Below are 230686 nucleotides of genomic sequence, written 5' to 3'. Positions count from 1 at the left end.
TCCGCTATGAACCCGGCCCTGCTCCGCATGCGGCCACCCTTCGTTCGCCCCCCGGCATGTAATACGCGAACGGGACCGGTCACAAACGGATGTGGGCCCGCGCGGGCCCTCACCTGGTCAGGGACGCGCTCGGTGCCGCCAGGTCGAACCAGACCGCCTTGCCGTCGGGGTGGACGAGGTTGCCGCCGTCCGGGAGGCCGGCGGCGGTGCCCCAGTGTCCTTCGGTGAGGGCGTCCACGAGGTAGAGCCCGCGTCCGCCCTCCTCCCAGCGGCCCGGCGTCAACTCCCGCATGACCGGCGGACTCTCGTCCCCGTCGAAGACGATCACGCGCACGCGACAGGTCTCCACCGACAGCCAGAGAACCGATCCTCCGCCCTTGGCGTGCACACAGGCGTTCGTGACCAGCTCGGACGTGCACAGGGCGGCCGCGTCGACGAGGGTGTCGAGGCCGAGGGCGCGCAGGACGGTGGCGACGAAGTCGCGGGCGATGAGCGGGGAGGTGTCGAGGGACGGACAGAACAGGGTGTACGTCGTCGCCGCGGGCGAGAGCCAGGGGGTGGCACTGGGGAACGGGGCGCGGAGACTACGGGCGGTTTCGGTCACGGGTGATCAACTCCATTGCGACGAGAAGGAACTGCTCGCCTCCCTACCGCGTCTGTGGATCCTCCTCGGGTGTCGACGGCCCGGGGTGCGCTGACGACTGGCGGCACAGTAAGTAGCCATGCGGGACAGATGAGTAATCTTTCGAGCACTCTCCGTGAGCGCAGGAATGACCGTAGTCGGCCCGTTCACACCGCCGCAATGGGGTCGGTGGAAGTACTACGAAAGCGCGTCACCCTGGGCCATGGAACCCCGGCCCGACCCTCACCCTGAGTGGTTCGCGAGCCGGTCGGAGGGTCGTGTGATGATGGCGGGAGGGTGCCCGCAGGGGGTGGGCGGCGCTCCGCCGGGAGCGCGGACACAACGGGTACGGGGACGGAACTGTCATGACCAGTCGGTTGCTCATGTCGTACAACGCCCAGGTCAAACGGGCCGCGGTGACGGTGCGGGAGCCCACGGGCGTGCTCGGCTCCACCCGGGCCACGCAGATCCTGGACCATGACGACCCGCTGGTCGGGGCGGTCGCGCGCCGGGTGCTGAACGAGGCCACACCGCGTGACGCGCTGCGGACCGCGCACCGGATCATCGCCCGGGACGTACGGCCCGTGTACTCGGTGGAGGACCGCCGGCGGGTGTCGCGGACGCTGCGGCTGCGGCGCGGCTCGTGCAGTCAGCGGATGGCGGCGCTGGAGGCGGTCGCGCGGGCGGTCCGGGTGCGGACGCGGGTGCGCGGGCTGCTGGTGGACGGGGCTTTCTGGTATCCGCGGTTCCCTCGGCTGAAGCCGTTCGTGCCGGAGCAGGTCCTGCTGGCCTGGCCGGAGTTCAGGATCAGCGGCGCCTGGGTCCCCATCGGCGAACTCTTCGACTCCCCCGCCCCCGGCGGCGACGGCGAGGGCTTCGCCAACGAGGGCGGCGAGACCCTCTTCGACGCGGTGGCCCGTACGGGGGTCCGCTGGGACGCCTGCGGCACCGAGGCAGGCACCGGATCCGGCCCCGCCTGCGATCTCTCCGCCCGGGTCGTCGCCGACCTCGGCCACTTCGACGACCGCGACGAACTCTTCGCCCGCCACGGCCAGACCCTGTGCTGGACGGCCCGCACCCTGAGCGAACCGGTCCTCGGCCGCTGGAGCGCGGGAGCGACCCGCCCGACTCCCTGAACCACCCACTCCACCCCGGCCCGGTCCGCCCTCGCCCCGCCCACCTCGTCGCCCCTCGCACCCTGGCACGTACCGTCACCCGGCGCCGCCGACGCTCCCTCCGCCGTCGGCGACCCGTACCGTGAAGCCGGTCACCAGGCCCCCGCCCTCGCGGCGGAAGGCGAACGGGGCGCCCTCGTGGGCGGAGGAGACCGCTCGGACGATCGAGAGGCCGAGGCCCGAACCGGGCAGGCTGCGGGCGTCGGGGGCCCGATAGAAGCGGTCGAAGATGCGTTCGAGGTCGCAGTCGGGGACGCCGGGGCCCCGGTCGAGGACCTCGACGCGGACCACGTCCGAGTCGTGGCCGGGCCCACCCGGACCGGCGAGCCCGCCCAGGTCGCCGCGGTCCCCAGCTCACCCCGTCCGCCCAGCTCACCCAGTCCGCCCAGCTCACCGAGGGCCCCGCAGACCCCCGGGCGACCACGACCTCGATCGCCCCCGAGCCTCCGCGGTCGAACTTGGCCGCGTTCTCCACCAGGTTGGAGATGGCCCGCTGCAGCGCCCCGGCCCTCCCCTCGACGGTCGTGTCCCCGGCCACCCGGACGACGATCTCGCGCCCGGTGCGCCGCCGCGCGGTCCCGGCGACCTCCTCCGCGAGGTCGGCCAACTGCACCCGCTGCACCGGCTCGGTGCTCGACTGCCCGGCCGCGAGGTCGACCAACTCGTTGACCAGGTCCGTCAGTTCCAGGGCCTCCTGGGAGAGGTCGTCGACGAGTTCCTCCCGTACCCGCGGCGGCAGCTCGTCGATGCGCCGGAGCAGGGAGATGTTGGTACGCAGGGACGTGAGGGGCGTGCGCAGTTCGTGTCCCGCGTCCTGGACCAGGCGCCGCTGGTCCTCCTCCGACTGCGCGAGCCGAACCAGCATGCGGTCGAAGGAGCGGCCCAGCCGCCCCACCTCGTCCCGGCCCGCGACCGGCACCTGGATGCCGAGGTGCCCGGTCCGGGCCACGTCCTCCGCCGCCCCCGCCAGCTGCACCAGCCGCCGGGTCTGCCGCCGCGCCAGCCACCACCCGAACAACCCGGCCGAGATGACGACACCGGAGACGAACAACAGGGTCCGCTGCTGCAGCTCCCGCAGCAGGTCCTCCGTGTCGCTGAACTCCTGCGCGACCTGCACCGCGCCCCGGCCGCCGCCGAGCGCGACGGTCACCACCCGGTAGCGGTCGTTGCCGACCTCGACCTCGCCGTGCTCGACCGTCACCCCCGCCAGGACCGCGTCGGCCGTACGACGGTCGGCGTCACGGACGGGCAGGCCGGGGGCGCCCTTGTCGAGGATCTCCCCGTGCGGGCCGAGCACCTGGACGTCCGTACGGCCGGAGCGGATCAGGTCGTCGCGCGGACCGCCGGTGTCGCCCGACGCGAAGTCCTCCGGCGTCAGCGGGTCCTGCTCCACCAACTCCCGCAGATCACGCACGACCTCGGCGAACACGGTCTGCTCGTCGACCCGCACCAGCCGCGCCGCCGCGCTGTAGCTGAGGATCCCGACGAGGACGGTGACGACACACGCCACCGCCACGAACGACACGGTGAACGTGGCCCGCAGCGAGGGGACCGGACGCAGCCGGGAGAGCAGCCGGGACACCCGGACGCCACGGAGCGGCGGCATCGCGCGCCGCCCTCAGTCTTCCCGCAGCGCGTACCCCACACCGCGCACGGTGTGGATCAGCGCCGGTGCCCCGGGCTCGTCGAGCTTGCGGCGCAGATAACCGACGTAGACGGCGAGGTTCTTTGAGCCGGGACCGAAGTCGTAGCCCCAGATCCGGTCGTAGATGGTCGCGTGGTCGAGGACGATGCCGGCGTTGCGGACCAGCAGTTCGAGCAGGTCGAACTCGGTCCGGGTCAGCTCCAGTTCCCGCGCCCCGCGCCACGCCCGCCGCGCCTGCACGTCCATGCGCAGCCCGGCGGCCGTGAGGAGCCCGCCGGAGTCCGGGGCCGCAGCATGGGTCTGGGCTGCGGCCGCCGACGACGGGGCCGGAGCCGCGAACCCGTCCGAACCGCCCGTCCGCCGCAGCAGCGCCCGCAACCGCGCGAACACCTCTTCGACGTCGAACGGTTTGACGACGTAGTCGTCCGCTCCTGCGTCGAGGCCGGCGATCCGGTCGGCGGTCTCCACGAGCGCGGTGAGCATCAGGATCGGCGTCCTGTCACCCTCCGCGCGCAGCACCCGGCAGACCTGGAGGCCGTCTATGCCGGGCATCATCACATCGAGCACGAGCACGTCGGGCCGGTTGCGGTGCGCCTGGGCGAGCGCCTCGACGCCGTCGGCGACCGCCGTGACCTCGTACCCCTCCAGGGTCAGCGCGCGTTCCAGGGCATGGCGGATGGCGCGGTCGTCCTCGGCGAGCAGCACGTTCTGGGGCACCCCACCAGTCTGCCAAGGTCACGGGCGCCCACCACCTCGTCCAGAGCACCGGACCGCCCTTCTTACCGGCCTCTCACCCCGACCGCGCGTCCGCCTTACTCCTCAGGCGCAGCGTGTCCGTGTGACACCCCGCCGCACGGGAACCCGGGCAGAGCGAGCAGATGGAGTACAAAGAGTCCGAACCAACCAAACCATCACCACCAACCACAACATCGGACAACGACACCACATCCGCACAACTGCATCACCGCACCGCTCACGCCGTCGGGAAGGTAGGGCCTTGAGCCGCCGCATGAAGATCGTGTTCCTGCTGCACAACGCGTACGCCATCGGCGGCACCGTCCGTACGACGCTGAACCTGGCGTCGGCGCTCGCGGACCACCACGACGTGGAGATCGCCTCGATGGCCCGCCACCTGGAGGAGCCCCGCTTCGAGGTCGATCCGCGGGTCACGCTCGTCCCCCTGGTGGACATCCGCCCCTACAGCCCCGACCTGCGCGATCCGGCCCAGGCGCAGCCCGCGACGGACTTCCCGGCCGAGGACAAGCGGCACCGCCAGTACAGCCGCCTCACCGACCTCCGGGTCCGCGCGTACCTGGCCCGCTGCGACGCGGACGTCGTCATCGGCACCCGTCCCGGCATCAACGTCTACGTCTCCCGCTTCGCGCGCCGCCGCGCCCTGCGCATCGCCCAGGAACACCTGCGCCACGACGCCCACTCCAAGCAGCTCCGCAAGGTCCTCGCCCGCCACTACCGCACCCTGGACGCGGTCGTCACGACCACGCGGGCGGACGCGGCGGTGTACCGCGCCCGGATGAAACTGCCCGGCGTACGGGTGATGTCGGTGCCCAACATCGTCCCGGAGGCCCAGGTCGCCCCGTCGGACGTCACGGCCCCCGTCATCGCGGCCGCCGGCCGCCTCGCCCGCGGCAAACGCTTCGACCTGCTGCTGGAGGCGTTCGCGAGGGTCGCCGCGAAGGAACCGGACTGGCAGCTGCGCATCTACGGCGGCGGCAAGCAGCAGGAGCGGCTGGAGACCCTCGTCCAGGAGCTCCGTCTCACCGACCGGGCCCATCTGATGGGCCCGCACACCCCCATCGAGGAGGAGTTCGCGCGGGCCTCCATCGTGGTCAGCGCCTCCGACGCGGAGTCCTTCGGCATGACCCTCGTCGAGGCGATGCGCTGCGGGGTCCCGGTCGTCAGCACCGACTGCCCGCTGGGCCCCGCCGAGATCATCACCGACGGCGTCGACGGCCGCCTCGTCCCGGTCGACGACCCGCACGCCCTGGCCGAAGCCATCCTCGACCTCACCGCGGACCCGTCCCTCCGCCGCGCCATGGGCCGAGCGGCCCTGGCGAGCGCCCACCGCTACGACCCGGCCCCGATCGTCACCAAGTACGAGTACCTGTTCGCAGAACTGCGCGAAACGAGGCCCCAGCGCACCTGGAAACGGGGCTCGACGAGGGCCAAGAGCTGGCTGCGGCAGAGGGTGCGCTCGTGGAAGAGGGCCACACCCGCGCCCCTCAGGGGCGCGGGGAACTGCGCGACCAACCACAAACAGCGCGCGGCCTGACTCCGACCGCACCCCAACGGCGCATCTCAGCCCCGAAGCGCCGCCAACTGCTCCTCAAAGGGAACAACAACGAACCCCTCGGTCTCGGCGGGGCCGGTCCCGCGCCCGACCGGCGGAGCCCCCCGCCGGGACAGCCCGGCCATCAACCCGGCCAACTCGGACGCCGCCCGCTCGATCCGCCCGGCCAACCCCTCCGCACCCCAGTCCTCGGACGCGGCGTACACCCCCGTGGGCACCACGACGGCCCGCAGGTACGCGAACAGCGGCCGCAACGCGTGCTCCAGCACCAGCGAATGCCGGGCCGACCCTCCGGTCGCGGCGATCAGCACCGGCTTCCCGGCCAACGCGTCCCGGTCCAGCACGTCGAAGAAGGACTTGAACAGCCCGCTGTAGGAGGCGGAGAACACCGGCGTGACGACCACGAGCCCGTCGGCCCCCGCCGCCGCGTCCGACGCGGCGGCGAGCTTCCGGCCGGGGAACCCGTTGGTGAAGTTGTGGGCGATCTCGACCGCGAGATCCCGCAGTTCGACGACCTGGACCTCGACGGACGCGTCCTGCCCGACCACGGCGGCGGCGAGCCGGTCGCCCAACAGCCGCGTGGACGAGGGCACACTCAGCCCCGCCGAGACGACGACGAGCTTCACGACACACTCTCCTTCTTCTCCGCGTCCTTGTTCTCCGCGTCCCGCTGGTCGGCGTCCCGCTTCCCCGCCGCGGCCAGCAACGACCCGTGGGTCGGCGCGTCCGGCACGTCCGCCGGCCGCCCCTTCGCGAACTCCTCCCGCAGCACCGGCACGACCTCCTCGCCGAGCATGTCGAGCTGCTCCAGGACGGTCTTCAGGGGCAGCCCCGCGTGGTCGATCAGGAACAGCTGCCGCTGGTAGTCACCGGCGTACTCGCGGAACGCCAGCGTCTTCTCGATCACCTGCTGCGGCGAGCCGACGGTGAGCGGCGTCTGGTCGGCGAAGTCCTCCAGGGAGGGCCCGTTGCCGTAGACCGGCGCGACGTCGAAGTACGGCCGGAACTCCCGTACCGCGTCCTGCGAGTTCTTCCGCATGAAGATGTGCCCGCCGAGACCGACGATCGCCTGCTCGGGCGTGCCGTGCCCGTAGTGGGCGTACCGCTGCCGGTACAGCTCGACCATCCGCTTGGTGTGGTCGGCCGGCCAGAAGATGTTGTTGTGGAAGAAGCCGTCGCCGTAGTACGCGGCCTGCTCGGCGATCTCGGGCGAGCGGATGGAGCCGTGCCAGACGAACGGCGGTACGTCATCCAGCGGGCGGGGCGTGGAGGTGAAGCCCTGCAGCGGCGTGCGGAACTTGCCCTCCCAGGTGACGACGTCCTCGCGCCACAGCCGGCGCAGCAGCGCGTAGTTCTCGACGGCGAGGTTGATGCCCTGCCGGATGTCCTGCCCGAACCACGGGTAGACCGGGCCGGTGTTGCCGCGCCCCATCATCAGGTCCACGCGCCCGTCGGCCAGGTGCTGGAGCATCGCGAAGTCCTCGGCGATCTTCACCGGGTCGTTGGTGGTGATGAGGGTGGTGGAGGTGGAGAGGATCAGCTTCTCGGTGCGCGCGGCGACATAGCCGAGCATCGTGGTCGGCGAGGACGGCACGAACGGCGGGTTGTGGTGCTCACCGGTGGCGAAGACGTCGAGGCCGACCTCCTCCGCCTTCAGCGCGATCTCGACCATCGCCTTGATGCGCTCGCGCTCGGTCGGCGTCCGGCCCGTGGTGGGGTCCGGCGTCACATCACCGACGCTGAAGATCCCGAACTGCATCATGGCTGCCACCCTCCAGGTTGTTTACGATTCAACTATACCTGTGAACGTGGGCCCGCTCTCCTCTATTCCTGCGCTGTCGGCGGCGGTCCTGTCGCTACTTCGCGTGCAGGACCGCGTAGATCATCACGAAGGCGACGATGTGGATGCCGAAGAGGAAGTACCCGAGGTACCACCACACGTACCGCTCGTTCTTCTTCTCCTCTGCGAGCCGGCGCTTCTCGGGCGTCAGGTCGCCGTCGGGAGTCGGGGCACCCTCGATCGTCATCACAGCTCCCGGTGGACCTTGGTGTTGGAGGCCTGCGCGCGCGGGCGCAGGACGAGCAGGTCGACGTTGACATGGCTGGGCCGGGTGACCGCCCAGGTGATCGTGTCGGCGACGTCGTCGGCGGTCAGGGGCTCGGCGACGCCCTCGTAGACGCGCGCCGCCTTCGCCTCGTCGCCGCCGAAGCGGGTCAGCGCGAACTCGTCCGTCTTGACCATTCCGGGCGCGACCTCGATCACCCGCACCGGAGTCCCCACGATCTCCAGCCGCAGCGTCTCCGCGAGGACGTGCGCGCCGTGCTTGGCGGCGACATAGCCCGCGCCGCCCTCGTACGTCCCGTGCCCGGCCGTCGACGACACCACGACCACCGTGCCGTCACCGCTCGCGGTGAGCGCGGGCAGCAGGGCCTGGGTGACATGGAGCGTGCCGATGACGTTCGTCTCGTACATCGTGCGCCAGTCGGCCGGATCGCCGGTGGCCACCGGGTCGGCGCCGAGCGCGCCACCCGCGTTGTTGACCAGCACGCCGATCGTCCTGAACGCGGTCGCGAACTCGTCCACCGCCGCGCGGTCGGTGACGTCCAGGGCGTACGCGGTGGCCTGCCCGCCGCCCTGGTTGATCTCCTCGGCCAGCGCCTCGATGCGGTCCTTGCGCCGCGCGGTGAGCACGACCCGGTAGCCGGCCGCCGCGAGCTGCCGGGCCGTGGCGGCGCCGATCCCGCTGCTCGCCCCGGTGACGACGGCGATGCGGGAGGCGGCGGACGGTACGGCGGTGGCCATGAGCTGCTCCTGGGGCGGTACGAATCGAACGTCGGTCTCTGCCCGGCCAGGATAGGCAGGTGGTGCGACAATGAGAGAGGTGATCCCCGGTACAGGAGGTGGATCATGGGACAGGCGCGCGAGCTGATGGACCAGCTCACCGAGGCGCTCACCACACACCAGGACCCCAAGACCATCGGGAACCTCTTCGCGGAGGACGCGGTCGCCCACACGCCCGACGGTGGAGAACTTCACGGCCGGGACGCCATCGCCGAGTACTGGCGGCAGATGACCGACGCCGTGCCCGAGGCGAGGTTCGAGTCGCTCTCCTCCTTCGAGGTCGGCGACACCGCCATCGACGAGGGCATCTACAGCGGCACCAACACCGGCCCGCTGGCGTTCCCCGACGGTACGTCCATCCCCGCCACCCACAGGAACATCAGGATCCGCGGCGTGGACTTCGCCACCGTCCGGGACGGCCGGATCACCAGCTACCGGCTCTACTTCGACCAGCTGGAATTCATGAACCAACTCGGCCTGCTACCGGAGGAATTGGCACAGCCGTCGTAGGCGACAGCCGTCCTGAGCGACAGCCGCCGTCACCCCCCGCGCGGCGCGTACATGATCACGGCCATGCCCGCGAGGCAGATCAGCGCGCCCGTCACGTCCCAGCGGTCGGGCCGGTAGCCGTCCGCGACCATCCCCCAGGCGATCGACCCGGCGACGAAGATCCCCCCGTACGCGGCGAGGATCCGCCCGAAGTGCGCGTCCGGCTGGAACGTCGCCACGAACCCGTACGCCCCCAGCGCCACGACCCCGGCCCCGACCCACACCCACCCCGGTGCTCCCGCACCCCTTGCCACACCAGCCAGGCCCCACCGATCTCGAACAACGCGGCAAGCACGAACAGCACGACAGACCGAACAATGCCCATGCGGCCAGCGTCGCACGGCGCGTGCGCCACCCCGCGCGACAAAGGCGCTCAGCGGATCCGGACCACCGCCGCGCCCCCGCCCCCGCGCTCCTCCGACGCGCTCCGGGTCAGCGTCAGCCCTTCACGCAGACGACCTGCTTCAGCTTCGCCACCACCCGCACCAGATCCCGCTGCTGGTCGATGACCTGCTCGATCGGCTTGTAGGCGCCCGGGATCTCGTCGACGACACCGGAGTCCTTGCGGCACTCCACGCCCCGCGTCTGCTCCTCCAGGTCCTTCGTCGAGAAGCGCCGCTTCGCCGCCATCCGGCTCATCCGCCGACCGGCGCCGTGCGAGGCAGAGTTGAACGCCTTCTCGTTGCCGAGGCCCTTCACGATGTACGAACCGGTGCCCATCGAGCCCGGGATGATCCCGTACTCGCCGGAGCCCGCGCGGATCGCGCCCTTACGGGTCACCAGGAGGTCCATGCCGTCATAGCGCTCCTCGGCCACGTAGTTGTGGTGGGCGCTGATCTCGGGCTCGAAGGTCGGCCTCGCCTTCTTGAACTCCTTGCGGACGACGTCCTTGAGGAGCGCCATCATGATGGAGCGGTTGTATTTCGCGTACTCCTGCGCCCAGAACAGGTCGTTGCGGTACGCCGCCATCTGCGGGGTGTCGGCGACGAAGACGGCGAGGTCGCGGTCGACCAGGCCCTGGTTGTGCGGAAGCTTCTGGGCGATGCCGATGTGATGCTCCGCCAGCTCCTTGCCGATGTTCCGGGAGCCGGAGTGCAGCATCAGCCAGACAAAACCAGTCGAATCCGTGCAAACTTCGACAAAGTGGTTGCCCCCGCCCAACGTTCCCATCTGCTTTTCCGCACGGTCATGACGGAACTTGACCGCTTCCGCCACCCCGTCGAACCGCCCCCAGAACCCGTCCCACCCGCCGGCGGCGAAGCCGTGCAGGGTGGCCGGATCGACGGGGTCGTCGTGCATCCCCCGACCCACCGGGATCGCCTGCTCGATCCTGGAGCGCAGGCGGGACAGGTCACCGGGAAGGTCGTTCGCCGTCAGCGACGTCTTCACCGCCGACATCCCGCAGCCGATGTCGACCCCCACCGCCGCCGGACACACGGCCCCCCGCATGGCGATGACGGACCCGACCGTCGCGCCCTTGCCGTAGTGCACGTCCGGCATGACGGCGAGGCCCTTGATCCAGGGGAGCGTGGCGACGTTCCGCAGCTGCTGGAGCGCCCCCTCCTCCACCGACGCGGGGTCGGTCCACATACGGATGGACACCTTCGCACCCGGTATCTCGACATGCGACATTTCGTCCTCATTCCCCCGGAAAACCATTCAAGTTCACAGAACGCAAAACCGTCGCCAAGGTCTACGAAAGGGATGCCGGACCGGCGTTCACAGCAGTGCGTGCGATACACATGGTGCCCGGGGGTCACCCCCGGGCGGCAAGTGAATAACCACAGGCAGAACAGCGCAGGCGTCCCGAGGGACCCCGTCGAGAGGAGCCCCACCGTGCAGCGGAAGGCGTACGTACCCGGCGTCGCCGTGCTCCTCGCGGCAGTGCTGGCCGCGTGCACGGGATCGAGCGACGACGCCTCCCCCGACGATCCCCGCCCGGGCGAGGCCACCACCTCGGCCACCGTGGCCCAGCCCGGCCGTTACGACACGCTCCCGGAACCCTGCGGCTCGGTCGGCCAGGACACCCTCGACACCCTCCTGCCCGGCATCGGGCAACTCCCCGGCGCCGCCCAGCGCGAGCAGGCGTACGAGGGCGAGGCGACCCAGACGTACGACACGGGCCGCAAGGCCGGCTGCCGCTGGAAGGTGGAGTCAGCGGGCGCCACCCACTATCTCTTCGTCGACTTCGAGCGGATCGGGTCGTACCAGAACGCGGTCAGCGACGACAGCAAGGCGCAGGAGGTGTACGGCGGGAAGGTCGAGGCCGCCGACCTGCCGGAGCCGACCCCCACCGTCTCGGCCGGGGACGACGACGGGAACGACGAAGAGACGGACGAGCCGGCGGGGACGTCGGGGACGGAGACGACGGGGGGCGGCACCGAGGACGCGTCGGCGAACCCCTCGGCCTCCGCATCCCGCTCGGCGTCCCCTTCCCCCGACTCCTCGAACACATCGAACACTGCCGGTTCATCCGGTTCGTCGGGTTCATCCGGAACCACCGGATCCACCATCCCTCCGCCTCCGGGACCCCCGCCTCCCTCCAGCCGCGCACACTGGACGGTCTCGGCGACGAGGCCTTCCTCGACGACACGCTCGGCACGAGTGGACAGCGCACGGTGACTGTGGTGTTCCGCACGTCGAACGTGATCGTGACGGTGGAGTACGAGGAGCAGCCTGCGACCACGACGGCGGTGCCGGACAGCGAGGAAATGCAGGACAGGGCCCGGAATCTGGCGGAACGGCTGGCGGAGGCGTTCGACGACTGAGCGGCGTTCGGGGGTGGTTCGGGCCCACACGTGAACCACCCGAACCAGAACCGCACTTCTTCTTCACCGCGTACGGTGGCCTCTCGGAGAACCAATCCGAAGGTGTCCGAATGTGTCCGAATGTGAAGGAACCATGCAACGAGCCGCAGAGTCAGATCAGCATCAGTCGCCGCGCGTCGCGCCTTCGGTGCGGGTGACGCGAGTCGGACGGCGTGGGCGTCCGGGCCGGGCCCGGATCCTCGCGGGCGCGGCGGTCGTGCCGGTGATGCTGCTGGCGGTCGGCTGCTCGTCGGACTCCGGCTCCGACGGCGCCTCCGGTGACGAGACGCCGGCGGGCGCGAAGCAGTCGGTGGAGGAGAGCGCCACACCGGAGGTCGTCGCGGCGAAGTACGCGACACTGCCGGACGCGTGCGAGGTGTTCCCCGCCAAGACGCTGAAGTCGCTGGTGCCGCAGGGCGTGAAGTCCGGCAAGGCGATCAACAAGGCCGAGGCGAACGTGAGCGGCGACTGCCGCTGGACCAGCCTCGACAACAACGGCGTGGACGGCTCCCAGTACCGCTGGCTGAGCGTCTCCCTGCACCTGCTGGCCTCGGACGCGGCGAACGGTCCGGGCGAGGACCGCGCGGCCAAGGCGATGGAGTCGAAGGTGGCCGCGGCGAAGGCCGTGGACGGGGCGAAGAACGTCAAGACGGAGCCGGCGACGGGCCTGGGCGACCAGGCGACGGTGGTCAAGTACGACCTGAAGAAGGACGGCGACACCTTCAAGCAGCAGACGGTCGTGGTGCGCACGGAGAACGTGGTCATCACGCTCGACTACAACGGCGCCGGTCTGGCCGGCGAGAAGACACCGGACGCGGCCGCGCTGCTGAAGTCCGCGAAGTCCGCCGTCGAGGACGTCGTGGAGGCGGTCGAGGACGCGAACGACGGTTCGGACGCCTCGTCGTCGCCGTCGCCGTCGCCGTCGCCGTCGAAGAGTGCTTCCAAGGCACCGTCGGGCGAGGCGACGAAGGCATCGTCGTCGGGCGGTTCCGGAGCGGACATCAGTTCGGACGCGGACGGTGGCTCGGATTCCGATTCGGACTCGGGTTCGTCCACCTCCGGCAGCCGGAAGAGCACGTCGTAGCCGCCGTTCACCTGGTGGTTCGTCGGAGCCCGGTCCCCTCGGGGGCCGGGCTCGTTGCCATCCGGCAACCCGTTTGCCGTACACATGTGCCACTCTGTTGCGCGCAACAACACGCAAGGGGAGGGGAGTACGGGTGGCCGCGCCAATGCAGCTGACTCGAATGCACCGCGTTCTCATCGGCGTGGTCGTGTTCGGCGCCGTCATCATCGCCGGGATCGGCTTCGCGGGTTCGTACGCGGCGGTCCGGGAACTGGCGGTCCAGAAGGGCTTCGGGAACTTCTCCTACGTCTTCCCGATCGGTATCGACGCGGGCATCTGTGTCCTGCTCGCCCTGGACCTCCTGCTGACCTGGATCCGCATCCCCTTCCCGCTGCTGCGCCAGACGGCGTGGCTGCTGACGGCGGCGACGATCGCGTTCAACGGGGCGGCGGCCTGGCCGGACCCGTTGGGCGTCGGTATGCACTCGGTGATCCCGATCCTGTTCGTCGTCGCGGTCGAGGCGGCCCGGCACGCGGTCGGCCGGATCGCCGACATCACCGCCGACAAGCACATGGAGGGCGTCCGCCTCACCCGCTGGCTGCTCTCCCCGGGCCCCACCTTCCTGCTCTGGCGCCGCATGAAGCTGTGGGAGCTCCGCTCCTACGACCAGGTCATCAAGCTGGAGCAGGAACGTCTCGTCTACCAGGCCCGCCTGCGCTCCCGCTACGGCCGCGCCTGGCGCCGCAAGGCCCCGGTCGAATCCCTGATGCCACTGCGCCTGGCCCGCTACGGCGTCCCCCTGGCGGAAACGGCCCCGGCGGGCCTGGCCGCGGCAGGCATAGAACCAGCGGTCCTGCCGCCGGCGGAGCAGGTCGAGGTCGACCTAGCTGCGGGCAATCGTGCCGCTGGGGCGGCACGGGTGGGCGCAGTGGCACCTCCCAGCGAGCAGCGCCCCCAGCTGGAGAGCACCCCCACCCAGCGTCGGCCGGAAAAAACCGGACAGCAGGAGCAGGGCTACGCCGAGCAGCCCCCGGTCGACGAAAGCCCCTGGCTCCACGCCCGCCACCCCATGGAGGTCCCGTACCAGGGCGGCTACGACCCGTCGTACGAGCCGGAGGAACAGTACGGGGAGTGGTACGAGGAGCAGGAGCAGGACCCGCAGCAGTACGAGCAGTACGCGCAGGACGAGCAGTACCGCCGCTTCCAGCCGGACCCCCGGGACCCCCGCTTCCAGCAGCAGCAGTTCGAGGCACCGGAACTCCAGGGACCCGACATCCCGTCCCCCGGCCCCTCTCCGGAGGAGACCGGCAGCTTCCCCGTCCCGTCCGGCCCGAACCGCACCCGCGAACTGGGCGAGGGCGGCGGCGCCCCGGAGCCGACGGAGGAGGACTACTACCAGGTCTTCCGCGAGAACACCAAGGGCGGCAACGGCGCCCCCACCCCGCGCGCCCTCATGTCCGACATCGAGGCGACGTACGGCGTCACGCTCGAAGAGGCCGAGGCCAAGCGCATGGTGAACCGCTTCTCCAACCGCCTCAACGCGGAACTGACCGACGAGCACATCGCATGACCGGCGCACGCTGACGCGCACACACGAGGGAGGGGCGCCCGGTGATGATCACCGGGCGCCCCTCCCTCGTGTGTGCGCGACGCGGCCTTACCCCCCGAGCAGGGCCCGCACCCGCTCCTGCCCCACCGCCATCAGCAGCGTGGGCAGTCGCGGCCCCGTGTCCCGCCCGACGAGCAGGTGGTACAGCAGGGCGAAGAACGACCGCTGGGCGGTCTTGATCTCCGGCGGCAGCTCCTTGGGCGTGGCGTCCGCCGAGAACCCGGCCTGCACCTTCGGCACGCCGTAGACGAGGTGCGTCAGACCGTCCAGCGACCAGTGCTCGGCGAGTCCGTCGAGCAGCAGCCGCAGCGACTGCTGAGACGCCTCGTCGAGCGACTTCAGCAGCTCGGCGTCGGCCTCCTCGCGCACGATGGTCCGCTGGTCGGCGGGCACCTGGGTGTTGATCCATGCCTCGGCCTTGTCGAGCCGCGGCCGCACCTCGTCGAGGCCGGTGAGCGGGTCGGTGGGGTCGAGTTCGCTGAGGATGCGCAGGGTCTGGTCCTCGGCGCCCGCGGTGATGTCGGCGACGGACGCGAGGGTCCGGTACGGCATCGGGCGGGGCGTGCGGGGCAGCTCACCGGCGGCCGTGCGCACCGCGCGGGAGTGCGCGGCGACATCGGCCGGCAGGGCGGACCCGTCCGCGACCTTGGCGTCGAGCTTGTCCCACTCGTCGTAGAGCCGCTGGATCTCCTGGTCGAAGGCGATCTTGAAGGACTGGTTGGGCCGACGACGGGCGTAGAGCCAGCGCAGCAGCTGCGGCTCCATGATCTTCAGCGCGTCGGCGGGCGTGGGCACGCCGCCCTTGGACGACGACATCTTGGCCATGCCGCTGATGCCGACGAAGGCGTACATCGGCCCGATGGGCTGCTCGCCGCCGAAGATCCCGACGATCTGCCCGCCGACCTGGAAGCTGGACCCGGGCGAGGAGTGGTCGACGCCGCTCGGCTCGAAGACGACGCCCTCGTACGCCCACCGCATCGGCCAGTCGACCTTCCAGACGAGCTTGCCGCGGTTGAACTCGTTCAGCGCGACGGTCTCGGAGAAGCCGCAGGCGGTGCAGGTGTAGGTCAGCTCGGTGGTGTCGTCGTCGTAGGCGGTGACGGTGGTGAGGTCCTTGCCGCACTCGCCGCAGTAGGGCTTGTACGGGAAGTATCCGGCGGTGCCGGAGCTGCCGTCGTCCTCACCGGCGGCGCCGGAACCCTCCGCGGCCTCCAGCTCGGCCTCGTCGACCGGCTTCTGCGACTGCTTCTTCGCCGAGCCCGCCGGGGCCTTCTTGGTGCGGTACTGGTCGAGGATCGCGTCGATGTCGCCGCGGTGCTTCATGGCGTGCAGGATCTGCTCGCGGTAGACCCCGGAGGTGTACTGCGCGGTCTGGCTGATCCCGTCGAACTCGACGCCCATCTCGGCGAGCGCGTCGACCATCGCCGCCTTGAAGTGCTCGGCCCAGTTGGGGTGGGCGGAGCCCTGGGGGGCGGGCACGGAGGTGAGCGGCTTGCCGATGTGCTCGGCCCAGGATGCGTCGACGCCGTCGACGCCGTTCGGGACCTTGCGGTAGCGGTCGTAGTCGTCCCAGGAGATGAGGTGCCGGACCTGGTGGCCGCGACGGCGGATCTCGTCGGCGACCAGGTGCGGGGTCATGACCTCGCGGAGGTTGCCGAGGTGGATCGGGCCGGACGGCGACAGCCCGGACGCGACGACGACGGGTTTGCCCGGGGCCCGACGCTCCGACTCCTCGATGACCTCATCCGCGAAACGGGAGACCCAGTCGGTGGTCTCGGTGCTCTGAGCCACGATCGGCACGTCCTCTTTTTCCTGGAGTTTCCATGGCCGCCGGTTACGGTCCCGGGCGACCGCGTCATTCTCCCAGCCTTTCACTCCGTGGGTCGAACCGGGCGCCCAATAACGCGGGGGTACGGGTACGTGGGCGGGTGCGGCTCCGGTGGGGGCTGATCGCGCAGTTCCCCGCGCTCCTGAAAAGCCCGGGCTGCGCCCCGCGCTTTTCAACCCGCGGCCCCGCAGCCTTTCAGGCCCGCAAGGCCGTGGTCTTTCCGGCCCGCAGGGCCTGATCTTTCAGGGGCGGGGAACTGCGCGAACGCACCCGCACCCGCCGACGAGACCCGCACCCTCCCCGAGGCACCGCAGAAAAACCCTTTACCCCGTGGGATACTGAACGACATCCACCCGTACCCCGAGGAGAACGGCTCCCCCTGATGGCTTCGGTCACGTCCCTCACCGCCTCCGTCCACCAGCGCCTCGCGACCGCCCTCTCGGCCACCCTGCCGACCGCGGACGCGGACCCGCTGCTGCGACGCAGCGACCGGGCGGACTACCAGGCGAACGGGATCCTCGCGCTGGCCAAGAAGGCCAAGGCCAACCCCAGGGAACTGGCGACCCAGGTCGTCGCCCGGGTGGAGTCCGGCGAGCTGATCCGGGAGATCGAGGTCTCCGGCCCCGGCTTCCTCAACATCACCCTCACCGACGGCGCGATCACCGAGAACCTCGCCGCGCGGTACGCGGACGACACCGGCCGGCTCGGCGTCCCCACGGCGGAGCGCCCCGGCACCACGGTCATCGACTACGCCCAGCCGAACGTGGCGAAGGAGATGCACGTCGGTCACCTCCGGTCCGCCGTGATCGGTGACGCGGTCGTGCAGATCCTGGAGTTCACCGGCGAGAACGTGGTCCGCAGGCACCACATCGGCGACTGGGGCACCCAGTTCGGCATGCTCATCCAGTATCTGGACGAGCACCCGCACGAGCTGGACCACAAGGAGTCCGACGGCGACCTCCAGGCGTCCGGCGAGGCCGCGATGTCCAACCTGGACCGGCTGTACAAGACGGCCAGGAAGCTCTTCGACTCCGACGAGGAGTTCAAGACGCGGGCCCGCCGCAGGGTGGTCGATCTCCAGGCGGGCGACCCGCACACCCTCGCCACGTGGCAGAAGTTCGTGGACGAGTCGAAGATCTACTTCTTCTCCGTCTTCGAGAAGCTCGACATGGACATCCGGGACGCCGACATCGTCGGCGAATCGGGCTACAACGACATGCTCGCGGAGACCTGCCGCCTCCTGGAGGAGCAGGGCGTGGCCGTCCGCTCGGAGGGCGCGCTGTGCGTCTTCTTCGACGACATCAAGGGCCCGGACGGCAACCCGGTCCCGCTGATCGTGCAGAAGTCCGACGGCGGCTACGGCTACGCGGCCACCGACCTGTCCGCCATCAGGGACCGCGTCTTCAGCCTGAAGGCGAACTCCCTGCTGTACGTCGTCGACGCCCGCCAGTCCCTGCACTTCAAGATGGTCTTCGAGACCGCCCGCAGGGCGGGCTGGCTCAACGACGAGGACGTCAAGGCGTTCCAGCTCGCCTTCGGCACGGTTCTCGGCAAGGACGGCAAGCCGTTCAAGACCCGTGAGGGCGAGACGGTCCGTCTGGTCGACCTGCTCGACGAGGCGATCGACCGTGCCACGACCGTCGTCCGGGAGAAGGCCGAGAAGGTGGGCCTGACCGAGCAGGAGATCGTCGAGAACGGCCGTTACGTCGGCATCGGCGCCGTCAAGTACGCGGACCTCTCCACCTCCGCCGTCCGGGACTACAAGTTCGACCTGGACCAGATGGTCTCGCTGAACGGCGACACGTCCGTCTACCTGCAGTACGCGTACGCCCGGATCCAGTCGATCCTCCGCAAGGCGGGCGAGGCCCGCCCGGCCGCCCACCCGGAGCTCGAACTGGCCCCGGCCGAGCGCGCGCTGGGCCTGCACCTGGACCAGTTCGGCGAGACCGTGGCCGAGGTCGCGGAGTCGTACGAGCCGCACAAGCTGGCCGCGTACCTCTTCAAGCTGGCGACCCTGCTGACCGCGTTCTACGACCAGTGCCCGGTCCTGAAGGCCGACACCCCGGCGCAGATGGAGAACCGTCTGTTCCTGGTCGACCTGACGGCCCGCACCCTGCACCGGGGCATGGCCCTGCTGGGCATCAGGACACCCGACAAGCTCTGACCTCGACCGGCAGGAGCGCGAGAACGGAACAGAGAGCGGGCCGCCGTGCACGGCGGCCCGCTCTCTGTTCCGTTCGTGGTACCGCTCAGCCGTCCGGGAGGCGGCAGTGCCCATCGGGTCACCACCGGTCGGGCCGCTGTCAGTGGTGGCCCCTACAGTCACCCCCATGGCGACACTTCCCAACCCGCTGCCCCAGCTGGCGGCCGACCCGAGCGGGCGTGTGCTCGGGCTTGAGATCCCGCTCCCGCAGGGGAGGTTGATCGACACGACGGACGACGGCCCGTGGCACGAGCCGCTGCTGTGGTGCGCGGACGAGACGGCGGCACCGGGCACCTGGGCGGCCGTCCAGCCCGCCCGCCGCACGGTGGGCCTCCTCCCGGTGCTGCTGGACGTCGGCGACCGCCAGGGCGGTCCGCGGGACTGGGAGTTGCTGCCCGGCGAGATGTCCTACCCCGGCGACCACGACGCCGACGAGGTCCTGGCCGATTTCTGGGACGCGTACGCCACCGTCGAGGACCCCGAGTGGCCGGGCCTCGCCGCACCCCGGCCTCCGCCCCGGACACGGCGCCCGACCCCGACCCCGACGCCCTCGCCGTCGAGACGGCCGACGCCCTCGTCAAGGACCCCTCCCGGCTGAAGGACCCGCGCCTCGCCCTCGTCTTCGCCCGCCGCAGCGCCGACATCCCGGCGGCCATCGGCTGGACCGGCCCGACGAACCACGAGAACGACGTGGCGAGGCTCTGCGCGGTCCTGCGCTCCTGGGAGGACCGCTTCGGCATACGCGTGGTCGCCCTCGCCTACGACCACCTCGTCCTCTCCGTGGCCACCCCGCCCACCACCGAGGCCGAGGCCGAAGCCGTGGCCGCCGAACACTTCGCCTTCTGCCCCGACAACATCTGGCAGGGCACACCCGACGGCACCCGCGCCTCCTACGCCCGCACCCTCCTCGGCGAGCCCGTCTGGTCCTTCTGGTGGGACTGAGGCCGTACGGACACGCCGCCACGCAAGGGCCGCACAAGGCACAGTGGCCCCATGGTGAGCATGGATGAGCGAGGGCTGGACCGCGACGGAACGATCGCACGCGAAGGCGCGCCGGCCCGAGTGCAGGCACCATTCGTCCCCGTACTGGAGCGCGCGCCCCGCGGACTCGGCGAGCACATCGCGGTAGGCGGCCGCTATCCCCTCCGTGTCGAACAGCTCGGGCGCGGGCAACCCACCCGCGAAGTTGACGACTTCGGGACGCGAGGTGACGGCGAGGATGTCCCGAACGGGGGAACCCCCGACGGCCGCGACCCGCCGGGCGAAGCCGGGCACGGCCGCCCGGCGCCCGCCCGCTCGCGTCCCCGAACCGCCCCCGGCCCCCGTCTTCGCGACAAACCCCATGTCATACGCGGCACGCTCGGCATCCACGGCACCCATCCCACGGCTCCTTCGCCACTGCGGGACGGCACGGTCCCGCCCCTGGCCGCACCCTAGCCAGGTAGATGCCCCCTACATCCACCAGTTTCGCGATGCGGACGGCCCCGCCACCCCCTAGGCTGCGCGCATGCTGCCCAGCGTGGACACGAACGACGAGTTGCAAGAAGTCGTCGGTGACGAGGCGCTGCTGCGTCCGGCTGCCCAGGATCTCTGCGGCTCGCTCGGTCTCGCAGGCGCGCGGATCGTACGTTTTCCCGAGGGCTCGCTGCCGGTGTACGCCGTCGGCGACTCCCTCGTCCTCAAGCTGTATCCGGGTTTCGAGGCCGCGCAAGCGATCCGCGAGGCCCGCCTGTTGTCGATCCTGTGGGGCAAACTCCCCATCCCCACACCGAGGTTGCACTCGGCGGACCAGTACAAGAACGGCTGGCGCTATGTGCTGATGTCCCGGCTGCCCGGCGAGGACCTCAACGAGGTCTGGCCCCGGATCCCCCAGCCGGACCAGGAACGTATCGTCGCCGAGGCCGCCGAGGGACTGGCCGCCCTGCACGCCCTGGACGCCTCGCCGGTCGTCCCGCTCACCGGCCCGCCGGACTGGGGCCGGTTCATCGCCGCCCAGCGCGCGGAGGTGGTCGAGCAGCAGCGGAGCGGCGGCCTCACGGAGCCGTGGCTCGAACAGATCCCGGACTTCCTGCGCTCGGTGCCCCTGACCGCCGCGCGCCGCCCGGTGCTGCTGCACACGGAGTTCATGCGTGAGCACCTCACCGTCGACCCCCACGACGGCTGGCGCCTGACGGGCCTCTTCGACTTCGAGCCGGCCATGGTCGGCGACCCCGCCTACGACTTCGTCAGCGTCGGCCTCTACCTCACCCGGGCCGACCCCGCCCTCCTGAAACTCTTCTACGAGGCCTACGGCCACCCCCCGTTCGACCCGCGCGAACTGATGGCCTACACCCTCCTGCACGTCTACAGCGACCTGAACTGGTACCTGCGCATGCTGCCGGCCCCACCCAGCAAGACGCTGGACTCGCTGGCGGAGACGTGGTTCGGAACGGGGGGATGAAGGACAGGGGGCACAGCCCCCGTCCTTCAGGGGCGCGGGAACTGCGCGAGAAGACCCACCCACCCGCACCCGGCAACGAACCCCCTACCCCTGACCCCCTACCTCTTACGCCCCACCGCCGCATACACATTGATGTCCGCGTCGGTCACATCGTTGATGTCCCGGTACCGCACCCGCTCGATGTCGTCCATCCCGGCCAGCACATGCGGCTCCACCGCCGGAGGCACCGGCGCACCGTCGGAGAATCGCCAATGGTGCGCCGGCACCACCCCGGGCTCGTCCACCACGAGCCCGCTCTCCTCGAAGAACCGTGCCACCTCGTCCCTGGAACGCAGCACGAAGGTGAACCCGCGCTTGGTGTAGGTCTCCTGGACCGCGCGGATCTTCGCGGGGTTGAGGTCCTCGGTCAGATGGCTGAGCACCAGTCGGCTCCCGGCGGGCAGCGCCTCCACCAGCTCCCGCACCACCGGGTAGGCCTCGTCGTCCTCCACGAAGTGCAGGATCGCCACCAGGCACAGCGCGACCGGCTGGTCGAAGTCGAGCGTCTTCGCGGCCTCTTCGAGGATGCTCGCCGGCGACTTGAGGTCGGCGTCGATGTAGTCCGTGGCCCCCTCGGGCCCGCTCGTGAGCAACGCGCGCGCGTGGGCGAGCACCACCGGGTCGTTGTCGACGTACACGACCCGTGAGTCGGGGACGATCGCCTGGGCGATCTGGTGGACGTTCTCGGCGGTCGGCAGCCCGGTGCCGATGTCGAGGAACTGCCGGATGCCCTCGTCCCGGACGAGCGTGGTCACCGCGCGGCGCATGAAGTCACGGTTGTGCCGGACGTCCAGATAGCCGCGCGGATTGGCGGCCAGCGCGGCGCCGGCCGCCTCCCGGTCCACGGGGTAGTTGTCCTTGCCGCCGAGGATGACGTCGTAGACCCGCGCCGGGTGCGCCTTGGTGGTGTCGATCCTCTTCCGCAACTCGGCGGGGTCCTGGCTGAGTGCGTCGCCGGCCATCGGGCTCTCCCTGGGGGGGTCGGGTCATTGAACGACCAACAACCTAGCGCCCCAGGGGAGTTGCCGCGTCAGGCTTGCGCCGGACAGGCCTTCGGGTCGGGGCCGTACTGGTTGTCGCCCCGCTGGCCCTCGGTGGCCATGAAGACGATCATGAAGATGAATCCGACACAGGGAACGAGCCCTATGAGGACCCACCAGCCGCTCTTGCCGGTGTCGTGCAGCCGCCGGACGCTGACCGCCAGGGACGGCAGAAAAAGAGCGACGCTGAGGAGGATCTGAGGCGCCTGCGAGTCCAGGAGGAGACCGAGGACGTACAGCGCGGCATAGATGAGCGTGCTGATCAGCGTGAACATCCAGTACTCCTGGCGACGCGCCCGCCCGCTGAAGACCGCGTACTTCTTGAGCACCTCGACGAACCAGTTCATGGCTTCCCCCCGAAAATCGGCACAGGTCCCCCGGAATCGGGGGCAGGCGCAGAACCTATGCCGATTGTCGAGAACTCGTCAATCAGTTACCGCCCTCGTCCCCACTCACCCACCGCTCTCGTCCTCGCTCTCCCCCAGCGTCGTCCCCTCCGGGACCCACTTGGGGCCGCCGAGCGGATACTCGTACGCCGGGCGCCCGTTGTTGCCGCTCGTACGGAACGGCCGGCCGTCGTCGTTCAGGGTCAGGATGCCGCTGCGGGATCCGGCGGTCCACTCCAGCTCCAGGTACCAGCTGACGTAGTACGCGGAGGCGTCGGCGGTGATGTAGTACACCTCCGGGTCGGACTGACTGACCGAGTAGGGGAAGTTCTTGCTGCCGGCCTTGGGCTGCACGTCGGGACGCGCGGCGTCGAGGGCGATCGTGAAGGAGCGGGTCGGGACACCGGCCCCGCAGCCGACACCCGGGTAGCCCATGGCGTAGTCGTTCCAGGCGAGGGGCGACCGCTTGTCGGTCATCCGGACCTTGAGACTCCGTACGACGACGGTCTCCTCGCCGGTGCCCTGCACGGTCAGCGTCAGGAACTGCTGCCCCGAGGCCACGGCACCCTCCGCGGACACCCAGGCCGGCGCGTCCTGCTCCAGCGGCGGCGGCCCCACCTCCGTCGGCTCACGGTCGGCCAGATACCGCTGCGAGCAGGGATCCTCCCAGGTGTACGGCTCCACCTTCACGTTCAGCGGCGCCGGGAGGGACGCGTCCGCCCCGCCCGCGCCCGTACCGCCGGTCGGAGTCTCGGTGGCCGTGGCCCCCGCCCCCTTGCCGGCGTCCTTGCCCTTCTTGCCACCCGACTCGCTCGCGGACCCGGAGGGCGAGGCACCGCTCGGCGAGGCGGAGCCGCCGTCTGCCTCCTTCTCACCGCCGCTGCCGACGGACGCGGCCCCAGCCGTACGCCCGGCCCCGTCCTCCTTCCCCTCGGAGGGCAGACTCAGGGCGAGCGTCACCGCCCCGAGCACGGCGGCCACGGCCACCCCGGCGACCAGAGCGACCTGCGTACGCCGGTGGGCCGGCCCTCGTTCGCGGGGCTCACCGGAAACGACACCGCCGATCACGGTCTCCGTCTCCTCGGTCTTGTTGGACTCCTCGGTCTCGTCGGACTCCTCGACCACCGGGGCTTGTTCCGCCGCCGTCCCGACGGAGTCACCCCCTTTGCGCCGGCGCATCGCGTCCGCGAGCACCCACCTCCGGTGGAGCTCGACCAACTCCTCCGGGGACGCCTTGCAGAGGCGGGCCAGCCGCTCGACGGGGGCGTAGTCCGTGGGTACGGCGTCCCCGTTGCAGTACCGGTGCAGCGTCGACGTACTCATGTGGAGCCGCTTGGCGAGCACCCCGTAACTCAGCCCGGAGCGCTCCTTCAACTCCCGCAGCAGCTCGGCGAAACCGGCCCCCAGGCCACCCGCGGTACCGCTCCCCGACACGTCTTCCTCCGTCCCCTCATGTCCCGCGCGTCCCGTTCCGCGTTCCAGGGAAGAGGAGTTCTCGCAGGTCAAAGCCCTCGTGAGCGTTCCAGCGTCCCTGATCGTCCGTCGGCTGTGGCGGCCGGGACGGATCACCCCACAAGCTTGGGTCATCCAAGCACGCCGCTCCCGGCACACCGGTCGAGCGGCACGGCTTCGAGCACTTGTTCTCAGCCTTCTCCACTCGCTTTGTCCGAAAGGGACCTCTCATGCGCACGCTTCACACCGCTCGCTCCGCCCGTACCGCCCGCCCCGCCCGGCTGCTCGCCGTGACGGGAGCGGCACTCGCCGCCCTCGCCCTCACCGCGTGCGACAGCGGCACGGGCACGAGGGACGAGGGTGCGGCGGGCGGTTCCACGTCAGCCCAGAGCACGGGCGGCACCGGCACGAGCGGCGGCTCCAGCACGACCGGCGGCTCGACCACCGGGGGCTCCACGAGCACGAGCGGCGGCGGATCGGCGGCCACCGGCGGCACCACGGCCGACAAGGCCTCCTCCAAGGGCGGGACCTCGGACCCCTCCGACCCCGAGAACCGCGTCACCTGCAACGGCTCCAACACCACCGTCACCGCGCAGCCGGTGTCACGCCCGCTCAACCACATGCTGATCACCGTCAAGAACACCGGTTCGAAGTACTGCGACCTCTACTTCAACCCGACGGTCCGGTTCGGCGAGGCCCAGTCGGCGCCGCGCGTGATCGAGGAGTCGCAGCCGCAGGCCGTGGTGACCCTGGCCCCCGGCGAGTCCGGCTACGCCGGCGTCCTCCTCTCCGCCGCCGACGGCAGCGGCGGCGGCAAGGGCACGACGGAGAAGAAGGTCGTCATCCACTTCCAGGGCGCCGAGGTCGGCAGCGACGCCGGCTCCCCCGCGTCCCCCGCGCTCCCGGCCAAGGGCGTCTACGTCGACAACTCCGTGGCCGTCACCTACTGGCAGTCGACCATGGAGGACGCCCTGCAGTACTGAGCCGAGCGCCACCGGGGCCAGGGCCCCACAGGTGTCAGCGCAGCATGCGAGCGGCCTCGACGGCCCAGTACGTCAGGATGTTCTGCGCACCGGCCCGCTTGATCCCGGTCAGCGTCTCCAGGATGGCCCGGTCCCGGTCGATCCAGCCCTTCTCGGCGGCGGCCTCGACCATCGAGTACTCCCCGGAGATCTGGTAGGCGACGACCGGCACGTCGACGGTGTCCGCGACCCGGGCGAGGATGTCGAGGTAGGGCCCGGCCGGCTTGACCATCACCAGGTCGGCGCCCTCCTCCAGATCGAGGGCGAGCTCGCGCAGCGACTCGCGGGCGTTGGCGGGGTCCTGCTGGTAGGTCTTCCGGTCCCCCCGCAGCGAGGAGCCGACGGCCTCCCGGAAGGGGCCGTAGAAGGCGGACGCGTACTTGGCGGTGTAGGCGAGGATCGCGACGTCCTCACGCCCGATCTGGTCGAGGGCGTCCCTGACCACCCCGATCTGGCCGTCCATCATCCCGCTGGGTCCGACCACATGAGCGCCGGCGTCGGCCTGTACCTGGGCCATCTCGGCATACCGCTCCAGGGTCGCGTCGTTGTCGACGCGGCCCTGGTCGTCGAGGACCCCGCAGTGCCCGTGGTCGGTGGTCTCGTCGAGACACAGATCGGACATGACGAGCAGCTCGTCCCCGACCTCGGCCCGCACATCCCGCAGCGCGACCTGCAGAATCCCGTCGGGATCGGTCCCGGGGGTCCCGAGCGCGTCCTTCTTCCCGTCCTCCGGCACACCGAAGAGCATGATCCCGGAGACCCCGGCCTCCACGGCCTCCACGGCGGCCTTCTTCAGACTGTCCCGCGTGTGCTGCACGACCCCCGGCATCGCCGCGATCGGCACCGGCTCACCGACCCCCTCCCGCACGAACGCGGGCAGGATGAAGTCGGCCGGGTGCAGCCGGGTCTCCGCGACCATCCGTCGCATCACAGGCGTCGTACGAAGCCGGCGGGGCCGCGTACCGGGAAACGATCCGTACTTCGACATACACCTACGCTACGCCTGGCCCGACAGTCCCTTTGCCGACGATCCGTCGGCGCGGACCGCACTGCCGAAAAGGGCCGCAGGCCCCTTTTCAGGGGCGGGGGAACTGCGCGAGAAGCCCATCGGCCCCGCACCCGCCCACGACAGAACCCCCCGAGCGCAAAGGCACTCAGGGGGGCAAGGGGCACAGCCCCTTACGTCGGCCCACCGCTCACGTCGTCGTCCGCCGCCGCCGCGCCCCCGGCCGCCGCTCGCTCGGTCGAGTCACGGGATCCCCCGCCTCGACCGCGGCAGCCCGCCGCCGCATCCCGAAGTCCGCCAGCGCCTCGGCCAGCTTGTGCACGGACGGCTCCGGGGCCATCACGTCCACCCGCAGCCCGTGCTCCTCGGCGGTCTTGGCCGTGGCCGGACCGATACAGGCGATCACCGTGACGTTGTGCGGCTTCCCGGCGATGCCCACCAGGTTCCGCACGGTGGAGGACGAGGTGAACAGAACGGCGTCGAAACCGCCGCCCTTGATGGCCTCACGGGTCTCCGCCGGCGGCGGCGACGCGCGCACGGTCCGGTACGCCGTGACGTCGTCGACCTCCCACCCGAGCTCGATCAGCCCGGCGACCAGTGTCTCCGTGGCGATGTCGGCCCGGGGCAGGAACACCCGGTCGATCGGGTCGAAGACCGGGTCGTACGGCGGCCAGTCCTCCAGCAGCCCGGCGGCGCTCTGCTCACCGCTCGGCACCAGGTCCGGCTTCACCCCGAACGCGATGAGCGCCTTGGCGGTCTGCTCGCCGACCGCCGCGACCTTGATCCCGGCGAAGGCACGGGCGTCGAGCCCGTACTCCTCGAACTTCTCCCGCACCGCCTTGACGGCGTTGACCGAGGTGAACGCGATCCACTCGTAGCGGCCGGTGACCAGGCCCTTCACAGCCCGTTCCATCTGCTGCGGCGTACGCGGGGGTTCGACCGCGATCGTCGGCACCTCGTGCGGTACGGCCCCGTACGAGCGCAGTTGGTCGGAGAGCGAGGCGGCCTGCTCCTTCGTACGCGGCACGAGGACCCGCCACCCGAAGAGCGGCTTGCTCTCGAACCACGACAGCTGGTCGCGCTGGGCCGCGGCGGAACGCTCACCGACCACGGCTATCACCGGCCGCCCGCCCTCCGGCGAGGGCAGCACCTTGGCCTGCTTCAGCGTCTGCGCGATTCCGCCGAGCGTCGCGGTCCAGGTCCGCTGCCGCGTCGTCGTACCCGCGACGGTCACGGTCATGGGCGTGTCCGGCTTCCGGCCGGCCGCGACCAGTTCACCCGCCGCCGCGGCCACGGTCTCCAGCGTCGCCGAGACCACGACCGTCCCGTCGGACGCCCCGACCTCCGCCCAACAGCGGTCGGACGCCGTGCGCGCGTCGACGAACCGGACGTCCGCGCCCTGCGCGTCACGCAGCGGCACACCGGCGTACGCGGGCACGCCCACGGCCGCCGCCACGCCCGGGACCACCTCGAACGGCACGCCCGCGGCGGCGCACGCCAGCATCTCCTCGGTGGCGTACGTGTCGAGCCCGGGGTCCCCGGACACCGCACGCACGACCCGCTTGCCGCCCCGCGCGGCCTCCATGACAAGATGTGCCGCATCCCGCACAGCGGGTGCACCAACGGTTGTTGACGCGCCGTCAACAACCGTCAGCTGAGGCGTGCCTGTGCCCGAAAACGTATCCGCTGAAGTAGCCGCGGAAGAGGCAGAGGACGCCGCAGCCAGGGCCGACGGCGGGCTCGAGTCGGTGTCCAGTAGGGCGACGCCGGCGCGGGCATGCGTACGCACCACGTCGAGCACATCGTGCTCGGCGATGAGAACGTCCGCGTTCGCCAGCGCTTCGACGGCGCGCAGTGTCAGCAGTCCCGGATCCCCGGGTCCGGCACCGAGGAAGGTGACGTGACCGTGGTCCGGACCGGCGGGAAGGGTGGTGGGGCTCAATGTGCTCGCTCCCCCATCAGACCGGCCGCGCCCTTAGCGAGCATCTCGGCGGCGAGTTCACGGCCGAGCGCCATTGCTTGGTCGTACGTCTCGGGCACGGGACCGGTGGTGGACAGCTGCACCAGCGTCGAGCCGTCGGTCGTGCCGACGACGCCGCGCAGGCGCATCTCCTTGACAATCTGCCCGTCGGCCAGAAGGTCGGCGAACGCACCCACAGGTGCGCTGCAACCGGCCTCCAGGGCGGCGAGCAGGGACCGCTCAGCGGTCACGGCGGCCCGGGTGTGCGGGTCGTCGAGCCCATTGAGCGCGGTGATCAGCTCCGCATTCTCCGCGGTGCATTCGATCGCCAGTGCCCCCTGGCCGGGGGCGGGCAAAACAGTGTCGACCGAGAGGAAGTCGGTCACTTCGTCGCTCCGTCCGATCCGGTTCAGTCCGGCGGCGGCCAGGACCACTGCGTCCAGCTCGCCCTTCCGTACGTATCCGATCCGCGTGTCGACGTTCCCGCGGATCGGCACCGTCTCGATCGTGAGCCCGTGGCTGCGCGCGTACGCGTTCAGCTGGGACATGCGCCGGGGCGAACCGGTGCCGACGCGGGCGCCCTCGGGCAGCTGCTCGAAGGTGAGCCCGTCCCGGGCGACCAGGACGTCACGGGCGTCCTCGCGCACCGGCACTGCGGCCAGCGCCAGGTCGTCCGGGTGCGTGGTCGGCAGGTCCTTCAGGGAGTGCACGGCGAAGTCGACCTCACCGCGCAGCAGCGCCTCGCGCAGCGCGGTGACGAACACGCCCGTGCCGCCGATCTGCGCCAGCTGCTCCCGGGAGACATCGCCGTACGTCGTGATCTCCACGAGTTCGACGGGCCGCCCGGTCAGCCGGCGGACCTTCTCCGCCACCTGCCCGGACTGGGCCATGGCGAGTCTGCTCCGCCTGGTCCCCAGCCTCAGTGCCTGGTCACTCATGATCGCCCTCGGTTCTCGGCGTCGTTCTTGGAACTGCTGCTGTCCTCGGCCCGGGACACGGCCGCGACCGTCTCCTGGTCCAGGTCGAACAGGGTGCGCAGCGCGTCCGCGTACCCGGCGCCGCCCGGCTCGGCCGCGAGCTGCTTGACCCGTACGGTCGGGGCGTGCAGCAGCTTGTCGACGACGCGCCGCACGGTCTGGGTGATCTCGCCGCGGTGCTTGTCGTCGAGGCCGGGCAGCCGGCCCTCCAGGCGGGCGATCTCACCGGCGACGACATCGGCGGCCATGGCGCGCAGCGCGACGACGGTGGGTGTGATGTGCGCGGCACGCTGAGCGGCGCCGAAGGCGGCCACCTCGTCCGAAACGATCCTCCGCACCATGTCGACGTCGGAGGCCATCGGCGCGTCGGCGGAGACCTCGGCGAGCGACTCGATGTCGACCAGCCGTACGCCGGCCAGCCGGTGCGCGGCGGCGTCGATGTCCCGGGGCATCGCCAGGTCCAGCAGCGCGAGCACGGGCGCGGGCCGGGGCACGTCGACGACGGGCTCGGGCCGGCGCAGTTCGGTGATCCGCCCGGTGACGGCGACCGTCGCGACGAGCGCGGCGATCAGCTCGGCCTCGGCGTCGAGCGTGCGCGCGGTCTCACGCTCCGGCGTGCGACGGCTCGCGCGTCGGTCCACGGTGGCGTTGTCGACCCAGGCCGCGTGCTGTTCCAGGGTGGCCGCGTCCATGCCGGCCACCGCGGCCTCCCCGAGCACGGAGAAGCCGCCGCCTTGCACGGCGGGCAGGTCGAGGGGGCAGTCGTCGTCGCTGCCGACGGAGGTCGGCGGCAGCACCGGCCGTACGTCATCGGTGCGCGGCTCGGCCTCCGCGGGGAGCGTGCCCTCGGGCACCCGGCCCTCGACGGCAGCGGCGACCATCTCGGCGGTCAGGACCAGGCCCGTGGCGCCCGTACAGGAGATGGCGACGTCCGCACGTGTCAGCTCGTCCGGCACCGATTCCATCGGGACCGCGCGGGCCAGCACATCCGTCGCGCCCTGCTCCGCCAGGCGTTGTCCGTACTGCTCTTCGAGCAGGTGCGCGAGGCGTTCGGCCCGGTCGTACGTCCGGTTGGCGATCACGATCTCGCCGACGCCGGCCCGTGCGAGGGTCGCGGCGGCCAGCGAGGACATCGACCCGGCGCCGATCACGACGGCCCGCTTGCCCCGGGCCCAGCTCGCCACGTCCGTACCGGCGGTGAACTGCTCCAGGCCGAAGGTCACCAGCGACTGTCCGGCCCGGTCGATCCCGGTCTCGGAGTGGGCCCGCTTGCCGACCCGCAGGCTCTGCTGGAACAGGTCGTTGAGCAGCCGCCCGGCGGTGTGCAGCTCCTGGGCGCGGGCCAGCGAGTCCTTGATCTGCCCGAGGATCTGCCCCTCGCCGACGACCATGGAGTCGAGTCCGCAGGCCACGGAGAACAGGTGGTGGACGGCCCGGTCCTCGTAGTGCACGTACAGATAGGGAGTGATCTCGTCGAGACCCACCCCGCTGTGCTGGGCGAGCAGCGTGGACAGCTCGGCGACGCCCGCGTGGAACTTGTCCACGTCGGCGTACAGCTCGATGCGGTTGCAGGTGGCGAGGACGGCGGCCTCTGTCGCAGGCTCGGCGGCGACCGTGTCCTGAAGCAACTTGATCTGCGCGTCCAGGGACAGCGCGGCCCGCTCCAGCACGCTCACCGGAGCGCTGCGGTGACTCAGCCCGACGACCAGAAGACTCATGCCGGCATCACGGCGGGGACATCCCCGTCGGGCCCTTTCCCGGACTCCTTGGGAGCCATCGGTACGGCACCGGCCTCGGCGGCGGCCTCCTCGCCGGCCTTGCGCTGCTCGTGGAACGCGAGGATCTGCAGTTCGATCGAGAGGTCCACCTTGCGCACGTCGACACCGTCCGGCACGGACAGGACGGTGGGCGCGAAGTTCAGGATGGAGGTGACCCCGGCGGCGACCAGCCGGTCGCACACCTGCTGGGCGGCACCGGCGGGGGTGGCGATCACCCCGATGGAGACGCCGTTGTCGTCGATGATCTTTTCCAGCTCGTCCGTGTGCTGGACCGGGATCCCCGCGACGGGCTTGCCCGCCATCGCCGGATCGGCGTCTATCAACGCCGCCACCCGGAACCCGCGCGAGGCGAACCCGCCGTAATTGGCGAGCGCGGCGCCGAGGTTACCGATACCGACGATCACGACCGGCCAGTCCTGGGTCAGCCCCAGCTCACGCGAGATCTGGTAGACGAGGTACTCGACGTCGTAGCCCACGCCCCGCGTCCCGTACGAGCCCAGGTACGAGAAGTCCTTGCGCAGCTTGGCGGAGTTGACCCCCGCCGCGGCCGCCAGTTCCTCGGATGAAACGGTGGGTACCGAGCGCTCCGACAGCGCGGTCAGGGCACGGAGGTACAGCGGAAGCCTGGCGACGGTGGCCTCGGGAATCCCTCGGCTACGGGTCGCCGGTCGGTGAGTTCGGCCAGTTGCCACGGTGCTCCTGCGGGTAGAGCGGGGCTGCGGGCGGTCATGCGTCCCCAGACCGCCCCGTCGACAGCAGGCTATGTCTTTGTGAACGCGTGCACAAAGATGGTGTCCGATTTGCCCGGCCAACGTGACCGGGGTCACGCACACTCGACGCACGCGTATGGAACCGGCACACGTGTACCTTCGCTCCTCGGCTGACGCCTTGCACGACGGGGGCAAAACCGCACACTCTCCTCACGAATCCCGCCCCCGAGACCAACCAGCCCATCGATCCTAAGCGACTTTTGGGACCACTTGGACTGGTCGGTCAGGTCACATCTCGGCCACCTCTACGAGAGGGCTTTGCGAAGGCGCTCCTCGTTCACACGCCAGAAGGTGTGCTGCGCGCCGTCCACGAGCACCACGGGGATCTGCTCCCAGTACTGCCGGTGCAGCTCCTCGTCCTCGGTGATGTCCTTCTTCTCCCAGGGAACGCCCAGCTCACCGCAGACCTTCCCGATCACCGCCTCCGCGTCGTCGCACAGATGGCACCCCGGCTTGCCGATCAGTGTGACGAGTCGCTCACCGGGATTCTTCGGCGTCCGCCGGAACAAGGCACTCATGCCGGCCATTGTCGCTCCGCACGGGATGTCCACACCCCCTCCTCACCACCAGGCACACGACCTGCCTATTTCCTCACCGGTTCCGCCGCTTTCCGCACGCGGACACACCGCCGGGACCCCTTCTTTAACGACACGGCCGCGGAGAGTTCACAGCCCGCAAACCTGTCGACTCCGGAAGTACCGACCAGACTGGCTATGCTCACGACATGGCCGCTCTCGGATGGCTCACTCCCCGTAGGCGCTCCGCCACGGCGCGGAGCGTTTTGGCAGGCGAGGCCTCTGCGGAGGCAGCGCGCAAGTCCTCCCAGGAGTTGGAGGACATCTCCCCCGCGCCCGACGCCGTCCAGGAACCGGTGTTCCCGGTTCTCGGTGACGACAAGGCCGCCGCGTTCTTCGACCTCGACAACACCGTCATGCAGGGCGCCTCGCTCTTCCACTTCGGCCGGGGCCTGTACAAACGGAAGTTCTTCGAGACCCGCGACCTCGCCCGATTCGCCTGGCAGCAGGCGTGGTTCAGGCTGGCGGGCTCCGAGGACCCCGAGCACATGCAGGACGCCCAGAACTCCGCGCTCTCCATCGTCCAGGGCCACCGCGTCGCCGAACTGACGATCATCGGCGAGGAGATCTACGACGAGTACATGGCCGAGCGCATCTGGCCCGGCACCCGCGCCCTGGCCCAGGCCCACCTCGACGCCGGCCAGAAGGTCTGGCTCGTCACGGCCGCGCCCGTCGAGATCGCCCAGGTCATCGCCCGTCGACTGGGCCTGACCGGCGCGTTGGGCACGGTCGCCGAGTCCGTCGACGGCGTCTACACCGGCAAGCTGGTCGGCGAGCCGCTGCACGGCCCGGCCAAGGCCGAGGCCGTCCGCGCCCTGGCCGCCGCCGAGGGGCTGGACCTCTCGCGCTGCGCCGCGTACAGCGACTCCCACAACGACATCCCGATGCTGTCGCTCGTGGGTCACCCGTACGCCATCAACCCCGACAGCAAACTCCGCAAGCACGCCCGCGACATGGACTGGCGGCTGCGCGACTACCGCACCGCCCGCAAGGCCGCCAAGGTCGGCCTCCCCGCGGCGGCGGGCGTCGGCGCGGTGGCCGGCGGCACGGCGGCCGCGATCGCGCTGCACCGCCGCCGCCGCTGAACGGCTGATCGTTCCTCGAACGCCGGAGGGGCTGGGTCTCCCAGCCCCTCCGGCGTTCGCGCGTCCGGACGCGTCCGCCCCCGTCACCGCGGCATTCGGGCCGTCATACCCCCACCGCGCCCTCAGTCACACCGTCCGCACCCGACCACAACACGCCCCGCACCCAGACGGAACACGAACCCAATCGATCAACAACCGATCACACGGCGGCACTTGAGCAGCCGTCAATCAGTAACAGAAGCGACGTAATCGATGATTTGAGCAACTGGGTGTAGCAGTGCCTGCACGAAGCGTTATTCTCCTCAAACGCAAACCGGTACCCCTCCGTCGCTACGACGGGTGAAAGGTTCCGCACTGCACGTGATGGAAGCTCTGCCTCTGGGAGTCCCGTGTACCCACACGTCGGGGTTGACGCCTCGGGCCTGGCTACGCTGCGCGCGACGGTCAACCAACTGTTGCGCGGCTTCGTCCCCACCGCGTACGCCGTCCCCGCCCTCGCCACCTCCGCCGCGCCCGTCGGCCCGTGCTACGCACTGGCCGACGGCGTCGAGCAGGGGCCGGCGCGAAGCGCTGTCGTCGAGGGGCGGCGGTCGGGTGACGGGCGGGCCGGCAGACGAGGCCGTTCGGGATCCACCGCCACGACCACCCGCCGTCCCGCCGCGGACAGCGACAGCGCCCGCATGATGGACCTCGTCGAACGCGCCCAGTCCGGCGAGGCCGACGCCTTCGGCCGTCTGTACGACCAGTACAGCGACACGGTCTACCGCTACATCTACTACCGCGTCGGCGGCAAGGCGACCGCCGAGGACCTCACCAGCGAGACGTTCCTGCGCGCCCTGCGCCGCATCGGCACGTTCACCTGGCAGGGCCGCGACTTCGGCGCCTGGCTGGTCACCATCGCCCGCAACCTGGTGGCCGACCACTTCAAGTCCAGCCGCTTCCGGCTGGAGGTCACCACCGGCGAGATGCTCGACGCCAACGAGGTCGAGCGCTCCCCCGAGGACTCCGTCCTGGAGTCCCTCTCCAACGCCGCCCTGCTGGAAGCCGTACGCCGGCTCAACCCGCAGCAGCAGGAGTGCGTCACCCTCCGCTTCCTCCAGGGCCTCTCCGTCGCCGAGACCGCCCGGGTCATGGGCAAGAACGAGGGCGCGATCAAGACCCTCCAGTACCGCGCGGTCCGCACCCTCGCCCGCCTCCTCCCGGACGACGCCCGCTGAGGCCCGCCCACCGGGACCACCGCAGCTGAGCCGCCGGCTCGCCGAGCGCATCGATCACATACGCTCCGCCACGCCCAACTCACCCTGCGTCGAAGTCTGTTGACTTCCACGTCCGATCATCCGCCGTCCGTAACCCAAGTGCCGCGCCGCTCGTTGTGCGGGATACAGGCTCCCTGTGGTCGCGCCTGGCCGACACCGATCACTCGATCGTGTAACGGTCGGGGACGTGCAACCCTCAGGACCCCCTGGGGAGTCGACCGTCATGACGAGAGGAGGTGCCGCCAGTGATCGCGAACGTATCGGCGCACCGGCGGGCGAACGCCTTCGCCCAGGCCCTGGAGGAGCTGTCCGACCGGGGCACGGCGGCCGAGCAGCCCGAGGGATCGGCACCAGCCCCGGCAGCGGAACAGACCGAGCGGGGCCGCATGTTGGCCCTCACCACCGGTCTGGACGAGCTGCCCAAGCCAGTGCTCGACCCCGAGGTCAAGGTCGTCCATCGCGCCCAGTTGGTGGCCGCGATGGAGGCCATGCTGCGGGACGGCACACTGCCGGGGCGCGAGGCGTCGGACCCTTCGGTGCCCGAGCAGCGATCGGGCCGGGCGCGAGGCGCTCACCGGGCGAGCCCGCTGGGCAAGTTGCGACCACGGTCCCGCCTGACGAAGGGGCTCGCCGCCGGCGGGCTCAGCGTCGGTGTGGCCGCGAGCGCCTTCGGCGGTGTGGCCGCCGCCAGCTCGGACGCCCTACCCGGTGACTCGCTCTACGGCCTCAAACGCGGCATCGAGGACGTGAAACTGACCCTGACCGACGACAACGACGACCGGGGCCGGCTCTATCTGGACCAGGCGTCCACCCGGCTCAGCGAGGCCCGCCGCCTCATGGAGCGCGACCGGAGCGGACACCTCGACCACGAGTCGCTCGGCGAGATCCGCCGCGCGCTCACCGGGATGCGGCACGACGCCGCCGAGGGCCACCGACTGCTCCACGAGGCATTCGAGCGAGATCCGGACTCCCTGGGCCCGATCCAGGCCCTGTCGGCCTTCTCCCGGTCCCACCGCGAGGCCTGGGGCGCGCTCCGCGACCGGCTGCCCGTGCAGCTCGGGGACGTGAGTCAGCAGGTCTCGTCGGTCTTCGACGCCATAGACGACGAGGTCGCCCCGCACTCGTCGCTCCTGCCGCAGCCCTCGGCCCCCGGCGGCGACGGCAGGCAGCGGTCCACGGGCTCCGGTTCCCCCGGCACCACCGACCCGGGCGGCCGCCCGGCCCCGAGCGCCACCGGCGGCTCCGTCGGCGGCGACCAGGACACCGGCGGCAAGCCCAAACCATCCACGTCGAACTCGGACAGCGGCGGCGAAGGTCTCGTCGGCGGCACCACCGGCGGCCTGCTGGACCCGCCCCAGGACGACACCACCAGCACCTCCCCGTCCACCGGCAAGTCCACCCCGCCCGAAGACTCCGACGTCACCCTCCCGCCCCTCCTGCCGGGCCTCCTGCCCGGCCTGGGCATCGACGGCGAGAACGGCGGATAGAACCGCCCCGTACGACGGTGGGGCGCCCCTCTTCGAGAGGGGCGCCCCACCGTCGTACGCGCTCGCTCCTCAGCCCCGCGGGGCCTCAGAAGAACACCGACCGCCGCTGCACCAGCAACTTGTACAGCGTGTGCTGGATCTGCTCCCGCACCTGATCGGTCAGGTTGAACATCAGCATCGGGTCCTCGGCGGCCTCCGGCGGATAGCCGTCCGTCGGAATCGGCTCACCGAACTGGATGGTCCACTTCGTCGGCAGCGGTACGGCACCCAGCGGTCCGAGCCACGGGAAGGTCGGGGTGATCGGGAAGTACGGGAAACCGAGCAGCCGCGCGAGCGTCTTCGAGTTCCCGATCATCGGGTAGATCTCCTCCGCGCCCACGATCGAGCACGGAATGATCGGAGTACCGGCGCGCAGGGCCGTGGAGACGAAGCCGCCCCGGCCGAACCGCTGCAGCTTGTAGCGGTCCCCGAAGGGCTTGCCGAGCCCCTTGAAACCCTCCGGCATGACCCCGACCAGCTCACCCTGCTGCAGCAGCCGGGAGGCGTCCTCCGCGCACGCGAGGGTGTGCCCGAGCTTGCGGGCCAGTTCGTTGACCACCGGCAGCATGAAGACCAGGTCCGCCGCGAGCAGCCGTAGATGCCGGCCCGTGGGGTGGTTGTCGTGCACGGCGACCTGCATCATCAGGCCGTCCATCGGCAGCGTCCCCGAGTGGTTGGCGACGATCAGGGCACCGCCGTCCGTCGGGATGTTCTCGATGCCCTTCACCTCGACCCGGAAGTACTTCTCGTACACCGGCCGCAGCAACGACATCAGCACCTGGTCGGTGAGCTCGGCGTCGTAGCCGAAGTCGTCGACCTCGTAGTCGCCCGTGAGGCGCTTGCGCAGGAACGCGAGTCCCCCGGCGATCCGTCGCTCCAGCCCGCCCGCGTCGTGTGCCTCGGCGGCCTCCTGGGGCGGCTCCGGCTTCTCCCGTGTCACAGGTACATCATCCGTGCCGGTCGGCCGCGCGGGGAGGGCCTGGACCTCGCCGGATTCACGGACGTCCCGGACGACCGCGCTCTCACCCTTGCGCCGGCTCCCCGTGGTCCGGCGGCGCGGCGGGCGCTGCACGGCACCCCCGCGCGTCCGGTCGTCGTCGAACGGAATGACCTTGGCATCCGCCATCGTTGATGCGCTCCTCAGTTGGCGCTCTGCGTCGGGGGTTGACCTCCGCCCACGGTGGGCACCGGCAGGGCGGCGATCCGGTCGATGGCCCCAGCGAGGGCCTCGGGGGGCAGGAGGCCGGGCCCCCTGCTCCGCGCGAAGTCGGCGAACGTCTCCGCGGTGGTATACCTGGCCCGGTAGCCGAGCGTCTCGCGCATCTGGTTGGTCGACACGACCCGCCCGTGCGTCAGCAGCCGCAGCTGCTCCGGCGAGAAGTCGGTGACGCCCAGCGTCCGGACCATCGAGCCGACCCAGCTGACCGCCGGCATCAGCAGCGGCACCGTCGGCCGGCCGAGCCGCCGCGCGCACTGCGAGAGCAGCAGCACACCGTCGCCCGCGATGTTGAACGTCCCGCTGTTGAGCGTGCCCCGCGCCGGTTCGTGCGAGGCGATCCGCAGCACCTCGATCACGTCGTCCTCGTGCACGAACTGCAGCCGGGGGTCGTACCCCAGCACGGTCGGCAGCACCGGCATCGAGAAGTACGAGGCGAGCGGCGAATCGGCGCTCGGCCCGAGGATGTTCGCGAACCGCAGCACGCACACGGCCACGTCGGGCCGCCGCCGGGCGAATCCGCGGACGTACCCCTCGACCTCGACGGTGTCCTTGGCGAAGCCACCGCTGGGCAGCGACTTGGGCGGGGTGGTCTCGGTGAACACGGCCGGATCGCGGGGCGCGGAACCGTACACGTTCGTGCTGGACTTCACGACCAGCCGCTTGATCAACGGGGACTTCTGACAGGCACCGAGCAACTGCATGGTGCCGATGACGTTGGTCTCCTTGAGCGTGGCGCGGCCGCCGCTGCCCAGAGGGGTGCCCGTGACGTCCATGTGCACCACGGTGTCCACGTTGTGCTCGGCCAGCAGACGGGCTATGGCGGGCTGCCGGATGTCGGCCTGGACGAAGTCCGCGCCGCCAAGATGGTGTCCCGGCGGCACCGCGTCCACCGCGATGACCCGGTCCACCTGCGGGTCGCGCTGGATCCGCCGGACGAACCGGCCTCCCAGCTGACGGGCCACACCGGTGACGAGCACGACCTTCCCCAAGATCAGCGCCTTCCTTCCAGCCGTCGCCTCACACAGGCGTAACTCTGCTCGTACTCTGCCGCGTTCCCCGTACTCTCCGCGTTCCCCGTGTGCGGCCACGTTAGCGGGTCGATGTTGCCCTGTGGTGACCGCGACCCCGTCAATGACCGGCAAAAACAATGACCGGTGAAACACCGCGACCCCCCACCGGTTCCGGTGGGGGGTCGCGGCAACGCGTTCTTCAACAGCGCTCGCGCAAGAAAGCAAGGCGTACGGCCCCCTTACGCGAGGGGGACCGGCCAGGACCCCGATCGCGGGGCCGGACCGCCTTACTTCTTGTTGCGACGCTGAACGCGGGTGCGCTTGAGCAGCTTGCGGTGCTTCTTCTTAGCCATCCGCTTGCGCCGCTTCTTGATAACAGAGCCCACGACTACCCTCGCTCACTTCTCATCACTCGGTGTTTGGGCGCCATGGGCCCATACGACCTACGAGGGGCCAGCCTACCCGTCCGAGCGCTGAGGTCGTAATCGAGGGGGAACCGGGGGTATCCCGGAGGTCCCGCAGGGCCTCCGGGAGCCCCTCGGCCCCGATGGCCGTCAGGCCGTCTCCACCCCCACATAGCTCTCGCGGAGGTATTCGTGCACCGCTTGCTCCGGCACCCGGAAGGACCTGCCCACCCGGATCGCCGGCAGATGACCGCTGTGCACCAAGCGGTACACGGTCATCTTCGACACGCGCATCACCGCGGCGACTTCCGCCACGGTCAGGAACTGAACCTCGTTCAGAGGCCTCTCGCCAGCTGCAGCCATGACACACCTGAACCTTCCGCACTCGACGGCCACCGGCTTCCCCTTCCGGTGACTCTTCGTCGTTGCGTGCTCACTCCCCAATGTAGGGGCGGGTGATGCGAGTGGGGAAGAGGGGATGCCATCGGCGGCCTACTGTGACAGACACGCCCGATTGAGTACGTAGCGGGTCAGCGGTCGGTAGTAATCAGACCGCACACCGTCATCAAGTGGAACGGCGACGGACACCCGCCCCTCCGCCTCCCCCACGAAGAGCGCCGGATCGTCCGTATCGGCGAGCCCGATCGCCTCGAACCCCAGCTGACCTGCCCCGCAGACCCAACCGTGGTCTCCCACCACGAGTTCCGGGAGCGGCCCGCCGGCCTCCGCGGCGGCCGCCAGAACCGTCCGAACCGGCAGCGGTGAATGCGTGTGCACGCCGGTCGCACAACCGGAGCGCAGAGCAGGCGCCTCACGGACGAGAGCGACGCCCCGAACGTAGTCGAGGTTGTACGTGCGTAGACCGAACCGGGTCGTTATGTCGACACGTCTACCCGTCGCAGGGGTGAGGACCTCACATCCCGCCGCCGACAAAGCGTCCGCCAACGCGCCGTAGAAACCGAGCAGCCGATGCGGGTGCCCGGTCCCGAGGAGCACCAGCCCACCACTGCGAGCGACCGCCCCGACCCGTTCCGCGAACCGGTCCAGCGCCCCGACCGTCAACTCCGGGTCGATCACATCCTGCCCGGATGTGCACCCAGGATCGGCCGAAACCCCGCACCTCTCCGCCATCAAAGCGAGCACATCCCGCTGTCGCCAGGTCATCTCCGGATCGATCCCGATCAGAAACCGAGGATCACGAGCCGCGAACAACCGATAACTCCGCAGACTCGCCTCCCGAGCGGTGGCCACCCTCCCCGCCAACCCGGACCGCACCAGGTGCTCCCGCAACGCCCCACCGCCGACCACCCTCAGATGCTGACGCACGGCCCGCCCCACGACCCCGAAAACCACAGCCTCACCACACAGTTGGCCTAACTCCCTTTGCGGGGCGCGGGGAACTGCGCGAACGGGGTCCGGGCGGAGCCCCGAATCAGACGGGGCTGAAGGGGCACGCAGCCCCTTCAGGATGGGACGGGTAGGGGCGGCGGGGGCGAGAAAACCCCTACGCCAACAACCCCGCAACGGAAACACAGCCTTCCGCGCGGCAAGCACCGCCTGATCCAACCGATCCGCGGGGTCGTACCCCGCATCCCACCCCGCCCACGCCACAGGCCACCGCCCATCAGTCATCCGCGCCGGCGCCAACTGCCGCGTACGAGCGAACACCTGCTGCCGCCACTCCTCGGGAATCACGGTCTCCGGCGCGATCTCCCGCCCCGCCGCGATCGCCACCAGATGCGTCCACGACCGCGGCACCACGTCCACCACCGCGTACCCGCCCCCGCCGAGCGCGACCCACCGCCCGTCGGCGTACTCGTGCGCCAGCTCGTGCAACGCGACCTGGACGGCCCGCTGCGCGTCCAGCGACACCGCCAGATGCGCCAAGGGATCCTCGAAGTGCGTATCGGCCCCGTGCTGGGTCACCAGCACCTGCGGCCGGAAGTCGGCGATCAGCTCGGGCACCACCGCGTGGAACGCCCGCACCCACCCCGCGTCCCCGGTCCCCGCCAGCGCCACGTTCACGGCCGACCCCTCCGCACTCGACGGGGCCCCCGTCTCCTCGGGCCACCCGGTCTGCGGGAACAGGGTCCGGGGATGCTCGTGCAGCGAGATCGTCAGGACCCTCGGGTCCTCCCAGAACGCCGTCTGCACCCCGTCCCCGTGATGCACGTCGACGTCCACATAGGCGACCCGCTCGGCCCCCAGCTCCAGCAGCCGGGCGATGGCGATCGACGCGTCGTTGTAGATACAGAACCCCGAGGCGCCCCCGGGCATCGCATGGTGCAGCCCGCCCGCGAAGTTCACGGCGTGCAGCGCGTCCCCGCGCCACACGGCCTCCGCCGCCCCCACCGACTGCCCCGCGATGAGCGCGGACACCTCGTGCATCCCGGCGAAGGCCGGATCGTCGACGGTCCCCAGTCCGTACGACCCGTCCGCGCCCCCGGGATCGGCGGACGCGGCCCGAACCGCCGCCACGTAGTCCTCGCGGTGTACGAGTCGCAGTGTCGACTCCCCGGCCAGCTTCGCCGAGACGACATCCATCTCCCGGTCGAGCCCGAAGGCAGTCACCAGGCTCCGGGTCAACGCCAGCCGGACCGGATCCATCGGATGGTCCGGACCGAAGTCATAGCCCGTTACTGCCTCGTCCCACATCAGCTGTGCGCGGCCGCTCATGCCCGCCACCGTATCGGTCCGGTTCAGTTTCGAACGACCGGGCGTACACCAGGGTCACCAGCACCAACGTCATGGGGATGAGCATCGCCCCGCGATAGCTCCAGAGGTCTCCCACGGCCCCCACCAACGGAGAACCGATCAAGAACCCGACATAGTTGAAGATGTTCAGTCGCGCGACGGCCGCGTCCGAAGCTCCGGGGAACAGCCGCCCCGCCGCCGCGAAGGTCTGCGGCACCAGCACACACAGCCCGAGCCCCAGCAGCGTGAACCCGAGCATGCCCACCCAGGCCCCCGGCGCACCCGCCACCACGGCGAACCCGACCGCCGCCACCAGCGCCCCGGCCCGCACGACGGCCGCGGCCCCGAACCGCCGCACCCCGAAGTCCCCGATGGACCGCCCGAGCAGCGTGGTGACCATGTAGACGTTGTACGGCACCGTCGCGAGCTGCTCGCTGCTTCCCAGCACGTCCTGCAGATACTTGGCGCTCCAGTTGGAGACGGTCGAGTCGCCGATGTACGCGAAGCACATCACCAGACAGAGCGGCAGCAGCATCTTGAACGCGACGGACCCGCCCGCGCCGCTCGCCCCGCCCGCCTCGGCCCGTGCGGCGTCCTCCTTGGCCGCCTCCGGCCCGGCGTCGACGTACCACCGGCTCCCGATCAGCGCCGCCGGCAACAGCGCGGCCACCACGGGCAGATACGACACCAGCAGCGGCAGATCCCAGTGTGCCCCGACCCACGCCAGCGAGGCCCCTGCTATACCGCCCAGGCTGTACACCGCGTGGAAGCCGAGCATGATGCTCCGCCCGTACGACCGCTGCAGGCTCACCCCGAGCATGTTCATCGACGCGTCGAGCGCTCCGACGGCCAGCCCGAAGGCCGCCATGGCCGCGCCGAGCACGACCATCTGCTCGCCGGCCGCCACCCCTAGCAGGGCCAGGAGCACGACGGGCTGGGACCACCGGAGCACCAGGCTCGGCGGCACCTTCTTCACGAGGTGCTCGGTGCAGACGCTGCCGACGCCGGCGAGGATCGGCACGGCGGCGAGGAAGGCGGGCAACAGCGCGTCGGAGACCCCGTACCGGTCCTGGATGGCCGGAATCCGCGTCACGAGCAGCGCGAAGGCGACACCCTGAGCGAAGAAGCTGAACGCCAACGCGGCCCTACCGCGCCGCAGCACATCTGTCATGGCGGCACAGTAGGGGCCAGGTCCTACCCGTGGGTAGAGGAAGTTGAATACTGCTCAACTAAGCGTGCGGAGCGGCTTCAGACGAGCAGGTCCAGCAGCTGCCCCATGTCCGAGAAGTGCCCCTTGACTCCAACGAGCTTGTCGACGGGCGTCATCCCCGTGAACCCGTACACATCCATCCCTGCCGCCACACCGGCCTGCACTCCGGCAGGACTGTCCTCGACCACCACACACCTCTCCGGAGCCACCCCCATCCGCGCGGCCGCGTGCAGGAACAGATCGGGCTCCGGTTTCCCCCGCCCCACGTCCTGAGCGCTGAAGACGAGCCCGGCTCCGAACCACCGGTCCAGCCCGGTCGTCCGATGCCCCACCCTGATCCGCTCATGGCTCCCGGACGAGGCCACGCAGTACGGCACGTCGTCCGCGACGAGCTTCTCCAGCACTTCGACGACACCCGGAACAGGCTTCAGCACCCGCTCGAACGCGTCGAAGACCCGGCTGTGGAAGACATCGTCGAAGTCCTCCGGCAACGGCCGACCCGTCCGCTCCAGCACGAGCTCGTGCACCCGGTGCATCGCCGACCCCATGTAGTCCCGAACGGAGTCCTCGTACGAGGTCGGGTACCCCAACTCGGTCAGGAAGGCCGCCAGCAGCCGATTGGAGATCGACTCACTGTCGACGAGAACACCGTCATTGTCGAAGATCACGAGGTCGTAGCGCATGGCTCGACCCTAAGCGACCCCAAACCAGCCGTAAATGCAGAAAGCCCCCGCCGGTAACCCGGCAGGGGCTTTCTCAAAAATTGTTCGGCGGCGTCCTACTCTCCCACAGGGTCCCCCCTGCAGTACCATCGGCGCTGTAAGGCTTAGCTTCCGGGTTCGGAATGTAACCGGGCGTTTCCCTCACGCTATGACCACCGAAACACTATGAAACTATGAATACCGCACCATCCCTCGTGACCATGAGAAATGGGGTTGTTCGTGGTTTCAGAACCAACACAGTGGACGCGAGCAACTGAGGACAAGCCCTCGGCCTATTAGTACCAGTCAACTCCACCCGTTACCAGGCTTCCATATCTGGCCTATCAACCCAGTCGTCTACTGGGAGCCTTAACCCCTCATGGGGGTGGGAGTCCTCATCTCGAAGCAGGCTTCCCGCTTAGATGCTTTCAGCGGTTATCCCTCCCGAACGTAGCCAACCAGCCATGCCCTTGGCAGAACAACTGGCACACCAGAGGTTCGTCCGTCCCGGTCCTCTCGTACTAGGGACAGCCCTTCTCAAGACTCCTACGCGCACAGCGGATAGGGACCGAACTGTCTCACGACGTTCTAAACCCAGCTCGCGTACCGCTTTAATGGGCGAACAGCCCAACCCTTGGGACCGACTCCAGCCCCAGGATGCGACGAGCCGACATCGAGGTGCCAAACCATCCCGTCGATATGGACTCTTGGGGAAGATCAGCCTGTTATCCCCGGGGTACCTTTTATCCGTTGAGCGACGGCGCTTCCACAAGCCACCGCCGGATCACTAGTCCCGACTTTCGTCCCTGCTCGACCCGTCGGTCTCACAGTCAAGCTCCCTTGTGCACTTACACTCACCACCTGATTGCCAACCAGGCTGAGGGAACCTTTGGGCGCCTCCGTTACCCTTTGGGAGGCAACCGCCCCAGTTAAACTACCCATCAGACACTGTCCCCGATCCGGATCACGGACCCGGGTTAGACATCCAGCACGACCAGACTGGTATTTCAACGACGACTCCACCCGAACTGGCGTCCGAGCTTCACAGTCTCCCAGCTATCCTACACAAGCCGAACCGAACACCAATATCAAACTGTAGTAAAGGTCCCCGGGGTCTTTCCGTCCTGCTGCGCGAAACGAGCATCTTTACTCGTAGTGCAATTTCACCGGGCCTATGGTTGAGACAGTCGAGAAGTCGTTACGCCATTCGTGCAGGTCGGAACTTACCCGACAAGGAATTTCGCTACCTTAGGATGGTTATAGTTACCACCGCCGTTTACTGGCGCTTAAGTTCTCAGCTTCGCCACCCCGAAGAATGACTAACCGGTCCCCTTAACGTTCCAGCACCGGGCAGGCGTCAGTCCGTATACATCGCCTTACGGCTTCGCACGGACCTGTGTTTTTAGTAAACAGTCGCTTCTCGCTGGTCTCTGCGGCCACCCCCAGCTCACCGAGTAAATCGGATCACCAGGCGTGGCCCCCCTTCTCCCGAAGTTACGGGGGCATTTTGCCGAGTTCCTTAACCATAGTTCACCCGAACGCCTCGGTATTCTCTACCAGACCACCTGAGTCGGTTTAGGGTACGGGCCGCCATGAAACTCGCTAGAGGCTTTTCTCGACAGCATAGGATCATCCACTTCACCACAATCGGCTCGGCATCAGGTCTCAGACTTAATGATGTGCGGATTTACCTGCACACCGTCCTACACCCTTACCCCGGGACAACCACCGCCCGGGATGGACTACCTTCCTGCGTCACCCCATCACTCACCTACTGCAAGTCTGGTTCGTCGGCTCCACCACTCCCCTTCACCCGAAGGATCCGGGACGGCTTCACGGACTTAGCATCGCCTGGTTCAATGTTTGACGCTTCACAGCGGGTACCGGAATATCAACCGGTTATCCATCGACTACGCCTGTCGGCCTCGCCTTAGGTCCCGACTTACCCTGGGCAGATCAGCTTGACCCAGGAACCCTTGGTCAATCGGCGCAAACGTTTCTCACGTTTGTATCGCTACTCATGCCTGCATTCTCACTCGTGAACCGTCCACAACTCGCTTCCGCGGCTGCTTCACCCGGCACACGACGCTCCCCTACCCATCCCAGCGGGCGTTGGCCCTCATGCTGGAATGACACGACTTCGGCGGTACGCTTGAGCCCCGCTACATTGTCGGCGCGGAATCACTAGACCAGTGAGCTATTACGCACTCTTTCAAGGGTGGCTGCTTCTAAGCCAACCTCCTGGTTGTCTCTGCGACTCCACATCCTTTCCCACTTAGCGTACGCTTAGGGGCCTTAGTCGATGCTCTGGGCTGTTTCCCTCTCGACCATGGAGCTTATCCCCCACAGTCTCACTGCCGCGCTCTCACTTACCGGCATTCGGAGTTTGGCTAAGGTCAGTAACCCGGTAGGGCCCATCGCCTATCCAGTGCTCTACCTCCGGCAAGAAACACACGACGCTGCACCTAAATGCATTTCGGGGAGAACCAGCTATCACGGAGTTTGATTGGCCTTTCACCCCTAACCACAGGTCATCCCCCAGGTTTTCAACCCTGGTGGGTTCGGTCCTCCACGAAGTCTTACCTCCGCTTCAACCTGCCCATGGCTAGATCACTCCGCTTCGGGTCTTGAGCGTGCTACTGAATCGCCCTGTTCGGACTCGCTTTCGCTACGGCTACCCCACCCGGGTTAACCTCGCAACACACCGCAAACTCGCAGGCTCATTCTTCAAAAGGCACGCAGTCACGAGAACAAGGCAAACCTCGTTCCGACGCTCCCACGGCTTGTAGGCACACGGTTTCAGGTACTATTTCACTCCGCTCCCGCGGTACTTTTCACCATTCCCTCACGGTACTATCCGCTATCGGTCACCAGGGAATATTTAGGCTTAGCGGGTGGTCCCGCCAGATTCACACGGGATTTCTCGGGCCCCGTGCTACTTGGGTGTCTCTCAAACGAGCCGTACAGATTTCAGCTACGGGGGTCTTACCCTCTACGCCGGACCTTTCGCATGTCCTTCGCCTATCCATACGGTTTCTGACTCGTCCTGTTGCCGGCAGACAACAGAAGAGAGATCCCACAACCCCGTATACGCAACCCCTGCCGGGTCTCACACGCATACGGTTTGGCCTCATCCAGTTTCGCTCGCCACTACTCCCGGAATCACGGTTGTTTTCTCTTCCTGCGGGTACTGAGATGTTTCACTTCCCCGCGTTCCCTCCACACTGCCTATGTGTTCAGCAGCGGGTGACAGCCCATGACGACTGCCGGGTTTCCCCATTCGGAAACCCCCGGATCAAAGCCTGGTTGACGACTCCCCGGGGACTATCGTGGCCTCCCACGTCCTTCATCGGTTCCTGGTGCCAAGGCATCCACCGTGCGCCCTTAAAAACTTGGCCACAGATGCTCGCGTCCACTGTGCAGTTCTCAAACAACGACCAACCACCCATCACCCCGAACCAGTAGATTCGAGTGCACTGGGGCCGGCACTGAAGGCAGCCATACGGCCGTGCCCTCAGACACCCAACAGCGTGCCCGACCAGATTCCGTCCGGAGATCATGTTTTCCACGCTCTTGCGAGCAGTACTAACAGCCTCCGGCCCGTGAAACCGGCCGAATAATCAACGTTCCACCCATGAGCAACCACCGTCGGACGTTCGCCGACGTTGTGGCCCTGGCTGCCTTGCGGCAGCTAGATGCTCCTTAGAAAGGAGGTGATCCAGCCGCACCTTCCGGTACGGCTACCTTGTTACGACTTCGTCCCAATCGCCAGTCCCACCTTCGACAGCTCCCTCCCTTACGGGTTGGGCCACCGGCTTCGGGTGTTACCGACTTTCGTGACGTGACGGGCGGTGTGTACAAGGCCCGGGAACGTATTCACCGCAGCACTGCTGATCTGCGATTACTAGCAACTCCGACTTCATGGGGTCGAGTTGCAGACCCCAATCCGAACTGAGACAGGCTTTTTGAGATTCGCTCCGCCTCACGGCTTCGCAGCTCATTGTACCTGCCATTGTAGCACGTGTGCAGCCCAAGACATAAGGGGCATGATGACTTGACGTCGTCCCCACCTTCCTCCGAGTTGACCCCGGCAGTCTCCTGTGAGTCCCCATCACCCCGAAGGGCATGCTGGCAACACAGAACAAGGGTTGCGCTCGTTGCGGGACTTAACCCAACATCTCACGACACGAGCTGACGACAGCCATGCACCACCTGTACACCGACCACAAGGGGGGCCGTATCTCTACGGCTTTCCGGTGTATGTCAAGCCTTGGTAAGGTTCTTCGCGTTGCGTCGAATTAAGCCACATGCTCCGCTGCTTGTGCGGGCCCCCGTCAATTCCTTTGAGTTTTAGCCTTGCGGCCGTACTCCCCAGGCGGGGAACTTAATGCGTTAGCTGCGGCACCGACGACGTGGAATGTCGCCAACACCTAGTTCCCACCGTTTACGGCGTGGACTACCAGGGTATCTAATCCTGTTCGCTCCCCACGCTTTCGCTCCTCAGCGTCAGTAATGGCCCAGAGATCCGCCTTCGCCACCGGTGTTCCTCCTGATATCTGCGCATTTCACCGCTACACCAGGAATTCCGATCTCCCCTACCACACTCTAGTCTGCCCGTATCGAATGCAGACCCGGGGTTAAGCCCCGGGCTTTCACATCCGACGCGACAGACCGCCTACGAGCTCTTTACGCCCAATAATTCCGGACAACGCTCGCGCCCTACGTATTACCGCGGCTGCTGGCACGTAGTTAGCCGGCGCTTCTTCTGCAGGTACCGTCACTTTCGCTTCTTCCCTGCTGAAAGAGGTTTACAACCCGAAGGCCGTCATCCCTCACGCGGCGTCGCTGCATCAGGCTTTCGCCCATTGTGCAATATTCCCCACTGCTGCCTCCCGTAGGAGTCTGGGCCGTGTCTCAGTCCCAGTGTGGCCGGTCGCCCTCTCAGGCCTGGCTACCCGTCGTCGCCTTGGTGAGCCGTTACCTCACCAACAAGCTGATAGGCCGCGGGCTCATCCTTCACCGCCGGAGCTTTCCACCACCAAGAGATGCCCCTAGTGGTTGTATCCGGTATTAGACCCCGTTTCCAGGGCTTGTCCCAGAGTGAAGGGCAGATTGCCCACGTGTTACTCACCCGTTCGCCACTAATCCCCACCGAAGTGGTTCATCGTTCGACTTGCATGTGTTAAGCACGCCGCCAGCGTTCGTCCTGAGCCAGGATCAAACTCTCCGTGAATGTTTACCGGTAATCCGGTGCACACACACGAGAGCGGAACCACCGGAGGAATAGTCCGATGGTTCACAGCATCCTCGCTGTGTTTGTTTCAAAGGAACCTCGCCCCAACCGGAATCGGCTAGGAACGGGGTATCAACATATCTGGCGTTGATTTTTGGCACGCTGTTGAGTTCTCAAGGAACGGACGCTTCCTTTGTACTCACCCAAGTAATTTCCTGGGCTTTCCTCCGGGCGCTTCCCTTCGGTATTCCAAACTCTATCAGTGTTTTTCCGGCCCCCTGACCACCATCCTGCAGACATGCAGAAAATGATCCCGGGATAGGATCTGAACTATCTGATCGAGTTCGATGCTGCCGAGGTCGGACACAAAGCGCCGCTCGCCCCGAGGCAGGTCTACGACTCTACAACGGGCCGCGGAGCCCGTGCAAATCGCTTCGAGGGCTGGTCTAGACCTCTCATGCGAAGCTATCGTGCGGAACGGGTACTTCAACTGACTACCCTGCTGCTCAGTGCACTGTCCCGGGACAAGCGGGGACGGTGTCCTCATAGATCTCCACCTGGGAGGCTTCCCATGACCACCGTGACGTCCCCTCTCGCAGGACGCGCCATCGGACTGGCCGCCGTACCGGATCCCGTGTTCTCGGGGGCGATGGTCGGCCCCGGCACGGCGATCGACCCCGAGCGTGAGGCAGGAGAGGCCGTCGCTCCCGTCGACGGGGTCATCGTCTCCCTGCACCCGCACGCGTTCGTCGTGGTGGACGGCGAGGGGCACGGCGTGCTGACGCATCTCGGGATCGACACCGTGCAGCTCAACGGTGAAGGGTTCGAGCTGCTCGTGAACAAGGGCGACACCGTACGGCAGGGTCAGGCCGTGGTGCGCTGGAACCCCGCCGCCGTGGAGGCCGCGGGCAAGTCGCCGGTCTGCCCCGTGGTAGCTCTGGAGGCCACGGCCGACTCCCTCACCGAGCTCCGCGAGGACGGCGAGGTGAAGGCCGGCGACACGCTCTTCGGCTGGCGGTGATGCCGGAGGCCGTACCGGACCCCGAGTTCCACAACCACCGCGGCGGCGGGAACCGTCGCACTAACGGAGACAGGTGAGATGGAGACAACGCTGCGAGGCGTCGGTGTGAGCCACGGTGTGGCGATCGGCGAGGTTCGGCACATGGGAACGGCGGTGCTGGAGCCGCCCGCCAAGCAGATTCCGGCGGAGGACGCGGAGCGCGAGCAGGGTCGAGCCCGTAAGGCCGTGGACGCCGTGGCCGCCGATCTGATCGCGCGCGGCAATCTGGCCGGTGGCGAGGCCCAGGCCGTCCTGGAGGCCCAGGCGCTGATGGCCCAGGACCCGGAGCTGATGGCAGATGTGGAGCGACGTATCGCCGTGGGGAGCACGGCGGAGCGTGGTGTCTACGACGCCTTCGCCGCGTACCGGGCGCTGCTGGCCGCGGCCGGCGAGTACCTCGCGGGTCGCGTGGCGGACCTCGACGATGTGCGGAATCGTATCGTCGCCCGGCTCCTCGGGGTTCCGATGCCAGGGGTACCGGACAGCGACGAGCCGTACGTCCTCATCGCCCGTGACCTCGCGCCCGCGGACACGGCGCTGCTCGACCCGACGCTCGTCCTCGGTTTCGTCACCGAGGAGGGCGGGCCGACCAGTCACAGTGCGATCCTGGCGCGGGCGCTCGGGGTGCCGGCCGTGGTGGCGCTGCCGGGGGCCGGGGAGCTCGCCGAGGGCACAATGATCGCCGTGGACGGCAGTACCGGTGAGATCTTCGTGAACCCGAGTGCGGAGAAGAAGGCCGAGCTGGAGGCCGCCGCGGCGGCGCGGAAGGCCGCGCTGGCCGCGTCGAGCGGGCCCGGCGCGACCTCCGACGGCCATCGGGTTCCGTTGCTGGCCAACGTGGGCGGCCCCGCTGATGTGCCGGCGGCTGTGGAGGCCGGGGCCGAGGGGGTCGGGCTGTTCCGGACCGAGTTCCTCTTCCTGGACGACAGCAAGGCGGCGCCGTCCGAGGAGAAGCAGGTCGAGGCATATCGCAAGGTGCTGGAGGCCTTCCCCGAGGGGCGTGTGGTCGTGCGGGTGCTGGACGCCGGCGCCGACAAGCCGCTGGAGTTCCTCACCCCGGCCGACGAGCCGAACCCGGCGCTCGGTGTGCGTGGTCTTCGGACGCTCCTCGATCATCCCGAGGTGTTGCGGACGCAGTTGACGGCGCTCGCGAAGGCCGCCGAGGGGCTGCCGGTCCATCTCGAGGTCATGGCGCCGATGGTCGCGGACCGCACGGACGCCAAGGCGTTCGCCGACGCGTGTCGCGAGGCGGGGCTGCGGGCCAAGTTCGGTGCCATGGTGGAGATTCCGTCGGCGGCGCTGCGGGCACGGTCGATCCTGCGGGAGGTGGAGTTCCTCTCGCTGGGGACGAACGACCTCGCGCAGTACACGTTCGCGGCCGACCGGCAGGTGGGGGCGGTGTCCCGGCTCCAGGACCCGTGGCAGCCGGCGCTGCTCGACCTCGTCGCGCTGTCCGCCGAGGCGGCGAAGGCCGAGGGCAAGAGCTGTGGCGTCTGCGGCGAGGCGGCGTCGGATCCGCTGCTCGCGTGTGTGCTGACCGGTCTGGGTGTCACCTCCCTGTCCATGGGTGCGGCGTCGATTCCGTATGTGCGGGCGACCTTGGCGAAGTACACGCTGGCGCAGTGCGAACGGGCGGCTGCCGCCGCGCGGGCGGCGGACACGGCCGAGGAGGCGCGTGGCGCCGCGCAGGCGGTGCTGTCGGGCGAGTAGCCCGGGAGGGTCCGGCCGGCGTCGAGGGGCGCTCCACCTTGGGTGGGGCGCCCCTCGACCGTTCAGTGGGCGTGGCCGTGCGAGGTCGGGCCTCCCCCACCGAGGTCGTCGCCGAGCTCGGGTGGGGTGCAGTAGTCGACGCCGGACTCCGGGGAGACGAGGTCTCCGGATTCCATGTCGGTGCAGTAGGCGTCGAAGACCTCTCCCGCGGTGAGTGGTGCGAGGTCGTCGCCGCGCAGGCGCCAGCCGTAGACGCGGTCGGTCCGGTCCGGGGCGGTGGTGCGCATGACGAGTCCGCCGGGGCTCCGGGTGGCGAGGCCGAGGGCGAGGACGGTGGCGAACTCCAGGACTTCGGCCTCGTCGAGCCGGGTGGCTCCTTCGGTGCTCTGGTCGACGTGGAGGACGGCGGCCAGTGCCTGGGGTTCGGCCGAGACGCTGCAGACCAGGTGGCGTTCGCCCGGGCCCGCGGTGTCGAGGATGCGCTTGAGCAGGTGCATGGCGCGGGAGAAGGCCGCGCGTCCGATGTCCTCGCCGCAGGAGGCGCAGTCGCCGATCTGGGCGAGGCGAGTGGTGGCGTACTCCCAGGTGGCGAGACGGACGGCTTCGTCGATGAGGTCGGGGACGAGCTCGGCGAGGGGCTGTCCTTCGTACGGGACGGCGGCGCCCGTCGCGGCCAGCTCCGCGGTGAAGCGGGTGCGGCTGGAGGGGGTGTCGGGTTCGAGGCCGGTGTCGGCGCAGAACTCGGCGTACTCCTCGGGGTCGAAGAGGGCGACCGTGGTGTGGTTGCCCTGCGCGGAGAGGGTCCGGAGCAGGGCTTCCACCTGTCGGAGGTAGGTCGTGTGATCGTCGAAGGCGAAGCTGCGGTAGCGGCGCATCGCGGTGAAGTCGTGTTCGTCGGCCAGCAGGCCGATGGTGCCCGCGATCTCGCGGCGCAGGACGCGGCGCATGCTCTGGTGGCTGGTGTGTGCCATGTCTTCCCCCTGTGCGAACGGTCGATCAATGCTCACTCACAGTAATCGAGGGCACTGACAACGCGGTCGCGGGTGGGGTCAGGGGCGTCGGCGGGCCAGGTCCTCGTAGAAGTGCAGGAGGTCGAGGTTGTCGATGGAGCCGGGGTTGACCGCCTTTTCCAGTGGGGTGCCCTGGAGGAGACGTTTGACGGGGACCTCGATGCGTTTGCCGGTGAGGGTGTGCGGGACGCCGGGGACTTCGATGACCTCGTCGGGAACGTGGCGGGGTGAGAGCTGTTCGCGGATGGTGCGTTTGATGCGGGTGAGGAGGGCCTCGTCGAGGGTTGCCCCCGGGGCGAGTTGGACGAAGAGGGGCATCCAGTAGCCGCCGTCGGGCTGTTCGATGCCGACGACGAGGGACTCCTTGATCTCGGGGAGGCGTTCGACGGCCTCGTAGATGTCGGCCGACCCCATGCGGACGCCCTGGCGGTTGAGGGTGGAGTCGGAGCGGCCGTGGATCACGACGGAGCCCCGGGAGGTGAGGGTGATCCAGTCGCCGTGGCGCCAGACGCCGGGGTAGGTGTCGAAGTAGCTGTCGTGGTAGCGGGTGCCGTCGGGGTCGTTCCAGAAGTGGATCGGCATGGACGGCATGGGGTTGGTGACGACGAGTTCGCCGACCTCGTCGACGAGGGGTTTGCCGCTGGGGTCCCAGGACTGCAGGTCGGTGCCGAGGCAGGGGGCCTGGAGTTCGCCGATGTGGACGGGGAGGGTGGGGACGGCCCCCGCGAAGCAGGAACACACGTCGGTGCCGCCGCTGACGGAGGCGATCCAGAGATCCTCGCGGACCTCGTCGTGGAGCCAGCGGAAGCCGTCGGGCGGGAGCGGGGAGCCGGTGGTGCCGACGCACTGGACGCGGGAGAGGTCGTAGTCGCGGCCGGGGTGGACGCCGGCCTTGGCGCAGGCCATCACGTAGGCGGCGGAGGTGCCGAAGAGGGTGGCGCCGGTGCGTTCGGCGACGCTCCACTGGGCGCCTGTGTCGGGGTACCCGGGGCTGCCGTCGTACAGGACGACGGTGGTACCGGTGAGGAGGCCTGAGACGAGGAAGTTCCACATCATCCAGCCGGTGGAGGTGTACCAGAAGAAGCGGTCCTCGGGGCCGAGGTCGCAGTGCAGGCCGAGTTGTTTGAGGTGTTCGACGAGGATGCCGCCCTGGGACTGGACGAGGGCTTTGGGCAGGCCGGTGGTGCCGGAGGAGTAGAGCACCCACAAGGGGTGGTCGAACGGGACCTGTTCGAAGGTGGGTGCCACGTCCGCGGAGGTCAGGGCGGACCATTCCAGAGCGCCCTCGGGGGCGTCGGTGCCGAGGACGGGGATGTGGACCACAGCGCGCAGGGTGGGCAGTTCGCGGCGGAGTTCGGCGACGATGTCGCGGCGGTCGTGTTCCTTGCCGCCGTAGCGGTAGCCGTCGACGGTGAACAGGACGACGGGCTCGACCTGCTGGAAGCGGTCGAGGACGCTGCGGGCGCCGAAGTCCGGTGCGCAGGAGGTCCAGACGCCGCCCACGGCGGCCGTGGCGAGGAGGGCGACGACGGCCTGCGGGATGTTCGGGAGGTAGCCGCTGACGCGGTCACCCGGGCGTACGCCGAGGGCGCGCAGTTCGGCGGCGAGGGAGCCGACCTGACGGCGCAGCTCCGCCCAGCTCACGGGGCGCGGTTCGTGGGTCTCGTCGACGTGGAGCAGGGCCGGTTCGTCGGCGCGGGCGTCGGCCGCGCGGAGTGCGTGTTCGGCGTAGTTGAGGGTGGCTCCGGGGAACCATGGGGCGCCGGGCATGGTGCGGTCGCCGAGCACGCGCGTGTAGGGGGTGGAGAACCGTACGTCGAACCATTCGGTGACGGCTGTCCAGAAAGTTTCGAGTTCGTCGACGGACCAGCGGTGCAGGGCCGGGTATCCGCCTTCGGCGGGGGCTCCGTGGTGTTCGGCCGCCCAGGGCTGGAATGCGGTGATCCGGGCCCGGGCGATGCGGTCCGCGTCGGGTTGCCAGAGCGGCGAGGGGTTCGCTGAGGTCATGGGGTGGCTCCCGGGGCTGTGCGCGTGGTGTGCGTCGGGCGCGCACGGGCAGGGGTGTGCGCGTGACGCGGCTGACACGGACGATGCCATGTGATCGACTTCCGCACCAGGGTGAGCCGCTGCCGGACGGCTACGTGAACATGTGGCGGCACGGTGGGTGAACGGCAGTTGAACGGTTCACACGAATCGTCCGGTGGATGGCATGGTGAGCGTCATGAACGGTCGTGACCTGGTGCGTTCGGTGAAAACGATCGGTTCGGCGGGGGTGGCGCAAGGGCTGCGCACCGTGCGGGCCGCATGGCGCAGGAGGCGTGCCGACGCGGCCGCTCTGCCGGCGCGGGGTGCCGAGCGTGCCAGGGTGCCGGGGCCGGTGGTGGGTGTGGAGCCGGGGCCCGGCGGCGGGGTCGTACGGTTCAGCAGGTCCGAGCTGCGGGTCACCGTCGATGTGCACGGCGCGGTCTTCTGGGGCTGGGACGGGGCCGGTCCCGAGCCGTCGTACGCGCTGGCGGGCCGGTGCCCGGAGCCGGATCCGCGGGCCGTGCTGGAGCCGGACAAGGACGGCGCCTGGCGGGTCGTGGCCGAGCGCGTCACGGTCGTGGTGTCGCGGCTGGGCGCCGTGGAGGTGCGTACGCCCGGTGGAGTGGTCCTGCGGCGTGATCTGCCGCCCCGGTGGTGGGAGCCGGTGGGTGGAGCTGAGGCGCGGTGGGTGCAGCGGTCGGAGGTGGCGGCCGACGCGCGGTTCTTCGGGCTGGGCGGACGGGCGTCGGGTCCCCGGCTGCGGGGCGGAACGTATCGGCTGTGGAACACGGACCCCGGTCGTCCGTTCGCTCCGGGCGACGACCCGCTGTACATCACGATGCCGGTGCAGATGGTGGTGGCGGACGCGGCCACGCATCTGGTGTTCCACGACACCACCTGGGACGGCACGGTGACGCTGCGGGAGGGCGAGGAGGGCGCCGGGTCCGGGCACGACCGGGCTGGGACGTCCGAGCTGCGGATGGACGGCGGGCCCCTGCGCTGCTGGGTCATAGTCGGTACGCCCGCGCGCGTGCTGCACGCCTGGGCCGCGCTGACCGGGGCTCCGGCGCTGCCGCCGGCGTGGGCGTTGGGCCATCATCACGCGCGGTGGGGCTTCGGGAGCGAGCAGGAGGTGCGGCGGATCGTCGCGGGCTACCAGGAGCACGGGCTGCCGCTCGACGCGGTCCATCTGGACATCGACCACTTCGACGCCCACCAGGCCTTCACGGTCGACGCGGAGAACTTCCCGAAACTGCCGGTGCTCGCCGAGGAGTTGCGGCGGGAGGGGATCCGGTTGGTGTCGATCGTGGACGCGGCGGTCGGTGCGCGGCCGGGCGATGCGGTGTACGACAGCGGGACGGCCGAGGACGCCTTCGTGCGCGACGCCACCGGGAAGGTCGCGGAGGGGCTCGTGTGGCCCGGGGATTCGGTCTTCCCGGACTTCACGCGCGCGCGTACGCGCGCGTGGTGGGGTGGTCTCTACGGAGAGCGGCTGGCGCAGGGCTTCGCGGGGTTCTGGCACGACATGAACGAGCCGACGTCGTTCACGGCGTTCGGGGAGAACACGCTGCCCCGGTCGGCCCGGCACGATCTGGAGGGCCGGGGCGGTGATCATCGCGAGGCGCACAACGTGTACGCGCTCTGCATGGCCCGCGCGGGGTACGAGGGACTGCGTGAGCTGGTGCCCGAGGAGCGGCCGTTCGTCTTCTCGCGTTCCGGGTGGGCCGGGATGCAGCGTTACGGCGGGACGTGGTCGGGGACGTGGCGACGGGCTGGCCGGGGCTGCGGGCGTCGCTCGCGCTGGTGCTGGGGCTGGGGCTGTGCGGGGTGCCGTACTCGGGGCCGGACGTGGGCGGGTTCGACGGGAGTCCCTCGCCGGAGCTGTATCTGCGGTGGTTCCAGCTGGGCGCGTATCTGCCGCTGTTCCGCACGCACGCGAGTCTGCGGGCGGGGCGGCGCGAGCCGTGGGAGTTCGGGGACGAGATCGTCGAGCACGCGCGCGTGGCGCTCGTCGAGCGGCGGCGGCTGTCGCCCTACTTCATGACGCTGGCCCATCTGGCGCGTCGTACGGGGGCACCGTATGTGCGTCCGTTGTGGTGGGGCGCGCCGGAGGACCGGGCGCTGCGCGACTGTGAGGACGCCTTTCTCCTGGGGGACGCTCTGCTGGTGGCGCCGGTGCTGGAGCCGGATGTGGAGCGGCGTGCGGTGCGGCTGCCGCGGGGCCGTTGGTACGACACGGCGACGGGGCGGGCGTACCAGGGCCGGGGCAGGTGCTGCTGGACGCGCCGCTGTCGCGTGTCCCGGTACTCGCGCGCGGGTGCCGTGGTTCCGGTCCGGGCGCCGACGGCGGCCTGGAGCTGGAGGTGTGGGCACCCGTGCGCGGGCGGACGGGGCGGGCTCGTGGTGCCGGACGCGGGGACGGCTGGGACGAGCCGGAGGTCGAGCGGTACACGGCGCGTTGGGAGGGGCCGCGGCTGGTCGTGGAGCGGGAGGGGGACGAGGGTCCGGTCGAGCCCGCGTATCCCGTGAAGGTGCGCGGGCTCGACCATGGGTGAGCCCGGTGGTGGCTCAGGCGTGGTTTCGGCTCAGATGTAGCGGCCGTCGAAGAACGCCTGGACGGCCAGGGTGTGCAGGGGGAAGGCGAGTTCGGTGGGTCTGCGCAGCAGGTGCCAGCCCTCCGTCTCGTCGGTGGCGACGGACGCCGGGAGGCCGGCCGCCGGGCGCTCCGGGAGGAGCCCGAAGAGCAGGAGATGACCGGCGGGCGAGCTCATGGCGTCGGCGAGGCGTACGTCGCGGTCGGCCACGCAGATGCCCGTCTCCTCCTTGAGTTCGCGGGCGACGGCGTGGCGCCAGTCCTCTCGGTGGTCGATGAAGCCGCCGGGCAGGGCGGTGCCCCCGCGCGCGGGGGCGATGGTCCGTGTGATCACCACGAGGGCGGTGCCCTGGGTGTCGTACACGGGCTGGAGGGCCACCGCGACGGGGAGCGGATTGCGGTAGGCCACTGAGTGGCAGGCCTCGCAGGTGCGGGGCCAGCCGGAAACGCCCTCTCCGTAGGGCGCTCCGCAGCTCGAACAGTGCGAGTCCGGCGCGGAGTTGGCGGGTGGGTGTTGATTAGCGGACACGCGGCGGACTGTATCCGATCATCTGCTCGTCGTCTCTTCGGGGCGGCTCGACGCGCCACGCCGTCGGGCCCGCCCGCACGGGTGAGGGCCGGCCGGAACCACCCCCGTGGGCCCCGGCCGGCCCTCCCGATACAGCGACGCCGGGCGGGGCTCGTTGGTTCTCCGGAGGGCCTGCCCAATTCCGGATGCCCGTGCCAGACTTTCTGACGATTCATCAGATTCGTATGCCGGGAGGGGCTTTGTCGCGGAGTCGCACACCTGTGGTCGCGGGCTGGTTCACCGGGGAGGGCGAGGGGTTCCGGCTGCTCGGCACGCGCTGTTCGGCGTGCGCCTCGGTGTTCTTCCCCCGTGAGGACGTCTTCTGTCGCAATCCGGGCTGTCCGGGAGGTGAGCTGCGCGAGGTCCCGCTGTCGCGCCGGGGGCGGGTGTGGTCGTACACGGACGGCCGGTACCGACCTCCGTCACCCTACGTGTCCGATCCGGAACTTCCGTGGGAGCCGTACGCGTTGGTCGCTGTGGAACTGGCCGAAGAACGTCTCGTGGTGCTGGGACAGGCGGTTGCCGGGGTCACCGTCGCCGATCTGGCGGTGGGCATGGAGGTGGAGCTCGTCCCCGGGGTCCTGAACGAGGACGCGGAGACGGTCTGGACGACCTGGCAGTGGCGGCCGACGGGGGTGACGGCATGACGGGCGAGGTGGCGGTGCTCGGCGCGGGCATGCACCCGTGGGGCAAGTGGGGCAGGAGTTTCGTCGAGTACGGGACGGTGGCCGCGCGCGCGGCGCTGACCGACGCGGGCCTCGACTGGCGGGACGTGGGCTCGATCGTCGGCGCGGACACGGTGCGGGGCGGTTATCCGGGCTATGTGGCGGGGGCGACCTTCGCGAAGGCGCTGGGCTGGCAGGGGGCCCGGGTCGCGAGCGTGTACGCGGCCTGCGCGTCCGGGGCGCAGGCGGTCGGCACCGCGCGGGCCCAGATCCTCGCGGGTCTCGCGGACGTGGTGCTGGTGGTGGGCGCGGACTCGGCTCCGAAGGGGTTCTTCCGGCCGGCGGGCGGGGACCGGGCGGACGATCCGGACTGGTTGCGGTTCCGGGTCCTCGGTGCCACCAATCCGACGTACTTCGCGCTGTACGCGCGGCGGCGGATGGCGGTGCACGGGGACACGACGGAGGACTTCGCGCGGGTCAAGGTGAAGAACTCGGCGGCGGGGGCGCTCAATCCGTACGCGCGCTATCGCAAGCTGGTCACCGCGGAGGAGGTCGCGGCCTCGGCCGTAGTCGCCGACCCGCTGCGGCTGCTGGACATCTGCGCGACCTCGGACGGAGGTGCGGCGCTGGTGCTGTCCAGTATGGAGTTCGCGCGGCGGCACGGGGTGGCCGAGCCGGTGCGGATACGGGCGGTGTCCACGGTGACGCCCCGCTACCCCAACACGGTGCTGGACCTGCCGGACATCGCCACGGACTCGGCGGTCGCGGTGGCGCCGCCGGACGAGACGTTCCGGGCGTCGATCGCGCGGGCGGCGTACGAGGAGGCGGGGATCGGGCCCGGGGATCTCTCGTTCGCCGAGGTCTACGACCTGTCCACCGCACTGGAGTTGCAGTGGTACGAGGATCTGGGGCTGTGCGGTGAGGGCGAGGCCGCGAAGCTGCTGCGGGACGGCGCAACGGCGCTGGGCGGACGTGTACCGGTGAACTGCAGCGGAGGGCTGGCATCTTTCGGGGAGGCCGTCCCGGCGCAGGCGATCGCCCAGGTGTGCGAGCTGGTCCGGCAGTTGCGCGGCGCGGCGACGGATCGGCAGGTCGAGGGAGCGCGGGTGGGGCTCAGCGCCAACCAGGGCCTGTTCGGGCACGGGTCGGCGGTGATCGCGGTTCGGTGAGTGCGGGTCGGTGATCGCGGCCTGGTGAGGGCGGGTCGGTGAGGGCGGTCGGTCCGTGATCGTGGGCGCGTGATCCTCTGCGGCGCTGTGAGCGGTCGCCGGTCGGTACGTGCCGTGCGCGCCGACGGGTGCGCCCCGCAAGCGCCTTCAACCGTTGTTGTGCGTGTTCTTGACGCCCCCTGGGTGCCGGTGAACACTTCCGGGTGTCGGTCGGCATCGCCGGATTCGGGCGTCTTTGCGCACCGCGCCGCTCTGGCTCCCCGCCTGCAACGGACCATCCCCCACGGGCGATGCGGCCGCGACGGCACGCTCGTCACGGAGGTCCGGGGCCGATCGCTCCGGGCCTGGGCCAAGGAGCCGCCATGAGCAATGGAGACATATTCGTCGGTGAGGTCATCGGTACGGCGATCCTGATTCTCTTCGGCGCCGGTGTGTGCGCCGCCGTCACTCTCAGGTTCTCGAAGGCGAGGGCGTCGGGCTGGATCGTCATCGCGTTCGGCTGGGGCTTCGCCGTGCTGGCTGGCGCCTACACCGCCGCTCCCCTCTCGGGCGGGCACCTCAACCCGGCGGTGACCCTAGGGATCGCGGTCGACACGGGGACCTGGGACAAGGTGTGGGTGTATCTGCTCGGCCAGATGGTCGGCGCGATGATCGGCGCCCTGCTCGCCTACCTCGTCTATCTCGCGCAGTTCCAGGCGAACGTCCGCAAGGAGGGCACCACGGAGGGCACGGCGGACGAACCGACGCCGACCCTCGGGATCTTCTCGACCATCCCGGAGATCCGGAGTCCGGTCGCCAACCTGATCACCGAGATCATCGCGACGATCGCCCTGGTGCTGCCGATCCTCGCGTTCGGCCGGAACACGGGCATCGGCATCGGCCAGATCCCCGGCGAGGAGGCCGGGATCTACGGCTCCGGGATCTCGGTCCTGCTGGTGGCGTTCCTGGTGGTCGGCATCGGCCTCTCGCTGGGCGGTCCGACCGGCTACGCCATCAACCCGGCCCGTGACCTCGGCCCGCGTATCGTGCACACCTTCCTGCCGATCCCCAACAAGGGCACTTCGGACTGGGGTTACGCCTGGATCCCGGTGGTCGGCCCCCTGGTCGGCGGGGTCCTCGCGGGCCTCGTCCACAACGCAGCCTTCTGACGCACCGCCGTAAGACGTGAATCGACGCAAGACGTGAGGGGATGTCATGCCGGACAACGCCCAGAAGTACGTCGCCGCCATCGATCAGGGCACCACTTCGAGCCGTTGCATCATCTTCGACCAGGGCGGTGCCATCGTCGCCGTCGACCAGCGCGAGCACCGTCAGATCTTCCCCAAGCCGGGGTGGGTGGAGCACGACGCCACGGAGATCTGGTCGAAGGTGCAGGCGGTCGTCGCCGGGGCCATCGCGAAGGCGGGCCTGCGGGCGGAGCAGATCAGCGCGCTCGGCATCACCAACCAGCGGGAGACGACGGTCCTGTGGGACCGGGCGACGGGCAAGCCCGTGCACAACGCGATCGTCTGGCAGGACACCCGCACGTCGGCGCTGTGCAACGAACTCGGCGGCACGGACGGGCAGGACCGTTTCCGTGAGCAGACCGGGCTGCCCCTGGCCAGCTACTTCTCCGGTCCGAAGGCCGCCTGGCTGCTCGACAACGTGCCCGGTCTGCGCGCGCGTGCCGAGCACGGCGAGATCGCGTTCGGCACGATCGACTCCTGGCTGATCTGGAACCTGACCGGTGGTACGGACGGCGGCCGGCACGTCACCGATGTCACCAACGCCGGACGCACCATGCTGATGAACCTGGAGACCCTCCAGTGGGACGCCTCGATCCTCTCCGCGATGAACGTTCCGGAGGCGGTGCTGCCGGAGATCAGGTCCTCCGCCGAGGTGTACGGCACCGCGGTCGGCCCCCTCGCCGGCGTGCCCGTCGCCTCGGCACTCGGCGACCAGCAGGCGGCGGTGTTCGGCCAGGCCTGCTACGACGTGGGCACGGCGAAGAACACCTACGGCACCGGAAGCTTCCTGCTGCTCAACACCGGGAACCGGCCCGTGCCCTCGAAGAGCGGGCTGCTCACCACCATGGGGTACAAGATCGGCTCGGAGGCGCCGGTGTACTGCCTGGAGGGGTCGATCGCGATCACGGGGGCCCTGGTCCAGTGGTTCCGGGACCAGCTCGGCATCATCCGCAGCGCCGACGAGATCGAGTCCCTCGCGGCGAGCGTCGACGACAACGGCGGGGCGTACATCGTGCCCGCGTTCTCGGGTCTGTTCGCCCCCTACTGGCGCTCGGACGCGCGGGGCGTCGTGACCGGGCTGACGCGTTACGTCACGAAGGCGCACCTCGCTCGGGCTGTGCTGGAGGCGACGAGCTGGCAGACGCGGGAGGTGGTGGACGCCATGTTCCAGGACTCCGGGGTCCCCATCACGACGCTCAAGGTCGACGGCGGCATGACCAAGAACAACCTGCTGATGCAGCACCAGGCGGACGTCCTGGGCGTACCGGTGATCCGGCCCAGGGTCTCGGAGACGACCTGTCTGGGGGCCGCGTACGCCGCCGGTCTCGCGACCGGCGTGTGGAACGACCTGGACGAGCTGAAGTCGCACTGGCAGCGGGACGTCGAGTGGACGCCCGCCATGGAGGCCTCCGTGCGCGACCGTGAGTACCACAACTGGCGCAAGGCGGTGGAGAAGAGCCTCGGCTGGCACGAGGACGACGCGAACTGACGGCGAGACCCACGCGCGCGTACGTCGGCGTCGGCGTCGTACGGGGCTCCCCGCGCGCGTGCCATGAAGCCACGGCCCGTACCCCTGTCGGCGGGGGTACGGGCCGTGCCTCAGGTGGTGACGGTCTCGCGCTGCCCCGAGGCGTGGGCCATCGCATGCCGGACGACGGCGACAAGGATGTCCTTGACCGAGTCCCGCTGGCGGGCGTCGCACAGGACGACCGGTACGTCGGGGTCGAGGTCGAGGGCCTGGCGGACCGTCTCGGCCGGGTAACGCGCGGCGTCGTCGAAGCAGTTGACACCGATCACGAAAGGTATGGAGCGCCGCTCGAAGTAGTCGACGGCGGCGAAGCAGTCCTCCAGGCGGCGGGTGTCGACGAGGACGACGGCCCCGAGGGCGCCGGAGGCGAGTTCGTCCCAGAGGAACCAGAAACGGTCCTGTCCGGGGGTGCCGAAGAGGTACAGGACGAGGTCCTCGCGCAGGGTGATACGGCCGAAGTCCATGGCGACGGTGGTCGTCGTCTTGTTCTCCACACCGCTGGTGTCGTCGACCGGGCGGCCCGCCTCGGTCAGCACCTCCTCGGTGCGCAGTGGCTTGATCTCGCTGACCGCGCCGACGCAGGTCGTCTTGCCCACGCCGAAGCCGCCGGCCACGAGGATCTTGAGCGTGACGGGCTCGACCGGGGGTGTGCCGCGCTCAGAGCGCCCGAGGATCATCGGTCTTTCTCCTGCTGGAAGGGGTGTCTGTCACGTGTTCGCTCCGCCTCCGCGCCGCTCAGAGCGCCCGGAGGCCGTTGATGACGTCGCGCAGGATGCTCTCGTCCACCAGCTCGGCAGGCGGTACGGGGCGGGTCACGTGGACGAGTTCCTCGTCCACGAGATCTCCGACGAGGACGCGGACCACCCCGACGGGGAGGTCGAGGTCGGCGGCCAGTTCGGCCACCGACTGAGGGGTGTCGCGGCAGAGCTCGACGATACGGACGTGCTCAGGGGAGAGGGAGTGGTCCTCCTCCGGGTCGTCGACGTGCGGTTCTGTGACGACCACGGCGATCAGGTCGAGGCGGTGCTGGATCGCGTGATTGGTCCGGCCGCGTGTCATCGCGTACGGACGCACCACTGGTCCGGCCTCGTCGTCGAACCAGTGGCTTCTTCCCTGACCGTCTCCGCTCATGCCATCCCACTACCCGCCCTGGGCCACGTCGGTGCGCGGGGCGGATCCCAGATGGACGCCGACCCGCTTGACGAGGAGGGTCATCTCGTAGGCGACCTGGCCGATGTCGGCGTCGGAGTCGGCGAGGACGGCGAGGCAGCTGCCGTCGCCGGCGGCCGTGACGAAGAGGAAGGCCTCGTCGAGCTCGACGACGGTCTGCCGGACGCTGCCGGCGTCGAAGTGACGGCCGACGCCCTTGGCGAGGCTGTGGAAGCCGGAGGAGACGGCGGCCAGGTGCTCGCTGTCCTCTCTGGTGAGATCTTTGGAGACGCCCGTGGGCAGTCCGTCGCTGGAGAGCACGAGCGCCTTGCGGATGCTGGCGACACGCTCCACCAGGTCGTCCAGGAGCCAGTTCAGCTCCCCGGACGTGCCGGTCGCGGTCCTGTCGGCGTTCGGTGCGGTCATCGACCGTCCCCCTTAGTCGTTCCTCGTGGTGCTGAGACGTCCCGGGCGTCGTCGCCCTCGACGTTCTCCTCGCGGCCACGCTGCCAACCCCGTTGGAGCGAGGCCATACGGCTGCGTACCTCGTCTGCGTCCCGCTCGGCCGGGTCCTGGTGCCGCTCGGGGCGGGACCTCTCGCGTTCGTTACGCCGGTCGGGTCCCTCCTTCAACTGCGGTGCCAGGCTGGCCTGTCGGACACGACGGGGCAGCGGGCTCGGAGCTGATTCTGCCTGGTCGGTCGTCGTGTCCGCGCGCGGGGTGGGCTCGCCCGCGCCGTACGGCGAGGTCGTCGGGGCCGGGCCGCCCGCCGGGGTCGTGCGGCGGCGCTGGGGCAGCGCGGGGCCGTCGTGGCCGCCGGGGGCAGGGCGGTGAGCGGGCGGGTGTCCGCGGTGCCTTCGGGGCCCGCCGGGCGGCCCTGAGCAAGCTCGTCCTCCGGGTGCCTGGTCCTGGCCCCGGTCACCGAACGGCCGTGCGAGCTGACGAGATGGGGGTCCGGCGCTGGGGCAGCGGCACGGGGCCGAGCGTCGGGTCGGGGTCGGTGAAGGGGCCTGCCGCCCTTCACCGTCACGCGCCGGCTGCTGGTCCTCGGTGATCCCGGTGAGGGAACGGCGGGGCCGGAACAGCCCGCCCTGCTCGGGCTCCTCGTCGCCGAGGGGGACCGGGAAGCCGCCCAGGGGCTCCAGGTCGACCGGTGCTTCCAGCTCCACCGGGCCGTCGAGGATGCCCGCGGTGAGCCCGGGGAGCCGGACCGGCACCTGGGAGAGGGCCGCGTTGCGTTCCTCCTCCAGTTCGGCCTCGCGGGTGGGGTGGGCGCGGTCGAGCCGGAAGCCGATGCCGTTGGTGTCGGGGACGTCGTCGGTGAGCAGGGCGTCCGGGATGAACACCACGGCCGTCGTGCCGCCGTACGGGGAGGGCTGCAGGGAGACGCGGACCTTCTGCCGCTGGGCGAGCCGGCTGACCACGAAGAGCCCGAGCCGGTCGGTGTCGGAGAGTTCGAAGTCGGGGGTCTCGGCGAGCTTGAGGTTGGCGTCCAGGAGCGCTTCGGCCGACATGCCGAGGCCTCGGTCGTGGATCTCCAGGGTGAAGCCGTTCGCGACCCGCTCGCCGTGCACCTGGACGGCTGTGTGCGGGGGCGAGAACACCGTGGCGTTCTCCAGGAGTTCGGCCACCAGGTGGGTGAGGTCGGCGACCGCGGGGCCGGTCACGGCGACCCGGGGCAGCCGGCGGACCTCGATCCGCTCGTAGTCCTCGACCTCGGCGACGGCCGCGCGGACGACGTCCATCAGCTGGATCGGCTTGCGCCACTGCCGGGAGGGGGCCGCTCCGGAGAGGATGACCAGGCCCTCGGCGTGGCGGCGCATACGGGTCGTCAGGTGGTCCAGACGGAACAGGTCGGCGAGTTCGTCGGTGTCCTCGGTCCGGCGTTCCATGGTGTCGAGGAGGGTGAGCTGCTTGTGCAGCAGGACCTGGCTGCGGCGGGCGAGGTTGACGAAGACCTCGGAGATCCCGCTGCGGAGTTCGGACTGCTTGACGGCGGCCTCGACGGCCGCCCGCTGCAGGGTGTTGAGGGCCTGGCTGACCTCGCCGATCTCGTTCTTGTCGTACTCGAGGTGCGGCACCTCGGTCTCCACGTCGACCTGTTCGCCCGCGGCGAGCCGGCGCATCACGCTGGGCAGCCGCACGCCGGCGGTCTCGTGGGCCTCCTGGCGGAGCCGGCGCAGGTCGCGGATGAGGACGCGGCCGATGCGGACGGACATGAAGAGCGAGAAGAGCAGGGCGAAGAGGCCGAGGACACCGGCGACGGCGGCCTTCAGGATGACGTTGGTGACCAGCGGGCGGACCCGGTCCTGGTAGCGGTCGCCCGCTTCGATGCTCAGGTCGCGGAGGTCGGCGAGCACGGGCTCGACCGAGGTGTCCCAGCTCTTCGCGGTGAACTTGGTGGGCCTGCCGGGGTCGGAGGCGATGACGGCCTGTTCGACCGAACGCAGGGGCGCGGTGCTGGCGTTCTTCCAGTAGTCGGCGAAACGGTCGCGGTCGGCGGTGGGCAGCTGCGGCAGGCTGATGTCGTACATCAGGGTGCGCTGGGCGACCAGGTCGGAGAAGTCGCGGATCTCCTCCTTGGTGATGCGGTCCGCGACGAGCACCGAGCTGAGCAGGGCGTCCTCGCGGGAGAGGAGTTCGCGGGCGCGGCCGACGTTGACCAGGGCGCGGCCCTGCTTGTCCATCTCCACGCTGTCGAGCGCGGGCAGGTCGGACAGCAGGGTGAAGCAGGGGTCGACCAGTTCGTTGTAGTGGCCGAGGGCCTGGGTGACGGTGACGGTGCCGCTCTCGACGGTCGTCCGCAGGGAGGGCAGGGTGTCGAGGGCGTCCAGGATCGTCGTCAGCCGCAGCGAGGCGGACTCGCCCATCTCGTCCTGCAGGTCGGCGTCAGCGGCGTGCTTGCGGAACTCCCCGACGGCCTTGTCCGTGGCGGCCCGGCTGCGGTCGAGTGCCTCGACCGCCTCGTCGGACCGGGGGTCGGCGAGGTAGACGAGGGTCTGGCGGCGTTCCTGCTGGAGCACACGGATGGTGTCCTCGGTGGGGAAGCCGACTTCCTCGACGATGTCCGCAACCCTGAAGAGATCGCTCGCCTCACGGCCCGTCAGCACCGTGGCGAAGGTCCAGACACCCGTCAGGGCCACCAAGGGCACGAGCAACAGCGCCACGATCTTCCGGCGGATCGATTTCCCGCGAAAGCGCATGGCCTCCCCCAGCTCGACCCCCGCCAGGTCCGGGGGTACACATGTGCGTCAACAAACGGCGTGAGCCTACTACCGACTCACACGTATCTCGAAGAGGCGTCCGGGCGCCTGCGGTACCAGGGGCGAACCGGACAGGGGGAGTTGTCCGTTCATTGGGGGAGATTGCCGCCCGCCGTCCGGCACTTGAACCAATGACATCCCGTCGGGGAAGTCTGCCGGTTGGCCGGATTTTTTCGTTCCGCGGGAATCTTCGGCGGACCTCGATCGTCTTTCTGTACGGGAATCGGAGGCGGAATCGGCCATAGATCCCGCAGGCCGCTCTCAGGCGGCGTAAACCAGAGGAAGTCGGGCACCAGTGGGGGGCCGGGTCCATGGATCCGGATCTGTTGGTCCACCGGCGGTGGGGAGTGACGAGTTGATGGGCACGGCGGAGCGGCGCGCAGCGTCCGGTGACGGAGCAGCGGCACCCGAGGTGGCCGCGCGGAGCGCTCGCACACCGGACCGCGGCCTCCTGACGGGGGTCGGCGTCGCGGTGGAAGAACGGGGGCTCTCCGCGCGTGGCGACGAAGAGCAGGTGTATTACCGGCCGTTGTGGATCGAGGAGCCGGCCCGCAGGCGGCGGCTGCCCGATCCGGTGCGGACGGCGGCGGTGCGCGCGGTCCTCATCATCGCGGTGACACTGCTTCAGGCGATGGTGGCGGTCCTGTGCACCCTCGCGGGTTCCTGGCTGGCGTTCCCCATGGTGCTGAGCAGCGTGGCGAGCACGATCGCGGCCACCTGGGGCGTCCTGGACGTCTGGGTGACCCGCCAGGTGTGGAAGCAGCGCAACGGGGTGGTCTCCGCCCCGAGCAGCACGGCGCGTTCGCTGCGCCGGGAGCGGCGGCGGGCCCGCCGTGAGGCACGGGCGGCCGAGCGTGCGCAGGCGCGAATACGCCGTAGGGGTGGCGCCGGGCAGCTGTCGCACCCGTAGGGCGGCAGGGGCGGGCCTTGCGAGAAGGGCTCGCCCCCTCGGGCGGCGGTTCTGCCGCCCGACCGCCTCCTCCTGTCGTCCCTCGCCGAGGGCGATGCTCCTGACCAGGCGTGTTGACTGTCACATTTGACTCCCTCTTGGGCGTAGAACGCAGTCTTCCGGTTAGGCGCTCAGCCGCGAGGGCGCCTGCCGTACGGCGCTGACCAGGAGGAACGAAAGACATGCCCGAACTTTTCATCGGCGGAGCATGGCGATCCGCGCTCGACGGCCGGACGCGTGAGATCCGCTGCCCCGCCGACGGCAGCCTGGTCGCGGTCGTCGACGAGGCCGGCGCCAAGGACACCGTGGAGGCGATCGCCGCCGCGCGGCGCGCCTTCGACGAGGGCCCGTGGCCCACCACCTCGCCCGCCGACCGCGGTCACCTGCTGCTTCGGGTGGCTGATCTCCTCGTACGCGACAAGGACGCGCTCGCCCGCGCCGAGTCCCTCGACACCGGCAAGCGGCTGGTGGAGAGCGAGTACGACATCGACGACATCGCGAACTGCTTCCGCTACTTCGGGCGTGCGGCCACCGCGGAGACGGGCCGGGTCGTCGACACCGGTCAGCCGGGCGTCGACAGCCAGGTCGTGTACGAGCCGGTGGGGGTGTGCGCGCTGATCACCCCCTGGAACTATCCCCTGCTCCAGACGGCCTGGAAGGTCGCTCCGGCGCTCGCGGCCGGCAACACGTTCGTGCTGAAGCCGAGCGAGCTGACCCCGCACACCGCGATCCATCTGATGCGGTTGCTGGCGGAGGCCGGGGTGCCGGAGGGCGTGGCCAACCTCGTCCTGGGCGCCGGTCCCGAGGCGGGTGCCCCGCTGTCGGAGCACCCCGATGTGGACCTGGTCTCGTTCACCGGTGGCCTCGAGACCGGCCGTCGGCTGATGGCCAACGCCGCCGCGAGCGTGAAGAAGGTCGCCCTGGAGCTCGGCGGCAAGAACCCGAACATCGTCTTCGCGGACGCCGACTTCGACACGGCCGTCGACATGGCGCTGACCGCGGTCTTCCTGCACTCGGGGCAGGTCTGCTCGGCGGGCGCCCGTCTGCTGGTGGAGGACTCGCTGCACGACCGGTTCGTCGACGAGGTCGTCCGCCGGGCGCGGGAGATCCGGTTGGGCGGGCCCTTCGACGAGCGGGCGCAGACCGGCCCGCTGATCTCCGCCGCCCACCGCGCGAAGGTCGAGGAGTACGTCGCCCGGGGTATCGCCGAGGGCGCGGTGCTGCGCTGCGGCGGCGAGCGGCCGAGCGGCGACGCGTACGACGAGGGCTTCTACTACCTGCCGACCGTCCTGGACGAGTGCACGGCCTCGATGTCCGTGGTCCAGGACGAGTCGTTCGGGCCGGTGCTGACGGTGGAACGGTTCAGCAGCGAGGACGAGGCCGTACGGCTGGCCAACGACACCATCTACGGTCTGGCCGGCGCCGTATGGACGACGGACGAGGCCAGGGCCCGACGGACAGCGGCCCGGCTGCGGATCGGCACGGTGTGGATCAACGACTACCACCCCTATGTGCCGCAGGCCGAGTGGGGCGGTTACAAGCAGTCCGGATTCGGCCGTGAGCTCGGGCCGGCGGGACTCGCCGAGTACCGCGAGGCGAAGCACATCTGGCGCAACACGGCCCCGGCACCGCAGGGTTGGTTCGCCTAGTCCGCTGTTCTCGGCACCCGCAGAGCCGCTCCCCCCCTCCCCTTCCCCAGGCCCATCAGGAGTCCGCTCATGACGACCATCGAGCAACCCGCCGGACCGAAGAACTCCTCCGACGACACCGAACTCACCGAGTTCGGCTACAGGCCCGAGCTCAAGCGCACCCTGGGCAACTTCCATACCTTCGCCGCCGGGATCAGCTACATCTCGATCCTGACCGGCACCTTCCAGCTGTTCTACTTCGGCTTCGCCAGTGGCGGCCCGGCCTACTGGTGGTCGTGGCCGATGGTGTTCGTCGGCCAGTTCATGGTCGCGCTGTGTTTCGCCGAGCTGGCGGCCCGTTACCCGGTCGCGGGCTCGGTCTACAACTGGTCGAAGAAGATAGGCAATCCGCACCTGGGCTGGCTCGCGGGCTGGATGATGCTGGCCGCATCCGTCGTGTCGATCGCGGCGGTCGCGCTGGCCTACCAGCTGACGCTGCCGCAGATCTCAGACGTGTTCCAGTTCGTCGGCGACGGCTCCGGCAAGTACGACGTGGCGACCAACGCGGTCGTCCTGGCCGCGGTGCTGATCCTGTTCACCACCCTGGTGAACGCCTTCGGCGTCAAGCTGATGGCACGGATCAACACCGCGGGCGTGTTCATCGAGCTGATCGCCACCGTCGTCCTGATCGTGCTGTTCGCCGTCCACATCACTCGCGGCCCGCAGGTGGTCCTGGAGACCAACGGCACAGGGGACGGCTACGGCAACGGCTACCTGGGCGCGTTCCTCGTGGCGTCGCTGGCGTCGGCGTACGTCATGTACGGCTTCGACACGGCCGCCTCGCTGGGTGAGGAGTCCCTGGACCCGACCCGCAACGCCCCGCGCGCGATCATCCGGGCGATCGTCGCCTCGTTCGTCCTCGGCGGTCTGATCCTGCTGCTGGCGCTGATGAGCGTCTCCAGCCTGAAGGGCGAGCAACTGTCCACGGACGGCCTGCAGTACGTGGTGCTCAACGTGCTCGGCCCGACGGCCGGCAAGGCCATGCTGTGGTGCGTCCTGATCGCGGTCACCGTGTGCGCCCTGGCCGTCCACACCGCGGCCGTCCGGCTGGCGTTCGCGATGGCTCGCGACAACAACCTGCCCGCGTCCTCGAAGCTGGCCAAGTGCCACCCGCGTTTCCAGACGCCGGTCCTGCCGACCGTGATCATCGGCGTGCTGGCGCTGGCGATCCTCGTGGTCAACATCCGTCAGCCGCAGATCTTCACCGTGGTGACCAGCATCGGCATCATCATGATCTACCTGGCCTACCTGGGCGTCACCGTGCCGATGCTGGTGGCGCGGCTGCGCGGCACGTGGCAGCCCGCCGGGGACGGCCGGTTCTCGCTGGGCCGCTGGGGCCTGCCCGTGAACATCCTCGCCGTGCTCTGGGGCGCGGGCATGACCCTCAACCTGATCTGGCCGCGCGCGGAGGTCTACAACGCGGCCGCCCCGTTCCACTGGTACCTGCAGTGGGGCGCGGTCCTCTTCGTCGGGATCATCGCCGGCGGAGGCTTCGCCTACTACTGGTTCGTCCAGCGGCACAAGACCGGCGTACTCGCCGAACACCGCGTGGTCGCCGAGGCCGACACCACGCCGCCCGCCGCCCCTCTCGCCACCCCGGCGGCGGACTGAGCGCCGCCCAGCACAGCACGGCACAGCACAGCACAGCACCTCGACAGCACAGCACCCAGGAGGTCAACTCCCCATGATCGAAGACGAGTTCGACTACGTAGTGGTCGGCGGCGGCACCGCGGGCAACGTGGTGGCGGCCAGACTCTCCGAGGACCCGTCGGTCACGGTGTGCGTCCTGGAGGCGGGCCCCAGTGACGTCGGCGACGACGACGTCCTGAAGCTGGAACGCTGGATGGGCCTGTTGGAGTCCGGCTACGACTGGGACTACCCGGTGGAACCGCAGGACAGCGGCAACAGCTTCATGCGGCACGCGAGGGCGAAGGTCCTCGGCGGCTGCTCGTCCCACAACTCCTGCATCGCCTTCTGGGCACCGGCGGAGGACCTCGACGACTGGGCGGCCGCGGGCTGTACGGGCTGGTCGGCGGCCGATCTTCTCCCGCTCTACCAGCGACTGGAGACCAACGACGCGCCCGGCGACCACCACGGCCGCTCCGGACCGGTGAAGCTGCGCACCATCAAGAGCGAGGACCCGTGCGGCAACGCCCTGCTGGAGGCGTGCGTCCAGGCGGGTATCCCGACGACACCGTTCAACACGGGCACGACGGTGATCCGGGGCGCCAACTGGTTCCAGATCAACTCCGACGAGAACAACATCCGCCAGTCCTCGTCGGTGGCGTATCTGCACCCGGTCATGGGCCGGCGTCCGAACCTGGACGTGCGCACCGGGGTCCGGGCCAAGAAGCTGGTGCTCGACGGGCGGCGCTGCGTCGGCGCCGAGTATCTGGACCCGGACCTGATCCACACCCGGACGGTGCGCGCGCGGCGTGAGGTCATCGTCTCCTGCGGCGCCATCGACACCCCCAAGATCCTGATGCTCTCCGGCATCGGCCCCGCAGATCAGCTGCGCGAGGTGGGTGTCGACGTGGTCGTGGACTCGGCGGGTGTCGGCGAGAACCTCCAGGACCACCCCGAGGGCGTCATCATGTGGGAGGCCGCACAGCCGATGCCCACCACGTCCAACCAGTGGTGGGAGGCGGGCATCTTCTACGACACCGAGCCGGGCCTGGACCGGCCGGACCTGATGTTCCACTACGGGTCCGTGCCGTTCGACATGAACACGGCCCGGCACGGCTACCCCACGTCCGAGAACGCGTTCTGTCTGACGCCGAACGTGACGCGGGCGAAGTCCCGGGGCACCGTGCGGCTGCGCACCCGCGACTACCGGGACAAGCCGAAGGTCGACCCGCGCTACTTCACGCACGAGCACGACGTGCGCGTGATGACGTACGGTCTCCGGCTCGCCCGGCGGATCGCGGCACAGCCGGCGCTGAGCGGGTGGGCCGGGGCCGAGCTGGCGCCCGGACCCGACGTACGGACCGACGAGGAGCTGTTCGACTACATCCGCAAGACCCACAACACCGTCTACCACCCGGCCTGCACGGTGAAGATGGGTGCGGACGACGACGCCTCGGCCCCGCTGGACGCGCGGCTGCGGGTGAAGGGGATCGAGGGGCTGCGGGTGGCGGACGGGTCGGTGATGCCGGATCTGGTGACCGTGAATCCGTGCATCACGACGATGATGATCGGCGAGAAGTGTGCGGATCTCTTGAAGGCCGACGTCTGAGGGGTGGGGTGCCTTGGGGCGTGACCCTGGGGGCGTGGGGAGACTGCGGGTCCGTTGTGGCTGGTCGCGCAGTTCCCCGCGCCCTTTCAGGGGCGGAGCCCCTTCTACGAGGCGCTGGTGGGCGTCGGCCTCTTGTACATCCTCGTCGCCGTGATCTCCGTGTGGGCCGTCTCTCCCGGCTGGGGCTGTGGGGGCAGACCCGGGCGGAGGTGTTCCTCCACGCTGATGTACTTGAGGCCCGCTCGTAGGTCGGCGTCGTTGCGCAGCCGGATGACCAGGGGGAACTCCGCCAGGGCCGTCGTGTCGAAGAGCCCGGTGGTGTAGAGGAGCTGGACGCCGAGGGCGTCCGAGACCGCGCGCTGGAGTTCCAGCAGGTACGTCGCGTTGGCGCGTCCGATGGGGTTGTCCAGGAACAGGGTGCCGGCGTGACGGTGCTTGTCCCGGCCCCGGTCGTTGCTGCGCAGCGCCGCCATCGTGCAGTACAGGGCGATGGCCGCGGTGAGCAGCTGGCCGCCCGAGAAGACGTCGCCCATCTGGCCGACGGGGACGCGCTCGGCCCTCAGCACCGCGTCCGGCTTGAGGATCTCCACGGCGACGCCCCTGGGCTGGAGCGCGGCGCTGACGCCCCGCAGCAGCAGGGACATGCCGTCGCGGCGCATGTCGGAGTTCTTCTTCACGGCCGCGCGGGTCGCCTCGTCGACGACCTCGCCGAGACGTTCGGTGAGGGTGGCCTGGTCGGGCTCCTCGAAGCGGATCCGGAGGAACTCCTGACCGGACCACTCCCCGAGGCCCTCGGGGAGCCGGGAGAGCCGCTGGGCGGAGCGCAGCGTCGCGAGGGCCGACTCCACGAGCCCCCGCAGCCGGTCGACGATGGAGTCCCGGTTGCGCTCCAGCTGGGCCAACTCGTCCGTGAGGACCCGGAGTCGGGGCGCGAACGCGTCGGCCCACTTCTGCGCGTGCTCCGGGAGCGAGGCGGCGGGCAGCTCCCGGATCTGCTGGCGAGCGGGCGTACGGACCTGTTCGTAGCGCGTGGAGTTGGCGTGGCGTACGAGGACGTCGCTCGCCTCGCGCACGGAGCCCTCGGCGGCCGAGAGGTCGGCGGCGCAGCCGCGCAGGGAGCGGCGGGCCTCCGCGGCGGCCCTGCGGGCCTCTTCCAGCCCTCCGGGGTACGGCTCGGGCTCCTCCTGGTCGTCGTCCGCGGAGTGGTCGCGCAGGAGGTCCCGCAGGAGGGCGGCGGTCTCGTCGAAGCCGCCGGCCGCGTCCTCGGCGGCGCGGTGGGACTCCAGCAGCTCGGCGTGGGCCTCCCGGGCCTGGGTCAACGCCTCGGCACGGGCGGCCAGTTCGGCCGTGGCCGTGCGCAGCAGGGCCTGGGCGTGGTCGGCGGCGCGCGGGAGCAGTTCCTCGGGCAGTTCGGTGTGCGCCTCGCCGTCCTGTGGCGCGTGCCGCTCGGCCTCGCCGCGCAACCGGCCGAGCTGCTCGCTCGCGGTGGACATCCGGGTTTCCAGGAGCTGGACGAGTTCCTCGGCACGCGCGGCCGCCGCCTGCCGCGACGGCCCGTCGGAGCCGTCGGGCGACTGGAGCAGTTGCTCGGCGCGGTTGCGGACCTTGTTGGTGAGCCGGTCGAGTTCGGCGATCGCGGCGCTCTCGTCGCTCTCGGCCCGCGCCTGTTCGGCCCGCAGATCGGCATCGACGCCGACCTTCTCGTACACCTGGGACGCGGCGCGGTAGGCCTCGCGGAGGGCCGCGAGGGGCTGCTTGGGCGCGTCGGAGTCCGTCTCCGGTACGTCGTCGGGGGCGCCCGCGATCTCGGCGCGCTCGGCGCGCAGCGCACGCGCCGTGCGGCGGGCGTCGTCCGCGCCGCGCTGGGCGGCACGCCGGTCCTCGTCGGCGGCGCGGGCCCGCTCCAGGCAGGACTGCGCGCGGGCCTCGGACTCGGCGGCCTCGTCGGCGAGTTCACGAAGCTTGACCTGCCAGCCGGCCCGCTCGCGCAGCCGGAAGGCCAGTCCGGCGAGGGCGTCGGCGGCACGGCGGGACTTCTGTGCTGCCTCCTGCCGTTCGTCCCGCACCTGCGCCGCCTCGGCGGCCGCCTCCTCGGCCTCGGCCCGCACGGTCCGCGCCTCGGCGAGCTCCGCCTCGGCCTCCTCGGCGAAGGCACGCGTCTCCCGCGCGGTGTCGGCCAGTTCGGTGAGCCGTCCCGCCGGGCAGCCCGTGCGCCAGGAGGAGAGCCGGGCCGCCAGCTCCCGGTCCTTGCCGAGGCGGGCCGCCAGCTCCCGGATCTCCTCGTCCCGCTCGCCGGCCCGCGCGCGCAGCGCCTGCCGCTCCTCGTCCGCCGCGTGCTCGTCGTGCATGGCCGGATTCGGCGGGACGAGGAAGACGTCGGAAGCGTGCCCGTCGCCCGCGTCCATCGGCGGCGTCGGGGCCAGCAGAGCCGCCGCCGTGCCGACGGCCACGGCGGACCTCGGGAGCAGTGCGGCGTCGCTCAGTGCCTCGCGGGCCCGGGCGTGCGAGTCCGGGTCGGTGATGATCACGCCGTCGACCAGTTCGGGACGGGCGGCGAGGACGCGGGCGTGGTCGGTGGGGTCGACGGCCTGGGCGAGATAGCGCCAGCCGGAGGGCGGGGATACCGTGCTCACCGAGGAACTCGACGGTGGCCAGGACGTCCGGGCCGGGCGGCAGCAGTCCGCCGTCGCCGAGGGCGCCGAGGATGCGGGCGTCGTCGGCCGCGGCGGTCCGCAGCTCGAAGAGGTGGCGCTCGGCGGACGACACGTTCTCGTCGAGCAGTTCGCGCAGTTCGTCGGCGAAGCGGTCCAGCTCCTCGGGGGTGAGGGGGCCGCCCTCGCCGCTCGAGCCACCCGAGCCACCGGGACCGCCCGATCCGCCGTCGACGTCGGCTTCTCCCCTGCGAGGACCCGGCACCGGGCCCGGCACCGCGCCCGACGCCCCGCCCGCTGCCCGGCCCACGGCACCCGGCAGACTCAGCAGCTCCGCCAGCCGCTCCTCCGCCGCGAGGGCCTCCGCCGTGCGTCGCTCCCCGTCGTAGGCGCGCTCGGCGGCGATCGCCGCGTCCGCCGCGCGGGCGGCCGTCAGCTCCGCGCGGGACTCGGCGGCGGCCGCCTCCCGGGCGTGCTCGGAGGCGCGGCGCGAGGCCTCGCGCGCGGTGTCCCAGGCGGCGACGGCCGTCTTCTCGGCGTCGCTGGCGGCGAGCGCGGCCCGAGCCGGGTCGGCGTCGGGCGCGCTGTCGTCCAGCCAGCCCGCGCGGACCGCCTCTGCGGTCTCCTGCTCGACCTCGCTGAGCCGCTGCTTCAGGTGTCCGACCTCGCTGCGGGCGCGCTGCGCCTCGGTGGCGGCGACGGTGGAGTCCCGGTAGGCGGTCTCGCCGACCTCTTGCAGGGCGGCCGACTTCTCCTCGCCCTCGTTCGCGAGCTCCTCGGCGCTCTCAGCGGCGGCGTGCAGGGCGCGTACCAGGTCGACGGCGGCCTTGGCGCGGGCGGCGAGCGCGGGAGCGGCGTCCCGTTCGGCCTCCTGGATGGCGGCTGCCACCCGGGCGACGCGGTCGGCGGCGGCCCGGTGCCTGAGCACCGCCTCGGCGGCCTGCCAGGCGGAGTGCAGGGTGCGCGCGTCGGCCAGCTCCCGCTTCTGCGCCGCGGCCGCCCTCTCGGCGGCGGCGAGCGCCAACGAGGCGTGCCGGTAGGCCAGTTCGGCGGCGATGAGAGCGCTGCGGTCCCGGGCGGCCTCGGAGTGCGTGACCGCGTACGCGGCCGCGGTGACCCGCTGGGCGAGATCGGTGCCCCGCAGTCGCTCCCGGGCGGCACGCGCCGACAGCCGCCGCGCCAGGGTACGGGTGCGGCGCTCGGCGCCCGCGTGGACGTCCCGGGCCCTGGAGCGTCCCTCGGCCGCCTCCACGATCCGGCTCAGCAGATCCACGGACCCGGCCGTGAAGTCCCGTTCGGCGATCAGTTCCGCCCGCCGCCCGAGCTTGTTGCCGAATCCGGAGACAAGGTCGGCCAGTCCGTCCGTGTCCCGGGTGTCGGTCACGGCCCGCAGCAGCAGGTCGGTGAAGTCGGAGTCCTTCTTCACCGCGAAGAGGCCGGCGGCCTCGCCCTCGTCGGCGTTCATCTCGCGCTGGTAGCGGAAGAGTTCGGGGTCGAGACCGAGGTCCGTCAGATGCTCGTTCCAGCGGTCATGGATCTCCTCCCAGTGCACTTCGAGGTGCGGATACGCCTTGCCCGCGTCGGTGAGGGCGTCCCGGAACCCCTTCATGGTCCGCCGTCTCCCCCGCGCGCCGGACGTGCCCTCGGCGGACGGCCGTACGGCGGTGGCCTCGGCGACGGGCAGATTGTCCAGGCTCAGACCCGGGCCGGGCCGGAAGGAGTACCAGGCCTCGGCGAACTTCCGCGGATCGTTGGAGACCTGCCGCCCCCGCCACTCACTCACCTTGCCCACGACCACGCACTCGCCGGTCAGCGTGTGCTGCCACTCCAGGGCGACATGCCCGCAGTCGTCCGCGAGCAGGAACTTCCGCAGCACACCGGAGCTGGCGCCGCCCAGCGTGTTCCGGTGGCCCGGCAGCATCACCGAGAAGATCAGCTTGAGCAGTACGGACTTGCCGCCGCCGTTCTCCAGGAAGAGCACCCCGGCCGGCGCGGGCCTGCGCGGCGGCCCGGTCGGCTCGTCCTCGAAGAACTCCGCCTGCTGCGGCGCGGGGTCGGGCACGTACTCGCCCACACCTCTCAGGTCCAGCACGGTGTCGGCGTAGCGCGCACCGGCCGGCCCGATGGAGTAGAGGCGGACCCGGGACAGCTCGTACATGGCGGCGGACTTTCGCGGTCGTGACGGTGGATCGTGCGGGGAGGAGGGAGGTCGAGGACGGTGGTGGGGACGGTGGTCGGGGTCAGGAGTGGAACGGCAGTCCGGCGTCGGCCACCAGCTCCAGGTCGTCGGTGTCCTCGGCGGGCAGCAGCGTGGCCGAACCGTCGGTGACCGGTACGACGCCCAGTTCCAGCAGTTCCGCCATCGCGGCGCTGCCCGCCATGTCCCGCACCTGGAGCTGATAACGCGCGGTCGTGCGATACGTACCGCCGTTGTCGTCGCCGGTGCGCTGGAGGAAGCCCGAGTCGGTCAGGAAGCCCACCGCCTTGCCGATGATGCCGGTGGTGGACCCGGCGAGCCGGCGGGCGTCCTTGGTGGCCCCGGTGGAGCTGCGTCGCGCCCAGATCCGCCAGGCCGACTCCAGGCCGGGCGCGTCGGTCGCCGGGTCGGTGTTCTCGCCCTGCTCCTCGGCCCGCTCCTCCAGGCGCCGGCAGGCCTGCCGTACGAAGGCGTCGACCCCGTTGACCGAGACCCGCCCGATGTATCCGTCGTCCGCGAGGTCCTCCGGGCGGGGGAACGCCATCGCGGCCACGGCGAGGTGGGCCAGTCCGTGCAGGAAGCGGTCCACCGAGTCCGCCGACGTCCGTCGTGCGTACTCGCCCATCCGCACCGCGAAGACGGAGTCCTCGGCGGCCGTCACCGCCATCCCCGCCCGCGGCGACACCTCCAGGACGACCAGCCCCAGCCCGGTGGCGACGGCGTCGGCGAGCCGGGCGAACGGCGGATCCTCGCGGTACCGGCGCAACAGCTCCCCGTACTCCTGGTCCCGGGCGGGCTGCAGCTTCGGCTGCAGCCCGAAGGAGACGAGCCGAGCGGCGTCGGCGGCGTCGGCGGGAGTGAGGGCGGCAGCCACCGGAGCGGCTGCCGACTCCGGGTCACTCCACTCGACATGCTCACTCACGACAAGAACTCCTCGATCTCATAACCAGGGGGTACGGCAAGCGCCCTCGCAGGGGCGCGGGACGGTGACATGTGCGGCCCGGCCGCGTGAACGCGGTCAGCCACGAACCAGCCGCACACCGACCACGGGCAAAAACCCGACGGCGTCCTCACACCGCCTCCCTGTCCGCCGCCATGCCCGCGGAATCCAGCAGAGCCATGCCCACGATCAGATCGGCCCCACCGAACTCGGGGTCGTCCAGTTCCGTCCCGTCGTCCACGGCGAACAGCAGCCTCTCCTCCCCCTGCCGATAGGCCGTACCGACCGGTGGACTCGCCGCGTGCACAGCCAACAGGGCGACCAGATAAGGCAGTTCGGGGTCCTGGAGCCGTGCCTGTGCCAACAGCCCGGACAGCCGCCGGGGCGCGTCCGCCGGCAGATCCAGCAGCACCTTCGCCGCAGCCAGCTGCTCCTCGCTGAACCGGCTGTCGTCGGGCGTGGCGATCAGATCGGGCTCCGGCATCTCCACCCCGAGGTGCTCCCGCTCGACGGGCGGGGTGAACAGCAGCTCCACGAGGTCCCCGACCCGTACGGATCCGGGTGTGCGCAAACCGGTGCCGCGAGCGAAGAACGCGTCGGTCACCCGCCGCGCCTGCTCCACGGGCAGGGGCAACAGGGGCCCGACGAGATGCCCGTACAGGTCGATCCCGGAGGTCGTCATCGGGGTGGCGAAGGCCTGCCGGTCCTGCTCGGCACGGAAGAGCGGGCCGGCCTCCAACAGGCGGGACTGCAGCTGTGTGTGCCGCCGGATGCAGTCCTTGACGATGTCGACCAGCTCGGCGGCACGTCGCTTCTGCTCGGGATCCTCCGACTCGTCCCGGGCCTTGCGGATGTTCGTGAGGATCGCGTTCTCGTGGCGGTAGCGGTCGGCGACGTGGTCGAGGGCCTCGGCGATCATGTCGGGCACGGTCCGGAGCCAGTCGACCGCGCGGACATTGCGCCGGGTCGCGTCCAGGGCCTTGCGCAGCGTCTCGGAGTACTGCACGGTCCGGTAGCGGGCCTGCTCGGCGGCGAGCTGGGCGTCGGCGAGGCGGCCCCGGCTGATCAGGACCTCCAGCTTGACCTCGGCGGCGATCTGGGCGCTGGTGACGTCCGTGTCGAGGGCGCCCACGAGAACGTTGACGGCCTCGTCGGTCGTGCGGAGGTAGACACCGCCGCCGTAGCCCGGGACCTCCTCGATCAGTTTGAAGTCGTAGTCGCGCCGGACGTAGGTGCCGTCGGGGGTGAAGGTCCCGTACACCGCCCGGAAGCCGCGGTCGACGCTGCCGACGTTGATCAGGTTCTCCAGGACCCAGCGGGCCACCCGCTCGTGCTCCTCCACGGGCCGCCCGGGTGCCTGGGCGGCGATGCGCGGGATGAGGCGGGCGACGATCTGGTCGTGGTCCGCGCCCGTGTCGAAGTCCATGTTCAGGGTGACCAGGTCGATGGCGGCGAGCGCGACCTCGGCCATGCCGTACACCGTGTACTCACCGGCGAGGTTCGCCTTGCGCGCGTCCAGGTCGTGCAGCGGCGCGGTGCAGGCGAGCGCGCGCAGCCGCCGCGCCAGTCCCTCGTCGGCGGCCGGCCCCTGCGCGGGGCGCGGCCCCGCGCTGAGCTGGGGCGGAACACTGTCCGTCGATGCGGGTGAAGTCACGGTGCACAGACTAGGTCCTGGGTCTGACAACGACCCAAACGCGCCGCCGGACGAGCCGCCGAGCCGCCGGACGAGCCACCGAACGAGCCCCGGGCCGCCGGACGAGCCACGGCGCCGCTCACGGGCGGCCGCTCACGGGGCGCTGTCCCGCACCCTCCGCCCATAGACCTCGACCATGCGCCGCAGCGAGTCGTCGAGATACTCGACCAGCATGCGTTCGGCCTCGGCCCGCTCCCCCCGCTGCAGCGTCCGCAGGATGAGCAGGTTGCGCGCCAGGTACGGCTCGTACAGCTCGCGCGGATTGTCCACCACGTGGAACGCGAGCCTGAGTTCGGCGAAGACGCTGCGCATCAGCTCGTCGGTGCGGGCGCTGCCGGCGAGCGCCACCAGCTCGCGGTGGAAGTGGATGTTGGCGGTGGACACGCCTTTCCAGTCACCTTCGCGGGCGTCCCGCTGCCCCTCGGCGACGGCTTCGGCGAGCCCTTCCAAGCGGTACGGCGGATCCCCGAGCCCGCGCACGACGGCGCACTCGACGAGACGGCGGGTGCGGTAGATGTCCGCCACGTCCTCGACGGTCAGCACCCGGACGAAGACGCCCCGGTTGAGCTCGTGGACGAGGAGACGTTCATGGGTGAGCAGGCGGAACGCCTCGCGGAGGGTGTTGCGGGAGACGCCGAGGGCACCACCGATGCTGTCCTCGGAGAGCCGGGTCCCGGGTGGGAAGAAGCCTTCGGCGATGCGGCTGCGGAGGATGTCCGCAACCCGCTCGGCGGTGCTGGTGCGTCCCAGGAGGGCGCGGTCGTCGGCAAGTCCCGTCAGTTCGGCGGCCATGCCGGAATTCAAGCGCAGACACGAGAACGAAACAACAGGGGTATTGAAGGATCGTTCAACAATCCTCTACCTTGCTGGGCAGCGCCCCCTCTCCACGGCTCGGTCCTCACGCACCCTCCCCCCTCACTGCGAGGTGCTCATGAGCACGAACCCTCCCTCCCAGGCCCTGACCTCCACGAGCGAACCCCACCCCGCCGGCCCCGCCGCCGACGACGGTCCCTTCGGCTGGCTGCGGGCCCTCGGTCCGCGCGGCCGCCGCGCCTTCGGCGGCGCGTTCGGCGGCTACGCCCTCGACTCGTACGACTACTTCACGCTGCCGCTGAGCATGGTCGCGCTCACGGCCTACTTCGGCCTGGACAACGGCCAGACCGGGCTGTTCACCACGGTCACCCTGGTCGTCTCCGCCATCGGCGGCGCCGCCGCGGGTGTGCTCGCGGACCGGATAGGCCGGGTGAAGGCGCTGATGATCACCGTGATCACCTACGCCGTGTTCACCGTGGCCTGCGGCTTCGCGCCCAACTACGAGACCCTGCTGGTCTTCCGTGCCCTCCAGGGGCTCGGCTTCGGCGGTGAGTGGGCGGTCGGCGCGATCCTCGTCGCCGAGTACGCGAGCGCCAAGCACCGGGGGCGTACGCTCGGCGCGATCCAGAGCTCCTGGGCGGTGGGCTGGGGTCTGGCCGTGATCGTCTACACGATGGTCTTCTCCTTCCTCGACGACGACCTGGCCTGGCGCGTGATGTTCTGGACCGGCGCGCTGCCCGCGCTGCTGGTGATCTGGGTGCGCCGCTCGGTCGAGGACGCCCCGAAGGCCAGGGCCGCACGCGAGCGGAGCGCCGAGAAGGGCTCGTTCGCCGTGATCTTCCGGCCGGGCACGGCCTCCGCGCCGGGACTGCTGCGCACCACGGTGTTCGCGGTGCTGCTCTCCACCGGCGTCCAGGGCGGCTACTACACCCTGGCGACCTGGGTGCCGACCTATCTGAAGACGGAGCGCGGTCTGTCGGTCGTCGGCACCGGCGGCTACCTCACGTTCCTGATCTCCGGTGCCTTCATCGGCTATCTCACCGGCGGCTATCTCACCGACGTGCTGGGCCGCCGCCGGAACATCTGGCTCTTCGCCGTGCTCTCGGCGCTGTGCATCCTGGCGTACGCGAACATCCCCGACGGCGCCAACACGCTGCTGCTGGTGCTCGGTTTCCCGCTCGGGTTCTGCATGTCGGCCATCTTCAGCGGCTTCGGTTCCTTCCTCAGCGAGTTGTACCCGTCGGCCGTCCGCGGCACGGGCAGGGCTTCACGTACAACACCGGGCGCGCGGTCGGTGCCGTCTTCCCGACCACGGTCGGCTTCCTCGCGGACAGCTGGGGCGTGGGCGGCGCGCTGGTCTTCGGCGCGCTCGGCTACGGCCTGGCGGCGGTGGCCCTGCTCGGCCTCCCGGAGACACGTGGAAGGGAACTCGTGTGAACGACATGACCACGCGGCACACCGGCCCGGCCGCCGCTGCGCACGACCGTCCGGCCGCCCCCGCCACCCCTACGACCGCCCTTCGCCGCCGTCGACCCGCGCGCGCACGCGTGGAGCCCCGAGGAGGCACGCGCCCGGTTCCGTTCGGGCGCCGCGGGCCCCACCGCCGGGGTGGCCGCCGGGCACACCCAGGCGAACCTGATCTCGGTGCCCGCCGACTGGGCCTACGACATGCTGCTGTTCTGCCAGCGCAACCCCAAGCCGTGCCCCGTGCTCGACGTCACGGACGCCGGAGCGTGGACGACCCCGCTGGCCCCGGGCGCGGACCTGCGCACCGATCTGCCGCGCTACCGCGTCTGGGAGCACGGCGAGTTGGTGGCCGAGCCGACGGACGTGGTCGACGTCTGGCGCAAGGACCTGGTGTCGTTCCTGATCGGCTGCAGCTTCACCTTCGAGTCGGCGCTGACCGCCGCGGGCGTGCCGATGCGCCACGTCGAGCAGGGCCGCAACGTCTCGATGTACGTGACCGACCGCAGGTGCCGGCCCGCCGGGCGGCTGCACGGCCCGATGGTGGTGTCGATGCGTCCGGTGCCGCCCGCGCACCTGGCGGCGGCGATCAGGGAGAGCAGTCTGCTGCCGGCCGTGCACGGTGGCCCGGTGCACTGCGGCGAGCCGACGAGCCTCGGCATCGCCGACCTGTCCCGTCCGGACTTCGGCGACCCCGTGGACGCCGAACCGGACGACATCCCGGTGTTCTGGGCCTGCGGGGTGACACCGCAGGCCGCCGTGGCGGCCTCACGCCCGTCGTTCGCGATCACGCACGCGCCGGGCCAGATGTTCCTGACCGACGCCCGCGACGAGCAGTACCGCGTCCTCTGACACACCCGAGCGGGAGAATGGGATCCATGAGCTCCATCGATCTGAACGCCGACCTCGGCGAGGGCTTCGGCCGTTGGACGCTGACCGACGACGAGCGACTGCTCTCCGTCGTCACCAGCGCCAATGTGGCCTGCGGCTTCCATGCGGGGGACGCGGTCACCATGCGGCGGGTCTGCGAGCTGGCGGCCGAGCGCGGGGTCCGGATCGGCGCCCAGGTCTCGTACCGCGACCTGGCGGGCTTCGGGCGGCGCGCGATGGACGTACCGCCCGCCGAACTGGCGGCCGAGGTGGCGTACCAGATCGGTGCCCTGGAGGTCTTCGCACGCGCGGCGGGCACGCGCGTGTCGTACGTGAAGCCGCACGGCGCGCTGTACAACCGCGTCGTGCACGACGAGGAGCAGGCCGCGGCGGTGGTCGAGGGGGTGCTCCTCGCCGACGCCACGCTGCCCGTCCTGGGCCTGCCCGGTTCGCACCTGCTCAAGCTTGCCGAGAGGGTCGGGCTGGCCGCCGTCGCCGAGGCGTTCGCGGACCGCGCGTACACCGACGAGGGGACACTGGTGCTGCGCGACCAGGAGGGTTCCGTGATCACGGACGCCGACGCCGTGGTGGAGCGGTCCGTCGGCCTCGCCTGTTCCGGCACGGTCGTCGCGCACTCGGGTGAACGGATTCTCGTCCGGGCCCGCTCTCTCTGCCTGCACGGTGACACACCGGGCTCGGTGGAGTTGGCCCGGCGGGTGCGGGCCGAGCTGGCGGCGGCGGGGGTGCGGGTGGAGGCGTTCTCATGAGGGCGCTGCCTGTCGGAGCCCGCGCGCTGCTGATCGAGGTGGCCACGGGCGACGAGGCCGAGGCCCTGCACGCCGAACTGCTGCGCCGCCGCGCCACGGGCGAACTGTCGGTGGGCGAGATCGTCCCCGCCGCCCACACGGTGCTCCTGGACGGCCTCGACGACCCGTTCCGCCTCGCCGAACTCCTCGCCACGTGGGACATCCCCCCGGTCCCCACGCGCACGCAGGACGTCGTCGAGATCCCCGTACGGTACGACGGCCCGGACCTGCCGGACGTCGCCGCCCACTGGGGTGTCGACGTCACCGAGGTGGCCCGGATCCACGCCGGCGCCGCATATCGCGTCGCGTTCTGCGGCTTCGCCCCCGGCTTCGGCTACCTCACGGGACTGCCCCGCGAGGTCCCGCGCCGGGCGACCCCGCGCACGTCGGTCCCGGCGGGGTCCGTCGCCCTGGCCGGCCCCTACACCGGCGTGTACCCGCGTGCGTCCCCGGGCGGCTGGCAGCTGATCGGTACGACGGACGCGGTGCTGTGGGACCACCAGCGCGTACCGGCCGCGCTGCTGGCGCCGGGCACCCTGGTCCGCTTCACCCTTCTGGAGACGCCGTGACGGACGATGCCCTCGTGGTGGTCCGTGCGGGTGCCCTGACCACCGTCCAGGACCTGGGCCGCCCCGGCCACGCCCACCTCGGCGTGCCCCGCTCGGGCGCCCTGGACGCACCGGCGGCCGCCCTGGTCAACCGTCTGGTGGGCAACCCCCCGGGCGCGGCGGTGCTGGAGACCACCCTCAACGGCTGCTCCGTGCGGCCCCGCTCGGCGACCGTCGTGGCGGTCGGCGGGGCCCCCTGTGCGGTCACCGTGGACGGCCGCCCGGCCCCGTGGGGCGCACCGGTACGGGTCCCCGGCGGGGCCCTCCTCGACATCGGCCCCGCCCGCTCCGGCGTACGCGGTTATCTGGCCGTCTCCGGCGGGGTGGCCGTCGAACCGGTGCTGGGCAGCCGCTCCACGGACCTGCTGTCCGGCCTCGGCCCGCTCCCGCTGACGGACGGCACCGTGCTCCCGCTCGGCCGCCCGGGCCGCCCGCACGCGCGCGTGGACGTCGTCCCGCACCCGGCGCCGCCCTCGGAGCTGGTGCTGCGCGTCACCCTGGGCCCGCGCGACGACTGGTTCACCGACGCGGCGCTGCGCACCCTCACGCGGCATCCCTATGCCGTGTCGTCCGCGAGCAACCGCATCGGGCTGCGCACGGAGGGGCCCGCCCTGGAGCGCTCCCGGGCGGGTGAACTCCCCAGCGAGGGGATGGTGCTGGGCGCCGTCCAGGTGCCGCCGGACGGCCGCCCGGTCGTCTTCCTCGCCGACCATCCGACCACCGGGGGCTATCCGGTGATCGCGGTCGTCCACCCGGCGGACCTGCCCGGCGCGGCCCAGGCCACGCCGGGCACGCCGGTGCGGTTCGTCGCCGTTCGGCACCGTCGCTGACCGGGGGCGGCGCCCGGCTGCGGTGCGGGCGCCCCGGGCCGCCCTACGCCACCTCCGGCCGTTGCTCGGCGGCGGACAGCGCGGCCAGGGCGGACGCCACCGCGTGGGAGGCGGACAGGTCCAGCCGCGCGCTGGTGCCGCGCGCCCTGTGGTGCACCTCGGCGGCGGCGAGGGCCAGGAGCTGCGGGAGCAGGTCGGTGCAGCGCCGGGCCACCCAGCCCGTCCCCGCGGTGGCCAGCCACCAGAGGCCGGCGCCGCGGGTGGGGCCGGGGAGTCGGGCTCGGCGGAGGGCGCGGGCCCCTGGCTGCTCCCGCCCCGGCGAGCAGGGCGTGGAAACGGAGGGCGAGCTGCCGGTGCCCCCGCTCGCCGGGATGCAGCCGGTCCGCGCTCCACATCGCGCGGTCCGTCAGCCAGGCGCCCTCCGAGGCATGCAGATGGACGGCGCCGTGGCGCTCGGACAGGGCGTGCACGACGGTGTTGACGGCCCGCTGCCGGCGGGCCAGGGGCCGAGCGAGCGCCCCGGGCAGGCCGAGCATCGCCCCGGGATCGGGCAGACAGGCGGTGAGCAGCACGGCTCCGGACGCGCGCAGGGCGCCGTAGACCGTGTCGAGACGGGCGGCGACGGCGTGGATGTCGAAGGTGCACCGCAGGGTGTCGTTGACGCCGATGACGACCGAGGCGACGTCCGGGCGGAGATCGAGCGCGGCAGCCAGCTGCCGGTCCAGGACGTCGCGCGTCTGGGAACCGCTGACGGCCAGGTTGGTGAACTCCACGCCGGGTCCGAGCCCGTCGGCGAGCAGCGCGGCCCAGCCCCGCCGGCCGCCTGCGACGGGGTCGCCCACGCCCTCGGTGAGGGAGTCGCCGAGGGCCACGAACCGCCGGGCTCTCATCCCACTTCCTCCCGCACCGGGCGTCCGACGGTGGCGTCGTGCGCGGCGAGGAAAGCGTCCACCGCCTTCCGCCAGCCGAAGCACTCGGCACGCGCGCGGGCCGCCTCCCTGCGCTCGCCCTCGGACCGGTCCAGCAGCAGTTCGACGGCGTCCGCGAAGGACTCCCCGTTGTCCGCCGCCGTGGCGCCTGCCGGTCCGACGACCTCCGGCAGCGCGGACGAGGAGCTGGCCACCACGGGCGTCCCGCAGGCCATGGCCTCCAGGGCGGCCAGGCCGAACGTCTCGGCGGGGCCGGGGGCCAGTGCCACGTCGGCGGACGCCTGAAGGGCGCCCAGCGTCCCGCGGTCGCCCACGTGGCCCAGAAAGGTCACCGGCAGCCCTCGGGCGCGCTGTTCGAGCCTGCCGCGCAGTGGCCCGTCCCCGGCCACGACCAGCACGGCCCGCCGCCCGCGCCCGAGCAGCGCCTCCAGGGCATCGACGGCCGTGCCGGGCCGCTTCTCCACGGACAGCCGCGAGCACATCACCAGCAGGATCTCGTCCTTGCGCGCGTGCCGCTCCCGCACTCCCCGGTCGCGCAGGGCCGGGTGGCGTCCCACGAGGTCGACACCCAGGGGTGCCCGGACGACGTTCCGCGCGCCGATCCGCACGAACTCCCGTTCGGCGAACTCGGTGGTGCACACCACCCGCGAGTAGGTGTGGGCCGTACGGACGTTGAGGGCGTCCGAGGCCCGGCGGGCCATGCCCTCGGAGAGCCCCCAGGTCCGCAGCACCCCGTCGGCGGTCTCGTGCGAGACCATCACCGCGCGCACCCTGGCCCGTCGGGCCCACTTCCCCGTCCAGCGCAGCGTGGTCCGGTCGGAGACCTCCAGCCGGTCGGGCTCCAGCGATTCCAGGAGTCCGGCCACCCGCCGCCTGTCCATGAGGACGCGGTAGCCGCCGGTGCCCGGCAGCAGCGGCCCGGGCAGGGTGATCATCCGCCCCTGCTCGGTCGCGCGGTCGGTGTACCGCTCTCCGGGCACGACCAGCACGGCCTCGTGCCCGGCCGCCTCGTAGCCGCGGCCCAGTTCCCGCAGCGCGGTCCGCAGTCCGCCGGAGGAGGGCGCGACGAAGTTGGCGAGCCGCACGATCCGCAGCCCCGTCCGGGCACCGTTCCTCGGTGCCCGGACGGCAGCCCCGTTCATGCCGCCACCGCCGTCCGCGCCGTCAGCACGTCGGCGTAGTGCCCGATGAGCTGGTCTCCGACGGCCGCCCAGGTGCGCCCCTCGACCATGGCCCGTCCGGCGGCCCCGTAGGCGGCCCGCAGTCCCGGGTCGGCGGCGAGCGACCACACGGCGTCGCGTACGGCGGCCGCGTCGCGCGGCGGGACCAGGAGACCCGTGCGCCCGTGGGCGACGAGGTCCAGCGGGCCCCCGGCGGCGGGCGCCACCACGGGCACCCCGCTGGCCATGGCCTCCTGCACGGTCTGGCAGAAGGTCTCGAAGGGGCCGGTATGGGCGAAGACGTCGAACGAGGCGAAGATCCGCGCGAGTTCGTCGCCAGTGCGGCGGCCCAGGAAGACGGCTCCCGGCAGCGCTTCACGCAGCCCGGGTTCACTCGGCCCGTCGCCCACGACCACGACCCGCACGCCCTCCAGGCCGCACACCCCGGCGAGCAGTTCGATCTGCTTCTCGGGGGCGAGACGGCCGACGTAGCCGACGATCAGCTCGCCGTTCGGGGCCAGTTCGCGGCGCAGTGCCTCGTCGCGCAGGTCGGGGCGGAACCGGACGGTGTCGACGCCGCGCGGCCACAGGCTGACCCGGGGCACACCGTGTGCCTCCAGGTCGCGCAGGGCCGCGCTGGACGGGGCGAGGGTGCGGTCGGCGGCGCCGTGCACGGAGCGGATGCGCCGCCAGGCCGCCGCCTCACCGGCGTGCACGTAGGTGCGGGCGTAGCCGGCGAGGTCGGTCTGGTAGATGGCGACGGCGGGGACGCCGAGGCGGGCGGCGGCCGCCATGCCGCGCACGCCGAGGACGAAGGGGCTGGCCAGGTGGACGATGTCGGCCCGGTGTTCGACGATCGCCGCAGCGACCCGGCGGCTGGGCAGGGCGACGCGGACCTGCGGGTAGCCCGGGAGTGGGAGGGAGGGGACGCGGACGACCGGGCACGGCGCCTGGAGATCGGCTTCGGCTCCCTGGGCGGTGGCCGGGGCCACGACGAGCGGGGCGTGCCCCCGCGCGACGAGGTGCCGCGCGGTCTGCAGGGCGCAGTGGGCCACGCCGTTCACATCGGGGGGAAAGGACTCGGTCACTATGACGACACGCATACCGGTGTTGTCGTCGTGCCGGACGTGGCCGCGTCAACGTGGATCTTTCCGCGCGGGGAACGTCCCATGAGCGTTGCGCTGCCCACCTGTCCTGGTCGGACCGTGTCCATGCCCGCCTGGTGTCCGGGTCACCCCCTGTTCACATTGCGGGCATGTCAGGACCGATTCGGCTGCGTACGGCCGTCTGGACCTCGGCCTCCTCGGCCGGGTCGGCGGCGAGCCTGCGGAGTTGGTCGACGACGCGCGCGTCTCCCGTCTCGGCGTGCCGGGCGGCGATCTCGCGGGTGGTCTCCTCGCAGTCCCAGAGGCACTCGACGGCGAAGCCGGCGGCGAAGGAGGGGTCGGTGGCGGCGAGCGCGCGGGCGGCGCGGCCGCGCAGGTGGGAGGAGGCGGTCTCACGATAGATGTGACGCAGGACGGGCGCGGCGCAGACGATGCCGAGGCGTCCGGTGCCGTCGACCAGCGTCCACAGGGTCGGCGCGTCCGGTCCCTCGCCGCGTACGGCCTCGCGCAACGCGCCGAGCACCAGGTCCCTGTCCTTGGTCCCGCCGAGACAGGCGAGCACGCGTCCGGCGGCGGCGCCCAGGGGGTCGGGCCGGTGCACCCAGCCGCGTGCCCGGTCGACGGCGGCCATACTGCGCATCCGTTCGAAGGCGTCGACGGCGGCCTGCACGACCATCGTCGTGCCGTCGGTCATGGCGCCCTCGATCAGGTCGAGGGCGTCGGGATCGTTGCCGTCGGCGAGGTAGCGCAAGGCGGTGCAGCGGGCGCCGTCGTCGCCCGACCGGGCGGCGGAGAGGATCTCGGGCCGGTCGTCGGGGCCGGCGACGGCGGTCAGGCACCGCGCCGCGGGCACATGGAGGACCGCTCCGCGTTCGATGCCCTGCTGGGCCCACTCGAACACGGCCTTGACGCTCCACCCGGGCCGGGGCCCGCTGGGTCGCATCTGCCGCTGCCAGCGGTCGAAACAGCCGGTCTCGTGGGCGGCGCGCACGCGGGTGGCGATCGCCTCGCGGGGGTCGTCGGCCCACAGCCGCCAGGGCCGGGGTTCGAAGGCGTCGCGGACGGCGGCGGCCAGCTCGGCCTCCCCCTCCGGATCGGTGGTGAAGCGGGCCAGGACGGGTTCGGCGAGGGAACGCAGCCCTTCGTCGTCGTCCCTGAGGGCCAGCTCGTCCAGGGCCCAGGCCCAGCTGGTGCCCACGGCGGCGTACCTGCGCAACAGTTCGAGCGCGTCCCGCCTGCCGTACGAGGCGAGGTGCCCGAGGACCGCGAGGGCCAGCCCGGTGCGTGACTCGTCGGTGTCGAGCACGTCCTCGGCGTCGAAGAGGTGCCGCTCGATCTCGTCGAGCTCACCGCTCAGGTCGAGGTAGAGACGGGCGTAGTAGAGCGAGCGGTTCTCCACCTGCCAGTCGTGGCGGGGGTCGCTCAGCACACAGTGGTTCAGCGCCGCGAGCGCCTCGGCCCGCGGGGCGGTGAGCGCGTGCAGGGTGCCGTCGCCGCGGCCCCTCTGCAGCAGGCCGAGCAGCGTACCGCTGGGCGCTATGACCGGTTCGAACATGGGAAACAGCCTCACATCAAGCGTCGGCGCAACCGGGAATCCTGCATTACCTGGCCGCGTGACAACACGTCGGAGCGCCCGCCGTCTCTTGCTTGCTGAAGACCATCTTCCTCTGCCTCTCGTCGGTGGCCCATGCGGACCGCATCACGGCCCACGCGGTGCGGCAACACCTGCCCAGCCATCATGTCCGTGAATCACGACGTCATGATGACCCGGCGGTTCTCGCTGCCGCGACCGAAATATCCGGCGGCCCCGTACCGCCTCCCCCGTCTTTCGTGTTTTTCCTGGTCAGAACATGTTGATCAGTGCGCTGCGAACAGTTCGAGCAGATGTGTCCTGCCGAACATCCGGGCGGTGTCGACCGCGTTCGGAGTACCCGCGGCCGGGTCGGCCCCGTCGTCCAGGAGAACCCGGATGACGCTCTCCTCGCCCTTGAAAACCGCCCCGGCGAGGGGCGTCTGGCCGCGGTCGTTGACCCGGTCGGCCTCCCCGCCACGGGCCAGGAGGGCCCGGACGGCGTCGGCGTGACCGTGGTACGCGGCGAGCATCACGAGGGAGTCGCCGCGATCGTTGGTGAGGTCGGCCGGAACACCCGCGTCGACGTACGCCACGAGCACCTCGGTCTCGCCCCTGCGGGCCAGATCGAAGATCTTGGTCGCCAGCTCCACGACCTCGGGGTCGAGGGCTTCGCTCATCGCCGGGACCACCTCTCACAGACACGCCTCAAAGCCGAACGGGTGAATCGCCAGGGTACTGGCTCGACGCACACATCAGCGGACAGAGCCGAGGCAAAGATCACACCGAGCCCCGTCGCGCGCAACAGCCCAGCTCGGACGACCCAATCTCGATTCGGCCATCAGGGCGAATTCCATCAGATTTCACCCATATGCACCTTTTATCGTATGGATACATCCTGTGACCTTGGAAGAACTCATGGTGACTGTCCCCATCAACCAGGAGAGCCCAAATGATCCTGAACATCTCAGGCGTCGTCCTGCTCGGCGTCATCGTCTTCCTGTTCTTCCGCAAGGACGGCCTGAAGGCATCGCACTGCATCGTCGTCACGCTGTTCGGCTTCTACCTCGCCAGCACGGGCATCGCCCCGAGCATCACAGCGGGCGGCGAGAGCCTCGCGAGCCTCCTCGGCGGGATCAAGTTCTGACCCCGCCCCCATCCGCACGCACCCCCAGGAGACTGCCGTGGCCCGGGTCCCCTCCCCGCATTCTGAGCACCGGTGGCGCGCACCTCGCCAGGAGCCGGGAGCTGGCCCGGACGGCGGCGGACGGCGCCACCGACGTCCTCCACCCGTTGATCACGATCACGCGTGGACTGCGCCGGCTGGTCGCCGCCGGGCGCCGCAGATGGGCCGAGACCCCGAAGGACCGTCGTGGGTCACTGCTCTTCCTCGCGGCCTCGATCGTCCTGGTCGTGACCCTGGTGCCGTACGGCCTGCTGCTCGCCGTCATCGCCCTGATGGCGGCGGCAGCCTGGGCGGGCCGCGAGGGCGCCGTCGCCGAGCCCGTCGGCCCGGACGAGTCCCAGACCCAGCGACTGCGCTCCCTCTACGAGGCCCTGGTCCCCTACTTCTCGGCCTCCGAGGACCCCGAGCCGCTCTACGCGCACGGCGGCGCCTGGGACAAGGCCTTCCCCACCTACGCCTTCGACGGCACGGGCCGGATCTGCCACCTGCTGATCCGCTACCCCGCCTACTTCACGGACGGCGAGGCGGAGGCCCGCGCACGCGTCGAGCAGCTGCTGCACACCAAGGCGGGCCGCGGCCGCGAGTACCGCTTCACCTGGGACGAGGAGGGCAACGAACTCACCGTCGCCGTCCTCCCCCCGCTCGCCACCGACATCACCGCCCAGCGCTTCGTGACGGCACCGGGGGAGACGGTCCTCGGTTTCACCGACGAGACCCACGTCCAGCGCACGCTCCCTCTCACCTCCGGCGAGGAGCAGCGGGACGTGCCGCCGGTCGTCTGGCGCACCGGCGTCCGCTCCACCGAGCCTCATCTGCTGGCCGTGGGCGAGCCCGGCAGCGGCACCACGACCCTGCTCCGCTCGATCGCCCTCCAGGCGCTCCAGCACGGCGACGTCGTCATCGTCGAGGGCGGCGGCAGCGGCGAGTACGCGTGCCTGAGCGGGCGCGACGGGGTCCTCGCGGTGGAGAGCGGGATCTCCGGGGCCCTGGCGAGCCTGGAGTGGGCGTCCCAGGAGACGGAGCGCCGGCTGATCGCCACGAACCGTGCCCGGCAGGCGGGCCTACCGGCGCCGGACGACATCCGTCGGCCCCTGTGGCTCCTCCTCGACCGCCCGACCGTGCTCACCCACCTCGCCGCGGCCGAGGGCCGGCCCGACCCGCAGTCCCTCCTGCAGATCCCCCTCAGGCACGGCCGCGCGGTCGACGTCACCGTCGTGATCACCGAACAGTTCGACCACCTGGACGCCCTCACGGAGGTGGTACGCCAGCACACGCGCGCGCGTGTCGTGCTGGGCCCCGCCTCCCCAGGCCAGGTCGAGACGGTTCTGGGCGCCGCACCTCCCACGACGCCCACCCCGGACATGCCCCGGGCCGCGGCTACGCCCGCCTGGGCCCCGCCCCGGCGCTCCGCCTCCAGGTCCCGACCACGCCCGACCCCTACGACGACACCACCCCCGAGCCCCACCGCCAGGCGGTGCTGGACCTGCTCCCGCCCCACACGACCCTGGCGGACGCCCTCACCAAGGCCGCCCCGGCGGAGGGATGAGCGGACGGATCGAGCGGACGGCTGAGCTGAGGGGATGAGCCGCCGCGCACCCACCGACCGAACCCGAGCCCTCACGCCACGAACGTCCGCGGCCCCTCGCTCCCACCGGACGCCCCGTCCCGCACCAACCGCGCAGCCGCCGCCAACCGCACGGCCGCCTCCTCGGCCACCGCTCCCCACGGTGAACGGCAGCCGCACATACCCTCGAACGCCCCGTCCACCCTGAACCGGGGTCCGGAGGGCACCCGGACCCCACCCGCTCCCCACCTCCGCGAGCCGCGACCCCGACAGCCCTCCGGTGCGGACCCACAACGTCAGTCCGCCCCGGGGCTCCGAGAACTCCCAGTCCGGCAGCTCCCGGCGCACCGCGGCCACCAGAGCGTCCCGGTTCTCCCGGGCCTGCTCCCGGCGCACCCCCACGGCCTGCGCCCAACCCCCGGTACTCATCAGCCAGTTCACGGCCAACTGCTCCAACACCGGCGTCCCCAGGTCCGCGTAGGCCCGGGCCGCGACCAGACTCCGGATCACATCCGGTGCCGCCCGCACCCACCCGATCCGCATCCCCGCCCAGAACGCCTTGCTGGCGGACCCGACCGTGATCACCGTGGACCCCGCCGGATCGAAGGCGCACACGGGCCGCGGCATCTCCACGTCGTCGTCGAGCCACAGCTCGCTCATCGTCTCGTCGGCGACCAGCACCGTCCCGGCGCCCCGAGCCGCGTCGACGAGCCCCCGCCGCCGGTCCTCGTCGGCGAGCGCCCCGGTCGGGTTGTGGAAGTCGGCGACGACGTACGCCAGTCGCGGCGCCGCGTCCCGCAGCACCTGCCGCCACCGGTCCATGTCCCACCCGGCGAGCCCGTCCGCCATGGCGACCGGCACCAGCCGCGCCCCCGCCTCCCGCATCAGCTGGAGGATGTTGGCGTACGACGGCGACTCCACCGCGATCCGCTCACCCCGCCCGGCGAAGAGGTGACAGATGGCGTCCATGGCCCCCATGGCGCCGGTGGTGACCATGATCTGCTCGGGCATCGTGGGGATGCCGCGCGCGGTGTACCGGTCGGCGAGCATGGAGCGCAGGGCGGGCAACCCCGCCGGGTAGTCGCCGTGCGTGTGGGCGTAGGGCGGCAGCTCCTCCAACGCGCCCTGCACCGCCCGGGTGAGCCAGGGCTCGGGCGCGGGCAGCGCGGCGCAGCCCAGGTCGATCATCGATCCGAGCGCCTCGGGCGGCAGCGGCTCCAGACCGCGCGCGGGCAACGGGTTCCCCGCCGGCACTGCGGTCCAACTGCCCGCTCCCCGCCGGGACTCCAGGAAGCCCTCCGTGCGCAGCGCCTCATAGGCCGCCGCGACGGTCGTACGGCTCACGGAGAGGGAGAGCGCCAGCTCCCGCTCGGCGGGCAGCCGGGCCGCGACGGGCACACGGCCCTCCAGCACCAGCAGACGGATCCCGTCGGCGAGCGCGCGGTAGGCGGGCGGGCGGCGGGTGCCTGGGCCGGCGGGGCGCTCCTGCTGCGAGGTGAGCAGCCGGGCGAGCTGAGCCGCGCCGACCGCCGAAGTCCACTGCGCCATGTTTCCAGTCCACCTTCCGCAAATTGGCCATGGATGCCATCTCTCTCCAAGCCACAGAGTGTCATGCGTCAGGCCACGGGGACCACCAGGGGGGAACGTCTTGCCCACACAGCACGAGCCACGGCACGAACCGCGGTCCGAAGCACAGCCGGACAGACGGGAACCCGCACGGCCGCATCGGGGGCGCCGGCTGGTCCAGCTCTACACCGGGCTCGCGCTGTACGGCGCCAGCTCCGCGCTCCTCGTACGGGCGGGGCTCGGCCTGGAGCCCTGGAACGTGCTGCACCAGGGCCTGGCGGAGCTGACCGGGCTGACCATCGGGGTGGTGTCGATCGTCGTGGGCGCGGCGGTGCTGCTCCTGTGGATCCCGCTCCGTCAGCGCCCGGGCCTCGGCACGGTCTCCAACGTCTTCGTGGTGGGCATCGCGATGGACGCCACCCTGGCGCTGGTGCCGGAGGCGCACACCATGGCCGTACGGATCCCCCTGCTGGCCGCCGGGATCGTGCTGAACGGCGCGGCGACCGGTCTCTACATCGCTGCCCGCTTCGGCCCGGGCCCGCGCGACGGCCTGATGACGGGGCTGCACCGGCGCACCGGGCGTTCGCTGCGGCTGATGCGGACGGCCGTGGAGGTCTCGGTGCTGGCCACCGGCTTCGCCCTCGGCGGCACGGTCGGGGTGGGCACCCTTCTCTACGCCCTCTGCATAGGGCCCCTGGCCCAGTTCTTCCTGCGCGTGTTCGCCGTGCCCTCGGAAGCCGGCAGCACGGTCGTTGCCACCGGTCCACCGAAGCGGGCGATACTTCCCAGGTGACCGCCCTCATACGCCACCCCTACCTCGACCACCCGGGCCCGATCGCCTTCGCCCACCGGGGCGGGGCGGCCGAGGGCCTGGAGAACACCACGGCCCAGTTCCGGCGGGCGGTGGAGTCGGGCTACCGCTACATCGAGACCGACGTCCACGCCACGCTCGACGGCAAGCTCGTCGCCTTCCACGACTCGACCCTGGACCGGATGACCGACGGGGCGGGCCGGATAGCCGATCTGCCGTGGAGGGAGATCAGCAGCGCGCGTGTGGCGGGCGTCGAGCCGGTCCCCCTCTTCGAGGAGCTGCTCGAAGAGTTCCCCGACGTCCGCTGGAACGTGGACGTCAAGGCGGAGCCCGCGCTGCACCCGCTGCTCAACCTGATCGCCCGCACCGCGTCCTGGGACCGGGTCTGCGTCGGCTCCTTCTCCGAGTCCCGGGTGGCCCGCGCCCAGCGCCTCGCCGGTCCGCGCCTGGCCACCTCGTACGGCACGAGCGGCGTGCTGGGGCTGCGGCTGCGCTCGTGGGGGGTCGCCGCCACGGTGCGCCGCTCGGCGGTCGCCGCGCAGGTGCCCGAATCGCACGCCGGGGTGCCCGTGGTCGACCACCGGTTCGTGCGCGCGGCCCATGCGCGCGGGCTGCAGGTGCACGTCTGGACCGTGAACGAACCGCAACGTATGCACCGACTGCTGGACCTGGGCGTCGATGGCATCATGACCGATCACATCGACACGCTGCGCAAGGTGCTTGAGGACCGGGGGACCTGGGTCTGACGCCCTCGCGCGGCCCGTTCACGGGGAAGCGAGGGGCACGGGTGGGCACCGACACCGTGCGGACGGACGCGGCCGACGAGGCCGCGGGCAGACGGCGCGAACAACGCGGCTGGTACTTCTACGACTGGGCCTGCTCCGTCTACTCGACCAGCGTCCTGACCGTGTTCCTCGGCCCCTATCTGACCGAGGTCGCCAAGTCCGCCGCCGACGCGGACGGCTACGTCCATCCGCTGGGCATACCGGTCCGCGCCGGCTCCTTCTTCGCGTACTCGGTGTCCCTGTCGGTGATCCTCGCCGTGGTGATCATGCCGCTGGTGGGCGCGGCCGCCGACCGTACGGGCCGTAAGAAGCCGCTGCTGGCCGCGACCGCCTACGTCGGCGCCACCGCGACCGCGGGGATGTTCTTCCTGGACGGCGACCGCTATCTGCTCGGCGGTGTCCTGCTGGTCGTGGCGAACGCTGCGCAGTCCGTGGCGATGATGCTCTACAACTCCTACCTGCCACAGATCGCGCCGCCCGAGGAACGCGACGCCGTCTCCTCCCGGGGCTGGGCCTTCGGCTACGCGGCCGGCTCCCTGGTCCTGATCGGGAACCTGATCCTCTTCACCGCCCACGAGGCCTTCGGTATCTCCGAGGGCATGGCCGTCCGCATCTGTCTGGCCTCGGCCGGCCTGTGGTGGGGCGCCTTCACCCTGATCCCGCTGAACCGTCTGCGCGACCGGCGTCGGCCGGCCGGCGAGTCCGCGGGAACGACGGCCCCAGGACTGCGTCAACTGGCGGCGACCGTCCGTGACATGCGGCGCCACCCGCTGACGCTGAGCTTCCTCCTCGCCTACCTCGTCTACAACGACGGCATCCAGACGGTGATCTCCCAGGCCTCGGTGTACGGCTCCGAGGAACTCGACCTGGAGCAGTCCACCCTCATCGTGGCCGTGCTGCTGGTGCAGATCCTGGCGGTGGGGGGCGCCCTCGGCATGGGCCGGCTCGCCCGCCGCTACGGCGCCAAGCGCACGATCCTCGGCTCCCTGGTCGCCTGGACCCTGATCCTCGCCGCCGGCTACTTCCTCCCGGCGAGTGCCCCGCTGTGGTTCTTCGTCCTCGCCTCGGGCATCGGCCTGGTCCTCGGCGGCAGCCAGGCCCTGTCCCGCTCCCTCTTCTCCCATCTCGTCCCGCCGGGCAAGGAGGCCGAGTACTTCGCCGCGTACGAGATGAGCGACCGCGGCATGAGCTGGCTGGGCCCGCTGCTGTTCGGCGTGACCTACCAGCTGACCGGAAGTTATCGGGACGCGATCATCTCGCTGGTGGCCTTCTTCGTCCTGGGCTTCGCCCTGCTCATGAGGGTTCCGGTGCGCCGGGCGATCAGCGACGCGGGTAATCCCGTGCCGGACAGGATTTAGCGCCGGAAGCGAAAGAGCTGTAGTGTACGCGTTTGGCCTGCCTGGCGTACCGTTACTGCGCGTCAAAGATGCCGAAACGCTGGGTGACATCTGCTGCCAGATGTGACAAACCGGGCGCCGGTGGGTACAACAAGGGCGGCTACGACGGCGACGCATGACCCGGAACGGGACACGGAACGGGAATCTTTACCGCCGACCGGACGTTGACCGGATGACGACGACAGCGACACCTGTCCTGTGGGCGACAAGCCCGGGAGGCACGATTCATGAGTGAGCGAGCTCTTCGCGGCACGCGCCTCGTGGTGACCAGCTACGAGACGGACCGCGGCATCGACTTGGCTCCGCGCCAGGCCGTGGAGTACGCATGCGAGAAGGGGCACCGCTTCGAGATGCCCTTCTCGGTCGAGGCGGAGATTCCGCCGGAGTGGGAGTGCAAGGTCTGCGGGGCCCAGGCACTCCTCGTGGACGGCGACGGCCCTGAGGAAAAGAAGGCCAAGCCCGCGCGTACACATTGGGACATGCTGATGGAGCGGCGCACGCGTGAGGAACTCGAAGAGGTCCTCGAAGAGCGCCTGGCGGTTCTCCGCTCCGGCGCGATGAACATCGCGGTGCATCCTCGAGACAGCCGCAAGTCCGCGTAACCCCTCCGGGGGCCGGGCGGACCGACAGCGCAACCGATGACCGCGGGCGCCGTACGAACGTGTACGGCGCCCGCGGTCTTTGACGTGCGTCGTCGGGTGCGGGTGGGTGGGGCTTCTCGCGCAGTTCCTCGCGCCCCTAGAAGCTGCAGGCACCCGCGGCCCAGAAAGCGAAGAGCCGCGGGCCTGAAACGCACGGGGCGCTGCCCCTGCGTTTCCAGGGGCGCGGGGAACTGCGCGACCAGCCCCACCGGACCCGCGGATGGGGGTCATGGGGCGCAGCCCCTGGGGGGCACCTCCCGCTCGAGCGCAGCCGAGAGTGGGGGAGGGACAGGTAGGGGCGGCGGGGGCGAGGAAGCGGCTCAGCGGCTCAGCGGCGGACGGGGCGGCAGGTCTCCAGAACCCCTGAACCCCCGGAGCCCTCGTCGTCCCGGATGACCTCCCCCTGCACGACCTTGCCGTCGGGCCGGTGCATCCGCGCCTGCTGGAACGCATCCCCGAGAGAACCCGAACTCGCCTCACGGATCTTCCGCTCGAAGGTCCGCTCCGTGTAGCGCCCCAACGCCCTCTGCACCGGCGGGATCAACAGCACCAGCCCCACCGCGTCCGAGACCAGCCCGGGCAGCATCAGCAGCAGGCCGCCCAGCATCAGGAAGCCGTTGCCCTCGCTCTTTCCTGAGCCGGGTCCGGATCCGGGTCCCGCTCCAGCTGGGGCCGCCCCACCCTGCTGCTGTTGCAGCGTCTCGGACAGCACCCGGAACGCCCGCCGCCCGGCCCGCTTCACCACGGCCGAGCCGCCGACGAAGCCGGCAACGAGCAGTAGGAAGACCGTGAACCCGCCGGCCGCGCCCGCGACCACCATGAGCAGCCAGATCTCCAGCACCAGCCATGCGGCGACGCCCAGCGGCAGGAACGTGCGCAGCCGGGAACGCCGGGGCCGGGCGGGAGTGGGTCGAGAGACGGAACGCCAGTCGTCATGCTCCCAGTGTGCCTGGACCGGGCTCAGCACGGGATAAGGGGATGATCAGGGCTTTCGGTCGTCCCGCCCCGGCAGCTTCCCGTCCCGCCCCAGCACTTTGCCGACCCGCTCCCCCACCCCACGCCGTGACCCGCCAGAGCGCCTCGACGAGGATGTCCCGGCTCATCTTGGAGTCGCCCAGCTCGCGCTCGACGAAGGTGATGGGCACCTCGACCACGTGGTAGCCCGCCTTGATCGCGCGGCGGGCGAGGTCGACCTGGAAGCAGTACCCCTGCGAGGCGACCTCGTCGAGGCCGAGCCCTTCGAGGGTCTCTCGGCGGAACGCCCGGTAGCCGCCGGTGACGTCACGCACGGGGACGTCGAGCAGCACCCGGGAGTAGAGGCTGCCGCCGCGGGAGATGAACTCGCGGGATCTGGGCCAGTTCACGACGCGCCCGCCCGGCACCCAACGGGAACCGAGGACGAGGTCGGCGCCCTTGAGCGCGGTGAGCAGCCGGGGCAGTTCCTCGGGCTGGTGCGAGCCGTCGGCGTCCATCTCGATGAGGACGCCGTAGCCGTTCTCCATGCCCCAGCGGAAGCCCGCGAGATAGGCCGCGCCGAGCCCCTCCTTGCCCTTGCGGTGCAGCACCTGGACCTGGTCGTCCTCGACGGCCAGTTCGTCGGCGAGCTTGCCGGTGCCGTCGGGGCTGTTGTCGTCGGCCACCAGGACGTGCGCGTCGGGAACGGCCTTGCGCACCCGGCCCACGATCGCCTTGATGTTCTCCGCCTCGTTGTAGGTCGGGATGATCACCAAGGCCGTGCCGAGCGGGCCGAACCGCCTCTCCTGGCCTTGAGCCGCGAGGGTCCCGTCGCCGTCGTTCACTGCTGCCCCTTCAAGTCCTCCGTACGCAGGGGACCACCATAGTGGCCACGGCCTGCGATGGAGCGTCGGCCGGTGTCCAGAGGGGTGTCGATTCAACAGGGGGTGTGCGGGGGCGCGCTCTGCGTAGCCTGTGCGCCGCCAGAGGACCTTGCACGACCTGCGAGGCCGCGGGCGAAGGGGGAACCACCTGCGACGGATGGGGGCCCGACGCCCTTCGGGCCGACCTGGGGCCCGCTGGCTGCGGGTCGACCGAAAGCCGTTGTCTACTGAGCGTCCGGGCCCCACCCGGGTCGCACCTACCCGACCGGGCCGGAACGTTCCCTCGCCGGAGCGCGGACCCTGGGCCTGGCTGCCAGTGAGGGTGCGCCGGTGCGGCACACCGCCCCTGACCCAGCGGCGCTTCGGCGACCGCGCGGAAGTTCCCCGGTCGGACGTCCGGTGGTGGACCCGGCAGAACCTACCCGCCCCCTGCCGCCAACTGTCAACCACCGTTTGACCTGCGGAGATTGCCTCCCATGCCTGGTGGGAGGGGAGGATGCGCAGGTCGCGCGGTGCCTCGGCGGGCCATGATCGGCTCCGCGTCCCCCCGGGAGATCACTCGCCCGGCCGTACGAAAACCGTGCGCCCCGCGACCACGGTCCGCAGACAGACGGGCAGGTCGGAGCCGGGGCTCAGGTCGGGCAGGCCGGGGGTGCCGGAACGAGGGTCGGTGGACCATCGGGCGACACGGTCGTCGGGGGCCTGGACGACGAGGTCGCCGGTGCGCCACACCGCGTAGTCCGCGGGAGCGCCCGGCACGAGGACGCCCGCGTCGTCGCGTCCGATCGCCCGCCAGCCGCCCCGTGTGTGCGCCGTGAACGCGGCACGCACGGAGACCCGGTGCTCCGGCGTGCGGTGGAAGGCCGCCGCCCGGACGGTGCTCCAGGGGTCCAGAGCCGTGACCGGACTGTCGGAACCGAACGCCAGGGGCACCCCGGCCCGCAGCAGCGCCGCGAACGGGTTCAGGGTGCGGGCACGGTCGACGCCCAGCCGCTGGGCGTACATGCCCTCCTCCCCGCCCCACAGCACGTCGAACGCGGGCTGGACGGAAGCGGTGAGGCCGAGTTCGGCGAAGGCGGCGACGGTGTCCGGGGTGAGCATCTCGGCGTGCTCGACCCGGTGCCGGGCAGCCCGCACCCGGGCCAGGCCGACCTTCTCGGCCGCCGCCCGCACACCTTCGACCACCGCGGCCACCGCGGCGTCCCCGATGGCGTGGAAGCCCGCCTGGAGGCCCGCCTCGGTGCAGGCGACCACATGGGCGGCGACGGCGTCGGCGTCCAGGTAGGCCGTGCCGGTGTGGTCGGCGTCGGCGTACGGCTCGTGCAGGCACGCCGTGTGCGAGCCGAGGGCGCCGTCGACGAAGAGGTCGCCGGCGGCGCCGACCGCGCCGAGGGCGCGCGCCTTCTCCACGTCGCGCTCCGCCCAGTAGCCGACGACGCGCGGGCCGGGTTCCTCGGCGGAGAGCCGCAGCAGCCCTGTGAAGTCGTCCTCGGAGGAGATCTCGGGGCCCGCGCACTCGTGCAGCGAGCCGATGCCGAGGGAGGCGGCGTGGGCGAGGGAGGCGCGCTGGGCCTCGATGCGCTGGGCGGGGGTGATGGCGCCGAGGGCGGTGGCGCGTACGGCGTGGTGGGCGTCGCGGGTGAGCGGGCCGTCCTCGAAGGTGTCGGCGCCGGGGACCATGTCCAGCAGGGCGGTGGTGACGACGGCCGAGTGGACGTCGATCCGGCTCAGATAGAGCGGGCGCCCGCCGGTGGCCTCGTCGAGTTCGGCGCGGGTCGGGGGGCGGCCCCCGGGCCAGCGGGCGGCGTCCCAGCCGTGACCGAGGAGGACGCGGTCGCCGGGGCGGGCGGCGGCGAATTCCCGTACGAGAACGAGCGCGGCCTCCAGGGACGGGGCGGCGGTGAGGTCGAGGCCGGTGAGCGCGAGGCCGGTGGCGGTGGTGTGCACATGGGCGTCGGTGAACGCCGGGGTGACCAGGGCCCCTTCGAGATCGACCACCTCGTCGACGCCGGCCGCGAAGGTGTCGGCGGCGCCCTCGGAGCCGACCCAGGCGATCTGGCCGTGCTCCACGACCATCGCGGTGGCGAACGGGTCGGCGGGGCTGTGGACTTCTCCACCGCGGAGCAACACGGTGTTCGACGGGGCGGTGCGATCACTCATGGGGACAGTCTCGCGTGCGGCGGCTGCCGCGACGTACTTGGGCCGGTGTTTCGAGGCACCCGGTGCTGTCGGCTGCGCCCCCCTCCCCACTCTCGACTTCGCTCGAGCGGGAGGTGCCCCCATCGCCCGGAACGACTGCCCACAGCGATGAGCAGTCGGCAGTGAACCGACGAGCGGCAGACCGGCAGACGGCACAGATGCCAGACAGGCGGCAGGCGGCAGGCGGCAGGCGGCAGGCGGCAGGCGGTCGAGGTGAAGTCGGTGGCAGCCGTGCCGCGGCGGTCAGATCCTCGGGGGCCTGGCCTCGTACGGAGTGGACAGCACCACCGTCGTCCGCGTCGAGACGCCGGCGAGCGACCTCAGGCGCGCCAGCAGCTCCTCCAGCTCGTGCGGGGTCGCCACACGGACCTTGAGGATGTAGTTCTCGTCGCCGGCGACGCTGTGGCAGGCCTCGATCTCCGGGACGCCCGCGAGGCGTTCGGCGATGTCGTCGGGGGCGCTGGGATCGAACGGTTTGACCGAGATGAACGCGGTCATCGGCAGCCCGACCGCCTCCGGGTCGACGACCGCGGCATAGCCCCGGATGACGCCACGCTGCTCGAGTCGGCGCACCCGCTGATGCACCGCCGACGTGGACAGGCCCGTGGCCTTGCCCAGGTCGGTGTAGCTCATCCGCCCGTCCGCGACGAGCAGCTGCACGATCTGTCGGTCCAGCTCCTCCATGGCGCAAGAACCTACAGGGCGGTTGATCGCCTCCGATACCTGAGCGGCGCAGGTCATGCCCGGTTCGTGATGTGCCCGAGAGCCGCCTGTGGGCCATACGGGTGACAGCCGGACCATCTGGGGCACCTGCGAGCGGCATGTGACGAAGACCACAGCACCCGAACAGGCTTCGTGATGATCTCGTGATTACCTCCGAGACGGGGCGGGAAGTGCTTGATGTGGTCGAGGCCGCAGTGCCTTCACGGCCCAGCCCGAGGGGGAGAATCCCATGCAGAGTCTTAAGCGCCCTGGTCGTACCGCACCCAAGCGACTCCAGGCGGTCATCGAGCCCGAGCCGGAGGGCGTCGAACCGGACGACGAGTTCGACGCGTACGACTCCTTCGAGATGTACCGGGTGATCTGCCCGGACTGCGCTCAGCCCATCGCCCTGCTGTCCGAGGAGGACAGCCTCCCCGAGCACGCGCGCGTCGTGTCGCCGTGGAACCCCTTCGGGCTCACGGCCTGTGCCGGCACCGGTCGTTCGGCGAGCGAGGCCCGGCCGGCGGGCGAGTCCGTCGAGCCGCAGGAGCAGGACACCGCGCTGCTGTTGACGCTCCCGCAGGGCATCGACTGGCGGACCCAGCCCTTCTCGCACGTCGGCGGCCCGGGCTCGCGCCCGATCCGCGTGCCGGTGATGCGGCGTCAGCAGCCCGAGCAGAGCCGGGCCGATCAGCGCCAGGCCGCCTGATTCAGGGCCCGGTCGGGCCCAACACCTCCGCGCCCGGCGGGCAGGCCCGTCCTGCCCCGTTCGGTCCCGGCGCGAACTCAGACACGATTCCCGGGAACGGTGACCGGCGCGGCCTCGTGCGCGTTGGCCCGGTATGACCCCACCTTTTTCGGTGACCGGGAGTCGGCGTCACATCTTCGTACCGGCTTCGGCAGAATCGCTTCCGCAAGGGTCGGCCCCGCTCCAGGACCCGCCCATCTACCGTGCTCTGCTGCGGACTTGGGCCGACCGGGGCCGCACTCTGCCGGGGCGTCACGATCCGGAGTGGGTGCGACTGGCGACGCCGCCGAGCGGCCTCGACCAGTTCGGCACCCGCGCGGACCCGTTCGGGGCGCCCGGCTTCTTCCGTGGTTCGTTCAGCGTGACTCGGGCCCCGCGAGGTGACGGGCGATGACCATCCGCTGGATCTGATTGGTGCCCTCGACGATCTGGAGCACCTTGGCCTCGCGCATGTACCGCTCGACGGGGAAGTCCGCCGTGTAGCCGTACCCGCCGAGGATCTGGACGGCGTCCGTGGTGACTTTCATCGCGGCGTCGGTGCACAGCAGCTTCGCCATGGCCGCCTGCTTGGAGAACGGCCTGCCCGCGTCGCGCAGTCGCGCCGCCGAGAGGTAGAGCGCGCGGCCCGCCTCCACCTGTGTCGCCATGTCCGCGAGCATGAAGCGCAGCCCCTGGAAGTCGGAGATCGGGCGTCCGAACTGCTGCCGCCCGGTGGCGTAGGCGACCGCTTCGTCCAGTGCCGCCTGGGCCACGCCGATCGCGCAGGCCGCGATGCCGAGCCGTCCGGAGTCGAGCGCGGACAGGGCGATCGCGAAGCCCTGGCCCTCCTCACCGATACGCCTGCTGTCGGCGACGCGCACCCCGTCGAAGTGGAGCTGCGCGGTGGGTGAGCCCTTCATGCCCATCTTCTTCTCCGGTGCCGCGGCGCTCAGCCCCGCGGCGTCCCCCGGCACCAGGAAGGCCGTGATGCCCCGGGAACCGGAGCCCTCGCCGCCCGTTCGGGCCATCACCGTGCAGAAGTCGGCGATGCCGCCGTGGGTGATCCACGCCTTGGTGCCGCTGATCACCCACTCCTCACCGTCCCGTACCGCCTTGGTCCGCAGGGACGCGGCGTCCGAACCGGACGAGGGCTCGGAGAGGCAGTACGCGCCGAGCAGACGGCCGCCCAGCATCGCCGGCAGATGCTCGGCCCGCTGCTCCTTGCTCCCGTAGTCGGCGAGGGCGTGACAGGCCAGGGTGTGGACGCTGACCCCGAGGCCGACCGTGAGACGGGCCATGGCCAGCTCTTCCAGCGCCTGCAGATAGACCTCGTACGGCTGGCCCCCGCCGCCGTGTTCCGCGTCGTACGGCAGGCCGAGCAGTCCCGACTCGGAGAGCAGACCGAAGAGTTCGCGAGGGAACCGGCCGGCGTCCTCCTCCACGGCCGCGTGCGGGGCGATCTCCCGCTGCGCGATCTCACGGACGAGCGAGATCAGATCGCGGGCCTCTTCCGTGGGCAGTTGACGGTCCACCGGCTGCGCGGCGCGCTCGGGCATGGCGACGCTCTCCTCCCTGTAGGGCACGGCGGCGGACACGCACCGGGGATGGGGTGGTGCCGCCGGGTCACACGTGCCACAGCCGATGGTCCTCCTCCGGATCGCGGAAGCCGCTGATCAGCGGCGGTGGCGCTTGGAGTATGCCCGATCCGGAGCAGCGAGTCACCGGTTAACGACCGTTCATCCGGGCACTTTTCGAGCCCGCCACACCCTGGCTCAAATTGGTCCGAACCATTGACCCCAGTGGTCTAGTCCTCTACGTTCTCCCCCAACAACGCGACACCGCGTTCACCCCCCTCGGCACAGCAGGTCCAGGCAGGACCCTCCCCGTCCCGCTCCCTCCCCGGAGTCACGATGCTCAGACCGCACAGCCCCCGCGTCCCCGTCAGGACGCTCGTCGCCGCCACGTGTTGCGCCACTCTCGGCGCAGGACTGCTCGCCGGAGCGGGCACCGCGACCGCCACCCCGGCGAAGGCCGGCTCCCCGCAGCGCACGCCCGGCGCGGCCCCTTCCAAGGTCGTCGGCTACTTCATCGACTGGGGCATCTACGGCCGCAAGTACTACGTCAAGAACATCGAGACCTCAGGCTCGGCGAAGAAGCTCACGCACATCAACTACGCCTTCGGAAACGTCGTCGACGGCAAGTGCGCCCTCGGCGACGCCTGGGCGGACACCGACAAGCCCTTCACCGCCGAGGAGTCCGTGGACGGCGTCGCCGACACCGAGGACCAGCCGCTGAGCGGCAACTTCAACCAGTTGCTCAAGCTGAAGAAGCTGCACCCGAACCTCAAGATCGTGTGGTCGTTCGGCGGCTGGACCTGGTCCGGTGGCTTCGGTGAGGCGGCGAAGGACCCCGAGGCCTTCGCGAACTCCTGCTACGACCTCGTCGAGAACTCCCGCTGGAAGGACGTCTTCGACGGGATCGACATCGACTGGGAGTACCCCAACGCCTGCGGCCTCACCTGCGACACCAGCGGCAGCGAGTCCTTCGAGGAGCTGATGGCCGCACTGCGCAAACGATTCGGCAAGAAGGAGCTCGTCACCGCGGCGATCACGGCCGACGCCAAGCCCGGCGGCAAGATCGACGCGGCGGACTACGCGGGCGCCGCGAAGTACGTCGACTGGTACAACCCGATGACCTACGACTACTTCGGCTCCTGGGACGCGACCACCGCCCCGCACTCGCCGCTGTACCCGTACCCGGGCATCGCCGACAAGCACTTCAACACCGCCGCCACCATCCGGAAGCTGAAGGGCCTCGGCATCCCGTCCTCCAAGCTGCTGCTCGGCATCGGCTTCTACGGCCGCGGCTGGACCGGGGTGACCCAGTCCGCACCCGGCGGCACGGCGACCGGCCCGGCCGCGGGGACGTACGAGGCGGGCTACGAGGACTACAAGGTGCTCAAGAAGACGTGCCCGGCCAACGGGATCGTCGGCGGCACCGCGTACGCCAAGTGCGGTGACGACTGGTGGAGTTACGACACCCCGCGGACCATCAAGGGGAAGATGGCGTACAAGGACGCGCAGGGCCTCGGCGGCACCTTCTTCTGGGAGCTGAGCGGCGACACCGCCGATGGCGAGCTGATCAAGGCGATCAGGTAACCGCCGCGAAGGGGGACTCGGGGTGGGGGTCGGTCACGGACCCCCACCCCGAGTGCGTCGCCGGGTGTCGCCGGCCCGGGGAGCGCTCAGGCGTCCCGGCGGGCGGGCTCCGGCGCGAGATAGGCCGGGGCCAGCTCCTCGATGGCGCGCAGCGAGCCGCCCAGCATCTTGACGAGCAGGTCGCGCATGGTCTCTCGGGGCAGCTCAGGGCGGTCGATCCAGTCCAGCGTGGCGCCCTCGACCGCGCACACCCAGCCGAACAGGCCCATGCGGGCGACCGGTTCGATGTCGGTCCTGCCGTACGCGCCCTCCGCGATGGTGGCGACGATCGCCTCGCGGACGCCGTCCCGGATCGCGTGCACCTGGGTGTCGAAGCCGACACCGCCACTGACGATCGTGCGGTAGGCGGCCTGATTGTCCTCGGCGTACCGCAGATAGCAGTCTATGGTCCGGTGCACCCGTTCCACGGGCGGCAGTTGGAGCCCGCTCGCCGCGAACGTGATCAGATCGGCCACCGAGTCCTCGACGATGGCGAGGTAGTAGCCGCGCTTGGACTTGAAGTAGTAGTAGATCAGTCCCTTGGCCACGTGCGCCTGTCGCGCGATGTCGTCCATGGACAACGTGTCGTACGACGTGTCGGCGAACAACTTGCGCCCGATGGAGATGAGTTCGGCGCGGCGCGCCAGCGAACGGTCGGTGCCGCGAGCCCGCGGCGGTGCGACTCCACGCTGTTGACTGCTATTCAATTTCGGTCCTGGTCTCCAACTGCCAGCGGGACAACCGCAGTATGGTAGACCCTCACCACCAGCTTGTTCGACTCTGATCGACAGAATCGAGCGGCGGATCAGGTCACAGCAGCCCCAGCTGGGCCACCAGCATCGCGACGACCACGACCAGGGTCCAGCCCATCACGTGCTCGACGATCTTCGGGCCGTCGTCCCCGGGCCCGCCCGTGCGGGTCCGGACGCGGGTGGCGGTGGCGGAGGTCACGGTCATGGCAGCTCGCTGGTGTGATCGGTGTGCGATGGGCTCCCCCCACCGCCTCGTCCACCTTGCCACCGCATGGGCGGTTCGCGGCCGAGACCTTGGTCACACGTCGGCGCGGCCCCGGTCGTCCGGGAGCCGCGCCGCACCTGGCCTGCCTCGTCAGAGGATGCCCACCGCCGAGAGCGCCGCGCGCTGGCGGGCCGTGGGCCGCGCCGGGAAATACACGTAACAGACGCCGCCGGTGCCGGAGACGACCTTGCCGGCGGCGTTGTACCGCTTGGTCCGCAGCCAGATGTTCTCCCACTCGCGCCGCCGGTAGACCCGGCGCACCGCCTCGTTGGTCGGCGAGTTCGGGTCGTTGGCGATGACGTCGCCCTCGGCCGTGAAGCCGATCACCGTCATCAGATGCCCGGCCGTGCCGTAGCCCGCTCCCGTCAGCTCCTCCGCGAGGAACGACTGGGAGGTGATCGCCGGGATGCCCGCCCCGATCAGTGTCTCCAGGTCGGTGAGCGAGCCCAGCCGGGTCACCACGCCCTGGAGGTCCTGGTAGGTGGCGGCGTACGCGGCGTTGAAGGGCCAGTTGCCGCAGCCCTCGTACTGGTAGTCGAAGGTGAACCGCGCCGCGTGGCACACCTGCGGGTCCGCGAACGCCGGGTCGACCCAGGCCAGGTCGGCGGCGGTGGGCTTCCTGCCCCAGAACTCTATGACCATCTGCGAGGAGGTGGGGCTGCACCAGGCCTCGCCGCCGTTGTCGTACTCGGGGTACTGGCCCTTGTGGATCTCCTGCGAGTAGCGCGGGACGTCCAGCTCCCGTGCGAGTCCGGGCGTCGAGGCGGGGACGGTGAAGCGGTCGGGGACGTCGGAGCCCATCGCGCCGAGGCGCCAGACCGTGGGGGTCAGCCGGGTACCGGGCGTGCGGTACAGCGTCAGGCGCAGCCGGTAGGAGGCCAGGCGCAGGCCCGTCGCCGGGTCGTCGATCGCGAAGGTGTCCGTCCAGACACTGCTTCTGCCGTCCTTCTGGCCGTCGACGGACGTCCGTCTGATGTCCCGGTCCCCGGCCGCCCACCGGCCGAGCACGTACCAGGGCGTGTCGGTGCCGTCGGAGTACGTGCCCTTGAGCTCGATCCCGATCCAGGTGCCCTCGGGGGTGTGCGCGTTCCAGGACGCGACGGCCTCGGTGGCGGGCACCGTGAGCCGGTGGACCGGCGAGGTCCAGGTCCCGTACTCCCAGGCGGCCGTACGCCCGGTGTGCGGGTCGGTGTAGTCGGTGGTCCCGAGCGGCGTGTCGATCACCAGCCCCGGCCGCGTCCCCGCCTTCGCCAGGGTGCCCCGGGCGCTGCCCGAGCACCAGTCGGCGTACGAGGTCCAGGCACGGAAGTCGGTGAAACGTTCCGGTGCTCGCGTGGGGCGGGCGGGGCCCTCGCCCCGGCCGCTCGTGGTGTCTGCGACCGCCTGACCCGCCGCTCCCGCGGCCGCCGCGGCGGCTGCGGTGGCGACGGCTGCGGTCAGGACGGTCCTGCGGGACGGCTCGGAGAGGCTCGTCATCTGCGGGTGACCCCCAGTGGTCCGGAAGGAACGGTTCAGACGCACGGCTGTTCGCCCACTATGGAACCGGGGAGCGACTTCTGACGCCAGCACCTCGCGCCGCGCCACGCCCGCCAATATTGGTCGACACCAGTGGCGTATCCGCGGCCGCGCGGCACGGTGTTCAATCCACCTATGCACGACTCCTCCGCTTCTGTGGACCTCGCCGTCGACGACCTCGCCGCGCGGCTGCGGCGGCTGCCGCCCTCCTGCGGGCCGGTCCGGCTGGTGGGGGTGGACGGGCACGCCGGTTCGGGGAAGAGCACGTTCGCCGGGCGGCTGGCGGACGCGCTCGGCGGGGCCCCGGTGCTGCACCTCGACGACATCGCGACGCACGAGGAGCTGTTCGCGTGGACGGATCGCCTGCTGGACCAGGTGATCGAGCCGCTGCGTCACGGGCGGAGCGCGCGGTACGCCCCCTACGACTGGCGTGAACGCGGTTTCGGCCCGGCGCGTGTGCTGCCGAGCGCGCCGGTGGTCGTCGTGGAAGGGTGGGTGCGGGCCGACGGGTGTTGCGGCCGTTTCTGGCGTGGCTGGTGTGGATGGAAGTGGCGGAAGGGGAGGCCTGGGCACGGGGCGGGCGCGGGACGGGGCGGAGCAGGACGACTTCTGGGCCGGTTGGGTCCGGGCGGAGCGTCGGCATTTCGCCGAGGATCCTTCTCGGCCGTTCGCCGATCTGCTGATTCGGCCGGGAAAAGCGGGGTACGAGGTGCTCACGGGACCCCCGACGGCTCCTGGATCGGCATCGCATCTCACTCAGGGTGACGAGCCATCCGCAATGTGCTGAACTTGTGAAGAGGGCTGTCCGAGAAGTTGCCCGAGGGCCCCAACTCGGCTTGACCGGGGGGCCGTACTGGTCTTACGTTCTCAATGTGCGGTCATTCGATACCGCCCAGATGCGCGAAGCCCCCGGTTGTTCCCCCGTGATCGGGGGCTTCGTTCTGCCTTCTTCGCGGCTTTCCGGCACCCCGGGGACACCATTCCTTCACCCTCGGTGACCGTCCGCAATGCGCCCCGTCTGCTCCCACCTCGCAGGACGAGGGTTGCGGCGCCCTTCGAAGGGCGCCCGACCCGCAGGTACGATGCCCAAGGTGCGACCTTCGGACGGCTGCAGCAACGCACCGGCGCAACTCCCGTCCGCGGCACAGCGGTTCGACGAAGGCCGCCGACGGGCACCGGCCCGTTCGGTTTCCAGCGGGGGCACGGTTTGTGGGGGACGTGATGGACTTCGGCTCGCGGGGCCCCGAGGCCCCGGCCGACCTCGCCTGGCTGCGAGGCGTGGACGCCTACACCATGGGCGCCTATCCGCAGGCGGAGGAGGAGTTCCGCGCCGCGGTGCGGATGGATCCGGGCATGGCGGACGGCTGGCTCGGGCTGCACGCGCTCCGGGTGGACACGACGACCGCGCTGCTGCGCATGTTCCGGCACCGCGAACGCTTCGGGGAGCAGCGCACCCGGCACCGTCGCACCCTCAACTCCTGGTACTGGCTGGGCTGGTGGGTGCAGCCGGTGCTGGAGAGCCCGCGTGATCTGCTGCTCGCGCACGCCTCGCACTGGCTGGACGGACGTCATGTGCCCGAGCTGGACCGGGCGCTCGCCGGGCTGCCGCCGGTCGACGCGGACCACCAGGTGCGGTTTCTGCACGCCTGCCGCGCCTATCTGGTCAAGGACTGGGAGCAACTGGTCCGGCACACCGATCCGCTGCTCGACGATCCCCTGCTGGGCATCGAGGCCGGCCTGTTCGGCGGGATGGCCAGGGTGCGGCTGGAGACGTACGGGCAGGCAGAGCCGCTGCTCTCCGCGGCGCTGATGCGCTGCCGCAGCGAGCAGCCGCAGCGCAAGGAGCTGCGGTACTGGCTTGCCCGCGCCCACGAGGGCACGGGGCGCAGCGCGGCCGCGCTGCCGCTGTACCGGGCCGTGCACCGGGTCGACCCCGCCTTCATGGACACCTCCGCCCGGCTGGCCGCGATCGCCGAGGGGGACGGGTACGACGACGATGCGAGCGACTTCGCCGCGATCTCGCTCGCCGGGATCGGCCAGGACGTGCTCGACGGCGACGGGCTGGAGCCGTTCTTCGACGCCGAGGGCCGGGATCTGAAGGTGTCCGATCCCGGACCGCCGCCGTCGGGCGGGCTACCGCCCGAGGCCGGCGACACCTTCGTACGGGAGAAGTCCGCCGTGGTGCCGGTGGAGCCGCTGTCCCTGCCGGCGGGGCCGACGGATCCGGAGCTGTTGGAGGAGGCGCTGGCCGAGCTGGAGCGGATGGTCGGGCTGGAGCCGGTGAAGCGGCAGGTCAAGGCGTTGTCCGCGCAGCTCAACATGGCGCGGTTGCGGGCCGGGCAGGGGCTGCCCGTGCAGCCGCCCAAGCGGCATTTCGTCTTCTCCGGGCCCTCGGGCACCGGGAAGACGACCGTGGCGCGAATACTGGGCCGTGTCTTCTACGCGCTCGGGCTGCTCGGCGGCGATCACCTCGTCGAGGCGCAGCGTGCGGATCTGGTGGGCGAGTACCTCGGGCAGACCGCCGTGAAGGCCAACGAGCTGATCGACTCGGCGATCGGCGGGGTGCTGTTCGTGGACGAGGCGTACTCCCTGTCCAACTCCGGGTACGGCAAGGGGGACGCGTACGGGGACGAGGCGCTTCAGGTGCTGCTGAAGCGGGCCGAGGACAACCGGGACCATCTGGTCGTGATCCTGGCCGGCTATCCGGAGGGGATGGACCGGCTGCTGGCGGCGAACCCCGGACTGTCGTCCCGGTTCACGACACGGGTCGACTTTCCCTCGTACCGGCCGTTGGAGCTGACCTCCATCGGGGAGGTGCTCGCGACGGAGAACGGGGACGTGTGGGACGAGGAGGCGCTCGACGAGTTGCGGTCCATCTCCGGGCATGTCGTGGAGCAGGGGTGGATCGACGAGCTCGGGAACGGGCGGTTCTTGCGGACGTTGTACGAGAAGAGCTGTGCGTACCGGGATCTGCGGTTGTCGGGGTATCCGTCGATTCCTACGCGGGATGATCTGTCGACGTTGCGGTTGCCGGATCTGATGCAGGCGTACGGGGAGGTCTTGTCGGGGCGGGGGCCCGGAGAACCTTCGGCGATGTGAGACTTTCTCGCCCTCGCCGCCCCTACCCGTCCCTCCCACCTCGGCTTCGCTCGAGCGGGAGGTGCCCCCACCAGGGGCTGCGCCCCTTCGGCCCCGCTCGCTTGTCGGTCGTCTGCGGGCCGGTGGGGCTTCTCGCGCAGTTCCCCGCGCCCCTTTCAGGGCGCGGGGAACTGCGCGAACGGGGCCCGGGGCGGAGCCCCGAGTCTTTGACGGGGAGCGAAACTCAGCTGGCGAGGGCCTGCTTCGTGGGTTCGCTGAGCCTTGGCTCTGTCACCCGGGTCGGGGGGACCTCCCGGTGGGCCGGGTCCCGGACCTCGCCCACCAGCAGTTCCAGGACGTCCTCCAGCGCCGCCAGACCGAGCACCTTGCCGGAGGCATCCGCCACCTGCGCCAGATGCGTGGCGGCCCGCCGCATGACCGTCAGCGCGTCGTCCAGCGGCAGCTCCGCGCGGAGGGTGGTCATGGGCCGCCAGATCTGCTGGGGTACGGCACGGTCGGAGTCCTCCAGGTCCAGGACGTCCTTGACGTGGAGGTAGCGGCCCATGAAGGCACCGTTCTCCGCGACCACCGGGAAGCGGGAGTAGCCCGTGCGGGCGGTCAGGGCCACGACCTGCGCGGGCGTCACCGAGGGGGCCACCGTCACCAGGGTGTCCCGCTTGAGCAGGACGTCCGTCACCGGGCGGGAGCCCAGCTCCAGCGCGTCCTCCAGGCGCTCCTGCTCCTCGGGGTCGAGCAGCCCGGCCTGCCCGGAGTCCTCGACCAGCCGGCCCAGCTGGACGCTGGTGAAGACGGCCTCGACCTCGTCCTTGGGCTCGACGTGGAAGAGTCTGAGGACCACGCGGGCACAGGCACCGAGACCGGCCGTGACGGGCTTGCACAGCCGCGCGAAGGCCACCAGGGCCGGGCTCAGCCACAGCGCCGTCTTCTCCGGCGCCGCCATCGCCAGGTTCTTCGGCAGCATCTCGCCGATGACGAGGTGGAGGAAGACGACCACCGCCAGCGCGATGACGTAGCCCAGAGGATGGATCATGCCGTGCGGCAGGTGGATCGCCTCGAAGAGCGGCTCCAGCAGCCGGGCCACCGTCGGCTCGGCCACCGCGCCCAGGGTCAGTGAGCAGACGGTGATGCCGAACTGGGCGGCCGCCATCATCTGGGGCAGGTTCTCCAGGCCGTGGAGGACCTGGCGGGACCGGGTGGTCCCGAGGGGTTCGATCTGGCTGCGGCGGACGGAGACCAAGGCGAACTCGGCGCCGACGAAGAAGCCGTTGGCGAGCACGAGGAGCAGGGCGAACAGGAGTTGGAGCATGCTCATCGGGTCGCCTCCACGGCCGAGGCGGCGTCTGTGGCGGGGGTGGGGCCCGTGACGCGGGCCGCTTCCGTGACGGGGATGGTCGCCTTCACGTCGGCCGCCGCCGCGGCGGTGTCCTTGCCGGCGGCTACCGCCTCCCGGCCGGGGACGGTGTCCGTGGCGGGAGTGGTGCGCACGAGCCGGACGCGCTCCGCGCGGTAGTGCCCGACCTGGCGCACCGCCAGCCGCCAGCCGGGCAGCTCGGCGTGGTCGCCGGGGGCAGGGATACGGCCGAGCAGGTCGGCGACCAGGCCGGCGACCGTCTCGTACGGGCCCTCCGGGACATCGAGACCTATGCGCTGGAGCACGTCGACGCGGCAGCTGCCGTCGGCGTCCCAGGCGAGGCGGCCGTCCTCGGGCGGGGCGGCGGCGAGTTCGGGCCGCTCGTGCACGTCGTGCTCGTCGCGCACCTCTCCGACCAGTTCCTCGACGATGTCCTCCAGGGTCACCACCCCGGCCGTCCCGCCGTACTCGTCGACGACGACGGCGATGGGCTGCTCGCTGCGCAGCCGGGCCAGCAGCGGCTGCACGGGCAGCGACTCGGGGACGAGCAGCGGGGTCCTGGCGATCCGGCCGACCGGGGTGTGCAGTCGTTCGTGGGCGGGGATCGCGAGGGCGTCCTTGAGGTGGACCATGCCGACGATCTCGTCGATCCGCTCCCGGTAGACGGGGAAGCGGGAGAGGCCGGTGGCGCGGGTCAGGTTGACCACGTCCTCGGCGGTGGCCGAGGACTGCAGGGCGCTGACCTTGACGCGCGGTGTCATCACGTTCTCCGCGGTCAGGTCGCCCAGGGAGAGGGTACGGACGAAGAGGTCGGCCGTGTCCTGTTCCAGGGCGCCGGCCTGGGCCGAGTGCCGGGCGAGGGAGACCAGTTCGCCGGGGGTGCGGGCGGAGGCCAGCTCGTCGGTGGGCTCGACGCCGAAGGCGCGGACCAGGCGGTTGGCGACCGCGTTGAGAGCGGCGATGACCGGGCGGAAGAGACGGGAGAAGACGTGCTGGGGGCCCGCGACGAAGCGGGCGACCTGCATGGGCTTCGACACCGCCCAGTTCTTGGGGACCAGTTCGCCGATCACCATCTGCACGGCCGAGGCCAGCAGCATGCCGACGACCACGGACACCCCGGACACGGCGCCTTCGGGTATGCCGAGGGCGGTGAAGGGGCCGTGGAGTATCTCCGCGAGAGCCGGTTCGGCGAGCATGCCGACGACCAGGGAGGTGATGGTGATGCCGAGTTGGGTGCCGGAGAGCTGGAAGGACAGCTCCTTGAGCGCGCCCACCACCTTGTGGGCCCGGCGGTCGCCCTCGGCGGCGGCCTTCTCGGCCTCCGGGCGCTCGACCGTGACGAGGCCGAACTCGGCGGCCACGAAGAAGCCGTTGGCGAGGATCAGCAGGAACGCGGCTCCGAGGAGCAGCAGGGGGATGGTCATGCCGCCGCCTCGGTGTGCCGGGAGGGGGCGGCGCAGGTACTACAGGACGATCCGTCCATCGCTGGAGGGAGTCACTCCTCGAATAGCAGGGAGCCCCTGCCTTCCGGGGTGGAACGACAGAGGCGGAGGCGCGACGAAAACGCCTCCGCCAACAGATTAATCAAGACAGGGGCCGGTGCGGCAGGGGCGACGGCCCCGAGTCGGCCCTGATCTTGGTCCGGGTCCCCCCGGACGCGCGTCCGGGTCAGCCCTGACGCTGCTCGGGCTCGGTGACCGACCGGGCCTCGACCAGCGCCCTCAGGGTCCGGGCGTCCTCGATGGCTCGCTGCTTGGCGATGCCCGGCTGGATGCCGAGCGCGGGCATGCTGGTGCCGTCGGTGAGGTCGAGGAAGACCCAGGGGTCGCCGACCCGCAGGTTGACTTGCACGATCTCGGCCCAGCCCAGCTGCCGCCGCGCGGTGATGTTGACGACGGTGACGCCGGCCTCGTCGGCGACGACCTTGGGCCGGGAGAGCATGCACAGCACCCCGGCGAGCATGGCCGCCGTGAAGACGAAGCTGAGCCGCTCCCCCGGGCCGAGCGTGGGCAGCAGCAGCGCGACGACCGTGATGACCACGAAGATCGCCCCGGCGGCGGTCAGCAGTACGGCCCGGGTGCGGCCCGGCCGAAAAGTGACGGGCAGGGCGGGGAGGGGGGACTGGTCCGGCATGGCGTGCGACTCCCTGGCCGTCAGAGGCGGCAGGCGTGGATGGCGGTGGTCAGGATGGCCCGCGCGCCGATGTCGTAGAGGTCGTCCATGATCCGCTGGGCCTCCTTGGCCGGGACCATCGCCCGGACGGCGACCCAGCCCTCGTTGTGCAGCGGCGAGACGGTCGGGGACTCCAGGCCCGGGGTGAGTGCGACGGCCTTCTCCAGCTGCTCGACGCGGCAGTCGTAGTCCATCATCACGTACGTCCGGGCCACGAGGACGCCCTGGAGGCGGCGCAGGAACTGCTGCACCTTGGGCTCGTTCTCCGAGGTCGTGTCGGCGTCGACGCGGCGGATGACAATGGCCTCGGACTTCATGATCGGCTCGCCGAAGACCTCCAGGCCGGCGTTGCGCAGGGAGGTGCCGGTCTCGACGACGTCGGCGATGACCTCGGCGACGCCCAGTTCGATGGCGGTCTCGACGGCTCCGTCGAGGTGGACCACGGAGGCGTCGATGCCGTTGTCCGCGAGGTGGCCCGCGACGATGCCCTCGTAGGAGGTGGCGACCGTCTTGCCCTTGAGGTCCGCCACGCCGTCGGCCGTGCCCGGCTTGGAGGCGAAGCGGAAGGTGGAGCGGGCGAAGCCGAGGGGGAGGATCTCCTCGGCCTTGGCGCCGGAGTCGATGAGCAGGTCCCGGCCGGTGATGCCGATGTCGAGGCGGCCGGAGGAGACGTAGATCGCGATGTCACGGGGGCGGAGGTAGAAGAACTCGACCTCGTTGGCCGGGTCGACGATCCGCAGCTCCTTGGACTCCCGGCGCTGCTGGTAGCCGGCCTCATGCAGCATCTCCCCCGCAGGGCCGGACAGGGAACCCTTGTTGGGGACGGCGATGCGCAGCATGAGGCGAGCTTCCTTCGTTCGTACGTACGAGATCGAATGCGGGGTGCGGCTCAGAGGTGGGCGTACACGTCGTCCAGGGAGATGCCGCGGGCGACCATCATCACCTGGACGTGGTAGAGCAGCTGCGAGATCTCCTCGGCGGCTGCCTCCTTGCCCTCGTACTCGGCGGCCATCCAGACCTCGGCGGCTTCCTCGACGACCTTCTTGCCGATGGCATGGACGCCCTTCTCGACCAGTTCTGCGGTGCGGGAAGTGGCGGGATCGCCCTGGGCGGCCTTGTGCTGGAGCTCGGTGAAGAGCTCCTCGAACGTCTTCTTGGACATGGTGAGGCTCAGCCTACGCGCAACCGGCCGTGCCTCAGCGCCAGGGTTCAGATACTGAGCGGAGGGTCGCGGCGGTCGCCACCGCCGCGGTCACCGCCTCGTGGCCCTTGTCCTCGTTCGAGCCCTCGATACCGGCGCGGTCCAGGGCCTGCTCCTCGGTGTCGCAGGTCAGTACGCCGAAGCCGACGGGGACTCCGGTGTCGACGGAGACCTGGGTGAGGCCCTGGGTGACGCCCTGGCACACGTACTCGAAGTGGGGGGTGCCGCCGCGGATGACGACACCGAGGGCGACGATCGCGTCGTAGCCGCGGCCGGCCAGGACCTTGGCGACGACGGGGAGTTCCCAGCTGCCGGGGACCCGCAGCAGGGTCGGCTCGTCGATGCCCAGGTCGCGCAGGGCGCGCAGGGCGCCTTCGACGAGGCCGTCCATCACCTTCTCGTGCCACTGGGCCGCGATGACCGCGACGCGCAGGTCGCCGCAGTTGCGTACGGACAGTTCGGGTGCGCCCTTGCCGCTCACGTTGCTCCTTGGTTCCTGGATCTCTTGCTCGTTGGTCTTGCCGCTGGTCGTTCGGTGTTACTGGTTGCCGCAGGTGGATGTGGTGGCCGTGTCCAGCCAGGGCAGGTCGTGGCCCATCCGGTCCCGCTTGGTGCGCAGGTAGCGCAGGTTGTGCTCGCCCGCGCGGACGGGCATCGGCTCGCGGTCGGTGACGGCGAGGCCGTGCCGGACGAGGGCGTCGGTCTTCTCGGGGTTGTTCGTCATGAGGCGCAGGCCGCGGACGCCGAGGTCCTGGAGGATCTGGGCACCGGCGCCGTAGTCCCGGGCGTCGGCGGGCAGGCCCAGCTCCAGGTTGGCGTCGAGGGTGTCACGGCCGAGCTCCTGGAGTTCGTACGCGCGCAGCTTGGACAGCAGTCCGATGCCGCGTCCCTCGTGGCCGCGCAGGTAGACGACGACGCCGCGGCCTTCGGTGGCGATGCGCTGGAGCGAGGTCTGCAGCTGGGGGCCGCAGTCGCAGCGCAGCGAGTGGAAGATGTCGCCGGTGAGGCATTCGGAGTGGACCCGGACGAGGACGTCCTCGCCGTCGCCGATCTCGCCGTGGACGAGGGCGACATGCTCGACGCCGTCGACGGTGGAGCGGTAGCCGTAGGCCGTGAAGTCACCGAAGACGGTGGGGAGTTGGGTCTTCGCCTCGCGCCTGACGGTGGGCTCGGAGCTGCGCCGGTAGGCGATGAGGTCCTCGATGGAAATGATCGTCAGGCCGTGCTTGCGGGCGAACGGGATCAGGTCGGGCAGGCGCAGCATGCGGCCGTCCTCGCCGGCGATCTCGACGATCGCGCCGGCCGGGCGCAGACCCGCGAGGCGGGCGAGGTCGACGGCGGCCTCGGTGTGGCCGTCGCGCACGAGCACCCCGCCGGTGCGGGCGCGCAGCGGGAAGATGTGGCCGGGGCGGACGAAGTCGCCGGGCTCGGCGGTGCCGCTCGCCAGGAGTTGCAGGGTGGTGGCGCGGTCGGAGGCGGAGATGCCGGTGGTGACGCCGTGCCGGGGGCCCGCGTCGACGGTGACGGTGAAGGCGGTGCGCATGGACTCGGTGTTCTGCTGCACCATCTGCGGCAGTTCGAGCCGGTCCAGCTCGTCGCCCTCCATGGGGGCGCAGATCATGCCCCGGCACTCGCTCATCATGAAGGCGATGATCTCGGGGGTGGCCTTCTCGGCGGCGATGACGAGGTCGCCCTCGTTCTCGCGGTTCTCGTCGTCGACGACGACGACGGGGCGGCCCGCCGCGATGTCGGCGATGGCCTGCTCGACGGGGTCGAGCCGGAAGTCCTCGATGTCGTCCGTGCTGTAGAGGATCGGCGCCGTGCTCATGCGGGAGCTCCTTCCAGGGCGGGCTTGCGGGAGCGCAGCCACCAGTCGCGCATGCCCCACAGGACGAGCGCGCCGTAGATGATGTAGACGAATCCGGAGAACGCGTATCCGTTGGCGAAGTTGAGAGGGACTCCGACGAGGTCGACGAGCAGCCAGGCGAACCAGAACTCGACCATGCCGCGCGCCTGGGCGTACATGGCGACGATGGTGCCGGTGAAGATGTAGGCGTCCGGCCAGGGGTCCCAGGACAGGGTCGGGAAGGCGGTGAACAGGCCGCCGACTGCGAGGGTGCCGAGCACGGCGCCGGCGATCAGGTAGCCGCGCTCGCGCCAGGTGGCGAAGCGCGGGGTGATGGCGCCGTCCGCCGACCGTCCCTTCGTGCGGTTCCACTGCCACCAGCCGTACGCGGCGACGGCCATGACGATGACCTGCTTGCCGGCGCTGCCGGTGAGGTGGCCGACGAAGGCGCCGAAGAGGACCAGACCGGAGAGGAACTGCACGGGCCAGTTCCACAGGGAGCGGATCGCGCCGAGGGCGAGGGCGATCAGGCCGAGGACGTTGCCGATCATGTCCGACCAGAGGATCTGCTGGCCGAAGGCGGTGAAGGCGACGCTGTTCAGGGAGTTCACCGTCCCGCTCCCGGGGCGCCCGCCGTCCCCTGGTTGCCCAGCAGGCGCTCGACGTACTTGGCGATGACGTCGACCTCAAGGTTCACCGGGTCGCCGGGCTGCTTGCGGCCGAGGGTGGTCAGGTCGAGGGTGGTGGGGATGAGGCTGACGGTGAAGTGGTCGGGGCCGGCGTCGACGACGGTGAGGCTGATGCCGTCGACGGTGATGGAGCCCTTCTCGACGACGTACCGGGTGAGGTCCGCCGGGAGCGAGATCTTGACGATCTCCCAGTTCTCGGACGGCTTGCGCTCGATGACCTGGCCGGTTCCGTCGACGTGGCCCTGCACGATGTGTCCGCCGAGGCGCTCACCGACGGCCATGGGGCGTTCGAGGTTGACCCGGGAGCCGACGGCGAGGGCGCCGAGGCTGGAGCGTTCGAGGGTCTCCGCCATGACGTCGGCGGTGAACCAGTCGTCCTCGTGCTCGACGACCGTGAGACAGACGCCGTTGACGGCGATGGAGTCGCCGTGCTTCGCCCCCTGGGTGACGACGGCGCCGCGCAGACGGAAGCGGGAGGAGTCGCCGAGGTTCTCGACGGCGGTGACCTCACCCAGCTCTTCGACGATTCCGGTGAACACTTCCCGGGTCCTCCTGCCTCGTGGGGCACGGACTCCGGGGCTGTCGAAGACGACAGACAGAGCGGACAGCGGCACCGGGAGCGGACGCCGTGTGTGGGCCCACCCCTGTCGAGGCAGACCGAAAACAGACGGCGGCGCGCACGTATGCCCGCCCGCCGCGCACTGCCTCCCATCCGGACTTTAACCGTCGGTCCAGGAATTTCACCTGGTCAACCGGCCGCTGGAAGCGACCGGGTCGCGGACTATAACCGCCGGTTCGGACTTTCACCGACCCCGGAGTGCGCTGCTTCTGGTACATGGCCAGTGTGCCACGCCCGGTCGCCACCCATGCGGGTGAGGGCTGTGGGCTGGCTCACAGACGACATCACTGGACTTCTCCGGCGAACACCGACGGGTTTCGGCTATCACTGACCAAGGGTCAATTTCCGTCACAGCGGCCCCACTCGAAGGGGCCCCGACCCATTGACCGTCTTGGTCTAGTCCTTTTAAAGTCTGCGGTCGCGGTACCCGCCTCGAACGGCCCGGCGGCGGTGACGACGGCCCTTGCCCCGCCGCCGGGTCCCCCGCGCTGCCGGCCGGGGCCGCGGCCCGCACGCTGGTGTTCTCGGGACGGCCACGCGTCGACGTGAAGGGGACCTACAGCATGACCACGATCCTGGTGACCGGTGGCACCGGCGTTCTCGGCCGCCCTCTCGGCGAGCGGTTGCGCGCGAACGGGCACGAGGTGCGGGTGCTCAGCAGGCACGCGCGGCCGTACGCCGTCGATCTCGTCGCGGGCGGGAGCGGGCTGGACCCGGCCGTGGCCGGGGTGGACACGATCGTGCACTGCGCGACCTCGCCGCGCGGGGGCGACGAGAAGGCGGCGGAGCACCTGATCCAGGCGGCGCGGCGGGCCGGGGTGGGCCATCTGGTCTACATCTCGATCGTCGGTGTGGACCGGGTGCCGCTGGGCTATTACCGGTCCAAGCTGGCCGTCGAGCGCCTGGTCGAGGGGTCCGGGCTGGGCTGGACGATCCTGCGCGCGACCCAGTTCCACGACCTTCTCGTACTGCTCTTCGAGGTTCTCTCCAAGCCGCCGGTCATGATGCTCCCCGCCGGGGTGAGCGACCAGCCCGTCGCCGTCACCGAGGTCGCCGACCGCCTGGCGGAGCTTGCCGGGGGCGCCCCCGCGGGCCGGGTGGACGACCTGGGCGGCCCGGAGATCCTCACCTTCCCCGACCTGGCCCGCGCCTACCTGACGGCCACCGGCCGCCGCCGCCCGCTCCTGAACGTCCCCCTGTTCGGCACGGCCTACCGGGGCTTCCGGGACGGCGGACACCTCGCGCCGGAGCGGGCCGTGGGAATCGGGACGTTCGCGGAGCACCTGGAGCGGCGGTTCGGGACGAGGCCGGGCAAGCGGTGAAGGCCGGGAGTGGGGGCCGGGTGCGAGGGCCACTCCCCTGGACCTGACCTGCTGAACGTCCGGCTGTCGCGCGGGCTGGACGTCGGACCTATCGCGCCGGCGCTCCGAACAGGTCGTCCTGGGCCGCCTCCCGGGCCATGAGCAACGCGCCGCGCAGGACCGCGGTCCCGCCGAGGCCCCCGGCCCGCACCTCCGTCGGCAGCGGCGACATGACCGCCAGCCGCTCCCCCACCCTGACGGCGAGCTCCTCCCCACCGGCCTGCCGACCTCGCCCCCGAGCACCACACACCCGGGGTCGAGCACGGCGACGACCGAGGCCGCGCCGATGGCCACGCGGTCGGAGAGGGCGTCGAGGAAGGCGGCGTGGGGCACGGGCGCCGACGCGGGCGCCGCGTCGTTCGTGGCGAGGGCGGTCACCGCCGACCGCACCAGCGTCGCCGCGTACGGCTCGTGCGGCGCGGCCTCGGCCGTGAGGCCGTGTGCGGCGGCCAGTGCCGTCACCGCCGCCGCGCCGCCGAGGGAGTGGAAGCCGCCCTCGCAGCCGACGGCCGAGGGGACCGTGGCCGTGCCCGGGACCGGGAGGAAGCCGATCTCCCCGGTGCCGCCGGAGGCACCGCGCCGCAGGTGGCCGTCGAGGACCACGGCCGCTCCGGTGCCGAGGCCCAGCCAGAGGAGGACGAAGGTGTCGCGGTCGCGGGCGGCACCGTCGCGCTGTTCGGCGAGCGCGGCGAGGTTGGTCTCGTTCTCGACGAGCACGCGGGCGGGGAGCCGTTCACCGAGGGCGGCGACCAGGCGACGGTGCCATGCGGGCAGGCCGCTGGAGTCACGGAGTTCGCCGGTGGCCGGGTCGATCAGGCCGGGGGCGCCGATCACCACCGTGTGCAGCCGGTCGGCGCCCGCCTCCTTGGCCGCGCGCTCCACCAGGGTGACCGCCTGCTCCACCGCGGGCCCGGTGCCGGTGTCGTCCGCGATCGGGACGGACGCCCGCGTCAGCTCCGTGCCGATCAGGTCGGCCACGACGACCGAGACGCCCTCGGTGCGCACATCGAGGGCGGCGAGGTGCGCGCGGTCGGCGACGATGCCGTGGACGCGGGCGTTGGGCCCGCGCCGCTGCTCCCCGGACTCCCCCACGACCTCGATCAGCCCGGCGGCCGTGAGGCGCTCCACGAGGTCGGCCACGGTGGGCCGGGACAGCCCCGTGAGCTGCTTCAACCGCCCTGCCGTCAGCGGCCCTTCCTGCTGCAGCAGCCGCAGGGCGAGCCGGTCGTTGATGGCTCGGGCGGTGCTGGGTGATGCGGGCATGCCGGGATCCTCCCAGAAAGGCGGCGCTCAGGGGTGGTCGGGCCTGGAGCACCTGCTCCCCTCCCCACCTCCTATCTATCAGGCAGGGTTCCTGATAGTTTACGTCAGCGCCATGGGACCCGGGTGGGCCGAGGGCATCGGGGAACCGGAGAGCCGAGGGCGGTAGGCGGGCAGACAGGCAGGCGGCTGAGGAACGGAGCGCGGGGGCGTGCCCCCGTACAGGCGCATCCGTGGCGCGGGGCACGGGAGACGCCGGGAGCAGCGCCGGCTGGGCCGCCGTCCGTACGACGGCCGAGAGCCGAAGGCCGGCCGGGTGCCCTCGTGGCGAATCCGGAGGCGGGGGCGGCGCCCTCGCGGCGCGACGACAGCCGAGGCGCGGCGCCTCGCGGCATACCGAGGATTCACGGAGGCGGAGAATGAGTGCGGTGATCTACGAGCGGCGCGAGGTGAGGCGGGCACGGTACGCCGTGGCGGCCGTGTTCGCGGTGCACGGCGCCGTCACCGGCTCGTTCGCGACCCGCGTGCCGTGGATCCAGGACCACGCGGGGGTCAGCGCGGGCCAGCTGGGTCTCGCACTCGCCTTTCCCGCGATCGGCGCCTCGCTGGCGATGCCGCTCGCGGGACGCATCAGCCACCGGTTCGGCGCCCGGACGGCGTTGCGCGGACTGCTCTCGCTGTGGACGCTCGCCCTGGTCCTGCCCTCCCTCGCGCCGAACCTCTGGACCCTCTGTCTCGCGCTGTTCGTGTACGGCGCGTCGGCGGGCATGGCGGATGTCGCCATGAACGCGCTCGGTGTCGACGTGGAGAACCGCCTCGGGAAGTCGATCATGTCGGGGCTGCACGGCATGTGGAGCGTGGGCGCCCTCGTCGGCTCGGCGGCCGGCACGCTCGCCGCGCACCTCGGGTCGGACGTCCGGCTGCACCACGCGCTCGCCGCGGCCTCGCTCACCGCGTTCGGGCTGATCGCCTGCCAGTGGGTCCTGGATCTGCGGCCCACCGAGGACGAGGAGCCGCCGCCCCGGTTCGCGCTGCCGCCGAAGTCGGCGCTGCTCATCGGCGCGGTCGGGTTCTGCGCGGTGTTCGCGGAGGGGGCGGCCCTGGACTGGTCGGCGGTCTACCTGCGGGACCAGTTGGAGACCTCGGCCGGGCTCGCGGCGGCGTGCACCACCGGGTTCATGCTGACCATGGCGGTGGCCCGGCTGACGGGCGACGCGGTGGTCAACCGCTTCGGCTCGGTCCGTACCGTCCGGGCCGGCGGCGTGCTGGCCGCACTCGGCGGGGTCCTCATCGTCGTCGCGGACGCACCGGCGGTGGCGATGACCGGGTTCGCCCTGATGGGCCTCGGCATCGCGGTCGTCGTGCCGCTCTGCTTCGCCGCCGCGGGCCGCAGCGGGTCGAACCCCAGTCTGGCCATCGCGGGGGTCGCCACCATCACCTACACCTCGGGGCTCGTCGCGCCGAGCGCGATCGGCGGTCTGGCGCAGTTGACCAGCCTGGTCGTCTCGTTCGGCCTGGTGACCGTGCTGGCGTGCGGCCTGGTCGTCTTCGCGGGCGTGCTGCGCACCAGCGATCGCGACCGCCCGCAGGTGCCCCGGCCGAACGTGGCGCTGCCCGACCTGAAGCCCTGATCCGGCCGCGCCCGGTTCCCCCGCTTCCCGACCTGAAGCCCTGATCCGGCCGCGCCCGGTTCCCCCGCTTCCCGACCTGAAGCCCTGATCCGGGCGCCGGGCCCCCTCACCCGCGCGCCAGCTCGTACGCGTACCCGGCGAGAACGCCCCGGCCCTCCCCGGCAGCCGTCGGACTCGCCCGGGAGTTTCACCCACAGATAGGCGTCGACGCGGGGTTCGCCGGTGGTGAGGGTGGGTGGGCGGCCGAGGGCGCGGCCCGCGGGGTCGCACCAGGCGCCGTCGGCCGGGGCGCCGTTGCCGTTGCGGCTGGTGTCGATGACGGCGCCGAGGCCGGCGGGAGCGCCGAGGGCGACGAGGACCCGGCGGGTGTAGGCGACCTCGGCTTGCGTGCGGTTGAAGTTCGACACGTTGCTGAAGACGCCGTCGGAGCCGTCGGGAGCGGCGGCGCCCGCCTGCCGCAGGAGTGCGGCCTGCTCGACCGGGGTGTTCCATTCCGAGTGTCCGGCGTCGTGGTAGACGCGGGCGCTCGGGTTGGCCGCCTTGACGACCCGGCCCGCGCGGGCGAGTGAGGAGAAGCGGTCGGCGCGGGCGTCGACGGAGAGACAGTCGGACTGGGCGATCGCGTCCGGCTCCAGGATCACGATGACGTCGTCCGAGCCGAGCCCGGCGGCGAACGCGTCGATCCAGGTGTCGTACGCGTCCAGGTTCGGCGCCCCGCCCTGCGAGGCACCGCCGCAGTCCCGGTCGGGGATCGCGTAGGCCACGAGGACCGGCACCTGGTCCCGCGCGGCGCCTCCGGAGGCGACCGCCGCGACCTGGGAGGTGATCGTGGCGGGGGTGGGATCGGTGAACCAGACGGCGGCGGGGCGATCGGCGATGCCCGTCTCGATGGCGGCGCCGCGCGGGTCGTCGGGGTGGTCACGGACCCAGTCGAGGACCTGCGAGTCGGGGTGGCGGTAGAGCTCGCCGGGGCCGGTCCCGGGTGCCGCCCGCCGTTCGGTCCGCTCCGCCGAGGGCGCCGTGCCGGCCTTCACCGAGGGCCCGCGCGAGTGCGAGGGCGACGGCGAGGGCGAGGTGTGTCGTGGGGAGGTGGGGCCGGGAGAAGCCGGTCCGGTCGGGCCGGAAAGCGCGGAGGGGGCGGAGAGACCGGACGGGTGGCCCCCTGAGCGGCTCGTCGGCGGTCGGGTCTCGCCGCCCGTCGCCGCCACCATCGCGGTGACCGTTCCGCCGACGGCCACGATCGCCGCGACGGCCGTCATGGCAGCGCGCCGAACCGCCCGCCGACGTTCGGCCCGGCGTGCGGCCAGACGCTGGGCGCGTAAGCCTGGCACGTGGTGCTCCCCCCTGCTCCCCGGACCGCGCTGCGTCGGTTCCCCGGCACTTCCCGCCGCGCCCGCGTTACCCCGTTCCGGGGACGCGCCGGGCACGGCGGCACCGGTGTCAGCGTAGGCCTGCGACCCTGCCCCCTATGGCGCTGTGGGAACATTTCACCAATTCCGGGGACTCGACGGGCACGGCGGTCGCGGCCGGCGCGGTGGACACCGTCGTCCGCCGTATGCGAGCCCTGGACGCGATCCTTCCCGAGCGGGACGGGATCGCGGTCTTCAACAGGGTCTACCTCGCTGTCACGGAGGCCATCGGCCGGCGCCTGGACACCGGTCACTTCCCGGACGCCGAGGCCGCGATCACTCTGGACGTGCTCTTCGCCGAGCGGTATCTGAGCGTCGCCGAGGGCGGCCGCGCACCCGCGTGCTGGCGGCCGCTGCTGCAGTTCCGGCGTCATCCCGGGGTACGCCCGCTGCAGTTCGCCCTCTGCGGCATCAACGCGCACATCGGGCACGATCTCGCCCTGGCCGTCGTGGACAGCTGTCGTACGCTCGGCTGCGGACCAGCCGATCTGGAGGACGAGTTCGAGCAGGTGGGCGATGTCCTCGTTGCGTTGGAGGAACGTATCCGCGAGGAGCTGATGCCGGGTCCCGATCTGCTTCAGGTCGCTGATCCGCTCACCCATCTGCTCGGCGCGTGGAGCCTGGAACGCGCCCGTGAGGCCAGTTGGTCGGCCGCCCGCGCGCTGTGGGCACTGCGCGGGCTCCCGGATCTCGCCGAGGAGTTCGCCCACCGGCTGGACGCGGCGGTGGGCCTGGCGGGCCGCATGCTGCTGACCCCGCTGCCCGAGCGAACCGACTGGCCCCGAACCCGCTCCTAGGGTCTGTCGTTTGGATCACGCCGACTTCGGGCGACGGCGCCTGAGGCCTGCCGGCAAGCCCCGCGGCCCAGGCGTGATCGGAACGACAGGCCCTAGTCCTCGGGGAGTTCGACGGGAGCGATCGTGTGGTAGAGGTCTCCCGGGCCGGGGTTGGTCGCGTCCGTGGTGCCGCCGAAGTGGTGCATGACACCCCAGACCGCGTTGAGCGCGGTCTGGATCGCGCCCTCCGCCCAGCCGGCCGTCCAGGAGATGTCGTCGCCGGCGAGGAAGATGCCCCGCTTGTCGTCGGGCAGCCGGTCCTGCATGAAGTGGGTGAACAGGCGCCGCTGGTAGCGGTAGTGGCCGGGCAGGTTCGCCTTGAACGCGCCCATGAAGTAGGGCTCGTTCTCCCAGGAGACGGTCACCGGGTTGCCGATGACATGGCTGCGGATGTCGACGTTCGGGTAGATCTCGCCGAGCGACTTCAGCATGACCTCCATCCGCTCGTTCGCCGACAGCGGCAGCCACTTGAGGCTGTCGTCGCACCAGGTGTAGGAGAGGCAGATGACGGCGGGCTTGTCGGGGCCGTCGTCGAGGAGGTAGGTCCCGCGCGTCATCCGGTCGGTGAGTGTCATCGACATCACGTCCCGCCCGGTCGGATTTCCCCTGTCGTCGACGGCCTTGTCGAGCCAGAACGGCCGGTCCACGGGCACGAAGAGCTTGCTGGACTCCATGTAGTGGGTCCGCTCGATGGCCGTCCAGTGGTCGATCGGGAAGAGCGAGTCGTCACAGGCGATCTTCGACAGCAGCATCCAGGACTGGGCGGTGAAGATCGCCGCCCGGTACGTACGGATGTCACCGTTCGCGTCCGTCACCGTGATCCGGTTGCCGGCGGTCCGCTGCAGCCGGGTGACGGCGGGCCGCGGCTCCCCCTCGGCGTGCAGGGACCTCAGGGACGTCCCGTACGGCCAGTGCACGATCTTCTCGGGCTCGCGCTCCCAGAGCCGCAGCGGGAGTTGCTGGCTGCCGCCGACGATGCCGCGGTGGTGGTCGTCGGCCTCGGTGTAGACGACGCGCAGGATCTCCAGGATGGAGTTGGGGAAGTCGGTGTCCCAGCCGCCGGTGCCGAAGCCGACCTGGCCGAAGATCTCGCGGTGCCGGAAGGACTTGAACGCCTCGGAGTCGCAGAGGAAGCCGTAGAAGGTCTGGTTGTCGAGCCGCTCGACGAGCTTCGCCCAGATCTCCCGGATGCGCGGCACGTCCCGCTCACGCAGCGCCCGGTTCATGTCGGAGAAGTCGGCGCCCTCTTCCAGGCAGGCCTTCCAGGCGGCGGCCACGTCCCGGTAGACCTGCGGCAGGTCGTCGATGGTCTCGGCGTAGTGGGACTCGCCCTTGAGATCGACGACGGTCGACGGCGTGGCCTCCGCGAGGGGGTTGGGGAACGGCCAGGTCTCCAGACCCGCCAGGTCGATGTAGTGCTGCAGCGCCGTGGAGGACGGCGGGAAGCGCATGGCCCCCATCTCGGCGGTGAGCGACGGATCGCATCCGTCGAAACCGACCGTCCGCAGACGCCCGCCGATCCGGTCGGCCTCGTACACGACCGGCTTGAGCCCCATCTTCATCAACTCGTAAGCCGCCACGATGCCGGACAGCCCGCCGCCGATCACCGCGACCTCGGCCCCGTGCTCGGTGGCCGGTATCTGGCCCAGACCGGCCGGGTGGGCCAGGAAGTCGTCGTACGCGTACGGGAAGTCCGGGCCGAACATGGTGATCGGCGGCTGCTGCTCGTCTGCGTGCTCGACGGCGTTGGGCACGGTGGACGTCATGGGGTACGGACTCCTTGCGGTGAAGCGGGTGTTCGGGGTGGGGCGGGGCGGGGCTCAGACGAGGGAGCCGTAGAGACCGGGGCGACGGTCCTGGAGATACGGGTTCGCCTCGCGGGAGGCCGCGACGAACGCGGGGTCGACGTCGGCGAGGACGAGGTCCTCCTCGCGTCCGGCGCGGGTGCGCGCGACCCCGTCCGGCCCGGCCAGTGTGGAGAGCCCGACGAACTCGAACTCCCCCTCGCGGCCGACCCGGTTGACGTAGGCGACGTACATCTGGTTCTCGAAGGCCCGCACCGGGATCATCGACTCGGCGACGAACTGGAAGGGATGCATCTGGGCCGTCGGCACCACCAGCAGATCGGTGCCGGCGAGCGCGTGGGCGCGGACGTTCTCCGGGAACTCCACGTCGTAGCAGATCAGGAGTCCGACGCGGAGCCCGCCCAGGTCGGCCTGGACGACGCTGCGCTCGCCGGGAGCGAAGTGGTCGCGCTCGAAGCAGCCGAAGAGATGGGTCTTGCGGTAGTTCGCCAGTCGGACGCCCTCGGCGGAGACGAGCTGCGCCGAGTTGAAGACCACCTCACCGGCGCGCTCCGGGTACCCGTAGACGATCGCGACGCCGTGGCGTCCCGCGATCTCGGCGACCGCGTCGGCCGAGTCGCCGTCGGCCGCCTCGGCGAGCCGCGCGATGTCGTCGCCGATCGCGTACCCCGTCAGGAACATCTCCGGCGTCACCACCAGCCCCGCCCGGCGTCGGCGGCCCGCCCGCGGCCTCGTCGAGCACCTTCAGGTTCCCGACGACCGAGCCGGGCAGACCGGAACTCTGGAGCAGGGCGGTACGCATGCGTGTTCCTCACCGGGACAAGGGGGTGTTCGGGGGCCAGAAAGGGGGCCAGAAAGACGGTACGGCCGCCGCGCCGACCCGGACAAGCGGCGGCCATTGCGCACCGAGGGACGATTCATTGCGTGGGTGCCGGCCCGCACGACGATTCGTTGCGCGCCTGAGAGAGGGCGCCACCCGCGCCCCTCAAGGGGCGCGGGGAACTGCGCGATCAGCCACAATGCACCCGCAGCCGCCCACGCGCCCCGCGCTCTACGCGCCTCTTCGCCCCACCAACACACCCGCCGTCACGAGATACGGCACCGCGAACACGGCGAACACCACCCCGTGCGCATACCCCGCCGCCCCGATCACCGCGTACGCGGCGAAGACGGCGACCGTCGCCGTCTCGGTCCCCATGCTCGCGACGGACGTCACCGTCGCCCGCCGGGCCGCGTCGATCCGGTCCTGCAACCGCGCGTCGGCGAGCACGTTGACCAGCTGGAAGCCCCCGAAGGCGACGGCCACCAGTCCGATGCCGGCCGGCGTCCCCAGCAGCGCCCCCACGGCCAGCGCGACCGCCGAGCCCGCGAGCACCGCCCCCAGCCGGGCCGTGCCCCACCGCTCCCCAGGCCGGTCAGCAGGCTGCCGATCGCCTACCCACCCAGATCACCAGCAGCAGGTACGGAACCGTCTGCTCGGCCACCCCGGTGTCCCGGACCAGCAGCGGCGTGTACTCGTCGAGCGCGCCCCAGACCGCCCCGACGGCCGGCACGAGAAGCAGCGTGCCCCGTACGGACCGGTCCCGGCGGACCTCGGTGAGCCCCGCCCGCAGGGTGGCGAGGGTGGAGGCGTGCTTCGGCCCCGGCACCGCTTCCCGGTGTTCGGGGAACCGCGTGGCCGTCACCGAGGTCAGCACACAGGCCAGGATGCTCGCCGCACCCACGGCCGGGTAGCCGCCGAGGTCGAGGACCGGACCGGCGAGCCCCATCGCGGCCATCACGGCGACCATGCCGACCGCCTGGGCCCGGCCGACGACCCGCGCGTACCGGTCGGCGGCGCCCAGCCGGTCGAGCTCGTCGTAGACGAGTGCTTCCAGCGCACCGGAACCGAGCGCGCCGCGCACACCCCACAGGACGAATCCGAGGGCGAAGGCCCAGTACGAGGGAACGATCACCCACAGGGCGAAGCCGACGGCGGTGAGCAGCGGCCCCGCCCACAGCAGCAGTCGCCGGGAGACGGCGTCGGCCCAGGCACCGGAGGGCACCTCCAGCACGATCCCGGTGACGGACCACAGGGCGAACAGGGAGGAGATCTGCCAGATCGACAGGCCGGTGTCGCTGAACAGCAGCGCGTACACCGGGTAGAGCAGCACGAAGTCGTCGAGGAACGCGTAGGCGTACAGCGTGGCCGTGAGCCGCCGGACACCGGTGGTCGCGTCACCGGGCGCACGCGCGGGTGAGAGAGTCATGAGGCCTTCCCGAGGGAGCGGATCGGACGTCGTCGGTACGGCGTCCGAGGCGGTCCTCGGGAGGCGCGGCTGGTGGATCAATGTCGCCAGGTCATGGCACCGATACTAGCCCGGCCGCACCTTCCGGCCCAGGGGTTATCGGGGATCGCGCCCGGCGTCCGGCTGCGGCTCCGGCTCCAGCGCGAACGTGGTGATCACCGCGGCGTGGTCCGACGGCCAGTCGTTGTCCTCGACGTCCGGCCACGGGCGGGGGGTGCCGCTGACGTGGGTCCGGGAGTCGAGCACCGCGAGGCCCCGGTGCAGGACGAAGTCGATCCGGTCCTGCGGCTCGGGCCGGCCGCTGCCGTCTTCGTGCTCGACGTGGATCGGCGACCAGGTGTGGCCGGGCTGCCGCACGGGGTCGGGGTGGGCCTCGCGGTAGGAGTCGCGCAGTCCGTCCGCCTCGGCGGCCCTGGTCACCGGCCAGTCGACGTCCGGCCGGTCGAGGTGCGAGGGGCTGTTGAAGTCACCGACCAGCACGACGGGCACGGCGGGCGCGGTGTCGTCGAGCCGGCGCAGACAGTCCCGCAGCTGGGCCAGCCGCACCTCCTCGTGGGCGATCAGCTCGGCGGCCGGCAGCCCGTCGAAGGCGGCCTCGTAGGGACCGTACGGCTGGTAGTCGAGGTGGACCGTCCAGATGTCGACCTCGGCGCCGGAGTCGGTCCTGATACGGACGCCGGCGGCCCCGTAGAAGCCGACGTCGGGGTCACCGAGGCGAGCCGTGATCGGGTGGCGGCTGATGATGCCGAGGTTGTCGCCGGCCCGGTGGTGGTGCCAGCCGAGGGCGTCGGCGAGTTCCTGGGCGGCGGTGCCGTACGTCTCCTGGAGGCCGACCACGTCGACACCGGTCTCGGTGATCACCTTGAGCTGCTTGGCGCGGTGATCGCGGACCTTGGTGCCGCCGTACCAGAGGTTCCAGGTCATCACGCGCAGGGCGGGTCCGTCGGGCGCGACCAGCAGCCGCAGGCTCGCCGGTGTCACGGCCTCCAGGCTCTCCCGTACGGTCCGGCCCGGGGCCTCCTCGATGGGGGCGAGCGAGGGAACGGCGAGGACCACGCACCCGGCGGCCTCGGCCGAGGTGACGCCGGTGCTGGTGTCCTCGACGGCGACGCAGGCGGCGGGTCGACACCGAGGGCGTGGCAGGCGGCGAGGTAGGGGTCGGGGCGGGCTTGGTGTGCTCGGTGTCGTCGGCGGTCACGGAGACGGCGAACAGGTCTCGGCCGAGGACGTCGAGGACGGTGTCGGCGACGGCACGCGGCGACGCGGTGACCAGGGCGGTGGGCACGCCCTCGCGGGCCAGGGCCCGCAGCAGCTCCAGCGCGCCCGGGCGGGGCACGATCCCGGTGCGGACCCGTTCGGCGAACTCCCGGTGCAGCTCGGCGGCGAGCGCGTCCCCGTCGGCGCCGGTGAGGGCGGCCAGCCAGCCGGCGGTGTGCTCGACGGGGCGGCCCAGTACGTCGGGCTGGTCGGCCTCGGTCAGCGCGCGCCCGAGGCCGGCGGCCACCTCTGCGACCGCCTCCCACCACAGCCGCTCGGTGTCGACGAGCGTGCCGTCCATGTCGAACAGGGCGGCCTGGAGCGCGGATCGGGACACGGGACTCTCTTTCCGTGGGTGTGTCGGGACCGCGGGTCCCGCCGTGAGGGCGGGCGCCCGTGTCTCAGCGGGTGGGGCGGGCCGCGACCAGTACGGGCCGCTCGGGGAGGCCGACCGTCACGGAGCTTCCGGCGCCGAGGGCCGCCGCCTCGTGCGTGGGCAGGTCGGCCTTGACCTCGCTGCCGTCGGCGAGCCGTACGGTGAGGCGGGTGGCGGCGCCGAGGAACGCGGTGGCGACGACCTGGGCGTCCCCGGTGTCGTCCGCCCGTACGCCGACCGCCTCCGGCCGTACCAGGACGTCCACGTCCGCGGTGTCCGGTGCCGTGCCGTCCACGGGGAGCCGGCGGCCGAGGACCTCGACGGTGGTGCCGTCGAGCCGGCCCGGGATCCGGCTCATCGTGCCGACGAACTCGGCGACGAAGGCGGTGGCCGGGCGGCCGTACAACTCGACCGGGGTGGCGCACTGTTCGAGGCGTCCGGCGTGCATCACCGCGACCCGGTCGGCCATGGACAGGGCCTCCTCCTGGTCGTGCGTCACGAAGAGGGTGGTGATGCCCAGCTCCTGCTGGAGCCGGCGGATCTCCTCGCGGAGGGTGAGCCGCACCTTGGCGTCGAGAGCGGAGAGCGGTTCGTCGAGCAGCAGCACACGGGGCCGCAGGGCGAGCGCCCGGGCGAGGGCGACGCGCTGCTGCTGGCCGCCGGAGAGCTGGTGGGGGTACTGGGCGCCCTTGTCGGCGAGGCCCACGAGATCGAGCAACTCGGCTGCCCGGGAACGCCGTTCGGCCGTGCGCACCTTGCGCATACGCAGGCCGAAGGCCACGTTGTCGAGGGCGCTGAGGTGCGGGAAGAGGCTGTACGACTGGAAGACCATCCCGGCGTCGCGCCGGTGGGCCGGGACGCGGGTGACGTCCTCCCCGTCGACCAGCACCTCGCCGGCGTCGGGGTGTTCGAAGCCGGCGAGCATCCGCAGGGCGGTGGTCTTGCCGCAGCCGGAGGGGCCGAGCAGGGCGAGCAGTTCGCCGGGGCGGACGGTCAGATCGAGGCCGTCGAGGGCGACGGTGGCGCCGAACTCCCGGCGCAGGTCCCGGAATTCGACGGTGGCGGCGGTGCCGGTCGCGGTCATCTCAAGATTCTCGAGCACGGTCATGGTTCATCCCCCGGAGGCGGAAGCGGTTCGGGTACGTCCGCCGAAGGAGGCGAGCGCGAGGAGCATGGCCCAGGTGACGAGCAGGCTGAGCACCGAGACGGCCACGGACAGCTGGGCCTGCGAGCCGCTGACGTTGACGATCCACACGGCGAACGGCCGGAAGCCCAGCAGTTGGGCGACGGTGAACTCGCCGAGCACGAGCGCCAGGGTGAGGAAGGCGGAGTTGAGCAGTGCCCCGCGCAGATTGGGCAGCACGGCCCGCACCAGCGCCTGCGGCCAGCTCGCCCCGCAGCTGCGGGCGGCCTCCACGAGGGTGCGGACGTCCATGGCACGCAGCCCCGCGTCCAGCGCGCGGTGCACGAAGGGCAGCGCCATCACGACGTAGGCGAGGACCAGCACCACGGGGAAGTCGGGGTTCTGGACCGCGACGAAGGTCTGGAACAGCGGGGTCCTGGAGAGGTGTTCGGGCCCCCACTTGAGCACGGTGCCGAGGCCGGCGACGAACGCGATCGGCGGCACCACCAGCGGCAGGGCGCACACCACCTCGACGACGGGCCGCAGTCTGGGGGCACCGAGCCGCAGCGCGACCATGGCGGGCACCATCAGCAGCAGCACGACGGCGATGGTCGCGGCGGCCAGCTCCAGCGAGAGCAGCAGACTGGACACGAAGCCGTCGGTGCTCAGGATCTGGGTGTAGGCGTCGAAGGTCACGCCCTCACCGGGCACGTCGACCGTGAAGATCACGGAGGCGGCGAGCGGGACGAGGAAGTACAGCCCGGCGCAGGCGAACACCAGCGGACGCCACAGGGCCGGGCGGCGCGACGCCGGTCGCGCCGGGTTCAGGCCAGCCATCGCGCACTCCGTCGTTGCAGGGGCAGGTAGACGGCCATGACCAGTCCGGCGATCAGGACCATGTCGAGGCTGAGGGCGAGCGCCACGTTCTCCTGGCCGACCAGGACGTTGCCGGAGATGGCGTCGGCGATCTGCAGGGTGACCAGCGGGATGGAGCTGCCCACCATGGCGGCGGCGGTGGCGTACGCGGCGAAGGCGCTGCCGAAGAGCAGCACCAGCCCGCCGAGCAGTGAGGGAGCGAGCACGGGCAGGGCCACGTGGATCCAGTACTGGAGGCCGGTGGCGCCGTTGTTCTGGGCGGCCTCCCGCCACTGGACGCGCAGCCCGTCGAGAGCGGGGGTGATGGTGAGGACCATCAGCGGGATCAGGAAGTACAGGTAGACGATGACCAGTCCCCAGAAGCTGTAGAGGTCCCAGCCCTTGTCCGTGAGGCCCAACTGTCTGGTCAGCACACCGGAGTTGCCGAGGGTGGCGACGAACGCGAAGGCGAGCGGGACTCCCCCGAAGTTGGCGAGCACCCCGGAGGCGGTGAGCACGGCCTCGCGCAGCGCCGGGAAGCGGGAGGTCACCACGGCCTGGGCGAGCGGCAGCCCCAGGACGGCGGCGAGGCCCGCCGAGACGGCGGCGAGTTTCACACTGCCGAGCATGGCCGTGAGGTAGGCCCCCTGCACGGAGGCCGTCATGTTCGCCGTGGTGTAGGAAGTGGCGCCCGTGGCCGGCTCCTTGACGGTGAACGCGCCGTTCAGCATGGCGACGGCGGGCAGCCCGAAGGCGATCGCGACGAAGGCGAGCAGCGGGAGCACGGCGAGCCAGCCGCCGGGGCGTGGCCGCCGCTTCACGGAAGCGGCGGCCACGAGTGCCGGGTCGGCCTCGGTGACGACGGCGGTCACCCGGAGACCGCCTTGGCCCAGCCCTGCGAGAGCGCGTCCTTGGCCTTGGTCTGCTGCTCCTCGGTCGGGAACTCGGGGGTGCCCGACACCTTCGGCAGCTTGGCGGCGGCCGTCTCGTCCAGCGTGCCGGCCTTCTCCATGGCGGGCATCAGCGCCGGGCGGGCGTAGCCGGCGAGCCACAGGTTCTGGCCCTCGGCGCTGTAGAGGTACTCCTGCCAGAGCCGGGCGGTGGCCGGGTGCGGGGCGTCCTTGTTGATGGCCTGGGAGTAGTACTGCGAGAACTTGCCGTCCTCCGGGACGGCGACCTTCCAGTCGACACCCTTGGACTTGAACTCGTCGGCGTACCCGGCGTTCAGGTAGTCCCAGTCGATACTGATGGGCGTCTCGCCCTTCTCGACGGTCGCGGGGGTCGACTCGACGGGCGTGTAGTTGCCGTTCTTCTTCAGCTTGGCGAAGAAGTCGAGGCCGGGCTGGATGTCGTCGAACGAACCGCCGCTCGCCAGCGAGGCCGCCCAGACGCCGCCGAACGCCGAACCGGACTTGGTGGGGTTGCCGTTGAGGGCGACCTGCCCCTTGTACTTCGGCTCCAGCAGGTCGGCGAAGGTCTCCGGGCACTCCTTGACCCGCTTGGCGTCGCACCCGATGGATATGTAGCCGCCGTAGTCGTTGTACCACTGGCCCTTCGGGTCCTTCTGGCCCTCGGGGATGTCAGCGAAGGCGGCCACCTTGTAGGGCGCGAGCAGTCCCTGCTGGGCGGCGCTGATGGCGAAGGAGCTGCCGAGGTCGAGCACGTCGGGCGCGCGGTCCTGTCCCTTGCGCGAGGTGACGGCGTTGATCTCGTCCTGGCTGGCGCCGTCCGGGTTCTCCACCTCGATCTTGATGCCGTACTTCTTCTCGAAGCCGTCGATCAGCGCGCCGTAGTTGGCCCAGTCACGGGGCAGGGCGATCGCGTTGAGCTTGCCCTCCTTCTTGGCCGCCTTGATCAGCGCGTCCATGCCGCCGAAGTCCTCGGCCGAGGTCGCGGTGGCCGCGCTCTTGCCGTCGGCGGTGGTCGTGCTCTCGGGGGCCGCGCCACAGGCGCTGAGGGTGAGTGCGGTGGCGACGGCGAGGCTGCCGCCGAGTACGGCGGTTCTCGGCAGGAAGAGGTTCACGAGCTCTCCAGGGGTACGCGCAGGGACGATCTGGGTGGAGCACTTGTCTGAACAAGTTGGCCTCATTAGGTCCGCGCTTCATATCACGCACGTAAACAGCGGCGAAATACTCGTGCACGTTTTCCCGCACAATCCCTGCCCGGAGGCCGCGTTCGGCACCCCCTTCCCCACCTCGTTAGGCTGGTCGTGCTGCGCACAGCGGGCGACCGGACGAGCGGAGGGGGACCATGTCGGCGCGACACGAGGAGATCGCCGAGGCACTGCGGCGGGCGATCGACCGTGAGGAGTACACGGTGGGCAGTCTGCTGCCGCCGGAGACCGAACTCGCGGCCCGCTACGGCGTCTCACGCGGCACGGTCCGCCAGGCCGTGGCGACCCTGACCGCCGAGGGCCTCATCGGCTCACGCCAGGGTGCCCGCCGGGTGGTGCTGGCCGGTCGCCGCAGCCAGAGCTTCGCGGAGCTGCGCAGCTTCGCCCAGTGGGCCCGTGCGATGGGCCGTGAGGCGACGGGCCGGGTGATCACGCAGGAGTACCGGACGGCCACCGCCGAGGACCGCGTACGCCTCCAGCTCGCCCCGGGCGCCCAGGTCCTGCACGTGCTGCGGCTGCGCGGCCTGGACGGGCAGCCCGTCCTGCTGGAGCGCACGGTCTACGCCGACTGGATCGCCCCGGCCGTCGAGCCCATCGAGGAGGACTGCCCCTCGGTGACCCAGCGTCTGCTCGACGACACGGGCCTGGTCTTCGCCTACGGGGAGCACGTCATCGACGCCGTGGCGGCCGGCGCCCGGGACGCCGAACTCCTCACCGTGCGCCGCACGAGCCCTCTGCTGCGGGTCCGGCGGGTCACCACCACCCGCGAGGGCCGCCCGGTGGAATGGTCCGACGACCGCTACCGCCCGGACGCGGTGACCTTCAGCGTCCACAACTCGATCGGCAACAACGCGTTGGCGCGAAAAACCGCGGAGTGACTTGAGAACCCCGGTCACGTCAAGGGGCGCGGGGAACTGCGCGAACACCTCCCACGCACCCGCACCCGCCGACGAACCGCCCACCCCGAGCTCTCAGGCGGGCGACCCGGAAGAAAACCGCCGCAGCAAAGGAGAAAGGACGAGCACCGACTTGGTCCGCTCGACGAACGACTCCCCGGCGATCCGCTCCAACACCCGCTCGAAGTGCCGCATATCAGAAGCGAACACCTGCACCACGGCATCGGCCTCACCGGTGACCGTCGACGCGGCCACCACCTCCTGATACCGCTCCAGCCCCCGCTGGATCGTCTCCGGCGAGGTGTTGCGCCGGCAGTAGATCTCGACGAACCCCTCGGTCTCCCACCCGAGCGCGGCCGGGTCCACCCGGACGGTGAATCCGGTGATCGCCCCGGTCGCCCGCAGCCGGTCGACCCGCCGCTTCACCGCGGGCGCGGAGAGCCCCACGAGTTGGCCGATGTCGGAGTAGGAGCGGCGGGCGTCCTCGGCGAGGGCGTGCACGATGCGTTCGTCGAGATCGTTCAGCACTGCGGGTGGATCACTTCTCTGGAGTCGCGAGACGGGAACGGCGATAGCCGTAGCTGAAGTAGAACACGAGCCCGGCGGCCATCCAGACCCCGAAGACCACCCAGGTCACGGTGGAGAGGCTGCCCATCATCCAGACGCAGAAGGCGAATCCCAGTGCGGGCAGCACCGGCGACAGCGGCACCCGGAAGGTCCGCGGCATGTCGGGCCGCGTCCGCCGCAGCACCACGACGGCCACGTTGACCAGCGCGAACGCGAACAGCGTACCGATGCTGGTCGCGTCGGCGAGCTGCCCCAGCGGGATGGCGGCGGCGAGGACACCGCAGAACAGCGACACGATCACGGTGTTCACGCGAGGCGTCCCGGTCTTCGGATGGACCCGCGAGAACACCTTGGGCACGAGCCCGTCGCGTGACATGGCGAACAGGATGCGGGTCTGCCCGTACAGCACGGTGAGCACCACGCTCGCGATGGCGATGACGGCACCGGCCGCCAGCAGCGTGCCCCAGAACGCGTCCCCGGTGACGTCCTTCATGATCCCGGCGAGGGCGGCCTCGGACTCACCGAAGCCCTCCCAGGGCCGCGCCCCGATCGCGACGGCGGCGACCAGCACGTACAGCGCGGTGACGATGACCAGCGACAGCATGATGGCGCGCGGCAGGTCGCGCTGCGCGTTCTTCGCCTCCTCACCGGCGGTCGAGGCCGCGTCGAATCCGATGTACGAGAAGAAGAGCGTGGCCCCGGCCGCGCTGACGCCCGCCATGCCGAGCGGCATGAAGTTCTCGTAGTTGCCGGAGCGGAAGCCCTGGAGGCCGATGAGGCAGAAGAGCAGCAGGGCGGCGATCTTCACCACGACCATGATCGTGTTGGCCCGGGCCGATTCCCGGGCTCCGCCCAGCAGGAAGGCCATCGCCAGCAGGACGACGATCAGCGCCGGCAGGTTGAAGATGCCGCCGTCGCCGGGCGGCGCGGACAGCGCGGCCGGGATGGTCACGCCGATCGTCCCGTCCAGCAGCTCGTTGAGGTACTCGCCCCAGCCGACGGCGACGGCGGACACCGACACCCCGTACTCCAGCACCAGACACCAGCCGCAGACCCAGGCGACCAGCTCGCCCATCGTTGCGTACGCATACGAGTAGGAGGACCCGGAGACCGGGATGGTGCCGGCCAGCTCCGCGTAGGACAGCGCCGAGAACAGCGCCGTGAGACCCGCGATCACGAAAGAGAGGGTGACGGCGGGACCGGCCTTGGGGACGGCCTCGCCGAGGACGACGAAGATGCCGGTGCCGAGCGTGGCGCCGATGCTGATCATCGTCAGCTGCCACAACCCGAGGGACCGCCGCAGCGACCCTCCCTCGCCCTGGCCACCCTCCGCGACCAGGCGTTCCACGGGCTTGCGGCGCATCAGCCCCGCCCCGAGGCCTACGGAGGGCGGGGCGGACCGATTCTCATGGTGCGGGGGTGCGCCTTGGTCGAGCACGCGTGGCTCCTTCATCGCTGCCGGTCAGGGCGGGTGAGGACCGACAGCACCGAACAGCAGGGGGCCACCGAGCAGGAGGTCCCCGCCACGCCACGTACAGCGCATGACCCTATGAGCCAGAGCTTCACGAGCGTAATGCGGCAACCTTGCGCGCCGACGCAAGATCGTTGCGTTCCTCACAGGTGCGCGGAGCTTCGTTGCGCGACGCCGGCAGAGTCAGGGGCGCGGGGAACTGCGCGACAAGCCACGACGAACCCGCACCCGCCGACCCGCAGCTCCCCCCGAGCTCTCAGGTGCCCGAACCCCTAACTCCAGCTGGCGTGCAACGGCTTGCCCTCCGCGTACCCCGCAGCGCTCTGCACCCCGACGACCGCCCGCTCGGCGAACTCCTCCAACGACCCGGCCCCCGCGTAGGTGCAGGAGGACCGCACCCCCGCGATCACCGAGTCGATCAGGTCCTCGACCCCCGGCCGCGCCGGGTCCAGGAACATGCGCGACGTCGAGATGCCCTCCTCGAACAGCGCCTTGCGCGCCCGGTCGTAGGCCGACTCCTCGCTCGTCCGGTTACGGACGGCCCGCGCGGACGCCATCCCGTACGACTCCTTGTACAGCCGCCCGCCGGCGTCCTGCTGGAGGTCGCCGGGTGACTCGTACGTCCCCGCGAACCACGACCCGATCATCACGTTGGACGCGCCCGCGGCCAGCGCCATGGCGACATCGCGGGGGTGGCGCACGCCGCCGTCGGCCCAGACGTGCTTGCCGTACTTCTTCGCCTCGGCCGCGCACTCCAGGACGGCGGAGAACTGCGGCCGCCCGACCCCGGTCATCATGCGGGTCGTGCACATCGCGCCGGGCCCGACACCGACCTTGATGATGTCCGCGCCGGCCTCGATCAGGTCCCGCACCCCCTCGGCGGCGACGATGTTGCCCGCCACGATCGGCACCCGGGGGTCGAGATCGCGCACCAGCTTGATCGCGTTGATCATCGACTCCTGGTGGCCGTGCGCGGTGTCGATGACGAGCGTGTCGACGCCCGCGTCGAGCAACTGCTTGGCCTTGCCCACGAAGTCGCCGTTGACGCCGACGGCGGCGGCGATCCGCAGCTTGCCGTTCGCGTCGACGGCGGGGCTGTACAGCGTGGCGCGGAGGGCGCCCTTGCGGGTGAGGATGCCCGCGAGACGGCCGTCCCGGTCGACGGCGGGTGCGTACCGGCGGTTGGCCGCGTCGAGCCGGTTGAAGGCCTCACGGGGGTCGATGTCGGCGTCGAGGAGCAACAGGTCCCGGGACATGACGACTTCGAGCTGGGTGAAGCGGTCGACACCGGTGAGATCCGTGTCGGTGACGACGCCGACGGGCCGGAGCCCCTCGTCGACGACGACGCCCGCGTTGTGCGCGCGCTTCGGCAGCAGGGCCAGCGCGTCGGCGACCGTCTGGTGGGGGTTGAGCACGATCGGGGTGTCGAGGACGAGGTGGCGGCTCTTCACCCAGGAGATGACGTCGGTGACGACCTCGATCGGGATGTCCTGCGGGATGACCACCAGGCCACCGCGGCGGGCGACCGTCTCGGCCATCCGGCGGCCGGCGATGGCGGTCATGTTGGCGACGACGAGCGGGATGGTGGTGCCCGTGCCGTCCGGGGAGGCCAGGTCCACGCCCTGCCGCGATCCGACGGCGCTACGGCTCGGGACCATGAAGACGTCGTCGTACGTCAGGTCGTACGCGGGCTGGATGTCATTGAGGAAACGCACGTGCCGCACATCCCAGTGGTTCAGAGGTGACCCCCTGACAGGACCGCCAGGGGGAAGAGCACGTACCTCATTGTCCCATGTCGGCGGGTATGAGCGGCCCCGACGGATCCTCCAGAGGGGCCTCGGGCGGCCTAGGAGGATCCTCCGAGAGCGCAGTCTCCACTCATCCCGTACCCACCGAACGCCCGCCCGCCCCGTCAGGGGCGCGGGGAACCGCGCGACCAGGGAAGCGCGCGACCAGCCACGGCGGAGCCGCGACGATCCCCGGCCCCCGCTCACCCCTCCCCGGCCCCGCGGGCCTACACCCCGTCCGGGTCCGCCCGATTGAGCGCCGGACGCGGTGTCTGGCCGGCCGTCAGCAGAGAGTCCGCGGCCGAGGTGTCCGTGACGAGGCTGGTCACCAGCCCCGAACGCAGGACGGCGTCGATCGCGGCCGCCTTGCGCTGCCCGCCCGCGATCGCGACGACCTCGGGGATGCGGCGGAGCTGGTCGGCCTTGACCGTGATGCACCGCTCGCCGAGGTCGCGCCCGACCCGGCGGCCGTCGGCGTCGAAGAGGTGCGCCGACATCTCGGCGGCGACCCCGAGGGAGGCGTAGTGCCCCCGCTCCTCGTCGCTGAGCATGTCGTGCACGGTGGAGATGCCCGCCTCCCAGGAGCCGATGGAGACACAGGCGACCGTGACCTTGTCGAAGTACTCGAAGGCCCGCGCGATCCCGGTCTGGTGGCGCAGCGCGGCCGCGGTGGCCGCGTCCGGCAGCAGCATCGGCGCGTAGATGGGGTGGGCGTCGCCACCGGACACCTGGGCGGCCCGCCGCACCGCCTCGACCGAGCCGCGCTCGGCGGTCCCGGCGTCGTACACACCCGTCAGCTGCACCACGGTGCAGGGCGGCAGCCGGTCCAGGGCGGCCGCCATGTGGATGGTGGAGCGGCCCCAGGCGAGGCCGAGGACATCGCCCTCGTTGACCAGTTCACCGAGCAGGTCCGCGGCGACCTCGCCGAGGTTCTCCGGGTCGGGGGACTCCTCGGCGTCGGCCGGGGACTCGACGACCACGGCGTGCCGCAGGCCGTACCGGGCCCGCAGCGCGTCGGAACGCTCCGCGTCCAGCTCCGCCGGGACACGGATCTCGATCCGTACGAGATCCCGCTCGAGGGCGGTCTCCAGGACCCGGGCCACCTTGAAGCGGCTCACACCGAACTCTTCGGCGATCTGGATCTTGGACTTGCCCTCGAGGTAGAAACGGCGTGCCATGGCCGCCGCCTGAACCAGCTCAGCGGGTCCCATCCGCATGGCTGACCGGCCCGCCGACATACCCGACACGGTCATCTCCTCACTGCTCTTCACACATGGATACGCCGTTCATCCTTGCAGATCCGACGTTTTCGATCAGCCCGAAGGAACGCCGTTCACGTTTCCTTGGCCCTCTGGACGCACGACGTGCCCCGCCGGCCTCGGCGTTCGCCCGGGTGTTCCTCCGTAATTCAATGGCCGCAGGCCCGGCATTCAGTGGCCGCAGGCCCAGCCCGCGGTCGCCGTCGCGGCCTCCGCCTGGGCCCGCAGCGCGCGGACCGCCTCGGCCGGGTCCTGTGCCCCGTAGACCGCGGAACCGGCGACGAAGACGTCCGCGCCGGCCTCGGCGCAGCGCTCGATGGTGGACGCGGCGACCCCGCCGTCGACCTGGAGCCACAGGTCGAGGCCGTGCTTGCTGATCAACTCGCGGGTCCGGCGGATCTTCGGGAGCATGATGTCGAGAAAAGCCTGGCCTCCGAAGCCCGGTTCGACCGTCATGATCAGCACCATGTCGAGTTCGGGCAGCAGATCCTCGAACGGCTCGATCGGCGTCGCGGGCTTGAGCGCCATGGAGGCCCTGGCCCCCTTGGCCCGGATCTCGCGGGCGAGCCGCACCGGTGCGGCGGCCGCCTCCACGTGGAAGGTGACGGAACCGGCACCCGCTTCCACGTACTGGGGCGCCCACCGATCGGGGGCCTCGATCATCAGATGGCAGTCCAGCGGCGTCTCCGTCGCACGGGCCAGGGATTCTACGACCGGCACACCGAGCGTGAGGTTCGGGACGAAATGGTTGTCCATCACGTCTACATGGAGCCAGTCGGCTCCCTCGACCGCCTTCGCCTCGTCGGCGAGACGGGCGAAGTCGGCGGACAGGATGCTGGGGTTGATCTGCGCGGCCATGGGCCAAGACTGCCATGCCCTCCAGGGGTTGCGGGCATCGGTCCGGGGTGTAGACCGTGGTTCGTCGGCCGCGGGCCCGTCGTGGTCGCTCGCGCCGACGCGGCGGAGCCGCAGATGTCACCGTCCCGCGCCCCTGACAGGGCGCGGTCGTGGAGGTCGGTATGACAGGGAACCGCGGCATCGGGCACCTCGTCTGCGGGCGGCGGGCCAAGTGGGTCGTGCTGGGACTGTGGCTGGTGGTGCTGTTCGTGGTCGCGCCGTTCGCCACGAAGCTCACCGACGCCCAGGACAACGACGCCGCCTCCTGGCTGCCGGGCTCGGCCGAGTCGACCCAGGTCCTGGAGATCTCCGAGGACTTCCGGCCGGAACAGATCCCGGCGGTCGTGGTCTACGCCCGGGAGAGCGGTCTGACCGCCGAGGACCGGGCGACGATCGAGGCGGACGTACGGGAGCTCAAGCAGCTGACCGCGCACAAGATCATCGGTGAGCGGACCCGTGGTCCCGTCTACGACCGCGCGGTCGACCCGAGGGCCGCCCAGGTCTACGTGCCGATCACGATGGACGAGAAGGGCTGGGAGCGGATCGGGCCGGCGGTGGACTCGATCCGGGACGACGTGAGTGAGGGCGGCGACGGACTCGCCGTGCACATCACGGGTCCGGGCGGCACGTCCGCCGACTTCTCCGAGGCGTTCGAGGGCATCGACTCCACCCTGCTGCTCTCGGCGATGGCCGTGGTCATCGTGATGCTGCTGCTCACCTACCGCAGTCCGACCCTCCTCCTGGTGCCGCTCCTCGCGGTCATCGCGGCCCTGTTCACGGCCCAGGCCCTGATCTATCTGCTCGCGGAACACGCCGGATTGACCGTGAACGGCCAGAGCGCGGGCATCCTCACCGTCCTCGTCTTCGGCGCGGGCACCGACTACGCGCTCCTGCTCGTGGCCCGCTACCGCGAGGAGCTGCGCCGTCACGAGGACCGCCACGAGGCGATGGCCCTCGCCCTGCACCGGGCGGGCCCGGCGGTGCTGGCGTCCGGCGCGACGGTCGTCCTGAGCATGCTGGTGCTACTGGCCGCCGAGATGAACTCCACGAGCGGTCTGGGCCCGGTGGCGGCCATCGGCGTCGCGGTGGCGCTGCTGGCGATGATGACGCTGTTCCCGGCCCTGCTGGTGATCTTCGGCCGCTGGATCTTCTGGCCGGTGATCCCGCACCTCGGGCAGGCCGACCCGACCGAGAGCGGTGTGTGGGCCCGGATGGGGCGCCGTTTCTCCCGCCGCCCCCGCACGGTCTGGGTGGCGACGGCGGCGGCCCTCGCGCTGTGCTCACTGGGCCTGATCCAACTGCGCGCGGAAGGCATCAGCAACGCGGACGCCTTCACCGGCAAACCGGACTCGATCGTCGGCCAGGAGGTCTCCGCGCGCTACTTCCCCGCGGGCAGCGGCGATCCGCTCGTGATCATCAGCAACCAGGAGCAGGCCCGGGAGGTGGGCCGGGTCGTCTCCGACACGGAAGGCGTCGTGCCGGACTCGCTCGGCCTGCCGCCCGGCACGAAACCCGCCCACGACGGCCGGGTCCTCTTCGAGGCGACCATGTCCGACCCGGCCGACAGCGAGGCGGCGAAGCAGACCGTGGAGCGGGTCCGGGACGCCGTGCACGCCGTGCCGGACGCCGACGCCCAGGTGGGCGGCGGTACGGCGGCCCTGCTGGACATGGACGAGGCGACCACCCACGACAACATCCTGATCATCCCGCTGGTGCTGGTCGTGGTCCTGCTGATCCTCTGTGCCCTGCTCCGCGCCCTGATCGCCCCGCTCCTGCTGATCGGGACGGTGATCCTGTCCTTCGCCGCCGCGCTGGGCATCAGCGCGCTCGCGTTCCGACACCTCTTCGACTACGCGGGCGAGTCGACCGACTTCCCGTTGTTCGTCTTCGTGTTCCTGGTCGCCCTGGGCATCGACTACAACATCTTCCTGACCACCCGCATCCGCGAGGAGGCCACCCACCAGGGCACCCGCAAGGCCGTGGTGACCGGCCTGGCGACGACCGGTGCGGTGATCACCTCGGCCGGCCTGGTCCTCGCCGGCACCTTCGCCGCCCTCGGCACGCTCCCGATGGTCGCCTTCGCCGAGATCGGCTTCGCGGTCGCCCTGGGCGTGCTCCTGGACACCTTCATCGTCCGCTCCGTGCTGGTCACGGCCCTGTTCCTGGATGTCGGCCCGAAGGTGTGGTGGCCGCACCGGCTGGCCCGGGAGGACGGCGGAACACCGCCACCGCCGCCGAAGGAACCGGTGGGCAGCGCCGCGGGGCCGGACGGCTGACAGGGCGGAGCGTCACGCGACCCGGCGGATGAGGGCCAGGTACATGGCGTCCGTCCCGTGCAGATGGGGCCACAGCTGGATGTCGGGCCCCTCGCCCAGCGCCGGTACGCCCTCCAGCAGGGGCCGCGCGTCGATCAGGTCGGCCGCGTCGCCGTAACTCTTGAGCACGTCGTCGACGACCGCGCGGGTCTCGGCGAGGTGCGGCGAGCAGGTCGCGTAGCCGACGACTCCGCCGACCCGCACGGACTCCAGCGCGGTCCGCAGGAGCGCCCGCTGGAGCGGGGCGAACCCGTCCAGGTCCTCGGGCCTCCGGCGCCAACGAGCCTCGGGGCGCCGCCGCAGGGCTCCCAGCCCCGTACAGGGCACGTCCATCAGCACCCGGTCGAACGCCCCCTGTCGCCAGGGCGGGCGAGTTCCGTCGGCGGCGATCACCTGGTACGGCCCGGGATTGCCGTCCAGTGCCTTGGCGACCAGTCCGGCCCGGTGCGGCTGCTTCTCGGAGGCGAGCAGCACGGCCCCGCGCTCGGCGGCGAGGGCGGCGAGCAGCGCGGCCTTGCCGCCGGGCCCGGCACACCCGTCGAGCCAAGCCTTGTCCGGACCCTCCAAGGGCGCGTTGGCGAGAGCGAGCGCCACCAACTGACTGCCCTCGTCCTGCACCCCCGCACGGCCTTCCCGTACGGCGTCCACGGCACCCGGCTCCCCGCCCTCGGAGAGCCGCACGGCGTACGGCGACCAGCGCCCCGCCACCGCGGACTCCTCCCGGAGCAGTTCCTCGGCGGTGGACCGTCCGGGCCTGGCGACGAGCGTGACCTCGGGCCGCTCGTTATCGGCCTCCAACAGCTCCTCGATGCCGGCCCGCCCGCCGCCGAGGGAGTCCCACAGGGCGGAGACGACCCAGCGGGGGTGCGAATGCACGACCGCGAGGTGGTCCTCCGGGTCGTCCTCGTAGGGCGGCGCGACCCGCTCCAGCCAGCCGTCGAGGTCGTGCCGCGCCACCTTGCGCAGCACGGCGTTCACGAACTTGGCCCGTCCGTCGCCGAGCACGACGCGCGCGAGGTCGACGGAGGCGGACACGGCGGCGTGCGTCGGGATCCGGGTGCCCAGCAGCTGGTGCACACCAAGGCTGAGCACATCGAGCACCGGGGGGTCGACCTCACGCAACGGCCGGTCGACGCACTCCGCGATGACCGCGTCGTACGTCCCCTGCCGCCGCAGCGTCCCGTACACCAGCTCGGTCGCCAGCGCCGCGTCCCGCCCGTCGAACTTGTCGGGCCCCTCCTTCTCCCGCGCCCGGCGCAGCAGCGGCGGCAGGACGAGGTTCGCGTACGCGTCCCGTTCGTCCACGGCCCGGAGCGCCTCGAAGGCGAGCATACGGACGGGGTCCTTCTGGGGACGGCGGTACGGCTTGCCCGGCTTGCCCGGACGGGACTGCTCACTCACGAAAAAGGTGCTCCGGATACGGGACGAGACATCACGGCCAGGGTACGCCGGGGGCGCGGACCACCGGGCGTCGGCCGCGGAGACCCGCGGTCGGGGCGGCCACCAGCCCGGCGGAATCGAGAATCGAAGACCGAGTCGCTCAGGCTCCGACCGACTCGCCGGATTCGATCCGTACCCCGCGCGCCCAGTCGGCGGCCCGCATCGGCTTCTTGCCCTGCGCCTGCACCCAGAGCAGTTCGACGGCGTACGACCCGGTCCCGACGTACACGTTGTTCTTGCCGACTTCGAGTGCGCCCGGGGCGAGTTCGGTCCGCTCGGGCACCGGCGCGACGTGGACGAGCTTCAGCCGCTCCCCGCGGAACGTCGTCCAGGCGCCCGGCGCGGGTGTGCAGCCGCGCACGACCCGGTCGACGCGCAGCGCGGGGGTGGCCCAGTCGATCCGGGCGTCCTCCACGGTGATCTTCGGCGCGATGGTGATCCCGTCGGGGGGCTGGGGCACGGCCTTCAGGGTGCCGTCCTCGATCCCGTCCATCGTGGCGGCGAGCAGCCCGGAGCCCGCGAAGGCGAGCCGGGTCAGCAGGTCCCCGCTCGTGTCGGTCGGCCGGATCTCCTCGGTGACTGTTCCGTACACCGGCCCGGAGTCGAGCCCCTCCTCGATCAGGAAGGTGGACGCGCCCGTGATCTCGTCCCCGGCCATGATCGAGTGCTGCACGGGAGCGGCGCCCCGCCAGGCGGGCAGCAGGGAGAAGTGCAGGTTGACCCAGCCGTGGGCAGGCACGTCGAGGGCGACCCGGGGCAGCAGGGCCCCGTAGGCGACGACGGGGCAGCAGTCGGGCGCGATCTCCCGGAGCCGCGCGAGAAACGCCTCGTCCCGGGGCCGGTGGGGCTTCAGCACCTCGATGCCGGCCTCCTCCGCCCGCTGCGCCACCGGGCTCGCGACCAGGCGCCGCCCCCGCCCCGCCGGAGCGTCCGGCCGCGTCACGACCGCGGCCACCTCATGCCTCCCCGACGCGATCAGGGCGTCCAACGCGGGAACAGCGACCTCTGGGGTACCGGCGAAGACGAGCTTCATGGATGTCTGACGGCCTCTCGGACGAAAGTTCGTACGCCCTCACGCGGCAACGCGGGACAACGCCCCAGTCTATGTTCCGCACCTCCCCAACCGCCCACCCACCCAACGCCCCAGAGTGCACCCGAGGCCGCACAGCGCACGCCACGGCCCGCAGTCGCCGCGGCGGAGGACCCCATGGGAGACCCGCACTTGTCAGCCCACCCGCACGGGCGGTGCTCGGGTGGGAGAACAAGGTCCAGGCCCAGCCGCAGCGGGGCGCACCCCCACCCACGCGCCCCACGCATATGCCCCCACGCCCCCACCCCGTTACCAGCGGAGCGAATTCGCGTTGGTCAAGAAAGAGTTGACCGATACGCGCCGCAATGGCGGCACCTCCCCTTTTCCAACGCCGGTTCGAGAGGCTTGTTCATGGCCGACCACGCAACCCACGACGCCCAGGCTCGGGCCAGCCTGCACTTGCTGGTGCGGGACATCGAGCGGGTCCGCCGGCAGGTGGACGCACTGCGCACCCTCACCGCCCAGTTGGGCAACGTCTACCGCCCGCGCCGCTCCGGCCCCTCCACGGGCTTCGTCGTCTACGGACGCGCCCCCGCCCCGACCGTCCGCCTCGCCCAGGAGCTGCGGGACAGTGTCGAGACCCTCGTCACGGCAGCCGTGGACTTCGACCGCTCGCTCGGTTTCTCATGGGACGCGGTGGGCTCGGCCCTCGGGGTCACCAAGCAGGCCGTGCACCGCCGTTACGGCGCCCGCCGCGCCGCCGCGCAGGCCGCCGCCGAGGCGGAACGCACGGGGGACCCCCAGGGCACCCGCGCCGTCAACGTCGGCTCCGGCGTCCCCACGGTCCCGGCGGCCCGCTCGATGCCCGCTCCCCTGCCCGCCCCGGTGCCCGCGCACATGCCGACGCAGCCGACAGCGGGCAGCCCCACCTCCGCGAGGACGTGCGACCCACGGCCTTCCCCGGCCCTCGCAACGGCTGACCCGCCCGACGTCTGCCTCCCGGTCACCGACCGACCGGGAGGCAGATGCATGCCGGAGCTGCCCGGGCCTCGGTGCCGCTCACCCGATGTCCAACGGATCCACCCGGATCCGCACGCGCGCCCCCTCGTTCACCCCGCGCGCCATCCGCGCCGCCTGCGCACTCTTCAACGCGCCGGCCAGCGCCGCCCCGCTCCCCGGCGGTACCCGGATCAGCGCCCGCTCCCACTGCTCCCCGGTACCGGCACCCCGGCCCGCCGCGCCCTTCCCGCACCTGCCGCACCTGCCGCAGGCCCGCTGCTCGCCCCGGGAACAGGCGGTCCCGCCACGGGCACGGGCCCCAACACCTCCGCGTCCGAGGGCAGTTGGACAGCGGTCAGGAAATCGGCCACCGCCTGGGCCGGGCCGGACACGGCGGCCATCCGCGACACCGGGGGGAACCCCAGCTCGGCCCGTTCGGCGAGTTCCCGCACCGCGTGTCCCACCGGATCCCACCGCACGAGCGCCTGCACGGGCCGCAGCGTCGGCTCGGCCACCACGACGACCGTGCCGCCGAGCCCTTGGTTCCGCACAAGCGCGGCCGCGCCGATCCACCGTCGCAGCGCGTCCTCCCCGGCCCGCAGATCGGGCCGCCCCAGCATCGCCCATCCGTCGAGCAGCAGGGCCGCCGCATACCCACCCTCCGCGACCGGCTCGGCCCCGGGCGTGCTCACCACCAGCGCGGGCGTCCCCGGCACGGTGTCGAGCACCTGCTCCCGGCCGGAGGTCCGCACGGGCACGGCGGGAAAGGCCCGCCCCAGCTCCTCGGCGGTCCGCCGCGCCCCCACGACCTGTGCCCGCAGCCGGTGCCCCCCGCACTCGGGGCAGTGCCAGCCGCCCTCCTCACGCCCGCACCATCCGCACCGCAGCGCACCTGCGTCGTCCCGCGCCTGAAGCGGTCCCGCGCAGTGCCGACACCTGGCGGGTTCACGGCAGCGCGCGCAGGCCATCCGCGGCACATATCCGCGCCGGGGCACCTGCACCAGCACGGGGCCGTCCCGCAATCCGTCCCGCGCGATCTGCCAGGCCAGACTCGGCAACCGCGCGGCCCGAGCGGCCTCGTCCCGCGCGAGGTCCGCGTCCCCCACGGTCCGCACCAGCGGCGCGGCGGCCCGCACCTGCTCCCGCCCGGCCAAGATCGGCGCGGCCCAGCCGCTCTCGACCAGTTGGGCGGCCTCGACCGTACAAGTCCAACTCCCCAGCAGGAAGCCGCACTTGTCCCGGGACGCCCGCAGCTCCAGCACCTCCCGCACATGCGGGAACGGGGCGTTGTCATCACTGTGACTCGCGTCGCCGTCGTCCCACACGACGACCAGCCCGGGGTCCCGCACCGGCGCGAACATGGCCGCCCGGGTCCCCACCACGGCCCGTACCGCCCCCGCCGCACGGCCAGCCACTCCCGGTACCGCCTCTCCTGCCCCGCGTCGGCGGTCAGCAGCGCGTGCCGCCCCTCCCCAGCAGCCGCCCGAGCGCCTCGTCGACCCGCGCGGCGGGCCGTCCGGCCGGTACGACCACGAGCGCCCGCGCCCCGACGCCAGCGTCGCCTGCACGGCCCGCGCGATCTCCTCGGCCCACTCCGGCCCCGGCAACGCGGTCCACACGGCCCGCGCGCCGCCGTCGGCCAGCGCCCGCAGGAATTCTCTCCCCCGCCCGTACCGCAGCCACGACCCCGGCTCGGGTGCGGGCGGCGGGGACGCCGGCTCACCCATCCGCACCGCCTCCGCCCGGCCGTGCCGAGGCGGAACGGCCAGTTGCAGCACATCGGCGAGGCTGCCCGCATATCGGTCCGCCACGGCCCGCGCCAGCCCCAACAGCTCGGGCCCCAGCACCGGTTCCGGGGAGACCACCTGTGCGAGCGCGGCCAGCGGCCCGGAGTAGTCCGACTCGGCGACCCGCTCGACGAGAAAGCCGTCGATCAGCGAGCCGCCCTCCCGTCGTCCTTCGCGGACGTTGCGCCCCCCGGCGCCGAACCGCACCCGCACCCGCACGCCCGGCCGGGCGACCTCGTCCAGCTCCTCCGGCACCGCGTAGTCGAAGTAGCGGTCGAGATGCAGCACGCCCTTGTCGACCAGCACCCGGGCGACCGGCAGCTCCTTCGCCAGCGCCGCCCCCCGCCAGGTCCGCGGTTTCGCCCGCGGCACCTTGGCCCTGCGCACGGCCTCCCGGACGAGAGCCAGTTGCTCCGGCTCGCCGTCCCCCGTCGCGCCCCCGCCCCTCGTACCGTCCTCGCTGCTCACACGCCCATCCTCCCAAACCCCACTGACAGCCGACGCCGCCCGGGAGCGCGCGAGACAGCGGTCGGACCGTCCGCGGCACGCCCAGCGGTCCGTCGGCCGCAGAGTTGGGGGAACGCGCCGAGGCCCGGCACTCCCGAAGGAGTGCCGGGCCTCGGCGGAGATCCGGAGGAGTGCCGAGCCGGAGGGCTCAGAGACCCGCGGCCTTGCGCAGTTCCTCGACGCGGTCCGTGCGCTCCCAGGTGAACTCGGGCAGTTCGCGGCCGAAGTGGCCGTACGCGGCGGTCTGACCGTAGATCGGGCGCAGCAGGTCGAGGTCACGGATGATGGCCGCCGGGCGGAGGTCGAAGACCTCGTCGATGGCCTTCTCGATCCGGTCGGTGTCGACCTTGGCGGTGCCGAAGGTCTCCACGAAGAGGCCGACGGGCTCGGCCTTGCCGATGGCGTACGCCACCTGGACCTCGCAGCGGGAGGCGAGGCCGGCCGCGACGACGTTCTTGGCGACCCAACGCATCGCGTACGCCGCCGAGCGGTCGACCTTGGACGGGTCCTTGCCGGAGAAGGCGCCGCCGCCGTGGCGGGCCATGCCGCCGTACGTGTCGATGATGATCTTGCGGCCGGTCAGGCCCGCGTCACCCATCGGACCACCGATCTCGAAGCGGCCGGTCGGGTTGACGAGCAGGCGGTAGCCCTCGGTGTCCAGCTTGATGCCGTCGTCGAGGAGGGCCTTCAGCTCCGGCTCCACCACGAACTCGCGGATGTCCGGGGCGAGGAGGGACTCCAGGTCGATGTCGCTGGCGTGCTGGGAGGAGACGACGACCGTGTCCAGGCGGACCGCCTTGTCACCGTCGTACTCGATGGTGACCTGGGTCTTGCCGTCAGGGCGGAGGTAGGGGATGGTGCCGTTCTTGCGGACCTCGGACAGGCGCTTCGACAGACGGTGCGCCAGGAAGATCGGGAGCGGCATCAGCGTCGGCGTCTCGTCCGACGCGTAGCCGAACATCAGGCCCTGGTCGCCGGCGCCCTGCTTGTCCAGCTCGTCCTCGTCGCCTTCAACCCGGGACTCGTACGCCGTGTCCACGCCCTGAGCGATGTCCGGGGACTGCGCGCCGATCGACACCGACACACCGCAGGAGGCGCCGTCGAAGCCCTTCTTCGACGAGTCGTAGCCGATGTTCAGGATGGTGTCGCGCACCAGCTGGGCGATCGGCGCGTACGCCTTGGTCGTGACCTCGCCGGCCACGTGCACCAGGCCGGTCGTGATGAGTGTCTCCACGGCGACGCGGGACGTGGGGTCCTCGCGCAGGAGCGCATCGAGAATGGCATCGCTGATCTGATCGGCGATCTTGTCGGGGTGACCCTCGGTCACGGACTCCGAGGTGAACAGACGACGGGACACAACGCTCCCTGGGGTTGCAGCGGCTGCTGGCTGATCATTGTCGGACGCGATCGGGGGCTGCGCCCGGCGTCGTCCGAGAACAGTTTATCGGTCGGGCTCGGCCACCGGCCCACCCGTCTCGCCTCTCGGGAGCTCTGTGACCTGCGGCACCCGCATTCTGCCCAATGGCCGCCGCGGTCCGCCAGGGTCGCCACGCCCCAATGTCAGCGGTTCGGGTGAGGGCTGACGCGAATGCCACCATCACCCGAACCTGCTCACCACCAGGTCCCAGACCGTCTCCGCCAGGGCTTCCTTGGGGCCGTACGGGACCGGTGTCTCGCTTCCGTCGGCTCCCAGCACCACGGCCTCGTTCTCCTCGGAACCAAAGGTCTTGCGCTCCCCCACCTCGTTCACCACCAGTAGATCGCACCCCTTGCGGGCCAGTTTGGCGCGGCCGTTGGCTAGGACGTCGTCGGTCTCGGCGGCGAAGCCGACGACCACCTGGCCGGGGCGCGGACGGTCCGCCGAGATCTCCGCGAGGATGTCCGGATTACGCACCAGGACGACGGGCTCGGGCTCCTGGCCGTCCTTCTTCTTGATCTTGCCGCTGGCGTAGGTCTCCGGCCGGAAGTCGGCCACGGCCGCCGCCATCACCACGACGTCCGCGTCGGGCGCCGCCTTGAGCACCGCCTCGCGCAGCTGGACCGCCGTACCGATCCGGACGACGTCCACGCCCGCCGGGTCCGGCAGTCCGGTGTTGCCCTCGATCAGCGTGACCCGGGCGCCGCGCGCGGCGGCCGTACGGGCGAGGGCGTACCCCTGTTTGCCGGAGGAGCGGTTGCCGAGGAAGCGGACGGGGTCGAGGGGCTCCCGGGTGCCGCCGGCGGTCACCACGACGTGCCGGCCGACGAGGTCCGGCTCGGTGACGCCCCGCGCCAGCACCCGGCGGCAGACCTCGAAGATCTCCGCGGGGTCCGGCAGTCGGCCCTTGCCGGTGTCGACGCCGGTCAGTCTGCCCACGGCGGGGTCGATGACGAGGGCGCCGCGGCGGCGGAGCGTCGCCACGTTCTCCTGGGTGGCCGGGTGTTCCCACATCTCGGTGTGCATGGCGGGGGCGAAGACGACCGGACAGCGAGCGGTGAGGAGGGTGTTGGTCAGGAGGTCGTCGGCCAGGCCGTGGGCGGCCTTGGCCAGCATGTCGGCGGTCGCCGGGGCGACGACGACCAGGTCGGCCTCCTGCCCGATGCGCACGTGCGGCACCTCGTGGACGCTCTCCCAGACCTCGGTCGAGACCGGGTTGCCGGAGAGCGCGGACCAGGTGGCGGCGCCGACGAAGTGCAGTGCGGAGTCGGTCGGCACGACCCGTACGTCATGACCGGATTCGGTCAGCCGGCGCAGCAGCTCGCACGCCTTGTAGGCGGCGATTCCACCGCTGACCCCCAGAACGACCTTCGGCTTGCCCACCGGGCCTCCCCGCACTCGGATGTGTACGCCTTCTGCGTGACGCCTCAATGACACACCACAGGCCCGACAGTCGCACTGCCGGGCCTGTGGAAAAACCTACTGCGATCTGCCGATATGACTTACGCGGGGCCCTCGACGGCCTCGGACGTCAGCAGACCCGCGTTGATCTCGCGCAGGGCGATCGAGAGCGGCTTCTCGTGGACGTGGGTGTCGACGAGGGGACCGACGTACTCGAGGAGGCCCTCGCCGAGCTGCGAGTAGTACGCGTTGATCTGGCGGGCGCGCTTGGCCGCGTAGATCACGAGGCTGTACTTCGAGTCGGTTGCCTCGAGGAGCTCGTCGATCGGCGGGTTGATGATGCCCTCGGGCGCGGAGATGGAAGAGGACACGCTCTACCTTCCGATGGATGGGAAAAGACCGGTCGTGATCACAGAAAACGGACAGACCCCGTGATCACACAACATCCATCAAGGCTAGCAGCTCGCGGGCCACGTCCTCGACGGAGGTGTTGACCAGGGTGACGTCGAACTCCGGCTCGGCCGCCAGCTCGATCTTGGCCGCCGCCAGGCGGCGTTCGATCACCTCGGGCGGTTCGGTGCCCCGCCCGGTGAGCCGGCGCACCAGCTCCTCCCAGGAGGGAGGTGCCAGGAAGACCAGCTGGGCGTCCGGCATGGTCTCACGGACCTGCCGCGCGCCCTGGAGGTCGATCTCCAGCAGCACCGGCTCGCCCTTCTCCAGGCGTTCGAGCACGGCGGCCCGGGGAGTGCCGTAGCGGTTGCCGGCGAACTCGGCCCACTCCAGCAGCTCACCGTTGGCGATCAGCTTGTCCATCTCCTCGTCGGTGACGAAGAAGTAGTGGACGCCGTGCTGCTCGCCGGGGCGCGGCTTGCGGGTCGTCGCCGACACCGAGAGCCAGACCTCGGGGTGCGCCTTGCGCATATGGGCGACGACCGTGCTCTTGCCGACCCCGGAGGGGCCGGAGAGCACGGTCAGCCGCGGACGTACGTCCGGGGGCTCGGGGGTCGTCCCCCGGAATGTTGCAGCCATGCAGCGATTATTCCAGCAATCCCGGAGTGCCCGGGACTCCCTTCCCGCCAGGGGGCGGGATCAGGAACCTGTGCTGCCGAACTCACGCTCCAGGGAAGCGATCTGGTTGGAACCGAGGCCGCGTACACGACGGCTCTCGGAGATGCCGAGTCGCTCCATGATCTGCTTGGCGCGGACCTTGCCCACGCCCGGCAGGGACTCGAGCAGGGCGGAGACCTTCATCTTGCCGATGACGTCGTTCTCCTGGCCCTGCTTGATGACCTCGTGCAGGGAGGCGCCGGAGTGCTTGAGTCGATTCTTGACCTCGGCCCGCTCCCGGCGAGCCGCGGCGGCCTTTTCGAGCGCGGCTGCGCGCTGTTCAGGGGTAAGGGGCGGAAGAGCCACGCCTACGTCACCTCGGATGTCGAACTGTCGGATACGGACCGGTGAGGAACCTAGTCGCCCCACACCTGGGGTGCCACGAGCAACACGCTCGCCCGTTCACCCTGCTCGGAGACTAGCGGCCAACTCCGCCAGAGTCAGCGAGAACAGCGGAAAAGTCCTGGTCAGCCTCCCTGGAGTCGGACATAACAGGCATATCGCCCCGGATTTGAGAATGTATTCAGACTCAAGGCGTCCGGTAACGGCCCCTCAAGCACTCATCGGAGGTCTCCGACGGTCGCCGTCGCGGTGCGGATCTCGTCCGCGAAACGATCCGAGGCGTCACGCAGCGCGACGATGTCGCGACCGTGACGAAGGACACCCCGACTGACGTTCGGGACCACATGGCCCACGGCGGACCCGAAGACCGCCGGAAGATCGGCCGGCATGGCCCCCTGCGCCCCGATCCCCGGCGCGAGGAGGGGTCCACCGATGTTCAGGTCGTACGACGACAGGTCACCCAGCGTGGCGCCGACGACGGCCCCGAAGGACCCCAGGGGCGCCTCTCCCGCGTTCTCGGCGGCCAGGTGCGCCAGCATGGTCGCACCGACGTTGCGGCCGTCGCTGCGGACCGCGTGCTGCACCTCGCCGCCCTCCGGGTTGGAGGTCAGCGCCAGCACGAACAGTCCGGCCCCGTTCTCGCGCGCCAGCTCCACGGCGGGCTTCAGCGAGCCGTAGCCCAGGTAGGGCGAGACCGTCAGCGCGTCCGAGAAGAGGGGCGCGTCCTTGTGCAAAAAGGTCTCGGCGTACGCGGCCATGGTGGAGCCGATGTCGCCGCGTTTGGCGTCCATGACGACCAGCGCGCCCGCCGCCCGCGCCTCGGCCACCGACTTCTCCAGTACGGCGACGCCGCGCGACCCGAAGCGCTCGAAGAACGCGCTCTGCGGCTTGAGGACGGCGACCCGGTCGGCCAGCGCCTCCACGACCGTGCGGCTGAAGTGCTCCAGGCCCGCGACGTCGTCGTTCAGGCCCCAGTCGGCGAGCAGGGAGGCGTGCGGGTCGATGCCGACGCAGAGCGGCCCGCGTTCGTCCATGGCTCGGCGCAGCCGTGCGCCGAAGGGCTCGGTCATACCGTCTTCCTCACGTCGGCGCCGACCGCGTCGGCGAGGGTGGCGTACGGGCTCGTGCGCAGCCGCGCGGCGAGCCCCTTGTGGAGGGTGCGGCTCCAGAAGGGCCCCTGGTAGACGAAGGCGCTGTAGCCCTGGATCAGGGTGGCGCCCGCCAGGATGCGCTCCCAGGCGTCCTCGGCGTTCTCGATGCCACCGACGCCCACCAGGGTGATCCGGTCGCCCACGCGCGCGTAGAGGCGCCGCAGGACCGCGAGGGAGCGGGTCTTGACGGGGGCGCCGGAGAGGCCGCCCGTCTCCTTCACGAGGGAGGGTGCGGAGGTGAGGCCGAGTCCCTCGCGCGCGATGGTGGTGTTCGTGGCGATGATCCCGTCCAGGCCCAGCTCCACGGCGAGGTCGGCGACGGCGTCGATGTCCTCGTCGGCGAGGTCCGGCGCGATCTTCACAAGGAGCGGGACGCGGCGGGTGCGGACCGTGCGGTCGGCGGCCTCGCGGACGGCGGTCAGCAGCGGTCGCAGCGCCTCGGTGGCCTGGAGGTTGCGCAGGCCGGGCGTGTTGGGCGAGGAGACGTTGACGACGAGGTAGTCGGCGTACGGGGCGAGGCGCTCGGTGGATTTCACGTAGTCCCCGACGGCCTCGTCCTCCGGGACGACCTTGGTCTTGCCGATGTTGACGCCGACGACCGTCCTGAAGACAGGCGTGCGGGAGGCCAGGCGGGCGGCGACGGCGAGCGAGCCCTCGTTGTTGAAGCCCATGCGGTTGATCAGCGCGCGGTCGGCGACCAGGCGGAACAGCCGCTTCTTGGGGTTGCCGGGCTGGCCCTCGCCGGTCACCGTGCCGATCTCGACGTGGTCGAAGCCGAGCATCGACATCCCGTCGATGGCGATCGCGTTCTTGTCGAAGCCGGCGGCGAGTCCGAAGGGGCCGTGCATCCGCAGCCCGAAGGCCTCGGTGCGCAGTTCCTCGTAGCGGGGCGCGAGCGCCGCCGCCAGGAAGGTGCGCAGCACGGGGACGCGGGAGGCGAGACGGATCCAGCGGAAGGCCAGCTGGTGGGCCTCCTCCGGGTCCATCCGGGTGAAGACCAGACGGAAGAAGAGCTTGTACATGGTGGTGTCCTCACGACGAGGGGGACACCGTTTCCGGTGTCCCCCTCGTCGGCTGCTAGTCGCGGGCCGCGGTCAGGTGTTCGGCGTGTTCCTGGAGCGAGCGCACGCCCACTCCGCCGTGGTTGAGCGCGTCGATGCCCTGGACGGCCGCGGCGAGGGCCTGCACGGTCGTCAGGCACGGCACCGAGCGGGCCACGGCGGCCGTCCGGATGTCGTAGCCGTCGAGGCGGCCGCCGGTGCCGTACGGGGTGTTGACGATGAGGTCGACCTCGCCGTCGTGGATGAGCTGGACGATCGTCTTCTCGCCGTTCGGACCGGTGCCCTCGGACTGCTTGCGGACGACGGTGGCGTTGATCCCGTTGCGCTTGAGGACCTCGGCCGTGCCGGACGTGGCCAGCAGCTCGAAGCCGTGCGCGACCAGCTCACGCGCCGGGAAGATCATCGAGCGCTTGTCGCGGTTGGCGACCGAGATGAACGCGCGGCCCTTGGTGGGCAGCGGCCCGTACGCGCCCGCCTGCGACTTGGCGTACGCCGTGCCGAAGACCGAGTCGATGCCCATGACCTCGCCGGTGGAGCGCATCTCCGGGCCGAGGATGGTGTCGACGCCGCGCCCGTGGATGTCGCGGAAGCGCGACCACGGCATGACGGCCTCCTTGACGGAGATCGGCGCGTCGAGCGGCAGCTCACCGCCGTCGCCGTTCTTCGGCAGCAGCCCCTCCTCGCGCAGCTCGGCGATGGTCGCGCCGAGCGAGATCCGGGCGGCGGCCTTGGCCAGCGGCACCGCCGTCGCCTTCGAGGTGAAGGGGACGGTGCGGGAGGCGCGCGGGTTGGCCTCCAGGACGTAGAGGATGTCGCCGGCCATCGCGAACTGGATGTTGATCAGTCCGCGCACGCCGACACCCTTGGCGATGGCCTCGGTGGAGGCGCGCAGGCGCTTGATGTCGAAGCCGCCGAGGGTGATCGGGGGCAGGGCGCACGCCGAGTCGCCGGAGTGGATGCCGGCCTCCTCGATGTGCTCCATCACGCCGCCGAGGTAGAGCTCGTGGCCGTCGTACAGGGCGTCCACGTCGATCTCGATGGCGTCGTCGAGGAAACGGTCGACCAGGACCGGCCGGGAGGGGCTGATCTCGGTCGACTCGGCGATGTACGCCTCCAGGCGGGCCTCGTCGTAGACGATCTCCATGCCTCGTCCGCCGAGCACGTAGGACGGGCGGACGAGGACCGGGTAGCCGATCTCGTCGGCGATGGCCTTGGCGCCCCCGAAGGTGGTCGCGGTGCCGTGCTTGGGCGCGGGGAGGCCGGCCTCGGCGAGGACGCGGCCGAAGGCGCCGCGGTCCTCGGCGGCGTGGATGGCCTCCGGGGAGGTTCCGACGACGGGCACGCCGTTGTCCTTGAGCGCCTGCGACAGGCCCAGCGGGGTCTGGCCGCCGAGCTGGACGAGGACGCCCGCGATCGGACCGGCCAGCGACTCGGCGTGCACGATCTCCAGCACGTCCTCGAGCGTCAGCGGCTCGAAGTAGAGGCGGTCGGAGGTGTCGTAGTCGGTGGAGACGGTCTCCGGGTTGCAGTTGACCATCACGGTCTCGTAGCCCGCGTCGCTCAGCGCGAAGGAGGCGTGGACGCAGGAGTAGTCGAACTCGATGCCCTGGCCGATGCGGTTCGGGCCGGAACCCAGGATGATCACGGCCGGCTTCTCGCGCGGGGCGACCTCCGACTCCTCGTCGTAGGAGGAGTAGAAGTACGGCGTCCTCGCGGCGAACTCGGCGGCGCAGGTGTCGACCGTCTTGTACACCGGGCGCACGCCCAGCGCGTGCCGCACCTCGCGCACGACGTCCTCGCGCAGTCCGCGGATCTCGGCGATCTGCTGGTCGGAGAAGCCGTGCCGCTTGGCCTCGGCGAGCAGCTCGGGGTCGAGTTTGCCGGCCGCGGCCAGTTCGTCCGCGATCTCCTTGATCAGGAAGAGCTGGTCGACGAACCACGGGTCGATCTTCGTGAACTCGAAGACCTCCTCGGGCGTGGCGCCCGCCCGGATGGCCTGCATGACGGTGTTGATCCGACCGTCGGTGGGGCGGACGGCCTCTTCGAGGAGGCGGGCCTTGTCGCCGGGCTCACCGACGAAGGTGAACTGGCTGCCCTTCTTCTCCAGCGACCGCAGCGCCTTCTGGAGCGCCTCGGTGAAGTTGCGGCCGATCGCCATGGCCTCGCCGACCGACTTCATGGTGGTGGTCAGCGAGGAGTCGGCGGACGGGAACTTCTCGAAGGCGAACCGCGGGGCCTTGACGACGACGTAGTCGAGCGTCGGCTCGAAGGAGGCCGGGGTCTGCTCGGTGATGTCGTTCGGGATCTCGTCGAGCGTGTAGCCGACGGCCAGCTTCGCGGCGATCTTGGCGATGGGGAAGCCGGTCGCCTTGGAGGCGAGGGCCGAGGAGCGCGAGACGCGCGGGTTCATCTCGATGACGATGACCCGGCCGTCCTCGGGGTTGACCGCGAACTGGATGTTGCAGCCGCCGGTGTCGACACCGACCTCGCGGATGATCGCGATGCCGACGTCACGCAGCACCTGGTACTCGCGGTCGGTCAGGGTCATCGCGGGCGCGACCGTGATCGAGTCGCCGGTGTGCACGCCCATGGGGTCGAAGTTCTCGATGGAGCAGACGACCACGACGTTGTCGTGCTTGTCGCGCATCAGCTCCAGCTCGTACTCCTTCCAGCCGAGGATGGACTCCTCCAGGAGCACCTCGGTGGTCGGGGAGAGAGTGAGGCCCTGGCCGGCGATACGGCGCAGCTCGTCCTCGTCGTGCGCGAAGCCGGAGCCGGCGCCGCCCATGGTGAAGGAGGGGCGGACGACGACGGGGTAGCCGCCGAGCGTCTCGACGCCGCCGAGCACGTCGTCCATGGAGTGGCAGATGACCGAGCGGGCGGACTCGCCGTGCCCGATCTTGGCGCGGACGGCCTCGACGACCTCCTTGAAGAGGTCGCGGTCCTCGCCCTTGTTGATGGCCTCGACGTTGGCGCCGATCAGTTCGACGGCGTACTTCTCCAGCGTCCCGGCCTCGTGCAGCGAGATGGCCGTGTTGAGGGCCGTCTGACCGCCGAGGGTGGGCAGGAGGGCGTCCGGCCGCTCCTTGGCGATGATCTTCTCGACGAACTCCGGGGTGATCGGCTCGACGTAGGTGGCGTCGGCGATCTCCGGGTCGGTCATGATCGTCGCCGGGTTGGAGTTGACCAGGATCACGCGCAGGCCCTCGGCCTTGAGCACGCGGCACGCCTGGGTGCCGGAGTAGTCGAACTCGGCGGCCTGGCCGATGACGATCGGGCCGGAGCCGATGACCAGGACGGACTGGATATCGGTGCGCTTAGGCACGCTGGCCCTCCATCAGGGATACGAAGCGGTCGAACAGGTAGGCGGCGTCGTGCGGGCCCGCTGCCGCTTCGGGGTGGTACTGGACGCTGAACGCCGGCCGGTCGAGGAGCTGGAGCCCCTCCACCACGTTGTCGTTGAGGCACACGTGGGAGACCTCGGCGCGGCCGAAGGGGGTCTCGGAGACCTGGTCGAGCGGCGCGTCGACGGCGAAGCCGTGGTTGTGCGCGGTGACCTCGACCTTGCCGGTCGTACGGTCCTGCACCGGCTGGTTGATGCCGCGGTGGCCGTACTTCAGCTTGTAGGTGCCGAAGCCGAGCGCGCGGCCCAGGATCTGGTTGCCGAAGCAGATGCCGAAGAGCGGGGTGCCCCGCTCCAGGACCGCCTGCATGACGGAGACCGGGTGGTCGGCGGTGGCCGGGTCACCGGGGCCGTTGGAGAAGAACACGCCGTCGGGGTTCACGGCGTACACATCCTCGGCCGTGGCGGTGGCCGGGAGCACGTGCACCTCGATGCCGCGCTCGGCCATGCGGTGCGGGGTCATGCCCTTGATGCCGAGGTCGACGGCGGCGACGGTGAACTTCTTGGTGCCGATCGCGGGGACGACGTACGTCTCCTTGGTGGCGACCTCGGCCGAGAGGTTCGCGCCCTTCATCTCGGGGGCCTCGCGGACCTCGGTGAGCATGACGCCCGCATCGGGCAGCGCGTTGCCGGAGAAGATGCCGACGCGCATGGCGCCGCGCTCACGGAGGTGGCGGGTGAGGGCGCGGGTGTCGATGCCGGAGATGCCGACGACGCCCTGGGTGCGCAGTTCGTCGTCCAGGGAGCGCCGGGCGCGCCAGTTGGACGGCACGCGCGCGGGGTCGCGGACGACATAGCCGGAGACCCAGATCTTCTTCGACTCGGAGTCCTCGTCGTTGACGCCGGTGTTGCCGACGTGCGGGGCGGTCATGACGACGACCTGGCGGTGGTACGACGGGTCGGTGAGGGTCTCCTGGTAGCCGGTCATCCCGGTGGAGAACACGGCCTCGCCGAAGGTCACCCCCACGGCCCCGTAGGCACGGCCGCGGAACATCCGGCCGTCCTCCAGGACGAGTACGGCGGGAAGCGCCCCTTTTCTCTGCGAGGCGTTCCCCTGAGTGGAGGTCGTCATCGTGCGCCTTCCGTTTCCGTCTTGTTGATCATCTGGTTCAGGGTCTCGACCCACTCGTTGTGCTCGGCCGCGCGGTCGGAGCGGAACCCGGAGTCGAGCAGCTTGCCGCCGTGCTCCCAGGTGACGACCAGCAGGCCGCCCTCGGTGAGGACCTTCCCGGCGATGCCCTTGTCGAGCCGGGCCTCGCGCAGCGCCGCGACCGGGACGAAGAAGTCCGTCGCTCCCGGGCGTACGACGTCCAGGCCCGCGTCCGTCAGCGTCAGCTCGACCCGGCTGCGGGTGCCCAGGCCGTGCGCCACGATGCGGTCGAGCCACTGCCCGGCGGTGGTGGAGCCGTGGTACCTGCCGCTCATGCTCAGTCTGGCCTCGCCCGGCTCGTCCGGCGCGGTGAGCAACTCGGGCAGATCGCTCTGGAGCGTGCCGCGCCACTTCCAGCCCTCGCGCATCAGCCAGTACACGAGCGCGACGAAGAGGGCGAGTCCGACGACCCAGCCGATGCGCGCGGCCCAGTCGGTGACCTCGGCCGACTCCTTCTGCGCGGCCAGCAGAATTACAGGTGTCACGTGAGCTTCCCGTCGACGAGCGTGGCCTTGCCCCGCAGCCACGTGTGCGTGACACGGCCCGGCAGCTCGCGGCCCTCGTAGGGGGTGTTGCGGCTGCGCGAGGCGAAGCCCGCGGGGTCCACCGACCCACGGTATGCCGTGTCGACGAGCGTGAGGTTGGCGGGCTCACCTGCCGAGACGGGACGTCCGTGACCGGTCGCCCGGCCGATCCTCGCGGGCTTGAACGACATACGGTCCGCGACGCCGGCCCAGTCGAGCAGACCGGTGGTGACCATCGTCTCCTGGACCACCGACAGGGCGGTCTCCAGGCCGACCATGCCCATGGCCGCCGCGGCCCACTCGCAGTCCTTGTCCTCGTGCGGGTGCGGGGCGTGGTCGGTGGCGACGATGTCGATCGTGCCGTCGGCGAGCGCCTCGCGCAGGGCCAGCACGTCGCGCTCCGTGCGCAGCGGCGGGTTGACCTTGTACACCGGGTTGTACGACCGCACCAGCTCGTCGGTGAGGAGGAGGTGGTGCGGGGTGACCTCGGCGGTGACGTCGATGCCCCGGGACTTGGCCCAGCGGACGATCTCGACGGACCCGGCGGTCGAGAGGTGGCAGATGTGGACGCGGGAGCCGACGTGCTCGGCGAGCAGGACGTCCCGGGCGATGATCGACTCCTCGGCCACCGCGGGCCAGCCGCCGAGGCCCAGCTCGGCGGAGACGACGCCCTCGTTCATCTGGGCGCCCTCGGTCAGCCGGGGCTCCTGCGCGTGCTGGGCGACGACGCCGCCGAAGGCCTTCACGTACTCCAGGGCCCGGCGCATGATCACCGCGTCGTCGACGCATTTGCCGTCGTCCGAGAAGACGGTGACACCGGCGGCCGACTCGTGCATCGCGCCCAGCTCGGCGAGCTTCTTGCCCTCCAGGCCGACGGTGACGGCGCCGATGGGCTGCACGTCGCAGTAGCCGTGCTCCTGCCCGAGCCGGTAGACCTGCTCGACCACGCCGGCGGTGTCGGCGACCGGGAAGGTGTTGGCCATGGCGAAGACGGCCGTGTAGCCGCCGGAGGCCGCCGCGCGCGTGCCGGTCAGCACGGTCTCGGAGTCCTCGCGGCCGGGCTCGCGCAGATGGGTGTGCAGGTCGACCAGGCCCGGCAGGAGCACCTTGCCGTCGGCCTCGACGACCTGGGCGTCCTCGGCGGACAGCCCGGTACCGATCTCCGCGATGATCTCGCCGTCGATCAGGACGTCCTGCGGCTCGCCGCCCAGCACCTTCGCACCGCGGATCAGGATCTTGCTCATGTCTTACTTCTCCTCGGTGGTGCGGGTGTGGGTCACGGCGGGCTCGTTGCCGCCCAGCAGCAGGTAGAGCACGGCCATCCGGATGGAGACACCGTTGGCGACCTGCTCTACGACGGTGCAGCGGTCGGAGTCGGCGACCTCGGCGGTGATCTCCATGCCCCGGACCATCGGGCCCGGGTGCATCACGATGGCGTGCTCGGGCATCCGCGCCATGCGGTCGCCGTCGAGGCCGTAGCGCCGCGAGTACTCGCGCTCGGTCGGGAAGAACGCGGCGTTCATCCGCTCCCGCTGCACCCGCAGCATCATCACCGCGTCGGACTTGGCGAGCGTGCTGTCGAGGTCGTACGACACCTCGCAGGGCCAGGTCTCGACGCCGACCGGGACCAGGGTGGGCGGGGCGACGAGGGTGACCTCGGCGCCGAGGGTGTGCAGCAGGTCGACGTTGGAGCGGGCGACCCGGCTGTGCAGGACGTCGCCGACGAGCGTGATCCGCTTGCCGGACAGGTCCTGCCCGAGCCCGGCGTCCCGGCCGACGAGGCGGCGGCGCATGGTGAAGGCGTCCAGCAGGGCCTGGGTGGGGTGCTGGTGGGTGCCGTCGCCGGCGTTGATCACGGCGGCGTCGATCCAGCCTGAGGTCGCCAGCCGGTACGGGGCCCCCGAGGCGCCGTGACGGATGACGACGGCGTCGACGCCCATGGCTTCGAGGGTCTGGGCGGTGTCCTTCAGGGACTCGCCCTTGGAGACGCTCGACCCCTTGGCGGTGAAGTTGATGACGTCCGCCGAGAGGCGCTTCTCGGCGGCCTCGAAGGAGATCCGGGTGCGGGTGGAGTCCTCGAAGAAGAGGTTGACGATCGTCCGGCCGCGCAGGGTCGGCAGTTTCTTGATCGGCCGGTCGGCGACCCGGGCCATCTCCTCGGCGGTGTCGAGGATCAGGACGGCGTCGTCACGGGTGAGGTCGGCGGCCGAGATGAGATGACGCTGCATCTTTCAGGCTCCGTAAGGCAGTTCGGGAGATTACGGGCAGTCAGGGGCATCGCGAGGAGACGTACGGCACCAGGCCGCACGCGCGCGTGCTACTGCTGGGCGGTCCGCTTCTCACCGAGCAGGACGGTGTCCCGACCGTCTTCCTCGGCGAGCTGGACCTTGACCGTCTCCCGCAGCGACGTGGGGAGGTTCTTGCCGACGTAGTCGGCGCGGATGGGCAGTTCGCGGTGGCCCCGGTCGACGAGGACCGCGAGCTGGACGGCGCGCGGGCGGCCGATGTCGTTCAGCGCGTCGAGCGCAGCGCGGATCGTGCGGCCTGAGAAGAGCACGTCGTCGACGAGGACCACCAGGCGGCCGTCGATGCCGTCACCGGGGATCTCGGTGCGGGCCAGCGCACGCGGCGGGTGCATGCGCAGGTCGTCGCGGTACATGGTGATGTCGAGCGAGCCGACCGGGATCTTGCGGTCGGTGATCTCCGCGAGCTTGGCGGCGAGCCGCTGCGCGAGGAAGACGCCCCTGGTCGGGATGCCGAGGAGCACCACGTCGTCGGCGCCCTTGGCGCGTTCGACGATCTCGTGGGCGATGCGGGTCAGTACGCGCGCGATGTCGGGGCCTTCGAGAACGGGCCGCGCATCGGACGACGGCGCGTCCTGGGGCAGGTGCTGCGGGTCGTGCGTGTCCATACGAAACGGACCTCCTTCTCCGCCTCACGGGACGGACCTTAAAGGACGTCGGATTTGCGCAGTCAACGTTAGCAGGCCCCTGCAACGCCCCTGATCACCCCCCTGGCCCAAGGGAACGCGGTTGCCACGGAAGAGTCGGTCCGGACCGTTCGGCTTGACGGGGCAGAGTCACGCTGCGTAACCTCACAGTGAGTCACCAGCCTTCGTCCGGGGAGCTATATGTCCAGCGAATACGCCAAACAGCTCGGGGCCAAGCTCCGGGCCATCCGCACCCAGCAGGGCCTATCCCTCCACGGTGTCGAGGAGAAGTCCCAGGGACGCTGGAAGGCGGTCGTGGTCGGTTCGTACGAGCGCGGCGACCGCGCCGTCACCGTGCAGCGCCTCGCGGAGCTGGCGGACTTCTACGGGGTTCCCGTGCAGGAGCTGCTTCCTGGCACGACCCCTGGTGGCGCCGCCGAGCCGCCGCCGAAGCTCGTCCTGGACCTGGAGCGCCTGGCGCACGTGCCGGCCGAGAAGGCGGGCCCGCTGCAGCGTTACGCGGCGACGATCCAGTCCCAGCGCGGTGACTACAACGGCAAGGTGCTCTCGATCCGCCAGGACGACCTGCGCACACTCGCCGTCATCTACGACCAGTCCCCCTCGGTCCTCACCGAGCAGCTGATCAGCTGGGGCGTCCTGGACGCGGACGCGCGCCGCGCCGTCTCCCACGAGGACAACTGACCTCCGGGAAATACCAGCAGAAACGTGCCGCCGGGGTGCCTCGAACCGATGGGTTCGGGCCACCCCGGCGGCTTTTGTGCTTGTCGTACGGTGCGTGGTCACCGAGGAGCGGGGCAGCGCCCCGAAAGGGGGGCGCGGGGAACTGCGCGACCGGCCACGGACCACCCGCAGCCGACTCCGCACAGCACCCCGACGGCGCTCCCCGTTTCCTACCTACTCGCCTTCCCGGCGGAGCGAAGGCTTGAGGTCCTTCAACCGGCCGAGCAGCCCGTTCACGAACGACGGTGAGTCGTCCGTGGAGAACTCCTTCGCCAGCTGCACCATCTCGTCCAGCACCACCGCGTCCGGAGTGGCGTCGACCCAGATCAGCTCGTACGCGCCGAGCCGCAGGATGTTGCGGTCCACCACCGGCATCCGGTCGAGCGTCCACCCCACCGAGTACTGCGCGATCAACTCGTCGATCCGCTTGGCGCGCTCGGCGTACCCCTCGACCAGCTCCATGGTGTACTCGCTGACCGGGGGTTGGCGGGTGTCGCTGTGGGCGTGCCGGATCCAGTCCGCGAGGACGGTCAGGACGTCGACCCCGCGCTGGTCGCCCTCGAAGAGGATCTGGAAGGCGCGCTTGCGGGCCGTGTTACGGGCAGCCACGGTTAGCTGTTCACCCGGCCGAGGTAGTCGCTCGTGCGGGTGTCGACCTTGATCTTCTCACCGGTGGTGATGAAGAGCGGCACCTGGATCTGGTGGCCGGTCTCCAGGATGGCGGGCTTGGTGCCACCGGTGGAGCGGTCGCCCTGGACGCCCGGCTCGGTCTCCTGGATGACGAGCTCGACGGCGGCCGGCAGCTCCACGAAGAGCACCTCGCCCTCGTGCTGCGCGACGGTGGCGGTGAAACCCTCGATCAGGAAGTTGGCGGCGTCGCCGACGGCCTTGCGGTCGACCATGAGCTGGTCGTAGGTCTCCATGTCCATGAAGACGAAGTACTCGCCGTCCATGTAGGAGAACTGCATGTCGCGCTTGTCGACAGTGGCCGTCTCGACCTTGACGCCGGCGTTGAACGTCTTGTCGACGACCTTGCCGGAGAGCACGTTCTTGAGCTTGGTGCGCACGAAGGCCGGGCCCTTGCCGGGCTTGACGTGCTGGAACTCGACGACGGACCAGAGCTGGCCGCCTTCGAGCTTGAGCACCAGGCCGTTCTTGAGGTCGTTCGTGGAAGCCACGGTTGCGGAATCTCCTGGACTGACGTGGACGACCCCGGGCCACGCGCCCAGCCGATGAGCTAGAGCGCGAGCAGCTCCTTGGTCGTGATGGTGAGTAGCTCGGGTCCGCCGTCCGCCTCGGGGCGTACGACGAGCGTGTCATCGATCCGGACGCCGCCCCTGCCCGGGAGGTGGACCCCCGGTTCGACGGTGACCGGCACGCAAGCGTCCAGTTTACCCATGGCCGCGGGGGCCAACTGCGGGTCCTCGTCGATTTCGAGTCCGACCCCGTGCCCCATCAGCGGCGGGAGGCGCTCACCGTGCCCCGCCGAGTCCAGGACCTGGCGGGCCGCCCGGTCCACGGCACGGTAGCCCGCACCGGGTGTGAGTGCCTCCCGTCCGGCCCGCTGGGCTGCGAAGACCAGGTCGTACAGCTCGATCTGCCAGTCCGCGGGCGAGGTGCCGATCACGAACGTACGGCCGATCTCACAGCGGTAGCCGCGATAGGTCGCGCCGAGGCAGACGGAGAGGAAGTCGCCCTCCTCGACCCGTCGGTCGGTGGGTACGTGACCGGGACGGCCGGAGTTCGGTCCGGTGGCGACGGAGGTCGGGAAGGCGGGGCCGTCCGCGCCGTGGTCGACGAGGCGGCGCTCCAGTTCCAGGGCGAGATGGCGCTCGGTGCGGCCGACGAGGATCGATTCGAGGAGTTCGCCCAGGGCCTGGTCGGCGATCTCCGCGCCGATCCGCAGACAGGAGATCTCCTCCTCGTCCTTGATCACTCTCAGCTGTTCGACCGCGCCGCCGAGATCGGCAAGCCGCAGCCGGGGGGCGACCGAGCGGATCGCCCGGTGGCGGGCCACGGTGAGATGGTGTTCCTCCACGGCCAGCGACTCGACGTCGAGCGCCGTGACCAGGTCGGCGGCTGCGACCGCCGGGTCGCCACCGGGGCTCGGCAGCACCTGGACGCGTACGGCCTCGTCGGGCCGGCCCTCGCCGATCTCCCCTCGCGGGGGTGCGCCACAGACCAGGACGTCCTCGCCCCCGCCCAGCAGGAGGACGGCTCCCGCGGGTGCCGCGCCCGCCAGATACCGGATGTTGGCCGGACGCGTGACGAGTGCGGTGGCGCTGCCGCTGGAGTGGCAGCGATCCCTGAGCCGGGCGCGGCGGGCCGCGTACACCTCTGACATGTGCCGAGCGTATGAGCTTCGGCGGACAGCCGCCGGTCGAGCGGGGCCGACTGGGGGCGATCTGAGGGGAGCGGGGTGGCGGGGCTTGAGTGCCGAGTGCGGGTCGGTGGGGGTTGTTCGCGCAGTTCCCGCGCCCCTTTCGGGGCACGGCTTCAGTGGGACGTGGTCACCACTTCGGGGGACTGGCGATCGACCTCGCCAGGACCTCGTCCAGGACCCTAGCCGTGGCCGGGACATCCAGCTGGGAGTTGTCGATGATCGGGAGGCCCGAGCCGTACCAGCCCGCCATCCGGCCGTGGATCCGGGCCACCTCTTCGTCGGTGAGACGGCGGTTGCCCGAGCGCTCGGCGTTGCGCTCAAGGACAATCTCCAGGCCCGGAAGGAGGACGACCGGGAGCAGGCCGGGGCCGACGTGCCGCTTCCAGCCGCCGAGGCCGACAACCGGGCGGTCGGGGAAGACGGCGTCGTCGAGGATGCAGGAGATGCCGTTGGCCAGGAAGTTCCTGGCGGAGAAGCCGCAGGTGCGGCGGGCGAGACGATACTGCGCCTCGGAGTTGTCGTTCCACCCGGACTGCGGGTCCGCGAAGCCCGAACGCACCCACTCGCGCACGTCGTCCAGGCTGATGTGCGCGGTGGGCACCCGGCGGTGGTCCGCCCAGTACTTGGCGACGCTGGTCTTGCCCGCCCCCGCGGGCCCGATCAGCAGGACCGCGAGTGTGGTGGTTGTGACGTCGGGGGCGCCAGTGGCGGGCGGCGGCATGGTCACGGGGCCGCCCGGCGGCAGTTGCACGTGTCCGGTGGCGTCCCTCGGCATCGCCGTCTGCTGCGGGCGGCGGGGTGCGGGTGCCCGGGGCCGCACCCGCCGCGGGGCACCGAGCCGGGAGGGGCGGGTGGGGGTGCCGAGACGGGGGTGCGGCCGGGTGGGCGGAGCCGCCGGTGCGGGGGGGCGGCGGTACGGCGCCGGGTGCGTGCCCGGGGAACGGGTGGCCCGCACCGGGGTGCCCCGGCGGGTTCGCGCCCGGTGCTCCGGGGTGCGGGGGTGCCGGGTGTCCCTGGTGGTTCGCGGTCGGCGACCACGGGGCCGCCGGGTCCTGCCCCGGCCGTTGGGGCGGCGGCAGCGGAGCTCCCACTGCGTGCTGCATCCGGTGCCACTCCGTCTCGTACAGTCACATCGACACTGGCGAGCGGGGTCCTTCGACCCCGCCCTCACCGAACGGTACCGTCCCCGGCCGTCGTTTGGTGAACGGCCGGGGGCAGCCCGAAGTGCCCAAGTGGCCAGGGACACAAGGCGAATCGGGCAAGTGGTGCCCGAGCGGGCGTTACTGGCCCACTTCGCCGTAGGCGGCGAGCAGGATCGCCGGGTCGGGTCCTTCCAGGACGGTGGGCTTGGCCAGACCGTCCAGGACGATGAAGCGCAGCAGGTCGCCCCGGGACTTCTTGTCGACCTTCATCGTCTCCAGCAGCCTCGGCCACTGGTCGTAGCGGTAGGTCAGCGGCAGCCCGACGGACTCCAGGACCGTGCGGTGGCGGTCGGCGGTGACGTCGTCCAACCGGCCCGCCAGACGGCCCAGTTCGGCCGCGAAGTGCATACCGACGGACACGGCCGCGCCGTGCCGCCACTGGTAGCGCTCATTCTTCTCGATCGCGTGGGCCAGGGTGTGCCCGTAGTTGAGGATCTCGCGGCGCCCGGACTCCTTGAGGTCGCCGGAGACGACCTCGGCCTTGACCCGGATCGACCGCTCGATCAGCTCCGAGGTGTGCGGCCCGGCGGGGGTGCGGGCGGCCTGCGGGTCGGACTCGATCAGGTCCAGGATCACCGGGTCGGCGATGAAACCGGCCTTGATGATCTCGGCCAGGCCGGAGACGTAGTCGTTGACCGGCAGGGAGTCCAGCGCGGCCAGGTCGCACAGCACCCCGGCCGGCGGGTGGAACGCGCCCACCAGATTCTTGCCCTCGGCGGTGTTGATGCCGGTCTTGCCGCCGACGGCGGCGTCCACCATGGCGAGGACGGTGGTGGGAACGGCGATCCAGCGGACCCCGCGCAGCCAGGTGGCCGCCACGAAGCCGGCCAGGTCCGTGGTGGCGCCGCCGCCGACTCCGACGATGACATCGGTCCGGGTGAACCCGGACTGGCCGAGCGCCTTCCAGCAGTACGCGGCGACCTCGGCGGTCTTGGCCTCCTCCGCGTTCGGCACCTGGATCGCGACGGTCTCGAAGCCCTGCTCCGCCAGGTCCGCGCGCAGCGCCTCCCCGGTGTCCGCCAGCGCCTCGGGGTGGATCACGGCGACCCGCTTGGCCCGGTTGCCGATCAATCCACCGAGTTCGCCGAGAAGTTGACGCCCCACCAGGACCTCGTACGGCTCGGTGCCCGCCGTACCGCCGACCTGGATACGGGTCACTGTCTCGCTCATGCTTTTTTCAACTCCAGTGCGTCCAGGACCGCCCGGGTGACTTCCTCGGGCGTGCGGCCGTCGGTGGCGACGACGGCCGTGGCGACCTCCTCGTAGAGGTTGCGTCGTGCCTCCATCAACTCCCGCCACTGCTTGCGGGGGTTGACGGCCAGCAGGGGGCGGGCGACGTTGAGGCCGGTGCGCTTGACGGCCTCCTCGACGTCCATCGAGAGATACACGACCCGCTGTCCCACGAGCAGGGCGCGGGTGTCGGCGTCGAGGATCGCGCCGCCGCCGAGGGCGAGGACGCCGTCGTGGCCCGCGAGCGCCGTGAGCACGGCCCGCTTCTCGATGGAGCGGAAGGCGGGCTCGCCCTCGTCGACGAAGATCTCCGCGATCTCGCGGCCCTGCTCGGCCACGATGTCGTCGTCGGTGTCGCGGTAGGCGACGCCCAGCCGCTCGGCGAGCTGCTGTCCGACGGTGGACTTACCCACGCCCATGGGGCCGACGAGGACGACCAGAGGCACCGGGCTCATCGGATCGCGAGGTGGTCGAGGTAGGAGCGGACGTTGCGGGCCGTCTCGGTGACGCTGTCGCCGCCGAACTTCTCGGCCACCGCGTCGGCCAGCACCAGGGCCACCATCGCCTCGGCGACGATGCCGGCCGCCGGCACGGCGGAGACGTCGGAGCGCTGGTGGTGGGCCTGCGCGGCCTCGCCCGTGGTCACGTCGACGGTCTGCAGGGCGCGCGGCACGGTCGCGATCGGCTTCATGGCCGCGCGGACGCGCAGCAGCTCGCCCGTGGTGAGCCCGCCCTCGGTCCCACCGGAGCGGCCGGAGACCCGGCGGATGCCCTCGGGGGTGTTCACGATCTCGTCGTGCGCCTTGGAGCCGGGCACCCGTGCCAGCTCGAAGCCGTCGCCGATCTCGACGCCCTTGATGGCCTGGATGCCCATCAGCGCACCGGCGAGACGGGCGTCCAGCTTGCGGTCCCAGTGGACGTGCGAGCCGAGGCCCACGGGCACGCCGTACGCCAGGATCTCGACGACGCCGCCGAGGGTGTCGCCGTCCTTGTGGGCCTGGTCGATCTCCGCGACCATCGCCTTCGACGCGTCGGCGTCCAGGCAGCGCACCGGGTCCGCGTCCAGCCTGTCCACGTCCGCCGGAGTCGGGTACACGCCCTGCGGAGCCTTGGCGGCGGCCAGCTCGACCACGTGGCTGACGATCTCGATCCCGGCCGTCTCCTTCAGGTACGACCGGGCGACAGCACCGAGGGCCACGCGGGCGGCGGTCTCGCGGGCGGAGGCCCGCTCCAGCACCGGCCGGGCCTCGTCGAAGCCGTACTTCTGCATACCGGCCAGGTCCGCGTGACCGGGCCGGGGGCGGGTCAGCGGAGCGTTGCGGGCGAGGCCGGCCAGGATCTCCGGGTCGACCGGGTCGGCGGACATGACCTGCTCCCACTTCGGCCACTCGGTGTTGCCGACCATGATCGCCACCGGGGAGCCCATGGTGAGCCCGTGCCGCACACCACCGAGGAAGGTGACCTCGTCGCGCTCGAACTTCATCCGGGCACCGCGTCCATAGCCCAGCCGCCGCCGGGCCAAGTGGTCCGCCACCATCTCCGTGGTGATCGGCACGCCGGCGGGAAGACCCTCCAGCGTCGCGACAAGTGCGGGACCGTGGGACTCCCCCGCGGTCAGCCAGCGCAACCTGCTCAACGGTGCTCCTCAGTGCTCGCGCCCGGTACTGCGTCCTGCCTGCGTGTACGCGCGTCCTCGCGTACGGCGACGGCTACCGGGTGCGCGGCCCCGGCCCGCCACCTCCGATCCTCCCACGTCCGGGGCGCGAGCCGGTCACGGGTCCAGCAGACGGACGGGGGCGACGGGCGCCGAATGGCGGGGACCGCGCCAGGTCGTCCCGTCTTCGCCACCGCGCGCTTGATCGCCTCACATGTGGCCCGGCCCGCACGGTGATGGAGATCCTGCCCGTGAGCCCGCCGAGCAGCAGGGCCCTGGGTGCACGGGTGACCTGGATCAGCGCACGAGGAAGGCTCAGTCCCGCTCAGCCAGCGCCCGCTCCCCCGCGGCCCGCATCGCCGCCACCGGCGCCGTCTTGCACCCCGTCATCTGCTCGACCTGCAGAACCGCCTGGTGGACGAGGAGATCCAGCCCACTGACGACGGCACCGCCGTAGGCCGACCAGCGCGCGGCGAGCTCCGTCGGCCACGGGTGGTAGAGCACGTCGAACAGCGTCGTCGGCCGCTCCGGCACCGCCCCGCAGAGCGCGTCCGTCGCCCCGGCCGGAGTCGTGGCGATGACCAGCGGAGCGCGGAGCGCCCGCTGGGCCTCCGCCCAGTCCGCCGTACGCACCTCGACGTCCAGTCGCTCGCCCCACTGCCGCATCTCGGCGGCCCGCGCCTCGCTCCGGACGTACGCCACGACCTCGCCCGTACAGATCCGGGCGAGCGCGGCCAGTGCGGAGGAGGCGGTGGCGCCCGCGCCGAGGATCGCCGCCGACTCCACCTGCTCGATGCCGCGCTCCCGCAGGGCGGCGACCATGCCGGGGATGTCGGTGTTGTCGCCGACGCGCCGTCCGTCCTCGGTGAACACCAGCGTGTTGACGGCCTCGACGGAGGTGGCCGTCTCGGTGATCTCGTCCAGCAGCGGAATGACCGCCCGCTTGAGCGGCATCGTCAGCGACAGGCCGGCCCACTCCGGCCCGAGCTGCTCGACGAACCCGGGCAGCGCCTCCTCGTCGACGTCGAAACGGTCGTACGACCAGTCGGTGAGCCCGAGTTCGGCGTAGGCGGCCCGGTGCAGCACCGGCGAGAGCGAGTGGGCGATCGGCGAACCGAGCACGGCGGCACGGTTCTTGCCGGCGGTGCGGCTCATCCGTTCTGTTCCTTCAAGTACTGCTCGCGATTGCGGTTGTGCTCTGCGTTGGTCACGGCGAACAGCGTCTTATCCTTCAGCGAGACAAAGTAGTACCAGTCGCCTTTGGCTGGCGTGAGCGCTCCCTCGATCGCCTCGTCGCCGGGATTCCCGATCGGCCCGGGCGGCAATCCATACACCTTGTACGTGTTGTACGGGTCATCGATACGCCGCAGCGAGTCGACCGAGCCGGTCGCCAACTTGGATTCACCGCGCAGGTAATTGACCGTCGAGTCGAAGTCGAGCAGACCAGCCGTTTCCGCGTTATTGGGCTCAAGGCGGTTGTAGACGACCCGCGCGATCTTCTTGTAATCCTTGTCGTTGTTTCCCTCGGCCTGTACGAGGCTCGCGACCGTAAGGACCTGAAGTGGATTCTCGAGCTTCAGCCCCTTGGCCTTGCCGACCAGATCGAACTGCTCGTACTTCGCCTTCGCCAGGGCGATCATTTCCTTGAGAACGGCCTCGGGCTTCATGTCCTTGGCAACCGGATAGGTGGACGGGTAGAGGAATCCTTCCAGCGGATCCTTGATGTCGTCGTTGTCGTTCGCCCACTTGGGCAGGCCGAGTGTGTCCCACTTCTTCTCGGCTACGTCCGCGGTGGTGCCCTTCTTGAGGCCGAGTTCCTTGTCGATCAAGACATAGATCGCGCTGTTTCGCTCGCCTTCGCGCACAGTGAAGTTGTTCTGGCTCTTCGGATCCAGCATCAAGGCGATAGCGCTTTCAGCGGACATCTCCTTCTTGAGGAGATAAACGCCGGCCTGAATTCCCTTGGGGTTCTTCGCCAGCGCGGCCGTAAAGGCGTCCACACTCTTGACAACCCCGGCCGCCTTCAGCTTCTGCCCGATGTCCGACCCGAACTCACCCTTGGCAACCGTGATCGTCACGGTGTCGTTCGTGCCGTTACCCGAGTAATCGGGAGCGTCGCCGAAGCGGCTCTGGAAGAACTGGTAGCCGAAATAGCTGACACCGGCGAAGCCGCCGCCGAAGACCATGACGACCACCAGGCAGGCGCACCCGCTGCGACGCTTCTTGCCGCCCTTACCCGGCTTCTTGGACTTGCCGCCGCGGCCCTTCCGGTCGCCCCGGCCTGCGGGCCCCTCCGGCTCGTCGTCCTCGTCGTCATCGGCGCTACCCGCGAAGAACGCGTGCTCGCCCTGGTCCGGCCCGGGGTCCCAGTCGGTCCGTTCGGCGGCTGACTGCTCGGCCTCGGGCTCCGGAGCGGGCGCGGGCGTGGTGTTCGCGCGACGGCGGGCGGGCGGCTCCGGCGGCGGATACGCGTCGGGCGTCCCGTAGAAGTCCTGCTGGCCGCCGCCTCCGTAGGCCATCGCCTGCTGTTGGCCGCCGTAGGGGTCGTTCGGGTCGCCCGGGTAAGTGCCCTGCTGGTGCTGGTGTGTTCCGTTGTTCCAGCCGCCGTTGACCTGGTCGTACCGCTGCTGACCAGGTCCGGGGTACTGCTGCCCCGGGTCGCCGTACTCCTGCTGGTACTGCTGCTGGGCGTAGGCGTCCTGGTGACCGTTGGCCCAGCCGCCGTGGCCGTTGCCGTAGTGCTGCTGGTACTGCTGCTGCTCCGGGTAGTGCTGCTGCGGCTGGCCGCCGTAGGCGGACTGCTGGCCTCCCTGGTCCTGCTGTCCATCCCATCCGCCGTCCCCGTACAACGGGTCGTCCGGATGCCACGGTTCGGAGCCTGGGCCCCGGCCATACTCAGTCATCAGGATTGTCGGCGCGCCTCAGGCCGTTGTTGCCCGTCAGATACACGCCTTCCTCCTCTCTGGTGGTGTAGCCGTAGCCATCAGCTCGTTGCAACAGGTACATGTGGCGGTGGTGGATTCCCTGGGCCGTTCCCTGAGCAGAACGGATATTGAACCGGCCAGTAGCACGTACAGCAACCCGGCCGACCCTTGTACCAGCGTACTTGCCTGCAGGAATGACGGCGCGCACCAAATCACCAGTCGAATAGCCGAAGAATTGCTTGCTGCGAGGCAGCCTCAAACGGGGGAATCCATTTCGGTCAGGACGCGTACGAGCATATCCGCCACGTCCCATTGCGGTCGCTACAAGGACCCTCTCAGGATAGCGAACAATAGTTGTACAGCTGTCGATATCGCCGACTGCAAGCGCATCCAAAGTATGGGACTTCGCAAGCCCTTGATTGATGCGATTATGCTGGGTTCGACCACCGGACCACCCATACACAGGAAATCCTGTTTCACGAAGGCGTTCCATGATCCGCCAACGCGTCGTATTCACAGCGGCCGCATCTTTCAACGGAGCTTTGGCCATACCCAGAATCCGCTTCAGCGTATGTGGGCGCCGACTCATAAATTCCGTCACCGGCTGTGCGCCTTTGGCGCGATTACAAGGCGAGCACGCAAGGGTGAGGTTGGAGATTCGGTCAGAACCACCACGCGCCTTGGGCAGGATGTGCTCCACCTGCAACGGAATACCCTCGGCTCCGCAGTAGGCGCATGCTCGCCCCCATTTCTCCAGCAGGTACTGACGGATCTCATACCCGGCGAGGGTGCCCTGCTGATACTTCCCGGCCTCAAGATGGTTCTTTCCCTCACTCATTGCGTGAAGGTCGAAGCAAACCCGTTCGACGTGAATTTCTATGACAGGGAAGTAACGCACCAGCCGTTCAACGATTGAACCAACTGTGTCCACTCGGTGCTGCAATGAGGGGGCCAACCAGCCATCTGGACGAGTACGATTGTCAAATCGAGGAGCGCGATGGCGAAGATTTCGTGACCTCCGGGCACGCCGATAATTGGCTCGCTGCTGCATTCCTTTATGGATCTGCGCGCCACGGTGTTGGATTTCGATGGCTGCCAGCCCTCGCCGCGCTTTATGGTGCACTGCTGGCTCACTGTTCTCTACTGTGAAGTCAGCAGTCACAGCAATCCCGGTTCCTTTCGAACCGGGATCGATACGTACGGCCACGCCGGACACACTCGATTCGTTGGCTTCCCGATCCTTCAAGCGGATCGCGAAAGGCGTGTGCCGCACCACAACCGCTCGCCCCTTGGCGAGAAGCTCGCGGGCACGAGCAGGATGGCACGGCATGAGCGGAACCCCATGCCGATCAAGCACAGCCACGTAGGCCGCGCCCGAGCCGACGCCATGCCGTTTCATGCTGCCGTTACCGGCAGCTTGCACTCTCTCGGCTGTTGCTGACGCAGCAGCCTCAAGGTGACGTGCGGGAGCCTGGAGGTCGGACTCACGCATCTCCCCTCGCCCATGTTCCAGGACAGTTCCTCCGTGCTGTCGCCCAGAGGGTCCGCAGCCCGTTTCGTCCCTGCTCCCAGGGTTGTCTGCTGCCACGGATTCCAGAGCAGGCCGCTGAGGAAGCACGGCCTGGTGGGTCTTCTCATTCACCTGAAACGTAGTCACCGATCACACCTCCTCCACACGGTGACTCGGGCTGGTCACCCACGGGCCTTCGCACCTCATGCAAGAAGGCCCCAGCCAGCAAGGCTGAGGAGCGAGCGACCGATCCCCTAGAGCCGCGAGGCAGGGCAAGGCCTAGCGGTCATCATTCGGCACCTCATACCACCTCATTGCTGTGCGGCGGCTGCTCGAACACCCACTGCACAATGAGGAACGTTACCGTATCGCGATCAACTGACATTCACTTCGCTACCGAGAAAGGTTTCACGGCCGCCTCCTTGGCTGGCGAAGACAGTCACACGGGCGTTACGCGACAAGTCAGCTGTCAGGCGGTGGCTTCGACGCCCTCGCCCGGTGCTGTGCCTGACGCCCGTTCGGATTCCAGCGCTTGTTGCAGGATGATCACGGCCGCTGCCTGATCGATGACCGACCTGCCCTTCTTGGATTTCACACCCGAGGCACGAAGTCCTTGACCGGCCGTCACTGTGGTCATCCTCTCGTCGATGAGTCTGACCGGAACGGGCGCGATCATGCGGGCCAACTCCTGGGCGAAACCCCGTACCTTGACCGCGGCCGGGCCCTCTCCGCCTTTCAGGGAGCGTGGCAGACCGACGATGACCTCGATAGGTACGTATTCGTCGACCAGCTGTCTCAATCGGCGCTGAGCTGCCGGGACATCGCGTCCGGGCACCGTCTCGACGGGGGTGGCGAGGATCCCGTCGGGGTCGCAGGAGGCGACCCCGATACGGGCGTCCCCGACGTCGATCGCGAGGCGGCGGCCACGGCGCATGGCCGGACCGTCGCCTTCGCTCGTGTGATCCGTGGTGCTCACTTGGCCGTCTCGGCGACCAGGCGCTCGACCGCGTTCACGGCCTCACCGACGGCGGCCGCGTTCTGGCCACCGCCCTGGGCGACGTCCGGCTTGCCGCCACCGCCGCCGCCGAGCGTCTTGGCGGCCGTACGGACCAGGTCACCGGCCTTCAGGCCACGCTCGCGGGCGGCCTCGTTGGTGGCGATGACCGTCAGCGGCTTGCCGTTCACGACGGTGAACAGGGCGACCACGACGGCCCGGCCGCCCTGGATGCGTCCGCGCACGTCGAGGACGAGCTTGCGGAGGTCGTCGGCGGTGGTGCCGTCCGGGACCTGTCCGGTCACGAGAGCGACGCCGGCGACGTCCTTGGCGGACTCGGCGAGACCGGCGGCGGCCTGCAGCACCTTCTCGGCGCGGAACTTCTCGATCTCCTTCTCGGCATCCTTGAGCTTGCCGAGCATGGCGGAGACCTTCTCCGGAAGCTCCTCGGGACGGCCCTTGATCAGCTCCTGGAGCTGGGCGACGACCGTGTGCTCACGGGCGAGGAAGTTGTAGGCGTCGACGCCGACCAGGGCCTCGATACGGCGCACACCGGAACCGATCGAGGACTCCCCCAGCAGCTTGACCAGGCCGAGCTGCGAGGTGTTGTGGACGTGCGTGCCACCGCACAGCTCCTTGGAGAAGTCGCCGATGGTGACGACACGGACCCGCTCGCCGTACTTCTCGCCGAACTCGGCGATGGCGCCCTGTTTCTTGGCCTCGTCGAGGCTCAGGATCTCCGCGTGGACGTCCAGGTCGCGGGAGAGCACCTCGTTGATCTTCTGCTCGACGTCGGTCATCACGGCCGTCGGAACGGCGGACGGGGAGCCGAAGTCGAAGCGGAAGCGGCCGGGCTGGTTCTCGGAACCGGCCTGGGCGGCCGTCGGGCCGAGGGCGTCGCGCAGGGCCTGGTGGGTGAGGTGGGTGGCCGAGTGGGCGCGGGCGATGGCCGTACGGCGGCGGCCGTCGATCGAGGCCTGGGCCTTGGCGCCGACGGTCACCTCGCCGACCTGGACGACGCCCTTGTGGACGTACACGCCCGGGACCGGCTTCTGGCAGTCGCGGATCTCGATGACGGCACCGGAGTCGACCTTGATCCGGCCGGTGTCGCCGATCTGGCCGCCGCCCTCGGCGTAGAACGGGGTGCGGTCGAGGACGATCTCGACCTCGTCGCCCTCGGTGGCGGCAGGTGAGGAGAGGCCGTCGACGAGGATGCCGACGACCGTGGACTCGCCCTCGGTGTCCGAGTAGCCGATGAACTCGGTCTCGCCGGCGGCGTCGGCGATCTCGCGGTAGGCGCCGAGGTCGGCGTGGCCGGTCTTCTTGGCGCGGGCGTCGGCCTTGGCGCGGTCCCGCTGCTCCTTCATCAGACGGCGGAAGCCGTCCTCGTCCACGGAGAGGCCCTGTTCGGCGGCCATCTCCAGGGTGAGGTCGATCGGGAAGCCCCAGGTGTCGTGGAGCAGGAAGGCCTTGTCACCGGCGAGGACCCGGCCACCGGTGGCCTTGGTCTCGGTCACGGCGGTGTCGAGGATGTTGGTGCCGGCCTTCAACGTCTTGAGGAAGGCGTTCTCCTCGGCGAGGGCCACCTTCTCGATGCGCTCGCGGTCGGTGATCAGCTCGGGGTACTGCTGACCCATCATGCCGATGACGACGTCGATGAGGTCCTTGACGACCGGGCCGGTGGCGCCGAGGAGGCGCATGTTGCGGATGGCGCGGCGCATGATGCGGCGCAGGACGTAACCACGGCCCTCGTTGCCGGGGGTGACGCCGTCGCCGATGAGCATCACGGCGGTGCGGATGTGGTCGGTGACCACACGCAGGGAGACGTCGGAGTCCTTGGCGTCGCCGTAGCGGACGCCGGTCAGCTCGGTGGCCTTGTTGATGACCGCCATGGAGGTGTCGATCTCGTACATGTTCTGCACGCCCTGCAGAATCATGGCGAGGCGCTCCAGGCCGAGGCCCGTGTCGATGTTCTTGCTGGGCAGCTCGCCGAGGATCTCGAAGTCCTCCTTCGAGGTGCCCTCGCCGCGCTCGTACTGCATGAAGACCAGGTTCCAGATCTCCACGTACCGCTCGTCGTTGACGGCGGGGCCGCCCTCGACGCCGAACTCCGGACCGCGGTCGTAGTTGATCTCGGAACACGGGCCGCACGGGCCGGGGACGCCCATGGACCAGTAGTTGTCCTTCATGCCGAGGCGCTGGATGCGCTCCTTGGGCACGCCGATCTGCTCGTGCCAGATGCGCTCGGCCTCGTCGTCGTCCTTGTAGACGGTGATCCAGAGCTTCTCCGGCTCCAGGCCGTAACCACCCTTGTCCTGGGGGCTGGTGAGCAGCTCCCAGGCGTGCTTGATGGCGCCTTCCTTGAAGTAGTCGCCGAAGGAGAAGTTGCCGCACATCTGGAAGAACGTGCCGTGCCGGGTGGTCTTGCCGACCTCTTCGATGTCAGGCGTGCGGACGCACTTCTGGACGCTGGTGGCGCGGGCGAAGGAGGGCTTGACCTCACCCAGGAAGTACGGCTTGAAGGGGACCATGCCCGCGTTGACCAGGAGCAGAGTCGGGTCGTCCGCGATGAGCGACGCCGAAGGGACAACGGTGTGACCGCGCTCCTCGAAGAAGCTCAACCAGCGGCGACGAATCTCGGCCGACTCCATCAGTGGTCCTCATTCCGGTTGTACGGGTACGACGAGTTGTCGGCGTACCGCGGATTCCTGCTGTACTTCGGGGTGTTGCTGTTCTCGATGGCGACGACGCGCCGTGGGGCCGGAAGCTCCGGGTACGTGTCGGGGTTGGCCTCGATGCCGAGTGCCTCGCCCAACTCGGCCTCCCGCTGGGCCATGTTGTCGCGGACGTCGAGCGCGAAGTGCACGGCCCGGTCCTTGATCCTGTGGCCCGCCTCGACCGCCTTGTGCGCGGCCTGGGTGGCGAGGTGCTCGGGGGTGAGCTGCTTCAGCTTGCGGTTGACCTTGGTGGTGGCCCACACTCCGGCGGCGACCCCTGTGGTGAACCAGAACGTACGGCGGAACATCGCTCGGTCAGTCCTTCTTTCCACGGGTGTCACGCCTGCTCCGGCGCGTGCCCGGAACGGTGCGTCCCACGATCACGGTACGACGCCGCTCCTCGGCGGGCTCGCCCTCCCGGCGGCCGCCCATGGCCCGGCGTACGCCGTAGCCGAAGGCAGCGACCTTCACGAGGGGGCCGCCGAAGGTGGACGCGACGGTCGTGGAGAGCGCCGAGGCGTTCGACGTGACCTCCTGGACGTCGGACGCGATGGCGTCGACCCGCTCGATCTGGGTCTGCGCGGAGCGGACCGCGGTGGACGCTTCGGCGAGGAGGGGGACGGCCTGGTCGGTCACGTCCGCGACGAGCTTGGTGGTCGCCTTGAGCGTCTGGGCCAGCCTCGCCAGCGCGACGGCGAGGAAGGAGACCAGGATCGCCCAGAAGACGGCCACCAGGATCCCGGCCACCTCTCCACCGGACACTGTCTGCACCCGCTCCCTGGAACATGCCTGAACGTCGAAAGTCGTGTCCCGAGCCTATCGCGCCGCGGCGATCGCTCAGTACCGCATTAGTGCCCAGCGCGGAGACCGCCGCCGACTCGCCGCGATCTCGCCGTAGCAAGGCGAGAGCCCGCCGTCCCGCCCGCCAAGAGGGCGGGGGGGACGACGGGCTGACGCTCGGTGCGTATGTACTACGTCCGTCGAAAGAGGATCAACGGGCGTAGTACTCGACGACGAGCTGCTCGTCGCAGATGACCGGGATCTCCTTGCGGTTCGGGTCGCGGTCCAGACGGAAGGCCAGGGCCTTCAGGTTCACCTGGAGGTAGCGCGGGGTCTCGCCGTCGGCGGCGAAGCCACCCTCGCGGGCGACCTCGAACAGCGGCTTCTGACGGCTGCGCTCACGGACCATGACGACGTCGTCCGGCTTGACGCGGAAGGACGGCTTGTCGACCTTGTGGCCGTTGACCTCGATGTGGCCGTGGACGACCATCTGGCGGGCCTGGTAGATCGTGCGGGCGATGCCCGAACGCAGGACCAGCGCGTCGAGACGGCGCTCGAGCTCGATGATCAGGGCCTCGCCGGTCTTGCCCTGGACCTTGGAGGCACGCTCGTAGGCGCGGACGAGCTGGCGCTCGGACACGTCGTACTGCGCGCGCAGACGCTGCTTCTCGAGCAGACGGACCTTGTAGTCCGAGTTCTGCTTGCGGCCACGGCCGTGCTCACCCGGCGGGTAGGGGCGGGCCTCGAAGTACTTGACGGCCTTCGGGGTCAGCGCGATGCCGAGGGCACGCGACTTCTTGACCTTGGGGCGGGACTGGTTCGCCACTTCTTTTCCTTTTCCTTCAATTCGGCTGCCTCAGGGTTACGGGAGGTCGCATCCGCAGCCGGGGAATCCCGTCAGGTCCGCGAGGGACATGTCGGGTAGCCGCTCCCCTGGTCTGGGCACATACGTGCAGCACACGAACGGCCCACCGACCGGTCCCGGTAATCCGAGTGGTGGTGGGCTGCCCGCGACACCTACGACGGTGCGCGACGCTCCTGGATCCGAAGATCCGGCTGGATGTCCCGCCTGAGGCGCCGACCGGAGCCGGACACGGGACGCAGCACTGTGGAGGAGTCTACAGGGGTTCAGGACTGCTTCCGACCGAGGTTCTTCCTGGTCCACTCCACCGCGTCGGCGTACCGGGCCTCGGCGCCGTGCCGGGTCGGGGTGTAGTACTCCCGCTCCTTGATGGCGTCCGGTGCGTACTGCTGGGCTGCGATGCCCTCGGGCAGGTCGTGCGGGTACACATACCCCTGGGCGTGGCCGAGTTTGGCCGCGCCCTTGTAGTGCCCGTCCCGCAGATGCGGGGGCACGGGACCGGCCAGGCCCTTCCTCACGTCCTCCATGGCCGCGCCGATGGCGGTCGTCGCCGCGTTGGACTTCGGGGCCAGGGCGAGGGCGATGGTGGCGTGGCTGAGGGTGAGCGCCGCCTCGGGGAAGCCGATCATGGCGACGGCCTGGGCGGCGGCGACGGCTATGGGCAACGCGTTCGGATCGGCCAGGCCGATGTCCTCGCTGGCGGAGATCATCAGTCGTCGGGCGATGAACCGGGGGTCCTCACCGGCCTCGATCATCCGCGCCAGGTAGTGCAGCGCGGCGTCCACGTCCGAACCGCGGATGGACTTGATCAGGGCGCTGGCCACGTCGTAGTGCTGGTCGCCGTCGCGGTCGTACTTCACGGCGGCGCGGTCGACGGTCTCCTCCAGCGTCTGGAGACCGATCTCCCCCTCCCCCTTGTCGAGAGCCGCGCCGGCCGCGGCCTCCAGGGCGGTCAGGGCACGGCGGGCGTCGCCGCCGGCGATCCGCAGGAGGTGCGCCTCGGTGTCCTCGGGGAGGGTGACGGCGCCTTTCAGGCCGCGCTCGTCGGTGAGGGCGCGCTGGAGCAGCCCGCGCAGGTCGTCGTCGGTGAGCGGTTCGAGGGTGAGGAGCAGGGAGCGGGACAGCAGCGGGGAGATCACCGAGAAGTACGGGTTCTCCGTGGTCGCCGCGATCAGGGTGACCCAGCGGTTCTCGACGGCCGGGAGGAGGGAGTCCTGCTGGGCCTTGCTGAAGCGGTGGATCTCGTCGAGGAAGAGGACGGTCTCCTTGCCGAAGCCGCCGGTGGCACGACGGGCGCCCTCGATCACCGCGCGGACCTCCTTGACTCCGGCCGTGATCGCGGAGAGCTCCACGAACCGCTTGTTGGTGGCCTTGGAGACGACGTACGCCAGGGTCGTCTTGCCGGTGCCGGGCGGGCCCCAGAGGATCACCGAGGAGGGGCCGGCGGGGCCGCCGCCGGACTCGCCGACCAGTCTGCGCAGGGGCGAGCCGGGCTTCAGCAGGTGCTGCTGGCCCACGACCTCGTCCAGGGTGCGCGGGCGCATCCGTACGGCCAGAGGGCTGGCGGCCGGGTCCTTCTCCTGGCGTTCTTCTGCGGCGGCGGTGAACAGATCGGGCTCCACACGGAAAACCCTATGTCACGCCACTGACAGTCCGGCCGGCCCGGCGTCGGACCCGGCGGCCGCCCCCGGGAGGAGCCGCCGTCAGCTGGTCCAGAAGTCCCACCAGCGGGTCAGGATCAGCATGCCGATGATGCCGATGTGCATCACGGGCAGGACCCAGGTGAACTCGGCGAAGAAGCCCTTCAGCCAGCCGGGGGCGGGCAGGAACCCGTTGCGGATGTTGGAGGACGTGACGTACCAGAACATCAGGATGGTGGCGACCCAGGCGAGGCAGCACCACAGGCAGAGCGAGTTGATGTTGTACAGCGACTGGTACTGCAGCCAGGTCACGAAGCCGATGCCGAAGGCGGTGCCCGCGTTGAAGGTCAGCCAGTACCAGCGCGGGTAGGTGGCACGGGCGAGCAGGCTCACGCCGACGCAGATGACCATGCCGTAGGCGACGAGCCCGAGCATCGGGTTGGGGAACCCGAAGACGGACGCCTGGTCGCTCTTCATGATGTTGCCGCAGGAGACGACCGGGTTGAGGCTGCACCCGGGGGTGAAGTTCGGGTCCTCCAGCAGCTTGAACTTGTCGAGCGTGATGACCCAGGAGGCGAGCAGCCCGGCCGCACCGGTGATCAGCAGCAGGACCGCGAAGGCCCGGCTTCCACCCACCGTGCGCGGGGCCTCGGTGCGTTCCCGGTCGGTGGTCGAGACGTCCCTGACTGTCGTCCTGCTCATCACGTCGATTCCGTCGATTCCATAGCGTCGAAGGGGCCGCTGGGGCACGGTCATTGTGCCGTACACCCTCGCGCGCGCAGCGTTCGCTGGACGTAAAAGTCGCCCCCGCCCCCCGTAAAGGGCGACGAGGGCGACAACGGTTCGAACTCAGCCCAGTCGGGCCTCCAGCTCGGCCACGATCTCGTTCACGCCGACGGAGACCTGCTCCCCCGACTCCATGTCCTTGAGCTGGACGACGCCCTCGGCGAGGTCGCGTTCGCCGGCCACGACCGTGTAGCGCGCGCCGCTGCGGTTGGCGTTCTTCATCGCGCCCTTCAGGCCCTTGCCGCCGTAGGCGAAGTCGGCCGCGATGCCCACCTTGCGCAGTTCGGTGACCTTGCCGAACAGCAGCCGGCGGGCCGCGTCGCCGAGCGGGACGGCGAACACGCTGGTGGCGGCGGGGAGTTCGAGCTCGACGCCCTCCGCCTCCAGGGCGAGGACGGTCCGGTCGACGCCGAGCGCCCAGCCGACCGAGGGCAGCGCGGGGCCGCCGATCATCTCGGAGAGGCCGTCGTAGCGGCCGCCGCCGCCCACCGCGGACTGCGAGCCCAGACCGTCGTGGACGAACTCGAAGGTCGTCCGGGTGTAGTAGTCGAGGCCGCGCACCAGCTTGAGGTCGTCCTCGAAGGCGACGCCCGCCGCCGTGATCAGCTCGCGGACCTCCTCGTGGTACGCCTTGCAGGCGTCGCAGAGGTAGTCGCGCAGCAGGGGGGCGTCCCCGAGCTGCTTCTGGACCGACTCGCGCTTGTCGTCGAGGACGCGCAGCGGGTTGATCTCCGCGCGGCGGAGCGTGTCCTCGTCGAGATCGAGGCCGCGCAGGAACTCCTGCAGCGCCGCCCGGTAGACGGGACGGCACTCCTTGTCGCCCAGGCTGTTGAGCAGGATGCGGAAGTTCCTGAGGCCCAGCGAGCGGTACGCCTGGTCCGCCAGGATGATCAACTCGGCGTCCAGGGCCGGGTCCTCGGCGCCGATCGCCTCGGCGCCCACCTGGGAGAAGTGGCGGTAGCGGCCCTTCTGGGGGCGCTCGTAGCGGTAGTACGAGCCGGAGTACCAGAGCTTGACCGGGAGGTTGCCGACCTTGTGGAGGTTGGCCTCCAGTGCGGCGCGCAGCACGGAGGCGGTGCCCTCGGGCCGCAGGGCGAGCCTGTCACCGCCCTTGGTCTCGAAGGCGTACATCTCCTTGGTCACGATGTCGGTGGACTCGCCCACACCGCGCGCGAACAGTTCGACGCTCTCGAAGCCGGGCGTCTCGATGTACCCGTAGCCGGAGTCGCGCAGCGGCGCGGCGATGGCCTCACGGACGGCCAGGTACTTGGCGCTGTCCGGGGGCAGCAGGTCGTACGTGCCCTTGGGGGCCTGAAAGGTGCTCACGGAAGGTCTCTCGTCACATTCCTCGTCGGGGAGGGGTCGTCGGACCCGCACCGCGTTCTTGGCGGCCTGCGGCCGCCACCACCTGCCGCAGATACGGGTTGGTGGCGCGCTCCTGGCCGATGGTCGTCTGGGGGCCGTGGCCGGACAGCACCACGGTCGAGTCGTCGAGCGGCAGGCACACGCGGGCCAGCGAGTCGAGCATCTCGGCCATGTCACCGCCGGGCAGGTCGGTGCGTCCGATGGAGCCGGCGAACAGCAGATCCCCGGAGAAGAACACGGAGGGGATCTCCGTGTTCTCGGGCATCCGGAAGGTCACCGACCCCTTGGTATGGCCGGGCGCGTGCGCGACGGACAGCTCCAGACCGGCCAGCTCCAGCTTGGCGCCGTCGGTCAGCTCCTTGACGTCGTCCGTCTCCCCCACGGTCAGCTCGCCCATGAGCGGCATGCCGATGGACCGGCCGAGCGCCTTCTCCGGGTCGCTCATCATGTACCGGTCCTCGGGGTGGATCCACGCCGGTACGTCGTGCGCGCCGCACACCGGGACGACCGAGGCCACATGGTCGAGGTGGCCGTGGGTGAGAACGACCGCGACGGGCTTGAGCCGATGCTTCTTCAGCGTCTCCTCGACTCCCTGGGTGGCCTGGTGGCCCGGGTCGATGATCACGCACTCCTCCCCGGCGGCGGGGGCGACCAGATAACAGTTGGTCCCCCAGGCCCCGGCGGGGAACCCGGCAATGAGCACGATCGTCCTTCTTGTGGCGTACGAGGGTGGGTTGCTGTGGATCAGAGCCTACCGGCGCTGCCGTTTCCTCAGCGAACCCATATACGGTACGGGTCACACGCAATGAGTCCACTCAACGGACGCGCGACGCACCCGTCGACGTACGAGACGCATGAGGAGAGAACCCCGTGGTCAGCCAGGATCAGCGGCGGCGTCAGCTCGCCCGGGAGAAGTTCTTGCGGCAGCAGCAGCGGCGGACGTCCGCGCGGCGCAAGGCACGAGTCCGCAACGCGGCGATCGCTTCGGTGCTCGGTGTGATCCTGGTGGGCAGTGTGGCGCTCTACACGACCGACGTGCTCAAAGGCGACGACAAGAAGGACAACGTGAACGCGGAGGCGAGCGCGAGCCCGTCGCCCAGCAAGGCGCCGGACCCGTGCGAGAAGCCGGCCGAGGGCAAGGTGAAGGAACTCACCTTCAAGAAGGAACCCGCGCTCACGATCGACAAGACCGCGAAGTACACGATGGATCTGCAGACGACCTGTGGTGCCATCCCCATAACGATGGACGCGGCGAAGGCCCCGCGCACCGTCAACTCCTTCGACTTCCTGGTGAACAAGGGGTACTTGGACCACACCAAGTGCCACCGTCTCACCACCGAGGGCATCTACGTCCTGCAGTGCGGTGACCCGCAGGGCACCGGCACGGGCGGTCCCGGCTACACGATCCCGGACGAGAACCTCAAGGACCCGCGTCTGAAGGGCGATGTGTACCCGGCGGGCACGGTCGCGATGGCGAACCAGTTCAACGCGCAGACGGGCGAGGGCAAGAACAGCGGCGGCAGCCAGTTCTTCCTGGTCACCCAGGACAGTCCGCTGCCGGCCAACTACACACCGTTCGGCACCGTCTCCAAGGACGGCATGAAGGTCCTGAAGAAGATCGCCGACGCGGGTGCCCAGCCCGCGGACCCCCAGACCGGCAACACGGCACCCAACGCGACCGTGGTCATCAACAAGGCGACTGTCAAGAAATCCTGACCGCCACCAGTGAAATTTCGGTCGCGCGGGATGCGGACAGGCAACCCGCCGGTCGCCTATGTTGGCCGTGACGAAACTGTGGACGATGCCCGGGGGAGCTTCAGGCCCCTCGCAGGCATCATGTGGAGGAGGCGCTGTGAGCAGCGACCCGTGGGGCCGCGTCGACGAGACGGGGACCGTGTACGTGCGTACGGCCGACGGCGAGCAGGTCGTCGGTTCCTGGCAGGCAGGCTCCCCCGAGGAGGCGCTGGCCTATTTCGAGCGCAAGTACGAAGGCCTGGTTGTCGAGATCGGCCTCCTCGAGAAGCGCGTCAAGACCACCGACCTTTCGGCGAAGGACGCCCAGGCTGCGATCGACCACATTCGCGAGCAGGTCGACGCGCACCACGCGGTCGGTGACCTGGACGCGCTCAAGGTGCGGCTGGACAAGCTCGTCGAGACCGTCGAGGCCCGCCGCGAGGAGCGCAAGCAGCAGCGGGCCAAGCAGTCCGACGAGGCCCGGCACGCCAAGGAGGCGCTGGTCACCGAGGCGGAGGAGCTGGCGCAGTCCGATCAGTGGCGGGCCGCCGGTGAGCGGCTGCGGGCGCTGGTGGACACCTGGAAGGGTCTGCCGCGTCTGGACCGCAAGTCCGACGACGAGCTGTGGCACCGCTTCTCGCACGCCCGCTCGGCGTTCTCCAAGCGTCGCAAGGCCCACTTCGCGCAGCTCGACGCGCAGCGTGAGGACGCCCGCAAGACCAAGGAGAAGCTGGTCGCGGAGGCCGAGGCGCTGTCGAACTCGACGGACTGGGGTCCGACGGCCGCGCGCTACCGCGAGCTGATGGCCGACTGGAAGGCCGCCGGCCGCGCCCAGCGCGAGCACGAGGACGACCTGTGGAACCGCTTCCGCGGCGCCCAGGACGTCTTCTTCGCCGCCCGCAGCTCGGTGTTCGCCGAGCGTGACGCGGAGCAGTCGGAGAACCTCAAGCTCAAGGAGGAGCTGGCCGGAGAGGCGGAGAAGATCCTGCCGGTGACCGATCTGAAGACCGCCCGTGCCGCCTTCCGCTCGATCAACGAGCGGTGGGAGGCCATCGGCCACGTGCCGCGTGACGCCCGTCCGAAGGTCGAGGGGCGGATGCACGCGGTCGAGCGGGCGATCCAGGAGGCCGAGGAGGCGGAGTGGCGCCGCACCAACCCGGAGGCCCGCGCCCGCGCGGCCGGTCTCACGGGCCAGCTGCAGGCCGCCGTCGACAAGCTGAAGACGCAGATCGAGGCCGCCCGCGCCCAGGGCAACAACGCCAAGGCCGACAAGCTCCAGCGTGAGCTCGACGGCCGCCAGGCGCTGCTGGACCAGGCCCTGAAGGGTCTGCAGGAGTTCGGCGGCTGACGTCGAAGGCACATGTGAGAGGGGCTCCCGTACGAACCGTACGGGAGCCCCTCTCACATGTGCCGTGCCTACGGCCGTCGCGCCGACGTCACCCGGTACACGTCATAGACGCCCTCCACGCCGCGTACGGCCTTCAGGACGTGACCCAGGTGCTTCGGGTCGCCCATCTCGAAGGTGAAGCGGGAGGTGGCGACGCGGTCGCGGGAGGTCTGGACGGCGGCCGACAGGATGTTGACGTGCTGGTCGGACAGGACGCGCGTGACGTCGGAGAGCAGACGGCTGCGGTCCAGCGCCTCGACCTGTATGGCGACGAGGAAGACCGAGGACTGGGTCGGGGCCCACTCGACGTCGAGGATGCGCTCGGGTTCACGGGAGAGCGACTCGACGTTGACGCAGTCGCTGCGGTGAACCGATACGCCACTGCCCCGGGTGACGAAGCCGATGATGGGGTCGCCGGGGACGGGCGTACAGCAGCGGGCGAGCTTGACCCACACGTCGTCGACACCCTTGACCATGACACCGGGGTCGTTGCTGCCGCGCCGCTTGCGGCTCCGGCCGCGGGTGGGCGGTACGGCCTCGTCGATCTCCTCGGTGGCGGCCTCCTCGCCGCCGAGGGCCTGGACGAGCTTCTGGACCACGCTCTGCGCGGAGACATGGCCTTCGCCTATGGCCGCGTAGAGGGCGGAGATGTCCGGGTAGCGCATCTCGTGCGCCAGGGTGACGAGCGAGTCACCGGTGAGGATGCGCTGGATCGGCAGGTTCTGCTTGCGCATCGCGCGGACGATGGCGTCCTTGCCCTGCTCGATGGCCTCGTCGCGCCGCTCCTTGGAGAACCAGGCGCGGATCTTGTTGCGGGCGCGCGGCGACTTCACGAAGCCGAGCCAGTCGCGGGAGGGGCCCGCACCGGCCGCCTTGGAGGTGAAGACCTCCACCAGGTCGCCGTTGTCGAGGGTGGATTCGAGCGGGACCAGGCGGCCGTTGACCCGGGCGCCTATGGTGCGGTGGCCGACCTCGGTGTGGACCGCGTACGCGAAGTCGACGGGGGTCGCGCTGGCCGGCAGCGCGATGACGTCGCCCTTCGGGGTGAAGACGAAGACCTCGTTGCGGGAGAGGTCGAAGCGCAGGGACTCCAGGAACTCTCCGGGGTCCTCGGTCTCCTTCTGCCAGTCCAGCAGCTGCCGCAGCCAGGCCATGTCGTTGAGGTGGTCGTCCTTGCCCGTGGTCCGGGGCGCGTCCGTGCGCACCTTGGAGGCGCCGGCGACGGCCTCCTGCTTGTACTTCCAGTGCGCGGCGATGCCGTACTCGGCGCGGCGGTGCATGTCGAACGTACGGATCTGGAGTTCGACGGGCTTGCCGTTGGGTCCGATGACCGTCGTGTGCAGCGACTGGTACATGTTGAACTTGGGCATCGCGATGTAGTCCTTGAACCGCCCCGGAACCGGGTTCCAGCGGGCGTGGACGGTGCCCAGGGCCGCGTAGCAGTCGCGGACGGTGTCCACCAGGACACGGATGCCGACCAGGTCGTAGATCTCCGCGAAGTCCCGGCCGCGGACGATCATCTTCTGGTAGACGCTGTAGTAGTGCTTCGGGCGGCCGGTGACGGTCGCCTTGATGCGGGCCGCGCGCAGGTCCTGCTGCACCTCGTCGGTCACTATGGCGAGGTACTCGTCGCGCTTGGGGGCGCGCTCGGCCACGAGCCGGACGATCTCGTCGTACATCTTGGGGTAGAGGATCGCGAAGGCGAGGTCCTCCAGTTCCCACTTGATGGTGTTCATGCCCAGGCGGTGGGCGAGCGGCGCGTAGATCTCCAGGGTCTCGCGCGCCTTCTTCTCCTGCTTCTCACGCTTGAGGTAGCGCATGGTGCGCATGTTGTGCAGGCGGTCGGCGAGCTTGATGACCAGGACGCGGGGGTCCTTGGCCATGGCGACGACCATCTTGCGCACGGTCTCGGCCTGCGCGGCCTCGCCGAACTTGACCTTGTCCAGCTTGGTGACGCCGTCGACGAGGAGGGCGACGGAGTCGCCGAAGTCACGGCGGAGCTGGTCGAGGCCGTACTCGGTGTCCTCGACCGTGTCGTGCAGCAGACCGGCCATCAAGGTGGCCGGATCCATACCCAGCTCGGCGAGGATGGTGGTGACGGCGAGCGGGTGCGTGATGTACGGGTCGCCGCTCTTGCGCTTCTGGCCTCGGTGCCAGCGCTCGGCGACCTGGTAGGCCTTCTCGATCTGGCGGAGCGTCGACGTCTCGATCTTCGGGTCGTTGCTGCGCACGATCCGCAGCAACGGCTCCAGGACCGGGTTGTACGGGTTGGAGCGCTGCACGCCGAGCCGGGCGAGACGGGCGCGTACGCGGTTGGAGGAACCGGAGCGGGCGGGCTGGCCCGTGCCGGTGGGGCGGACCGGAGGCGCCGGAGCGGGCGCGGGCGCGGTGCGCTCGGGCGGGGCCGGCTTGGGGCGCGCCGGGCCGTCGGTCTTGTCGGCGGGCGCGGACTGGGCGTGCTCGACGGAGCCCTGCGCGGACGTGGCGGTGTTCTCGGGGTTCGCCTTCGCCGCGTGCTGCGCGGGCTTGGCCGCGGGGCCCGAGGCGGACTCGGGCTTGGCGGCGGTCAGGTGCTGGGCCTCGTCTGCCAAGAGGGCTCCTCGTGCGCGATCCGGGTCCCCGGTCAGGCTCCGGAGCACCCATGGTAGCGATCCCGCGCCTCAGGATCGCCTTCAGGCCACATTGAGGGCGGTCTACCCATGCAACACGGGGGGCGCGCGGCGGATTCCGAGGGCCGACGTGGGGGTGTGCGGTGAGGGGTCCGGTGCCGGTGGAGTGTGGTTGCTCGCGCAGTTCCCCGCCCCCCTGACGGGGCGCGGGGCTCGTGACCGTGCGGCGGCGGGCGCCCCAGGATGCTTCCCGGGGCGCCCGCCGCGTGCTTGTCCGTTGGGTTCAGACGGTGATCAGGGCCTCCAGCGGGGCCCCGGCCAGAGCCGTCTCCAGGCGCTGTCGGCCCGGGAGGAACGACAGCTCCATCAGGACCGCGACGCCGGCGACCTGGGCGCCCGCGCGGCGGATCAGCTGGAGGGAGGCCTCGGCGGTGCCGCCGGTGGCGAGGACGTCGTCTATGACCATGACGCGGTCGCCCGCGGTCAGGTCCTCGGCGTGCACCTCGATCTCGGCGGAGCCGTACTCCAGGTCGTAGGCCTGGCCGAGCGTGGCCCCGGGGAGCTTGCCCGCCTTGCGTACGGGGATGAAGCCGACGCCGGCGCGGACGGCGGCCGGGGCGCCCAGGATGAAGCCCCGGGCCTCCAGACCGACGATCTTCGTGGCGCCGTGCCGCACGGTCAGCTCGGCCAGCGCGTCCGTCAGCGCGGTGAACGCCGCCGGGTCGGCCAACAGCGGGGTGATGTCCTTGAACATCACGCCCGGCTCCGGGTAGTCCGCGACGTCACGGATACGGCTGAGCAGCAGCTCCTTGATGTCGGTCATCGCCGCTTCCCGCCCCGGCCCCGGCTGCGGCTCCCGGACTGGGCACGCGGGCCCACCACCGCGGGGGTGGCGTCCGCCGGCTCGTCGTCGTAGGGACCGTCGGCCGCCGTCTCCGCGTCGTGCTCGGCCTGGGCCCGCTTGGCGAGGACGCGCTTCTTGAGGGCCTTCAGCTGCGGCTCGCGCTCCTTGAGGTCGGCGACGAGCGGCGTGGCGATGAAGATCGACGAGTACGCACCGGCCGCGAGGCCGACGAACAGCGACAGCGAGATGTCGTTGAGCATGCCCGCGCCGAGGACACCGCCACCGATGAAGAGAAGGCCGGCGACCGGGAGCAGCGCCACCACCGTGGTGTTGATCGACCGCACCAGGGTGCTGTTGATCGAGCGGTTGGCGATCTCGGCGTACGTCCAGCGGTTCTGCTTGGTGATGTCCTTCGTCTGCTCCTTGAGGCTGTCGAAGACGACGACCGTGTCGTAGAGCGAATAACCGAGAATGGTCAGCAGACCGATCACCGTGCCCGGCGTCACCTCGAAGCCGACGAGGGCGTAGACGCCGACCGTGATCGTGATGTCGTGGACCAGGGCGACGAACGCGGCGATGGCCATGCGCCACTCGAACGCCATCGCCAGATAGATCACCACGAGGACCATGAAGATCCCGAGACCCTGCCACGCCTTGTTGGCGATCTGGTCACCCCAGCTGGGACCGACCAGATCGGCGTTGATCTTCTCCGCGTCCAGCTTGAGGTCGTCGGCGAGCGTTTCCTTGATCTCGTCGGACTTGCTGGTGTCCACACCGGAGATCTGGATGCGCAGGGTGTCGTTGCCGAGCTTCTGGACGATCGCCTGGTGGCCGGAGGCCTCTGTGGCGTACTCCTCCGCCTGGGCGACCGAGACGCTCGTCTTCGGCGTCGTGAAGACGGCGCCGCCCTGGAACTCGATACCCATGTTCAGGCCACGGACCGCGAGCCCGACGATGGCCGTGATGGTGATCAGGATGGAGAGGCCGTACCAGAGCTTGCGGTTGCCGACGAAGTCATAACCGACCTCGCCACGGTGGAGTCGGGCTCCGAGGTCACCGAGCTTCGACATCTCAGGCCTCCTTCGGGTCGGCGGGGACGGCGGGACGGCGGGTGCGGCGCAGCGGCGGCTGGGCACCCAGACGCTTCGGGTCGAGGCCGGACCAGCGGTGGCCGTTGGCGAAGAACTTGGTGCGGGCCAGCAGGGTCAGCAGCGGCTTGGTGAAGAGGAAGACGACCACGACGTCGAGCACGGTCGTCAGGCCGAGTGTGAACGCGAAGCCCTGCACCTTGCCGACGGTGACGACGAAGAGCACCGCGGCGGCGAGGAAGGACACGAAGTCGGAGACCAGGATGGTGCGCCGGGCACGGGGCCAGGCCCGCTCGACGGCAGGGCGCAGCGTACGACCCTCGCGGATCTCGTCCCGGACACGTTCGAAGTACACGATGAACGAGTCCGCGGTGATACCGATCGCCACGATCGCACCGCAGACCGCCGGCAGGTTCAGGGCGAAGCCGATGGCCGGGCCGAGCAGCGACATGATCAGGTAGGTCAGAGCCGCGGAGAGCAGCAGCGAGGCGACCGCGATCAACGACAGGCCGCGGTAGTAGACGAGCAGGTAGATCACGACCAGCGCGAGACCGATCGCACCCGCGATCAGACCTGCCTCGAGCTGCTCACCGCCGAGCGCCGGGCTGACGGTGGTGACGCTGGACTCCTTGAAGGTCAGCGGGAGCGCGCCGTACGACAGCATGTTGGCGAGGTTCTGGGCCTCCTCCTGCGTGAAGCTGCCGGAGATCTCGGCCTTGCCGCCGGTGACCGCCGCCTGCACATAGGGGTGGGAGACGACCTCGTCGTCGAGGACGATCGCGAACTCGTTCTGCGGGGAGGCCTGCGTCGCCAACTGGCCGGTGATGTCGGCGAACTTGTCGGCGCCCTTGGAGTCGAAGTCCATCACGACCTGCCAGCCGGTGCCGCTCTGCGTGTCGAGCAGCGCCTGGGCCTTGTCGACCTCGGTGCCGTCGACCCCGACCGGGCCGAGGACGAACTTGCTCCAGCTGCCGTTGTCCTGGCCGCAGGCCACGACGGTGTCGGTGGTCTTGCCCTTGCCGGCCTCGGCGCGCTGCTTCGGGTCGTTGCAGTCCAGGGCCGCGAACTTCGCCTGGATCGCCTGGGTCTCCTGGTCGGCGCTCGGGCTCGCGGGCGGGGAGGCGCTGTCGGAGGCCTTGGCGGACGCGGAACCGCTGGCGGACGACGTGGGGTCGGCCTTCAGCGCGTCGGTGAGCGCACGGCCCTGCGACGTGGCAGAGGACGACGGGCTCGACGACGGGCTCGCGGAGTCACCGGCCCCGGGCTCGGTGGCCTCGTCCTTGCCGTCGGAGCTCGACGGGCTCGGCGAGCCGCTGCCGCTGGGGCTGGTGCTCGGCGAGGCGGTGGGGTTCTCCGTCACACCGGTGCCGACCTGGCTCTGGAGGACGGGGCGGAAGTACAGCTTCGCGGTGGTGCCGACCTGGTCCCTGGCCTCTTGGGAATCCGTGCCCTTGGGGATGTTGACAATGATGTTCTCATTGCCCTGGGTCTGGACCTCCGCCTCGGACACGCCCAGACCGTTGACGCGGCGGTGCATGATCTCGACCGCGGTGTCCATGTTGGTCTTGTTGATCGCGTTGGGCTGGCCTGGCTCGTTGACCGCCGTCAGTGTGATGCTCGTACCACCGGCGAGGTCGATGCCGAGACGCGGAGTGGTGTGTCCGGAGGCGAACATTCCCCCGGTGAGCGCCACAAGGGCGATCAGGATGAGGGCCAGCGCGCGCCCAGGCTTGCTCTGGGTGCTCGCGCTCCGGCCCTTCTTCGGTGCTGCCACCTTCTCGTACTCCCTCTCGGGCCGCCGTGCGCGGGGTCAGCGCGGGGACGGCCATGACTTGTGTCGGGAAGCCGGGCGAGAACGGCACGTGCCCGGGGTGCGGGCGGTTCTCGCCCGCACCCCGGGACGTGACTACTTCGCGTCGGACTCGCCGTCGGTCTTCTTCGGCTCTGCTTCGTCGGCCTTCGCCTCGGCGGTCTCGTCGGCCGCGTCGTCGGACGCGTCCTTCTTGCCGAGGTCGATGGGCTTGTCGTCGGAAGCGGCGGAAGCGTCGTCGGAGGGCTCGTCGGTCTCGGTGAGGGAGGAGGCGTCGTCCGGGACGACGTCGGACTTCAGGTCGTGCTCGATGCCGTGGACGATGCGGTTGTACTCCTCGTCACTGAGGACGGCACCGATGGAGTTCTTGGCGAACAGCAGCTCGACGCCCGGCCCGGCGTCGAGGAGGACCGTGTCCTCGCTGACCTCCTTGACGGTCGCGTACATGCCCCCGATCGTGCGGACGCCGGAACCGGGCTGCATCTGGTTCCGCATGTCGACGGCCTGCTGCTGCTTCTTCTTGGCCGATCGGGTCATCAGGATCATGGCCCCGATGAGCACGATGAACGGGAGGAGGGTCACGAGACTCACGGGTCGGAACTTCCTTCACACGACCGCGATGGCGAGCGGCCTGATGGTTGGGGGTATGTGTGCTGCCGACAAGGGCGGCATCGGCGGAGTCTAAGCGAGTCCACCGTGATGGAACAACGCACAGCATGTCACCGGGGTTCCATGCCGGGCGAGTACCGCGCCGTCACGAGACGGTCACGCCCCGAACAGGTCCTGTTGTCCGTTTCCGCCGGTCGTGCCGCGTGGCGGGGTGAGTCCGAGGTGGGCCCAGGCGGCGGGGTGGCGACCCGGCCGCGGGGGTGCGGGCGAGCAGTCCCTCACGGACGAGGAAGGGTTCGGCGACCTCCTCGACGGTCTCGCGCTCCTCCCCCACGGCGACGGCGAGGGTGGACAGACCGACCGGTCCGCCGCCGAAGAGCTTGAGCAGGGCTTCGAGGACACCCCGGTCGAGGCGGTCCAGGCCGCGGGCGTCGACCTCGTACACGGCGAGGGCGGCGGAGGCGATGTCGCGGGTGATGACGCCGTCGGCCTTGACCTGCGCGTAGTCCCGTACGCGGCGCAGCAGGCGGTTGGCGATACGGGGGGTGCCGCGGGAGCGGCCCGCGATCTCGGCGGCGCCGTCCGTGTCGATCTCGACGTCGAGCAGGTTCGCCGAGCGGTGGATGACGCGCTCCAGTTCGGCGGGCTCGTAGAACTCCATGTGCGCGGTGAAGCCGAAGCGGTCACGCAGCGGCGGCGGCAGCAGTCCCGCGCGCGTGGTGGCGCCGACCAGGGTGAAGGGCGGCAGTTCGAGGGGGATCGCGGTGGCGCCGGGGCCCTTGCCGACGATCACGTCGACGCGGAAGTCCTCCATCGCCATGTACAGCATCTCCTCGGCGGGCCGGGACATGCGGTGGATCTCGTCGAGGAAGAGGACCTCGCCCTCCTGGAGGGAGGAGAGGATCGCGGCGAGGTCGCCGGCGTGCTGGATGGCGGGGCCGGAGGTGATGCGGATGGGGGCGCCCATCTCGGCCGCGATGATCATCGAGAGCGTGGTCTTGCCGAGGCCGGGGGCGCCGGAGAGCAGGACGTGGTCGGCGGTGGCCCCGCGCGCGCGTGCGGCCCGCAGAACCAGGTCGAGCTGTTCGCGGACCTTCTCCTGGCCGATGAACTCGTCCAGGTCCTTGGGGCGCAGGGCGGCCTCGACGGCCTGGTCCTCACGGTCGGCGACGGAGCCCACCAGGCGGTCGGCGGCGGTGTCGTCGGTCGTGTCGTCCCAGTTCATTGCGTGTGCCTCGCGGGTCGCGGTCGGATGGAGCGGAAGGGGGCGGCGGCCCGTACCTGCGGTGTACGAGCGCTTCAACAGGGCGGTCAGCGGGCTCTGTTGAGGGTCTGGAGGGCGGCCTTCAGCAACTGGCCCACCTGGGGCGTGCCTTCGGTGGCCTCGGCCTGGGGGGTCACGGCCGACACGGCCTCGTCGGCCTCGCGGGTGGCGTACCCGAGGCCGATCAGGGCGGCGTGCAACTGGTCGCGCCAGCCCTGGGTGACCGGGGCCCCGATCGCGGGGGCGCCGATGGGCTCGCCCAGCCGGTCCTTCAGCTCCAACAGGAGCTTCTGGGCACCCTTCTTGCCGATGCCGGGGACGGCGACGAGCGCCTTCTCGTCGCCGGTGGCGACCGCTCGGCGCAGCGCGTCGGGGGTGTGCACGGCGAGCATCGCCTGCGCCAGACGCGGTCCGACCCCGCTCGCGGTCTGCAGCAGTTCGAAGACCTGGCGCTCGTCGTCGTCCACGAAGCCGTACAGCGTCAGCGAGTCCTCGCGGACGACCAGGGAGGTGGCGAGCTTGGCCGGCTGCCCCATGCGGAGCCCGGACAACGTGTTGGGCGTGCACTGGACCGCGATGCCGATCCCACCGACCTCGACCACCGCGGAGTCCGGAGCCAGGGCGGCGACCGGGCCGCTGACGAAGGCGATCATGACGTACGGCCTTTCGATGCGTGCAGGGCCACGGCCTGCTGGAGGCGGTTCTGGGCGGGGGCCCGCCAGATGTGGCAGATGGCGAGGGCGAGGGCGTCGGCGGCGTCCGCCGGTTTCGGTGGGGCGTCGAGCCGGAGGAGACGGGTGACCATGGCACCGACCTGGGCCTTGTCGGCCCGGCCGCTTCCGGTGACGGCGGCCTTGACCTCGCTGGGGGTGTGCAGGGCGACGGGGATGCCGCGGCGGGCGGCGCACAGCATGGCGACGGCGCTGGCCTGGGCGGTGCCCATGACCGTGCGGACGTTGTGCTGGCTGAACACCCGCTCCACGGCGACGCATTCGGGGCGGTGCTCGTCGAGCCACTGCTCGATGCCCTGCTCGATCGCGACGAGTCGGTGCCCCAACTCCGCGTCCGCGGGCGTGCGGACGACACCGACGCCGAGCATGGTCAGCGGCCGGCCCGCGACACCCTCGACCACACCCACGCCACACCGCGTCAGTCCGGGGTCCACCCCGAGTACGCGCACCGCGCCCCCTCCCACTCGATCTCCCCCAGCTACCGCTGGGAGGTGCCCCCAGTCTGTGCAGGCTATCTGCTGCCACCGACAACGGCGGCGGGCCGGTGGGTGTGTCCCACCGGCCCGCCCGATCCGCTCGGTTCGCGCGCAGCGCTACGCGTCGACCTTGGCCATCACGTCGTCGCTGACGTCGAAGTTGGCGAAGACGTTCTGGACGTCGTCGCTGTCCTCCAGCGCGTCGATCAGCTTGAAGATCTTCCTGGCGCCCTCTTCGTCCAGTTCGACCTGCATGGTCGGGACGAAGTTGGCCTCGGCCGAGTCGTAGTCGATGCCGGCCTCCTGGAGGGAGGAGCGGACCGCGACCAGGTCGGTGGCCTCGCTGAGCACCTCGAAGGACTCGCCCAGGTCGTTGACCTCCTCGGCGCCCGCGTCGAGCACAACCTCCAGGACGTCGTCCTCGGACAGCTCGCCCTTGGGGACGATCACGACGCCCTTGCGGTTGAAGAGGTACGAGACGGAACCCGGGTCGGCCATCGAGCCGCCGTTGCGGGTCATGGCGACCCGGACGTCGGAGGCGGCGCGGTTGCGGTTGTCGGTGAGGCACTCGATGAGCACCGCGACACCGTTCGGGCCGTAGCCCTCGTACATGATCGTCTCGTAGTCGGCGCCACCGGCTTCGAGGCCGCCGCCGCGCTTGATCGCGGAGTCGATGTTCTTGTTGGGGACCGACTGCTTCTTCGCCTTCTGCACGGCGTCGTAGAGCGTCGGGTTGCCCTCGAGGTCCACGCCGCCCATCCGCGCGGCGACCTCGATGTTCTTGATCAGCTTCGCGAAGAGCTTGCCGCGCTTGGCGTCGATCACGGCCTTCTTGTGCTTCGTCGTAGCCCATTTAGAGTGGCCGGACATCTGCCTGTCTCCTTCGCGTTACCCAACTCCGTACGAACCCCAGAGATCCTACAAGGACTCCGTCGCCCGGTTCGCGCGCACCATGTCGACAAAGAGGGCGTGCAGGCGGTGGTCGCCGGTCAGTTCCGGATGGAAGGACGTGGCGAGGGCGTTGCCCTGGCGTACGGCGACGATGTGACCGTCGTGCTCGGCCAGCACCTCCGTCTCCGCGCCCACGGACTCCACCCACGGGGCGCGGATGAAGACGCCCTCCACGGGATCGCCCTCGACGCCCCTGACGTCGACCGCCGCCTCGAACGACTCGTTCTGGCGGCCGAAGGCGTTGCGGCGCACGATCATGTCGATGCCGCCGACGGTCTCCTGGCCCGAGCGCGGGTCGAGGATCTTGTCCGCGAGCATGATCAGGCCGGCGCAGGTGCCGTACACGGGCAGGCCCGCGCGGACGCGCACGCGGAGCGGTTCCATGACGCCGAAGAGGACGGCGAGCTTGGAGATCGTGGTGGACTCGCCGCCGGGGAGGACGAGGCCGTCCACCTCGGCGAGCTCCTCCGGGCGCCTGATCGGCCTGGCCACGGCGTCGGCCGCGGCCAGGGCGACGAGGTGCTCCCGTACGTCGCCCTGGAGCGCCAGGACGCCGATGACCGGGGTGTCGCTCATGGGTGTTTACCAGCCCCGGTTCGCGTAGCGCTCGGCCTCGGGGAGGGTGTCGCAGTTGATGCCGACCATGGCCTCGCCCAGGTTGCGGGAGGCGTCCGCGATGATCTTCGGGTCGTCGTAGAAGGTGGTGGCCTTCACGATGGCGGCGGCGCGCTTGGCCGGGTCGCCGGACTTGAAGATGCCGGACCCGACGAAGACGCCCTCGGCGCCGAGCTGGCGCATCAGCGCGGCGTCGGCCGGGGTGGCGACGCCACCGGCGGAGAAGAGGACCACCGGCAGCTTGCCCAGCTCGGAGACCTCCTTGACCAGCTCGTACGGGGCGCGCAGCTCCTTGGCGGCGGCGTACAGCTCGTTGTTGTCGAAGCCACGCAGCTTGGCGATCTCGTTCTTGATCTGGCGCAGGTGACGGACGGCCTCGACGACGTTGCCGGTGCCGGCCTCGCCCTTGGAGCGGATCATGGCGGCGCCCTCGGCTATGCGGCGCAGGGCCTCACCGAGGTTGGTGGCACCGCAGACGAAGGGGGTGGTGAAGGCCCACTTGTCGGAGTGGTTGACCTCGTCGGCCGGGGTGAGGACCTCGGACTCGTCGATGTAGTCGACGCCGAGCGACTGCAGGACCTGGGCCTCGACGAAGTGGCCGATGCGGGACTTGGCCATGACCGGGATGGAGACGGCCTCGATGATGCCCTCGATCATGTCGGGGTCGGACATCCGGGCGACGCCGCCGTCCTTGCGGATGTCGGCGGGGACCCGCTCCAGGGCCATGACCGCGACCGCGCCCGCGTCCTCGGCGATCTTGGCCTGCTCCGGGGTGACGACGTCCATGATCACACCGCCCTTGAGCTGCTCGGCCATGCCGCGCTTCACGCGGGCGGTGCCGGTCTCGGGGGTCTGGGCGGCGGAGTTGGAGAGCGTGCTGGACACGGGTTTGACCTCGCTCGGGGAAGGGGGTTTCTGCAATCACCGAGGAAACGTGAGGGGAGCGGGCCACGGCAAGGGCCAATGGGGAGGCGGTGGATCGTTTTCGTGAGGTGAGGGTGAGGGATCGGGTGCGGACCGGTGGGGCTTCTCGCGCAGTTCCCCGCGCCCCTTGAGGGCCTACGGCCCTTTCGGGCCGAAAAGCAAGGGGCGCAGCCCCTGCTTTTCAGGGGCGCGGGGAACTGCGCGAGAAGCCCCACCGGGCCCGCGGTCGCCCACGAACCCGCGCCCCCGAGCCCTTAGGCGCCCGAAGCCAACGCCTCCGGCGGCTCGTCGTCCATCTCGAACGCCATCGGGAACGGCGCGTGTCCGGCGAGCCGGAACCAGCGGACCTTGCGATGCCGGCGCAACGCCCGCGCCGCCCGCACCGCGTCGTTGTGGAAGCGCCGCGCCATCGGCACCCGGCGCACCGCCTGGGCCAGCTCGTTCGCCGCGTCCTCACCACCCGGCGCCTCGCGCACCACCTCCACCTGCTGCGCGTCCGCGAACACGGCCCGCAGCGCCTGGCTCAGCTCGCTCTCGGCGACCTCGCGCTGCTCCTCCTCGGCCTGCCGGGCCGCGTGTGCCGCCTCGTAGAGGACGATCGAGGCGGCTGGGTCCAGCACCCCGGAGGTGGCCAGTTCCTGGGCGACCGACGCGCGGCGCAGCAGCTGCGCGTCGAGCGCGGCCCGGGCGGCGTCGATGCGCGCGTGCAGCCGGTCGAGGCGTCCCGCGGTCCAGCTCAGATAGAGGCCGATCGCGAACAGGACGACAGCGATCCAGATGAGTGTCGAAGTCACGGGCGGCAAGGCTACTACCGGAGCCCACCACGACCACGCCCCAGCTCAGCCCCGCACGGGACGGGCGGGAACCGTGCGAACGGCCCCCGCACCCACCGGAGTCATTCCCGGCCCAGCCCCAACCGCGCCCGCAGTCCGACCCGTTCGTCCGCCGCCACCGACGCCGCGCCCTCCGTGACGGTCTCGTAGACGCCGAGGATGTCGGCGCCGACGGTGGACCAGTCGAACCGGCGGACGTGGGCGCTGCCCCGTTCGCGGAGTTCGGCTCGGCGCTCCGGGTCGCCGAGCAGGCGTACGGCGGCTGTCGCGAGGGCGTCGGCGTCCTCGTTGGCGAAGAGCTCGCCCGCGCCGCCCTGGTCGAGGACCTGGGCGAAGGCGTCGAGGTCGGAGGCGAGGACGGGGGCGCCGGCGGACATGGCCTCGACGAGGATGATGCCGAAGCTCTCGCCGCCGGTGTTGGGGGCGACGTAGACGTCGACGCTGCGCAGGAAGCGGGCCTTGTCCTCGTCGCTGACCATGCCGAGGAACTCGACGCGGGAGCGGAGCTCGGCGGGCAGGCTCTCCACCGCCTGCTCCTCGTCCCCCCGTCCCGCGACCAGCAGCCTGGCCCCGGGGCGCTCGGCGAAGATCTTCGGCAGGGCCTTCATCAGCACCGGCAGCCCCTTGCGGGGTTCGTCGATGCGGCCGACGAAGCCGAGCGTGTCGCCCTGCCAGTCGGGGTTGGGCTTGGCGCGGGCGAAGAAGTCGACGTCGACGCCGTTCGGGATGACGACCGCGTCGCCGCCCAGGTGCTCGACCAGGGTGCGGCGGGCGTACTCGCTCACCGCGATCCGCGCGCTGATCTTCTCCAGCGCGGGCTGGAGGATCGGGTAGGCCGCGATCATGGCCCGGGAGCGCGGGTTGGAGGTGTGGAAGGTGGCCACGATCGGGCCCTGTGCGGCCCAGCAGGCCAGCAGGCCGAGCGACGGGGAGGCCGGCTCGTGGATGTGGATCACGTCGAAGGTGCCGTCGTGCAGCCAGCGCCGTACCCGGGCGGCCGACAGGAAGCCGAAGTTCAGGCGGGCGACCGAGCCGTTGTAGGGCACGGGGACCGCGCGGCCCGCCGAGACGACGTACGGCGGCAGCGGTGTGTCGTCGTCCGCCGGGGCGAGCACCGACACCTCGTGGCCGAGCCGGATGAGGTGGTCGGCCAGATCACGGATGTGGAACTGGACTCCCCCGGGCACGTCCCAGGAGTACGGGCAGACGATCCCGATCTTCACGGGCGCCCCTTCTCGGAATCCGTCGCGGCCTCCGGCAGCGGATCACGCGCGGCACCCGTCTGCGGACCGCGCCCTGCATCCGTCGCTGCAGCAGCGGCCGAACTCGGAGCGGGATCCGTGGCCGGTCTCGGTGCGGGCGGCGTGGGCCCGCCCGGACTCTTCGCGGGGTCGAGGTCCGCGAGCCACAAGCGCTGGAGCATGTGCCAGTCCTCCGGGTGGTCGGCGATGCCGGTGGCGAAGGCGTCTGCCAGCGCCTGTGTCATGACAGACGTCTTCTCGGCGCGGGTACCTGTCCCGGGTACCTCGATCGGGGGGTGCACGCGTCCCCGCATGACGGGCGAGTCGTCGTACCAGAGCGTCGCCGGCAGCAGCAGCGCGCCGGTCTGCTGGGCGAGCAGGGCCGGTCCGCCGGGCATCCGGGTGGGCTCGCCGAAGAAGTCGACCTCGACACCGGACGCGGACAGGTCACGGTCGGCGACCAGACAGACCAGGCCGCCGTCGCGCAGCCGCCGCGCGAGGGTACCGAAGGCGGAGCCGCCGCTGTGCGGCAGCACCTCCATGCCGAGGCCCTCGCGGTAGGCGACGAAACGGTCGTAGAGCGTCTCGGGCTTGAGCCGCTCGGCGACGGTGGTGAACGGGGTCTTCAGCTCGGTGGTGACCCAGGCCCCGGCGAGGTCCCAGTTGGCCAGGTGCGGGAGCGCGAGCACGACACCGCGCCCGGCCGCGAGGCCGTCGGTGAGGTGGTGGAGGTCCGCGACGGTGACGCCGCTCCTGATCCGCTCCTCGCTCCAGGCGGGGAGGCGGAAGGACTCCATCCAGTAGCGCAGGTACGAACGCATGCCCGCGCGGGACAGCTCGGCGAGGCGCTCCGGGCCCGCGTCCGGGACCACGCGCGCGTAGTTGGCCTCCAGCCGACGTACGAGGGGGCCGCGTCGCTTCCAGGTGGCGTCGGCGATCGTCCGGCCGAGGCGGACGGCGGCGGGCTCGGGCAGCCTTTTGACGGTGCTCCAGCCCAGGCCGTACAGCCCGTCGGTGAGCCGTTCCCGCAGAGCGCTCACGGGGTCGCCTCGCTGTTGCGTGCGGTGTCCGGGGTGTCCTGGGCGGTCGAGGCGGCCTCCGCCTCGGCGGCCGCCTCGACCTCGGCGGATTCGCGGCGGACGGTGACCACGCGCTGGATCAGTGTGACGAGGCTGCCGACGGCGACGATCCACAGGGCGATGGGCAGCAGGACGTCGATCCCGGGCACCCCGAACGCGTGCAGGCCGGAGAGACCGGCCGCGACCAGCGAGATCACCAGGCGCTCGGCGCGCTCCACCAGCCCGTTGACGGCCACCGGCAGGCCGATCGACTCGCCGCGCGCCTTGGTGTACGACACCACCTGGCCGCTCGCCAGACAGAAGATCGAGACGGCGCACAGGGCGAGGTCGTCGCCCTTGCCCGCGTACCAGAGGGCGAAACCGCCGAAGATCGCGCCGTCGGCGACCCGGTCGAGCGTGGAGTCGAGGAAGGCTCCCCAGCGGCTGGAGCGACCCATCTGACGGGCCATGTTGCCGTCGACGAGGTCCGAGAACACGAACAGCGTGATGACGACCGTGCCCCAGAAGAACTCGCCCCGGGGGTAGAAGACCAACGCGCCCGCGATCACTCCGGCGGTGCCGATGAGGGTGACCGTGTCGGGGCTGACGCCCCTGCGGATCAGAAACGCGGCGAACGGTGTGAGGACACGCGTGAAGAATGCACGCGCGTACTTGTTCAGCATGGCCTTCCCGAGGGTCGGTGTCGCCGCGTGGCCCCTGTTGGCCATCCGGCTGGCCCATCGTAGCCACGCGCGCGCGTGTGCGGCCGTCGGGCACCAGCCCGCCGTGTCCCCTGGGCGTGACCGGGGCCGCGAGGAGCGATCACGTCGTTCGTATGGACGCACCGTGACGCGAGTGCAAAGCTCGAAGACACCGCGGGCGTCATCGGAGCCGCACCGCACGCGGATCCGCATGTCCGCGCCCACAGTGACCTCACCGTGCACGGGAGGCAGGATCATGGGCGACAAGGCGAACGCACATCCCGGAGCCGCCGGCAGGGCTACGGCGGCCGACCACCCCGCGTCCGTACGGAATGTGGTGCTGGTCGGCCACTCCGGTTCGGGCAAGACGACTCTGGTGGAGGCTCTCGCGCTGACGGCGGGAGCGGTGAACCGGGCGGGCCGTGTGGAGGACGGCGGCACCGTCTCCGACTACGACGAGATCGAACACCGGCAGCAACGCTCGGTGCAGCTCTCCCTGGTCCCCGTCGAATGGGGCGGGTACAAGATCAATCTGTTGGACACTCCCGGATACGCCGATTTCGTCGGGGAACTCAGGGCCGGTCTGCGAGCGGCGGACGCGGCCCTTTTCGTCGTCTCGGCCTCGGACGGCGTCGACGGCTCGACGCGCATGGTGTGGGAGGAGTGCGCGGCGGTGGGCATGCCGCGGGCGATCGTGATCACGCACCTGGAGGCCGCGCGGGCGGACTTCGAGGAGATGACCAGGATCTGCGCGGAGACGTTCGGCGGGGACGATCCCGACGCCGTCCTGCCGCTCTATGTGCCGTTGCACGGCCCCCAGGGCCCCGACGGGCACGCGCCCGTGACCGGGCTGACCGGGCTGCTGACGCGGAAGCTCTTCGACTACTCCTCCGGCGAGCGCAAGGAGTCCGAGCCGGGCCCCGAGCAGCTGCCGGCGATCGAGGAGGCCCGCAACCGGCTGATCGAGGGGATCATCGCCGAGAGCGAGGACGAGACCCTCATGGACCGTTACCTCGGCGGCGAGGCCATCGACGTCAAGACGCTCGTCGACGACCTGGAGCGGGCCGTCGCGCGCGGGGTCTTCCACCCGGTGCTGGCCGCCGCCCCCGCGGCCGAGGGCGCCAAGCAGGGCCTCGGCACGGTCGAACTCCTCGAACTGGTCACCGGCGGCTTCCCGACCCCCCTGGAGCGCGAGACGCCCACGGTCACCACCCCCGAGGGCCGCCCCCGCGAGATCACGTCGGCCTGCGACCCGGACGGGCCGCTGGTCGCCGAGGTCGTGAAGACCGCCAGCGACCCCTACGTGGGCCGGATCTCCCTGGTTCGGGTCTTCTCCGGGACGCTGCGCCCCGACGCGACGGTGCACGTCTCCGGGCACGGGCTGGCCGACCGCGGACACGAGGACCACGACGTCGACGAGCGGATCGGTGCCCTGTCCGCCCCGTTCGGCAAGCAGCAGCGGTCGCTCACCCACTGCATCGCGGGCGACCTGGCGTGCGTGGCGAAACTCAACCGCGCGGAGACCGGGGACACGCTGTCCGCCAAGGACGACCCGCTGCTCATGGAGCCGTGGGAGATGCCGGACCCGTTGCTGCCGCTCGCCATCCAGGCGCACAGCAAGGCCGACGAGGACAAGCTCTCCCAGGGCCTCGCCCGGCTGGTCGCCGAGGACCCGACGATGCGGCTCGAACAGAACCAGGACACGCACCAGGTGGTCCTGTGGTGCCTGGGCGAGGCGCACGCCGACGTGGCCCTGGAACGGCTGCGCAGCCGCTACGGCGTCCAGGTCGACGTGATACCCCACCGGGTCCCCCTGCGGGAGACGTTCGCCGACAGGTCTGCGGGCCGGGGCCGGCACGTGAAGCAGTCCGGCGGTCACGGGCAGTACGCGATCTGCGAGATCGAGGTGGAGCCGCTGCCCGGCGGCTCCGGTATCGAGTTCGTCGACAAGGTCGTCGGCGGCGCGGTGCCCCGGCAGTTCATCCCGTCCGTGGAGAAGGGCGTGCGGGCGCAGGCGGCGAAGGGCGTCGCGGCGGGCTATCCGCTCATCGACGTACGGATCACGCTGCGCGACGGCAAGGCGCACTCGGTGGACTCCTCGGACGCCGCGTTCCAGACGGCGGGCGCGCTGGCGCTGCGCGAGGCTGCCGCCGACGCGAAGATCCACCTGCTGGAGCCGGTGGCCGAGGTGTCGGTGCTGGTCGGCGACTCCTACGTCGGCCCGGTGATGAGCGATCTGTCCGGACGTCGCGGCCGGGTCGTCGGCACCGAGCAGGCGGGCGGCGGGCGCACCCTCGTCCGGGCCGAGGTGCCGGAGATCGAGATCGACCGGTACGCCGTCGACCTGCGGTCGCTCTCGCACGGCACCGCGCGCTTCGGCCGCCGGTACACGCGGCACGAGCCGATGCCGTCCCATGTCGCCGACAAGCTCCGGGAACGGACGAAGGAGAACTGACCTACGGGTTCGAGTTCGGATCAACGGACGGAAGGTGCAGGAGAGACCCGTGACCTCACGGTGGGCGGCCCCGGCCGTCCACCGGTGGGTTCCGTGAATGTCCGTTCCTGCGCCGCGCGTTGCCCGCGGCTGCGGATACGCTGATCACCTGATCGACAAGTATGGCTCGATCAGGTCCAGATCAGGCTATGACCTGATCAACAGGTGTGCGGAGCACGGAAGTCGGGAAGAGCCGCAGGAGCGAGTGTGCGGCGATGGGGGCGGCGGTGGCGGACGAATTCGATTTCTCTCCCGGGGCACAGGTGCCGATGACGGGCGCCGCGGGCCAGACCGCGGCGACGTACGCCCTGGCGTCCGCGGCCTACCGGGACAACGAGATCGCGGAGATCCTCAAGGCCAACAACGACTGGCACAAGTCCACGGTCAAACCGGGCCGCAAGTGGGCGACCATCTTCCGGCCGAACCTCGGGGAGGCCTTCTCCCTCGCGGTGCGGGACCGGATGGTCGGCGCGGGCCGCAAACCGCTCATCCAGTCCTTCGGCATGGAGCCGCAGGTCGTGGTCGAGCACTGCCTCGCGGCCAACAACATCCGCCGGGAGCGCGACAACCGGCTCTCCGCGATCATGGTCCTGTGCGGCCTGCTCTTCCTTCCCGGGCTCCTGCTGTGGCTGCTGGTCTTCCAGATCCGTACGACGGTCGCCAAGCGTGACGACAAGCGGGCGGGCGCTCTCGGCACCACCCTGCTGGTCGCGGTCGGGGCCCTCGCCGTGATTTTCCTGCTCAAGATGCCCTTCGACGGCTTCTGGGCCTGGTACGCGCGTGCGTGCGTGGCGCTGCCGGTGGTCGGCTGGTTCTGGGCCAAGCAGGTCTGCGAGCGCGCCGCGAAAGATCTGCGAGAGCGCTGGTCCGGCCTGCTGGCGGGCGGTGGCATCGGCGCCAAGATCCCCGAGGCCGTGCCCGGCAGCCCCGGCGAGACCAAGGCCGAGCAACTGCGCAAGGAGCTGGCCCGGCTCAGCGCCGAGCAGCGCTCCAACCTGGTCTTCTACGCCGGCCCCAAGGGCATCCTCGGCATGGGCACCCGGTGGGGCAGCTGGCAGCTCGCCGAGGACCTCGTGCCGGCCGAAGCGGGCAAGGAGATCCACCCGTTCCGCAGCTGGGACGTCATACGCGCCATCCACGACCAGCTGCGCATGCTGGAGCGCACCCCCCTCAACACCGGTGGTTTCACGGCCCCTTCCATCAAGCACTGGATCGTGAGCCCCATCGGCGAGGGCGCCGGAGCCGTGGCCCGGCCCGACAGCACCGACGTGGACGCGTACCAGTACAAGACGCACGCCATACAGGAGATCTGCAACAAGCAGCACTTCGGCAGCGGCAACCGCCACTACCTGGGGGTCCAGTGGACCCTCTGGGACGGCCAGTTGATCATCACCATGCTGGTGACGGTCACCGTGCTGCACCAGACGCTGCGCATCGAGGTCACCGGGCACGCGCTGGGGCCGGTGCACGGCCTGTTCACGACCGGCCCCGCGGCCAAGGAGAAGGAAGTCCAGAAGTCGCTGCGCTTCTGGGAGACGCGCAAGATCAAGCTCCCGCTCGTCGACGCCGACGAGGTCGTACGGCTCGCCGCGCGCGCCCCTCTGACCTGGTACCCGCCGCTGCTCAACTGGCTCGGCGGCTCCATGGGACTGCCCGAGCCGTTCGGCCTGCGCCACGCGTGGGCCGACCAGCCGTGGCGGCACCGCTTCATGGCCGACGACGCACTGCGCGCGGCCACGCCGGTGCTCCGCGTGGTGCACAACGCGGCGCTCAAGGTACTCAAGGAGAACGGCGTGGACACCGAGAAGTTCGGGTCGCGGGCCGGGTTCCTCAGTGGGGCGGTGCAGGATCCTACGCCGCGGAAGGCGGACCTCTACGACGCGTGAGCGCTGGGCTTGGCCGACGGGGGTGCGTGGGGGTGGGGCCGATTTCGGGTGCGGGTCCGGTGGGGCTTTCGCGCAGTTCCCCGCGCCCCTGAAAGCAGGGGCTGCGCCCCGTGCTTTTCATCCCGCAGCCCAGCCGTCTTCAGGCCCGCAGCTCCACCACCCTCGCGCCCGAACGACAACCGGACCCGGCGGTCACACCGTCGGCCACGCCTCCGCGAGCATCTTCCTCGTGTCGGCCAGCAGCTGCGGCAGGATCCTCGTGTGACCGACGACGGGCATGAAGTTGGTGTCCCCGCCCCAGCGCGGCACGATGTGCTGGTGAAGGTGGGCCGCGATACCCGCCCCCGCGACCGAGCCCTGATTCATGCCGATGTTGAAGCCGTGGGCGCCGGAGGCGTTGCGCAACGCGGTCATGGACTGCTTGGTCAGCTCGCCCAGCTCGGCGGTCTCCGGCCCGGTGAGATCCGTGTAGTCGGCGACGTGCCGGTAGGGGACGACCATGAGGTGGCCGCCGTTGTACGGGTAGAGGTTGAGCACCGCGTACACGTGCTCCCCGCGCCTGATGACCAGGCCGTCCTCGTCCGATGTGGCCGGGATCGAGCAGAACGGACAGCCGTCGTCGGCCCCAGGACCGGTCGGCTTGTTCTCGCCCTGGATGTACGCCATCCGATGAGGCGTCCACAGGCGCTGGAACGCGTCCTGCGTTCCCACTCCGATCTGCTGCTCCGGCTCACTCGTCATGCAGTGCAGCATATGGCTTCGCCCGTTCGCGGCGTGTCGGCGGGTACGGCGCCGGGCGCCCCGGGCCAAGCTGAGGCGATGGACCTCGACAGCCGCGCGCTCCGCTGGGAGCAGCGCACCGGACGCGTCCTCACCGGAGCGTCGGCCCTCTTCCTCGGCTCGTACGCGGTACGGGTGCTCGACAACGGCCTTCCCCAGGTCTGGCTCGACCTCTGTCTCGCGGTGACCATGGCGTGCTGGGCGATCTTCGTCCTCGACTACGGGGTGCGGTGGCGGCTGAGCGGGCTGGGACCGAGGTTCGTACGCGTCCACTGGCTGGACACCGTCGTGCTGGTACTGCCGCTGCTGCGGCCGCTGCGGGTCGTGCAGCTCCACGACGCCCTGCAACGTCGCCACGAGCGGCCGCGGCTCCCCCTGCAAGCGCGCGTGGCCGTCTACGCGGGCCTGTCGGTGACCCTGCTCGGCTTCACCGGCGCCCTCGCCGTCTACCAGCAGGAGCGCGACGCACCGGGCGCGACGATCCTGACCTTCGGGGACTCCGTGTGGTGGACCTGCTCGACGCTCGCCACGGTCGGGTACGGGGACGTCACCCCCGTGACCCCGATGGGCCGGACGATCGCCGTGTTCCTGATGGCCTGCGGTCTCGCCCTGCTCGGCACGGTGACGGGGTCGTTCGGGTCATGGCTGATCCAGGTGTTCGCGCGGGAGGACGAGGGGAGGCCCCCGGCGAGCTGAACTCTCCGGGGGCCTCCCTCGACGACGGGGCGCGGGTGCGCATCAGATCTGGACGCGGTCCTCCACGACCTTGGCGATCTTCGCGATGGCCTCCTCGACGGGGATGCCGTTCTCCTGGGAGCCGTCGCGGTAGCGGAAGGAGACGGCACCGGCCGCCATGTCCTCGTCGCCCGCGATGACCATGAAGGGCACCTTCGCCTTCTGGGCGTTGCGGATCTTCTTCTGCATACGGTCGGAGGAGGCGTCGACGTCGACGCGCAGACCCTTCCTCTTCGCCTCGGCGGCGAACTTCTGCAGGTACTCCACGTGCGCGTCGCCGATCGGGATGCCGACCGCCTGCACGGGCGCCAGCCAGGCCGGGAACGCGCCCGCGTAGTGCTCCAGGAGCACGGCGAAGAACCGCTCGATCGAGCCGAACAGCGCGCGGTGGATCATGACCGGACGCTGCTTGGAGCCGTCCGGGCCGGTGTACTCCAGGTCGAAGCGCTCGGGCAGGTTGAAGTCGAGCTGGACCGTGGACATCTGCCAGGTGCGGCCGATGGCATCCTTGGCCTGGACGGAGATCTTCGGCCCGTAGAACGCGGCGCCGCCCGGGTCCGGAACGAGCGGGAGGCCCTGCTTCTCGGCGACCTGGCGGAGCGTCTCGGTCGCCTCCTCCCACGCCTCGTCCGAGCCGACGAACTTCTCCGGGTCCTTGGTGGACAGCTCCAGGTAGAAGTCCGTGAGGCCGTAGTCGCGCAGCAGGTTGAGGACGAAGGTGAGCGTCTTGTCGAGCTCGTCGGCCATCTGCTCACGGGTGCAGTAGATGTGCGCGTCGTCCTGGGTGAAGCCCCGGGCCCGGGTCAGACCGTGCACGACGCCCGACTTCTCGTACCGGTACACGGTCCCGAACTCGAAGAGCCGCAGCGGCAGTTCACGGTAGGAGCGGCCGCGCGCGTCGAAGATCAGGTTGTGCATCGGGCAGTTCATGGGCTTGAGGTAGTAGTCCACGCCCTCGTCGAGCTGCATGGGCGGGTACATGCCGTCGGCGTACCAGTCCAGGTGACCCGAGACCTCGAAGAGCTTCCCCTTCGTGGCGTGCGGGGTGTAGACGAACTCGTAGCCCTCCTCCTCGTGCCGACGGCGCGAGTAGTCCTCCATCACCCGGCGGATGATGCCGCCCTTGGGGTGGAAGACGGCGAGGCCGGAGCCGATCTCGTCCGGGATGGAGAACAGGTCGAGTTCGTTGCCCAGCCTGCGGTGGTCGCGCTTCTCGGCCTCGGCGAGGAAGTCGAGGTGGGCCTTCAGCTCCTCCTTGGAGGGCCAGGCGGTGCCGTAGATGCGCTGGAGCATCGGGTTCTTCTCGCTGCCGCGCCAGTACGCGGCGGCGTTGCGCATCAGCTTGAACGCCGGAATGTTGCGGGTGGTGGGCAGGTGGGGACCGCGGCAGAGGTCCTTCCAGCACAGGTCACCGGTCTTGGCGTCCAGGTTGTCGTAGATCGTCAGCTCGCCGGCGCCGACCTCGACGTCCGCGCCGTCGTCCGAGGACGCGGAGCCCTTGAGGCCGATCAGCTCCAGCTTGTACGGCTCGTTCGCCAGTTCCTCGCGGGCGGCTTCGTCGGTGACGACACGGCGGGAGAAGCGCTGACCGCGCTTCTGGATCTCCTGCATCTTCTTCTCGATGGCCTTGAGATCCTCGGGCGTGAACGGCTTCTCCACGTCGAAGTCGTAGTAGAACCCGTCCTTGACCGGCGGCCCGATGCCCAGCTTCGCCTCGGGGAAGAGTTCCTGCACGGCCTGGGCCATGACGTGCGCGGTGGAGTGGCGCAGGATGTTGAGACCGTCCTCGGAGGAGATCTCCACGCTCTCGACGGTCTCGCCGTCCCGCACCTCGTACGCGAGGTCCTTCAGCTCTCCGGCCACGCGGGCCGCGACGACGGTCCGCTCGCCGGCGAAGAGGTCGGCGGCCGTAGTGCCCGTCGTCACCACGCGCTCTTCCCGCTCGGAATCGCGTTGGATGATCACACGGACGTCGGACACCGGTCTCTCCTGACTGAAGGGGACCACCTCCGGATATTCGGAGGTGGTCCCCGAATCGTACCGAGCCAGGGGTGCCCTCTGCGAAACGGTTAGCGGCGGACGCGGTCAGTCCCCTCCGCACGCCTCCTCGAAGAAGGCCGTGATCTCCGCGGTCTCCTGCAGCGACTTCATCAGCCGGTCCCGTTCGGCCTCGTCGACCTGCACGGGTGCGATCCCGTCGGCGTTCGTCAGCCGCCGGAAGCCGCCCCGGCTCTCCAGCCGGCCGTGCACCCGGACCGGCAGACCGACGAGATGGGCCTGACCTGCGATCCGGTACGACTCCTCGTCCAGGGTCATCCGGACGTGCGGGACCTCGGCGCCGGCGATGACCCGCAGCCGTACCGTGCCCTCGCCGCGCGCCGCCGACCTGCGCATCCGGACCACGGCTCCGGTGATCCGCACCGGCATCGGGGGCTCGGCGCGCAGGTAGCGGGCGCCGGCCTCGCGCAGCACGGGCAGGTCGCCCGGGGAGAACTCGACGGGGTCGGCCGGTGTCGCACCGCCCTCGGGGACACCGGCGGCGGGCGCCCAGTCGACGGCGATGCGGGCGCCCTCGGTGCCGCGGACGAGGGCGACGAGGGCCTCGGTCAGCTCGTGGCTGACCCCTGCCTCGACGGCCCCGTCGAACGCGTCCATGCCGCCGGTGGCGCGCTGGTAGTCGATGGCTTCGCGGGCGGCGTAGAGGGCCTGGTGGAGCCGTAAGGCCAGGGAGCGGCCCTGGGCGACGGGGACGAAGGCGGTCATCCGACGGCCGCCGGGGGCCGCGCCGACAAGGACACCGTCCAGGGAGGCGGCGGCGGGCAGGCGGTGCCGGGCTCCGTGGTAGCCGGCTCGCGCGCGGGTGGCCAGGGCCGCCGCGAGGAGCATCTGGCGGGCGGCGGAGCGCAGTTGGTCCTCGACGACCCAGGAGGCGGTGCCCAGCGGTCCGGTGGGGACGTCCCGCCACCAGTGGATCTCGTCACTGGGCACGGCGAGGGCGGTCAGCACGTCCCGGGCGGCGGGCGAACCGCTCCGCGACAGCGCCGTGAGCGCCTCGCCGAGCAGGTCGTCGCTGTCGGGGAAGGCCCGGTTCTCCGGCACGAGCAGGCTCATGGCCCGCCCGGCCGGCTCGGGCGGGGTCCAGCGCCCGTACCGCCCGGTGGCTCCGCCGCGCCGCTGCCACCCGTGCCGTCGCAGCAGGGTGCCCAGTACGGCGGGGTCGACCTGCGGGGTCGGGCGGCTGGGTCCAGACGGGTTCGGCGGGGTGGGGCCGGGCGGGGCCCGCGGGCTGGTTGATGGGGCGGCGCACGGACGCGCCCGCGGTCCGCGGGCCGCGGCCGTCGTCGATGGGGCCGTGGGTCACGGTCTGCCTCCCGTTCCGACCCGCGTCATGATCTCGCAGAGCGCTCGGTCGTCGAAGATGCGCGAGGTCGGGATGCGCACGGTGGTGCGGCGCCGACCGGTGATCGGGTGTCCGGCGAGATTGGTCCAGTAGCAGCAGTGCCGCAGGTCGAGCCGGTCGTGGCCGGCCCGCAGCCACTGCTCCTGCGACCTGGGGACGATCATCACGACCAGGATCTTGTGCACCGAGACGGGGGTGCGGGCGAGCTTCGCCAGGTGCTCGTTGTCGAGGGTGAAGGAGAAGAAGCGGCCCGGGGGGTTCGGCGCGAGCTGGTAGGTGGCCTTGAGCTGCACCTTGATGGTGACCTCGTCGTCGACGGTGTGACCGGGCGAGCCGTGGCTGACGTGCCAGTCGATGCCGTTGTCCGGAAAGGGCTGGGAGAGCGAGCAGCCCGCCGCCGCGGCCACCGCGTGCAGATAGCCCACCTGCAGGGTCTCCATGCAGGCGGTGGTGGCGAGGGAGCCGCGGAGCGATTCCGCGTGCTCGGGCAGCAGCCCGCCCCGCTCGGGCTGCGCAATGGCCATGACCAACAGCCTTCCCCTACAGGTGTTTCCCCGTGCCGAGCCCCTGAACTGCACAGACCCGTACTTCTGTTGTCTCCGTCCGGCGTACGGCGCAAACAGCCCGGGTATCACCAAACTGGCAGAAGACGGGACGTCAGCTGCCGTGGGTGAACGAGGAGTTGTGGACACATGACGTGTTGGTACGAGGGGCCCTTGGCGGCGTTCGACACGGAGACCACGGGCGTGGACGTCGAGACCGACCGGATCGTGTCGGCCGCCGTCGTCGTCCAGGACGCGCCCGGCACCCGCCCCCGGGTGACCCGGTGGCTGGTGAATCCGGGGGTGCCGGTGCCCGCCGCGGCGACGGCGGTGCACGGACTGACGGACGATCAGTTGCAGCGCGACGGCCGGTGGCCGGCGCCGGTGATGGAGGAGATAGCCAGGGCACTGGCCGAGCAGGCGGTGCGCGGCCGCCCGCTGGTCGTGATGAACGCGCCCTTCGATCTGACCCTGCTGGACCGTGAGTTGCGACGGCATCGCGCCTCGTCGCTGGACCACTGGTTCGAGACGACGCCGCTGCGGGTCCTCGATCCCCGGGTCCTGGACAAGCACCTGGACCGCTACCGCAAGGGCCGACGCACGCTCACCGATCTGTGCGCGCACTACGAGGTGACCCTGGACGGCGCGCACGACGCGGCGGCCGACGCGCAGGCCGCGATGGATGTCGTCCGCGCGGTGGGCCACCGTTTCGCGACCCGGCTCGCCCGCCTCTCCCCCGCCGAACTGCACACGCTGCAGGCCGTGTGGCACGCGGCCCAGGCCCGGGGGCTGCAGGCCTGGTTCGCCCGCAGCGGCACGGAGGAGTCGGTGGACCCGGCATGGCCCCTGCGTCCGGATCTGCCGGCCGCGGCGGCATGAGAAAAGCCGGTCCGCGACTGCGGACCGGCTTTTTCCCGGTGGGCGATACTGGGTTCGAACCAGTGACCTCTTCGGTGTGAACGAAGCGCTCTCCCACTGAGCTAATCGCCCGGGAACGCACTGAACAATACAGGTCCCGACGGGTCTGGTTCAAACCGCTTGCCCGTCCGCCGTGAGGTACGCGAGGAGTCCTCGCCGTCCCGCCCGCATCATCAGCGCGTGGTTGGCGCGGAACAGGGGCCGTCCCGGTACGGCGAACCGCCGCAGCAGGGGTTTGGAGACGTCGACCTCCTGGTCGTAACGGGCGAGCGTGGCCGCGCCGTCGGCGATGAGTGTCCAGCGGGCCCAGCCGTCCAGGTCGCCGGTCATCTCGATCTCCAGGACCCCGGCCGCCCGGTCGCTGCGTACCTCCCGCGCGGTGAAGGCGAGGTCGTAGGGGAGGACCGAACGGATCCGGACGGTGCCGGTGGTGGCGTCGAGCCGGGTCACCTCGCGGACCTGCGGCCACCAGCGCGGGTAGTCGTCGGCGCGCTGGAGCACGTCGTACACGGCGGTGGGGCGAGCGGGCAGGTTCCAGTGGCTGCGGAAGCGGTAGTGGCACCAGTCCATGGTCGGATTCTGCCCGCACAGGGCCGGTTCCTTCGGGAAGTGAGTACGTCCTGAGTATCCGCACTCATGTCGTACGCCGTGACGCGGACCACACTCCCCTGCATGACGTCCTTTCCGTCCCTTGCCGAGGAGTTGCGGGCCCTCGATGCCGAGCTGCGGCACCTCGACGCCCGTCGCGCCTTCCTGCTGGGCCGCCGCGCATGGCTGCTGAACGCCCTGTACACCGCCACGCCCGGGTCCACGCCCGCCGCACCGCCCATACGACGCCCCGAGGCGACGGCGCCTCGCGTCCAGAACGTGCTGCTGGTCCTCGGGGGCGTCCTGCTGACGGTCGCGGCGATCGCGTTCACCCTGGTCAGCTGGGGCCACCTGGGCATCGCGGGCCGGGCCCTGGTGCTCGGCGCGGTGACGGTGGCCGCGCTCGGCGCTCCCGTGCTCCTGCTGCGACGGGGCCTGCGTTCGACGGCCGAGGCGGTGGCCGGTCTGGGCCTCGCCCTGACGGTCCTGGACGCGTACGCCCTGCACGAGGTCGTGTTCACCGGGGCGGACGGTACGGGGTACGCGGCGGCCGCGGCGGCGGTGCTCGCGACGGTGTGGGCGGCCTACGGGCTGGGGCTCGGCGCACTGCCGGCCGGAGTGGCCAAGTCCGACGCGACGTCACCCCGCACGGCCCTCGGCCTCCCCCTCCCCCTCGCCCTGTGCGCCGCTCAACTCCCGCTCCTCCTCTGGTCGTTCGCGGTGAACGCGAGCGTGGAGACGGTCACGGCCGTGCTGCTGGTGACAGCGGCGGCCGACACCGCGATCGCGCTCCGGGTCTCCCTCAAGCCGGTACGGATCGTCGCCGTGGTCGGCGCGTCCGGCTGGGGTGCCTGGGGTGTACTGGCGGCCGGGTGGCTCTCGTGGGCCGCCACCGGCCCGGGCGCCGCCGCCCGTGCGGCGGCGCTCCTCGCCCTCGCCGCCGCGGTCGCCCTGACGACCGCCTGGCTCGCCCCGAAGCCCGCTCTGGCCCTCGGCACCGCCCTCACCGGCGGGCTCCTCACGGTCATGGGCCTCGGCGGCATCGCCCGCGCGGTCCTGCCCGAGGTGTGGACGGTTCCGGCGTATCTCCTCTGCGGGCTCGCCCTGTTGACTGCCGTACGGGCCCAGGCCCCCGAGCCCGTACGGCGTGGTCTCGTCCACGCCTCCGCCGTCGTCCAGGGCCTCGCGCTGGCCACCACGGTGCCGGTCGTGGCGATCGCGCTGCTGGGACCGGTCAGCGTGCTGGAGCGGATCTGGTCCGGCACGCCCGCGGACGCCCGCGCGGCGGTGACGCTCGACGCTCCTTGGCCCCCGAACGCGGCGACCGTCCCCCTCGTGCTCGCCGCCGTGGCCGGGGTGCTGGCCCTGACCGGACGCACGGCCCCGTGGCGGGCCCCGGCCCTGGCCGGCGCCTCGGTCCTCGCCTGGGCGACGGTCCTGGTCCTCCCCGCCGTCCTGGAACTGCCGTACGCGGCCGGGCTGGTGACCCAGGGGCTCCTGGTGCTGGTCACCCTGGCCCTCGCCGGGCTCGCACGGCCGGCGGCGCCCGAGCGGCCTCATCCGTCCACGGCGTCCGACCGCCTTCGGTCACCTCTGCCGCTCACCGGCACCCTCCTGGCCCTGGTCACCTCCGTGAGCCTGGTCCTGCACTCCCTGGCCACCGAACCCGCGACCCTCATCGCCCTCGCGACCTCGACCGTCCTGTTCGCGGCGGTCGCGTGGCGCACCGACCTCGGCCCCCTCGCCGCACCGGCCTCGCTCGTCCACGCCACGGCTCTGACCTGCGCGATCGGCGCGTCCGTCGGCTGGGCACCACAGCACACCGCCCTCCTCGTCCTGACCGTCCCGGCGATCGCGGCCCTGATCGCGGCACTCCTCGGCGACTCGCCCATGACGATCCCGGTCGAGGCGGCCGGCGCCGCGGCCGGCCTTCTGGCCATCGCCCTCTCGGTCGTGCACCCGCCGCTGCTGGCCCTCACCCTCGCGCTGTGCGGAGTGATCGTCACGGGCAGAGCCGTACGACCGGACCGCCGTCACCTCGGCTATCTGGCCGCCGCGCTCTTCGTGACGGCCTCCTGGGTGCGGCTTGCGGTCTGGGAGGTCGGCTCACCAGAGGCGTACACCCTGCCGGTGACCCTGCCCGCCCTGGTCGTCGGCCGACTGCGCCGGCGCCGGGACGTGACGGTCTCGTCCTGGACGGCGTACGGCCCGGGACTCGCCGTCACGCTCGTCCCGAGCCTCTTCGCGGCCTGGGGCGACACCCACTGGCTCCGTCCCCTGCTGCTGGGTGTCGCCGCCCTGGCGGTCACCCTGTTGGGTGCCCGCCACCGCCTCCAGGCCCCGCTCCTCCTCGGCGGTGCCACCCTCGCCCTGGTCGCCCTGCACGAACTGGCCCCCTACATCGCCCAGGTCGTGGACGCCCTCCCCCGCTGGGTACCTCCCGCACTCGCCGGCCTGGCCCTGCTGGCGGCAGGCGCCACCTACGAACAACGTCTACGCGACGCACGCCGCATGCGGACCCTCCTGGGCAAGCTCAGCTGAAGCGCCCCGAAGGGGCGCGGGGAACTGCGCGACCAGCCACAACGAACGCGCAGTTCCCCACAAACCCCCAGGCACCCATATCCCCCCGGCACCCCCAGCGGAGCGTCACGGCATCTTGTCGCCCACCAGCGCCAGGTTCTGAATGGCCGCCAACCCGTACAGCGCCGTCGCGTTGGTCGACACCCACGCCGCCTCGCTGCCCGGCACGAGCGCCGTCGGGCCCTCGATCTTCTTCGTGGACCAGTCGGTCGACTCCTTGTAGTCCCAGGTGTCGGCGCTGTTGTAGAACTGCCGCCATGCCCGCGCCGCCAGCTTGTCGTCGCGCAGGTGCACCGCCGCGTACGCGTCCTGCCGTGAGTGGCCCTGGAAGAGCAGCAGGGTCCCGAAGTGGGAACCGTAACGGGCGGTCTGCTCGGCCCTCGTGGCGTTGAAGTAGCGGCAGTAGTCGAGCCACGCCTCCTTGAACTTCGGCATGTCGACCTGGTCGATGAGCTCCGCACACATCTCGACCAGACCGAACATCGCCGACAGGTGCGAGACCCCGACCACGGGCTTGTCCGCGACGGCGAACCTACCCGTGTCCAGGTCGTAGAGGCCGGTGCCCTGGACGAACCCGTTGGGCTGGGCCGCGATCGTCTCCATGGTCGACAGGACGCGGGACCTGGCCTTCTCCCACTTGGGGCCGCGCCGCTCCCACTCGGTCAGCCACGCCGACACCAGGCCGGACCAGTCGGTGCCGAAGCCGATCGACAGGGCGTTGCGGTCGGGGGTGTACGGCTCGGTGCGGATCTTGCGGATGGGGTCGAGGACGAGGAACGTCTCGTCGGAGTCGACGTTGGCGTGCATGAGGTCGCCGACGCGTTCGTCCGCGGTGAGGAAGTAGTAGTAGCGGCGGTACGTGGTGTTGGCGATCCGCTGCTGCTTGGCGCTGTCGGCGTAGTGCTGGACACCGTGGCGGGTGCCGAGGCCCGCCCACTTGCCCAGGTGGTACACGTCGACCTCGCCGGTGTGCCGGGTCATGGCCTCGGCGAAGCGGAAGATGTCGGCGCGGCCGGAGCGCATGTACGCGAACCACAGCCACAGGTCGGGCGAGAGCTCGGAGTTGTCCCAGGCGTAACCGCCGACGTCGTAGCACCACTGGTGACGGCTGGGGTCGTAGCTGTGCATGATGTCGCCGTAGTCCCAGAAGCCGTACCACCGGCGCATCTCCACCTGGTCCTTGTAGTAGGTGAAGAGGAAGTCGAGGTGGTCCTCGATCTTCGCCTTGGCGGCGGTGGACCGGTCGGGCTCGGAGAACAGCTTGCCGAAGACGCCCGCCTTGATGAGCTGCTTGGGCGGGGCGGCGAGCTGCGCGGGCGTGCGGACGGCCTCGACCTGCTTGGCCATGTCCTCGGCGCCGGGCGTGGACTCGTGGGCCCAGAAGAGCAGTTCGCTGGTGCGGGCGATGCCGTAGGGGGTGCCGAACTCGGGCTCGTAGTCCTCATAGGTGATGTTGAGGCCTTCGAGCTGCTCGGGGTAGGTGTCCTGGCCCATGCCGTCGTGGTAGAAGCGCAGGTCCATGGGCTGCGCCTCGGGCGACCAGAGCCAGAGGGTGATCTCGGCGGTGTCGGTGTGGGCGTCGCGGATGTCGAGCTGGGCGGGGAACTTCTCCCAGAAGTCCCGCAGGCCGAAGGCGAAACCTCCGGACGCGCCGCCGACGTACCCGAAGCCGCTCGCCCTGCGGCCGCCGCCGGCCGGGATCCAGCCGTGGCCCTTCTTGGTGCGCTTGCGGACCCCGAAGCCGTCGGCGGACAGCTGGGAGAGCGTGTAGTCGCCCCATTCGGGGATGTACTGCAGGCGGGTGGTGACCCGCTGGTCCCACGTCGACGGGTCGGGCAGCTTCTTGCCCTCGAACTGCGCGGTGCGCACGGTCGCGCCGGGGTCGCGGCGCAGTCCGGTGATGCCCTTGACCGCCTCGCGCAGCAGACCGGTGCCCTCACCGCCGATACGGATGTGGCGGTCGTACGCGGCGTCGCGCATCGGCACCTTGAAGCGGACGCCGATGCCGCGGATGAAGTCGCCGCTTGCCTTCCCGGGTTCCTGGGTGCCGTCGAAGGTGATCGTGTGCACCATGCGGAACGACTCGGCGCCCGCGTAGAAGTAGAGGCGGATCGAGAAGGGCAGCCAACTGCGGCTTCCCTTGCGGTGCTTGCCGTCGATGCGGACGACCGCGCGGACCGGGCCCTCCTGCTCGACCTCCACCTCGTCGATGGCGCTCTCGAAGCGTTCGTACTTCTCGGTGCCCTGGTCGCCGTCCTCGATCTCGGGCTGGCGCAGCAGGACCAGTCGGCCGGTGTGGGCGATCTCGGTGGAGCCGCGCCGTACGGACTTCACGAGGGTGGAGCCGGACTTGCCGATTTTGGCGGTGATGACGCCGGTCGAGACGTCGATGGTGCCACCGCTCCTGTGGACGGTGACCTTCTTCTCCGGCGCGGCAGGGGTACCGGCGGCGAGGGTGAGCTTGCCGGAGCCGGCGCCCTCGCCCACCGCGTGCGCGGTCCACTTCACGGAGCCGTCGGGCCAGTAGCCGATCGGCCAGGACTGGACCGGGATGTCCTTGCCGTCCGCGTCCTTCAAAGAGAACGACTGTTCCTTCTCATGGGCGCCCTTCGGCCACGGCACACCCACAGTCGAACCGGGAGCGGCGCCGAGTCCGCCGCCCTCCAGCCAGTCCAGGGTCACCGGCTCCGCCTCCGCGGCCTCGGCTCTGGGCGCGGCCTGCGCGTTCGAGCTCCCTAGCGCCCAGCTGAACTGCGCGGCGGCTCCTGCGACGGCGGCCGCCTTGAGAAGGGACCTGCGGTCGATGGGGGACATGGCCTTTCCTTTCCGAACGGGAAGTCGTACGTGCGGGTGGTCAGGGGCATGACAGAGGGAGTGCGGCGCCTCCGGGCGCCGACCTGGCCCCGGCCGGTCAGCGGCGCCGGTACCGCTCCTCCACGGCGACGGCCGCCGCCGCGACGGCCCCGAGCACGGGGACCGCGAGCGGCGCGACGAACCAGGCGGAGCAGGCCACCACAGCCAGTCCGCCGACGAGCAGAAAGGATCCGGCGGGATCGAGCACGGTCCGCCGCCCGGCCGCGCCCAGCAGGCCCCGCCAGGTGGCCCCGGGCCGCCAGACCGCCGCCGCGCGAAGCCCGGCGACGGCGGCGCCGATCAGTGCGAGGACCCCGATCGCGCCGACCAACGGCCCGCCCGGGAGACCGGCGCGTACGGCCTGGACATCCACCCAGACCGCCGCCAGCACCGCCCAGCCGGCGAGCCCGACGAGCCAGCCGCCGCGCACCGCCGCCCGGAAGTCGGCCACGAACTCCCGCCATCCGCCGCCCACATGGGCCGTACGGCGTCGCAGGTGCCGGGAGCCCGCGGCGAACGCGGCGGGGTACGTCACCAGCGGCAGCGCGGCCAGCGCGATCCACACCCCCGTGAGCAGACACTCGGCGAACAGCGCGAACCGTTCGGCGAGCGGGGACTCCTCACGGGGCGCGGCCGACTTGGCGCGGTCGCGGGTACTGGCGCGGTCGCGGGTACGGGTGCGAGTGCGGGCGAGGGCCATGGTCGGCTTCACCTCAGCCCTTCAGACCGGACGTGGCCATACCGTCGATCAGATAGCGCTGGAAGGCGAGGAAGAAGGCGAGCACCGGCAGCAGGGCCACCAGCGACATCGCGATCATGCCGCCGTAGTTGGCCACGCCGTCCTGGTCCACGAACATCTTCAGGCCGAGCGAGACCGTGTACTTGTCCGGCTCGTTCAGGTAGATCAACGGACCCATGAAGTCGTTCCAGGAGTTGATGAACGTGAAGATCGCGCTGGTGATGAGCGCGGGCCGGGACAGCGGCAGCACGATCGACCAGTAGATCCGGAAGTGCCCGCACCCGTCGAGCCGGGCCGCCTCGTCGAGCTCCCTGGGCAGGTTCCGCATGAACTGCACCATCAGGAAGACGAAGAACGCCTCCGTGGCCAGGTACTTCGGCAGCAGCAGCGGGGTGTAGGTGTTGATCATCTCCATGTTGCGGAACAGCACGTACTGCGGGATGAGCAGGACGTGGTACGGCAACAGGAGCGTGCCGATCATCAGCGTGAAGAGCAGGTTGCGGCCCGCGAACTTGATCTTCGCGAAGGCGTACGCGGTCAGCGAGCAGGACACCAGGATCCCGACCACCGAGCCGAGCGCGAGCACGACCGAGTTGAGGAAGAAAGTGGAGATCGGGATGTCGGCGATGCCGTCGGAGAGCCGGGTGTAGTTGGCGATGATCGGGTCGGTCGGCAGCAGATCGAGACTGCCGACGATGTCCTCGCTCTCCTTGAACGAGCCGCCGACGACCCAGATCACGGGATAGAGAATCACGGCGAGGAGTGCGAGCGACCCGATGTGCCAGGCAAGGGAACCGGGCAGCCTGCGCCGCAGGGCGGTCGCCCGCCCGGACGGTGCCGGGGCCGGGGTGATCTCGGTGGCCTGTGCGCTCATCAGGCACCCTCCTCGTAGTGCACCCAGCGCTTCTGGGACCAGAACAGCACCCCTGTCACCAGGGCGACCGCGATCAGCAGCAGCCACGCCATGGCGGAGGCCAGACCCATGCGACTGTTCTCGAAGCCCTGGACGTAGAGATAACAGGTGTAGACCATCGAACCGTCAGCGGGACCACAGGCGTTGCCTCCGGCACCGCCGCCGACGATGTACGCCGAGCTGAAGATCTGGAACGAGTGGATCGTCTCCAGCAGGACGTTGAAGAAGAGGACCGGCGAGATCATCGGCAGGGTGATGTTCCAGAACCGCCGCCACTGGCCCGCCCCGTCGACCTCGGCGGCCTCGTACAGCTCGCGCGGCACCTGCTTGAGCCCGGCGAGGAAGATGACCATGGGAGCGCCGAACTGCCAGACGGTGAGCGCCACCAGGCTGTAGATGATCAGCTCCGGGTCGCCGGTCCAGCCGCCGACGTCGATCCCGAAGATCTTCTGCGTACGGTCGACGATCGCGTCGTCGGAGAAGATCGCCTTCCAGACGATCGCGATGGAGACACTGGCCCCGATCAGCGACGGCGCGTAGAAGGCGGCCCGGTAGAAGGCCTGCCCACGCCGCTTCTGGGCCAGCAGCAGCGCCACACCGAGGGCCAGCAGCAGCTTGAGCGGCGTGCCGACGACGACGTACCACAGCGTCACCCGCACCGAGTGACGCCAGCGCGGGTCGGCGAACATCTCGGAGAAGTTGTCCAGGCCGATCCACCGGGGCGCGTCGAACAGGTTGTAGTCGGTGAACGCGAAGTAGAGCGAGGCGATCATCGGGCCTGCCGTGAGCAGCAGGAATCCGGCGATCCACGGGGACATGAAGAGATAGCCGGCCAGGTTCTCCCGGCGGCCCCGCCGCTTGAGTGCGGCGGGGCTCGGGGTGTCGGCCGGACTCTGCCGCGGCTCGGAGCGCTCGTCCTTGGACAGGCCCTCCGTCGCAGGGGCGTGTGTCACGGTGGTTCCCATCAGGTGCCGAGAGCCGTCTTCGACTCGGTGAAGAACTGCTTGACGGCGTCGTCGACCGAGCGCGTGCCGAGACCGAGTTCCTCACCGATGCGCAGGAAGGCCGCCTCGCAGATGTCCGCGCCGTTCGGGTGCGGGGTGATGGGCTCCAGCACGCCCGCCGAGACGAGGGACTCCTCGTACTCGGCGATCGCCTTGTTGACCGGGTCGGTCGGCTGGAACGCGTCGTACTGGGCCTGCGTCGCGGGCACCCCGCGGTCATAGCCCATGATCTTGGCGACCTCGGGCTCGTGCACCATGAAGTCGATGAACTGCGCGACCTCCTTGGGGTGCTGCGTACGCTTGGACGCGCTGAGCATGAGGGAACCGAGGTACTGACCGGTCTTCTTGCCGTCGGTGGTCGGGATGGGCGCCAGACCGTATTCGCTCTTGCCCTCGGAGGTGTAGCGGACGGTGAAGTTGTCCCAGGTGAACTCACCGGCGGCGAGCTCCGCGGCGACCGCGGACTTGGGCTTGATCTGCGCGACCTTCTTGGGATCGGCGAAGAGGCCTTCCTCGATGCCCTTCTCGGCCTTCGACCACCAGGCCTTCAGGTCCGCCTCGGTGAAGCCGAGTCCGTCCTCGGTGAAGAACGCCTTGCCGTTCTGGCGCAGGTAGAGGTCGTAGAGGTACATCACCCCGTACATGCCGCTGTCACCGGCGCGCCCCGCCTTGTCGCGGATCTTCCTCATCGCCGCGTCGAAGTCGTCCCAGGTCCACCCCTGCTCGGGCTTGACGCCCGACTTGGTGTAGACGGGCTTGTCGATCACCAGGGCCATCGAGTTGGACCCGACCGGAACGCCGAGCAGCTTTCCGTCGACCTCGCCGAACTTCTCCAGGCCGGCTCTGAAGCCGTCGAGGGAGAGATTGCCCGCCTCGACCTGTGGGCTGAGATCGAGCAGCACATTCTTGGCGTCATATTTCCGGAGGAAGCCGATGGCATTCTGGAACACATCCGGCGGATTTCCACCGGAGGCCTGGGTGTTGAACTTCTTCCAGAAGTCGAGGTACGGCTGGAAGTCCGTCTTCACCTTGATCTTCGGGTACTTCTTCTCGAAAAGCGCGATGCTCTTCTTGATGCGCTCCGCGCGGTCCTCGGCGCCCCACCAGGCGTAACGGATCGTCACCGTCCCATCCCCCGCGCCACTGTCGCCGCCACAAGCCGTGGCTGTCGCTCCCAACCCCGCGACGGCCAGTGAGGCTCCGGCCGCCTTGAGGACCGTCCGCCTCTCAACGTTCCTGTTTTGCTGCATGGTTGAGCCTCCCCGCGACGCTGCGTCCCGCGCCATGAATCGTTTCAAGTAAGCGCTTGCTGGCACAAGGTACGGAGCCCCTCAGGAGACGTCAATGATTCGGACAGGAATTGATGGAAAGCGGAGTCGGCGACGCGCCCGGCGCTGCGGCCCCGCAGGTGACGGCCGGTCAACTGAAAGCGCAGGTGGGCGAGTTGCGGTCGATGGGCCGAACACGAAGAGGGCCGTCACGCGGCTGACGGACGAGGCGGAAAGGAGTCAGCGGGGCGCGGCCCGCCCCGCCCCAGAACCGCCCGCGAGCACGGCGGGCCCACCGAGCACGAGCGCCACGCAAGGGACACAGAAGCACCGGATTCGGCCGGAGGCCGAAGTGCCAGAGGCCGAAGCGCCAGAGGCCGCCAGAGCCGCAGTGCCGGAGGTGTCACCGAGGTCGCGCACGACCGCCGGCTCGCCTCTCGCGGCACCGGCCCTCGGCCCTCGACCCTCGACCCTCGGCAGGGCGAACACTCCGGGCGACACACCGCGCACCCCCGGGCCGCCACCACGAAAAACGACCCGGTCCACGTTTCCGTGGACCGGGTCGTCATCATCCGGTGGGCGATACTGGGTTCGAACCAGTGACCTCTTCGGTGTGAACGAAGCGCTCTCCCACTGAGCTAATCGCCCGGATGCAGGAAGAACATTACCCCATGTCAGGGGGTGCCTCCGACCACACCTGGAATCCCCGCCGCCGTCCCGGCGGGCTCACTGGTTCTTGATGTTCCAAGGCACCTCGAAGCCGAACTTCCAGACGTAGAAACCGACGAGGCCGGCCACGATCACCAGGCCGATCGAGGTCAGAATGATGTTGCGGCGCCGGACCTTGGGGTCGAGGGCGCGCTGCGTGGCCTCAGTGACCTTCCGCTTGGTCCAGCGGAGCACCAGCTGGGCCCAGACGAATTCCGTCGCCCAGATCGCCATGCCCGCGAAGATCACGACCCAGCCGGGACCGGGAAGCGGAAGCATGATCACGCCCGTGACCACCACCGCCAGACCGACGACGAAGATGGCCACCTGCCAGCTCAGGTGCAGCATCCGCCGCGCTCTGATGAATTCCGGCGCACGGGATCCGAGCGGCACTTCGTTCTTGGCCACATCGGCCTCACTGTTCGCTACGTCGATGTCACTCTTCGTTCCGTCGGCCGCCAGAGCGGCTTCCCCCGGTCCGTAACTCCCCGTGTCCATACGGCCAAACCCTACCGGAGAGAAACCGGTCACCGGAATGGTCGTACCGACCGAAGACGGTCTCGGCCGGATGAGCTACCAAAAGCGACGCAAAACTCCCAGAGGGGTTTACAACGGCACCGTAGGTGGCATGTCGATTTCGCCGACGTGCGAATCCCCGAGCGCACACTGAGCGAAAGGCCTTGGCGCTTATGAACACCACGGTCAGCTGCGAGCTGCACCTGCGCCTCGTTGTGTCGAGCGAGTCCTCACTGCCCGTTCCCGCGGGACTGCGGTATGACACGGCCGACCCCTACGCCGTGCACGCCACCTTCCACACCGGAGCAGAGGAAACCGTCGAATGGGTGTTCGCCCGCGACCTCCTCGCCGAAGGGCTGCACCGGCCCACCGGCACCGGTGACGTCCGTGTCTGGCCGTCGCGCAGTCACGGCCAGGGCGTCGTGTGCATCGCCCTGAGCTCCCCGGAGGGCGAAGCCCTCCTCGAAGCCCCGGCGCGGGCCCTGGAGTCCTTCCTGAAGCGCACAGACGCCGCCGTGCCGCCCGGCACGGAACACCGGCACTTCGACCTCGATCAGGAGCTCTCGCACATCCTGGCGGAAAGCTAGGGGCCGAGGGCCACAGAGCCGCCCGGCGCCGTCCACTCGGGGAGACGGCTCGGGCCCGTACAACCGAATACGGCTTCAGGCCGACCCATCGACGCCGTCGCGCGGATCCCCGCGCGGCGGCGTCGCCGTGTCGTGGCCGCGCGAACCGGCGAATCGGGCACGAATCGGGGCCCTGGCCCGTTCCGCTCGTACCAGGGGTCCTCCAGGGAGCTCCAATACGGTCCACACCGGCCCACCGCCCGCCGAACCATTACCATCGGCCAGCATCGGCGGGCGCCCGCCCGAACCTCGCAGGCCAGGGAGCGAAACGTGCTGATCACCCACGACACCCGGTGTTCCCTCGACGCCGTGGTCGATCTGGTGAACACCGCGCCGGAGAACGACCCGGCGACCGACGGGCTCGCGACCGTCGCGGCGCTCGCCGACTTCGTACGAAACCACGAGGTCAGCGAGGTCGGAGTGCTGTCAGAGCTCGACCTCGCGGCCGTACGCAGGATTCGTGGCCGGTTCGCGGAGGTCTTCGCGGCCCCCGACCCGGCCTCGGCCGCCGCCGTCATCAACGAACTGATCGCCGCCGCGGGCACCACACCCCGGCTCACCGACCACGACGGCTACGACTGGCATGTGCACTACTTCGCCCCCGGCGCGTCGCTGGCCGACCACCTGGCCGCCGACTGCGGCATGGCGCTCGCCTTCTTCGTGGTCGCCGGGGAACAGGAGCGGCTGCGCCGCTGCGAGGCGCCCGACTGCAGACGGGCTTTCGTGGACCTCTCCCGCAACCGCTCGCGCCGCTACTGCGACAGCCGTACCTGTGGAAATCGCCTGCATGTGGCCGCCTACCGGGCACGCCGCAAGGAGGCGGCGGGCTGAGCGGATCGCCGGCCCTCGGCCCGTGTGCGCGTACGGGGGCTGACGGAGCCCTCGACGGGTGACGTCAGGGGCTCCGTTTACAGCTCACAGCATCAGCAGGTCGTGCAGTGACGCCATGAGCAGCAGGCAGCCGATCACCGCTAGGAAGATCATCAGCGGTGGCTGGGAGAGCGCGAAGAGACAACCTCGTCGCTCCTCGGGCGGGGCGGCGGTGTCGCTCGGTGTTGTGTCCAGCATCTCGCCGCGATGATGACGCAGCGGAGACCCTCCGCGCGATCAACCAACCAGGAATGACGGAGAGTTCGCCAATATCCACAACGTACGGAGCGAACGTGATCACTTCGGCGCCGCTGCCCGACCTTCTGTGTCGTTTCAGTCAGCACCCCTTCACAAGAGTCGGAGGCCGTGCCGCCGGTGATCAGATGCCGTGCTTCTTCAGGATCGCCTCGATGTCGCTGAAGTCGTCCGCGCCGGACGCACCGGAACCCGCCGCCCGAGGGCTCGCCGCCGGGCGCGCCGCCGGCCGGGCACCCTGGCCGAGCGAGGGCGCCGAGGCCGTCGGGGCTATCGCCTCCGTACTGGACGCCTTGGTCTCCTTGCGCTCCTTGCCGGTGACCCCGCGGCGCCGCTCCACGGCGCGGGTGGTCATGAAGAGGAACCAGGCGGCGCCGAGCACACCGAAGCCGACCCACGCGGTGGGGCTGAACGCGGTGTCGGCCAGCCACTCGACGACTCCGGTCATCACCAGGCCGAGCGGAACGAGCGAGTAGGCGGCGATACGGGCCGCACGGAGGAACCGCTTCCGATACGCCGTGATCGCGGCGATGCCCAGGCCCGCCGCTGAGACGGCGGCGCAGACTGTCTCGGCAATCATCCGGTCCTCCAGGCGGTGCTCGGTCGGGCGTTCGCGTTGCGTCCCTTCCATCCTGCACCTCCAGGCGTCCGATATGCCATGGTCCGGGGAGACCTCAGGGACATCTCCGGGTCGTCTCGGGGTCGGTGTTCACGCCCGGGCCGCTACCGGGCCACGTCCGGGCACGGGCCCGGAAGCTGGGAGACTGACCCCATGAGCGACTCCTCCCCCGTGCCGTCCGCCGTCGTCCTGGACGTCTGGTGCGAACTCCAGTGTCCCGACTGCCGCAGCGCCCTCGACGACATCCGCGCGCTGCGGGCCCGCTACGGCGACCGGCTCGACGTACGGCTGCGGCACTTCCCGCTGGAGAAGCACAAGCACGCCTTCGCCGCCGCGCAGGCCGCCGAGGAGGCCGCGGAACAGGGGCAGGCGTGGCCGTACGTCGAGGCGGTGCTCGGCCGGGTCGAGGAGCTGGGCCGGACCGGAGAGCCGTTCCTGGTGGAGGCGGCCCGTGAACTCGGTCTGGACGCCGAGGAGTTCGACACGGCGCTGATCGACGGCCGGCACATCCTGATCGTCGACGCCGACCAGGCCGAGGGCAAGGCGATCGGCGTGACGGGCACGCCCACGTACGTCATCGGCGGCGAGCGTCTCGACGGCGGCAAGAGCCAGGAGGGGCTGCGCGAGCGCATCGAGGAGATCGCCGACCGGCTGCTGGCCGAGAGCGTCTGAGCGCCTTCGGCCACCGGCGGCGGCGCCCGTGATCCACACGGCCCGCTGTCGTGGGCCACGCGCCCTTGGGGCCACCGGGCCGGGGCCAGGCCCCCCGTGCCGGGCGGGGCCTCGTGCGCCCCACGACCGTTCAGAGCAGCGGCTTGGAGAGGTGGTGGCTGGTCGTCTCGTAGCCGAGGGACTCGTAGAGGCATTCGGCCCGGAAGTTGCCCGCGAAGACGTTGAGCGCGATGGCGGGCTTCCCGGCCGCGATCGCCTGGGCCTCGGCCAGC

General features: G+C 70.7%; 175 protein-coding genes, 2 tRNA genes, 3 rRNA genes, 24 pseudogenes and 1 riboswitch (2 of these 205 running past the window's edge). Of the genes and pseudogenes, 57 read left to right on the top strand and 147 right to left on the bottom strand.

All coding sequences use genetic code 11. The features are described 5' to 3' along the window. Positions 1 to 29: pseudogene (locus tag E4N62_RS29025) on the bottom strand (phosphotransferase enzyme family protein); it reaches 945 nt to the left of the window's first position. Positions 30 to 109: 80 nt separating this feature from the next. Continuing rightward, the gene (locus tag E4N62_RS29020) at positions 110 to 604 is read right to left on the bottom strand and encodes an ATP-binding protein (RefSeq protein ID WP_230219392.1); all 495 of its coding nucleotides are present in this window, start codon (positions 602 to 604) and stop codon (positions 110 to 112) included. A 383-nt stretch (positions 605 to 987) separates the two neighbouring features. On the opposite strand from E4N62_RS29020, the gene E4N62_RS29015 reads away from it, so the two are divergent. After that, entirely contained in the window at positions 988 to 1758 is a 771-nt protein-coding gene (locus E4N62_RS29015) for a transglutaminase domain-containing protein (protein WP_230219390.1), read from the top strand. A gap of 75 nt (positions 1759 to 1833) precedes the next feature. Here E4N62_RS29015 and E4N62_RS29010 read toward each other — a convergent pair. Together E4N62_RS29010 and E4N62_RS29005 are read right to left on the bottom strand one after the other, a co-directional pair. After that, positions 1834 to 3403: pseudogene (locus E4N62_RS29010) on the bottom strand (ATP-binding protein). A 12-nt stretch (positions 3404 to 3415) separates the two neighbouring features. Continuing rightward, positions 3416 to 4159 carry a response regulator transcription factor gene (locus E4N62_RS29005; protein WP_184904929.1) on the bottom strand — a complete coding sequence of 248 codons (744 nt, stop codon included), beginning with the start codon at positions 4157 to 4159 and terminating at the stop codon, positions 3416 to 3418. A gap of 292 nt (positions 4160 to 4451) precedes the next feature. On the opposite strand from E4N62_RS29005, the gene E4N62_RS29000 reads away from it, so the two are divergent. Beyond that, a complete protein-coding gene (locus tag E4N62_RS29000) occupies positions 4452 to 5732 on the top strand; it encodes a glycosyltransferase family 4 protein (RefSeq protein WP_230220244.1) in 1281 nt (426 codons plus the stop codon). Positions 5733 to 5758: 26 nt separating this feature from the next. Here the strand turns inward: E4N62_RS29000 and E4N62_RS28995 are convergent, their stop codons facing one another. The 4 genes from E4N62_RS28995 to E4N62_RS28980 form a co-directional block, all read right to left on the bottom strand. After that, positions 5759 to 6376 (bottom strand): FMN reductase, encoded by a 618-nt coding sequence (locus E4N62_RS28995; protein WP_230219388.1) that lies wholly within the window; start codon positions 6374 to 6376, stop codon positions 5759 to 5761. Next, a complete protein-coding gene (locus E4N62_RS28990) occupies positions 6373 to 7509 on the bottom strand; it encodes an LLM class flavin-dependent oxidoreductase (protein ID WP_230220242.1) in 1137 nt (378 codons plus the stop codon). The genes E4N62_RS28995 and E4N62_RS28990 overlap by 4 nt, the downstream gene beginning before the upstream one ends. Positions 7510 to 7606: 97 nt before the next feature. Continuing rightward, a complete protein-coding gene (locus tag E4N62_RS28985) occupies positions 7607 to 7777 on the bottom strand; it encodes a hypothetical protein (RefSeq protein ID WP_230219385.1) in 171 nt (56 codons plus the stop codon). Then, entirely contained in the window at positions 7777 to 8553 is a 777-nt protein-coding gene (locus tag E4N62_RS28980; RefSeq protein ID WP_230219383.1) for an SDR family NAD(P)-dependent oxidoreductase, read from the bottom strand. Before E4N62_RS28980 ends, E4N62_RS28985 begins: the two co-directional genes overlap by 1 nt. Positions 8554 to 8658: 105 nt before the next feature. Here E4N62_RS28980 and E4N62_RS28975 point away from each other — a divergent pair, with 105 nt between their 5' ends. Beyond that, complete coding sequence (locus E4N62_RS28975; RefSeq protein ID WP_230219381.1) at positions 8659 to 9102, top strand: ester cyclase; 444 nt, start codon at positions 8659 to 8661, stop codon at positions 9100 to 9102. 29 nt (positions 9103 to 9131) lie between these two features. Here E4N62_RS28975 and E4N62_RS28970 read toward each other — a convergent pair. Both E4N62_RS28970 and E4N62_RS28965 read right to left on the bottom strand, forming a co-directional pair. Next, positions 9132 to 9466: pseudogene (locus E4N62_RS28970) on the bottom strand (YnfA family protein). A gap of 113 nt (positions 9467 to 9579) precedes the next feature. Beyond that, entirely contained in the window at positions 9580 to 10773 is a 1194-nt protein-coding gene (locus E4N62_RS28965; protein WP_230219379.1) for an RtcB family protein, read from the bottom strand. Between the two features lie 204 nt (positions 10774 to 10977). Here E4N62_RS28965 and E4N62_RS28960 point away from each other — a divergent pair. From E4N62_RS28960 to E4N62_RS28950, 3 genes and pseudogenes are all read left to right on the top strand, one after another. Next, a pseudogene (locus tag E4N62_RS28960) lies at positions 10978 to 11909 on the top strand (DUF3558 domain-containing protein). Positions 11910 to 12042: 133 nt separating this feature from the next. Continuing rightward, the gene (locus tag E4N62_RS28955; protein WP_268269898.1) at positions 12043 to 13032 is read left to right on the top strand and encodes a hypothetical protein; all 990 of its coding nucleotides are present in this window, start codon (positions 12043 to 12045) and stop codon (positions 13030 to 13032) included. A gap of 133 nt (positions 13033 to 13165) precedes the next feature. Further along, positions 13166 to 14581 carry a DUF2637 domain-containing protein gene (locus tag E4N62_RS28950; protein WP_230219376.1) on the top strand — a complete coding sequence of 472 codons (1416 nt, stop codon included), beginning with the start codon at positions 13166 to 13168 and terminating at the stop codon, positions 14579 to 14581. 87 nt (positions 14582 to 14668) lie between these two features. Here E4N62_RS28950 and lysS read toward each other — a convergent pair whose 3' ends face one another. Beyond that, complete coding sequence (gene lysS, locus E4N62_RS28945) at positions 14669 to 16420, bottom strand: lysine--tRNA ligase (RefSeq protein WP_230219374.1); 1752 nt, start codon at positions 16418 to 16420, stop codon at positions 14669 to 14671. A 410-nt stretch (positions 16421 to 16830) separates the two neighbouring features. Between lysS and argS the strand changes: the two genes are divergently transcribed. Continuing rightward, complete coding sequence (gene argS / locus E4N62_RS28940) at positions 16831 to 18612, top strand: arginine--tRNA ligase (RefSeq protein ID WP_230219372.1); 1782 nt, start codon at positions 16831 to 16833, stop codon at positions 18610 to 18612. Positions 18613 to 18778: 166 nt separating this feature from the next. After that, positions 18779 to 19593, top strand: a pseudogene (locus E4N62_RS28935) (DUF4253 domain-containing protein). Between the two features lie 138 nt (positions 19594 to 19731). Here E4N62_RS28935 and E4N62_RS28930 read toward each other — a convergent pair. Next, positions 19732 to 20031 (bottom strand): annotated as a pseudogene (locus E4N62_RS28930) (PLP-dependent aminotransferase family protein); the annotation flags it as partial. Positions 20032 to 20158: 127 nt separating this feature from the next. Here E4N62_RS28930 and E4N62_RS28925 point away from each other — a divergent pair. Then, positions 20159 to 21091, top strand: coding sequence for a phosphotransferase family protein (locus E4N62_RS28925; protein WP_230219369.1), 933 nt, complete (start codon positions 20159 to 20161; stop codon positions 21089 to 21091). A 98-nt stretch (positions 21092 to 21189) separates the two neighbouring features. Here the strand turns inward: E4N62_RS28925 and E4N62_RS28920 are convergent, their stop codons facing one another. From E4N62_RS28920 to E4N62_RS28910, 3 genes are all read right to left on the bottom strand, one after another. After that, a complete protein-coding gene (locus tag E4N62_RS28920; protein WP_230219367.1) occupies positions 21190 to 22092 on the bottom strand; it encodes an SAM-dependent methyltransferase in 903 nt (300 codons plus the stop codon). A gap of 68 nt (positions 22093 to 22160) precedes the next feature. After that, positions 22161 to 22517, bottom strand: a complete 357-nt coding sequence (locus E4N62_RS28915) for a DUF805 domain-containing protein (protein ID WP_230219366.1) — start codon at positions 22515 to 22517, stop codon at positions 22161 to 22163. A gap of 105 nt (positions 22518 to 22622) precedes the next feature. Beyond that, positions 22623 to 23990: a helix-turn-helix transcriptional regulator gene (locus tag E4N62_RS28910; protein WP_230219365.1), complete on the bottom strand. Its 1368-nt coding sequence runs from the start codon at positions 23988 to 23990 to the stop codon at positions 22623 to 22625. A gap of 248 nt (positions 23991 to 24238) precedes the next feature. Here E4N62_RS28910 and E4N62_RS28905 point away from each other — a divergent pair, with 248 nt between their 5' ends. After that, entirely contained in the window at positions 24239 to 24991 is a 753-nt protein-coding gene (locus tag E4N62_RS28905) for a DUF4232 domain-containing protein (RefSeq protein ID WP_230219364.1), read from the top strand. Positions 24992 to 25025: 34 nt separating this feature from the next. On the opposite strand, the gene hemB is transcribed toward E4N62_RS28905, so the two are convergent. The 6 genes from hemB to E4N62_RS28875 all read right to left on the bottom strand — a co-directional run bounded on the left by hemB (position 25026) and on the right by E4N62_RS28875 (position 32048). Continuing rightward, entirely contained in the window at positions 25026 to 26018 is a 993-nt protein-coding gene (gene hemB, locus E4N62_RS28900; RefSeq protein ID WP_184904976.1) for a porphobilinogen synthase, read from the bottom strand. Positions 26019 to 26226: 208 nt separating this feature from the next. After that, positions 26227 to 27978 carry a uroporphyrinogen-III synthase gene (locus tag E4N62_RS28895; protein WP_230219363.1) on the bottom strand — a complete coding sequence of 584 codons (1752 nt, stop codon included), beginning with the start codon at positions 27976 to 27978 and terminating at the stop codon, positions 26227 to 26229. Further along, positions 27975 to 28934 (bottom strand): hydroxymethylbilane synthase, encoded by a 960-nt coding sequence (gene hemC, locus E4N62_RS28890; protein ID WP_230219362.1) that lies wholly within the window; start codon positions 28932 to 28934, stop codon positions 27975 to 27977. The genes E4N62_RS28895 and hemC overlap by 4 nt, the downstream gene beginning before the upstream one ends. Continuing rightward, positions 28931 to 30691 (bottom strand): glutamyl-tRNA reductase, encoded by a 1761-nt coding sequence (locus E4N62_RS28885; RefSeq protein WP_230219361.1) that lies wholly within the window; start codon positions 30689 to 30691, stop codon positions 28931 to 28933. The genes hemC and E4N62_RS28885 overlap by 4 nt, the downstream gene beginning before the upstream one ends. Then, complete coding sequence (locus tag E4N62_RS28880) at positions 30688 to 31443, bottom strand: redox-sensing transcriptional repressor Rex (protein ID WP_215448367.1); 756 nt, start codon at positions 31441 to 31443, stop codon at positions 30688 to 30690. The genes E4N62_RS28885 and E4N62_RS28880 overlap by 4 nt, the downstream gene beginning before the upstream one ends. 323 nt (positions 31444 to 31766) lie before the next feature. Continuing rightward, the gene (locus E4N62_RS28875) at positions 31767 to 32048 is read right to left on the bottom strand and encodes a glutaredoxin family protein (protein ID WP_184904997.1); all 282 of its coding nucleotides are present in this window, start codon (positions 32046 to 32048) and stop codon (positions 31767 to 31769) included. A 197-nt stretch (positions 32049 to 32245) separates the two neighbouring features. Here E4N62_RS28875 and E4N62_RS28870 point away from each other — a divergent pair, with 197 nt between their 5' ends. The 3 genes from E4N62_RS28870 (at position 32246) to E4N62_RS28860 (ending at position 35924) form a co-directional block, all read left to right on the top strand. Continuing rightward, the gene (locus tag E4N62_RS28870; protein ID WP_184904999.1) at positions 32246 to 33181 is read left to right on the top strand and encodes an HAD family phosphatase; all 936 of its coding nucleotides are present in this window, start codon (positions 32246 to 32248) and stop codon (positions 33179 to 33181) included. 389 nt (positions 33182 to 33570) lie between these two features. Next, positions 33571 to 34398 carry an ECF subfamily RNA polymerase sigma factor, BldN family gene (locus E4N62_RS28865; RefSeq protein ID WP_230219359.1) on the top strand — a complete coding sequence of 276 codons (828 nt, stop codon included), beginning with the start codon at positions 33571 to 33573 and terminating at the stop codon, positions 34396 to 34398. 284 nt (positions 34399 to 34682) lie between these two features. Then, positions 34683 to 35924 (top strand): DUF5667 domain-containing protein, encoded by a 1242-nt coding sequence (locus tag E4N62_RS28860; RefSeq protein WP_230219357.1) that lies wholly within the window; start codon positions 34683 to 34685, stop codon positions 35922 to 35924. Positions 35925 to 36009: 85 nt separating this feature from the next. On the opposite strand, the gene E4N62_RS28855 is transcribed toward E4N62_RS28860, so the two are convergent. From E4N62_RS28855 to E4N62_RS28805, 11 genes and pseudogenes are all read right to left on the bottom strand, one after another. Further along, positions 36010 to 37089, bottom strand: a complete 1080-nt coding sequence (locus E4N62_RS28855; protein WP_230219355.1) for a lysophospholipid acyltransferase family protein — start codon at positions 37087 to 37089, stop codon at positions 36010 to 36012. A 14-nt stretch (positions 37090 to 37103) separates the two neighbouring features. Further along, positions 37104 to 38171, bottom strand: coding sequence for an NAD-dependent epimerase/dehydratase family protein (locus E4N62_RS28850; protein WP_215448361.1), 1068 nt, complete (start codon positions 38169 to 38171; stop codon positions 37104 to 37106). A 308-nt stretch (positions 38172 to 38479) separates the two neighbouring features. Continuing rightward, entirely contained in the window at positions 38480 to 38578 is a 99-nt protein-coding gene (locus E4N62_RS28845; protein ID WP_003948845.1) for a 30S ribosomal protein bS22, read from the bottom strand. A gap of 168 nt (positions 38579 to 38746) precedes the next feature. Continuing rightward, entirely contained in the window at positions 38747 to 38959 is a 213-nt protein-coding gene (locus E4N62_RS28840) for a helix-turn-helix domain-containing protein (RefSeq protein ID WP_007443703.1), read from the bottom strand. 129 nt (positions 38960 to 39088) lie between these two features. Then, a complete protein-coding gene (locus E4N62_RS28835; RefSeq protein ID WP_308185962.1) occupies positions 39089 to 39904 on the bottom strand; it encodes a phosphatase in 816 nt (271 codons plus the stop codon). 207 nt (positions 39905 to 40111) lie between these two features. Next, positions 40112 to 41272: pseudogene (locus E4N62_RS28830) on the bottom strand (acetoin utilization protein AcuC); the annotation flags it as partial. Beyond that, positions 41223 to 42461, bottom strand: a complete 1239-nt coding sequence (locus E4N62_RS28825) for an MFS transporter (RefSeq protein ID WP_230219353.1) — start codon at positions 42459 to 42461, stop codon at positions 41223 to 41225. The gene E4N62_RS28825 and the pseudogene E4N62_RS28830, both read right to left, overlap by 50 nt. Before the next feature lie 77 nt (positions 42462 to 42538). Continuing rightward, a complete protein-coding gene (locus E4N62_RS28820; protein WP_230219345.1) occupies positions 42539 to 43183 on the bottom strand; it encodes an HAD family phosphatase in 645 nt (214 codons plus the stop codon). Positions 43184 to 43265: 82 nt separating this feature from the next. Then, positions 43266 to 43382 (bottom strand): 5S ribosomal RNA (rrf, locus tag E4N62_RS28815). A gap of 95 nt (positions 43383 to 43477) precedes the next feature. Beyond that, positions 43478 to 46599, bottom strand: a 23S ribosomal RNA gene (locus E4N62_RS28810). Between the two features lie 308 nt (positions 46600 to 46907). Next, positions 46908 to 48434: ribosomal RNA gene (locus E4N62_RS28805) — 16S ribosomal RNA — on the bottom strand. The 16S, 23S and 5S rRNA genes sit together here, the layout of an rRNA operon. 571 nt (positions 48435 to 49005) lie before the next feature. Between E4N62_RS28805 and E4N62_RS28800 the strand changes: the two genes are divergently transcribed. After that, entirely contained in the window at positions 49006 to 49455 is a 450-nt protein-coding gene (locus tag E4N62_RS28800) for a PTS glucose transporter subunit IIA (protein ID WP_230219339.1), read from the top strand. Positions 49456 to 49533: 78 nt separating this feature from the next. Beyond that, positions 49534 to 51204: a phosphoenolpyruvate--protein phosphotransferase gene (ptsP, locus tag E4N62_RS28795; RefSeq protein ID WP_230219335.1), complete on the top strand. Its 1671-nt coding sequence runs from the start codon at positions 49534 to 49536 to the stop codon at positions 51202 to 51204. Positions 51205 to 51266: 62 nt separating this feature from the next. Here the strand turns inward: ptsP and E4N62_RS28790 are convergent, their stop codons facing one another. Beyond that, positions 51267 to 52175: a hypothetical protein gene (locus E4N62_RS28790; RefSeq protein ID WP_230219333.1), complete on the bottom strand. Its 909-nt coding sequence runs from the start codon at positions 52173 to 52175 to the stop codon at positions 51267 to 51269. A 78-nt stretch (positions 52176 to 52253) separates the two neighbouring features. Continuing rightward, a complete protein-coding gene (locus E4N62_RS28785) occupies positions 52254 to 54221 on the bottom strand; it encodes an acetoacetate--CoA ligase (RefSeq protein ID WP_230219332.1) in 1968 nt (655 codons plus the stop codon). A gap of 202 nt (positions 54222 to 54423) precedes the next feature. On the opposite strand from E4N62_RS28785, the pseudogene E4N62_RS28780 reads away from it, so the two are divergent. Both E4N62_RS28780 and E4N62_RS49715 read left to right on the top strand, forming a co-directional pair. Further along, a pseudogene (locus E4N62_RS28780) lies at positions 54424 to 56507 on the top strand (TIM-barrel domain-containing protein); the annotation flags it as partial. Positions 56508 to 56509: 2 nt separating this feature from the next. Further along, positions 56510 to 56794 (top strand): hypothetical protein, encoded by a 285-nt coding sequence (locus E4N62_RS49715; protein WP_374117077.1) that lies wholly within the window; start codon positions 56510 to 56512, stop codon positions 56792 to 56794. Positions 56795 to 56824: 30 nt separating this feature from the next. On the opposite strand, the gene E4N62_RS28775 is transcribed toward E4N62_RS49715, so the two are convergent. After that, on the bottom strand, positions 56825 to 57361 hold the full coding sequence (locus tag E4N62_RS28775; RefSeq protein WP_184896542.1) for an NUDIX domain-containing protein: 537 nt from the start codon (positions 57359 to 57361) through the stop codon (positions 56825 to 56827). Between the two features lie 260 nt (positions 57362 to 57621). On the opposite strand from E4N62_RS28775, the gene E4N62_RS28770 reads away from it, so the two are divergent. The 4 genes from E4N62_RS28770 to glpK all read left to right on the top strand — a co-directional run bounded on the left by E4N62_RS28770 (position 57622) and on the right by glpK (position 61949). Beyond that, positions 57622 to 58047 carry a Zn-ribbon domain-containing OB-fold protein gene (locus tag E4N62_RS28770; protein ID WP_230219331.1) on the top strand — a complete coding sequence of 142 codons (426 nt, stop codon included), beginning with the start codon at positions 57622 to 57624 and terminating at the stop codon, positions 58045 to 58047. After that, positions 58044 to 59234, top strand: a complete 1191-nt coding sequence (locus E4N62_RS28765) for a lipid-transfer protein (protein WP_230219330.1) — start codon at positions 58044 to 58046, stop codon at positions 59232 to 59234. The genes E4N62_RS28770 and E4N62_RS28765 overlap by 4 nt, the downstream gene beginning before the upstream one ends. Positions 59235 to 59596: 362 nt before the next feature. Beyond that, positions 59597 to 60382, top strand: coding sequence for an MIP/aquaporin family protein (locus E4N62_RS28760; protein ID WP_230219329.1), 786 nt, complete (start codon positions 59597 to 59599; stop codon positions 60380 to 60382). 46 nt (positions 60383 to 60428) lie between these two features. Then, a complete protein-coding gene (gene glpK, locus E4N62_RS28755) occupies positions 60429 to 61949 on the top strand; it encodes a glycerol kinase GlpK (RefSeq protein ID WP_184896536.1) in 1521 nt (506 codons plus the stop codon). A gap of 110 nt (positions 61950 to 62059) precedes the next feature. Here glpK and E4N62_RS28750 read toward each other — a convergent pair whose 3' ends face one another. Genes E4N62_RS28750 through E4N62_RS28735 form a run of 4 tightly spaced genes read right to left on the bottom strand, consistent with a single transcriptional unit; the run spans position 62060 to position 66340 of the window. Beyond that, a complete protein-coding gene (locus E4N62_RS28750; RefSeq protein ID WP_230219328.1) occupies positions 62060 to 62665 on the bottom strand; it encodes an ATP/GTP-binding protein in 606 nt (201 codons plus the stop codon). A 58-nt stretch (positions 62666 to 62723) separates the two neighbouring features. Further along, positions 62724 to 63119, bottom strand: a complete 396-nt coding sequence (locus tag E4N62_RS28745; protein ID WP_086802490.1) for a DUF742 domain-containing protein — start codon at positions 63117 to 63119, stop codon at positions 62724 to 62726. A 9-nt stretch (positions 63120 to 63128) separates the two neighbouring features. After that, positions 63129 to 63563, bottom strand: coding sequence for a roadblock/LC7 domain-containing protein (locus E4N62_RS28740; protein ID WP_184896532.1), 435 nt, complete (start codon positions 63561 to 63563; stop codon positions 63129 to 63131). After that, positions 63560 to 66340, bottom strand: coding sequence for a nitrate- and nitrite sensing domain-containing protein (locus E4N62_RS28735; RefSeq protein ID WP_230219326.1), 2781 nt, complete (start codon positions 66338 to 66340; stop codon positions 63560 to 63562). Before E4N62_RS28735 ends, E4N62_RS28740 begins: the two co-directional genes overlap by 4 nt. A gap of 418 nt (positions 66341 to 66758) precedes the next feature. Between E4N62_RS28735 and E4N62_RS28730 the strand changes: the two genes are divergently transcribed. The 4 genes from E4N62_RS28730 to E4N62_RS28715 all read left to right on the top strand — a co-directional run bounded on the left by E4N62_RS28730 (position 66759) and on the right by E4N62_RS28715 (position 72272). Further along, positions 66759 to 67310: a hypothetical protein gene (locus E4N62_RS28730; RefSeq protein ID WP_230219325.1), complete on the top strand. Its 552-nt coding sequence runs from the start codon at positions 66759 to 66761 to the stop codon at positions 67308 to 67310. Positions 67311 to 67531: 221 nt separating this feature from the next. After that, a complete protein-coding gene (locus tag E4N62_RS28725) occupies positions 67532 to 68998 on the top strand; it encodes an aldehyde dehydrogenase family protein (protein ID WP_230219324.1) in 1467 nt (488 codons plus the stop codon). 69 nt (positions 68999 to 69067) lie between these two features. After that, the gene (locus E4N62_RS28720) at positions 69068 to 70648 is read left to right on the top strand and encodes an APC family permease (protein ID WP_230219323.1); all 1581 of its coding nucleotides are present in this window, start codon (positions 69068 to 69070) and stop codon (positions 70646 to 70648) included. A gap of 73 nt (positions 70649 to 70721) precedes the next feature. Next, the gene (locus E4N62_RS28715; RefSeq protein WP_230219322.1) at positions 70722 to 72272 is read left to right on the top strand and encodes a GMC family oxidoreductase; all 1551 of its coding nucleotides are present in this window, start codon (positions 70722 to 70724) and stop codon (positions 72270 to 72272) included. 104 nt (positions 72273 to 72376) lie between these two features. Here E4N62_RS28715 and E4N62_RS28710 read toward each other — a convergent pair. The 4 genes and pseudogenes from E4N62_RS28710 to E4N62_RS28695 form a co-directional block, all read right to left on the bottom strand. After that, positions 72377 to 77081, bottom strand: a pseudogene (locus E4N62_RS28710) (hypothetical protein). An 82-nt stretch (positions 77082 to 77163) separates the two neighbouring features. After that, positions 77164 to 78042, bottom strand: a complete 879-nt coding sequence (locus tag E4N62_RS28705; protein WP_230219321.1) for a hypothetical protein — start codon at positions 78040 to 78042, stop codon at positions 77164 to 77166. A gap of 148 nt (positions 78043 to 78190) precedes the next feature. Next, positions 78191 to 79714 (bottom strand): hypothetical protein, encoded by a 1524-nt coding sequence (locus E4N62_RS28700; RefSeq protein ID WP_230219320.1) that lies wholly within the window; start codon positions 79712 to 79714, stop codon positions 78191 to 78193. Between the two features lie 132 nt (positions 79715 to 79846). Then, the gene (locus E4N62_RS28695; RefSeq protein WP_184896513.1) at positions 79847 to 80545 is read right to left on the bottom strand and encodes a GntR family transcriptional regulator; all 699 of its coding nucleotides are present in this window, start codon (positions 80543 to 80545) and stop codon (positions 79847 to 79849) included. A gap of 139 nt (positions 80546 to 80684) precedes the next feature. Between E4N62_RS28695 and E4N62_RS28690 the strand changes: the two are divergent. From E4N62_RS28690 to E4N62_RS28670, 5 genes and pseudogenes are all read left to right on the top strand, one after another. After that, a pseudogene (locus tag E4N62_RS28690) lies at positions 80685 to 82003 on the top strand (MFS transporter). A 36-nt stretch (positions 82004 to 82039) separates the two neighbouring features. Then, positions 82040 to 82882 carry a putative hydro-lyase gene (locus tag E4N62_RS28685; RefSeq protein ID WP_230220237.1) on the top strand — a complete coding sequence of 281 codons (843 nt, stop codon included), beginning with the start codon at positions 82040 to 82042 and terminating at the stop codon, positions 82880 to 82882. A 26-nt stretch (positions 82883 to 82908) separates the two neighbouring features. Beyond that, positions 82909 to 83667 carry a LamB/YcsF family protein gene (locus tag E4N62_RS28680; RefSeq protein ID WP_184896510.1) on the top strand — a complete coding sequence of 253 codons (759 nt, stop codon included), beginning with the start codon at positions 82909 to 82911 and terminating at the stop codon, positions 83665 to 83667. Continuing rightward, complete coding sequence (locus tag E4N62_RS28675) at positions 83664 to 84275, top strand: allophanate hydrolase subunit 1 (protein WP_230219319.1); 612 nt, start codon at positions 83664 to 83666, stop codon at positions 84273 to 84275. The genes E4N62_RS28680 and E4N62_RS28675 overlap by 4 nt, the downstream gene beginning before the upstream one ends. Then, entirely contained in the window at positions 84272 to 85144 is an 873-nt protein-coding gene (locus E4N62_RS28670; RefSeq protein ID WP_230219318.1) for a biotin-dependent carboxyltransferase family protein, read from the top strand. Before E4N62_RS28675 ends, E4N62_RS28670 begins: the two co-directional genes overlap by 4 nt. A gap of 43 nt (positions 85145 to 85187) precedes the next feature. On the opposite strand, the pseudogene E4N62_RS28665 reads toward E4N62_RS28670, so the two are convergent. From E4N62_RS28665 to E4N62_RS28645, 5 genes and pseudogenes are all read right to left on the bottom strand, one after another. After that, positions 85188 to 86034: pseudogene (locus tag E4N62_RS28665) on the bottom strand (SGNH/GDSL hydrolase family protein). After that, positions 86031 to 87215 (bottom strand): glycosyltransferase, encoded by a 1185-nt coding sequence (locus E4N62_RS28660; RefSeq protein ID WP_230219317.1) that lies wholly within the window; start codon positions 87213 to 87215, stop codon positions 86031 to 86033. The pseudogene E4N62_RS28665 and the gene E4N62_RS28660 overlap by 4 nt, the downstream one beginning before the upstream one ends. After that, entirely contained in the window at positions 87212 to 88336 is a 1125-nt protein-coding gene (locus E4N62_RS28655) for a glycosyltransferase family 1 protein (protein ID WP_230219316.1), read from the bottom strand. Before E4N62_RS28655 ends, E4N62_RS28660 begins: the two co-directional genes overlap by 4 nt. 139 nt (positions 88337 to 88475) lie before the next feature. Beyond that, a complete protein-coding gene (locus tag E4N62_RS28650) occupies positions 88476 to 89894 on the bottom strand; it encodes a HEAT repeat domain-containing protein (protein WP_230219315.1) in 1419 nt (472 codons plus the stop codon). Between the two features lie 302 nt (positions 89895 to 90196). Next, on the bottom strand, positions 90197 to 90589 hold the full coding sequence (locus E4N62_RS28645; protein ID WP_230219314.1) for an ankyrin repeat domain-containing protein: 393 nt from the start codon (positions 90587 to 90589) through the stop codon (positions 90197 to 90199). 272 nt (positions 90590 to 90861) lie between these two features. On the opposite strand from E4N62_RS28645, the gene E4N62_RS28640 reads away from it, so the two are divergent. Both E4N62_RS28640 and E4N62_RS28635 read left to right on the top strand, forming a co-directional pair. Next, positions 90862 to 91056 carry a hypothetical protein gene (locus tag E4N62_RS28640; protein ID WP_005485586.1) on the top strand — a complete coding sequence of 65 codons (195 nt, stop codon included), beginning with the start codon at positions 90862 to 90864 and terminating at the stop codon, positions 91054 to 91056. A 37-nt stretch (positions 91057 to 91093) separates the two neighbouring features. Then, a pseudogene (locus tag E4N62_RS28635) lies at positions 91094 to 92641 on the top strand (hypothetical protein). Between the two features lie 71 nt (positions 92642 to 92712). Here the strand turns inward: E4N62_RS28635 and E4N62_RS28630 are convergent. Then, a pseudogene (locus E4N62_RS28630) lies at positions 92713 to 94207 on the bottom strand (PLP-dependent aminotransferase family protein). Between the two features lie 190 nt (positions 94208 to 94397). Between E4N62_RS28630 and E4N62_RS28625 the strand changes: the two are divergent. The 4 genes from E4N62_RS28625 (at position 94398) to E4N62_RS28610 (ending at position 97820) form a co-directional block, all read left to right on the top strand. Continuing rightward, positions 94398 to 95018, top strand: coding sequence for a YitT family protein (locus E4N62_RS28625; protein ID WP_230220235.1), 621 nt, complete (start codon positions 94398 to 94400; stop codon positions 95016 to 95018). Beyond that, positions 95015 to 95782 carry a glycerophosphodiester phosphodiesterase gene (locus tag E4N62_RS28620; protein ID WP_230219312.1) on the top strand — a complete coding sequence of 256 codons (768 nt, stop codon included), beginning with the start codon at positions 95015 to 95017 and terminating at the stop codon, positions 95780 to 95782. Before E4N62_RS28625 ends, E4N62_RS28620 begins: the two co-directional genes overlap by 4 nt. 41 nt (positions 95783 to 95823) lie before the next feature. Next, complete coding sequence (locus tag E4N62_RS28615) at positions 95824 to 97179, top strand: MFS transporter (RefSeq protein ID WP_230219311.1); 1356 nt, start codon at positions 95824 to 95826, stop codon at positions 97177 to 97179. A 266-nt stretch (positions 97180 to 97445) separates the two neighbouring features. Further along, entirely contained in the window at positions 97446 to 97820 is a 375-nt protein-coding gene (locus tag E4N62_RS28610; protein ID WP_003977404.1) for an RNA polymerase-binding protein RbpA, read from the top strand. 367 nt (positions 97821 to 98187) lie between these two features. Here E4N62_RS28610 and fxsA read toward each other — a convergent pair. The 4 genes and pseudogenes from fxsA to E4N62_RS28590 all read right to left on the bottom strand — a co-directional run bounded on the left by fxsA (position 98188) and on the right by E4N62_RS28590 (position 102580). Further along, positions 98188 to 98795: pseudogene (gene fxsA / locus E4N62_RS28605) on the bottom strand (FxsA family membrane protein). A 46-nt stretch (positions 98796 to 98841) separates the two neighbouring features. Beyond that, positions 98842 to 99658, bottom strand: a pseudogene (locus tag E4N62_RS28600) (polyprenol monophosphomannose synthase). Positions 99659 to 100252: 594 nt separating this feature from the next. After that, a complete protein-coding gene (locus E4N62_RS28595) occupies positions 100253 to 101857 on the bottom strand; it encodes an amidohydrolase (protein WP_230219309.1) in 1605 nt (534 codons plus the stop codon). A gap of 282 nt (positions 101858 to 102139) precedes the next feature. Beyond that, positions 102140 to 102580: an Lrp/AsnC family transcriptional regulator gene (locus E4N62_RS28590; RefSeq protein ID WP_033532524.1), complete on the bottom strand. Its 441-nt coding sequence runs from the start codon at positions 102578 to 102580 to the stop codon at positions 102140 to 102142. Between the two features lie 268 nt (positions 102581 to 102848). On the opposite strand from E4N62_RS28590, the gene E4N62_RS28585 reads away from it, so the two are divergent. Beyond that, positions 102849 to 103307, top strand: a complete 459-nt coding sequence (locus E4N62_RS28585) for a hypothetical protein (protein WP_230219308.1) — start codon at positions 102849 to 102851, stop codon at positions 103305 to 103307. A gap of 395 nt (positions 103308 to 103702) precedes the next feature. Here the strand turns inward: E4N62_RS28585 and E4N62_RS28575 are convergent, their stop codons facing one another. Further along, a complete protein-coding gene (locus E4N62_RS28575; protein WP_230219305.1) occupies positions 103703 to 104881 on the bottom strand; it encodes an acyl-CoA dehydrogenase family protein in 1179 nt (392 codons plus the stop codon). 354 nt (positions 104882 to 105235) lie between these two features. Between E4N62_RS28575 and E4N62_RS28570 the strand changes: the two genes are divergently transcribed. After that, positions 105236 to 106483, top strand: a complete 1248-nt coding sequence (locus E4N62_RS28570) for a glycoside hydrolase family 18 protein (RefSeq protein ID WP_230219303.1) — start codon at positions 105236 to 105238, stop codon at positions 106481 to 106483. 86 nt (positions 106484 to 106569) lie between these two features. On the opposite strand, the gene E4N62_RS28565 is transcribed toward E4N62_RS28570, so the two are convergent. From E4N62_RS28565 to E4N62_RS28555, 3 genes are all read right to left on the bottom strand, one after another. Then, positions 106570 to 107229, bottom strand: a complete 660-nt coding sequence (locus E4N62_RS28565) for a TetR/AcrR family transcriptional regulator (protein ID WP_230219300.1) — start codon at positions 107227 to 107229, stop codon at positions 106570 to 106572. Positions 107230 to 107332: 103 nt separating this feature from the next. Beyond that, positions 107333 to 107479: an SCO1431 family membrane protein gene (locus E4N62_RS28560; RefSeq protein ID WP_230219298.1), complete on the bottom strand. Its 147-nt coding sequence runs from the start codon at positions 107477 to 107479 to the stop codon at positions 107333 to 107335. Between the two features lie 150 nt (positions 107480 to 107629). Continuing rightward, the gene (locus E4N62_RS28555; protein WP_230219296.1) at positions 107630 to 109015 is read right to left on the bottom strand and encodes a peptidase C39 family protein; all 1386 of its coding nucleotides are present in this window, start codon (positions 109013 to 109015) and stop codon (positions 107630 to 107632) included. 174 nt (positions 109016 to 109189) lie between these two features. Here E4N62_RS28555 and E4N62_RS28550 point away from each other — a divergent pair. After that, positions 109190 to 109841: pseudogene (locus tag E4N62_RS28550) on the top strand (uridine kinase). Between the two features lie 434 nt (positions 109842 to 110275). Continuing rightward, entirely contained in the window at positions 110276 to 112153 is a 1878-nt protein-coding gene (locus E4N62_RS28545; RefSeq protein ID WP_230219294.1) for an AAA family ATPase, read from the top strand. A 223-nt stretch (positions 112154 to 112376) separates the two neighbouring features. Here E4N62_RS28545 and E4N62_RS28540 read toward each other — a convergent pair whose 3' ends face one another. The 9 genes from E4N62_RS28540 to E4N62_RS28500 all read right to left on the bottom strand — a co-directional run bounded on the left by E4N62_RS28540 (position 112377) and on the right by E4N62_RS28500 (position 119951). After that, positions 112377 to 113465 carry a hemolysin family protein gene (locus E4N62_RS28540; RefSeq protein ID WP_230219292.1) on the bottom strand — a complete coding sequence of 363 codons (1089 nt, stop codon included), beginning with the start codon at positions 113463 to 113465 and terminating at the stop codon, positions 112377 to 112379. Beyond that, the gene (locus tag E4N62_RS28535; protein WP_230219290.1) at positions 113462 to 114928 is read right to left on the bottom strand and encodes a hemolysin family protein; all 1467 of its coding nucleotides are present in this window, start codon (positions 114926 to 114928) and stop codon (positions 113462 to 113464) included. The genes E4N62_RS28540 and E4N62_RS28535 overlap by 4 nt, the downstream gene beginning before the upstream one ends. Before the next feature lie 244 nt (positions 114929 to 115172). Next, positions 115173 to 115637, bottom strand: coding sequence for a PH domain-containing protein (locus tag E4N62_RS28530; protein ID WP_184896468.1), 465 nt, complete (start codon positions 115635 to 115637; stop codon positions 115173 to 115175). A gap of 20 nt (positions 115638 to 115657) precedes the next feature. After that, entirely contained in the window at positions 115658 to 116515 is an 858-nt protein-coding gene (gene hisG / locus E4N62_RS28525) for an ATP phosphoribosyltransferase (RefSeq protein WP_230219289.1), read from the bottom strand. Positions 116516 to 116565: 50 nt separating this feature from the next. Continuing rightward, on the bottom strand, positions 116566 to 116838 hold the full coding sequence (locus E4N62_RS28520; protein ID WP_003988914.1) for a phosphoribosyl-ATP diphosphatase: 273 nt from the start codon (positions 116836 to 116838) through the stop codon (positions 116566 to 116568). 34 nt (positions 116839 to 116872) lie between these two features. After that, positions 116873 to 117358 (bottom strand): 6,7-dimethyl-8-ribityllumazine synthase, encoded by a 486-nt coding sequence (gene ribH / locus E4N62_RS28515; protein ID WP_033532534.1) that lies wholly within the window; start codon positions 117356 to 117358, stop codon positions 116873 to 116875. 57 nt (positions 117359 to 117415) lie between these two features. Beyond that, complete coding sequence (locus E4N62_RS28510; RefSeq protein ID WP_230219284.1) at positions 117416 to 118705, bottom strand: bifunctional 3,4-dihydroxy-2-butanone-4-phosphate synthase/GTP cyclohydrolase II; 1290 nt, start codon at positions 118703 to 118705, stop codon at positions 117416 to 117418. After that, positions 118702 to 119334 carry a nicotinamide mononucleotide transporter family protein gene (locus E4N62_RS28505; protein WP_230219282.1) on the bottom strand — a complete coding sequence of 211 codons (633 nt, stop codon included), beginning with the start codon at positions 119332 to 119334 and terminating at the stop codon, positions 118702 to 118704. Before E4N62_RS28505 ends, E4N62_RS28510 begins: the two co-directional genes overlap by 4 nt. Beyond that, a complete protein-coding gene (locus tag E4N62_RS28500; RefSeq protein WP_230219281.1) occupies positions 119331 to 119951 on the bottom strand; it encodes a riboflavin synthase in 621 nt (206 codons plus the stop codon). The genes E4N62_RS28505 and E4N62_RS28500 overlap by 4 nt, the downstream gene beginning before the upstream one ends. 155 nt (positions 119952 to 120106) lie before the next feature. After that, positions 120107 to 120237: riboswitch (FMN riboswitch) on the bottom strand. A gap of 357 nt (positions 120238 to 120594) precedes the next feature. On the opposite strand from E4N62_RS28500, the gene E4N62_RS28495 reads away from it, so the two are divergent. Then, the gene (locus tag E4N62_RS28495; RefSeq protein WP_230219277.1) at positions 120595 to 121353 is read left to right on the top strand and encodes an SDR family oxidoreductase; all 759 of its coding nucleotides are present in this window, start codon (positions 120595 to 120597) and stop codon (positions 121351 to 121353) included. An 88-nt stretch (positions 121354 to 121441) separates the two neighbouring features. Here the strand turns inward: E4N62_RS28495 and E4N62_RS28490 are convergent. After that, positions 121442 to 122655 (bottom strand): annotated as a pseudogene (locus tag E4N62_RS28490) (ROK family transcriptional regulator). Between the two features lie 416 nt (positions 122656 to 123071). Between E4N62_RS28490 and E4N62_RS28485 the strand changes: the two are divergent. Continuing rightward, on the top strand, positions 123072 to 124283 hold the full coding sequence (locus E4N62_RS28485) for an MFS transporter (protein ID WP_230219275.1): 1212 nt from the start codon (positions 123072 to 123074) through the stop codon (positions 124281 to 124283). 106 nt (positions 124284 to 124389) lie between these two features. Here the strand turns inward: E4N62_RS28485 and E4N62_RS28480 are convergent. After that, positions 124390 to 125542 (bottom strand): annotated as a pseudogene (locus E4N62_RS28480) (glycoside hydrolase family 6 protein). Positions 125543 to 125751: 209 nt separating this feature from the next. Between E4N62_RS28480 and E4N62_RS28475 the strand changes: the two are divergent. Further along, entirely contained in the window at positions 125752 to 126489 is a 738-nt protein-coding gene (locus E4N62_RS28475) for a DUF5995 family protein (RefSeq protein ID WP_230219273.1), read from the top strand. A gap of 92 nt (positions 126490 to 126581) precedes the next feature. Here E4N62_RS28475 and E4N62_RS28470 read toward each other — a convergent pair whose 3' ends face one another. The 8 genes and pseudogenes from E4N62_RS28470 to E4N62_RS28435 all read right to left on the bottom strand — a co-directional run bounded on the left by E4N62_RS28470 (position 126582) and on the right by E4N62_RS28435 (position 136255). Further along, complete coding sequence (locus E4N62_RS28470; protein ID WP_230219271.1) at positions 126582 to 128294, bottom strand: NAD(P)/FAD-dependent oxidoreductase; 1713 nt, start codon at positions 128292 to 128294, stop codon at positions 126582 to 126584. A 54-nt stretch (positions 128295 to 128348) separates the two neighbouring features. Beyond that, a pseudogene (locus E4N62_RS28465) lies at positions 128349 to 129135 on the bottom strand (carbon-nitrogen hydrolase family protein). Between the two features lie 249 nt (positions 129136 to 129384). Then, positions 129385 to 130582: pseudogene (locus E4N62_RS28460) on the bottom strand (MFS transporter). 135 nt (positions 130583 to 130717) lie between these two features. After that, positions 130718 to 132215, bottom strand: a pseudogene (locus tag E4N62_RS28455) (HAD-IA family hydrolase). A 64-nt stretch (positions 132216 to 132279) separates the two neighbouring features. Continuing rightward, a complete protein-coding gene (locus E4N62_RS28450; protein WP_230219269.1) occupies positions 132280 to 133362 on the bottom strand; it encodes an ABC transporter ATP-binding protein in 1083 nt (360 codons plus the stop codon). A gap of 3 nt (positions 133363 to 133365) precedes the next feature. Continuing rightward, the gene (locus E4N62_RS28445; protein ID WP_230219267.1) at positions 133366 to 134214 is read right to left on the bottom strand and encodes an ABC transporter permease; all 849 of its coding nucleotides are present in this window, start codon (positions 134212 to 134214) and stop codon (positions 133366 to 133368) included. After that, a complete protein-coding gene (locus E4N62_RS28440; protein ID WP_230219265.1) occupies positions 134202 to 135104 on the bottom strand; it encodes an ABC transporter permease subunit in 903 nt (300 codons plus the stop codon). The genes E4N62_RS28445 and E4N62_RS28440 overlap by 13 nt, the downstream gene beginning before the upstream one ends. Further along, positions 135101 to 136255 carry an ABC transporter substrate-binding protein gene (locus tag E4N62_RS28435; RefSeq protein WP_230219259.1) on the bottom strand — a complete coding sequence of 385 codons (1155 nt, stop codon included), beginning with the start codon at positions 136253 to 136255 and terminating at the stop codon, positions 135101 to 135103. The genes E4N62_RS28440 and E4N62_RS28435 overlap by 4 nt, the downstream gene beginning before the upstream one ends. A 227-nt stretch (positions 136256 to 136482) precedes the next feature. On the opposite strand from E4N62_RS28435, the gene E4N62_RS28430 reads away from it, so the two are divergent. Beyond that, positions 136483 to 137223 carry a GntR family transcriptional regulator gene (locus E4N62_RS28430; RefSeq protein ID WP_230219258.1) on the top strand — a complete coding sequence of 247 codons (741 nt, stop codon included), beginning with the start codon at positions 136483 to 136485 and terminating at the stop codon, positions 137221 to 137223. 93 nt (positions 137224 to 137316) lie between these two features. Here E4N62_RS28430 and E4N62_RS28425 read toward each other — a convergent pair whose 3' ends face one another. From E4N62_RS28425 to rpe, 5 genes are all read right to left on the bottom strand, one after another. Beyond that, positions 137317 to 137769 (bottom strand): Lrp/AsnC family transcriptional regulator, encoded by a 453-nt coding sequence (locus tag E4N62_RS28425; protein ID WP_230219257.1) that lies wholly within the window; start codon positions 137767 to 137769, stop codon positions 137317 to 137319. A 10-nt stretch (positions 137770 to 137779) separates the two neighbouring features. After that, on the bottom strand, positions 137780 to 139246 hold the full coding sequence (locus tag E4N62_RS28420; protein ID WP_230219256.1) for an amino acid permease: 1467 nt from the start codon (positions 139244 to 139246) through the stop codon (positions 137780 to 137782). Between the two features lie 305 nt (positions 139247 to 139551). Continuing rightward, a complete protein-coding gene (locus E4N62_RS28415) occupies positions 139552 to 140994 on the bottom strand; it encodes a GuaB1 family IMP dehydrogenase-related protein (RefSeq protein ID WP_230219255.1) in 1443 nt (480 codons plus the stop codon). A 299-nt stretch (positions 140995 to 141293) separates the two neighbouring features. Next, on the bottom strand, positions 141294 to 142337 hold the full coding sequence (locus tag E4N62_RS28410) for a sugar-binding transcriptional regulator (RefSeq protein ID WP_215451002.1): 1044 nt from the start codon (positions 142335 to 142337) through the stop codon (positions 141294 to 141296). A gap of 159 nt (positions 142338 to 142496) precedes the next feature. Continuing rightward, on the bottom strand, positions 142497 to 143183 hold the full coding sequence (gene rpe, locus E4N62_RS28405; RefSeq protein ID WP_215451001.1) for a ribulose-phosphate 3-epimerase: 687 nt from the start codon (positions 143181 to 143183) through the stop codon (positions 142497 to 142499). A 161-nt stretch (positions 143184 to 143344) separates the two neighbouring features. Here rpe and E4N62_RS28400 point away from each other — a divergent pair, with 161 nt between their 5' ends. Beyond that, a complete protein-coding gene (locus E4N62_RS28400) occupies positions 143345 to 145498 on the top strand; it encodes an MMPL family transporter (RefSeq protein ID WP_230219254.1) in 2154 nt (717 codons plus the stop codon). A gap of 12 nt (positions 145499 to 145510) precedes the next feature. Here E4N62_RS28400 and E4N62_RS28395 read toward each other — a convergent pair whose 3' ends face one another. After that, on the bottom strand, positions 145511 to 146938 hold the full coding sequence (locus tag E4N62_RS28395) for an RsmB/NOP family class I SAM-dependent RNA methyltransferase (RefSeq protein WP_230219253.1): 1428 nt from the start codon (positions 146936 to 146938) through the stop codon (positions 145511 to 145513). Between the two features lie 139 nt (positions 146939 to 147077). Continuing rightward, positions 147078 to 148010: a methionyl-tRNA formyltransferase gene (fmt, locus tag E4N62_RS28390; RefSeq protein ID WP_230219252.1), complete on the bottom strand. Its 933-nt coding sequence runs from the start codon at positions 148008 to 148010 to the stop codon at positions 147078 to 147080. Positions 148011 to 148418: 408 nt separating this feature from the next. Between fmt and E4N62_RS28385 the strand changes: the two are divergent. Next, positions 148419 to 148987 (top strand): annotated as a pseudogene (locus tag E4N62_RS28385) (hypothetical protein). 210 nt (positions 148988 to 149197) lie between these two features. Here E4N62_RS28385 and E4N62_RS28380 read toward each other — a convergent pair. The 14 genes from E4N62_RS28380 to pyrR all read right to left on the bottom strand — a co-directional run bounded on the left by E4N62_RS28380 (position 149198) and on the right by pyrR (position 165767). Next, positions 149198 to 151261, bottom strand: a complete 2064-nt coding sequence (locus E4N62_RS28380) for a primosomal protein N' (protein ID WP_230219250.1) — start codon at positions 151259 to 151261, stop codon at positions 149198 to 149200. A 187-nt stretch (positions 151262 to 151448) separates the two neighbouring features. Next, on the bottom strand, positions 151449 to 152657 hold the full coding sequence (gene metK, locus E4N62_RS28375) for a methionine adenosyltransferase (protein WP_215450995.1): 1209 nt from the start codon (positions 152655 to 152657) through the stop codon (positions 151449 to 151451). 240 nt (positions 152658 to 152897) lie between these two features. Then, on the bottom strand, positions 152898 to 154100 hold the full coding sequence (coaBC, locus tag E4N62_RS28370; protein WP_230219248.1) for a bifunctional phosphopantothenoylcysteine decarboxylase/phosphopantothenate--cysteine ligase CoaBC: 1203 nt from the start codon (positions 154098 to 154100) through the stop codon (positions 152898 to 152900). 119 nt (positions 154101 to 154219) lie between these two features. Further along, positions 154220 to 154489, bottom strand: a complete 270-nt coding sequence (gene rpoZ / locus E4N62_RS28365; protein WP_005485492.1) for a DNA-directed RNA polymerase subunit omega — start codon at positions 154487 to 154489, stop codon at positions 154220 to 154222. Between the two features lie 64 nt (positions 154490 to 154553). Then, positions 154554 to 155147, bottom strand: a complete 594-nt coding sequence (gene gmk / locus E4N62_RS28360; protein WP_230219246.1) for a guanylate kinase — start codon at positions 155145 to 155147, stop codon at positions 154554 to 154556. 60 nt (positions 155148 to 155207) lie between these two features. After that, positions 155208 to 155531, bottom strand: coding sequence for an integration host factor (locus tag E4N62_RS28355; RefSeq protein WP_003977346.1), 324 nt, complete (start codon positions 155529 to 155531; stop codon positions 155208 to 155210). A gap of 254 nt (positions 155532 to 155785) precedes the next feature. Further along, complete coding sequence (gene pyrF, locus E4N62_RS28350) at positions 155786 to 156637, bottom strand: orotidine-5'-phosphate decarboxylase (RefSeq protein WP_230219244.1); 852 nt, start codon at positions 156635 to 156637, stop codon at positions 155786 to 155788. After that, positions 156634 to 157740, bottom strand: coding sequence for a quinone-dependent dihydroorotate dehydrogenase (locus tag E4N62_RS28345; protein WP_230219242.1), 1107 nt, complete (start codon positions 157738 to 157740; stop codon positions 156634 to 156636). The genes pyrF and E4N62_RS28345 overlap by 4 nt, the downstream gene beginning before the upstream one ends. A 55-nt stretch (positions 157741 to 157795) precedes the next feature. Continuing rightward, positions 157796 to 161104, bottom strand: a complete 3309-nt coding sequence (gene carB / locus E4N62_RS28340) for a carbamoyl-phosphate synthase large subunit (protein ID WP_230219240.1) — start codon at positions 161102 to 161104, stop codon at positions 157796 to 157798. Continuing rightward, positions 161097 to 162254 carry a glutamine-hydrolyzing carbamoyl-phosphate synthase small subunit gene (gene carA, locus E4N62_RS28335; protein ID WP_230219238.1) on the bottom strand — a complete coding sequence of 386 codons (1158 nt, stop codon included), beginning with the start codon at positions 162252 to 162254 and terminating at the stop codon, positions 161097 to 161099. The genes carB and carA overlap by 8 nt, the downstream gene beginning before the upstream one ends. Then, positions 162251 to 162817, bottom strand: coding sequence for a hypothetical protein (locus E4N62_RS28330; RefSeq protein WP_230219236.1), 567 nt, complete (start codon positions 162815 to 162817; stop codon positions 162251 to 162253). The genes carA and E4N62_RS28330 overlap by 4 nt, the downstream gene beginning before the upstream one ends. Further along, the gene (locus E4N62_RS28325; RefSeq protein WP_230219234.1) at positions 162814 to 164100 is read right to left on the bottom strand and encodes a dihydroorotase; all 1287 of its coding nucleotides are present in this window, start codon (positions 164098 to 164100) and stop codon (positions 162814 to 162816) included. Before E4N62_RS28325 ends, E4N62_RS28330 begins: the two co-directional genes overlap by 4 nt. A gap of 3 nt (positions 164101 to 164103) precedes the next feature. Then, the gene (locus tag E4N62_RS28320) at positions 164104 to 165084 is read right to left on the bottom strand and encodes an aspartate carbamoyltransferase catalytic subunit (protein ID WP_045557249.1); all 981 of its coding nucleotides are present in this window, start codon (positions 165082 to 165084) and stop codon (positions 164104 to 164106) included. An 89-nt stretch (positions 165085 to 165173) separates the two neighbouring features. Next, positions 165174 to 165767, bottom strand: coding sequence for a bifunctional pyr operon transcriptional regulator/uracil phosphoribosyltransferase PyrR (gene pyrR, locus E4N62_RS28315; RefSeq protein WP_230219232.1), 594 nt, complete (start codon positions 165765 to 165767; stop codon positions 165174 to 165176). 219 nt (positions 165768 to 165986) lie between these two features. Between pyrR and bldD the strand changes: the two genes are divergently transcribed. Next, a complete protein-coding gene (gene bldD, locus E4N62_RS28310; protein WP_045557247.1) occupies positions 165987 to 166487 on the top strand; it encodes a transcriptional regulator BldD in 501 nt (166 codons plus the stop codon). Between the two features lie 213 nt (positions 166488 to 166700). On the opposite strand, the gene nusB is transcribed toward bldD, so the two are convergent. The 19 genes from nusB to E4N62_RS28215 form a co-directional block, all read right to left on the bottom strand. Continuing rightward, positions 166701 to 167135, bottom strand: a complete 435-nt coding sequence (gene nusB / locus E4N62_RS28305; RefSeq protein WP_184896392.1) for a transcription antitermination factor NusB — start codon at positions 167133 to 167135, stop codon at positions 166701 to 166703. 2 nt (positions 167136 to 167137) lie between these two features. Next, positions 167138 to 167704, bottom strand: a complete 567-nt coding sequence (efp, locus tag E4N62_RS28300) for an elongation factor P (protein WP_220650011.1) — start codon at positions 167702 to 167704, stop codon at positions 167138 to 167140. 59 nt (positions 167705 to 167763) lie between these two features. After that, complete coding sequence (locus E4N62_RS28295) at positions 167764 to 168870, bottom strand: aminopeptidase P family protein (protein WP_230219230.1); 1107 nt, start codon at positions 168868 to 168870, stop codon at positions 167764 to 167766. A 166-nt stretch (positions 168871 to 169036) separates the two neighbouring features. Then, positions 169037 to 169684: an AAA family ATPase gene (locus E4N62_RS28290; protein WP_230219228.1), complete on the bottom strand. Its 648-nt coding sequence runs from the start codon at positions 169682 to 169684 to the stop codon at positions 169037 to 169039. Positions 169685 to 170189: 505 nt separating this feature from the next. Further along, positions 170190 to 171281 (bottom strand): 3-dehydroquinate synthase, encoded by a 1092-nt coding sequence (aroB, locus tag E4N62_RS28285; protein ID WP_230219226.1) that lies wholly within the window; start codon positions 171279 to 171281, stop codon positions 170190 to 170192. Beyond that, complete coding sequence (locus E4N62_RS28280) at positions 171278 to 171796, bottom strand: shikimate kinase (RefSeq protein WP_230219223.1); 519 nt, start codon at positions 171794 to 171796, stop codon at positions 171278 to 171280. The genes aroB and E4N62_RS28280 overlap by 4 nt, the downstream gene beginning before the upstream one ends. Then, on the bottom strand, positions 171793 to 172977 hold the full coding sequence (gene aroC / locus E4N62_RS28275) for a chorismate synthase (protein WP_230219221.1): 1185 nt from the start codon (positions 172975 to 172977) through the stop codon (positions 171793 to 171795). The genes E4N62_RS28280 and aroC overlap by 4 nt, the downstream gene beginning before the upstream one ends. Before the next feature lie 333 nt (positions 172978 to 173310). Continuing rightward, positions 173311 to 174150 carry a shikimate dehydrogenase gene (locus E4N62_RS28270; protein ID WP_230219220.1) on the bottom strand — a complete coding sequence of 280 codons (840 nt, stop codon included), beginning with the start codon at positions 174148 to 174150 and terminating at the stop codon, positions 173311 to 173313. After that, positions 174147 to 175898: an endolytic transglycosylase MltG gene (gene mltG, locus E4N62_RS28265; protein WP_230219216.1), complete on the bottom strand. Its 1752-nt coding sequence runs from the start codon at positions 175896 to 175898 to the stop codon at positions 174147 to 174149. Before mltG ends, E4N62_RS28270 begins: the two co-directional genes overlap by 4 nt. Continuing rightward, the gene (gene iscB / locus E4N62_RS28260; protein ID WP_268269981.1) at positions 175891 to 177318 is read right to left on the bottom strand and encodes an RNA-guided endonuclease IscB; all 1428 of its coding nucleotides are present in this window, start codon (positions 177316 to 177318) and stop codon (positions 175891 to 175893) included. Before iscB ends, mltG begins: the two co-directional genes overlap by 8 nt. 580 nt (positions 177319 to 177898) lie before the next feature. Next, a complete protein-coding gene (gene ruvX, locus E4N62_RS28255; protein WP_230219214.1) occupies positions 177899 to 178363 on the bottom strand; it encodes a Holliday junction resolvase RuvX in 465 nt (154 codons plus the stop codon). A 38-nt stretch (positions 178364 to 178401) separates the two neighbouring features. After that, positions 178402 to 181074: an alanine--tRNA ligase gene (alaS, locus tag E4N62_RS28250; RefSeq protein WP_230219210.1), complete on the bottom strand. Its 2673-nt coding sequence runs from the start codon at positions 181072 to 181074 to the stop codon at positions 178402 to 178404. Beyond that, entirely contained in the window at positions 181074 to 181448 is a 375-nt protein-coding gene (locus E4N62_RS28245; protein ID WP_230219208.1) for a hypothetical protein, read from the bottom strand. The genes alaS and E4N62_RS28245 overlap by 1 nt, the downstream gene beginning before the upstream one ends. A gap of 7 nt (positions 181449 to 181455) precedes the next feature. After that, positions 181456 to 181902 carry a DUF948 domain-containing protein gene (locus tag E4N62_RS28240; protein ID WP_230220231.1) on the bottom strand — a complete coding sequence of 149 codons (447 nt, stop codon included), beginning with the start codon at positions 181900 to 181902 and terminating at the stop codon, positions 181456 to 181458. A gap of 229 nt (positions 181903 to 182131) precedes the next feature. Further along, entirely contained in the window at positions 182132 to 182746 is a 615-nt protein-coding gene (gene rpsD / locus E4N62_RS28235; RefSeq protein ID WP_033532580.1) for a 30S ribosomal protein S4, read from the bottom strand. 302 nt (positions 182747 to 183048) lie between these two features. Then, positions 183049 to 184404, bottom strand: a complete 1356-nt coding sequence (locus tag E4N62_RS28230; protein WP_215450973.1) for a replication-associated recombination protein A — start codon at positions 184402 to 184404, stop codon at positions 183049 to 183051. An 81-nt stretch (positions 184405 to 184485) separates the two neighbouring features. Beyond that, on the bottom strand, positions 184486 to 185124 hold the full coding sequence (locus E4N62_RS28225) for a vitamin K epoxide reductase family protein (RefSeq protein WP_230219206.1): 639 nt from the start codon (positions 185122 to 185124) through the stop codon (positions 184486 to 184488). Positions 185125 to 185271: 147 nt separating this feature from the next. Then, complete coding sequence (hisS, locus tag E4N62_RS28220; protein ID WP_230219204.1) at positions 185272 to 186534, bottom strand: histidine--tRNA ligase; 1263 nt, start codon at positions 186532 to 186534, stop codon at positions 185272 to 185274. A 13-nt stretch (positions 186535 to 186547) separates the two neighbouring features. Further along, positions 186548 to 187276: an MBL fold metallo-hydrolase gene (locus tag E4N62_RS28215; protein WP_230219201.1), complete on the bottom strand. Its 729-nt coding sequence runs from the start codon at positions 187274 to 187276 to the stop codon at positions 186548 to 186550. A 167-nt stretch (positions 187277 to 187443) separates the two neighbouring features. On the opposite strand from E4N62_RS28215, the gene E4N62_RS28210 reads away from it, so the two are divergent. Together E4N62_RS28210 and E4N62_RS28205 are read left to right on the top strand one after the other, a co-directional pair. After that, entirely contained in the window at positions 187444 to 188289 is an 846-nt protein-coding gene (locus E4N62_RS28210) for a peptidylprolyl isomerase (RefSeq protein WP_230219199.1), read from the top strand. Positions 188290 to 188425: 136 nt separating this feature from the next. Next, on the top strand, positions 188426 to 189655 hold the full coding sequence (locus E4N62_RS28205) for a DUF349 domain-containing protein (protein WP_184896362.1): 1230 nt from the start codon (positions 188426 to 188428) through the stop codon (positions 189653 to 189655). A gap of 68 nt (positions 189656 to 189723) precedes the next feature. On the opposite strand, the gene E4N62_RS28200 is transcribed toward E4N62_RS28205, so the two are convergent. The 15 genes and pseudogenes from E4N62_RS28200 to pgsA all read right to left on the bottom strand — a co-directional run bounded on the left by E4N62_RS28200 (position 189724) and on the right by pgsA (position 205475). Then, positions 189724 to 192285, bottom strand: coding sequence for a bifunctional (p)ppGpp synthetase/guanosine-3',5'-bis(diphosphate) 3'-pyrophosphohydrolase (locus E4N62_RS28200; protein ID WP_230219197.1), 2562 nt, complete (start codon positions 192283 to 192285; stop codon positions 189724 to 189726). 301 nt (positions 192286 to 192586) lie between these two features. After that, positions 192587 to 193126: an adenine phosphoribosyltransferase gene (locus E4N62_RS28195; RefSeq protein ID WP_184896358.1), complete on the bottom strand. Its 540-nt coding sequence runs from the start codon at positions 193124 to 193126 to the stop codon at positions 192587 to 192589. Then, positions 193123 to 194217, bottom strand: a complete 1095-nt coding sequence (secF, locus tag E4N62_RS28190) for a protein translocase subunit SecF (protein WP_230219196.1) — start codon at positions 194215 to 194217, stop codon at positions 193123 to 193125. The genes E4N62_RS28195 and secF overlap by 4 nt, the downstream gene beginning before the upstream one ends. A 1-nt stretch (position 194218) precedes the next feature. After that, positions 194219 to 196009, bottom strand: coding sequence for a protein translocase subunit SecD (secD, locus tag E4N62_RS28185; protein ID WP_230219195.1), 1791 nt, complete (start codon positions 196007 to 196009; stop codon positions 194219 to 194221). Positions 196010 to 196141: 132 nt separating this feature from the next. Beyond that, positions 196142 to 196636 carry a preprotein translocase subunit YajC gene (gene yajC, locus E4N62_RS28180; RefSeq protein WP_220649991.1) on the bottom strand — a complete coding sequence of 165 codons (495 nt, stop codon included), beginning with the start codon at positions 196634 to 196636 and terminating at the stop codon, positions 196142 to 196144. Between the two features lie 174 nt (positions 196637 to 196810). After that, positions 196811 to 197879 (bottom strand): annotated as a pseudogene (ruvB, locus tag E4N62_RS28175) (Holliday junction branch migration DNA helicase RuvB). A gap of 86 nt (positions 197880 to 197965) precedes the next feature. Continuing rightward, positions 197966 to 198571 (bottom strand): Holliday junction branch migration protein RuvA, encoded by a 606-nt coding sequence (ruvA, locus tag E4N62_RS28170; protein WP_184896348.1) that lies wholly within the window; start codon positions 198569 to 198571, stop codon positions 197966 to 197968. Then, a complete protein-coding gene (ruvC, locus tag E4N62_RS28165) occupies positions 198568 to 199098 on the bottom strand; it encodes a crossover junction endodeoxyribonuclease RuvC (RefSeq protein ID WP_230219194.1) in 531 nt (176 codons plus the stop codon). Before ruvC ends, ruvA begins: the two co-directional genes overlap by 4 nt. A 144-nt stretch (positions 199099 to 199242) precedes the next feature. Then, on the bottom strand, positions 199243 to 199995 hold the full coding sequence (locus E4N62_RS28160) for a YebC/PmpR family DNA-binding transcriptional regulator (RefSeq protein WP_184896346.1): 753 nt from the start codon (positions 199993 to 199995) through the stop codon (positions 199243 to 199245). Positions 199996 to 200043: 48 nt separating this feature from the next. Then, positions 200044 to 200652 carry a pyridoxal 5'-phosphate synthase glutaminase subunit PdxT gene (gene pdxT, locus E4N62_RS28155; RefSeq protein ID WP_230219193.1) on the bottom strand — a complete coding sequence of 203 codons (609 nt, stop codon included), beginning with the start codon at positions 200650 to 200652 and terminating at the stop codon, positions 200044 to 200046. A gap of 6 nt (positions 200653 to 200658) precedes the next feature. Further along, on the bottom strand, positions 200659 to 201576 hold the full coding sequence (gene pdxS / locus E4N62_RS28150; protein WP_033532596.1) for a pyridoxal 5'-phosphate synthase lyase subunit PdxS: 918 nt from the start codon (positions 201574 to 201576) through the stop codon (positions 200659 to 200661). Positions 201577 to 201869: 293 nt separating this feature from the next. Beyond that, a complete protein-coding gene (locus tag E4N62_RS28145) occupies positions 201870 to 202409 on the bottom strand; it encodes a hypothetical protein (RefSeq protein ID WP_230219192.1) in 540 nt (179 codons plus the stop codon). A gap of 101 nt (positions 202410 to 202510) precedes the next feature. Further along, positions 202511 to 203671, bottom strand: coding sequence for a glycosyltransferase family 4 protein (locus E4N62_RS28140; RefSeq protein ID WP_230219191.1), 1161 nt, complete (start codon positions 203669 to 203671; stop codon positions 202511 to 202513). Beyond that, positions 203668 to 204729: a phosphatidylinositol mannoside acyltransferase gene (locus E4N62_RS28135; RefSeq protein WP_230219190.1), complete on the bottom strand. Its 1062-nt coding sequence runs from the start codon at positions 204727 to 204729 to the stop codon at positions 203668 to 203670. Before E4N62_RS28135 ends, E4N62_RS28140 begins: the two co-directional genes overlap by 4 nt. Then, positions 204726 to 205475, bottom strand: coding sequence for a phosphatidylinositol phosphate synthase (gene pgsA, locus E4N62_RS28130; RefSeq protein WP_230219188.1), 750 nt, complete (start codon positions 205473 to 205475; stop codon positions 204726 to 204728). The genes E4N62_RS28135 and pgsA overlap by 4 nt, the downstream gene beginning before the upstream one ends. Before the next feature lie 229 nt (positions 205476 to 205704). Between pgsA and E4N62_RS28125 the strand changes: the two genes are divergently transcribed. Both E4N62_RS28125 and E4N62_RS28120 read left to right on the top strand, forming a co-directional pair. Next, positions 205705 to 207903: an elongation factor G-like protein EF-G2 gene (locus E4N62_RS28125; RefSeq protein WP_230219186.1), complete on the top strand. Its 2199-nt coding sequence runs from the start codon at positions 205705 to 205707 to the stop codon at positions 207901 to 207903. Positions 207904 to 208157: 254 nt separating this feature from the next. Next, on the top strand, positions 208158 to 209828 hold the full coding sequence (locus tag E4N62_RS28120) for a hypothetical protein (protein WP_230219183.1): 1671 nt from the start codon (positions 208158 to 208160) through the stop codon (positions 209826 to 209828). Positions 209829 to 210020: 192 nt separating this feature from the next. Here the strand turns inward: E4N62_RS28120 and E4N62_RS28115 are convergent, their stop codons facing one another. Continuing rightward, positions 210021 to 210581, bottom strand: a complete 561-nt coding sequence (locus E4N62_RS28115) for an HIT domain-containing protein (RefSeq protein ID WP_230219181.1) — start codon at positions 210579 to 210581, stop codon at positions 210021 to 210023. Between the two features lie 66 nt (positions 210582 to 210647). On the opposite strand from E4N62_RS28115, the gene E4N62_RS28110 reads away from it, so the two are divergent. Continuing rightward, the gene (locus tag E4N62_RS28110) at positions 210648 to 211304 is read left to right on the top strand and encodes a potassium channel family protein (protein WP_230219179.1); all 657 of its coding nucleotides are present in this window, start codon (positions 210648 to 210650) and stop codon (positions 211302 to 211304) included. A gap of 42 nt (positions 211305 to 211346) precedes the next feature. Here the strand turns inward: E4N62_RS28110 and thrS are convergent, their stop codons facing one another. The 3 genes and pseudogenes from thrS to E4N62_RS28095 all read right to left on the bottom strand — a co-directional run bounded on the left by thrS (position 211347) and on the right by E4N62_RS28095 (position 215267). Continuing rightward, on the bottom strand, positions 211347 to 213323 hold the full coding sequence (thrS, locus tag E4N62_RS28105; protein WP_230219177.1) for a threonine--tRNA ligase: 1977 nt from the start codon (positions 213321 to 213323) through the stop codon (positions 211347 to 211349). Between the two features lie 105 nt (positions 213324 to 213428). Then, positions 213429 to 214638, bottom strand: a pseudogene (locus tag E4N62_RS28100) (hypothetical protein). A gap of 62 nt (positions 214639 to 214700) precedes the next feature. Further along, positions 214701 to 215267, bottom strand: coding sequence for a DUF4365 domain-containing protein (locus E4N62_RS28095; RefSeq protein ID WP_230219176.1), 567 nt, complete (start codon positions 215265 to 215267; stop codon positions 214701 to 214703). A 168-nt stretch (positions 215268 to 215435) separates the two neighbouring features. Here E4N62_RS28095 and E4N62_RS28090 point away from each other — a divergent pair, with 168 nt between their 5' ends. Beyond that, positions 215436 to 216164, top strand: a complete 729-nt coding sequence (locus E4N62_RS28090; protein ID WP_230219172.1) for a 3'-5' exonuclease — start codon at positions 215436 to 215438, stop codon at positions 216162 to 216164. A gap of 39 nt (positions 216165 to 216203) precedes the next feature. Here the strand turns inward: E4N62_RS28090 and E4N62_RS28085 are convergent. Continuing rightward, positions 216204 to 216275 (bottom strand) — tRNA-Val (locus E4N62_RS28085). Positions 216276 to 216314: 39 nt separating this feature from the next. Beyond that, positions 216315 to 216773 (bottom strand): SRPBCC family protein, encoded by a 459-nt coding sequence (locus E4N62_RS28080; protein WP_230219169.1) that lies wholly within the window; start codon positions 216771 to 216773, stop codon positions 216315 to 216317. Between the two features lie 102 nt (positions 216774 to 216875). On the opposite strand from E4N62_RS28080, the gene E4N62_RS28075 reads away from it, so the two are divergent. Beyond that, entirely contained in the window at positions 216876 to 219332 is a 2457-nt protein-coding gene (locus E4N62_RS28075; RefSeq protein WP_230219167.1) for an SCO7613 C-terminal domain-containing membrane protein, read from the top strand. A 105-nt stretch (positions 219333 to 219437) separates the two neighbouring features. Here the strand turns inward: E4N62_RS28075 and E4N62_RS28070 are convergent, their stop codons facing one another. From E4N62_RS28070 to E4N62_RS28040, 7 genes are all read right to left on the bottom strand, one after another. After that, positions 219438 to 222185 carry a Tat pathway signal sequence domain protein gene (locus E4N62_RS28070; RefSeq protein WP_230219165.1) on the bottom strand — a complete coding sequence of 916 codons (2748 nt, stop codon included), beginning with the start codon at positions 222183 to 222185 and terminating at the stop codon, positions 219438 to 219440. Positions 222186 to 222282: 97 nt separating this feature from the next. After that, positions 222283 to 222924 carry a hypothetical protein gene (locus E4N62_RS28065; RefSeq protein WP_230219163.1) on the bottom strand — a complete coding sequence of 214 codons (642 nt, stop codon included), beginning with the start codon at positions 222922 to 222924 and terminating at the stop codon, positions 222283 to 222285. Between the two features lie 13 nt (positions 222925 to 222937). Further along, a complete protein-coding gene (locus tag E4N62_RS28060) occupies positions 222938 to 223837 on the bottom strand; it encodes a carbohydrate ABC transporter permease (protein WP_230219154.1) in 900 nt (299 codons plus the stop codon). After that, positions 223837 to 224841, bottom strand: coding sequence for a carbohydrate ABC transporter permease (locus E4N62_RS28055; RefSeq protein ID WP_230219152.1), 1005 nt, complete (start codon positions 224839 to 224841; stop codon positions 223837 to 223839). Before E4N62_RS28055 ends, E4N62_RS28060 begins: the two co-directional genes overlap by 1 nt. After that, positions 224841 to 226130 carry an ABC transporter substrate-binding protein gene (locus E4N62_RS28050; RefSeq protein WP_230219150.1) on the bottom strand — a complete coding sequence of 430 codons (1290 nt, stop codon included), beginning with the start codon at positions 226128 to 226130 and terminating at the stop codon, positions 224841 to 224843. The genes E4N62_RS28055 and E4N62_RS28050 overlap by 1 nt, the downstream gene beginning before the upstream one ends. 594 nt (positions 226131 to 226724) lie before the next feature. Beyond that, positions 226725 to 226796: transfer RNA gene (locus E4N62_RS28045), tRNA-Val, on the bottom strand. A gap of 78 nt (positions 226797 to 226874) precedes the next feature. Continuing rightward, complete coding sequence (locus tag E4N62_RS28040) at positions 226875 to 227354, bottom strand: TIGR02611 family protein (RefSeq protein ID WP_230220227.1); 480 nt, start codon at positions 227352 to 227354, stop codon at positions 226875 to 226877. A 191-nt stretch (positions 227355 to 227545) separates the two neighbouring features. Between E4N62_RS28040 and E4N62_RS28035 the strand changes: the two genes are divergently transcribed. Then, the gene (locus E4N62_RS28035) at positions 227546 to 227959 is read left to right on the top strand and encodes an SsgA family sporulation/cell division regulator (RefSeq protein WP_004002642.1); all 414 of its coding nucleotides are present in this window, start codon (positions 227546 to 227548) and stop codon (positions 227957 to 227959) included. A 309-nt stretch (positions 227960 to 228268) separates the two neighbouring features. Next, positions 228269 to 228829 carry a CGNR zinc finger domain-containing protein gene (locus E4N62_RS28030; RefSeq protein ID WP_230219148.1) on the top strand — a complete coding sequence of 187 codons (561 nt, stop codon included), beginning with the start codon at positions 228269 to 228271 and terminating at the stop codon, positions 228827 to 228829. A gap of 84 nt (positions 228830 to 228913) precedes the next feature. Here the strand turns inward: E4N62_RS28030 and E4N62_RS28025 are convergent, their stop codons facing one another. Next, positions 228914 to 229066: a hypothetical protein gene (locus tag E4N62_RS28025; protein ID WP_184896304.1), complete on the bottom strand. Its 153-nt coding sequence runs from the start codon at positions 229064 to 229066 to the stop codon at positions 228914 to 228916. A 181-nt stretch (positions 229067 to 229247) separates the two neighbouring features. Continuing rightward, positions 229248 to 229754, bottom strand: a complete 507-nt coding sequence (locus tag E4N62_RS28020; protein WP_230219146.1) for a hypothetical protein — start codon at positions 229752 to 229754, stop codon at positions 229248 to 229250. A 141-nt stretch (positions 229755 to 229895) separates the two neighbouring features. Between E4N62_RS28020 and E4N62_RS28015 the strand changes: the two genes are divergently transcribed. Beyond that, positions 229896 to 230414: a DsbA family protein gene (locus tag E4N62_RS28015; protein WP_230219144.1), complete on the top strand. Its 519-nt coding sequence runs from the start codon at positions 229896 to 229898 to the stop codon at positions 230412 to 230414. Positions 230415 to 230544: 130 nt separating this feature from the next. Here the strand turns inward: E4N62_RS28015 and E4N62_RS28010 are convergent, their stop codons facing one another. Continuing rightward, positions 230545 to 230686, bottom strand: the 3' portion of a protein-coding gene (locus tag E4N62_RS28010) for a GNAT family N-acetyltransferase (protein ID WP_230219133.1). 683 nt of this gene lie beyond the right edge of the window; 142 of the gene's 825 nt are visible here — the last part of the coding sequence; its start codon lies beyond the right edge, outside the window; it ends in the stop codon at positions 230545 to 230547.

The sequence above is a fragment of the Streptomyces sp. MNU76 genome (assembly GCF_020982545.1).
In the GTDB taxonomy this organism is placed as follows: domain Bacteria; phylum Actinomycetota; class Actinomycetes; order Streptomycetales; family Streptomycetaceae; genus Streptomyces.
This window is presented reverse-complemented; position numbering and strand designations above follow the sequence as displayed.

Bases quoted from the DNA above. Each gene is read 5' to 3' on its own strand.
- E4N62_RS29015 (WP_230219390.1), top strand. From the start codon at position 988: ATGACCAGTCGGTTGCTCATGTCGTACAACGCCCAGGTCAAACGGGCC.
- E4N62_RS29000 (WP_230220244.1), top strand. From the start codon at position 4,452: ATGAAGATCGTGTTCCTGCTGCACAACGCGTACGCCATCGGCGGCACC.
- E4N62_RS28990 (WP_230220242.1), bottom strand. From the start codon at position 7,509: ATGCAGTTCGGGATCTTCAGCGTCGGTGATGTGACGCCGGACCCCACC.
- E4N62_RS28985 (WP_230219385.1), bottom strand. From the start codon at position 7,777: ATGACGATCGAGGGTGCCCCGACTCCCGACGGCGACCTGACGCCCGAG.
- E4N62_RS28980 (WP_230219383.1), bottom strand. From the start codon at position 8,553: ATGGCCACCGCCGTACCGTCCGCCGCCTCCCGCATCGCCGTCGTCACC.
- E4N62_RS28975 (WP_230219381.1), top strand. From the start codon at position 8,659: ATGGGACAGGCGCGCGAGCTGATGGACCAGCTCACCGAGGCGCTCACC.
- E4N62_RS28965 (WP_230219379.1), bottom strand. From the start codon at position 10,773: ATGTCGCATGTCGAGATACCGGGTGCGAAGGTGTCCATCCGTATGTGG.
- E4N62_RS28955 (WP_268269898.1), top strand. From the start codon at position 12,043: ATGCAACGAGCCGCAGAGTCAGATCAGCATCAGTCGCCGCGCGTCGCG.
- argS (WP_230219372.1), top strand. From the start codon at position 16,831: ATGGCTTCGGTCACGTCCCTCACCGCCTCCGTCCACCAGCGCCTCGCG.
- E4N62_RS28925 (WP_230219369.1), top strand. From the start codon at position 20,159: ATGCTGCCCAGCGTGGACACGAACGACGAGTTGCAAGAAGTCGTCGGT.
- E4N62_RS28920 (WP_230219367.1), bottom strand. From the start codon at position 22,092: ATGGCCGGCGACGCACTCAGCCAGGACCCCGCCGAGTTGCGGAAGAGG.
- E4N62_RS28915 (WP_230219366.1), bottom strand. From the start codon at position 22,517: ATGAACTGGTTCGTCGAGGTGCTCAAGAAGTACGCGGTCTTCAGCGGG.
- E4N62_RS28905 (WP_230219364.1), top strand. From the start codon at position 24,239: ATGCGCACGCTTCACACCGCTCGCTCCGCCCGTACCGCCCGCCCCGCC.
- hemB (WP_184904976.1), bottom strand. From the start codon at position 26,018: ATGTCGAAGTACGGATCGTTTCCCGGTACGCGGCCCCGCCGGCTTCGT.
- hemC (WP_230219362.1), bottom strand. From the start codon at position 28,934: ATGAGTGACCAGGCACTGAGGCTGGGGACCAGGCGGAGCAGACTCGCC.
- E4N62_RS28885 (WP_230219361.1), bottom strand. From the start codon at position 30,691: ATGAGTCTTCTGGTCGTCGGGCTGAGTCACCGCAGCGCTCCGGTGAGC.
- E4N62_RS28875 (WP_184904997.1), bottom strand. From the start codon at position 32,048: ATGGCCGGCATGAGTGCCTTGTTCCGGCGGACGCCGAAGAATCCCGGT.
- E4N62_RS28870 (WP_184904999.1), top strand. From the start codon at position 32,246: ATGGCCGCTCTCGGATGGCTCACTCCCCGTAGGCGCTCCGCCACGGCG.
- E4N62_RS28855 (WP_230219355.1), bottom strand. From the start codon at position 37,089: ATGGCGGATGCCAAGGTCATTCCGTTCGACGACGACCGGACGCGCGGG.
- E4N62_RS28840 (WP_007443703.1), bottom strand. From the start codon at position 38,959: ATGGCTGCAGCTGGCGAGAGGCCTCTGAACGAGGTTCAGTTCCTGACC.
- E4N62_RS28825 (WP_230219353.1), bottom strand. From the start codon at position 42,461: ATGACAGATGTGCTGCGGCGCGGTAGGGCCGCGTTGGCGTTCAGCTTC.
- E4N62_RS28820 (WP_230219345.1), bottom strand. From the start codon at position 43,183: ATGCGCTACGACCTCGTGATCTTCGACAATGACGGTGTTCTCGTCGAC.
- E4N62_RS28800 (WP_230219339.1), top strand. From the start codon at position 49,006: ATGACCACCGTGACGTCCCCTCTCGCAGGACGCGCCATCGGACTGGCC.
- ptsP (WP_230219335.1), top strand. From the start codon at position 49,534: ATGGAGACAACGCTGCGAGGCGTCGGTGTGAGCCACGGTGTGGCGATC.
- E4N62_RS28790 (WP_230219333.1), bottom strand. From the start codon at position 52,175: ATGGCACACACCAGCCACCAGAGCATGCGCCGCGTCCTGCGCCGCGAG.
- E4N62_RS28785 (WP_230219332.1), bottom strand. From the start codon at position 54,221: ATGACCTCAGCGAACCCCTCGCCGCTCTGGCAACCCGACGCGGACCGC.
- E4N62_RS28765 (WP_230219330.1), top strand. From the start codon at position 58,044: ATGACGGGCGAGGTGGCGGTGCTCGGCGCGGGCATGCACCCGTGGGGC.
- E4N62_RS28760 (WP_230219329.1), top strand. From the start codon at position 59,597: ATGAGCAATGGAGACATATTCGTCGGTGAGGTCATCGGTACGGCGATC.
- glpK (WP_184896536.1), top strand. From the start codon at position 60,429: ATGCCGGACAACGCCCAGAAGTACGTCGCCGCCATCGATCAGGGCACC.
- E4N62_RS28750 (WP_230219328.1), bottom strand. From the start codon at position 62,665: ATGATCCTCGGGCGCTCTGAGCGCGGCACACCCCCGGTCGAGCCCGTC.
- E4N62_RS28745 (WP_086802490.1), bottom strand. From the start codon at position 63,119: ATGAGCGGAGACGGTCAGGGAAGAAGCCACTGGTTCGACGACGAGGCC.
- E4N62_RS28740 (WP_184896532.1), bottom strand. From the start codon at position 63,563: ATGACCGCACCGAACGCCGACAGGACCGCGACCGGCACGTCCGGGGAG.
- E4N62_RS28735 (WP_230219326.1), bottom strand. From the start codon at position 66,340: ATGCGCTTTCGCGGGAAATCGATCCGCCGGAAGATCGTGGCGCTGTTG.
- E4N62_RS28730 (WP_230219325.1), top strand. From the start codon at position 66,759: ATGGGCACGGCGGAGCGGCGCGCAGCGTCCGGTGACGGAGCAGCGGCA.
- E4N62_RS28725 (WP_230219324.1), top strand. From the start codon at position 67,532: ATGCCCGAACTTTTCATCGGCGGAGCATGGCGATCCGCGCTCGACGGC.
- E4N62_RS28720 (WP_230219323.1), top strand. From the start codon at position 69,068: ATGACGACCATCGAGCAACCCGCCGGACCGAAGAACTCCTCCGACGAC.
- E4N62_RS28715 (WP_230219322.1), top strand. From the start codon at position 70,722: ATGATCGAAGACGAGTTCGACTACGTAGTGGTCGGCGGCGGCACCGCG.
- E4N62_RS28695 (WP_184896513.1), bottom strand. From the start codon at position 80,545: ATGGCCGCCGAACTGACGGGACTTGCCGACGACCGCGCCCTCCTGGGA.
- E4N62_RS28680 (WP_184896510.1), top strand. From the start codon at position 82,909: ATGAGCTCCATCGATCTGAACGCCGACCTCGGCGAGGGCTTCGGCCGT.
- E4N62_RS28675 (WP_230219319.1), top strand. From the start codon at position 83,664: ATGAGGGCGCTGCCTGTCGGAGCCCGCGCGCTGCTGATCGAGGTGGCC.
- E4N62_RS28660 (WP_230219317.1), bottom strand. From the start codon at position 87,215: ATGAACGGGGCTGCCGTCCGGGCACCGAGGAACGGTGCCCGGACGGGG.
- E4N62_RS28655 (WP_230219316.1), bottom strand. From the start codon at position 88,336: ATGCGTGTCGTCATAGTGACCGAGTCCTTTCCCCCCGATGTGAACGGC.
- E4N62_RS28650 (WP_230219315.1), bottom strand. From the start codon at position 89,894: ATGTTCGAACCGGTCATAGCGCCCAGCGGTACGCTGCTCGGCCTGCTG.
- E4N62_RS28645 (WP_230219314.1), bottom strand. From the start codon at position 90,589: ATGAGCGAAGCCCTCGACCCCGAGGTCGTGGAGCTGGCGACCAAGATC.
- E4N62_RS28640 (WP_005485586.1), top strand. From the start codon at position 90,862: ATGATCCTGAACATCTCAGGCGTCGTCCTGCTCGGCGTCATCGTCTTC.
- E4N62_RS28610 (WP_003977404.1), top strand. From the start codon at position 97,446: ATGAGTGAGCGAGCTCTTCGCGGCACGCGCCTCGTGGTGACCAGCTAC.
- E4N62_RS28595 (WP_230219309.1), bottom strand. From the start codon at position 101,857: ATGAGTGATCGCACCGCCCCGTCGAACACCGTGTTGCTCCGCGGTGGA.
- E4N62_RS28590 (WP_033532524.1), bottom strand. From the start codon at position 102,580: ATGGAGGAGCTGGACCGACAGATCGTGCAGCTGCTCGTCGCGGACGGG.
- E4N62_RS28585 (WP_230219308.1), top strand. From the start codon at position 102,849: ATGCAGAGTCTTAAGCGCCCTGGTCGTACCGCACCCAAGCGACTCCAG.
- E4N62_RS28575 (WP_230219305.1), bottom strand. From the start codon at position 104,881: ATGCCCGAGCGCGCCGCGCAGCCGGTGGACCGTCAACTGCCCACGGAA.
- E4N62_RS28570 (WP_230219303.1), top strand. From the start codon at position 105,236: ATGCTCAGACCGCACAGCCCCCGCGTCCCCGTCAGGACGCTCGTCGCC.
- E4N62_RS28560 (WP_230219298.1), bottom strand. From the start codon at position 107,479: ATGACCGTGACCTCCGCCACCGCCACCCGCGTCCGGACCCGCACGGGC.
- E4N62_RS28555 (WP_230219296.1), bottom strand. From the start codon at position 109,015: ATGACGAGCCTCTCCGAGCCGTCCCGCAGGACCGTCCTGACCGCAGCC.
- E4N62_RS28545 (WP_230219294.1), top strand. From the start codon at position 110,276: ATGGACTTCGGCTCGCGGGGCCCCGAGGCCCCGGCCGACCTCGCCTGG.
- E4N62_RS28540 (WP_230219292.1), bottom strand. From the start codon at position 113,465: ATGAGCATGCTCCAACTCCTGTTCGCCCTGCTCCTCGTGCTCGCCAAC.
- E4N62_RS28535 (WP_230219290.1), bottom strand. From the start codon at position 114,928: ATGACCATCCCCCTGCTGCTCCTCGGAGCCGCGTTCCTGCTGATCCTC.
- E4N62_RS28530 (WP_184896468.1), bottom strand. From the start codon at position 115,637: ATGCCGGACCAGTCCCCCCTCCCCGCCCTGCCCGTCACTTTTCGGCCG.
- hisG (WP_230219289.1), bottom strand. From the start codon at position 116,515: ATGCTGCGCATCGCCGTCCCCAACAAGGGTTCCCTGTCCGGCCCTGCG.
- E4N62_RS28520 (WP_003988914.1), bottom strand. From the start codon at position 116,838: ATGTCCAAGAAGACGTTCGAGGAGCTCTTCACCGAGCTCCAGCACAAG.
- E4N62_RS28510 (WP_230219284.1), bottom strand. From the start codon at position 118,705: ATGAGCACGGCGCCGATCCTCTACAGCACGGACGACATCGAGGACTTC.
- E4N62_RS28495 (WP_230219277.1), top strand. From the start codon at position 120,595: ATGACCACGATCCTGGTGACCGGTGGCACCGGCGTTCTCGGCCGCCCT.
- E4N62_RS28485 (WP_230219275.1), top strand. From the start codon at position 123,072: ATGAGTGCGGTGATCTACGAGCGGCGCGAGGTGAGGCGGGCACGGTAC.
- E4N62_RS28475 (WP_230219273.1), top strand. From the start codon at position 125,752: ATGGCGCTGTGGGAACATTTCACCAATTCCGGGGACTCGACGGGCACG.
- E4N62_RS28470 (WP_230219271.1), bottom strand. From the start codon at position 128,294: ATGACGTCCACCGTGCCCAACGCCGTCGAGCACGCAGACGAGCAGCAG.
- E4N62_RS28450 (WP_230219269.1), bottom strand. From the start codon at position 133,362: ATGACCGTGCTCGAGAATCTTGAGATGACCGCGACCGGCACCGCCGCC.
- E4N62_RS28445 (WP_230219267.1), bottom strand. From the start codon at position 134,214: ATGGCTGGCCTGAACCCGGCGCGACCGGCGTCGCGCCGCCCGGCCCTG.
- E4N62_RS28430 (WP_230219258.1), top strand. From the start codon at position 136,483: ATGTCGGCGCGACACGAGGAGATCGCCGAGGCACTGCGGCGGGCGATC.
- rpe (WP_215451001.1), bottom strand. From the start codon at position 143,183: ATGGCCGCGCAGATCAACCCCAGCATCCTGTCCGCCGACTTCGCCCGT.
- E4N62_RS28400 (WP_230219254.1), top strand. From the start codon at position 143,345: ATGACAGGGAACCGCGGCATCGGGCACCTCGTCTGCGGGCGGCGGGCC.
- fmt (WP_230219252.1), bottom strand. From the start codon at position 148,010: ATGAAGCTCGTCTTCGCCGGTACCCCAGAGGTCGCTGTTCCCGCGTTG.
- gmk (WP_230219246.1), bottom strand. From the start codon at position 155,147: ATGGCTGCAACATTCCGGGGGACGACCCCCGAGCCCCCGGACGTACGT.
- pyrF (WP_230219244.1), bottom strand. From the start codon at position 156,637: ATGACCGAGCCCTTCGGCGCACGGCTGCGCCGAGCCATGGACGAACGC.
- E4N62_RS28345 (WP_230219242.1), bottom strand. From the start codon at position 157,740: ATGTACAAGCTCTTCTTCCGTCTGGTCTTCACCCGGATGGACCCGGAG.
- carA (WP_230219238.1), bottom strand. From the start codon at position 162,254: ATGACGACCTCCACTCAGGGGAACGCCTCGCAGAGAAAAGGGGCGCTT.
- E4N62_RS28325 (WP_230219234.1), bottom strand. From the start codon at position 164,100: ATGAGCAAGATCCTGATCCGCGGTGCGAAGGTGCTGGGCGGCGAGCCG.
- E4N62_RS28320 (WP_045557249.1), bottom strand. From the start codon at position 165,084: ATGCAGCGTCATCTCATCTCGGCCGCCGACCTCACCCGTGACGACGCC.
- pyrR (WP_230219232.1), bottom strand. From the start codon at position 165,767: ATGGACACGCACGACCCGCAGCACCTGCCCCAGGACGCGCCGTCGTCC.
- bldD (WP_045557247.1), top strand. From the start codon at position 165,987: ATGTCCAGCGAATACGCCAAACAGCTCGGGGCCAAGCTCCGGGCCATC.
- E4N62_RS28295 (WP_230219230.1), bottom strand. From the start codon at position 168,870: ATGTCAGAGGTGTACGCGGCCCGCCGCGCCCGGCTCAGGGATCGCTGC.
- E4N62_RS28290 (WP_230219228.1), bottom strand. From the start codon at position 169,684: ATGCCGAGGGACGCCACCGGACACGTGCAACTGCCGCCGGGCGGCCCC.
- aroB (WP_230219226.1), bottom strand. From the start codon at position 171,281: ATGAGCGAGACAGTGACCCGTATCCAGGTCGGCGGTACGGCGGGCACC.
- E4N62_RS28280 (WP_230219223.1), bottom strand. From the start codon at position 171,796: ATGAGCCCGGTGCCTCTGGTCGTCCTCGTCGGCCCCATGGGCGTGGGT.
- E4N62_RS28270 (WP_230219220.1), bottom strand. From the start codon at position 174,150: ATGAGCCGCACCGCCGGCAAGAACCGTGCCGCCGTGCTCGGTTCGCCG.
- mltG (WP_230219216.1), bottom strand. From the start codon at position 175,898: ATGACTGAGTATGGCCGGGGCCCAGGCTCCGAACCGTGGCATCCGGAC.
- iscB (WP_268269981.1), bottom strand. From the start codon at position 177,318: ATGAAACGGCATGGCGTCGGCTCGGGCGCGGCCTACGTGGCTGTGCTT.
- ruvX (WP_230219214.1), bottom strand. From the start codon at position 178,363: ATGCGCCGTGGCCGCCGCCTCGCGATCGACGTCGGGGACGCCCGTATC.
- alaS (WP_230219210.1), bottom strand. From the start codon at position 181,074: ATGGAGTCGGCCGAGATTCGTCGCCGCTGGTTGAGCTTCTTCGAGGAG.
- E4N62_RS28245 (WP_230219208.1), bottom strand. From the start codon at position 181,448: ATGTTCCGCCGTACGTTCTGGTTCACCACAGGGGTCGCCGCCGGAGTG.
- E4N62_RS28225 (WP_230219206.1), bottom strand. From the start codon at position 185,124: ATGAGCAGGACGACAGTCAGGGACGTCTCGACCACCGACCGGGAACGC.
- E4N62_RS28195 (WP_184896358.1), bottom strand. From the start codon at position 193,126: ATGACCGACATCAAGGAGCTGCTGCTCAGCCGTATCCGTGACGTCGCG.
- secF (WP_230219196.1), bottom strand. From the start codon at position 194,217: ATGTCGAAGCTCGGTGACCTCGGAGCCCGACTCCACCGTGGCGAGGTC.
- ruvA (WP_184896348.1), bottom strand. From the start codon at position 198,571: ATGATCGCCTTCGTCAGCGGCCCGGTCGCCGCCCTGGCTCCGGACTCC.
- E4N62_RS28160 (WP_184896346.1), bottom strand. From the start codon at position 199,995: ATGTCCGGCCACTCTAAATGGGCTACGACGAAGCACAAGAAGGCCGTG.
- pdxT (WP_230219193.1), bottom strand. From the start codon at position 200,652: ATGAGCGACACCCCGGTCATCGGCGTCCTGGCGCTCCAGGGCGACGTA.
- pgsA (WP_230219188.1), bottom strand. From the start codon at position 205,475: ATGGCCAACAGGGGCCACGCGGCGACACCGACCCTCGGGAAGGCCATG.
- E4N62_RS28125 (WP_230219186.1), top strand. From the start codon at position 205,705: ATGGGCGACAAGGCGAACGCACATCCCGGAGCCGCCGGCAGGGCTACG.
- E4N62_RS28120 (WP_230219183.1), top strand. From the start codon at position 208,158: ATGGGGGCGGCGGTGGCGGACGAATTCGATTTCTCTCCCGGGGCACAG.
- E4N62_RS28115 (WP_230219181.1), bottom strand. From the start codon at position 210,581: ATGCTGCACTGCATGACGAGTGAGCCGGAGCAGCAGATCGGAGTGGGA.
- E4N62_RS28110 (WP_230219179.1), top strand. From the start codon at position 210,648: ATGGACCTCGACAGCCGCGCGCTCCGCTGGGAGCAGCGCACCGGACGC.
- E4N62_RS28095 (WP_230219176.1), bottom strand. From the start codon at position 215,267: ATGGCCATTGCGCAGCCCGAGCGGGGCGGGCTGCTGCCCGAGCACGCG.
- E4N62_RS28090 (WP_230219172.1), top strand. From the start codon at position 215,436: ATGACGTGTTGGTACGAGGGGCCCTTGGCGGCGTTCGACACGGAGACC.
- E4N62_RS28080 (WP_230219169.1), bottom strand. From the start codon at position 216,773: ATGGACTGGTGCCACTACCGCTTCCGCAGCCACTGGAACCTGCCCGCT.
- E4N62_RS28075 (WP_230219167.1), top strand. From the start codon at position 216,876: ATGACGTCCTTTCCGTCCCTTGCCGAGGAGTTGCGGGCCCTCGATGCC.
- E4N62_RS28070 (WP_230219165.1), bottom strand. From the start codon at position 222,185: ATGTCCCCCATCGACCGCAGGTCCCTTCTCAAGGCGGCCGCCGTCGCA.
- E4N62_RS28065 (WP_230219163.1), bottom strand. From the start codon at position 222,924: ATGGCCCTCGCCCGCACTCGCACCCGTACCCGCGACCGCGCCAGTACC.
- E4N62_RS28060 (WP_230219154.1), bottom strand. From the start codon at position 223,837: ATGAGCGCACAGGCCACCGAGATCACCCCGGCCCCGGCACCGTCCGGG.
- E4N62_RS28055 (WP_230219152.1), bottom strand. From the start codon at position 224,841: ATGGGAACCACCGTGACACACGCCCCTGCGACGGAGGGCCTGTCCAAG.
- E4N62_RS28050 (WP_230219150.1), bottom strand. From the start codon at position 226,130: ATGCAGCAAAACAGGAACGTTGAGAGGCGGACGGTCCTCAAGGCGGCC.
- E4N62_RS28040 (WP_230220227.1), bottom strand. From the start codon at position 227,354: ATGGACACGGGGAGTTACGGACCGGGGGAAGCCGCTCTGGCGGCCGAC.
- E4N62_RS28035 (WP_004002642.1), top strand. From the start codon at position 227,546: ATGAACACCACGGTCAGCTGCGAGCTGCACCTGCGCCTCGTTGTGTCG.
- E4N62_RS28025 (WP_184896304.1), bottom strand. From the start codon at position 229,066: ATGCTGGACACAACACCGAGCGACACCGCCGCCCCGCCCGAGGAGCGA.
- E4N62_RS28020 (WP_230219146.1), bottom strand. From the start codon at position 229,754: ATGGAAGGGACGCAACGCGAACGCCCGACCGAGCACCGCCTGGAGGAC.
- E4N62_RS28015 (WP_230219144.1), top strand. From the start codon at position 229,896: ATGAGCGACTCCTCCCCCGTGCCGTCCGCCGTCGTCCTGGACGTCTGG.